General features: G+C 69.2%; 233 protein-coding genes, 9 tRNA genes, 1 pseudogene and 1 riboswitch (2 of these 244 only partly in view). Of the genes and pseudogenes, 186 read left to right on the top strand and 57 right to left on the bottom strand.

Features of this window, described 5'->3' with window-relative positions; translation table 11 throughout:
- The 10 genes from J2X63_RS16515 to J2X63_RS16470 form a co-directional block, all read left to right on the top strand.
- Positions 1–514 carry the 3' portion of a hypothetical protein gene (locus J2X63_RS16515; protein ID WP_309979221.1) on the top strand. It extends 2 nt beyond the left edge of the window, so 514 of the gene's 516 nt are visible here — the last part of the coding sequence; its start codon straddles the left edge of the window (only 1 of its three bases is visible, at position 1); its stop codon occupies positions 512–514.
- Between the two features lie 196 nt (positions 515–710).
- On the top strand, positions 711–1058 hold the full coding sequence (rplS, locus tag J2X63_RS16510) for a 50S ribosomal protein L19 (RefSeq protein WP_108595571.1): 348 nt from the start codon (positions 711–713) through the stop codon (positions 1056–1058).
- A gap of 92 nt (positions 1059–1150) precedes the next feature.
- Entirely contained in the window at positions 1151–1897 is a 747-nt protein-coding gene (lepB, locus tag J2X63_RS16505; RefSeq protein WP_309979216.1) for a signal peptidase I, read from the top strand.
- A gap of 1 nt (position 1898) precedes the next feature.
- Positions 1899–2582, top strand: a complete 684-nt coding sequence (locus J2X63_RS16500) for a ribonuclease HII (RefSeq protein WP_309979214.1) — start codon at positions 1899–1901, stop codon at positions 2580–2582.
- Positions 2583–2588: 6 nt separating this feature from the next.
- Positions 2589–2912, top strand: coding sequence for a DUF2469 family protein (locus J2X63_RS16495; protein WP_129522552.1), 324 nt, complete (start codon positions 2589–2591; stop codon positions 2910–2912).
- 181 nt (positions 2913–3093) lie between these two features.
- Complete coding sequence (locus J2X63_RS16490; RefSeq protein ID WP_309979210.1) at positions 3094–3450, top strand: YraN family protein; 357 nt, start codon at positions 3094–3096, stop codon at positions 3448–3450.
- Positions 3450–4991: a YifB family Mg chelatase-like AAA ATPase gene (locus tag J2X63_RS16485; RefSeq protein ID WP_309979208.1), complete on the top strand. Its 1542-nt coding sequence runs from the start codon at positions 3450–3452 to the stop codon at positions 4989–4991. Before J2X63_RS16490 ends, J2X63_RS16485 begins: the two co-directional genes overlap by 1 nt.
- Complete coding sequence (gene dprA, locus J2X63_RS16480) at positions 4988–6256, top strand: DNA-processing protein DprA (protein WP_309979206.1); 1269 nt, start codon at positions 4988–4990, stop codon at positions 6254–6256. Before J2X63_RS16485 ends, dprA begins: the two co-directional genes overlap by 4 nt.
- Before the next feature lie 52 nt (positions 6257–6308).
- Positions 6309–7235, top strand: coding sequence for a phosphodiesterase (locus J2X63_RS16475; RefSeq protein WP_309979204.1), 927 nt, complete (start codon positions 6309–6311; stop codon positions 7233–7235).
- A gap of 64 nt (positions 7236–7299) precedes the next feature.
- A complete protein-coding gene (locus J2X63_RS16470; protein WP_309979202.1) occupies positions 7300–8238 on the top strand; it encodes a tyrosine recombinase XerC in 939 nt (312 codons plus the stop codon).
- A 24-nt stretch (positions 8239–8262) separates the two neighbouring features.
- On the opposite strand, the gene J2X63_RS16465 is transcribed toward J2X63_RS16470, so the two are convergent.
- Entirely contained in the window at positions 8263–8826 is a 564-nt protein-coding gene (locus J2X63_RS16465; RefSeq protein WP_309979199.1) for a M23 family metallopeptidase, read from the bottom strand.
- 271 nt (positions 8827–9097) lie between these two features.
- On the opposite strand from J2X63_RS16465, the gene rpsB reads away from it, so the two are divergent.
- The 9 genes from rpsB (at position 9098) to J2X63_RS16420 (ending at position 15851) form a co-directional block, all read left to right on the top strand.
- Positions 9098–10048 (top strand): 30S ribosomal protein S2, encoded by a 951-nt coding sequence (rpsB, locus tag J2X63_RS16460; protein WP_309979196.1) that lies wholly within the window; start codon positions 9098–9100, stop codon positions 10046–10048.
- Between the two features lie 41 nt (positions 10049–10089).
- Positions 10090–10920 carry a translation elongation factor Ts gene (gene tsf / locus J2X63_RS16455; RefSeq protein ID WP_309979195.1) on the top strand — a complete coding sequence of 277 codons (831 nt, stop codon included), beginning with the start codon at positions 10090–10092 and terminating at the stop codon, positions 10918–10920.
- Positions 10921–11093: 173 nt separating this feature from the next.
- A complete protein-coding gene (pyrH, locus tag J2X63_RS16450; protein ID WP_309979193.1) occupies positions 11094–11825 on the top strand; it encodes a UMP kinase in 732 nt (243 codons plus the stop codon).
- Positions 11826–11857: 32 nt separating this feature from the next.
- A complete protein-coding gene (frr, locus tag J2X63_RS16445; protein WP_309979191.1) occupies positions 11858–12412 on the top strand; it encodes a ribosome recycling factor in 555 nt (184 codons plus the stop codon).
- A gap of 9 nt (positions 12413–12421) precedes the next feature.
- Complete coding sequence (locus tag J2X63_RS16440; RefSeq protein ID WP_309979189.1) at positions 12422–13408, top strand: phosphatidate cytidylyltransferase; 987 nt, start codon at positions 12422–12424, stop codon at positions 13406–13408.
- Between the two features lie 20 nt (positions 13409–13428).
- Positions 13429–13983, top strand: coding sequence for a DivIVA domain-containing protein (locus J2X63_RS16435; RefSeq protein ID WP_309979187.1), 555 nt, complete (start codon positions 13429–13431; stop codon positions 13981–13983).
- A 125-nt stretch (positions 13984–14108) separates the two neighbouring features.
- On the top strand, positions 14109–14693 hold the full coding sequence (locus J2X63_RS16430) for a lytic transglycosylase domain-containing protein (RefSeq protein ID WP_309979185.1): 585 nt from the start codon (positions 14109–14111) through the stop codon (positions 14691–14693).
- A gap of 112 nt (positions 14694–14805) precedes the next feature.
- Positions 14806–15114 carry a hypothetical protein gene (locus J2X63_RS16425; RefSeq protein ID WP_309979183.1) on the top strand — a complete coding sequence of 103 codons (309 nt, stop codon included), beginning with the start codon at positions 14806–14808 and terminating at the stop codon, positions 15112–15114.
- Complete coding sequence (locus J2X63_RS16420) at positions 15111–15851, top strand: alpha/beta hydrolase (protein ID WP_309979181.1); 741 nt, start codon at positions 15111–15113, stop codon at positions 15849–15851. The genes J2X63_RS16425 and J2X63_RS16420 overlap by 4 nt, the downstream gene beginning before the upstream one ends.
- A gap of 65 nt (positions 15852–15916) precedes the next feature.
- Here the strand turns inward: J2X63_RS16420 and J2X63_RS16415 are convergent, their stop codons facing one another.
- Both J2X63_RS16415 and J2X63_RS16410 read right to left on the bottom strand, forming a co-directional pair.
- Entirely contained in the window at positions 15917–16981 is a 1065-nt protein-coding gene (locus tag J2X63_RS16415) for an AI-2E family transporter (RefSeq protein WP_309979179.1), read from the bottom strand.
- Positions 16982–17000: 19 nt separating this feature from the next.
- A complete protein-coding gene (locus J2X63_RS16410) occupies positions 17001–18620 on the bottom strand; it encodes a DivIVA domain-containing protein (protein WP_309979177.1) in 1620 nt (539 codons plus the stop codon).
- Between the two features lie 228 nt (positions 18621–18848).
- On the opposite strand from J2X63_RS16410, the gene J2X63_RS16405 reads away from it, so the two are divergent.
- Both J2X63_RS16405 and J2X63_RS16400 read left to right on the top strand, forming a co-directional pair.
- Positions 18849–20741: a hypothetical protein gene (locus J2X63_RS16405; protein ID WP_309979176.1), complete on the top strand. Its 1893-nt coding sequence runs from the start codon at positions 18849–18851 to the stop codon at positions 20739–20741.
- Positions 20738–21679, top strand: a complete 942-nt coding sequence (locus J2X63_RS16400; protein WP_309979173.1) for a tetratricopeptide repeat protein — start codon at positions 20738–20740, stop codon at positions 21677–21679. The genes J2X63_RS16405 and J2X63_RS16400 overlap by 4 nt, the downstream gene beginning before the upstream one ends.
- A gap of 93 nt (positions 21680–21772) precedes the next feature.
- Here the strand turns inward: J2X63_RS16400 and glgB are convergent, their stop codons facing one another.
- On the bottom strand, positions 21773–23977 hold the full coding sequence (gene glgB, locus J2X63_RS16395) for a 1,4-alpha-glucan branching protein GlgB (protein ID WP_309979171.1): 2205 nt from the start codon (positions 23975–23977) through the stop codon (positions 21773–21775).
- Positions 23970–26030, bottom strand: a complete 2061-nt coding sequence (locus tag J2X63_RS16390) for a maltotransferase domain-containing protein (RefSeq protein WP_309979168.1) — start codon at positions 26028–26030, stop codon at positions 23970–23972. The genes glgB and J2X63_RS16390 overlap by 8 nt, the downstream gene beginning before the upstream one ends.
- A 62-nt stretch (positions 26031–26092) precedes the next feature.
- Between J2X63_RS16390 and glgP the strand changes: the two genes are divergently transcribed.
- Positions 26093–28669 carry an alpha-glucan family phosphorylase gene (gene glgP / locus J2X63_RS16385; RefSeq protein WP_309979166.1) on the top strand — a complete coding sequence of 859 codons (2577 nt, stop codon included), beginning with the start codon at positions 26093–26095 and terminating at the stop codon, positions 28667–28669.
- Position 28670: 1 nt separating this feature from the next.
- On the opposite strand, the gene ybaK is transcribed toward glgP, so the two are convergent.
- Together ybaK and glgX are read right to left on the bottom strand one after the other, a co-directional pair.
- Positions 28671–29168, bottom strand: coding sequence for a Cys-tRNA(Pro) deacylase (gene ybaK / locus J2X63_RS16380; RefSeq protein WP_309979164.1), 498 nt, complete (start codon positions 29166–29168; stop codon positions 28671–28673).
- Positions 29168–31258 (bottom strand): glycogen debranching protein GlgX, encoded by a 2091-nt coding sequence (gene glgX / locus J2X63_RS16375; protein WP_309979162.1) that lies wholly within the window; start codon positions 31256–31258, stop codon positions 29168–29170. Before glgX ends, ybaK begins: the two co-directional genes overlap by 1 nt.
- A gap of 60 nt (positions 31259–31318) precedes the next feature.
- Between glgX and J2X63_RS16370 the strand changes: the two genes are divergently transcribed.
- The 16 genes from J2X63_RS16370 to J2X63_RS16295 all read left to right on the top strand — a co-directional run bounded on the left by J2X63_RS16370 (position 31319) and on the right by J2X63_RS16295 (position 48879).
- Positions 31319–32551 carry a cysteine desulfurase family protein gene (locus tag J2X63_RS16370; protein WP_309979160.1) on the top strand — a complete coding sequence of 411 codons (1233 nt, stop codon included), beginning with the start codon at positions 31319–31321 and terminating at the stop codon, positions 32549–32551.
- 114 nt (positions 32552–32665) lie between these two features.
- Complete coding sequence (gene mnmA, locus J2X63_RS16365) at positions 32666–33772, top strand: tRNA 2-thiouridine(34) synthase MnmA (protein WP_309979159.1); 1107 nt, start codon at positions 32666–32668, stop codon at positions 33770–33772.
- A gap of 144 nt (positions 33773–33916) precedes the next feature.
- Positions 33917–34738, top strand: a complete 822-nt coding sequence (locus tag J2X63_RS16360; protein WP_309979157.1) for a YrzE family protein — start codon at positions 33917–33919, stop codon at positions 34736–34738.
- Positions 34739–34777: 39 nt separating this feature from the next.
- Complete coding sequence (ligA, locus tag J2X63_RS16355; RefSeq protein ID WP_309979156.1) at positions 34778–37051, top strand: NAD-dependent DNA ligase LigA; 2274 nt, start codon at positions 34778–34780, stop codon at positions 37049–37051.
- A 16-nt stretch (positions 37052–37067) separates the two neighbouring features.
- A complete protein-coding gene (locus tag J2X63_RS16350) occupies positions 37068–38852 on the top strand; it encodes an alkaline phosphatase family protein (RefSeq protein ID WP_309979154.1) in 1785 nt (594 codons plus the stop codon).
- 86 nt (positions 38853–38938) lie between these two features.
- Positions 38939–39241 carry an Asp-tRNA(Asn)/Glu-tRNA(Gln) amidotransferase subunit GatC gene (gene gatC, locus J2X63_RS16345; protein ID WP_159603436.1) on the top strand — a complete coding sequence of 101 codons (303 nt, stop codon included), beginning with the start codon at positions 38939–38941 and terminating at the stop codon, positions 39239–39241.
- Positions 39238–40770 (top strand): Asp-tRNA(Asn)/Glu-tRNA(Gln) amidotransferase subunit GatA, encoded by a 1533-nt coding sequence (gatA, locus tag J2X63_RS16340; RefSeq protein WP_309979151.1) that lies wholly within the window; start codon positions 39238–39240, stop codon positions 40768–40770. Before gatC ends, gatA begins: the two co-directional genes overlap by 4 nt.
- Positions 40770–42290, top strand: a complete 1521-nt coding sequence (gene gatB / locus J2X63_RS16335; RefSeq protein ID WP_309979148.1) for an Asp-tRNA(Asn)/Glu-tRNA(Gln) amidotransferase subunit GatB — start codon at positions 40770–40772, stop codon at positions 42288–42290. The genes gatA and gatB overlap by 1 nt, the downstream gene beginning before the upstream one ends.
- Positions 42291–42379: 89 nt before the next feature.
- The gene (locus J2X63_RS16330; protein WP_309979146.1) at positions 42380–43009 is read left to right on the top strand and encodes a hypothetical protein; all 630 of its coding nucleotides are present in this window, start codon (positions 42380–42382) and stop codon (positions 43007–43009) included.
- 67 nt (positions 43010–43076) lie between these two features.
- Positions 43077–44366 (top strand): DNA polymerase IV, encoded by a 1290-nt coding sequence (locus J2X63_RS16325; RefSeq protein ID WP_309979144.1) that lies wholly within the window; start codon positions 43077–43079, stop codon positions 44364–44366.
- 30 nt (positions 44367–44396) lie between these two features.
- Positions 44397–44771, top strand: coding sequence for a hypothetical protein (locus J2X63_RS16320; protein WP_309979142.1), 375 nt, complete (start codon positions 44397–44399; stop codon positions 44769–44771).
- An 88-nt stretch (positions 44772–44859) separates the two neighbouring features.
- Positions 44860–44969: riboswitch (TPP riboswitch) on the top strand.
- 37 nt (positions 44970–45006) lie between these two features.
- Positions 45007–45636 carry an ECF transporter S component gene (locus tag J2X63_RS16315; RefSeq protein ID WP_396133167.1) on the top strand — a complete coding sequence of 210 codons (630 nt, stop codon included), beginning with the start codon at positions 45007–45009 and terminating at the stop codon, positions 45634–45636.
- Positions 45637–45638: 2 nt separating this feature from the next.
- Complete coding sequence (locus J2X63_RS16310; RefSeq protein ID WP_309979138.1) at positions 45639–47156, top strand: ATP-binding cassette domain-containing protein; 1518 nt, start codon at positions 45639–45641, stop codon at positions 47154–47156.
- Positions 47153–47932: an energy-coupling factor transporter transmembrane component T gene (locus J2X63_RS16305; protein WP_309979137.1), complete on the top strand. Its 780-nt coding sequence runs from the start codon at positions 47153–47155 to the stop codon at positions 47930–47932. Before J2X63_RS16310 ends, J2X63_RS16305 begins: the two co-directional genes overlap by 4 nt.
- A 109-nt stretch (positions 47933–48041) precedes the next feature.
- The gene (locus tag J2X63_RS16300; RefSeq protein ID WP_309979136.1) at positions 48042–48617 is read left to right on the top strand and encodes an ATP-binding protein; all 576 of its coding nucleotides are present in this window, start codon (positions 48042–48044) and stop codon (positions 48615–48617) included.
- Positions 48618–48621: 4 nt separating this feature from the next.
- Positions 48622–48879 (top strand): hypothetical protein, encoded by a 258-nt coding sequence (locus tag J2X63_RS16295; RefSeq protein WP_309979135.1) that lies wholly within the window; start codon positions 48622–48624, stop codon positions 48877–48879.
- A gap of 64 nt (positions 48880–48943) precedes the next feature.
- Here the strand turns inward: J2X63_RS16295 and J2X63_RS16290 are convergent, their stop codons facing one another.
- From J2X63_RS16290 to J2X63_RS16265, 6 genes are all read right to left on the bottom strand, one after another.
- On the bottom strand, positions 48944–50197 hold the full coding sequence (locus J2X63_RS16290; protein ID WP_309979133.1) for a serine hydrolase: 1254 nt from the start codon (positions 50195–50197) through the stop codon (positions 48944–48946).
- 24 nt (positions 50198–50221) lie between these two features.
- On the bottom strand, positions 50222–50569 hold the full coding sequence (locus J2X63_RS16285) for a metallopeptidase family protein (protein WP_309979131.1): 348 nt from the start codon (positions 50567–50569) through the stop codon (positions 50222–50224).
- A gap of 46 nt (positions 50570–50615) precedes the next feature.
- Positions 50616–50691, bottom strand: a tRNA-His gene (locus tag J2X63_RS16280).
- Positions 50692–50734: 43 nt separating this feature from the next.
- Complete coding sequence (gene orn, locus J2X63_RS16275) at positions 50735–51355, bottom strand: oligoribonuclease (RefSeq protein ID WP_159600996.1); 621 nt, start codon at positions 51353–51355, stop codon at positions 50735–50737.
- A gap of 109 nt (positions 51356–51464) precedes the next feature.
- Positions 51465–51537 (bottom strand) — tRNA-Arg (locus J2X63_RS16270).
- A gap of 30 nt (positions 51538–51567) precedes the next feature.
- The gene (locus J2X63_RS16265) at positions 51568–52788 is read right to left on the bottom strand and encodes a cation:proton antiporter (RefSeq protein WP_309979128.1); all 1221 of its coding nucleotides are present in this window, start codon (positions 52786–52788) and stop codon (positions 51568–51570) included.
- Positions 52789–52925: 137 nt separating this feature from the next.
- Here J2X63_RS16265 and nadE point away from each other — a divergent pair, with 137 nt between their 5' ends.
- Positions 52926–53747 (top strand): ammonia-dependent NAD(+) synthetase, encoded by an 822-nt coding sequence (gene nadE / locus J2X63_RS16260; RefSeq protein ID WP_309979126.1) that lies wholly within the window; start codon positions 52926–52928, stop codon positions 53745–53747.
- Positions 53748–53780: 33 nt separating this feature from the next.
- Here the strand turns inward: nadE and J2X63_RS16255 are convergent, their stop codons facing one another.
- The 3 genes from J2X63_RS16255 to J2X63_RS16245 all read right to left on the bottom strand — a co-directional run bounded on the left by J2X63_RS16255 (position 53781) and on the right by J2X63_RS16245 (position 55943).
- Entirely contained in the window at positions 53781–54425 is a 645-nt protein-coding gene (locus J2X63_RS16255; RefSeq protein ID WP_309979124.1) for a hypothetical protein, read from the bottom strand.
- A 101-nt stretch (positions 54426–54526) separates the two neighbouring features.
- The gene (locus tag J2X63_RS16250; protein ID WP_309979122.1) at positions 54527–54820 is read right to left on the bottom strand and encodes a hypothetical protein; all 294 of its coding nucleotides are present in this window, start codon (positions 54818–54820) and stop codon (positions 54527–54529) included.
- Positions 54821–54935: 115 nt separating this feature from the next.
- Entirely contained in the window at positions 54936–55943 is a 1008-nt protein-coding gene (locus J2X63_RS16245; RefSeq protein ID WP_309979120.1) for an aldo/keto reductase, read from the bottom strand.
- Positions 55944–56144: 201 nt separating this feature from the next.
- Between J2X63_RS16245 and ssb the strand changes: the two genes are divergently transcribed.
- From ssb to J2X63_RS16225, 4 genes are all read left to right on the top strand, one after another.
- On the top strand, positions 56145–56678 hold the full coding sequence (gene ssb, locus J2X63_RS16240; protein WP_309979118.1) for a single-stranded DNA-binding protein: 534 nt from the start codon (positions 56145–56147) through the stop codon (positions 56676–56678).
- Positions 56679–56758: 80 nt separating this feature from the next.
- Positions 56759–57247 carry a DUF6993 domain-containing protein gene (locus tag J2X63_RS16235; protein ID WP_309979115.1) on the top strand — a complete coding sequence of 163 codons (489 nt, stop codon included), beginning with the start codon at positions 56759–56761 and terminating at the stop codon, positions 57245–57247.
- Between the two features lie 5 nt (positions 57248–57252).
- Positions 57253–58935 (top strand): energy-dependent translational throttle protein EttA, encoded by a 1683-nt coding sequence (ettA, locus tag J2X63_RS16230; RefSeq protein ID WP_309979112.1) that lies wholly within the window; start codon positions 57253–57255, stop codon positions 58933–58935.
- A gap of 1 nt (position 58936) precedes the next feature.
- Positions 58937–59413, top strand: a complete 477-nt coding sequence (locus J2X63_RS16225) for a thioesterase family protein (protein WP_309979109.1) — start codon at positions 58937–58939, stop codon at positions 59411–59413.
- Positions 59414–59415: 2 nt separating this feature from the next.
- Here the strand turns inward: J2X63_RS16225 and J2X63_RS16220 are convergent, their stop codons facing one another.
- The 3 genes from J2X63_RS16220 to J2X63_RS16210 are packed head-to-tail and all read right to left on the bottom strand — an operon-like array spanning position 59416 to position 61347.
- On the bottom strand, positions 59416–59937 hold the full coding sequence (locus J2X63_RS16220; RefSeq protein WP_309979107.1) for a hypothetical protein: 522 nt from the start codon (positions 59935–59937) through the stop codon (positions 59416–59418).
- Between the two features lies 1 nt (position 59938).
- Positions 59939–60430 carry a Rieske (2Fe-2S) protein gene (locus tag J2X63_RS16215; RefSeq protein ID WP_309979105.1) on the bottom strand — a complete coding sequence of 164 codons (492 nt, stop codon included), beginning with the start codon at positions 60428–60430 and terminating at the stop codon, positions 59939–59941.
- Positions 60431–60465: 35 nt separating this feature from the next.
- Positions 60466–61347 (bottom strand): acyl-CoA thioesterase II, encoded by an 882-nt coding sequence (locus tag J2X63_RS16210; RefSeq protein ID WP_309979103.1) that lies wholly within the window; start codon positions 61345–61347, stop codon positions 60466–60468.
- A 92-nt stretch (positions 61348–61439) separates the two neighbouring features.
- Here J2X63_RS16210 and J2X63_RS16205 point away from each other — a divergent pair, with 92 nt between their 5' ends.
- Positions 61440–62120, top strand: coding sequence for a hypothetical protein (locus tag J2X63_RS16205; RefSeq protein ID WP_309979101.1), 681 nt, complete (start codon positions 61440–61442; stop codon positions 62118–62120).
- Positions 62121–62135: 15 nt separating this feature from the next.
- On the opposite strand, the gene J2X63_RS16200 is transcribed toward J2X63_RS16205, so the two are convergent.
- From J2X63_RS16200 to pepN (J2X63_RS16160), 9 genes are all read right to left on the bottom strand, one after another.
- Positions 62136–63782 (bottom strand): FAD-binding dehydrogenase, encoded by a 1647-nt coding sequence (locus tag J2X63_RS16200; protein ID WP_309980175.1) that lies wholly within the window; start codon positions 63780–63782, stop codon positions 62136–62138.
- 95 nt (positions 63783–63877) lie between these two features.
- A complete protein-coding gene (locus J2X63_RS16195; protein WP_309980172.1) occupies positions 63878–64285 on the bottom strand; it encodes a globin in 408 nt (135 codons plus the stop codon).
- 53 nt (positions 64286–64338) lie between these two features.
- Positions 64339–65451 (bottom strand): mechanosensitive ion channel family protein, encoded by a 1113-nt coding sequence (locus tag J2X63_RS16190; protein WP_309979099.1) that lies wholly within the window; start codon positions 65449–65451, stop codon positions 64339–64341.
- Positions 65452–65462: 11 nt separating this feature from the next.
- Positions 65463–68036 carry an aminopeptidase N gene (gene pepN / locus J2X63_RS16185; protein ID WP_309979097.1) on the bottom strand — a complete coding sequence of 858 codons (2574 nt, stop codon included), beginning with the start codon at positions 68034–68036 and terminating at the stop codon, positions 65463–65465.
- A 34-nt stretch (positions 68037–68070) separates the two neighbouring features.
- Positions 68071–68772, bottom strand: a complete 702-nt coding sequence (locus J2X63_RS16180; protein ID WP_309979095.1) for a response regulator transcription factor — start codon at positions 68770–68772, stop codon at positions 68071–68073.
- Positions 68769–70109 (bottom strand): histidine kinase, encoded by a 1341-nt coding sequence (locus J2X63_RS16175; protein WP_309979093.1) that lies wholly within the window; start codon positions 70107–70109, stop codon positions 68769–68771. The genes J2X63_RS16180 and J2X63_RS16175 overlap by 4 nt, the downstream gene beginning before the upstream one ends.
- Positions 70110–70119: 10 nt before the next feature.
- Positions 70120–70977 carry an ABC transporter permease subunit gene (locus J2X63_RS16170; protein ID WP_309979091.1) on the bottom strand — a complete coding sequence of 286 codons (858 nt, stop codon included), beginning with the start codon at positions 70975–70977 and terminating at the stop codon, positions 70120–70122.
- Positions 70974–71885, bottom strand: a complete 912-nt coding sequence (locus J2X63_RS16165; protein WP_309979088.1) for an ATP-binding cassette domain-containing protein — start codon at positions 71883–71885, stop codon at positions 70974–70976. The genes J2X63_RS16170 and J2X63_RS16165 overlap by 4 nt, the downstream gene beginning before the upstream one ends.
- 116 nt (positions 71886–72001) lie before the next feature.
- Entirely contained in the window at positions 72002–74551 is a 2550-nt protein-coding gene (pepN, locus tag J2X63_RS16160; RefSeq protein WP_309979086.1) for an aminopeptidase N, read from the bottom strand.
- A gap of 156 nt (positions 74552–74707) precedes the next feature.
- Here pepN (J2X63_RS16160) and J2X63_RS16155 point away from each other — a divergent pair, with 156 nt between their 5' ends.
- From J2X63_RS16155 to J2X63_RS16120, 8 genes are all read left to right on the top strand, one after another.
- Positions 74708–75700, top strand: a complete 993-nt coding sequence (locus J2X63_RS16155) for a DUF2332 domain-containing protein (protein WP_309979084.1) — start codon at positions 74708–74710, stop codon at positions 75698–75700.
- 10 nt (positions 75701–75710) lie between these two features.
- Entirely contained in the window at positions 75711–76223 is a 513-nt protein-coding gene (locus J2X63_RS16150; RefSeq protein WP_309979081.1) for a ribose-5-phosphate isomerase, read from the top strand.
- Positions 76224–76231: 8 nt separating this feature from the next.
- Positions 76232–77236, top strand: a complete 1005-nt coding sequence (locus J2X63_RS16145) for a DNA-formamidopyrimidine glycosylase family protein (protein ID WP_309979079.1) — start codon at positions 76232–76234, stop codon at positions 77234–77236.
- A gap of 9 nt (positions 77237–77245) precedes the next feature.
- On the top strand, positions 77246–77890 hold the full coding sequence (locus tag J2X63_RS16140) for an FMN-binding negative transcriptional regulator (protein ID WP_309979077.1): 645 nt from the start codon (positions 77246–77248) through the stop codon (positions 77888–77890).
- Complete coding sequence (locus tag J2X63_RS16135; RefSeq protein WP_309979075.1) at positions 77887–79377, top strand: amidohydrolase family protein; 1491 nt, start codon at positions 77887–77889, stop codon at positions 79375–79377. The genes J2X63_RS16140 and J2X63_RS16135 overlap by 4 nt, the downstream gene beginning before the upstream one ends.
- 78 nt (positions 79378–79455) lie before the next feature.
- Positions 79456–80997 (top strand): multicopper oxidase domain-containing protein, encoded by a 1542-nt coding sequence (locus J2X63_RS16130; protein ID WP_309979073.1) that lies wholly within the window; start codon positions 79456–79458, stop codon positions 80995–80997.
- Positions 80987–82432: a sensor domain-containing protein gene (locus J2X63_RS16125; protein WP_309979071.1), complete on the top strand. Its 1446-nt coding sequence runs from the start codon at positions 80987–80989 to the stop codon at positions 82430–82432. The genes J2X63_RS16130 and J2X63_RS16125 overlap by 11 nt, the downstream gene beginning before the upstream one ends.
- Positions 82433–82499: 67 nt before the next feature.
- Positions 82500–83162 carry a response regulator transcription factor gene (locus tag J2X63_RS16120; RefSeq protein ID WP_309979069.1) on the top strand — a complete coding sequence of 221 codons (663 nt, stop codon included), beginning with the start codon at positions 82500–82502 and terminating at the stop codon, positions 83160–83162.
- On the opposite strand, the gene J2X63_RS16115 is transcribed toward J2X63_RS16120, so the two are convergent.
- Positions 83159–83866 carry a hypothetical protein gene (locus tag J2X63_RS16115; RefSeq protein WP_309979067.1) on the bottom strand — a complete coding sequence of 236 codons (708 nt, stop codon included), beginning with the start codon at positions 83864–83866 and terminating at the stop codon, positions 83159–83161. The genes J2X63_RS16120 and J2X63_RS16115 overlap by 4 nt on opposite strands.
- Before the next feature lie 42 nt (positions 83867–83908).
- On the bottom strand, positions 83909–84406 hold the full coding sequence (locus tag J2X63_RS16110) for a DNA starvation/stationary phase protection protein (RefSeq protein WP_309979065.1): 498 nt from the start codon (positions 84404–84406) through the stop codon (positions 83909–83911).
- A 422-nt stretch (positions 84407–84828) separates the two neighbouring features.
- Here J2X63_RS16110 and J2X63_RS16105 point away from each other — a divergent pair, with 422 nt between their 5' ends.
- Positions 84829–85242: an HNH endonuclease gene (locus J2X63_RS16105; protein ID WP_309979064.1), complete on the top strand. Its 414-nt coding sequence runs from the start codon at positions 84829–84831 to the stop codon at positions 85240–85242.
- Positions 85230–86414, top strand: a complete 1185-nt coding sequence (gene xerC / locus J2X63_RS16100; RefSeq protein WP_309979062.1) for a site-specific integrase — start codon at positions 85230–85232, stop codon at positions 86412–86414. Before J2X63_RS16105 ends, xerC begins: the two co-directional genes overlap by 13 nt.
- A gap of 150 nt (positions 86415–86564) precedes the next feature.
- On the opposite strand, the gene J2X63_RS16095 is transcribed toward xerC, so the two are convergent.
- Both J2X63_RS16095 and J2X63_RS16090 read right to left on the bottom strand, forming a co-directional pair.
- Positions 86565–86948, bottom strand: coding sequence for a hypothetical protein (locus tag J2X63_RS16095; protein WP_309979060.1), 384 nt, complete (start codon positions 86946–86948; stop codon positions 86565–86567).
- A gap of 297 nt (positions 86949–87245) precedes the next feature.
- A complete protein-coding gene (locus J2X63_RS16090) occupies positions 87246–87518 on the bottom strand; it encodes a hypothetical protein (RefSeq protein ID WP_309979058.1) in 273 nt (90 codons plus the stop codon).
- A gap of 154 nt (positions 87519–87672) precedes the next feature.
- On the opposite strand from J2X63_RS16090, the gene J2X63_RS16085 reads away from it, so the two are divergent.
- The 46 genes from J2X63_RS16085 (at position 87673) to J2X63_RS15860 (ending at position 112910) form a co-directional block, all read left to right on the top strand.
- Positions 87673–87915, top strand: coding sequence for a hypothetical protein (locus J2X63_RS16085; RefSeq protein ID WP_309979056.1), 243 nt, complete (start codon positions 87673–87675; stop codon positions 87913–87915).
- A complete protein-coding gene (locus tag J2X63_RS16080) occupies positions 87908–88078 on the top strand; it encodes a helix-turn-helix domain-containing protein (protein ID WP_309979054.1) in 171 nt (56 codons plus the stop codon). Before J2X63_RS16085 ends, J2X63_RS16080 begins: the two co-directional genes overlap by 8 nt.
- Positions 88079–88588: 510 nt before the next feature.
- Complete coding sequence (locus J2X63_RS16075) at positions 88589–88759, top strand: hypothetical protein (protein ID WP_309979052.1); 171 nt, start codon at positions 88589–88591, stop codon at positions 88757–88759.
- Positions 88760–88892: 133 nt separating this feature from the next.
- The gene (locus J2X63_RS16070) at positions 88893–89051 is read left to right on the top strand and encodes a hypothetical protein (protein WP_309979051.1); all 159 of its coding nucleotides are present in this window, start codon (positions 88893–88895) and stop codon (positions 89049–89051) included.
- Positions 89048–89341 (top strand): hypothetical protein, encoded by a 294-nt coding sequence (locus J2X63_RS16065; RefSeq protein WP_309979048.1) that lies wholly within the window; start codon positions 89048–89050, stop codon positions 89339–89341. The genes J2X63_RS16070 and J2X63_RS16065 overlap by 4 nt, the downstream gene beginning before the upstream one ends.
- Positions 89338–89670: a hypothetical protein gene (locus J2X63_RS16060; protein WP_309979046.1), complete on the top strand. Its 333-nt coding sequence runs from the start codon at positions 89338–89340 to the stop codon at positions 89668–89670. The genes J2X63_RS16065 and J2X63_RS16060 overlap by 4 nt, the downstream gene beginning before the upstream one ends.
- Before the next feature lie 150 nt (positions 89671–89820).
- Positions 89821–90009 (top strand): hypothetical protein, encoded by a 189-nt coding sequence (locus J2X63_RS16055; protein ID WP_309979044.1) that lies wholly within the window; start codon positions 89821–89823, stop codon positions 90007–90009.
- Positions 90006–90188, top strand: a complete 183-nt coding sequence (locus J2X63_RS16050; RefSeq protein ID WP_309979042.1) for a hypothetical protein — start codon at positions 90006–90008, stop codon at positions 90186–90188. The genes J2X63_RS16055 and J2X63_RS16050 overlap by 4 nt, the downstream gene beginning before the upstream one ends.
- Positions 90185–90349: a hypothetical protein gene (locus J2X63_RS16045; protein ID WP_309979040.1), complete on the top strand. Its 165-nt coding sequence runs from the start codon at positions 90185–90187 to the stop codon at positions 90347–90349. The genes J2X63_RS16050 and J2X63_RS16045 overlap by 4 nt, the downstream gene beginning before the upstream one ends.
- A gap of 160 nt (positions 90350–90509) precedes the next feature.
- A complete protein-coding gene (locus J2X63_RS16040) occupies positions 90510–90872 on the top strand; it encodes a hypothetical protein (RefSeq protein WP_309979039.1) in 363 nt (120 codons plus the stop codon).
- The gene (locus J2X63_RS16035) at positions 90869–91045 is read left to right on the top strand and encodes a hypothetical protein (RefSeq protein WP_309979037.1); all 177 of its coding nucleotides are present in this window, start codon (positions 90869–90871) and stop codon (positions 91043–91045) included. Before J2X63_RS16040 ends, J2X63_RS16035 begins: the two co-directional genes overlap by 4 nt.
- Positions 91033–91857, top strand: a complete 825-nt coding sequence (locus tag J2X63_RS16030) for a PD-(D/E)XK nuclease-like domain-containing protein (RefSeq protein WP_309979035.1) — start codon at positions 91033–91035, stop codon at positions 91855–91857. Before J2X63_RS16035 ends, J2X63_RS16030 begins: the two co-directional genes overlap by 13 nt.
- Before the next feature lie 5 nt (positions 91858–91862).
- On the top strand, positions 91863–92432 hold the full coding sequence (locus J2X63_RS16025) for a hypothetical protein (RefSeq protein WP_309979033.1): 570 nt from the start codon (positions 91863–91865) through the stop codon (positions 92430–92432).
- Positions 92425–92646, top strand: a complete 222-nt coding sequence (locus J2X63_RS16020) for a hypothetical protein (protein ID WP_309979031.1) — start codon at positions 92425–92427, stop codon at positions 92644–92646. Before J2X63_RS16025 ends, J2X63_RS16020 begins: the two co-directional genes overlap by 8 nt.
- Positions 92639–92884, top strand: a complete 246-nt coding sequence (locus J2X63_RS16015) for a WhiB family transcriptional regulator (RefSeq protein WP_309979030.1) — start codon at positions 92639–92641, stop codon at positions 92882–92884. The genes J2X63_RS16020 and J2X63_RS16015 overlap by 8 nt, the downstream gene beginning before the upstream one ends.
- An 83-nt stretch (positions 92885–92967) precedes the next feature.
- Entirely contained in the window at positions 92968–93513 is a 546-nt protein-coding gene (locus J2X63_RS16010; protein WP_309979028.1) for a hypothetical protein, read from the top strand.
- Positions 93514–93627: 114 nt separating this feature from the next.
- The gene (locus J2X63_RS16005) at positions 93628–94428 is read left to right on the top strand and encodes a hypothetical protein (RefSeq protein WP_309979027.1); all 801 of its coding nucleotides are present in this window, start codon (positions 93628–93630) and stop codon (positions 94426–94428) included.
- Between the two features lie 102 nt (positions 94429–94530).
- Positions 94531–94728, top strand: coding sequence for a hypothetical protein (locus J2X63_RS16000; protein WP_309979025.1), 198 nt, complete (start codon positions 94531–94533; stop codon positions 94726–94728).
- On the top strand, positions 94728–95060 hold the full coding sequence (locus J2X63_RS15995; RefSeq protein ID WP_309979023.1) for a hypothetical protein: 333 nt from the start codon (positions 94728–94730) through the stop codon (positions 95058–95060). The genes J2X63_RS16000 and J2X63_RS15995 overlap by 1 nt, the downstream gene beginning before the upstream one ends.
- A gap of 68 nt (positions 95061–95128) precedes the next feature.
- The gene (locus tag J2X63_RS15990) at positions 95129–95317 is read left to right on the top strand and encodes a hypothetical protein (protein ID WP_309979021.1); all 189 of its coding nucleotides are present in this window, start codon (positions 95129–95131) and stop codon (positions 95315–95317) included.
- Entirely contained in the window at positions 95314–96201 is an 888-nt protein-coding gene (locus J2X63_RS15985) for a site-specific DNA-methyltransferase (RefSeq protein WP_309979019.1), read from the top strand. Before J2X63_RS15990 ends, J2X63_RS15985 begins: the two co-directional genes overlap by 4 nt.
- Positions 96198–96812 carry a hypothetical protein gene (locus J2X63_RS15980; RefSeq protein WP_309979017.1) on the top strand — a complete coding sequence of 205 codons (615 nt, stop codon included), beginning with the start codon at positions 96198–96200 and terminating at the stop codon, positions 96810–96812. Before J2X63_RS15985 ends, J2X63_RS15980 begins: the two co-directional genes overlap by 4 nt.
- Positions 96805–97023: a hypothetical protein gene (locus J2X63_RS15975; RefSeq protein WP_309979015.1), complete on the top strand. Its 219-nt coding sequence runs from the start codon at positions 96805–96807 to the stop codon at positions 97021–97023. The genes J2X63_RS15980 and J2X63_RS15975 overlap by 8 nt, the downstream gene beginning before the upstream one ends.
- Positions 97024–97377: 354 nt before the next feature.
- Positions 97378–97944 carry a hypothetical protein gene (locus J2X63_RS15970; RefSeq protein WP_309979013.1) on the top strand — a complete coding sequence of 189 codons (567 nt, stop codon included), beginning with the start codon at positions 97378–97380 and terminating at the stop codon, positions 97942–97944.
- Between the two features lie 7 nt (positions 97945–97951).
- Positions 97952–98034, top strand: a tRNA-Leu gene (locus tag J2X63_RS15965).
- A 193-nt stretch (positions 98035–98227) separates the two neighbouring features.
- The gene (locus J2X63_RS15960; RefSeq protein WP_309979011.1) at positions 98228–99487 is read left to right on the top strand and encodes a hypothetical protein; all 1260 of its coding nucleotides are present in this window, start codon (positions 98228–98230) and stop codon (positions 99485–99487) included.
- A 131-nt stretch (positions 99488–99618) separates the two neighbouring features.
- Positions 99619–100395: a site-specific DNA-methyltransferase gene (locus J2X63_RS15955; protein ID WP_309979009.1), complete on the top strand. Its 777-nt coding sequence runs from the start codon at positions 99619–99621 to the stop codon at positions 100393–100395.
- Positions 100396–100406: 11 nt separating this feature from the next.
- Positions 100407–100601 (top strand): hypothetical protein, encoded by a 195-nt coding sequence (locus J2X63_RS15950; protein ID WP_309979007.1) that lies wholly within the window; start codon positions 100407–100409, stop codon positions 100599–100601.
- Between the two features lie 218 nt (positions 100602–100819).
- Positions 100820–101050, top strand: coding sequence for a hypothetical protein (locus tag J2X63_RS15945; RefSeq protein ID WP_309979006.1), 231 nt, complete (start codon positions 100820–100822; stop codon positions 101048–101050).
- Positions 101051–101540: 490 nt separating this feature from the next.
- Entirely contained in the window at positions 101541–101942 is a 402-nt protein-coding gene (locus J2X63_RS15940; RefSeq protein WP_309979004.1) for a hypothetical protein, read from the top strand.
- 287 nt (positions 101943–102229) lie between these two features.
- Positions 102230–102481 (top strand): hypothetical protein, encoded by a 252-nt coding sequence (locus tag J2X63_RS15935; protein WP_309979002.1) that lies wholly within the window; start codon positions 102230–102232, stop codon positions 102479–102481.
- Positions 102474–102719, top strand: coding sequence for a hypothetical protein (locus J2X63_RS15930; RefSeq protein ID WP_309979000.1), 246 nt, complete (start codon positions 102474–102476; stop codon positions 102717–102719). Before J2X63_RS15935 ends, J2X63_RS15930 begins: the two co-directional genes overlap by 8 nt.
- Positions 102706–102891, top strand: a complete 186-nt coding sequence (locus J2X63_RS15925; RefSeq protein WP_309978999.1) for a hypothetical protein — start codon at positions 102706–102708, stop codon at positions 102889–102891. The genes J2X63_RS15930 and J2X63_RS15925 overlap by 14 nt, the downstream gene beginning before the upstream one ends.
- A gap of 755 nt (positions 102892–103646) precedes the next feature.
- On the top strand, positions 103647–104090 hold the full coding sequence (locus tag J2X63_RS15920; protein ID WP_309978997.1) for a hypothetical protein: 444 nt from the start codon (positions 103647–103649) through the stop codon (positions 104088–104090).
- Between the two features lie 119 nt (positions 104091–104209).
- Positions 104210–105799, top strand: coding sequence for a hypothetical protein (locus J2X63_RS15915; protein ID WP_309978995.1), 1590 nt, complete (start codon positions 104210–104212; stop codon positions 105797–105799).
- A 21-nt stretch (positions 105800–105820) separates the two neighbouring features.
- Positions 105821–107308 carry a phage portal protein gene (locus J2X63_RS15910; RefSeq protein WP_309978993.1) on the top strand — a complete coding sequence of 496 codons (1488 nt, stop codon included), beginning with the start codon at positions 105821–105823 and terminating at the stop codon, positions 107306–107308.
- A 136-nt stretch (positions 107309–107444) separates the two neighbouring features.
- On the top strand, positions 107445–108131 hold the full coding sequence (locus tag J2X63_RS15905) for a hypothetical protein (protein ID WP_309978991.1): 687 nt from the start codon (positions 107445–107447) through the stop codon (positions 108129–108131).
- Between the two features lie 67 nt (positions 108132–108198).
- Complete coding sequence (locus J2X63_RS15900; RefSeq protein WP_309978990.1) at positions 108199–108801, top strand: hypothetical protein; 603 nt, start codon at positions 108199–108201, stop codon at positions 108799–108801.
- Between the two features lie 18 nt (positions 108802–108819).
- Positions 108820–109680 (top strand): P22 phage major capsid protein family protein, encoded by an 861-nt coding sequence (locus tag J2X63_RS15895; RefSeq protein WP_309978989.1) that lies wholly within the window; start codon positions 108820–108822, stop codon positions 109678–109680.
- 11 nt (positions 109681–109691) lie between these two features.
- Entirely contained in the window at positions 109692–110258 is a 567-nt protein-coding gene (locus J2X63_RS15890; RefSeq protein ID WP_309978988.1) for a hypothetical protein, read from the top strand.
- Positions 110255–110656, top strand: a complete 402-nt coding sequence (locus J2X63_RS15885; protein ID WP_309978986.1) for a DUF6093 family protein — start codon at positions 110255–110257, stop codon at positions 110654–110656. Before J2X63_RS15890 ends, J2X63_RS15885 begins: the two co-directional genes overlap by 4 nt.
- The gene (locus J2X63_RS15880; RefSeq protein WP_309978984.1) at positions 110653–111054 is read left to right on the top strand and encodes a hypothetical protein; all 402 of its coding nucleotides are present in this window, start codon (positions 110653–110655) and stop codon (positions 111052–111054) included. The genes J2X63_RS15885 and J2X63_RS15880 overlap by 4 nt, the downstream gene beginning before the upstream one ends.
- Positions 111051–111458 carry a hypothetical protein gene (locus tag J2X63_RS15875; RefSeq protein WP_309978982.1) on the top strand — a complete coding sequence of 136 codons (408 nt, stop codon included), beginning with the start codon at positions 111051–111053 and terminating at the stop codon, positions 111456–111458. The genes J2X63_RS15880 and J2X63_RS15875 overlap by 4 nt, the downstream gene beginning before the upstream one ends.
- A 118-nt stretch (positions 111459–111576) precedes the next feature.
- Positions 111577–112059 (top strand): hypothetical protein, encoded by a 483-nt coding sequence (locus J2X63_RS15870; RefSeq protein ID WP_309978980.1) that lies wholly within the window; start codon positions 111577–111579, stop codon positions 112057–112059.
- Between the two features lie 60 nt (positions 112060–112119).
- Positions 112120–112545, top strand: a complete 426-nt coding sequence (locus J2X63_RS15865) for a hypothetical protein (protein WP_309978978.1) — start codon at positions 112120–112122, stop codon at positions 112543–112545.
- 80 nt (positions 112546–112625) lie between these two features.
- The gene (locus J2X63_RS15860; protein ID WP_309978976.1) at positions 112626–112910 is read left to right on the top strand and encodes a hypothetical protein; all 285 of its coding nucleotides are present in this window, start codon (positions 112626–112628) and stop codon (positions 112908–112910) included.
- On the opposite strand, the gene J2X63_RS15855 is transcribed toward J2X63_RS15860, so the two are convergent.
- Positions 112894–113142, bottom strand: a complete 249-nt coding sequence (locus J2X63_RS15855; protein WP_309978974.1) for a hypothetical protein — start codon at positions 113140–113142, stop codon at positions 112894–112896. The genes J2X63_RS15860 and J2X63_RS15855 overlap by 17 nt on opposite strands.
- Before the next feature lie 64 nt (positions 113143–113206).
- Between J2X63_RS15855 and J2X63_RS15850 the strand changes: the two genes are divergently transcribed.
- The 12 genes from J2X63_RS15850 to J2X63_RS15795 all read left to right on the top strand — a co-directional run bounded on the left by J2X63_RS15850 (position 113207) and on the right by J2X63_RS15795 (position 124449).
- Positions 113207–115945, top strand: a complete 2739-nt coding sequence (locus tag J2X63_RS15850; protein WP_309978972.1) for a phage tail tape measure protein — start codon at positions 113207–113209, stop codon at positions 115943–115945.
- A 23-nt stretch (positions 115946–115968) separates the two neighbouring features.
- Positions 115969–116784 (top strand): hypothetical protein, encoded by an 816-nt coding sequence (locus J2X63_RS15845; RefSeq protein WP_309978970.1) that lies wholly within the window; start codon positions 115969–115971, stop codon positions 116782–116784.
- Positions 116775–118271, top strand: a complete 1497-nt coding sequence (locus J2X63_RS15840; RefSeq protein ID WP_309978968.1) for a hypothetical protein — start codon at positions 116775–116777, stop codon at positions 118269–118271. Before J2X63_RS15845 ends, J2X63_RS15840 begins: the two co-directional genes overlap by 10 nt.
- A gap of 2 nt (positions 118272–118273) precedes the next feature.
- Positions 118274–119503 (top strand): hypothetical protein, encoded by a 1230-nt coding sequence (locus tag J2X63_RS15835; RefSeq protein ID WP_309978966.1) that lies wholly within the window; start codon positions 118274–118276, stop codon positions 119501–119503.
- Positions 119500–120174, top strand: a complete 675-nt coding sequence (locus J2X63_RS15830) for a hypothetical protein (RefSeq protein ID WP_309978964.1) — start codon at positions 119500–119502, stop codon at positions 120172–120174. Before J2X63_RS15835 ends, J2X63_RS15830 begins: the two co-directional genes overlap by 4 nt.
- A gap of 10 nt (positions 120175–120184) precedes the next feature.
- Positions 120185–121057: a hypothetical protein gene (locus J2X63_RS15825; RefSeq protein WP_309978962.1), complete on the top strand. Its 873-nt coding sequence runs from the start codon at positions 120185–120187 to the stop codon at positions 121055–121057.
- An 89-nt stretch (positions 121058–121146) separates the two neighbouring features.
- Positions 121147–121791: a hypothetical protein gene (locus tag J2X63_RS15820; RefSeq protein WP_309978960.1), complete on the top strand. Its 645-nt coding sequence runs from the start codon at positions 121147–121149 to the stop codon at positions 121789–121791.
- Positions 121788–122639 (top strand): peptidoglycan recognition family protein, encoded by an 852-nt coding sequence (locus J2X63_RS15815; protein WP_309978959.1) that lies wholly within the window; start codon positions 121788–121790, stop codon positions 122637–122639. Before J2X63_RS15820 ends, J2X63_RS15815 begins: the two co-directional genes overlap by 4 nt.
- A gap of 73 nt (positions 122640–122712) precedes the next feature.
- On the top strand, positions 122713–123129 hold the full coding sequence (locus J2X63_RS15810; protein WP_309978957.1) for a hypothetical protein: 417 nt from the start codon (positions 122713–122715) through the stop codon (positions 123127–123129).
- A complete protein-coding gene (locus tag J2X63_RS15805) occupies positions 123122–123358 on the top strand; it encodes a hypothetical protein (protein WP_309978955.1) in 237 nt (78 codons plus the stop codon). Before J2X63_RS15810 ends, J2X63_RS15805 begins: the two co-directional genes overlap by 8 nt.
- A 3-nt stretch (positions 123359–123361) precedes the next feature.
- Positions 123362–123574, top strand: coding sequence for a hypothetical protein (locus J2X63_RS15800; protein ID WP_309978953.1), 213 nt, complete (start codon positions 123362–123364; stop codon positions 123572–123574).
- Entirely contained in the window at positions 123574–124449 is an 876-nt protein-coding gene (locus J2X63_RS15795) for a family 16 glycosylhydrolase (protein WP_309978951.1), read from the top strand. Before J2X63_RS15800 ends, J2X63_RS15795 begins: the two co-directional genes overlap by 1 nt.
- A 251-nt stretch (positions 124450–124700) precedes the next feature.
- Here the strand turns inward: J2X63_RS15795 and J2X63_RS15790 are convergent, their stop codons facing one another.
- From J2X63_RS15790 to J2X63_RS15770, 5 genes are all read right to left on the bottom strand, one after another.
- Positions 124701–124832: a hypothetical protein gene (locus tag J2X63_RS15790; RefSeq protein ID WP_309978949.1), complete on the bottom strand. Its 132-nt coding sequence runs from the start codon at positions 124830–124832 to the stop codon at positions 124701–124703.
- Positions 124833–125585: 753 nt separating this feature from the next.
- Complete coding sequence (locus J2X63_RS15785) at positions 125586–125795, bottom strand: hypothetical protein (RefSeq protein ID WP_309978947.1); 210 nt, start codon at positions 125793–125795, stop codon at positions 125586–125588.
- 2 nt (positions 125796–125797) lie between these two features.
- Entirely contained in the window at positions 125798–125995 is a 198-nt protein-coding gene (locus J2X63_RS15780) for a hypothetical protein (protein ID WP_309978945.1), read from the bottom strand.
- Positions 125996–126095: 100 nt separating this feature from the next.
- Positions 126096–126166, bottom strand: a tRNA-Gly gene (locus tag J2X63_RS15775).
- 94 nt (positions 126167–126260) lie between these two features.
- The gene (locus tag J2X63_RS15770) at positions 126261–129917 is read right to left on the bottom strand and encodes an SCO7613 C-terminal domain-containing membrane protein (protein WP_309978942.1); all 3657 of its coding nucleotides are present in this window, start codon (positions 129915–129917) and stop codon (positions 126261–126263) included.
- Between the two features lie 238 nt (positions 129918–130155).
- Between J2X63_RS15770 and J2X63_RS15765 the strand changes: the two genes are divergently transcribed.
- The 6 genes from J2X63_RS15765 to clpX all read left to right on the top strand — a co-directional run bounded on the left by J2X63_RS15765 (position 130156) and on the right by clpX (position 135161).
- Positions 130156–130229 (top strand) — tRNA-Pro (locus J2X63_RS15765).
- A 52-nt stretch (positions 130230–130281) separates the two neighbouring features.
- On the top strand, positions 130282–131763 hold the full coding sequence (tig, locus tag J2X63_RS15760; RefSeq protein ID WP_309978941.1) for a trigger factor: 1482 nt from the start codon (positions 130282–130284) through the stop codon (positions 131761–131763).
- Between the two features lie 67 nt (positions 131764–131830).
- Complete coding sequence (locus J2X63_RS15755) at positions 131831–132313, top strand: tetratricopeptide repeat protein (RefSeq protein WP_309978939.1); 483 nt, start codon at positions 131831–131833, stop codon at positions 132311–132313.
- Positions 132314–132386: 73 nt separating this feature from the next.
- Positions 132387–132974 (top strand): ATP-dependent Clp protease proteolytic subunit, encoded by a 588-nt coding sequence (locus J2X63_RS15750; protein ID WP_159601647.1) that lies wholly within the window; start codon positions 132387–132389, stop codon positions 132972–132974.
- Positions 132975–132999: 25 nt separating this feature from the next.
- Positions 133000–133668: an ATP-dependent Clp protease proteolytic subunit gene (locus tag J2X63_RS15745; protein ID WP_309978936.1), complete on the top strand. Its 669-nt coding sequence runs from the start codon at positions 133000–133002 to the stop codon at positions 133666–133668.
- A 215-nt stretch (positions 133669–133883) separates the two neighbouring features.
- Complete coding sequence (gene clpX, locus J2X63_RS15740; RefSeq protein WP_309978934.1) at positions 133884–135161, top strand: ATP-dependent Clp protease ATP-binding subunit ClpX; 1278 nt, start codon at positions 133884–133886, stop codon at positions 135159–135161.
- 44 nt (positions 135162–135205) lie between these two features.
- Here the strand turns inward: clpX and J2X63_RS15735 are convergent, their stop codons facing one another.
- Positions 135206–135490, bottom strand: coding sequence for a hypothetical protein (locus J2X63_RS15735; protein WP_309978932.1), 285 nt, complete (start codon positions 135488–135490; stop codon positions 135206–135208).
- A 153-nt stretch (positions 135491–135643) separates the two neighbouring features.
- On the bottom strand, positions 135644–136768 hold the full coding sequence (gene sepH, locus J2X63_RS15730) for a septation protein SepH (RefSeq protein ID WP_309978930.1): 1125 nt from the start codon (positions 136766–136768) through the stop codon (positions 135644–135646).
- A 217-nt stretch (positions 136769–136985) separates the two neighbouring features.
- On the opposite strand from sepH, the gene J2X63_RS15725 reads away from it, so the two are divergent.
- Complete coding sequence (locus J2X63_RS15725; protein ID WP_056729312.1) at positions 136986–137279, top strand: DUF4193 domain-containing protein; 294 nt, start codon at positions 136986–136988, stop codon at positions 137277–137279.
- On the opposite strand, the gene J2X63_RS15720 is transcribed toward J2X63_RS15725, so the two are convergent.
- Positions 137276–137740, bottom strand: a complete 465-nt coding sequence (locus J2X63_RS15720) for a DUF3093 domain-containing protein (RefSeq protein ID WP_309978926.1) — start codon at positions 137738–137740, stop codon at positions 137276–137278. The genes J2X63_RS15725 and J2X63_RS15720 overlap by 4 nt on opposite strands.
- Before the next feature lie 38 nt (positions 137741–137778).
- Between J2X63_RS15720 and dut the strand changes: the two genes are divergently transcribed.
- The 5 genes from dut to dxs all read left to right on the top strand — a co-directional run bounded on the left by dut (position 137779) and on the right by dxs (position 144686).
- Positions 137779–138237, top strand: a complete 459-nt coding sequence (dut, locus tag J2X63_RS15715) for a dUTP diphosphatase (protein ID WP_309978924.1) — start codon at positions 137779–137781, stop codon at positions 138235–138237.
- On the top strand, positions 138234–138854 hold the full coding sequence (locus tag J2X63_RS15710; protein ID WP_309978922.1) for a DUF3710 domain-containing protein: 621 nt from the start codon (positions 138234–138236) through the stop codon (positions 138852–138854). The genes dut and J2X63_RS15710 overlap by 4 nt, the downstream gene beginning before the upstream one ends.
- A 2-nt stretch (positions 138855–138856) precedes the next feature.
- Positions 138857–139642: a DUF3159 domain-containing protein gene (locus tag J2X63_RS15705; RefSeq protein WP_309978920.1), complete on the top strand. Its 786-nt coding sequence runs from the start codon at positions 138857–138859 to the stop codon at positions 139640–139642.
- Positions 139643–139792: 150 nt separating this feature from the next.
- Complete coding sequence (gene acnA, locus J2X63_RS15700; RefSeq protein WP_309980170.1) at positions 139793–142606, top strand: aconitate hydratase AcnA; 2814 nt, start codon at positions 139793–139795, stop codon at positions 142604–142606.
- A gap of 133 nt (positions 142607–142739) precedes the next feature.
- Entirely contained in the window at positions 142740–144686 is a 1947-nt protein-coding gene (dxs, locus tag J2X63_RS15695; RefSeq protein ID WP_309978918.1) for a 1-deoxy-D-xylulose-5-phosphate synthase, read from the top strand.
- Positions 144687–144810: 124 nt separating this feature from the next.
- Here the strand turns inward: dxs and J2X63_RS15690 are convergent, their stop codons facing one another.
- The 4 genes from J2X63_RS15690 to J2X63_RS15675 all read right to left on the bottom strand — a co-directional run bounded on the left by J2X63_RS15690 (position 144811) and on the right by J2X63_RS15675 (position 150021).
- Complete coding sequence (locus J2X63_RS15690) at positions 144811–146952, bottom strand: 3-hydroxyacyl-CoA dehydrogenase NAD-binding domain-containing protein (protein WP_309978916.1); 2142 nt, start codon at positions 146950–146952, stop codon at positions 144811–144813.
- A complete protein-coding gene (locus tag J2X63_RS15685; protein WP_309978914.1) occupies positions 146949–148163 on the bottom strand; it encodes an acetyl-CoA C-acyltransferase in 1215 nt (404 codons plus the stop codon). Before J2X63_RS15685 ends, J2X63_RS15690 begins: the two co-directional genes overlap by 4 nt.
- Before the next feature lie 78 nt (positions 148164–148241).
- Positions 148242–149438 carry a ribonuclease D gene (locus J2X63_RS15680; protein WP_309978912.1) on the bottom strand — a complete coding sequence of 399 codons (1197 nt, stop codon included), beginning with the start codon at positions 149436–149438 and terminating at the stop codon, positions 148242–148244.
- Positions 149431–150021: a DUF3000 domain-containing protein gene (locus J2X63_RS15675; protein ID WP_309978910.1), complete on the bottom strand. Its 591-nt coding sequence runs from the start codon at positions 150019–150021 to the stop codon at positions 149431–149433. Before J2X63_RS15675 ends, J2X63_RS15680 begins: the two co-directional genes overlap by 8 nt.
- A 93-nt stretch (positions 150022–150114) precedes the next feature.
- Between J2X63_RS15675 and J2X63_RS15670 the strand changes: the two genes are divergently transcribed.
- A complete protein-coding gene (locus J2X63_RS15670; protein WP_309978908.1) occupies positions 150115–151329 on the top strand; it encodes an alpha/beta fold hydrolase in 1215 nt (404 codons plus the stop codon).
- 43 nt (positions 151330–151372) lie between these two features.
- Here J2X63_RS15670 and J2X63_RS15665 read toward each other — a convergent pair whose 3' ends face one another.
- Both J2X63_RS15665 and J2X63_RS15660 read right to left on the bottom strand, forming a co-directional pair.
- Complete coding sequence (locus J2X63_RS15665; protein WP_309978906.1) at positions 151373–151810, bottom strand: SufE family protein; 438 nt, start codon at positions 151808–151810, stop codon at positions 151373–151375.
- Between the two features lie 50 nt (positions 151811–151860).
- Positions 151861–152760 (bottom strand): sulfurtransferase, encoded by a 900-nt coding sequence (locus J2X63_RS15660; protein ID WP_309978905.1) that lies wholly within the window; start codon positions 152758–152760, stop codon positions 151861–151863.
- A gap of 141 nt (positions 152761–152901) precedes the next feature.
- Between J2X63_RS15660 and zapE the strand changes: the two genes are divergently transcribed.
- The 3 genes from zapE (at position 152902) to J2X63_RS15645 (ending at position 156035) form a co-directional block, all read left to right on the top strand.
- On the top strand, positions 152902–153957 hold the full coding sequence (gene zapE, locus J2X63_RS15655) for a cell division protein ZapE (RefSeq protein ID WP_309978903.1): 1056 nt from the start codon (positions 152902–152904) through the stop codon (positions 153955–153957).
- A 215-nt stretch (positions 153958–154172) separates the two neighbouring features.
- Positions 154173–155435 (top strand): ammonium transporter, encoded by a 1263-nt coding sequence (locus J2X63_RS15650; protein WP_309978901.1) that lies wholly within the window; start codon positions 154173–154175, stop codon positions 155433–155435.
- Positions 155436–155477: 42 nt separating this feature from the next.
- A complete protein-coding gene (locus tag J2X63_RS15645; RefSeq protein WP_309978899.1) occupies positions 155478–156035 on the top strand; it encodes a type II toxin-antitoxin system PemK/MazF family toxin in 558 nt (185 codons plus the stop codon).
- 81 nt (positions 156036–156116) lie between these two features.
- On the opposite strand, the gene J2X63_RS15640 is transcribed toward J2X63_RS15645, so the two are convergent.
- Positions 156117–156189, bottom strand: a tRNA-Val gene (locus tag J2X63_RS15640).
- Positions 156190–156426: 237 nt separating this feature from the next.
- Here J2X63_RS15640 and J2X63_RS15635 point away from each other — a divergent pair.
- From J2X63_RS15635 to J2X63_RS15625, 3 genes are all read left to right on the top strand, one after another.
- Positions 156427–156498, top strand: a tRNA-Gly gene (locus J2X63_RS15635).
- Positions 156499–156554: 56 nt separating this feature from the next.
- A tRNA-Cys gene (locus tag J2X63_RS15630) sits at positions 156555–156628 on the top strand.
- A 26-nt stretch (positions 156629–156654) separates the two neighbouring features.
- A tRNA-Val gene (locus J2X63_RS15625) sits at positions 156655–156729 on the top strand.
- Between the two features lie 110 nt (positions 156730–156839).
- Here J2X63_RS15625 and J2X63_RS15620 read toward each other — a convergent pair.
- Positions 156840–158918: a glycosyl hydrolase family 28-related protein gene (locus J2X63_RS15620; RefSeq protein ID WP_309978897.1), complete on the bottom strand. Its 2079-nt coding sequence runs from the start codon at positions 158916–158918 to the stop codon at positions 156840–156842.
- Positions 158919–159136: 218 nt separating this feature from the next.
- Positions 159137–159736, bottom strand: a complete 600-nt coding sequence (locus J2X63_RS15615) for a hypothetical protein (RefSeq protein WP_309978895.1) — start codon at positions 159734–159736, stop codon at positions 159137–159139.
- Positions 159737–159913: 177 nt separating this feature from the next.
- Between J2X63_RS15615 and thrS the strand changes: the two genes are divergently transcribed.
- Entirely contained in the window at positions 159914–161821 is a 1908-nt protein-coding gene (gene thrS, locus J2X63_RS15610; RefSeq protein ID WP_309980168.1) for a threonine--tRNA ligase, read from the top strand.
- Entirely contained in the window at positions 161818–162384 is a 567-nt protein-coding gene (locus tag J2X63_RS15605) for an HIT domain-containing protein (RefSeq protein ID WP_309978893.1), read from the top strand. Before thrS ends, J2X63_RS15605 begins: the two co-directional genes overlap by 4 nt.
- Positions 162385–162405: 21 nt before the next feature.
- Here the strand turns inward: J2X63_RS15605 and pdxY are convergent, their stop codons facing one another.
- Positions 162406–163257, bottom strand: coding sequence for a pyridoxal kinase PdxY (gene pdxY, locus J2X63_RS15600; protein ID WP_309978891.1), 852 nt, complete (start codon positions 163255–163257; stop codon positions 162406–162408).
- A gap of 7 nt (positions 163258–163264) precedes the next feature.
- Complete coding sequence (locus tag J2X63_RS15595) at positions 163265–164617, bottom strand: aminotransferase class I/II-fold pyridoxal phosphate-dependent enzyme (RefSeq protein ID WP_309978889.1); 1353 nt, start codon at positions 164615–164617, stop codon at positions 163265–163267.
- A 110-nt stretch (positions 164618–164727) separates the two neighbouring features.
- On the opposite strand from J2X63_RS15595, the gene pdxS reads away from it, so the two are divergent.
- From pdxS to J2X63_RS15540, 11 genes are all read left to right on the top strand, one after another.
- Positions 164728–165618 (top strand): pyridoxal 5'-phosphate synthase lyase subunit PdxS, encoded by an 891-nt coding sequence (gene pdxS, locus J2X63_RS15590; RefSeq protein WP_309978886.1) that lies wholly within the window; start codon positions 164728–164730, stop codon positions 165616–165618.
- Positions 165615–166271, top strand: coding sequence for a pyridoxal 5'-phosphate synthase glutaminase subunit PdxT (gene pdxT, locus J2X63_RS15585; RefSeq protein WP_396133166.1), 657 nt, complete (start codon positions 165615–165617; stop codon positions 166269–166271). The genes pdxS and pdxT overlap by 4 nt, the downstream gene beginning before the upstream one ends.
- 31 nt (positions 166272–166302) lie before the next feature.
- Positions 166303–166833 (top strand): DUF1697 domain-containing protein, encoded by a 531-nt coding sequence (locus J2X63_RS15580; protein WP_309978884.1) that lies wholly within the window; start codon positions 166303–166305, stop codon positions 166831–166833.
- 104 nt (positions 166834–166937) lie between these two features.
- Positions 166938–167696 (top strand): YebC/PmpR family DNA-binding transcriptional regulator, encoded by a 759-nt coding sequence (locus tag J2X63_RS15575; protein ID WP_309978882.1) that lies wholly within the window; start codon positions 166938–166940, stop codon positions 167694–167696.
- Between the two features lie 10 nt (positions 167697–167706).
- Positions 167707–168315, top strand: coding sequence for a crossover junction endodeoxyribonuclease RuvC (gene ruvC / locus J2X63_RS15570; RefSeq protein ID WP_309978880.1), 609 nt, complete (start codon positions 167707–167709; stop codon positions 168313–168315).
- On the top strand, positions 168312–168932 hold the full coding sequence (gene ruvA, locus J2X63_RS15565; protein WP_309978877.1) for a Holliday junction branch migration protein RuvA: 621 nt from the start codon (positions 168312–168314) through the stop codon (positions 168930–168932). The genes ruvC and ruvA overlap by 4 nt, the downstream gene beginning before the upstream one ends.
- 41 nt (positions 168933–168973) lie before the next feature.
- Positions 168974–169996, top strand: coding sequence for a Holliday junction branch migration DNA helicase RuvB (gene ruvB / locus J2X63_RS15560; RefSeq protein WP_309980163.1), 1023 nt, complete (start codon positions 168974–168976; stop codon positions 169994–169996).
- Between the two features lie 72 nt (positions 169997–170068).
- Entirely contained in the window at positions 170069–170455 is a 387-nt protein-coding gene (yajC, locus tag J2X63_RS15555) for a preprotein translocase subunit YajC (protein ID WP_309978875.1), read from the top strand.
- Between the two features lie 180 nt (positions 170456–170635).
- Positions 170636–172252 (top strand): protein translocase subunit SecD, encoded by a 1617-nt coding sequence (gene secD / locus J2X63_RS15550; RefSeq protein ID WP_309980161.1) that lies wholly within the window; start codon positions 170636–170638, stop codon positions 172250–172252.
- Positions 172252–173271: a protein translocase subunit SecF gene (gene secF, locus J2X63_RS15545; RefSeq protein WP_309978872.1), complete on the top strand. Its 1020-nt coding sequence runs from the start codon at positions 172252–172254 to the stop codon at positions 173269–173271. Before secD ends, secF begins: the two co-directional genes overlap by 1 nt.
- Positions 173272–173342: 71 nt before the next feature.
- Entirely contained in the window at positions 173343–175595 is a 2253-nt protein-coding gene (locus J2X63_RS15540; RefSeq protein ID WP_309978868.1) for a bifunctional (p)ppGpp synthetase/guanosine-3',5'-bis(diphosphate) 3'-pyrophosphohydrolase, read from the top strand.
- On the opposite strand, the gene J2X63_RS15535 is transcribed toward J2X63_RS15540, so the two are convergent.
- The 3 genes from J2X63_RS15535 to J2X63_RS15525 all read right to left on the bottom strand — a co-directional run bounded on the left by J2X63_RS15535 (position 175574) and on the right by J2X63_RS15525 (position 178437).
- Positions 175574–176194: a hypothetical protein gene (locus tag J2X63_RS15535; RefSeq protein WP_309978866.1), complete on the bottom strand. Its 621-nt coding sequence runs from the start codon at positions 176192–176194 to the stop codon at positions 175574–175576. The two genes, J2X63_RS15540 and J2X63_RS15535, sit on opposite strands and share 22 nt — an antisense overlap.
- A gap of 107 nt (positions 176195–176301) precedes the next feature.
- Positions 176302–177534, bottom strand: coding sequence for a DUF349 domain-containing protein (locus J2X63_RS15530; RefSeq protein WP_309978863.1), 1233 nt, complete (start codon positions 177532–177534; stop codon positions 176302–176304).
- A 111-nt stretch (positions 177535–177645) separates the two neighbouring features.
- The gene (locus tag J2X63_RS15525) at positions 177646–178437 is read right to left on the bottom strand and encodes a peptidylprolyl isomerase (protein ID WP_309978860.1); all 792 of its coding nucleotides are present in this window, start codon (positions 178435–178437) and stop codon (positions 177646–177648) included.
- 136 nt (positions 178438–178573) lie between these two features.
- Between J2X63_RS15525 and J2X63_RS15520 the strand changes: the two genes are divergently transcribed.
- From J2X63_RS15520 to aroB, 10 genes are all read left to right on the top strand, one after another.
- Positions 178574–179995, top strand: a complete 1422-nt coding sequence (locus J2X63_RS15520; protein ID WP_309978857.1) for a replication-associated recombination protein A — start codon at positions 178574–178576, stop codon at positions 179993–179995.
- A 194-nt stretch (positions 179996–180189) separates the two neighbouring features.
- Positions 180190–180813 (top strand): 30S ribosomal protein S4, encoded by a 624-nt coding sequence (gene rpsD, locus J2X63_RS15515; protein ID WP_159605795.1) that lies wholly within the window; start codon positions 180190–180192, stop codon positions 180811–180813.
- 88 nt (positions 180814–180901) lie between these two features.
- The gene (locus tag J2X63_RS15510; RefSeq protein WP_309978853.1) at positions 180902–181153 is read left to right on the top strand and encodes a hypothetical protein; all 252 of its coding nucleotides are present in this window, start codon (positions 180902–180904) and stop codon (positions 181151–181153) included.
- 52 nt (positions 181154–181205) lie between these two features.
- Positions 181206–183863: an alanine--tRNA ligase gene (alaS, locus tag J2X63_RS15505; RefSeq protein WP_309978851.1), complete on the top strand. Its 2658-nt coding sequence runs from the start codon at positions 181206–181208 to the stop codon at positions 183861–183863.
- 3 nt (positions 183864–183866) lie between these two features.
- A complete protein-coding gene (ruvX, locus tag J2X63_RS15500) occupies positions 183867–184343 on the top strand; it encodes a Holliday junction resolvase RuvX (RefSeq protein WP_309978850.1) in 477 nt (158 codons plus the stop codon).
- Entirely contained in the window at positions 184340–185713 is a 1374-nt protein-coding gene (mltG, locus tag J2X63_RS15495; protein ID WP_309978849.1) for an endolytic transglycosylase MltG, read from the top strand. The genes ruvX and mltG overlap by 4 nt, the downstream gene beginning before the upstream one ends.
- Positions 185706–186557 (top strand): shikimate dehydrogenase, encoded by an 852-nt coding sequence (locus tag J2X63_RS15490; RefSeq protein WP_309978848.1) that lies wholly within the window; start codon positions 185706–185708, stop codon positions 186555–186557. The genes mltG and J2X63_RS15490 overlap by 8 nt, the downstream gene beginning before the upstream one ends.
- Positions 186558–186580: 23 nt before the next feature.
- Positions 186581–187801, top strand: coding sequence for a chorismate synthase (gene aroC / locus J2X63_RS15485; RefSeq protein ID WP_309978846.1), 1221 nt, complete (start codon positions 186581–186583; stop codon positions 187799–187801).
- Complete coding sequence (locus tag J2X63_RS15480; protein ID WP_309978844.1) at positions 187794–188312, top strand: shikimate kinase; 519 nt, start codon at positions 187794–187796, stop codon at positions 188310–188312. The genes aroC and J2X63_RS15480 overlap by 8 nt, the downstream gene beginning before the upstream one ends.
- The gene (gene aroB / locus J2X63_RS15475; protein ID WP_309978842.1) at positions 188309–189394 is read left to right on the top strand and encodes a 3-dehydroquinate synthase; all 1086 of its coding nucleotides are present in this window, start codon (positions 188309–188311) and stop codon (positions 189392–189394) included. The genes J2X63_RS15480 and aroB overlap by 4 nt, the downstream gene beginning before the upstream one ends.
- A gap of 64 nt (positions 189395–189458) precedes the next feature.
- Here the strand turns inward: aroB and J2X63_RS15470 are convergent, their stop codons facing one another.
- Complete coding sequence (locus J2X63_RS15470) at positions 189459–191714, bottom strand: esterase-like activity of phytase family protein (protein ID WP_309978840.1); 2256 nt, start codon at positions 191712–191714, stop codon at positions 189459–189461.
- Between the two features lie 182 nt (positions 191715–191896).
- Here J2X63_RS15470 and J2X63_RS15465 point away from each other — a divergent pair, with 182 nt between their 5' ends.
- The 3 genes from J2X63_RS15465 (at position 191897) to nusB (ending at position 193387) form a co-directional block, all read left to right on the top strand.
- The gene (locus tag J2X63_RS15465) at positions 191897–192337 is read left to right on the top strand and encodes a type II 3-dehydroquinate dehydratase (protein ID WP_309978838.1); all 441 of its coding nucleotides are present in this window, start codon (positions 191897–191899) and stop codon (positions 192335–192337) included.
- A 76-nt stretch (positions 192338–192413) separates the two neighbouring features.
- Positions 192414–192977: an elongation factor P gene (gene efp, locus J2X63_RS15460; protein WP_309978836.1), complete on the top strand. Its 564-nt coding sequence runs from the start codon at positions 192414–192416 to the stop codon at positions 192975–192977.
- Positions 192974–193387 carry a transcription antitermination factor NusB gene (nusB, locus tag J2X63_RS15455; RefSeq protein ID WP_309978834.1) on the top strand — a complete coding sequence of 138 codons (414 nt, stop codon included), beginning with the start codon at positions 192974–192976 and terminating at the stop codon, positions 193385–193387. Before efp ends, nusB begins: the two co-directional genes overlap by 4 nt.
- Positions 193388–193397: 10 nt before the next feature.
- On the opposite strand, the gene J2X63_RS15450 is transcribed toward nusB, so the two are convergent.
- Positions 193398–193802: a DUF6855 family protein gene (locus J2X63_RS15450; RefSeq protein ID WP_309978832.1), complete on the bottom strand. Its 405-nt coding sequence runs from the start codon at positions 193800–193802 to the stop codon at positions 193398–193400.
- 170 nt (positions 193803–193972) lie between these two features.
- Between J2X63_RS15450 and pyrR the strand changes: the two are divergent.
- The 29 genes and pseudogenes from pyrR to pyk form a co-directional block, all read left to right on the top strand.
- A pseudogene (gene pyrR, locus J2X63_RS15445) lies at positions 193973–194515 on the top strand (bifunctional pyr operon transcriptional regulator/uracil phosphoribosyltransferase PyrR); the annotation flags it as partial.
- A complete protein-coding gene (locus tag J2X63_RS15440; protein WP_309978830.1) occupies positions 194515–195468 on the top strand; it encodes an aspartate carbamoyltransferase catalytic subunit in 954 nt (317 codons plus the stop codon). The pseudogene pyrR and the gene J2X63_RS15440, both read left to right, overlap by 1 nt.
- Complete coding sequence (locus J2X63_RS15435; RefSeq protein ID WP_309978828.1) at positions 195465–196808, top strand: dihydroorotase; 1344 nt, start codon at positions 195465–195467, stop codon at positions 196806–196808. The genes J2X63_RS15440 and J2X63_RS15435 overlap by 4 nt, the downstream gene beginning before the upstream one ends.
- Entirely contained in the window at positions 196801–197352 is a 552-nt protein-coding gene (locus tag J2X63_RS15430; RefSeq protein WP_309978826.1) for a hypothetical protein, read from the top strand. The genes J2X63_RS15435 and J2X63_RS15430 overlap by 8 nt, the downstream gene beginning before the upstream one ends.
- Positions 197345–198502, top strand: coding sequence for a glutamine-hydrolyzing carbamoyl-phosphate synthase small subunit (carA, locus tag J2X63_RS15425; RefSeq protein ID WP_309978824.1), 1158 nt, complete (start codon positions 197345–197347; stop codon positions 198500–198502). Before J2X63_RS15430 ends, carA begins: the two co-directional genes overlap by 8 nt.
- Entirely contained in the window at positions 198502–201792 is a 3291-nt protein-coding gene (carB, locus tag J2X63_RS15420) for a carbamoyl-phosphate synthase large subunit (protein WP_309978822.1), read from the top strand. The genes carA and carB overlap by 1 nt, the downstream gene beginning before the upstream one ends.
- The gene (gene pyrF, locus J2X63_RS15415; protein WP_309978820.1) at positions 201789–202673 is read left to right on the top strand and encodes an orotidine-5'-phosphate decarboxylase; all 885 of its coding nucleotides are present in this window, start codon (positions 201789–201791) and stop codon (positions 202671–202673) included. The genes carB and pyrF overlap by 4 nt, the downstream gene beginning before the upstream one ends.
- Before the next feature lie 34 nt (positions 202674–202707).
- Entirely contained in the window at positions 202708–203634 is a 927-nt protein-coding gene (gene gmk / locus J2X63_RS15410) for a guanylate kinase (RefSeq protein WP_309980159.1), read from the top strand.
- Positions 203635–203697: 63 nt separating this feature from the next.
- Positions 203698–203955, top strand: a complete 258-nt coding sequence (rpoZ, locus tag J2X63_RS15405) for a DNA-directed RNA polymerase subunit omega (RefSeq protein ID WP_067947279.1) — start codon at positions 203698–203700, stop codon at positions 203953–203955.
- A gap of 10 nt (positions 203956–203965) precedes the next feature.
- Positions 203966–205219, top strand: a complete 1254-nt coding sequence (gene coaBC / locus J2X63_RS15400; protein WP_309978816.1) for a bifunctional phosphopantothenoylcysteine decarboxylase/phosphopantothenate--cysteine ligase CoaBC — start codon at positions 203966–203968, stop codon at positions 205217–205219.
- Positions 205216–206409: a methionine adenosyltransferase gene (gene metK / locus J2X63_RS15395; protein WP_309978814.1), complete on the top strand. Its 1194-nt coding sequence runs from the start codon at positions 205216–205218 to the stop codon at positions 206407–206409. Before coaBC ends, metK begins: the two co-directional genes overlap by 4 nt.
- A gap of 1 nt (position 206410) precedes the next feature.
- The gene (locus tag J2X63_RS15390) at positions 206411–208369 is read left to right on the top strand and encodes a primosomal protein N' (protein ID WP_309978811.1); all 1959 of its coding nucleotides are present in this window, start codon (positions 206411–206413) and stop codon (positions 208367–208369) included.
- A gap of 80 nt (positions 208370–208449) precedes the next feature.
- On the top strand, positions 208450–209376 hold the full coding sequence (fmt, locus tag J2X63_RS15385; protein ID WP_309978809.1) for a methionyl-tRNA formyltransferase: 927 nt from the start codon (positions 208450–208452) through the stop codon (positions 209374–209376).
- Positions 209373–210881: a transcription antitermination factor NusB gene (locus tag J2X63_RS15380; RefSeq protein ID WP_309978807.1), complete on the top strand. Its 1509-nt coding sequence runs from the start codon at positions 209373–209375 to the stop codon at positions 210879–210881. The genes fmt and J2X63_RS15380 overlap by 4 nt, the downstream gene beginning before the upstream one ends.
- A 9-nt stretch (positions 210882–210890) precedes the next feature.
- Positions 210891–211562 (top strand): ribulose-phosphate 3-epimerase, encoded by a 672-nt coding sequence (gene rpe, locus J2X63_RS15375; protein ID WP_309978805.1) that lies wholly within the window; start codon positions 210891–210893, stop codon positions 211560–211562.
- 9 nt (positions 211563–211571) lie between these two features.
- Positions 211572–211835, top strand: a complete 264-nt coding sequence (locus J2X63_RS15370) for a phosphoribosyl-ATP diphosphatase (RefSeq protein ID WP_159605314.1) — start codon at positions 211572–211574, stop codon at positions 211833–211835.
- A 68-nt stretch (positions 211836–211903) separates the two neighbouring features.
- Positions 211904–212743, top strand: a complete 840-nt coding sequence (gene hisG / locus J2X63_RS15365) for an ATP phosphoribosyltransferase (protein ID WP_309978802.1) — start codon at positions 211904–211906, stop codon at positions 212741–212743.
- Positions 212744–212750: 7 nt separating this feature from the next.
- Positions 212751–213512: an imidazole glycerol phosphate synthase subunit HisF gene (gene hisF / locus J2X63_RS15360; protein WP_309978800.1), complete on the top strand. Its 762-nt coding sequence runs from the start codon at positions 212751–212753 to the stop codon at positions 213510–213512.
- Positions 213509–213952 carry a phosphoribosyl-AMP cyclohydrolase gene (gene hisI, locus J2X63_RS15355; RefSeq protein WP_309978798.1) on the top strand — a complete coding sequence of 148 codons (444 nt, stop codon included), beginning with the start codon at positions 213509–213511 and terminating at the stop codon, positions 213950–213952. The genes hisF and hisI overlap by 4 nt, the downstream gene beginning before the upstream one ends.
- 29 nt (positions 213953–213981) lie before the next feature.
- The gene (locus J2X63_RS15350) at positions 213982–215502 is read left to right on the top strand and encodes an anthranilate synthase component I (protein WP_309978796.1); all 1521 of its coding nucleotides are present in this window, start codon (positions 213982–213984) and stop codon (positions 215500–215502) included.
- A complete protein-coding gene (locus tag J2X63_RS15345) occupies positions 215499–216155 on the top strand; it encodes a Trp biosynthesis-associated membrane protein (protein ID WP_309978794.1) in 657 nt (218 codons plus the stop codon). The genes J2X63_RS15350 and J2X63_RS15345 overlap by 4 nt, the downstream gene beginning before the upstream one ends.
- 35 nt (positions 216156–216190) lie before the next feature.
- Entirely contained in the window at positions 216191–216421 is a 231-nt protein-coding gene (locus J2X63_RS15340) for a DUF6704 family protein (protein ID WP_309978792.1), read from the top strand.
- A gap of 3 nt (positions 216422–216424) precedes the next feature.
- The gene (gene trpC / locus J2X63_RS15335; protein WP_309978790.1) at positions 216425–217195 is read left to right on the top strand and encodes an indole-3-glycerol phosphate synthase TrpC; all 771 of its coding nucleotides are present in this window, start codon (positions 216425–216427) and stop codon (positions 217193–217195) included.
- A 1-nt stretch (position 217196) separates the two neighbouring features.
- Positions 217197–218405: a tryptophan synthase subunit beta gene (trpB, locus tag J2X63_RS15330; protein WP_309978788.1), complete on the top strand. Its 1209-nt coding sequence runs from the start codon at positions 217197–217199 to the stop codon at positions 218403–218405.
- Positions 218402–219187, top strand: a complete 786-nt coding sequence (gene trpA / locus J2X63_RS15325) for a tryptophan synthase subunit alpha (protein ID WP_309978786.1) — start codon at positions 218402–218404, stop codon at positions 219185–219187. The genes trpB and trpA overlap by 4 nt, the downstream gene beginning before the upstream one ends.
- A 58-nt stretch (positions 219188–219245) precedes the next feature.
- Complete coding sequence (gene lgt, locus J2X63_RS15320) at positions 219246–220256, top strand: prolipoprotein diacylglyceryl transferase (protein WP_396133165.1); 1011 nt, start codon at positions 219246–219248, stop codon at positions 220254–220256.
- Positions 220257–220350: 94 nt separating this feature from the next.
- Complete coding sequence (gene gltB / locus J2X63_RS15315; RefSeq protein WP_396133164.1) at positions 220351–224943, top strand: glutamate synthase large subunit; 4593 nt, start codon at positions 220351–220353, stop codon at positions 224941–224943.
- Between the two features lie 77 nt (positions 224944–225020).
- The gene (locus tag J2X63_RS15310) at positions 225021–226478 is read left to right on the top strand and encodes a glutamate synthase subunit beta (protein WP_309978782.1); all 1458 of its coding nucleotides are present in this window, start codon (positions 225021–225023) and stop codon (positions 226476–226478) included.
- 75 nt (positions 226479–226553) lie between these two features.
- Positions 226554–227344: the 5' portion of a pyruvate kinase gene (gene pyk / locus J2X63_RS15305; RefSeq protein ID WP_309978780.1), read on the top strand. Its footprint extends 625 nt past the window's final position; only the first 791 of its 1416 coding nucleotides appear in the window; its start codon is at positions 226554–226556; its stop codon lies off the right edge, out of view.

Raw genomic sequence — 227344 nt, 5'->3', positions numbered from 1 at the left:
GCTGATCCGGCGGGCATTCCTCAGGTGGCTGGTCGCGGCGACCGTCGTGTTGCCGATCTGGCTCGCCGTGGGGTGGGCGGTCTTCGGCGGCGGCGGGTGGGGCACCCTCGGCCTCATCATCACCGTGCCCGTGGCGTTCGTCGCCCTCGGCATCATCGCGCTCCTGGTGTGGGCGCGTCCCACGGTGCGAGCAGAGCGGGCGGCCTCGTGGACCGACGTCGCGGTGGTCGGCCTGTGGCACGCCTCGATCATCGGCCTCGGGTTCTACGGCGACGCATCCGGATTCCTCGGCGTGGCCGCCATCCTCCTTGCCATCGCGGCGTTCTGGGCGGCGATCTGGCAACTCGTCTCCGACGGCGCGCGACGCGTACAGGCGACCATGGACGAGTTCGAACGCGTCGCGGCGGCGCAGTCCCGCCCCGCGCCCGAGGCCCGGGGCGAGATGCCGGCGCGGCGCTCGCCCTTCGGCGACGACGACGGCGAGGTCATCGTCGTGCGCGAGGTGCGCGACTGACGCTGCAGCAGCCGGCGAGGCATCCGTTCGCCCGCTTTGGCGCGCAGCGCTCCGGCATGGCACAATAGACGATTGTGCCGCCGCAGGACTCTGCCTCCGGGGAGGACGCACCGCGCGAGTGATCGCGCAGGCGGCACCACACACTTCCATCCATGATCCGCGTTCGACCGGTGGCGGGCGCAGAGAGCGAACCATCATGCACATCCTCGACCATGTCGACGCCGCGAGCCTGAGGTCGGATGTCCCCGACTTCCGCCCCGGCGACACCGTCAAGGTGCACGTCAACATCATCGAAGGCACGCGCTCGCGCATCCAGGTCTTCCAGGGCGTCGTCATCGGCCGCCAGGGCGAGGGCGTCCGCGAGACCTTCACCGTCCGCAAGGTCTCGTTCCAGGTCGGCGTCGAGCGCAAGTTCCCGGTGCACTCGCCGGTCATCGACCACATCGAGGTCGTGACCCGCGGTGACGTCCGGCGCGCGAAGCTCTACTACCTGCGCAAGCTCCGCGGCAAGAAGGCGAAGATCAAGGAGAAGCGCGACAGCTGATCCGTCGTCGCATCCGCCCGCGCGTCGCGAGCGGCACGGCATTCCGACCGAGCTCCCCACCCCTAGACTGGGTGGGGAGCTCGGGCGGTTAAATGACAGAAGAAATCAGCACCACGCGGACAGACCGCGCGGGCTCGGCGTCGGCACGCAGGAAACGGAGCACGCTGCTCTTCCTGCGAGACCTGCTCGTCATCTTCGTGGTGGCGGTGCTGGTCTCCTTCCTCATCAAGACCTTCCTCATCCGGTCGTTCTTCATCCCGTCGCAATCGATGGAGCAGACGCTGGTGATGGACGATCGCATCATCGTCAACCAGCTGGTGCCCGAGGTGACGCCGATCGAACACGGCGACGTCGTCGTGTTCAAGGATCCGGGCGGCTGGCTCCCGGCCCGCCCCGAGACGGTGCAGCCGCCGCTCGTCGCCGCGATCGACTGGTTCCTCGCGTTCGTCGGGCTCTCGGCCCCCGACTCCAACGACCACCTCGTGAAGCGCGTCATCGGCCTGCCGGGCGACCACGTCACCTGCTGCAACGCACTCGGGCAGATGAGCGTCAACGGCGTGCCGCTCGACGAGCCCTACGTCGCGCTGCCGCCCGGCGAGACCAAGGTCTCCCGTGACGACTTCGACACCGTCGTGCCCGACGGCTCGCTGTGGGTGATGGGCGACAACCGCTACAACTCCAAGGACTCGCGCTACAACGGCGAGACGCCGCTCAAGGGCTTCGTGCCGATCGAGAACGTCGTCGGGCGCGCGTTCGTCGTGAGCTGGCCCATCGACCACTGGGCCTGGCTCGGCAACTACCCCGAGGTCTTCGAGGGCGTCGACGAGGGCACGGGCTGACATGTCGCCGACCGCGATCCCCAATCTCAAGGTCGAGCGCGAGCTGTTCGACACCGGGGCTCCCGTGGTGCTCGCCTGCGACGAGGTCGGCCGCGGTGCGCTCGCCGGACCGGTCGCCGTCGGGCTCGTGCTCATCGAGGCGTCGGTGCGCCGGATGCCAGCCGGACTCCGCGACTCGAAGCTCATGACCGAGCCGCGCCGCGAGGCCATGGCGCCGCGCGCCGCGGCGTGGGTGAGCGGCTGGGCCGTGGGCGAGGCATCCGCCGCCGAGATCGACGAGCTCGGCATCATGGCGTGCCTCGGCCTCGCCGGTGCCCGCGCCTACGCCGCGCTCACCGCCGCGCAGGAGGTCGCGCTGGATGCGCCGCTCCTGCTCGACGGCAACTACGACTGGCTGAGCCCGTCGATCCAGCACCGTGCCCGTGTGACCACGCGGATCAAGGCCGATCGCGACTGCGCGTCGGTGGCCGCGGCATCCGTCATCGCCAAGGTGCACCGCGACCGGGGCATGCGCAGCGCCCACGACGACCTGCCGCTCTACGGGTGGGACGAGAACAAGGGCTACTCGAGCCGAGGGCACTTCGCCGCACTCGCCGAGCACGGCCCGAGCGCCCTGCACCGGCATACCTGGCTCCACGAGCGCCCCGAGGAGGCGCCGGCGCTCTTCGACCTCGGCGTAGGATGAATCCCGATGGATGAAGACGAGTTCGAAGACTACGACCGCGAGGTCGAGCTGGCCCTGTACCGCGAATACCGCGACATCGTGTCGCAATTCCAGTACGTGGTCGAGACGGAGCGGCGCTTCTACCTCGCCAACGAGGTCGAACTGGTGCGCCGGGACACCGAGCACGACTTCTACTTCGAGTTGACCATGAAGGACGTCTGGGTCTGGGACGTCTACCGTGCCGACCGGTTCGTGAAGTCCGTGCGCGTGCTCACGTTCAAGGACGTGAACGTCGAGGAGCTCGCGACGCGCGAGTTCGAGCTTCCCAAGGAGCTCGCGCTCGACGAGTAGCGCTCGGGCCTTCCCGCGACGACGGCCGCCGGGGTCGGCCGGCGGAGGACCGTCCTGACGTCCACCGTCGTCGGCGACTCGTCCTCGACACCCTGACTCCTGGCGCCCGCGGCCACGAGGCGGTCGAGACCGCGCCGAGCCGGCTGGTCCCGCCACCACGCTGGTCGTGGAGGTGGTGCTGGTGGCCCACAATGCGGAACTCGGTCGGCACGGCGAACAGCTCGCGGTCGATCATCTCGAATCGCGCGGGATGCGCGTCGTCGCCCGCAACTGGCGATGCAGGCTCGGCGAGATCGACATCGTCGCGCGCGACGGGAGCGACACGGTCGTCGTCGAGGTGAAGACCCGCACGTCGCAGGACTACGGTCATCCGTTCGAGGCCATCACGCCGATCAAGCTCGCTCGGCTGCGCCGGCTCGCGATCGCGTGGTGCGAGGCGACGGATGCGCCGGTCGCACGTCTCCGCATCGACGCGGTGGCCGTGCTCGCACCGACCGAGGCGCCGGCGCTCATCGAGCACCTCGAGGGGATCGGCTGATGCCCGTGGCACGCACGCGCTCCATCGCACTCCTCGGCCTCACCGGCTCGGTGGTCGAGGTCGAGGCCGATCTCTCGTCGCAGCTGCCCGGATTCGTGATCATCGGCCTGCCCGACGCGGCACTGACCGAGGCTCGCGAGCGGGTGCGCTCCGCCGCGGTCAACGCGGGGTGCCCGCTCCCGCAGCGCAAGCTCACGGTCAACCTCTCGCCTGCGGCGCTGCCCAAGCACGGGTCCGGGTTCGACCTGGCGATCGCCATCGCGTGCCTCGCAGCCGCCGGCGAGGTCTCGGTGGATTCCGTCGATCGCGTCGTGCACCTCGGGGAGCTCGGCCTCGACGGTCGGCTCCGTCCGATCGACGGCATCCTGCCGGCCGTGCTCGCCGCGGTCCGGGCCGGCCACGACACCGTGATGGTGCCTGCCGCCAATGCCGCCGAGGCGGCGCTGGTGCCGGGCGTCGAGGTGATCGGCGTCTCGTCGCTGCTCGAGGCGGCGATCCGCCACGGCGGCGACTACGAGGAGCAGGCGGTCGAGGCCGTGCCCGCGATCATCCGGGGCGAGGACGGGGAGCCCCTGGTCGGCGACCTGGCCGACATCGCCGGGAACGGCGATGCCGTCGAGGCCCTGGTCACGGCGGCCGCGGGCGGCCACCACCTCTTCCTGCTGGGCCCACCGGGGGCCGGCAAGACGATGCTCGCCTCGCGGCTGCCGGGCATCCTGCCCGACCTCGATTCGGATGCCGCGCTCGAGGTCTCGTCGATCCGATCGCTTTCCGGTCGGCCGTTGGGCGCCACCCTCTCGGTGCGTCCGCCGTTCGAGGCGCCCCATCACACCGCATCGGCCGCGGCGATCGTGGGCGGCGGGAGTCGGGTCATCCGCCCGGGCGCGGCCGCTCGCGCGTCGCACGGAGTGCTCTTCCTCGATGAAGCCCCCGAGTTCGCCTCGACCGTGCTCGACGTGCTCCGCCAGCCGCTGGAATCGGGCACCATCTCCATCCACCGGGCGAGCGCGGTGGCATCGTTCCCGGCCCGCTTCCAGCTCGTCATCGCCGCCAATCCCTGCCCGTGCGGCCATCACGGCGTCGATGACACCAGTTGCACCTGCTCGCCGGTCGTGCGCCGCCGCTACCTCGCGCGCATCTCCGGCCCGCTGCTCGACCGCATCGACCTGCAGATCCTGGTTCCCCGCATCACGACCGCCGGCATTCGCGTCGCGGCCGATCTGCCGGGGTTGTCCAGCGCCGAGGCTCGAGTGCGCGTCGACGCGGCCCGCGCGATCGCGCGTGAGCGCCTCCGGTCGACGCCCTGGCGCACGAACTCGGAGATGCCCGGGCCGTGGATGCGCGGCGCCGGTCGCCTCCACCCCGGCGGACGCGCGAGTGCCGCGCTCGATCGTGCGCTCGAGCGCGGCGGCATCACGATGCGCGGATACGACCGCGTGCTGAAGACCGCGTGGACGATCGCCGACCTCGACGGGGCCGCCGCCCCGACCGCCGAACACGTGGGCCGGGCCTACTTCATGAGGAAGGGAATCAACGCATGACGCGGTTGCAGCAGGCGGCAGGACGATCGGCCGTGGAGTTCGCCGCCGTCCGCACCGGCGGGGAGCCGACGCTCGAGGCGTTCGCCCGGGCCGTCCTCGGACTCGTCGCGGAGCCCGGTGACGGCGTGCTCGGCCGGGTGGTCGGAGCGATCGGAGCGATCGACACCGCCGAGTCGCTGCTGGCCGGTCGCTCGGCCGCGGACCTGGTCGAGCGGGTCGTTGGGGCTGGAGGCGACCTCGACGAGCGCGAGGCGACGGCAGGACTCGACCGCTGGTCGCCACGGCTCGATCACGGGTCGTTCATCCGCTCGCTCACCCAGGCCGCTCGTGTCGGGGCGGTGCTGCTCACGCCCGCCGACCCCGCATGGCCGCGCGGCGTCGACGAGCTCCACGTGCATGCACCGCTCGGCCTCTGGGTGCGGGGGCGAGCCGACGCGTTGTCGTCTGCGCACTCCACGATCGCCCTCGTCGGTGCCCGCGCGGCGACAGGCTACGGCGAGCACGTCGCCATGGAGGCCTCGGCCGGGCTCGTCGACCGCGGCTTCACCGTGGTTTCGGGCGGTGCCTACGGCATCGACGGCATGGCGCATCGCGCCGCGTTGGCGAGCGACGGCACGACCGTCGCCTTCCTCGCCGGCGGAGTCGACCGGTTCTATCCGCTGGGGCATGAATCCCTCCTCGCGCGCATCGTGCAGACCGGGGCGGTCGTGTCGGAGCTGCCCTGTGGTACGGCGCCGACGAAATGGAGGTTCCTGCAGCGCAATCGCCTCATCGCCGCCGCGAGCGAGGCGACCGTCGTGCTGGAAGCCGGGACCCGTTCGGGATCGCTCAACACGGCCGGGCACGCGGCCGCGCTCGGCCGCCCGCTCGGAGCCGTGCCGGGGCCGGTGACGAGTCCCGCCTCGGCCGGATGCCACCGCCTCCTGCGGGAGTTCGATGCGGTCTGCGTCGTCGACGCCGACCAGATGGCCGAGTTGGCCGGAGGCGGGAACGGCACCGGGATCGGACGTCGACCGGCGCTCGGATCGAGCGACGGTGCCGGCCGATCGCCCGATGCAGACCGCACCATCGGCACCGGTTCGGACGACCCCACCGGAGTGCGCATGCTCGATGCGCTCAGCACCCGCACGCCGCGCGAGCTGTCGGACGTCGCGCGCAGGGCCGGGTTGTCGGTGCCGGAGGCGATGTCGACCCTCGGCCGGTTCGAGGCCGAGGGAATCGTCGAGCGACGTCCATCCGGCTGGCTCCGGCGACGGGCCGGGTGATGCCCGGCGGGGCGTCGGCGGCACCGCCTAGGCTGACCACGAGGGGGTCGGAATGCAGGCGGAACAGGCAGCGCAACTCGGTCGGTACCCGGCCGCGAAACGGGTCATCGCCCATGTGAGCGACACGCACCTGCTGCAAGGCGGAGCCCGGCTCGGGGGCGTCGCCGACACCGTGCGCGCGCTCGACCAGGCCGTCCGGCAGCTCTCGCGACTCGGAGACCGACTCGACGCCATCGTCGTCACGGGCGATGTCACCGACCTGGGGGAGCCTGACGCCTACCGCCTCGTCCGCGATGCGCTCGATCCGCTCGCGGCCTCGACGGGCGCGGCACTGGTCTGGGTCATCGGCAACCACGACGAGCGGCCCGTCTTCCGTCGTGAACTCCTGGGGGAGGTGCCCAGCGAGTCGCCCACGCACCGCGCGGTGGCGATCGGAGGCCTTCGCATCGTCGTCCTCGACACGAGCGTTCCGGGATACCACCACGGTGCGCTCGACGCGACGTCGCTCGAGTGGCTCGACCGCGTCCTCGACGAGCCGGCCCCCGAGGGCACCGTGCTCGCGATGCACCACGCCCCCATCCCCACGCCGCTCCCGCTCATGGACGTCCTCGAACTCCGCGGACAGGACGAGCTCGCCGACGTCATCCGCGGCCGCGATGTGCGTCACATCCTCGGCGGACACCTGCACTACGCGACCAACGGCATGTTCGCGGGCATCCCGGTCTCCGTCGCCGGTGCGCTCGCCTACACCATGGACCTCTCCGCGCCGCCTCGCGACCTGGTCGGCGTCGACGGTGGCCGCTCGTTCACCCTCGTCCACCTCTACGACGAAGCCGTCGTGACCTCCGTCGTCCCCCTCGGGCCGTTCCCCGTGGTCACGCATCTGGGCGAGGCGTTCCTCACCGAGATCGAACAACTCCCGCCCGCCGGGCGCATCGAGCGGTTCTCACGGAAGCCCACCGCTCCCGAGGCGGAGTGATGCACGGCCACGGTGCAGTCGTCCACCCGCCTCGGCCCCCCGCTTCGAGCCGGGGGCGCGACTCGTGACGCTCGACGCCCTCCTCGACGACTACCTCGGGCACGTCCGCTCGGAGCGCGGCTACTCCGCCCACACTGTCGCGGCGTACCGAGGCGACCTGGTCGACCTCATGCGGTTCGCCGAAGCGCGCGGGGTCAGGTCGCCGTCGGGCGTCGACCTGCCCCTCCTGCGCGACTGGCTGTACGCGGCGACAGAGCGCGGGCTCGCACGCACCAGCATCGCCCGGCGCGCGGCATCCGCTCGCGGCTTCACGGCGTGGTTGCACCGACGCGACCTCCTGCCCGCCGATCCGGGCGCGCGGCTCAAGGCGCCCCGGGCGCAGCGCACGCTGCCTCGCGTGGTGACCGAGCGTGCGCTCGCCGAGGCGCTCGCCGACCTCGCCGCCCGCGCGGCCGACGGTGATCCACTCGCCGTCCGGGATGCCGCGATCGCGGAGCTGCTGTACGCCTCGGCACTTCGCGTCTCCGAGCTCGTCGGCCTCGACGTGGACGACGTGGACCGTCGCCGTCGAACGGTCCGGGTCACCGGCAAGGGGTCGAAGGAGCGCGTCGTGCCATATGGTGCGCCGGCCGCCCGCGCCCTGGACCGCTACGTCGACGACGCCCGCCCCGCGATCGTCGCTGCGGCGGGGAGCGCAGGCGGGAGCGCGGCCAGGACGGCCGCCACCCATGCCGTCTTCCTCGGTGTGCGGGGCGGTCGGCTCGGGGTGCGCGGCGTGCACCGACTGGTCGCGGACCTGCTCACCGCCATCCCGGGCACCGGCCCCGGCGGACCGCACGCGCTCCGGCACAGCGCGGCGACGCACCTGCTCGACGGGGGCGCCGACCTGCGGGCCGTGCAGGAGTTCCTCGGCCACGCGAGCCTCGGTACCACGCAGATCTACACGCACGTCTCGGCCGAGCGCCTGAGGCAGAGCTACCAGACCGCGCATCCGCGCGCCTGAGGCCCTCGATCGACCGACCGCCGATCAGGTGCCGTCGAGCGGCAGCAGCACGGCCCGCGGGAGTCCGCCGAGGAACAGGAACGGCGAGACATACGCGCCGTCGATGCGCACCCCGAAGTGCACGCAGCCCGACGCGCAGTGGCCGCCCGTCGCGACGCGACCCACGATGTCGCCGGCGCGCACGATGGTGCCCGCCGCCACAGCCGCCTCGACGGGTTCGATGGCGCTCACCAGGCCATCGCCGTGGTCGATGGCGACGACCCCGCGGTCCACGACCGGGCCCGCGAAGCTCACGACGCCGTCGGCGGGCGCGACCACCAGTGCACCGCTGTCCGCGGCGACGTCGATGCCTCGGTGGCCCGCGGCGTACGGCGCCGCCGGCGCCCGGAATGGCGCGACCACCCGGATCGGGGCGGGAACGGGCCAGCGCCACGGATCCTCGAGCGCGGCGGCCGTCCGCAAGGGGGCTGAGCCGTCCTGCTCCGACTCCACCGCGGAGACCGGCAGCGTTCCGGCCGGTGTGGCGGCGAGCGCGAGGGTGAGCGCGAGTCCGATGCCGACCCTTCGACGTGACGTGGGAATCCTCATCCGAACAGCCTGGGGGCGTCCACGTGGTCGACGTGATCGCCCGACCCGCGGAGGCTCCGCAGACCGTCGCCCGTGGTTGGGGAGGGGGAGTGCCGATGGTAGAGTATCGGGAGCACCTCGGCCTGCCGGGGTGACTACGCGTGCCATTCGGCCACCGACTCCACTCAGTCCCGCTCCCGTTCCTCCGAGCTCGAGCAGGCGGAGCCGTGCCGGGCACCAGGGCTCACGGCCGCCGGCCGGAGCGTCAACTGAGAACAAAGGAGTACGGCTCATGGCCGTCGTCACCATCCGCCAGCTGCTCGACAGCGGCGTGCACTTCGGGCACCAGACCCGCCGTTGGAACCCGAAGATGAAGCGGTTCATCTTCACCGAGCGTTCCGGCATCTACATCATCGACCTGCAGCAGTCGCTCGCCTACATCGACAAGGCGTACGACTTCGTCCGCGAGACGGTCGCCCACGGCGGCACCATCCTCTTCGTCGGCACGAAGAAGCAGGCTCAGGAGTCCATCGCCGAGCAGGCGACCCGTGTCGGCCAGCCCTACGTGAACCAGCGCTGGCTCGGCGGCCTCCTCACCAACTTCACCACGGTCTCCAAGCGCCTCGCGCGCATGAAGGAGCTCGAGGAACTCGACTTCGAGGGCACCACGAGCGGCTTCACCAAGAAGGAGCTCCTCATCAAGAAGCGCGAGCTCGACAAGCTGCACAAGTCGCTCGGCGGCATCCGCAACCTGTCGAAGACGCCGTCGGCCCTCTGGGTGGTCGACACCAAGAAGGAGCACCTCGCGATCGACGAGGCGAAGAAGCTCGGCATCCCCGTCATCGGCATCCTCGACACCAACTGCGACCCCGACGAGGTCCAGTACCCGATCCCGGGCAACGACGACGCGATCCGCTCGGTGAGCCTGCTCACCCGCATCATCGCCGACGCCGCAGCCGAGGGTCTCATCGAGCGCCACCAGAAGCCCGAGGCCGAGGGCAACGTGTCGGCCGTCGAGCCGCTCGCCGAGTGGGAGCAGGAGCTCCTCCAGGCGCAGACGCCCGAGCAGTCGTCGCCCGAGACCGACAAGGTCGATGGCGCCACCGCTGAGGCCGAAGAGGTCGCCGAGGTCGCCGAGGCCGTCTCGATCGACGAGGTCGTCGAGGCGACGACCGAGTCCGAGGCCGACGTCGAGGGCGCTGCTGCCGCAGAGGCCGCCGTCGAGGCCGACGAGACCAAGTAACCCACTCCACCTACGACCACGAGTCCAGGAGACATCCCACTATGGCCAACTTCACACTCGAAGACGTCAAGAACCTGCGCGAGCGCCTCGGCACCGGCATGGTCGACACGAAGAACGCACTCGTCGAGGCCGACGGCGACATGGACAAGGCGGTCGAGATCCTCCGCCTGAAGGGCGCGAAGGGCAATGCCAAGCGCGCCGACCGCTCCACCGCTGAGGGCCTCGTCGCCGCCGTCGACAACGGCGACGGCACCGCGACGATGATCGAGCTCGCCTGCGAGACCGACTTCGTCGCCAAGGGCGACAAGTTCGTCGGCCTCGCCGACCGCGTGCTGGCCGCAGTGGCCGCCGCGCGCGCCGCGACCGTCGAGGCCGCCCTGGCCGCGCCGGCCGAGGGCAAGACCGTCGCCGACGTGATCAGCGAGGAGGCGGCGATCCTCGGCGAGAAGGTCGAGCTCCGCCGCATCCGCCTCGTCACGGGTGAGCACTTCTCGATCTACCTGCACAAGACGTCGAAGGACCTGCCCCCGCAGGTCGGCGTCGTGCTCGGCTACGCCGGCGACGACGCGGAGACCGCTCGCTCGGTGGCGCAGCACATCTCGTTCGCGAACCCCGAGTACCTCACCCGTGAGGACGTCCCGGCGGAGTCCGTCGAGAAGGAGCGTTCGATCGTCGAGCAGATCTCGCGTGAGGAGGGTAAGCCCGAGGCCGCCCTCCCGAAGATCATCGAGGGTCGCGTCGGCGCCTACTTCAAGCAGGTCGCCCTGCTCGAGCAGGACTACGCGAAGGACAACAAGCTGTCCGTGAGCAAGGTCCTCTCCGACGCAGGCCTCACCGTGAGCGACTTCGCTCGCTTCAAGGTCGGCGCGTAGCACATCGTGAGGGAGCCCGGATCGCATCGGCGATCCGGGCTCCCTTTTCCATGCGCGGATGCCGCGGGCGACGCGCCCGTCGAACAGCACGGCCGCGCGACATCCGGCACCGGCACTGCGCCGAGGTCGGCGAACCACTAGTTTTGACACGGGCACGAAGGATTGGGGCGAGGATGACGGATCGCAGGCGCAGGGTGATGCTGAAGCTCTCGGGTGAGGCGTTCGGTGGAGGGCAGCTCGGGGTCAATCCCGACGTCGTGAGCTCGCTGGCGCGCGAGATCGCGGATGCGGCGCGCACGGTCGAGATCGCGATCGTCGTCGGCGGCGGCAACTTCTTCCGCGGCGCCGAGCTCTCGCAGCGTGGCATGGACCGCGGTCGTGCCGACTACATGGGCATGCTCGGGACCGTCATGAACTCCCTGGCGCTGCAGGACTTCCTCGAGCAGGCCGGCGCCGAGACCCGCGTGCAGTCCGCCATCTCGATGACCCAGGTGGCGGAACCCTACATCCCGCGCCGTGCCGAACGCCACCTCGAGAAGGGTCGCGTCGTCATCTTCGGCGCCGGAGCGGGGCTCCCGTACTTCTCCACCGACACGGTCGCCGCACAGCGAGCGCTCGAGATCGATGCCGACGTCGTGCTCGTCGCCAAGAACGGCGTCGACGGCGTCTACTCCGACGACCCTCGCACCAACCCCGACGCGCACAAGATCGACCGCATCAGCTACCAGGAGGCGCTCCAGCGGGGCCTCAAGGTCGTGGATTCGACGGCGTTCAGCCTCTGCATGGACAACGGCATGCCCATGCAGGTCTTCGGCATGGAACCGCGAGGCAACGTCACGGCGGCGATCCTCGGCGCCGAACTCGGCACCATCGTCAGCAACGGCGTGCCCGTCTCCACTCGATAGACTGTCCCGAGTAGCGAACAGAAGGAGCCCCCGTGATCGCGGATGTACTGTCCGATGCCACTGCACGCATGCACAAGGCCGTCGAAGTCGCGAAGGATGACTTCGCCTCGGTGCGAACCGGGCGGGCGAACCCCCAGCTCTTCCAGAAGATCATGGTGAGCTACTACGGCACGCCGACCCCGCTCTCGCAGCTCGCGTCGCTGCAGAACCCCGAGGCCCGCACCCTCGTCGTGACGCCCTACGACAAGAGCGCGCTGAAGGACATCGAGCAGGCGATCCGCGACACGCCGAACCTCGGCGCGAACCCGACGAACGATGGCAACATCGTTCGCGTCACGCTGCCCGAGCTGACCGAGGAGCGTCGCCGGGAGTACGTCAAGATCGTGCGCTCCAAGGCGGAGGACGCGCGCGTGTCGGTGCGCAACATCCGTCGTAAGGCGAAGGACGACCTCGACGGCCTCAAGGGCGAGGTCGGCGACGACGAGGTCTCGCGCGCCGAGAAGGAGCTCGAGCAGCTCACGAAGACGAACGTCGACGCGATCGACGACGCGCTGAAGCGCAAGGAAGCCGAACTCCTCGAGGTCTGAGGGAACACCATGTCGGGCGTTCCAGGGGGAGATGACGAGTCGGACGCCGGAGGGCATGACCGGTCATCCCGAGACGACTTCAAGGCGCAGGTGCAGGCTCGCAGGGCCGATCTCGAGCGGCAGTTCGAGGCGTCCAAGGCGCAGTTCGACCAGGCGCAGGAGAAGATCCAGGCTCGCACCGGCCGCAACCTGATCCTCGCGATCCTGATCGGGCTCGCGTTCGGCGGGGCGCTCCTGCTGAGCCTGCTCGTGATCAAAGAGCTGTTCATGGTGTTCGCCCTGCCGCTGGCCGGCTTCGCGACCTACGAGTTGGCGCAGGCACTCCGGAAGGGCGACTTCCACGTCCCGCGCATCCCGACCGTCGCGGCCGGGGTGATCGCCATCCCGGTGTCGTACTACTTCGGGGCCGGCGGCCAGTTCCTCGCCGTGCTCGGCGGGATCGTGCTCGTGACGGCCTGGCGGCTCGTCGAGCAATTGCTCCCCGCCCAGCGGCGCACCGGCGCAAGCCTCATCCGCGATCTCGCCGCCGGCGCGTTCGTGCAGGGCTATGTGGTGCTCCTCGCGACCTTCACCGTGGTGCTCACGGCGGCCGACGGCGGGCAGTGGTGGACGCTGGCGTTCATCATCATCGCGGTGGCGGCGGATGTCGGTGCCTACGCGTTCGGGCTCATGTTCGGCAAGCATCCGATGGCCCCCGTCATCAGCCCCAAGAAGACCTGGGAGGGCTTCGCCGGGGGAGCGGCGGCGAGCGTGCTGGCCGGACTGCTCCTGTCCACGCTGATGCTCGACAACACCTGGTGGTTCGGGCTCATCTTCGGCGCGGCGATCTTCCTCACGGCGACGCTCGGCGACCTCGTCGAGTCCCTCGTGAAGCGCGACATCGGCATCAAGGACATGAGCTCGTGGCTGCCGGGGCACGGCGGATTCCTCGACCGCCTCGACTCGATCCTGCCGTCCGCCGCCGTCGCGTTCCTCGCGTTCCTGGTCTTCGGTTGAGCGTCCGCGATAATGGTGCGGTGGATTCCACCTTCCCTCGCGCCCGCAAGCCTCAACTGGGATACAACACCGCCCAGGTCGAGGAGTTCCTCCAGGTGGCGCGTCGCGCCTACGACGGCACGGCGAAGCCCGGCGACCCGCCGCTGACATCGGAGAAGATCCGGCTCACCGCCTTCGCCATGCAGAAGGGCGGATACTCGACCGCGCACGTCGACGCGGCGATGGAACGGCTGGAGGACGCGTTCGCGGCGGAGGAGCGACAGGTCGCCGCCAGGCTGCACGGCAGCGAGGCGTGGCTCAGCGAGGCGCGCACGACCGCGCAGGTCGTCTCGAACCGACTTGCCCGGCCGGCTGGGGAGCGCTTCGATCGCGTGAGCCCGCTCGCCCTCGGCTATCGGGTGCGCGACGTCGACCGGTTCGCCGACAAGTTGACGCGGTACTTCCGCGACGGATGGCCCATCTCGATCGACGACGTGCGCACGGTCGTCTTCCCGACGCAGCGCGGCGGCTACCGCGAATCGCAGGTGGACCTCGTGCTCGACGCCGTCGTCGATGTCATGCTCGCGGTCCGGTGACCCGGGGTTCGACCCGGCCCCGCCGGCTCCGATACACTCGACGAATCGTGGGCAGGCACTCGGACATCGACGCATCGACGGCACCCGTGCATCCTGCGGCACCGCCGGTCAGGCGCCGGGGTCGCGTGAAGCAGTCCGCGACCGCCGTGTTCGCATTCCTCGCCTCCGTGAGCTTCCTGCTCGTGAACGTCGTCGACCCGTTCTCGGGCGCGACGGCCTCGCCCGACTTCGCCGCCTCCGGGGAGCGGTTCGGCGGGGCCGACGTGCAGGCGGTCGACGTCGAGGGCGACTACACGATCGACGTGTCCAAGGAGTCGTACGACGTCGAGAAGAAGCCCGAGGTGAAGCTGGCCCCGGCGTCGACGTCGGCGAGCAGCGGTTGGGCACCGCCCGCAGTGACGCCCGATCCCGGTTCGGCGCAGGCCTACGCGGCCGGCGCCGTCGCGGCGCGGGGCTGGCCGTCCAGCGAGTTCGACTGCCTGGTGGCCCTGTGGAGCAAGGAATCGGGCTGGCGGGTCAACGCGTACAACGCGTCGAGCGGCGCCTACGGCATCCCGCAGGCACTGCCGGGCTCGAAGATGGCGACGGCCGGCGCCGACTGGGAGACCAACGCGGGAACCCAGATCGAGTGGGGCCTGGGCTACGTGCAGGGCAGGTACGGCACCCCGTGCGGCGCGTGGGCGCACTCGCAGGACTCCGGCTGGTACTGAGCGGGCCGGTGATCGAGCAGACGGTGCTGGTGCGCCGTCGGTGCTGGTGAGCGGTCGGAGCTGCCGGAGGTGCCGGGCGGCCCGCGATCCGCGCGCCGCCTAGACTGGGACCATGGCACGCTCCAACCGATCTCGCGGTCGGGCGGCCCGTGCTCGCGAAGCGCACGTCGAGCTCGACGTCGATCGGCTCACGACCGGATGGCGCCGCACCGAGGTGCGCGGTGGCCGCGAGTGGAACGTGCAGCCGGTCTCCGAGGCGCAGGCGGTGAAGGCCTTCATCTGCCCTGGGTGCGGCTTGGACGTGGCCCCCGGGGTGGCGCACCTGGTCACCTGGCGTGCCGACGGCGTCCTCGGCGACGCCGCCGATCTCGCCGCCCGCCGGCACTGGCACACCCACTGCTGGAGAATCGAGGCCCGATGAACGAACCGCACGCCGACCCCGTCGAGATCCGAGCCGGGGTCGAGCTTCCCGCCGTGCGGGAGGACATCGAGTTGCGCACGGCCGACGGGCTCCGGTTGGTGGGCGAGCTGGCGACCCCGATCGACCGTGAACCGGTCGCGACGCTCGTCACGCTGCATCCGCTGCCGACCGCCGGCGGCTTCATGGACTCGCACATCCTTCGCAAGGCTGCGGCGCGGCTTCCCGCCCTGGCCGACCTCGCCGTGCTGCGGTTCAACACCCGGGGCACGTCGTCCCCGCGAGGCACGAGCGAGGGCACGTTCGGCGAGGGCGTCGCGGAACGGGCGGATGTCGCAGCGGCGATGGCGTTCGTCGCCGAGCGTGGGTTGCCGGCTCCCTGGCTCGTCGGATGGTCGTTCGGTACCGAGCTCGCCCTGAAGTACGGGCTGGAGCACGGCATCGCCGGCGCGATCCTGCTCTCGCCGCCGCTGCACCGGACCAGCCAGGAGGAACTGCAGCGGTGGAATGCCTCGTCGACGCCGATGGTGGCCGTGATACCCGAGCACGACGACTACCTGAAGCCCGACCAGGCCGCGGAGCGCTTCGCCGTACTGCCGAGACTGCGCCGGGTCGACGTCGCCGGCGGCCGCCACCTGTGGGTGGGGGAGTCGCAGACGCGGCGCGTACTCGAGGAGATCGTCGCGGCGGTCAATCCTTCGGCGCTGCCGCTGCCGACGACCTGGCCTCCTGCCAGCTGAGCCCGAGGCATCCCGAAACCCGATCGGTCCCGGCGGGCTTGCCGGCGTGGTGGCGGCGAGGGACCCTACAGCTCGTTCTGGTGCGGGATGACGACCTGCTTGATGATCAGCAGGATCGACGCGGCGACGGGGATCGCGATGAGCGCCCCGAGGATGCCCAGCAGCGCGCCGCCGGCCAGTGCCGCGATGACCACGAGCGCGCCCGGGACCTTCACCGCGCGGTTCATGATGCGGGGGCTCAGCAGGTATGCCTCGACCTGCATGTAGACCAGGTAGTAGATCGCCGCGACGAGCGCGGTGAGCGGCGACCCGAGGCCGGGGATCAGGCAGACCAGCACGATGAGGATGGACCCGGTCAGCGTGCCGACGAGCGGGACGAGCGAGAACAGGAAGGCGATGAACGCGAGGACCGCGGGGAAGGGCGCCTGGATGATCGAGAGGAAGATGAAGCTCGCGATCCCGTTGCAGGCCGCGAGCCCCGCCTGTCCCAGCACGTAGCGGCCGACGGACTGCGTGATCTGCTCGGTGAGGTCGGCGAAGCGCTCGCGCTTCGAGGCCGGCACCAGCTGGTACGTGCCCCGCTTCATCGCGTTGAGGGATGCCGCGAAGTACAGCGTGAGGATGAACACGATCACGATCGCGAACAGGCCGGTGCCGATGGCGACGGCGACCTGCAGGACGCCGCCGGCGAGCTCGCTCAGCTTCTCGGGATTCGTGAAGAAGTCGGTGACCGCGGTCGTGACCTGCCGGCTGATCTCGTCGACGGGCACCTGGGGGAACTGGTCCTTCAGGCTCTCGATCCACTCCTGCGAGTTGACCCGGTCGACGATGAGGGGAATCTCCTCGACGAGCTGGCTCACCTGGTCGACCACGATCGGGACCACGGCGAGCACCAGTGCCGCGACGAGGAGTCCCACGCCGGTCATCACGATGAGGATCGCCGCCCAACGCGGAAGCCCCCGGCGCTCGAGCCAGCTGATCGCCGGATCGAGGCCGAGGGCCAGGAAGAGTGCCGCGCCGACATAGGCGATGATCGTCGAGAGGCTCGCGATCGAGAACAGGATGAGCAGGCCGGCGCCGACTCCGAGCGTTCCGACGAGTCCGAATCTGAACGCGTTCTGGATTCTCATGGAGGCGGCGCGGCCCCGCTCAGCGGCGGGCGCCCTGCGCGGCCACCTGCTCGGCCTGCGTGAGCACGCCTCGGAGGCTCTCAAAGTAGCCCGCCACCGCGTCGCGCTCGATCTTGATCTGCGAGAGGCGGTCCTCGGCGTCGGCGACGAGGGCGCGGGTGCGCTCCTCGGCATCGGCGATGAGCTTGCGTGCCTGGTCGTGCGCGGCGGCCACGCGGTCGCGGGCCTCCTCATCGGCCTTGTCGCGGATCTTGGCGATCTCGGTGCGCACGTGCGTCTCGAGGCGGTCGGCCTCCGCACGGCTCTCGGAGGTGCGTGCGACCGCATCGGCGAGCTCGGCGTTGGCGTCGTCGAGGAACTTCTGGGTCTGGGCCACCGCCTCCTGGTGCGCGATGAGCAGCTCCTGCTCGGCCTCGTCGCGCTTGGCCGAGAGCTCAGCCTCGAGGTCGAGGTGGGCCTTCTCGATCTCCCGGCGCATGCGGTTCACCTCGTGCGTGGTCTTCTTGCGCATCGCGGTGAGCTGGTTGTCGAGGTCGATGCGCGCCTGCTCGGACTCGGCATCGAAGTCGGCACGGGCCTGCTCCTGCTCGAGGGCGAGGTCGGCTCGCATCTGGTCGAGGTCTGCGGCGTGCTTGGCGCGGATGCGCTCGAGCTCGTGCTGGAGCTTGAGTCGCGCGGCCTCGGCCTCGCGCTCGAGGTCGACCTTGGCCTGCGCCTTCTGCTCGGCGAGTGCCGCACGGCTCGACTCGAGTTCGCGGTCGAGGTCGGTGCGTGCCTGCTCGAGCTCGTGGACGAGCGCGGCGCGGCGCTCGGCGATCTCGGCGTCGATGCCGGCCCGCGCTTCGGCGGTCTCGCGCTCGAGGTCGAGCCGGGACTGCTCGGTGTCGCGGGCCAGGTCGATACGCGCCTGCTCGGTTTCCTTGGCGAGCTCCGCCCGGGCCCGGTCGAGCTCGATGGCGACCTCGGCACGGGTCTGCTCGGTCTCCTGCGCGAGGCCGGCGGCGGTGGCACGTGCCTCGTTCGCCTCGGCGTTCGCGGCGACGAGGATCTCGGCGGCCTTCTTCTCCGCGGCCGAGATGGTCGCGGCCGACTCGCGCTTGGCGCTCGAGCGGAGCTCGGCGGCCTCGGTGGCCACGGCGCCGCGGATGGCGGCGGCGTCGCGGGCCGCCTCCTGGCGGAGCTGCTCGCTCGCCTCGTGTGCGCGGGAGACCATGTCGTCGGCCTCGGCCCGGGCGTTCTCGAGCGTGCGGTTGGCCTGGGCGCGGGCCTCGGTGAGGGTGCGCTCGGCGAGTTCGTGCGCGTCGGAGCGCATGAGGTGCGCCTCGTCCTCGGCGGAACGGCGCAGCTTCTCGGCGTCGATGTCGGCCTGGGCGATGAGCCGCGTCGACTGCTCCTCGGCGACGCGGAGGGTGTTCTCGAGCTTGGTCCCGAGGCCGGAGAAGGTCGGGCTGCCGACCTCTTCGAGTTCGGCGGTCAGTTCCTCGATGCGGGCGTGGAGACGCTTGTTCTCCTTGGCCTGCTCGGCGAGCTGGGTGTTCGTGTTGATGATGTCGCGTCGGAGCCCGTTGATGCTCTTGTCGACTTCGTCCTTGTCGTATCCGCGGAACACCTGCGTGAACTCGGTCTCTTCGACAGCCAATTCTTCCTCCGGGGTTTGTCCCGCGTTCGTGGGGGCTCGTGCGGGTCGTGTCGATTGTACGGGCACCCGCGCCCGCGTGCGCACGCGGGATCCGGGGCATCGGTGCCGCGGCATCGTGCGGCCGGACGCACTGCGCGCACAGGTGGCGGTTGGCACTCTCTCAGACTGCGCCGGTAATGTGGAGCGTCCCTGTTCGAAGCCGCGGATCGCGGCACCGGAGGTTTCTTCGTGCGCTTCGCCCTCGCAATCGTGGCGTTCATCGCTGCGGCCGTGATGATCGGGTTCGGCATCGCCCAGCGCACCGTCTTCCTCGACCCCGACCGTGTCGTGCTGTCGACGGAGGTCGATTCCGACGCCGCCTACACGGTCATCGAACCCGACGCCCTCGGCGCCTACGCGGGCAAGCAGACGATCACCGTCTCGGGTCCCGACACGGTCTTCGTGGCCTACGGGCGCGACACCGACGTCGCGGCGTGGATCGGCGACTCGCCCTACACGAGCGTGCACTACGACGCCGACGCAGAGCGATTCACGAGTGAGACGGTCGAGCCCGAGCCGGCCGACGATGCCGCCGCGACGACCGATCCGACCATCCCTCCGACGCCTGACGCGCCAGCGACGGATGCCGCGACCGAGCCGGTCGCCGACCCGGCCGCCTCGCCGTCGGGATCGGACCTCTGGCTCGACGAGTTCACCGCGGAGCGCACCATCTCCACCACCATCGACGTGCCCGACGACATCTCGGTGCTGCTCGCGAGCGACGGCACCGCTCCGGCCCCCGACGCCATCACGATCGCCTGGCCGCTCGACAACTCGACACCGTGGGCGGGCCCGCTGCTCGCCGGTGGCGCGCTCGTGTTCCTCGGCGGCATCGCCCTGCTCGTCTCGGGCTTCGTGCACCACCGCCGGTCGCGCGGGCCCCGACGCAACCTCCCCACCGGCCCGCGCGGCAGGGGCAAGCTGCCCAGCGCGCCGAAGCCGCCGGCGCTCCGACGCAGCCAGGTGAGCGGTCGGCGTGCCGTCGGCGGTGCCAAGCGGGTCGCACTCGTGCCGCTCGTCGTGCTGCCGGCCATCGCGCTCAGCGCGTGCTCCTCCGACTACTGGCCCACGTTCGACCAGGCGCCGCCGACGACCGCCGCGGCCACCGAGACCCCGGTTCCCACGGATGCGCCGGCCACGGACGACGCCGCAGCCGAGGACGAGATGGAGCCGGCCGTGACCGTGCCGCAGATGGAGCGCATCATGCGCAGCATCGCGGTGTCGACGACCGAGACCGACTCCGCGCTCGACGCCCAGGGACTCACCGCGCGCTTCACCGGGCCCGCGCTGGCCGCGCGCCAGGCCAACTACGCGATCCGCGGCACCCTGCCCGACCACCCCGCGCTGCCACCGATCCCGGCGTCGCCGCTCACGCTGACCCTCCCGCAGCAGGTGGCGGGCTGGCCGGCCAGCGGCCGCACGGTGCTCACCATCGCGACGAACAGCGACGACCCGACCGTGGCGCCGACCGCGCTGGTGCTCCAGCAGGCGACCCCGCGCGACAACTACAAGATCGTCTACGCCATGTCGCTGGCACCCGACGCGGACGTGCCGGAGGTCGCCCCGGCCTCGATCGGCGCACCGCTCATCTCGCCGGAGTTCAAGGGCCTCGTCATGGAGCCCGGACAGGTCGCTGCGGCCTACGCGGACGTGCTCCTGAAGGGCGACGCCTCGGAGTTCGCGACGATGTTCGACGCAGAGGGCGACGCGCTCCGCGAGCAGCTCGGGCCGACCGGCCAGCAGGCCATCAGCGATGCGCTTCCCCCGACGGCGGATGTCGCGTTCTCGAACGCCGTCGGGGCGAGCCCCACCGTGGCGCTCGCCACGAACGACTCGGGCGCCCTCGTCAGCGTGTCGATCGAGCAGACCGAGAAGGTCACGCCGAACGACGGCGGCACCATCGGGTTCCAGGAGGGCGCGCCGGGCCGGGCCCTCTCGGGCTTCGTCGACAAGAGCGCCAAGGGCGTGCAGCGCGTCATCGGCGTGCAGTTGCTGTTCTACGTGCCGGGCGTGGGCTCGGACGAGAAGATCCGCCTCCTCGGCTGGTCCGAGAGCCTGATCGGAGCATCGGAGATACCGTGAGCGACCCCATCCAGCCGAGCGGCCTTCGCGGCGCCGTCGACCTGTCCTCCCTCGTGCAGCGCCCGCCGGCGCAGCGGCAGCCCGGCGGCGCCGACCCGTCGGCCGGAACGGGCGACGCGATCGTGTTCGAGACGGATGACGCCGCCTTCGGCGCCACGCTCGAACTCTCGCGCACCGTTCCCGTCGTGGTCGTGCTGTGGGCCTCGTGGAGCGAGCAGTCGATCGCCCTCGTCGAGACCCTCGACCGGCTCGTGCGGGCGCGCGAGGGTCGCCTCGTGCTCGCCGCCGCCGACGCCGATCGCAGTCCGCAACTCGTGCAGGCGTTCCAGGCGCAGGCGATCCCCACCGTGGTCGCCGTGGTCGCCGGCCAGCCCGTGCCGCTGTTCGCCGGCGTACAGCCCGACGACGTCATCGAGCAGGTCTTCGACCAGCTGCTCGAGCTCGGAGCCCAGCACGGCGTCTCCGGCCACGTCGAGGCGGGCGGCGATCCCGGGGAAGGCCCGGCCGAACCCGTCGAGCCGCCGCTGCCCCCGCTGCACCAGGAGGCGTACGACGCCATCGAGCGCGGCGACTTCGAGGCCGCGGCATCCGCGTACCGCACGGCCATCGCGCAGGACCCGCGCGACTCGCTCGCCGTCGCCGGCCTGGCGCAGGCGAACCTGCTGTGGCGCCTGCAGGGCAAGACCCTCGACGCCATCCGAAATGCGGCCGCCTCGGCACCCGACGACCTCGAGGCGCAGCTCGACGTCGCCGACCTCGACCTGTCGGGCGGGCACATCGACGACGCGTTCGACCGCCTGCTGACGCTGTTCCCCAAGCTCGACGCCGACGGCAAGCGTGCCGTGCGCGAGCGGCTCGTGGAGCTGTTCGAGGTCGTGGGCACCGACGACCCCCGCGTGATCGCGGCGCGCCGGCGGCTCACGAACCTGCTCTACTGACGCGCCACCGGCGAGGCTGACGCGCCACCGGCCAAGCTGACGCGCCACCGGCGAGGCTGACGCGTCACCGGCGAAGCCGGGCCGCGCAACGCCTCAGCGCTCCAGCCGGAACCAGACGGCCGCGAGCGGGGGCAGCGTGAACGACGCCGACGCCGGTCGGCCCGACCACGGGTCGTCCGTCGCCTCGACCCCGCCGAGGTTGCCGACGCCCGAGCCGCCGAACTCCGCGGCATCCGAGTTCAGGACCTCGATCCAGCGCCCGGCGGACGGGAGGCCGAGGCGGAAGCCCTCGTGCGGCCGGCCCGCGAAGTTGACCACGCAGAGGAGCGGCCGGCGGTCGCGGTCGTACCGGATGAACGCGATCACGTTCTCGTTCGCCGCGCCGCCTTCGACCCACTCGAACCCCGAGGCGTCGTCGTCGAGCTGCCACAGCGCCGCGGTCTCACGGTAGGTGCGGTTCAGCGCCCCCACGAACTCGGCGAGCTGGCGGTGCGAGGGCTGGTCGAGGATCCACCAGTCGAGGCCGCGCTCCTCGCTCCACTCCGAGAGCTGGCCGAACTCCTGGCCCATGAAGAGCAGTTGCTTGCCCGGGTGCGCCCACATGTACGACAGGTAGGCGCGCACGTTGGCGAGCTGCTGCCAGTGGTCGCCCGGCATCTTGCGGATGAGCGAGCCCTTGCCGTGCACGACCTCGTCGTGGCTGATCGGCAGCACGAAGTGCTCGCTGAACGCATAGAGGAACGAGAAGGTGAGGTCGTGATGATGGTGCGCGCGGTACATCGGGTCCTTCGAGATGTACTGCAGCGTGTCGTGCATCCAGCCCATGTTCCACTTGAAGCCGAAGCCGAGGCCCCCTGACGACGTGGGCGCGGTCACGCCCGGCCATGACGTCGACTCCTCGGCGATCATGACGATGCCGGGGTTGCGCTTGTACGCCGTCGCCGTGGCCTCCTGCAGGAACGAGATGGCTTCGAGGTGCTCGCGGCCGCCGTACTGGTTCGGCAGCCACTCGCCGTCCTCGCGGGAGTAGTCGAGGTACAGCATCGAGGCGACCGCGTCGACGCGGAGCCCGTCCACGTGCATCTCCTCGAGCCAGAACAGCGCGTTGGCGACGAGGAAGTTGCGCACGCGCGGGTTGCCGAAGTCGAAGACGTAGGTGCCCCAGTCCTTCTGCTCACCACGACGGGGGTCGGGATGCTCGTACAGCGGCTCGCCGTCGAACCGCGCCAGCGCCCAGTCGTCCTTCGGGAAGTGGCCCGGAACCCAGTCCATGATCACGCCGATGCCGGCCCGGTGCAGCCGGTCGATGAGGTACTTCAGGTCGTCGGGGCTGCCGAATCGCGAGGTGATCGCGTAGTAGCCGGTCACCTGGTAGCCCCATGACCCGCCGAACGGATGCTCCGCCAGCGGCATGAACTCCACGTGCGTGTACCCGAGCCAGTCGAGGTACTCGATCAGCTCGTCGGCGACGTCGCGGTAGCCGCGGCCCGGGCGCCAGGACCCGAGGTGCAGCTCGTACGTGCTCATCGGGCGCTCGTGCGGATTCGTGACCGCGCGCTGCGACATCCACTCGCCGTCGCCCCACTCGTAGGAGCTGACGCTCACGACCGACGCCGTCGACGGGGCGATCTCGGCCTGCCTGGCCATCGGGTCGGCCTTCATGATCCAGTGCCCGGCCGGGGTCAGGATCTCGAACTTGTAGATCGTTCCGGGCTCGAGCTCGGGCACGAACAGCTCCCACACCCCCGTGCCGCCCATGCTCCGCATCGCATGCCCGGCGCCGTCCCAGCGGTTGAACTCGCCGACGACGCGCACGGCGCCGGCGCGGGGCGCCCAGACGGTGAATGAGGTGCCGCGCACACCGCCGCCGACACCCCAGTGCTCGCGGTGGTGGGCACCGAGCACCTGCCAGAGCTGCTCGTGCCGACCTTCGCCGATGAGGTGCAGGTCGAGCTCCCCGATGGTCGGCGCGAACCGGTAGGGGTCGTCGCTCGTCCACTCGTCGTCGCCGTAGCGAGCGCGGATCAGGTAATCGACGGGACCGAAGTCGCCGGCGCCGGCCCAGATGCCGTGCCCCACATGCTCGAGCGGCAGCACGTCCCCGCCGTCGAGCAGCGCGTCGACGCGGTCGGCGAGCGGCCGCCGCGTGCGGATGACCGTGTGCACGCCGGGCGTGCCGGCCAGCTCGAAGCCGTGCTGGCCGAGCACCGAGTGCGGATCGGCGTGTCGTCCCTCGGCGACGGCGACGAGCTGCGCGTCGTCGACCGCGGGGCCCGCCTTCGGCATCCGCTCAGTCATCGCTGCCTCGCACCACGTGCAGGATGTGCGCCGGTCGCGTGAAGGCGTCGAGGCGCACGTAGTTGGCGTCGCCCCAGTCCCAGCGATCACCGGTGACGAGGTCCTCCACCTCGAATCGGATGCCGGGGGTGAGCCCGATGGCGGCGAGATCGAGGTGCACGGTGGTCTCCCTCACGGAGTGCGGGTCGACGTTCGCGACCACGATGACGGTGTCGTCGCGCCCGTCGGGCGTGAACCGGCCCGGGAGGTGCTTGGAGTACACGACCACGGCGTCATCCTCGCTGGCGTGGAAGCGGATGTTGCGCAATTGCCCGAGCGCGGGGTGCGCGGCGCGGATCGCGTTGAGGATGCCGAGGTACAGGGCGAGCGAGCGGCCCTCGGCCTCGGCGGCCGCGAAATCGCGTGGCTTGTACTCGTACTTCTCGTTGTCGATGGCCTCCTCGGCCCCCGGCCTGGCCACCGACTCGAAGAGCTCGAAGCCCGCGTAGACGCCCCACGTGGGCGCCGCGGTCGCGGCGATCGTCGCGCGTACCGTGAACGCGGCCGGGCCGCCGAACTGGAGGTACTCGGTGAGGATGTCGGGCGTGTTCACGAAGAGGTTCGGCCGCATGAAGTCGGCCGTCTCCTGCGACACCGAGGTGAGGAACTCCTCGAGCTCCTCCTTGGTGTTGCGCCACGTGAAGTAGGAGTAGGACTGCTGGAAGCCCGCCATGGCGAGCGCCTGCATCATCGCCGGGCGGGTGAACGCCTCGGCGAGGAACACCACGTCGGGGTCCTCGGCGTTGACGGCGCCGATGAGCCGCTCCCAGAACATGAGCGGCTTGGTGTGGGGGTTGTCCACGCGGAAGATCTTCACGCCCTGCTTCATCCAGTGCCGGACGATGCGCAGCACCTCGACGAAGATGCCCTCGGGGTCGTCGTCGAAGTTCACCGGATAGATGTCCTGGTACTTCTTCGGCGGGTTCTCGGCGTAGCGGATGGTGCCGTCGGGCAACTGCGTGAACCAGTCGGGATGCTCCGCCACCCACGGGTGATCGGGGGAGGCCTGCAGCGCGAGGTCGAGGGCGACCTCCATGCCGAGGGCGGCCGCGCGCCGCACGAAGGCGCGGAAGTCGGCCAGGGTGCCGAGATCGGGGTGCACGGCGTCATGCCCGCCCGCGGCTCCGCCGATCGCCCAGGGCGAGCCGGGATCGTTCGGCCCGGGATCGAGGGTGTTGTTGCGGCCCTTTCGGTTCGTCACCCCGATCGGGTGGATCGGCGGCAGGTACACCACGTCGAAGCCCATCGCCGCGACGCCGTCGAGCCGCTTCATCGCCGTGCGGAACGTGCCGCTCTTCCAGCTGCCGTCCTTCAGCCGGCGCGCGCCCTCCGAGCGGGGGAAGAACTCGTACCAGGAACCGACTCCGGCGCGGCGCCGCTCGACGAGGATCTCGTGCTCGGGCGAGTCGCTCGTGAGCTCGGCGAGCGGCCAGGCGGTGAAGACGTCGAGCGCCGGTGCGTCGAGGAGGGGCCGGCGATCGTCGACGGATGCCGCATCGTCGCGCAGCGCGGCCGCGAGGGCCGTGAGCCTGCGGCGCGCCGCGATGGGCCGCGCCTTCTCGGCGGCGGCCCGATCGAGGAGGCGTGCGCCGATCTCGTACATCAGCTCGGCGTCGACGCCGGCGTCGATCTTCAGGGCCGCGTCATGCCGCCAGGTGGCGATCTCGTCGTCGAAGCCGGTGACGTGCCAGCGCCAGATGCCGCGCTCGTCGAGGAGCACCCAGGCCTCCCACCGGTCGGTGCCCGCCGTGAGGGGCGACATCCGCACGTGGCGCACGGTGCCCGACGGGCTCGTCAGCACGAGCATCGCGCCGACCTGGTCGTGGCCCTCGCGGAACACCGTGGCGCGGAACGGCACCACCTCGCCCTCGAAGGCCTTGGGTCTCCAGCGGTCGTCGGGGAGGGCGGGGGTGACCCGGGTCACCGGGATCCGGCCGGCCAGTACGTCTCGGGAGGTCACCTTCCGACCGTAGCGCGGATCACGTCGCCTCGCGCGTGGTTGACGCCGCGGCATGCCGATGCCGGCCGAACGGCCCGTTCACGCATTCGTCACGCCGGCGACCTAGGGTGGAGCGCGTGAAGCCGATCCGCAAGTTCACCGTCCGTGCCGTCGTGCCGGGCTCCTTGGCCGCCCTCGAGGAGCTCGCCGGCAACCTCCGGTGGTCGTGGCACGAGCCGACGAAGCGCCTGTTCGAGCACATCGACCCCGAGCTGTGGCGCTCGACCCGACGTGATCCCGGCGCGTTCCTCGGCGAGGTCGATCCGGCGAGGCTCGACGAGCTCGCCGCCGACGCGGGATACGTGGAGTGGGCGGAGGGCGAACGTGCGAGCCTTCGCGACTACCTGTCGCAGCCTCGCTGGTTCCAGTCGCTCGGAACGGACGCACCGCGTGCCGTGGCGTACTTCTCGCCCGAGTTCGGCATCACGGCGGCCCTGCCGCAGTACTCGGGCGGCCTCGGCATCCTCGCCGGCGACCACCTGAAGGCGGCCTCCGACCTGGGGGTGCCGCTCATCGGCGTGGGCCTGTTCTACAAGGCCGGCTACTTCGCGCAGTCCATCTCGCCCGACGGCTGGCAGCAGGAGCGGTATCCCGTGCTGGATCCCGACGGCCTGCCGCTGTCGGTCCTCCGTCGACCCGACGGCTCGCCCGTGCAGGTCACGCTCGCGCTCCCCGACGAGGCGTCGCTGCACGCCCGGGTCTGGAGGGCGGCGGTGGGACGCATCACGCTGCTCATGCTCGACACGGACATCCCGGCGAACACCGACGAGCTGCGCTCGGTCACCGACCGCCTCTACGGCGGCGGCGGCGAGCACCGGCTCCTGCAGGAACTGCTCCTCGGCATCGGCGGGGCGCGGGCGGTGCGCGCCTTCACCGAGCTCCGCGGCGGGCCCGCGCCCGACGTGTTCCACATGAACGAGGGCCATGCCGGATTCCTCGGCCTCGAGCGCATCGCGACGCACATCGCCGACGGCTGCACGTTCGCCGAGGCCCTGCAGCTCGTGCGCGCAGGCACCGTCTTCACGACGCACACGCCCGTGCCAGCGGGCATCGACCGCTTCGACCGCGCCCTCGTCGCGCGGTATCTCACGAGCTCGCTGCTGCCGGGCGTCGACCCGGCCGATGCGCTCGCGCTCGGGGTGGAGCCCGGGGCCGATCCGTCGACCAGCGCGTTCAACATGGCGGTCATGGGCCTCCGTCTCGCGCAGCGTGCGAACGGCGTCTCGAAGCTGCACGGGCAGGTCAGCCGCCGCATGTTCGGCGACCTGTGGCCGGGATTCGACGCCGACGAGGTGCCGATCACGTCGATCACGAACGGCGTGCACGCGCCGACCTGGACCGACCCCGCCCTGCTCGGCCTGGCCGAGGCCCGGCTCGGCACGGGCGACACCGAGCACGCCGACTGGACGAGTCCCGCCGTGAGCGACGCCGAGTTCTGGGCCGTGAAGCGCGCGATGCGGCTGCAGCTCGTCGAGGACGCGCGACGCAGGCTCGCCGCATCCTGGGCCGAGCAGCACGACGGGGCGTCCGCGCCGAAGTGGCTCACCCAGGTGCTCGACCCCGACACGCTCACGGTCGGATTCGCCCGGCGCGTGCCGACGTACAAGCGCCTCACGCTCATGCTGAGCGACCCCGAGCGGCTGAAGTCGATCCTGACGAACCCCGAGCGGCCGGTGCAGTTCGTGATCGCCGGCAAGTCGCATCCGGCCGACGACGAGGGCAAGCGGCTCATCCAGCAGCTCGTGCAGTTCGCGCAGCAGCCCGAGCTGCGCGACCGCATCGTGTTCCTCCCCGACTACGACATGGGCATGGCCGAACTGCTCTATCCCGGGTGCGACGTGTGGCTGAACAACCCGCTGCGGCCGCTCGAGGCGTGCGGCACGTCGGGCATGAAGGCGGCCATGAACGGCGCCCTCAACCTGTCGATCCTCGACGGCTGGTGGGCCGAGTTCGCCGGCGACGACTACGGCTGGGTGATCCCGTCAGCGGATGCCGCCGGCGACGCCGGCGAGCGGGATGCGCTCGAGGCAGCCGCCCTCTACGAGCTGCTCGAGCACCGCGTCGCGACCCGGTACTACGAGCGCGACGCCGACGGGGTGCCCGTGGAGTGGGTGCGCCGGGTGCGGCAGACGCTCGCGACGCTGGTGCCGCAGCTCGGCGCGGATCGCATGGTGCGCCAGTACGTCGACGAGCTGTACCGCCCGGCGGCCGAGCAGGCGGCCCGCGTGGAAGCCGACGCCGACCGCGGCGCGCGCGAGCTCGCGGCGTTCGATGCCCGCGTCCGTGCGTCGTGGCCGCGCGTACAGGTCGTGCACGTCGAGTCGGGCGGCGTCGAGTCGCCCCACGTCGGCGACGAGCTGCGGCTGCGCGCCTACGTGGAGCTCGACGGGCTCTCGCCCGACGACGTGGCCGTGGAGGTCGTCTACGGCCGCAGCCGCACCGACGAGACGATCGAGGGGGTGCGTCGCACGCCGCTGGCTCCCGAGCCGGGCGACGGGTGGGATGCCACGCCGGGAAGCGGGGCGCAGCGCCTGTACACCGGCACGGTCGTGCTCGACCGGGCGGGCGCGTTCGGCTACACCGTGCGGGTGGTGCCGCGGCATCCGCTGCTCGTCTCAGCCGCCGAGCTGGGACTCGTCACGGTCGCGGGCTGACTCAGCGGGTGCGGGCGATCGCGGCGTAGCGGCCCGACGTGACGGCGAGCAGGTCGTCGGGTGCGAGCTCGAGGTCGAGGCCGCGGCGACCGCCCGAGACGTAGACCGTCTCGCAGAGGATCGCCGACTCGTCGAGCACGGTCGGCAGGGGCGTCTTCTGGCCGATCGGGCTGATGCCGCCCACCACGTAGCCCGTCTTCCGCTCGGCGAGGGCCGGATCGGCCATCTCGGCCCGCTTGCCGCCGAGGGCCTGGGCGAGCGCCTTCAGGTCGAGCTGCATCGCGACGGGCACGATGCCCACGGCGAGGGCGCCGTCGACCGTCGCGAGGAGCGTCTTGAAGACCCGGTCGGGGTCGAGGCCGAGCTTCTCCGCCGCTTCGAGCCCGTAGGCCGCGGCGCGTGGGTCGTGCTCGTACGCGTGCGCCGTGAACGCGATGCCGGCCCGGGCCAGCGCGACCGTGGCGGGCGTGCCCGCCGTCGCATCCGTGCGCCTGGCCATCAGACGGCCCCGGACACGACGTCCGGCTGGTCGCCGTGGGCGCGGAAGAGGTGCATCGAGAGCGCGGGGATCGGGATGCGCTCGCCCGGCGCATGCTCGGTGGGATCGTCGACGGGCTGCTCGCCCGCCGAGTCCCAGAGCAGGGTGTAGCCCGTGACGCCCGGGTGGTCGGGCAGCACCACCTCGGTCGGCGCGCCGTGCGCATGCACGACGAGCAGGATGCGGTTGAACGCCTCGAACTCGGGCGTCGACGCCGCGAGGTACTGCAGGGTGCGCTCCTCGGGCGAGTGCCAGTCGTCGATGGTCATGGTGGTGCCCTCGGCGGTGAACCAGTCCATCTGCGACGCGCTCGGGGTGGTCTCGCCGAGGCGGCCGAACCGCACCGGCCGGATCGCCGGGTTCTCCTCGCGCACGCGCAGGAGCCGCCTCGTGGTCTCGAGGATGCTCGCGTCGCGCTCGTCGTCGCGCCACGACAGCCACGTGAGCTCGGAGTCGTGGCAGTAGGCGTTGTTGTTGCCGCGCTGGGTGCGGCCGTACTCGTCGCCGGCTGTGATCATCGGCACCCCGGCGGAGAGCAGGAGCGTCCCCAGCAGGTTGCGGATCGTGCGGCGCCGGTCCGCGTTGACGAGCGGGTCGTCGGATCCGCCCTCGACGCCGTGGTTGTAGGAGTTGTTGCCGTCGGTGCCGTCGCGGTTCTGCTCGCCGTTGCCGAGGTTGTGCTTCACGTCGAAGGTCGTGAGGTCGGCGAGCGTGAAGCCGTCGTGTGCGGTCACGAAGTTGAGGCTGGCGAGCGGGCCACGCTCGAGGGAGAAGGTGTTCGAGGAGCCGGCGAGCCGGGTCGCGAAGCGGCCGATGCCGCTGCCCGCCGTGCCGGTCTGCCGCTCCCTGCGGAGGTCGCCCAGCCAGAAATCGCGCATCCGGTCGCGGTAGCGGTCGTTCCACTCGCTGAACCCCGCGGGGAAGTTGCCGGTCTGCCAGCCGCCCGGGCCGACGTCCCAGGGTTCGGCGATGAGCTTCGCGGTGCTCAGCACGGGATCCTCGAGCATGGCGCGCAGCAGCGGGTGCTCGGGCGTGTACACGCCGTGGTCGTCGCGGCCGAGGGTCGCCGCCAGGTCGAGGCGGAATCCGTCGACCTGCAGCTCGTCGGCGAAGTACCGCATGGAGTCGAGCACGAGGCGCTGGGCGGCGACATGGCCCACGTCGAGCGTGTTGCCGCAGCCGGTCGTGTCGACGTACCTGCCGTGTGCATCGTGCCGGTAGTACGACGCGTTGTCGATGCCGCGGAACGAGTACGTCGGTCCCTGCCGGCCTTCTTCGGCGGTGTGGTTGTAGACGACGTCGAGCACGACCTCGAGGCCGGCCTCGTGAAGCCGTCGCACCATGCCGGCGAACTCACGCCGCACCGCCCCGGCGCCCTCCGCCTGTGCAGCGGCCGAGGCGTACGGCGCGTGCGCGGCGAAGAAGGCGAGGGTGTTGTAGCCCCAGTAGTTGAGCCGCCCCTGGCGCACGAGGCGCTGCTCGGACACGAACGCGTGCACGGGCAGCAGCTCGACGGTGGTGATGCCGAGGCCCGTCAGGTACTCGAGCGATGCATCGTGCGCGAGGCCGGCGTAGGTGCCGCGCAGCGGCTCGGGGATCGTCTCGTTGAGCTTGGAGAACCCGCGCACGTGGGTCTCGTACACGACGGTGTGGTCGAGCGGCACGCGCGGCTTCGCGATGCCGCCCCACTCGAACCCGCTCTCGGCGAGTGGCGCGAGGGCGACGCCGCGCCACGATCCGTCGGCCACGGGCGCGAGGCCCCGGGCATAGGGGTCGAGCAGGGTGTGCGCCGGGTTGAACGCGTGGTCGGAGCCCGCTGGCCCGTCGACGCGGAGCCCATAGCGGGCGCCGGGAACGAGCGCCGTCGACGACGCCTCCCACACCCCGTGGGCCCCGCGCACCAGCGGCGTGCGCTCGACCGCCCACGCCAGGTCGCCGTTCGCGAACACCTCGAGATCGACGGAGGTCGCGTGCTCGGACCAGACCCGGATCGTCCCGCCGTCGGCGCCCGCGCGGACGCCGAGGTCGCGGAGGGGGTCGGCGGCAGGCATGCGATCTACAGTAGTTCGTGTGCAAGCGCTCCCAGTCCGGGAGTGAGAGGAGTGGTGCGCATGGTGTACCTCGACCACGCCGCGACCACGCCGATGCGGCCCGAGGCGATCGAGGCGCTCACCGCCGCGCTCGCCGTGGTCGGGAATCCGTCGTCGATCCACAGCGCCGGCCAGCAGGCGAAGCGACTGCTCGAGGAGGCGCGTGAGCGCATCGCGGCCACGCTCGGCGCCGACGGCATCGAGCTCGTCTTCACGGGCAACGGAACTGAAGCCGTGAACCTCGCCGTCAAGGGCCTCTGGTGGAGCCGGCAGGGCAGCGGAGCGGGCCGGGCGTCGAGGCCACGCATCCTCGTGCCCGCCGGTGAGCACCACGCGACCGTCGACACCGTCGAGTGGCTCGCCGTCCACGAGGGCGCCGTCGTCGTCGAACTGCCGCTCGACGAGCTCGGGCGGCTGCGGCTCGACGTGCTCGAGGCCGAGCTCGCCCGGGACGCGGCGTCCGTCGCCCTCGTCACCATGCTGTGGGCCAACAACGAGGTCGGCACGATCCAGCCGGTCGAGGAGGTCGCCCGCCTCACCGCGCGCGCCGGCGTGCCCCTCCACGTCGACGCGATCGCGGCCTACGGCCAGGTGTCGATCGACGTTCACGCGCTGCGGCGGGCGACGGATGCGCCGGCCGGCGGCGGTCTCGTCGCCCTCAGCGTCTCCGCGCACAAGATCGGCGGCCCCGCCGGCATCGGCGCGCTCGTGCTCGACCGCACGGCCGCCGTCGAGCCGCTCATCCACGGCGGCGGACAGCAGCGGAAGGTCCGCTCGGGCACGCAGGACGTCGCCGCGGCCGCCTCGTTCGCCGCCGCCGCCGTCGCCGTACACGACCGGCTCGACGACGACGCGCGGCGCATGGCGGCGCTGCGCGACCGGCTCATCCGCGGCGCGCTCGCCGCGGTGCCCGACGCCCGACTCTCGGGCGACCCCGACGCGGCCGGACGCCTGCCCGGCAACGTGCATCTCTCGTTCCCCGGGTGCGAGGGCGACTCGCTCCTCTTCCTCCTCGATGCCGCCGGAGTCGCCGTGTCCACCGGCTCGGCGTGCCAGGCCGGCGTGCCCGAGCCGTCGCACGTGCTCATGGCGATGGGGCGCTCGGAGGCCGACGCACGGGGTGCACTGCGCATCACGCTGGGGCACGCCTCCACCGACGACGACGTCACCGCATTCCTCGCCGCGCTGCCCCGCGCCCACGCCCAGGCCGCGAAGGCGGGGCTCGCCGGCCGGGCGACCTCCTTCGATCGCTGAGGACGGCCCGGAGGCATCCGGTCGACCCTCGGCCCTGGGCATCCCTCCGAGGGATCCGCTCGAGGGCGGCCGCTCAGGGGCATCCGCTCAGGCAGGCCTGCCTACACTGGACGGGTGAAGGTCCTGGCAGCGATGAGCGGCGGCGTCGACAGCGCCGTGGCTGCGGCGCGCGCGGTGGACGCCGGTCACGAGGTGGTCGGCGTGCACCTGGCGCTCAGCCGCATGCCCGGCACGCTGCGCACCGGCAGTCGAGGGTGCTGCACCATCGAGGACTCGATGGACGCCCAGCGTGCCGCGAACGTGCTCGGCATCCCGTACTACGTGTGGGACTTCTCCGAGCGGTTCAAGGCCGACGTCGTCGACGACTTCATCGCCGAGTACTCCGCCGGCCGCACCCCCAACCCGTGCATGCGCTGCAACGAGCGCATCAAGTTCGCCGCCCTGCTCGAGAAGGCGCTCGCGCTCGGGTTCGACGCCGTGGCGACCGGCCATTACGCCACGATCGTCACGGATGCCGCGGGCAACCGCGAACTGCACCGGGCGAGCGCGTGGGCGAAGGACCAGAGCTACGTGCTCGGCGTGCTGACCGCCGAGCAGCTTGCCCACGCCTACTTCCCGCTCGGCGACACTCCCTCGAAGCAGCTCGTGCGCGAAGAGGCGGCACGACGCGGACTCTCGGTCGCGCAGAAGCCCGACTCGCACGACATCTGCTTCATCCCCGACGGCGACACGAAGGGCTGGCTCGCCGAGCGCGTCGGCGTCGAGCAGGGCGACATCGTCGACCGCTCGGGAGAGGTGGTCGGATCCCACGAGGGAGCGCACGCCTACACCGTCGGCCAGCGTCGGGGACTGCACCTCGGCACGCCCGCGCCCGATGGGCGTCCTCGCTTCGTGCTCGAGGTGCGGCCGAAGGAGAACACCGTCGTCGTCGGCCCGAAGGAGGCGCTCGCGACCGCCGAGATCGCGGGCTCCCGCTACACGTGGGCCGGACTTCCCCCTGCCGATGCGTCGACGCCGTTCGCCTGCGAGGTGCAGATCCGCGCCCACGCCGATCCCGCGCCCGCGGTGGCGGTGGTGACCGACGGCGAGCTCGTCGTCACGCCGTCGCATCCGCTCGACGGGGTCGCCCCGGGGCAGACGGCCGTCGTCTACGTCGGCACCCGAGTGCTCGGCCAGTGCACCATCGATCGCACCGTGAGCGCCGTCGGCGTCGACGCCTGACGTGCCTCCGCGCGCCGGCGTACGCGCGCGGATGGCGGCTCGGGGCGGTACCTGTCAAGGCCTGTGCCGTCGGAACCATCACGGCGTAGATTCGCGGCTGCGCTGACATCAGCGGCGCCATCCGAACGACGAGGAGGTTGCACCGTGAGTACCCCACGAGACCCCGCCGCCAGTTATCCCGAGCGACCGGTCACCGCACCGGGGGACACCAGGGCCGTGTCCGCGACGGTGCCCGCCACCGAGCGGACTGATCTGCGGCCCGCCGTGGACCGCGACGCCGACGGCGTCGACGACCGCCGTGAGGTGATCGACCGGAACGCCGACGGCGTCGACGACCGCCGCCAGGTGATCGACCGGAACGCCGACGGCGTCGACGACCGCCGCCAGGTCATGGATCCGGCGCAGCAGCGCCGTGATGTCGTCGCGCGGGAGCGCGAGGCGTTCGGCGGCGTGAAGGTCGGCTCGGCCTTCTTCGGATGGCTCACGGCCGTCGGAACCACGACGCTCCTCACGGCGCTCCTCGCGGCGACCGGAGCAGCGCTCGGCCTCGGCGTGGACGACGCCGAAGCCGCGGCCGACGACATCGGACTGGCTCCCGAGGCGATCGGGTGGATCGGCGCGATCGCGCTGCTCGTCATCCTGTTCGTCGCCTACTACTGCGGTGGCTACGTCGCCGGCCGGATGGCACGCTTCAACGGCATGGTCCAGGGCCTGGCCGTCTGGGTCTGGGCCCTCGTGATCGCCATCGTGGTGGCGCTCCTCGGCGTCCTCATCGGCAGCCGGTTCGACCTCTTCGCCAACCTCAACGTGTTCCCGCGCATCCCCGTGACCGAGGGCGACCTCACGGTCGCCGGCATCGTCACCGCGGTCGTGGTGGCCCTCGCCAGCCTCGGCGGCGCCATCCTCGGCGGCAAGGCGGGCACGCACTACCACCGCAAGGTCGACCGCGCCGGATTCGAGGCGTAGCGGGTCGGCCGCGTCGGAGGGCGTCCCTAGACTGTCGATGTGGCGGACGACGACATCGACCAGGGCATCAGCCTCCCCGACGCGGCCGACGAGGTGGAGCGCCTCACGATTCGCATCAACGAGGCGCGCGACGCGTACTACGAGCGCGACACGACGATCATCTCCGACGCCGAGTACGACGGGCTCATGCACGAGCTCGAGGCCCTCGAGCGCGCGTATCCCGAGCTGCAGAGCCAGGACAGCCCCACGCTGACCGTGGGCGGGCGCGGCGAGACCACCCTCTTCGCGCCGGTCGAGCATGCCGAACGCATGCTCAGCCTCGACAACGTCTTCTCGCCCGACGAGCTCGCCGAGTGGGCGAATCGCGCGCAGGCGTCCGCCGGCCGTCCCGTGCACTGGCTGTGCGAACTCAAGATCGACGGCCTCGCCCTGAACCTCCGCTACGAGCACGGGCGCCTCGTGACCGCGGCCACCCGAGGGGACGGCCGCGTCGGCGAGGACGTCACCGAGAACGTGCGGTACGTCCGGGGCATCCCGACGCAGCTCGCCGGCACGGGGCATCCGCCCCTCGTCGAGGTGCGAGGCGAGGTGTTCTTCCCCACCGCGCTGTTCGACGAGCTCAACGCCCGGCAGACGGCTGCGGGCGAGCGCGAGTTCGCGAATGCGCGGAACGCGGCCAGCGGCTCGCTGCGGCAGAAGGCCGAGAACAAGAACGCGGCCCAGCTCGCCCTCATGCGCGATCGGCTCTCACGGCTGCGCATGCTCGTGCACGGCATCGGCGCCTGGCCCGATCCGCCGGTGTCCTCCCAATCCGAGGTCTACGAGCTGCTCGCCGGATGGGGGCTGCCCACGAGCCCGCACTTCCGCGTGCTCGACTCGGTGCAGGGGGTGCAGGACTTCGTGGCCCACCACGGCGAGCACCGCCACGACGTCGAGCACGAGATCGACGGCATCGTCGTGAAGGTCGACGAGCTCGCCCTGCACGACGAGCTCGGCGCGACCAGCCGGGCGCCCCGCTGGGCGATCGCCTACAAGTACCCGCCCGAGCAGGTGAACACCAAGCTCCTCGACGTGGTCGTGAGCGTCGGGCGCACGGGACGTGCGACGCCGTTCGCGGTCATGGAGCCGGTCCGCGTCGCCGGCTCCGTGGTGCGGCAGGCGACCCTCCACAACCAGGAGGTCGTGAAGGCCAAGGGCGTGCTCATCGGCGACACGGTCGTGCTGCGCAAGGCCGGCGACGTCATCCCCGAGGTGCTCGGCCCCGTCGTCGAACTCCGCGACGGCACCGAGCGGGCCTTCGTCATGCCCGCCGAGTGTCCCGAGTGCGGCACGCCGCTGCGGCCGATGAAGGAGGGCGACATCGACCTCCGCTGCCCCAACGCGCGCAGCTGTCCCGCGCAGGTGCGCGGGCGCGTGGAGCACATCGGCTCGCGGGGCGCCCTCGACGTCGAGGCGCTGGGCGAGGTGTCGGCCGCGGCGCTGACACATCCCGCGGTGCCCGCCGAGCCGCCGCTGCCGACCGAGGCGGGGCTGTTCGACCTGACCGTGCGCGAGCTCTTCCCGATCGAGGTGGTCGTGCGCGACGTCGAGACGGGACTCCCGCGCCTCGAAGACGACGGAACCCCCGTGTACCGGGCGCCGTTCCGCCGACTTCGCCGGCGAACCGGCAAGGGCGCCGACGCCGCCTACGACGCCGATGCCGCCGAGTTCGCCGGCGACCCGACGCATGTGCCGTCGAAGGCGGCCTATGAGCTCGTCGCCAACCTCGAGCTGGCGAAGACCAAGCCGCTCTGGCGCATCCTCGTCGCCCTCAACATCCGGCACGTCGGGCCGGTCGCCGCCCGCGCGCTCGCCGATCACTTCGGCTCGCTCGACGCCATCCGCGCGGCCGAGCGGACCGAGCTCGCCGAGGTCGACGGCGTCGGCCCGATCATCGCCGACTCGCTGCTCGAGTGGTTCGAGGTCGACTGGCACCGCGAGATTCTCGACCGATGGACCGCGTCGGGCGTGCAGTTCGCGACGCCCGGTCATCCCGGTCCGGGCGCGGCCGCGCTGGCTGGGGGAGTGCTCGCCGGGCTCACGATCGTCGCGACCGGCTCGCTCGAGGGGTTCACCCGAGAGGGCGCACAGGAGGCGATCATCGCGGCCGGCGGCAAGGCTGCGTCGAGCGTGTCGAAGAACACCGACTTCGTCGCAGCCGGACCGGGCGCGGGCTCCAAGCTGGCGAAGGCCGAGGCGCTCGGCCTTCGGGTGATCGATGCCGCGCAGTTCGCGCGGCTGGTCGCCGAAGGACCGTCAGCGATCGAGAGCTGAGTGCGGAGGGGGAACCGTGGGCGACGAGGACAGCCGGCCCGATGAGACTGCCGATGACGGCACGGGTCATGAGGCCGACGACGGCCATTCCGGCGGTCGAACCGGTGCCTCCCGTCGCGAATTCCTGCGGATCGGCGGGGCAGCGGCCGCGGGCGCGGTGGTCGGCGGGGCGGCCGGCGCGGCGGTGGGCCATTCGATCGGCTATTCGCGCGGCGTGGACGAGTTCGTGCCCCTCAGCGCGCCGCAGAAGGCGGGGTTCGACCACCTCGTCGTGCTGATGGGCGAGAACCGCTCGTTCGACAACCTGCTCGGCTACCTCTACACCGCAGACGACCTGCCCGACGGCGAGACCTTCGAGGGCCTCGCGTTCGGCGACCACCAGAACACGGCGCCCGACGGCACGGTCGTGGCGGCGCACGTGTACGAGGGCTCGACCGACGAGATCATGGGCCGCCCGAACCCCGACCCGGGCGAGGCGTTCCCGCACGTGAACACCCAGTTGTTCGGCACCATCGACCCGCCGAGCAACGCGACGGCCGAGATGCACGAGATGAAGGAGCCCTACAACACGCCGGCGAAGTCGGCCACCGGTGACATGTCGGGCTTCCTCACCGACTACTGGAACCACTTCACGACCCTGCGCAAGGGCGCGGCGCCGTCAGCCGACGAGGCGAAGCACATCATGGGGTCGTTCTCGCCGCAGATGCTGCCCGTGCTGTCGACGCTCGCGAAGAACTTCGCGGTCTACGACCACTGGCACTGCGCGGTGCCGTCGCAGACCTTCTGCAACCGCTCGTTCTTCCACGCGTCGACGTCGCACGGATTCGTGACCAACGAGCAGGGCGGCGGCTACGACAAGTGGCTCGACGCGCCCGCGGCTCCCACGGTCTTCAACCGGCTCGAGGACGCCGGCGTGTCCTGGCGCATCTACTTCGACGAGCTCCAGCTCGTCTCGTTCACCGGCGTGCTGCACGCCCCGTCGCTCGAGCCGTACTGGCGCACCGCGCACTTCGCCACGATGAGCCAGTTCTACGAGGATGTGCGAGAGGGTCGGCTGCCGGCCTACGCGTTCATCGAGCCGCGTATGACGTACAACCACAACGACTTCCACCCGCCGGTCGGCAAGCTGAAGGAAGACGTGGTCGCGGGCGAGGACGTCGTGGACTCCGCGATCTCCGATGTCCGAGCCGGCGAGGCGCTCGTGCACCAGGTCTACGACGCGATCAGGACGAGTGCCTCGCCCAGTGGCTCGAACGCCATGAACACCATGTTCCTCATCACGTTCGACGAGCACGGCGGCACGTACGACCACGTCACGCCGCCCGAGGCGACCCCGCCTCACGACGACTCGAACGGGGAGATGGGCTTCGGATTCGACCGGCTCGGATGCCGCGTGCCCGCGATCGCCGTCTCCGCGTTCACCCGTGCCGGCACGATCGTGCATGACGAGATGCACCACGCTGCCGTCATCGCCACGTTGTCGCGCCTACACGGACTCGACCCGCTCACGCAGCGCGACGTCGACGCGAAGGACCTCTTCAACGTCGTGAACCTCGAGAAGCCGCGGCAGCCGGTCACCTGGCCGTCGACCACCCCGCAGTTCATCCCGCCGAATCCGCAGGCCGAGGCGCCGCATCCGGCGAACGCCCACAAGGACAAGCCGCTGAGCCCACCTGCGCAGGGACTGCTGGGCCTGCTGATCGCCAAGTACGGCTCGCCCGACGACCCGGTGCCCCAGACCTACGCCGACGCCTACGAGCTGCTGCACAAGTACGGCGTGGGCCTGTTCGGCAAGCCGTAGCGGAGGCCGTGGCGGAGCCGCCGCTGAGCGAACGCCGCCCCCACCGATAGAATCGCTTCATCCCCATCCCGACACGACGGAGCAGCATGTCCGAAATCAATGCGGAGCAGGTCGCGCATCTCGCGAACCTCGCCCGCATCGCGCTCACCGAGGAAGAGATCGAGCACCTCACGGCGGAGCTCGGCCAGATCATGCAGGCGGTCGAGAAGGTGAGCGAGGTGGCCACGCCCGACGTGCCGCCGACGAGCCACCCGATCCCGATGCACAACGTCTTCCGCGACGACGTGGTGGGCGACAACGTGCTCACGGTCGACCAGGCGCTCGCGGGCGCCCCCGAGTCCGACGGCTCGCGCTTCGTGGTGTCGGCGATCCTGGGGGAGGAGCAGTGAGCGACCTGATCCGCCTGTCCGCCGCCGACCTCGGCCAACGCCTGGCCGCCGGCGAGGTCTCGTCGGTCGAGGCCACCCAGGCCCACCTCGATCGCATCACCGCGGTCGACGGCGCCGTGCACGCGTTCCTCCACGTGGACACCGAGCGCGCCCTCGCGACCGCCGCGGAGGTCGACCGGCGCCGGGCGGCCGGCGAGGAGCTCGGCCCGCTCGCCGGCGTTCCCATCGCCATCAAGGACGTGCTCGTCACCGAGGGCATGCCCTCGACGGCCGGCTCGCGCATCCTCGAGGGGTGGATCCCGCCCTACGACGCCACGCCGGTGCGGCTCGTCCGCGAGGCCGGCCTGGTCCCGCTCGGCAAGACCAACATGGACGAGTTCGCGATGGGCTCCTCCACCGAGCACTCCGCGTACGGCCCGACCCACAACCCGTGGGACCTCGAGCGCATCCCCGGCGGCTCGGGCGGCGGCTCCGCGGCATCCGTCGCCAGCTTCGAGGCGCCGCTGGCGCTCGGCTCCGACACCGGCGGCTCGATCCGCCAGCCGGCGCACGTCACGGGCACCGTCGGCGTGAAGCCCACGTACGGCGCCGTCAGCCGCTACGGCTCGATCGCGCTCGCCTCGTCGCTCGACCAGATCGGCCCCGTCACCCGCACGGTGCTCGACGCGGCCCTGCTCCACGATGTGATCGCGGGGCACGACCCCCATGACTCCACGTCGATCCCCGACGCGTGGCCGTCCATGGCCGATGCGGTGCGGCGGGCGGATGTCGCGGGTCTGCGCATCGGCGTCGTCAAGGAGCTCGACTCCGACGGCTTCCAGGCGGGCGTGCGGCAGCGGTTCCACGAGTCGCTGGAGCTCCTCGAGCGCAACGGCGCCGAGATCGTCGAGGTCTCGGCCCCGCACTTCGAGTACGCGATCGCGGCGTACTACCTGATCCTCCCGGCCGAGGCATCCTCCAACCTGGCGAAGTTCGACTCGGTGCGCTTCGGCCTGCGGGTCACGCCCGACGGCGGCGGCACGGTCGAGCAGGTCATGGCCGCCACGCGCGAGGCCGGGTTCGGCCCCGAGGTGAAGCGCCGAATCATCCTCGGCACCTACGCGCTGTCGGCCGGCTACTACGACGCGTACTACGGCAGCGCGCAGAAGGTGCGCACCCTCGTTCAGCGCGACTTCGACGCCGCGTTCGCGAACGTCGACGTGCTGGCCACACCGACCGCGCCCACCACCGCGTTCAAGCTGGGCGAGAAGCTCGACGACCCGCTGGCGATGTACCTCAACGACGTCGCCACTATCCCGGCGAATCTCGCGGGCGTGCCCGGCATCTCGGTGCCCGCCGGCCTGGCGCCTGAAGACGGCCTGCCGGTCGGCATCCAGTTCCTCGCGCCAGCGCGCGAGGACGCCCGCCTCTACAACGTGGGCGGCGCACTCGAGCGGCTGCTGCTCGCCGAATGGGGCCGGCCCATCCTCGACGGGCTCCCCGACCTCAGCACCCATGAACTGCTCGCGACCGAGGAGGGCGCCGTCTGATGGCCCGCGCAGAACTGATGGACTACGACCGGGCCCTCGAGCTCTTCGAGCCGGTGATCGGCCTCGAGGTGCACGTCGAGCTGAACACCGAGACGAAGATGTTCTCGCCGGCGCCCAACCCGGCGAACTCGAAGTACCATGGCGCCGAGCCGAACACGCTGATCACGCCCGTGTGCCTGGGCCTGCCCGGGTCACTCCCCGTGGTGAACGGCGATGCGGTGCGCTCGTCGATCTCGCTCGGGCTCGCGCTCGGCTGCTCGATCGCCGCGTCGAGCCGCTTCGCGCGCAAGAACTACTTCTACCCCGACCTGGCGAAGAACTACCAGATCTCGCAGTACGACGAGCCCATCGCCTACGAGGGCTCGGTCGAGGTCGAGCTGCCGAACGGACGGGTCTTCCAGGTGCCGATCGAACGTGCGCACATGGAGGAGGACGCCGGCAAGCTCACGCACGTGGGCGGCTCGACGGGTCGCATCCAGGGCGCCGAGTACTCGCTCGTCGACTACAACCGCGCGGGCGTGCCGCTCGTCGAGATCGTCACCAAGCCGATCTTCGGCGCCGAGGCCGACGCCCCCGAGCTGGCGAAGGCGTACGTCTCGACGATTCGCGACATCGCGATCTCGCTCGGCATCTCCGAGGCCCGCATGGAGCGCGGCAACCTGCGCTGCGATGCGAACGTGTCGCTCCGGCCGCGTGGCGCGGAAAAGCTCGGCACGCGCACCGAGACGAAGAACGTGAACTCGTTCCGGTCGATCGAGCGTGCCGTGCGGTACGAGATCCAGCGCCAGGCGGCGATCCTCGCCAAGGGCGGCACGATCACGCAGGAGACCCGGCACTGGCACGAGGACACCGGCACGACGAGCCCCGGACGACCGAAGTCCGACGCCGACGACTACCGCTACTTCCCCGAGCCCGACCTGCTGCCCGTTGAGCCGTCGCAGGAGCTCATCGAGCAGTTGCGCGCCGAGCTGCCCGAGCCGCCGGCGGCGCACCGTCGCCGGCTGAAGGCGGAGTGGGGCTTCACCGACCTCGAGTTCCAGGACGTGCTGAACGGCGGCCTGCTCGTCGAGGTCGCCGAGACGGTGGCGGCCGGTGCCTCACCGGGGGCGGCCCGCAAGTGGTGGACCGGTGAGCTCACCCGCGTCGCGAACGCGAAGGGCACGGATGCCGCGTCGTTGGCCACGCCCCAGCAGGTCGCCGAGCTGGCGGCGCTCGTCGAGGCCGGCACGCTCACCGACCGGCTCGCCCGCCAGGTGCTCGAGGGCGTCGCCGCGGGCGAGGGGTCGCCGCAGCAGATCGTCGACGCCCGCGGGCTCGCGGTGGTCTCCGACGACGGCGCCCTCGTGGCCGCGATCGATGAGGCGCTCGCGTCGCAGCCCGACGTGCTCGCGAAGATCCGCGACGGCAAGGTGCAGGCGGCCGGCGCGGTCATCGGCGCGGTCATGAAGGCGATGCACGGCAAGGCGGATGCCGCGCGCGTGCGCGAGCTCGTGCTCGAGCGGGCGGGTGACGGCGCCTAGCCTGTCGCCCACCGGCCCGGCGACTCACAGCGGGCTTGCTGCTGCCGCCCATAGATTGGGTGGTCCCCTGAGCGATTGACGAGGACACCATGGGCTTCTTCGACCGACTGTTCGGCGCACCCGACGAGCGACCCGCGCCGCCCTCGCGGCCGGCGCCGCCGCAGCGACAGCTGAGCGAGGATGAACTCGCCATCGAGCGCTACCGCTACCTGCTGCGCACGGCACCGCCCGAGTCGATCGAGGCGGTCCACGCCGAGGCGTTCGCGAAGCTCACACCCGAGCAGCGCCACCAGGTGTACCAGTCCCTCGCCGAGCAGGCGCCACCCGGTGAGCGCATTGCGTCCGAGGATCCGACGACGTTGGCCCGCGCGGCCACCCGGGCCGAGATGCGCCAGCCGGGCACGATGGAGCGCACCTTCGCCGGCACGTCGGCCAATGGCCGACCCATGCAGGCCGGCCCCTCCATGGGCGCCATGATCGGCAGCTCGATGCTCGGCACCATCGCGGGCGTCGTGATCGGCTCGGCCATCGCGCAGGCGTTCCTGCCCGACGCCTCGAGCTTCGACGCGGGCGCCGACGCGGGCGATTCAGGGGCGGATGCCGGTGGCGACGCGTCCGCCGACGGCGGCGGGTACGACGGAGGCTACGACGGCGGCGGCTATGGTGGCGACTTCGGCGGTGGCGGCGGCGACTTCGGTGGCGGCGACTTCGGGTTCTGATCCGCCGTCGACGAGCCGATGGCAGCCCGTTGCCGTCGATGACGGCGGCACGGGTTAGGGTCGCACCATGAGCAAGCAGGACGGCTCGTCGAGGCAGGTCACCAGCGGCCCCGTCGACGATTCGGCGACCCCGATCCTGCACGTCGACATGGACGCCTTCTTCGTCTCCGTCGAGCTCCTCTCCAGGCCCGAGCTCCGCGGCAAGCCGGTGCTCGTCGGGGGCACGGCGGGCCGCGGGGTCGTCTCGGCTGCGAGCTACGAGGCGCGCCGCTACGGCGTCAATTCGGCGATGCCGATGTCCATCGCCCTGCAGCGCTGCCCCAACGCGATCGTGCTGCGGGGTGACTACGCGAGCTATGCGAGGTACTCGAAGCAGGTCATGGCGATCTTCGAGCAGCTCACGCCGCTCGTGGAACCCCTCTCGATCGACGAGGCATTCCTCGACGTGTCGGGCGCCCGGCGCCTGCACGGCAGTCCGGCCGAGATCGCGTGGACCATCCGCCACCGCGTGCACGCAGAGACCGGCCTCACCTGCTCGATCGGGGTGGCCGCCACGAAGTACGTCGCCAAGGTGGCCTCCAGCCGTGCGAAGCCCGACGGGATGCTGGTCGTGCCGGCCGCGCAGACCATCGAGTTCCTGCACCCGCTTCCGGTGTCGGCGCTGTGGGGGGTCGGCCGGGTCACTGAGGAATCACTGACCCGCCTGGGGCTGCGAACCGTCGGCGATGTCGCGGCCATGCCCCACGACGCGCTCGAGCGCTCCGTGGGGCCGGCGCTCGCGGCACAGCTCAGCAGGCTGGCGAACGGCGTCGACCCCCGTGACGTGCACACCACTCGCGTCGAGAAGAGCATCGGGCACGAGAACACGTTCGGGCACGACCTCGTCGACCCCGTCGAGATCCGCCGGGAGCTCCTGCGGCTCTCGAGCAATGTGGCCGTGCGACTGCGCAAGGCCGGGCTCGTCGGCCGCACCGTGACGCTCAAGCTGCGCTACGGCGACTTCCGCACGGTCACGCGTTCGCGCACGCTCGCGGAGCCCACCGACGTTGCGCGCCGCATCTACGACGAGGCGTCCGACGCCCTCGGTGAGCTCATCGGCGATGGCGCCCGCGTGCGCCTCATCGGGGTGCGCGCAGAGCACCTCGGCCCGTCGGGAAGCGGCGCGATGCTGTGGGACCCCGACGAGGAGTGGCGCGACGCCGAACGCACGATCGACGAGGTCACCGCCAAGTTCGGAACGGGCGCGGTGCGTCCGGCCACACTCGTACGCCCGGCCGCGGAACGTCGCGGCGGACGCGCTCGGCCCGGCCCCGACGACGACGAAGCCGCTGCTGCGGCCGCCGGGTGGGGCTGGTAGCACGAGGCATCCGCGAGTAGCGTGGCTCGCATGGCTGAACTCGTTCTGGACCTTGCAGGAACCGTCTCCGGTGTCGGCGTGAAGACGTCCTACGGCGAGGCGGTCGACATCGATGGCACGAAGGTGATTCCCGTCGCACTCGGCGCCTATGGATTCGGCGGTGGTGGCGGCACGACGGACGCCGACGCCGGCACGGGCGCGACCGGTGGCGGCTCACGCGAGCTCCACGGTCAGGGCAGCGGCGGTGGCGGTGGCGGCATCTCCATTCCGCTCGGCGCATACGTCGGCCGCCGTGGCGAGGTGCGCTTCGAGCCGAACCTCATCGGCCTCATCCTCGTCGCCACCCCGTTCGTCTGGGTGACCGGTAAGGCGTTGAAGGCGATCATCCGCGCACTGAAGCACTGATCGCCGGGCGGCCGCCGGCCACTTCGTCGGTCAAGGCGCGTCCCACAGCCTCATCACGTCGCCGCCGGCGTACGCGAGCGTATACTCTGATGTCGAACACGGGAGTCCGGTGAGCCGGGCTGAGAGGAAGGTTCTCAACCTTCGACCGTCGAACCTGATCTGGGTCATGCCAGCGCAGGGAGGGCAGCGCATCTCGAATCCCGTGCCTCTTTCCTCGAACTGAAAGGGCACGACAGTGCACGCAACCGTCACTTCCACCTCTTCCGCCGTGCGCCCCGGTGCGCGACGACTCCGCTGGCGGGTCGTCGACATCGTGGTGGCGAGCGTCATCGGCGTCGCCGTCGGCGTGGTCTTCTGGGCCTGGGGCGTGGTCTGGGGTCCCATCTCCGCACCCGTCGAGGCATTGCTTCCCGGCCTGCAGGCCGCACCGGCGGCGGTCTGGCTCGTCGCCGGCGTGCTCGGCGCGCTCGTGATCCGCAAGCCCGGCGCGGCCGTCTACACCGAGCTCGTCGCCGCGATCGTCTCAGCGCTCATCGGCAGCCAGTGGGGCGGCCTGCTCACGATCGAGGCCGGCCTCGTGCAGGGATTGGGGGCCGAGCTCGTCTTCGCGATCTTCCTCTACCGCAACTGGCGGCTGCCGGTCGTGCTGCTCGCCGGTGCAGGGGCCGGTCTGGCGATGGCGATCAACGACCTGGTGCTCTGGTACGCCGGAGCGGCGCCGACCTTCGCGATCGTCTACGCGATCTCGGCCGTGGTCGGCGGCGCGCTCATCGCCGGCGGCCTGTCGTGGCTCGCGGTCCGCGGGCTGGCGCGGGCGGGCGCGCTCGACCGGTTCGCCGCGGGACGCGAGCTCCGGGCGGTCTGACGATGGCGACGCTCGACGCGTCGACGCATCCGGCGGCCGTGACCGCCCGGGGCTGGGGCTGGCGCCACGGCGGACGACGCGATGCGGCCGTGCACGCCCTCGACCTCGAGATCGAGCCGGGGGAGCGGGTCCTGCTGCTCGGCGCCTCCGGTTCGGGCAAGTCGACCCTCCTGCACGGCATGGCGGGTGTGCTCGGCGGAGACGATGAGGGCGAGTCGGTCGGCGAGCTCCTCATCGACCGAGTTCCCGCCTCCGCCGCCAGGGGGCGCGCCGGTCTCGTGCTGCAGGATCCCGACGCGCAGGTGGTGATGGCGCGGCTCGGCGATGACGTGGCCTTCGGACTCGAGAACCTGGGCGTGCCACGAGGCGAGATCTGGCCACGAGTCGGTGCCGCACTCGAGGCGGTCGGCCTCGACCTGCCCTTCGACCATGCGACGACCGATCTCTCGGGTGGGCAACGCCAGCGATTGGCACTCGCCGGCGTGCTCGCGATGCGCCCGGGCCTCATCCTGCTCGACGAACCAACGGCGAACCTCGATCCGGCGGGCGTGCGTGAGGTGCGCGACGCCGTCGGGCGGATCGCCGACGACACCGGTGCGACGTTGGTCGTCATCGAGCACCGCGTCTCCGTCTGGCTGCCGCTGGTCGATCGCATCGTCGTCCTCGGCCCCGACGGAGGGCTGCTCGCCGACGGCCCTCCCTCCGATGTGCTGTCCGCCCGGGCCGCCGACCTCCGCGCCGCCGGCGTGTGGCTGCCCGACGAGGTGCCGTGGCATGCGCCCCGGCCCGAGGCCTCGTCACGGCATCCGCTGCTCACCGCCGTCGGGCTCGACGTCGCCCGCGTCGCCCGGCAGCCCGTGCTGCGCGGCGTCGACGTCCAGGTCGACGCGGGCCGCATCCTCGCCGTCACCGGTCCCAACGGCGTGGGCAAGTCGACGTTGGCCCTCACGCTCGCGGGGCTCCTCAGACCCGATGCCGGTGTGCTGCGGCCCGATGCCGCGCTGGCGAACGGGGTATCCGGCGAGCCATGGCGCTGGCGCTCGCGCGACCTGCTGGCTCGCATCGGCACGGTCTTCCAGAGCCCCGAGCACCAGTTCATCACCGGCTCCGTGCGCGCCGAGCTCGAGGTCGGGCCTCGGGCACTGCGTCGCCCCGAGTCCGAACGGCGGTCGCGGACCGACGAACTCCTCACCGCACTGCGCCTCGAGGGGCTGGCCGAGGCCAACCCGTTCACGCTCTCCGGGGGCGAGAAGCGGCGCCTCTCGGTGGCGACGGCCATCGCCAGCCGACCGCGCATGCTCGTGCTCGACGAGCCCACGTTCGGTCAGGACGCGGGGACGTGGCGCGAACTCGCCCGGCTCATCGTCGGGCTTCGCGACCAGGGGGTGGGCGTCGTGGCCGTGACGCACGATGAGCCGTTCGTCGACGCCATCGCCGACGACCGCCTCGAACTCGGGCGCGACATGGCTGGCACCACCGTGGCGCCGTCGCCGCCGTCACGACGGGAGCCGGGCCGATGAGCATCGCCGCGGTCCGGCCCGGCCTGCCGCTCGCGACGGTGAATCCCGTCGCCAAGGTGGCCGCCACCGTGCCCCTGAGCATCGTGCTCGTCCTCACCCTCGACGTGGTCTCGGCGACGGTCGCGATCATCTGCGAGATCGTGCTGTTCACCGCCGTCGGCCTTGGCGGGCTGCTCTGGTCGCCGCGCACGCTGCCGGTGTGGCTCGCAGCACCGCTCACCGGTCTCAGCATGGTGCTCTACGGCGCTCCGTCTGGCGAGGTCCTCTGGGACTTCGGCGTGATCCACATCACCGAGGGATCGGTGCAGATCGGGCTGGCGACGACCGCGCGCGTCATCGCGATCGCGCTGCCGGCAGTGGTGCTGTTCCTCACCATCGACCCCACCGATCTGGCCGACGGCCTCGCGCAGACCCTGCGGCTGCCGGCCCGTTTCGTGCTGGGGGCGCTTGCTGCCCTGCGCCTCGTCGGGTCCTCCGTCGACGACTGGCGCACCCTGCGGCTCGCCAGGCGAGCCCGGGGAATTGGCGATCGCGGCGCGATCGTGCGCGGTCTCGGCCAGGCGTTCGCCCTGCTGGTGCTCGCCATCCGGCGGGGGAGCACACTCGCGACCGCCATGGAGGCGCGGGCCTTCGGGGCGCCCGGCCCGCGCACCTGGGCGCGAGCGGCGAAGTTCGGTGGCATCGAATGGCTGGTCATCGCCGCCGGATGCCTCGTGGCGGCGGTGTCGGCCACCGCGGCCGTCGCCACAGGGAGCTGGAATGTCATCTGGTCCTGACGGCGGCCATCGTGCCGGTGGCCCCGACCCGGGACCGATCACCGCAGGGGACCGACCCGATCGAGGTGGCGAGCCCGCCGCGTCCGCGCTTCGCGCGGTGCGTGCGGCCGTGCGCGGCATCCGGAACCCGCTCGTGCTCATCGACGGACCCAGCGGTGCAGGCAAGTCCACGCTCGCCGACGCGCTCGTCGAATGCTGGCCGGGGCGACCGCCGCAACTCGTGCGCCTCGACGATGTGTACCGCGGGTGGTCGGGACTCGAACGGGCCGGGGTGGAGCTCTCGCAGACGCTGGTGCGTCCGCGCGCCCGCTCCCAGGTGGGTCGGTGGCGACGCTGGGACTGGGTGAACCAGCGCCCCGGTGCGCGCGAGCACGTTCCTCCCGGCGAAGCACTGATCGTCGAGGGGTGCGGCGCATTCGCGGCGGGAAGCTCGGCTCGCTCGGCGCTGCGGATCTGGGTCGATGCGCCCGACGCGCTCCGCAGGCGCCGCGCCCTCGACCGTGACGGCGGCGCCTACGACCCGTACTGGGAGACGTGGGACCGCCAATGGCGGCACTACGTGCACCGCACCGTGCCGGCCGTTCGCGCCGATGTGCGATTGCGGGCCGCACCCGACGGGCGCACCGAGCCTCGTCCCGACCCGGGCGCGGCTCCTGTGCACCTCCGTTCGCGCGGGCTAACGTAGTGGCATGAGTGCAGACGCAGCAGCAGAGTACGTCGCCGAGTTCATCGACGGGCCGCTCGAGGGCGAGTTCGAGCATCGAGTCCTCGTCGGCGGCAAGCCCGAGTCCCGCGTCGGCATGCTGGCAGCGGTCGACGGCCTCGAATCGCTGTTCTGGTACGACGCCGTCGACGAGCGCGAGGTGAACGGACAGGTTCGCGTGCGGTTCCGCTTCGACGCGGGCGACTCCGATCCCGTCGAGTTCGACGAGGACGACAACGACTGACGCGGTGACGGTCGCCGTCCGAGTCGCTGTCGGATCGGGGAGTTCCGGGTTCCGCGGTCGGTGGTCAGCCGTCCTGTGCGTCGAAGAACGCGGCGATGAGGGTCGACGGGTTCGTCAGACGCCAGATCGGCCCCGGGTCGCGGATGTCGCCCGAGAGTTGCAGCGGTGACGCGATCTCGCCCGTCGCCGTGGGCACCGCGACTCGGCCGACCTCGCGTCCGTCGGGTGCCGTCGAGAACGGATCCACGGTCACGGATGCCGCGCCGAACGCCTCGCCCCACGGTGCATCCGTGCGGTCGACCGCCGCGACGAGCTCGGCCTCGTCACCCCACGGCGCGCGCACGGCCGCGTACGGCGTGCCGGCGGCGATCACCGTGACCGGGGCCGACGCCGCCGACGCCGACTCGACCGCCGCGACGATCGCGGGGTCGAGCGTCTCGTAGTCGGGCATCAACAGCATGGCGCCCGTGACGCGCCGGGGGCCCTCCGCGCCGTCGGCCGCGGGAAGCTCGGCGGTGTACACGTAGCTCAGGCCGGCTTCGTCGGTGAAGCTGCGGGTGATGGCCCTGGCTGCACCATCGCTCGAGCGGCCGACCAGGTCGGGAACGTTCCGCGCCCCGACCGGCGCGGCGTCGGGATCCTCCAGCATCGCCGCGAGCTCGGGGTCGGCGGTCACCATGGCCGCGAGTCGCGCGAGCTCGTCGGCCGAGCCGACGTTGTCGCCCGAGAGCCCGGTGGCGTCATCGACCTTCGTCGACGTGAAGCCCTGTTCGGCGAGCCAGGCGTTCGCGGCCTCGACGTAGGGCTCGACACCGCCGAACGCCCAGCGTACGAGGGTGTCGGCATGGTTGTTGCTGGAGGCGAGGAGCACCGCGCGCACCACGTCGCGCTCGGACCAGGTCTCCCCGGGCGACACCTGCAGTGCACGGGACCCCTCGCCGGAATAGCGCAGGTAGTCGGTGTAGTCCTCAGGGCCGATGGGAATCGCCGGTCCGGCGGCGTCGGCGGTGAGCGGCAGTGAGTCCAGGGTCACGAGCAACGTGACCATCTTGGCGGCGCCGCCGATCGGCACCGCAGCCGGATCGCCGGCGGTCGCGACCACCTGGCCGGTCCCCTCATCGTCGACGACCGCGAGGGCGCTGGAGCCCGCCGCCGGCAGCGCGACCGGTGGGACCTCGGTTGCCGCCGCACTCGCGGCATCCACGTCGACGGACACCTCGGGCAGCGGGCCGAGGAGCATCGCAGGCCCGTAGACGCCGAGACCGAGGATGGCGAGCGCGCCGACGACGATGCCGGTGATCCGGCCGGGGGAAACCATGGAATCAGCGTAACCCGGGCGGGTTCACGCCCAGCCCAGGTCGTGCAGCCGGTCGTCGTCGATGCCGTAGAAGTGGGCGATCTCGTGCACGAGGGTGATGTGGATCTCGTCGCGAAGTTCACGCTCGTCGTCGGCGATCGCAAGCAGGGGCTCTCGGTAGAGGATGATCCGGTCGGGCATCTCGCCCATGCCGTAGCGATCACGCTCGGTCAGCGCGTATCCGTCGTAGAGGCCGAGCAGGTCGAGCGAGCCGTCTTCGGGGCGGTCCTCCACGACGAACACGACGTTGTCGAGACCCTCGATCATGTCGTCGGGGAGGAGGTCGAGTTCGTCGACGACGATCGCCTCGAAGGCCTCCGCATCGAGTTCCACGGCGACTCCGATCCGCGTCGGCTCCGATCGGAGGCGGGAGAAGACTTGGGGTGAGTAACGGGGCTTGAACCCGCGACCTCCTGGACCACAACCAGGCGCTCTACCAACTGAGCTATACCCACCATGTGTCGACCGCCGGGGCGATCAGGCAACTCAAAGAGACTACTACACCTTGGCGTCGAACTCGTCCACCACGGTGGCCGCCAGCGCCTGGAGGTCGTGGCTCGACGGTCCCGGCTCGGCGACGAAGATCGCGCGGCGGTAGTAGTGCAGTTCACGGATCGACTCGAGGATGTCGGCGAGGGCCCGGTGGCCGCCGTTCTTCGCGGGGGAGTTGAAGTACGCCCGGGGGAACCAGCGCTTCGCGAGCTCCTTGATCGAGGAGACGTCGACGTTGCGATAGTGCAGGTGCGCGTCGAGTCGCGGCATGAACTTGGCGATGAACGACCGGTCGGTGCCGATCGAGTTGCCCGCCAGGGGAGCCTTCTGCTCCTCGGGCACGTGCTTGAGCACGTACTCGAGCACCTCGTACTCGGCTTCGGCGACGCTCACGCCGTTGGGAATCTCCTCGATCAGGCCCGATTCGGTGTGCATCGCTCGCACGAACTCGCCCATGTTCTCGAGGGCGCTCGCATCGGGCTTGATCACGATGCTGAGCCCCGGATCCACCGGGTTCAGGTCGTAGTCGGTGATCACGACGGCGATCTCGACGAGTTCGTCGGCCTCGAGGTCGAGGCCGGTCATCTCGCAGTCGATCCAGACCAGACGGTCGCTCGGGGTTGCCATGCCGCGAGTCTACCGGGGCCGTCGGACAGGAGCCCGACGGACGACGCCGGTGACCGGTCGGCATCACGCGACCTTCGTGCGCAGGGCCGCTCGGCGGGGCCCATGAGGGTGCCCCCGGCAGGAATCGAACCTGCGACCGACAGATTAGAAGGCTGCTGCTCTATCCGCTGAGCTACGGGGGCCGACCCCGCAAGCATAGCGGTCGACGCCGATCAGCCCTCGGTGGGCACCTCGACGTCGTCGCCTTCCGCTCCTGCGGAGGCCGCGGGCGCACGTCCGCGCACGGTCAACGCCACGAGCGGGAACGCCAGCACGGAGAGCATGCCGGCGCCCACGAGCGCGGCGGCGGTGCCGCTCGGCAGGTCGCCCTGGTCGACGCCGATGGCGGTCACGGCGACGATGATGGGCAGGCCGGTGGCTCCGAAGAAGGCGGTCGCGACGAGGTCACGGCGGCTCGAGCCCGCCGGTGCGGCGAGGAGGGACGGCAGGCCCCGGACGACGAGGAGCATCACGACGCCGAGCACGAGGAGCGCCATGGTCCACGGGTTGGCGAAGAGCGCGGCCAGATCGAAGGTCACGCCGGTGTAGATGAAGAAGATCGGCACGAGGAATCCGTAGCCCAGGGCTTCGATCTTGCCTTCGACGATCTCGACGTCGTGGCGTGGCGCACCCGAGAGGAGCAGCCGGTAGAGCACGCCCGCCGTGAAGGCGCCGAGCAGCATGTCGAGGTCGAGGATGACGCTCAGTGCGACGAGCGCGACGAGGACCAGCACGACCAGGCGCACCGCGAACTGGCCGCTCGTGTGCAGGGTGGCGGTGATGATGCGGTGCATGCGACGGCCCGCACCCCGGGCGGCCAGCCAGATCGCGCCGGCCGCGACGAGCGCGAACGCGGCGAGCACCAGCGCCCCGATGAGCGGCGAGCGACCGCCGAGGAAGATCGAGATCGCGAGCAGTGGCCCGAACTCGCCGATCGCGCCGAGCGCGATCACCGCGACGCCGAACGGCGTCTTCAGGTCGCCTGAGTCGCGGAGCACCGGCATGATCGTGCCGAGGGCGGTCGAGGTCAGCGCGATGGCGATGAACACGGCGGCCGACGGGTGGATGGCGAACGTCACGGCGATGCTGAAGGCGGCGACGAGGGAGATGATCCAGCCGATCGCCGCTCGCGTGATCGGGCGCCCGCGGATCGCGGCGAAGTCGATCTCGTTCCCGGCGAGGAAGAAGAGCATCGCCAGCCCGAACTCGGAGAGGAACTGCACGAAGTCGTCGGGCACGATCCAGCCGAGCACGGCGGGGCCGAGGAGCAGGCCGAGCAGGATCTCGAACACCACCAGTGGGATCGCGACCCAGCGGGCGAGCCCCCGCACGAGCAGGGGTGCCGCCACCGCGATCGCCGGCACCAGCACCAACGTGCCGATCGACACGTCCATGGTCGCACCCCCGCATTCCGGCGCCACCGTCCTGCGCCTGCCGCGATGCTAGCGGAGCGAGGAGGTCCCGGCCGGATGCGGCACGACGACCACGTCGATGTTGCCTCTGCGAAACATCCCGGCGGTATCGTCGAGACATGCGCGACCTGCAGGCGAGAATCATCGCGGAACTGAATGTCAGCCCCACCATCGACCCCGCCGAGCAGGTGCGTGCTCGGATCGACTTCCTCAAGACCTACGTGCGGACCACCGGTGCGAAGGGGTTCGTGCTCGGCATCAGCGGCGGGCAGGACTCGACGCTCGCCGGCTTCCTCTGCCGGATGGCGGCCGAGGAGCTCGTGGCCGAGGGCCGGCCCACTCGCTTCGTGGCCGTCCGACTGCCCTACGGCGTGCAGCGCGACGAAGCCGATGCGCAGGCGGCGCTCGACTACATCCGGCCGCCCGAGACCGTCGTGTTCAACATCAAGCGCGGCGTCGACGGGCTCGCCGCCGAGTTCGAGGCCGCCGTGGGCGAGCCCGTCAGCGACTTCGGCAAGGGCAACGTCAAGGCCCGCATGCGCATGGTGGCGCAGTACGCCCTGGCGGGCGAGGAGGGGCTGCTCGTGGTCGGCACGGATCACGCCGCCGAGGCCGTCACCGGGTTCTTCACGAAGTACGGCGACGGCGGAGCCGACATCCTGCCCCTCACCGGCCTCACGAAGCGCCAGGGCCGCGCGATGCTGCGCCACCTCGAGGCGCCCGAGCAGCTGCACCAGAAGGTGCCGACCGCGGATCTCCTCGACGAGATTCCCGGCCAGGCCGACGAGGCGAACCTCGGCCTGACGTACCACGACATCGACGCCTACCTCGAGGGCGGGGACATCGACCCCCAAATCGCCGAGCGCATCGAGGCGCGTTTCCTGCAGACGCGCCACAAGCGCGCCGTGCCGGTGTCGATGTTCGACGACTGGTGGATCTGAGCGTCAGCTCTCGGGGCCTGCAGCCTTGAGGCCTTAGGCGCGCGCGTCGTCGAGCGTCGCCGTGGGCGCCGTGTCGGTCGAGCGGACTCCGGCGTCGATGGTGGCCGCGGATTGGTAGCGCTCGTGGTGCTGCTCGGCGACCCAGGCGTCCTGCGCCTCGACCGCGACGACCTCGGGCTCCTGCCGCTGCGTGCGCCAGCGCACCAGGTCGTTCTGGAACTGCTTGCGGGCGCGCGAGGGGCGGCGCTCCCAGTCGAGCATCCGATCACGGAACTCCACGACGGCCGGATCGAGCTGGTAGCCGAAGGTCGCAGAGGCGCGCTTCAGCTCATGCAGCTGGTGGGCCGCCCAGTTCGCGGCCACGTCGGAGCCGCGGATCGGCAACAGTCGCACCAGGATGTCGGCCTGGCCCACGGTGCGGTCGGCCAGGACCTGCTCCTGCGGCGTGAGCGAGTTCCAGACGGAGGCCTCCGTCGCGGCGTCGACGAGTGCGGCGATGGCCGCGGTCTTCGCCTCGCGGTCGCGCTGGGCGACGACGCGGCGGATCGCCGCGGACGCGATCCACGCCGCGAGGAGGCCGGCCGCGAGGACAGCGACGAAGAGCACGATGCCCGCGTACACGGTCGGCCGAGCCGCACTCGAGGTGAGCCAGGAGATGAGATCGTTCCACCACTGCATGAGCGCAGGCTACCCGTGGCGGGCGGCACGTCGTCCGAGGCTCGACGGCGTGGCCGCAACCTCGCGCGCCCCGAACGACGCCGCGATGACGGGCGCGCTCGTCATCGGAAGCACTCCGCGGCATCCGTCGCCGACCAGAATTCCCCGAGCTCCATCGAGCGGATGCCGCCCCCGACGAGCCGTCGGGCGACGTAGCGGTCGGCGTCGTCGTGGCGGCGTCGCTCGATGTGGCCCAGCACCGGCCCGTGCGCGCGGCAGACCCGCCAGAGGCCCGGACCGACGGCCGTGACCGTCAGGCCGGGCACTGGGGAGAGGATGTCGCGTGGCACGGTGAGCTCGGCGTCGGTGCGCACGGTCTCGGTGAGCACAGCTTCGATGAGCACGGTGGCGGGCATGTCGCTCCTCTTCGTCGTGCAGCCGGCCCTGCGTCTGACGCGAGGCTACGGCCGGCCACCGACATCGAGACGCTCCGTGCATGAAGCGGACTCGCCGCCACCGTGCGGCGCGAGGTCAGCCGAGCGCGGTGCCGTGCGCGGCGAAGGGCTCGATCCGGGCGATCTCCTCGGCGTCGAGCGGGGCCGCGTCGAGGGCGGCCACGTTCTGCTCGAGCTGCGCCACGCTGGACGCGCCGATGAGCGCGCTCGCGACGAGCGGCTCGCGGAGCACCCAGGACAGCGCGAGCTGGGCGATGCTCTGCCCGCGTTCCTTCGCGATCGCATCGAGCCCCCGCACCCGCTCGAGGTACTCGTCGCTGATCTTCTCGGCTGACAGGAACCGGCTGGTCGCGGCCCGGGAGTCCGCCGGGACGTCGCCGGAGAGGTAGCGGTCGGTGAGGAGGCCCTGCGCGAGCGGCGAGAAGACGATGCTGGCCGCGCCGACCTCCTCGAGCACGGGGAACAGCCCTTCCTCGATGTGGCGGTCGAACATCGAGTAGCGCGGCTGGTGGATGAGCAGCGGCACCCCCTCGGCCTCGAGGGCGGCCGCGGCGGCGCGCGTCTGCTCGGGCGAGTAGTTCGAGATGCCCACGTAGAGGGCCTTGCCCTGGCGCACCGCGCTCGCGAGCGCGCCCATGGTCTCCTCGACGGGCGTCTCGGGGTCGGGACGGTGGGAGTAGAAGATGTCGACGTAGTCGAGTCCGAGGCGTCCGAGGCTCTGGTCGAGCGACGACAGCAGGTACTTGCGCGAGCCGAAGTCGCCGTACGGGCCGGGCCACATGTCGTACCCGGCCTTCGACGAGACGACGAGCTCGTCGCGGTAGGGCGCGAGGTCGGTCGCGAGCATGCGGCCGAAGTTCTCCTCGGCGCTGCCGGCGGGAGGGCCGTAGTTGTTGGCGAGGTCGAAGTGCGTGATGCCGAGGTCGAACGCCCGGCGCACGATGGCGCGCTGCGTGTCCCACGGGCGGTCGTGGCCGAAGTTGTGCCAGAGGCCGAGCGACAGTGCGGGCAGCTTCAGCCCGCTCCGTCCGACCCGGTTGTAGCGCATGCGATCGTAGCGTTCCGAAGTGGCGACGTAGGTCATCTGACCACTCTATGGCGACGTCTCGTCCTCGACAGGGCCGGCCTGCGGTCCGCTCGCCCCCGATGCATCGACGGCTGACCCGGATGCCGCGTGGGGACGCGATCCTGATGCGACGCGGCATCCGGGGCATGGTCCGGCACGAGCAGCTCCGGATGCCGCGAGCCGTCGATTCGCGGCGGCGCAGACTCCGAGGAGCATGACATGACCGACACCATCACCGTGACCGGCGCGGTGGGCAGCGACCCGCGGGTGCACGTGACCAGCCAAGGACTCGCGATCACCTCGTTCCGGCTCGCGTCGACCCGGCGCTACTTCGACCGGGCGAAGGGCGCCTGGGAGGACGGGGAGACGAACTGGTACACCGTCTCCGGCTTCCGCCAACTCGCGAACAACGCCGCCATCTCCATCCGCAAGGGCGACCGGGTGGTCGTGCACGGACGCCACCGCCTCCGCGCCTGGGACAACGGAGAGAAGTCGGGCACGGCCATCGAGATCGAGGCCGAGGCGATCGGGCACGACCTCACCTGGGGCACCACGGTGCTCACCAAGGTGCGGCGGGAGCCGGCACCCGACACCGAGGCCGGCGGCTCGTCCGAGTCGAACGCGTGGCCCGGCTCCGAAGGCGTGGTGCTGCCGGCCGGTCTTGGATCCGTGGCGGCGGATGAGGGCCTCGACGACCTCGCCGAGGACGACGACATCGACGCCGGCGAGGCGCAGCTGGCGAGTGCCGTGTGAGGGCGTTCGCGACCGCTCGATCCGTGCACCCACCCCATAGACTCGGCTCGGGCGGTCGCACCGCCGGATGAGGGGGAGCGATGGCACGGCGGGTTCCGAGGATCGCGGTCTCGGCGTTGGCCGGGGCCGCGCTGGTTGTCGCCCTCGCCGCCTGCACGGGCACTCCGCCCGACCAGCCCTCCGCGTCGGCCTCGCCGAGCACTCCGGCGACCGTACGACCGACGCCGAGCGCACCGCCGACGCTCAGCCCGCAGCTCTCCGCGTCGGAGAACCTTCCGTACTTCGACGGCGTCAACACCGCGGTCGTCGCCGGCAAGGCCGACGCGGGCGGCCGGGACTTCATCGATGCGCTCGTCGCAGCGGGATTCGACAAGTCGCAGATGGAGGTGACGGCGGACCGCACCAGCGTCGACCTGCAGGCCGACTCGGTGCAGTTCGCGGTGCTGTTCCAGGGCGAGTGCCTCGTGGGTCAGTACGGACCGGCATCCGGCGGCTACCACAGCGCCGTACGGCCGCCGCTCGGCACCGGCGGCTGTCTCGTCGGCGAGACGCGACCCATAGACTGGTAGGCGACATGGCGGATTACATTTACTCGATGGTGCGCGCCCGCAAGGCGGTCGGCGACAAGGTCATTCTCGACGACGTGACGATGGCGTTCCTCCCAGGGGCCAAGATCGGCGTCGTCGGCCCGAACGGTGCCGGAAAGTCCACGATCCTGAAGATCATGGCCGGACTCGACCAGCCCTCCAATGGCGAGGCGAAGCTCACCCCCGGCTACTCCGTCGGCATCCTCATGCAGGAGCCCGTGCTCGACGAGACCAAGACCGTGCTCGAGAACGTCCAGGAGGGCGTCGGGCCGATCAAGGCGAAGGTCGACCGCTTCAACGAGATCTCGCTCGCGATGGCCGAGCCCGACGCCGACTTCGACGCGCTGCTCGCCGAGATGGGCACGCTGCAGGAGGCGATCGACGCCGCCGACGCGTGGGACCTCGACTCACAGCTCGAGCAGGCGATGGACGCGCTGCGCTGCCCGCCGGGCGACGAGCAGGTGTCCGTGCTCTCGGGCGGTGAGAAGCGCCGCGTGGCGCTCTGCAAGCTCCTGCTGCAGAAGCCCGACCTGCTTCTGCTCGACGAGCCCACCAACCACCTCGACGCCGAGAGCGTGCTCTGGCTCGAGCAGCACCTCGCGAAGTACCCCGGCGCCGTGCTGGCCGTCACCCACGACCGGTACTTCCTCGACCACGTCGCGGAGTGGATCTGCGAGGTCGACCGCGGCCGGCTCTACCCCTACGAGGGCAACTACTCGACCTACCTCGAGAAGAAGCAGGAGCGACTCACCGTCCAGGGCAAGAAGGACGCGAAGCTGGCCAAGCGCCTGGCCGACGAGCTCGACTGGGTCCGCTCGAACGCGAAGGGCCGCCAGGCGAAGTCGAAGGCGCGCCTCGCCCGCTACGAGGAGATGGCAGCCGAGGCCGATCGCACGCGCAAGCTCGACTTCGAGGAGATCCAGATCCCGCCGGGCCCGCGCCTGGGCGACATCGTCCTCGAGGCGAAGAGCCTGAAGAAGGGGTTCGGCGACCGCGTGCTCATCGAGGGCCTCAGCTTCACGCTCCCGCGCAACGGCATCGTCGGCATCATCGGCCCGAACGGCGTCGGCAAGTCCACGCTCTTCAAGACGATCGTCGGCATGGAACCGCTCGACGACGGCAAGCTGAAGGTCGGCGAGACCGTCAAGATCTCCTATGTCGACCAGTCGCGTGGCGGCATCGACCCGAACAAGACGCTCTGGGAGGTCGTGTCCGACGGGCTCGACTACATCCAAGTCGGCAAGACCGAGGTGCCGAGCCGCGCCTATGTCTCGACCTTCGGCTTCAAGGGCCCCGACCAGCAGAAGCGGGCCGGCATCCTCTCGGGCGGTGAGCGCAACCGGCTGAACCTCGCCCTGACGCTCAAGCAGGGCGGCAACCTCCTCTTGCTCGACGAGCCCACGAACGACCTCGACGTCGAGACGCTCTCGAGCCTCGAGAACGCACTGCTCGAGTTCCCGGGCTGCGCCGTCGTGATCACCCACGACCGGTGGTTCCTCGACCGCATCGCGACGCACATCCTCGCCTACGAGGGCACCGAGGAGAACCCGTCGTACTGGCACTGGTTCGAGGGCAACTTCGAGGCGTACGAGGCGAACAAGATCGAGCGCCTCGGCGCGGATGCCGCGAAGCCGCACCGTTCCGCCTACCGCAAGCTCACGAGGGACTGACGTGCGGCTGCACGTGCCGACGCCGCTGCGGTGGTCCGATCTCGACGCGTACGGCCACGTGAACAACGCCCGGATGCTGAGCCTCCTCGAGGAGGCCCGCATCCAGGCGTTCTGGGTGAGCACCGACACGCCCGAGCATGCGGTCGGCGCCTCGACCGCGGTCATCGACGCCTCACCCGGCGCGAGCACGATCACGCTCATCGCCCGGCAGGAGGTCGAGTACCTCGCGCCGATCCCGTATCAGCGCCAGCCGCTCGACGTCGAACTCTGGATCGGCCACATGGGCGGTGCGAGCCTCGACGTCTGCTACGAGGTGTTCTCACCAGACGGCGTCGAGCCGCGGGTGCTCTACACCCGGGCCATCACGACGATCGTGCTGGTCGACACCGAGACCGAGCGTCCGCGTCGCATCTCCGACCGCGAGCGAGCGGCGTGGGAGCCCTACTTGGGCGAGCCGCTCGCGTTCCGTCGTCGCTGACCTCAGCGGTCGAGCGGCACGTCGCTGTACGAGCCCTCCCACACGGCGCGGCTGCCCGACTCGCCGATCTGCACGATCGTCCACGTCGCGCCCGCCGTCGCGGCCACCGCGGCGATGGTCAGCACGACCCCCACGGCGACGCGGATGGCGCGCGACGGGCGGCGCGGCGCGGCATCCGTCGCCTGTGAGGCAGCCAGTCGTTCGACGACGGCCCACGCCGCGATGAGCACCGCCACGACGAGCAGTGCCCAGAGCCACGGCACGATGTCCTCGCCCTGCGTCGTGTGCTCGGCGATCAGCGGCGCAGCAGGCACGCGAGCCTGCAGCCACTCGCCGGCCTCGATCGTCACGAGGCCGAGCGGCAGGAGCAGGGCCGCCGCGACGAGCACCGGGATCCAGAGCACGCGACGCGCAGCGGGCCAGGCGGCGATCACGATGAGCGACAGGCCGACCAGCGGTGTGAGCACGATGACGGCGTGCACGAGCAGCACGTGCAGGGGCAACCCCGCGAACGTGTACTCCACGTCAGGAGGCCGCGACGATGCGGTCGCCCGAGACCGCGACGGGGATCGCGGGAAGCGGCTCCAGCGCGGGACCGTTGAGCACGTCGCCCGTGGCGGCGTCGAACTTCGACCCGTGGCAGGGGCAGTCGAACTCATCGCCGGAAGCGGCCACGATGCAGCCCTGGTGCGTGCACACCGCGCTGAACGCCACGACCTGACCTGCGGTCGGCTGCGCGATGAGGGCGGGCTCCCCGTTGATGGTGGCATCGATGCTGCCGCCGACCGGCACGTCGGCAAGGGCCGCGATGTCCTCACCGACGGCGGGCGCGTCTGGGGCGCCGGTCGTTCCGGTCACCGGCTCGTCGGTCACGCTCGGCGCCGCCGATGTCGGCTTCGACGAGCTGGCATCGGGATCGCCGGGAGCACACGCCGCGAGCGCAAGCACGCCGCCGAGCGCTCCGGTCGATCCGACGGTCAGGACGGTGCGCCGGGTGAGGTGTGAGGACGTCGTCATGGCCTGCTCCTTCGTTCGGTCGAGTGACTCGGGCGTCAGCCGCGCGGGTCGGACTCGGGGACACGGATCATGCCCTCCTGGGCGACGCTCGCGATCAGCACGCCGTCGCGCGTGTAGATCCGGCCGAGCGAGAGCCCGCGTCCGCCACTGGCCGAGGGCGACTCCTGCGTGTACAGCAGCCATTCGTCGACCCGCGCGTCGCGGTGCCACCACATCGCGTGGTCCAGGCTCGCCACCTTCAGGCCGGGAGTGGCCCAGGCCACGCCGTGCGCCCGCAGCACCGGCTCGAGGATCGTGTAGTCGCTCGCGTAGGCGAGAGCGGCGCGGTGCTGCTTCGGGTCGTCGGAGAGGGTGCCGACCGCCTTCATCCACACGGCCTGGCGCGGCACGCGGTCGCCGTCGACCCTGAGGTACACGGGAGACGGGATGTGGCGCACGTCGAACGCCCGCTCGCTCGACCAGTATCGCGCGACGTCGTGGTCGACGTGGCCGAGCACGTCGGCGGTCGACGGCAGCGATTCGGGCTCGGGGAGGTCGTGCGGCATGTCGACCTGGTGCTCGACGCCGTCGTCGTGCGTCTGGAACGAGGCGATGAGCGACAGGATCGGCTCGCCGTGCTGGTACGCCTGCGTGCGGCGCGTCGAGAACGACCGCCCGTCGTGGATGCGGTCGACGGAGAAGGTGATCGGGTGCTGCACGTCGCCGGGCCGCAGGAAGTAGCCGTGCATCGAATGCACGGTGCGGTCGGACGGCACGGTGTGCATGGCGGCCACGATGGACTGAGCGAGCACCTGCCCGCCGAAGACCCGGCCGAGCGGCATCCACTGCGACGGCCCCGTGAAGATGTCCTCGGTGGTGCGGGCGCCCGTGTCGGTGAGGTTGAGGGTGCTCAGCAGGCCGTCGATGGGACCGTTCATCGTTCCTCCGTGTCATGGGGGCGGCCGCGGGACGACGCCGAAGACGCCGACGTCAGGGGGCGCCGGCGCTCCCTTGGTAGTTTAGACAGCAGATGGTTCAACAACTCACGCTCGCCGACAGCCTGTCGCTCGGTGACCTGCACACCTACCTGCAGCGCGCCGGGCGCGTCGAGGACGGTTCGGTGCGCCTCGTCGCCGGTTCCGGCATCCTCGCGGTCTACACGGCGATCCTGTATCCGCGCGGCATCCTCGACGAGAGCCCGACGGTCCTCGGGCTGCGCACCTTCGCCCTCTTCGAGACCGAGGACTTCGACGTGGTCGTGCCGATGCGGTCGCTCGTCGAGCGCATCGTTCGCGCACGCTCCGAACTCGCGGACGACGACGAATCGCGTCCGGTCACGATGACCCGGCCGCCCGAGGTGAACACGGTCACGTGGGCGGGCATCTCACCGCCCAGGGGTGGCTGGCGCCCCCTCGGCGAGACGGATGCCGCGACCCTCGAGGCCGCCGCACGCGCGGGCATCGACGAGGTCGCGACGGCCATCCCCGAGGGCACCGGCGAGCAGCTGGTGCAGCGCGTGCGCTCCGAGGTGTGGGGACGTGGCGTGCAGGGACTCGAGTACGTGCCCGCCGGTGCGGCATTCGGTGCTTACAGCCTCGGGTTCCTCGGCGACGACCCGGTGCGGCTCTTCGAGACGGGCCCGTGGACGCGCCTCACGTCGCGGCGCGGGCACGTGCTCGTGCGGCGCAAGCCCTGGACGCTCAAGGCGTAGGCGCGCCGCCGCCGCTCAGCCCCGGGCGATCGCGCGCCCGGCCGCACGACCCGTGAAGAGGCATCCGCCGAGGAAGGTGCCCTCGAGCGCGCGATACCCGTGCACGCCGCCGCCGCCGAACCCTGCGGCCTCGCCGACCGCGTAGAGCCCGGGCACGACCGTGCCGTCGGATGCGAGGGCCCGCGAATCGAGGTCGGTCTGGATGCCGCCGAGGCTCTTGCGCGTGAGCACGTGCAGCTTCACGGCGATGAGCGGGCCCGCCTTCGGATCGAGGATCCGGTGGGGCGTCGCCACCCGGATGAGCTTGTCGCCCCGGTACTTGCGGGCCCCTCGCACGGCGGTGAGCTGCAGGTCCTTCGAGAACTCGTTCTCGAGCTCGCGGTCGCGCGCCACGATCTCGCGCTCGATGTTGTCGGTGTCGATCGGCACGTCGGGGGAGAGCGCACGCATGCCGTCGAAGAGCTCGGGCAGGGTGTCGGCGACCACGAAGTCCACGCCGTGCTGCTTGAACGCCTCCACGGGGCCCGGAGCGCCCGAGCCGAGCCGGTCGGCGAGCAGCTTCAGGTCCTTGCCGGTGAGGTCGGGGTTCTGCTCGCTGCCCGACAGCGCGAACTCCTTCTCGATGATCTTCTGCGTCAGCACGAACCACGAGTGGGCGTGGCCGGTGGCCACGATGTGCTCCAGCGTGCCGAGGGTGTCGAAGCCGGGGAAGAGCGGCACGGGCAGGCGGCGGCCCTCGGCGTCGAACCACAGCGACGAGGGACCGGGCAGGATACGGATGCCATGCATGGGCCACACCGGATCCCAGTTCGTGATGCCCTCGGTGTAGTGCCACATGCGGTCGCCGTTGACGAGCCGGGCGCCCGCGCGCTCGGCGATGGGCAGCATCCGGCCGTCGACATGCGTGGGAACCCCCGAGAGCAGGCTCTCGGGCGCGACGCCCATGCGCTCGGGCCAGAACTCCCGTACCAGGTCGTGATTGCCGCCGATGCCACCGGATGCCACGACCACGGCCGGCGCCCGCAGGTCGAAGTCGCCGACGACCTCGCGGTTGCTCGGCTCGCCGCGCCCGGCGGCGTCGGGGGCGAGCACGGCCCCTCGGACGCCCACCACGACGCCCGACTCGACGACGACCTCGTCGACACGGTGCCGGTGCCGGAACTCGACGAGTCCGGCCGCAGCCCCGGCCTGCACCCGGGCGATGAACGGCGCGAGCACGCCGGGCCCGGTGCCCCACGTGATGTGGAAGCGGGGAACCGAGTTGCCGTGGCCGATGGCGTTGTAGCCGCCGCGCTCGGCCCAGCCGACGACCGGGAAGAACCGGACGCCCTTCTCATGCAGCCACGCGCGCTTCTCGCCGGCCGCGAACTCGACATACGCCTCGGCCCAGCGCCGGCCCCACTCGTCCTCCTCGCGGTCGAATCCGGCCGTGCCCGACCAGTCCTGCTTCGCCAGCTCAAGGGAGTCCTTCACTCCCATCCGACGCTGCTCGGGCGAATCGACGAGGAAGAGTCCGCCGAACGACCAGTGCGCCTGCCCGCCGAGGCTCGCCTCAGGCTCCTGCTCGACGATCACCACGCGCTTGCCCGCGTCGACCAGTTCGGCCGCGGCGACGAGGCCCGAGAGGCCCGCACCGACGATGATCGCGTCGGGCTCGTGCATCGAGTACCGGGACGCGGGTGATGCGGGGGATGAGGGCGCGGGGGTGGCGGCCACGTGGACTCCTTCGTCTGGGTGGTGCGGGGTGGGTGGGGCGTTCAGTCCTCGAAGGTGTTGACCATCGCGAACGCGGCGCGCTGCAGGTAGTCCCAGAGCGTCTCCTCGGCGAGCGGCGGCAGGTCGAGGGAGTCGACCGCCGCGCGCATGTGCGCGAGCCAGCGGTCGCGCGCGTCGGGGTTCACCTTGAACGGGAGGTGGCGCATGCGCAGGCGCGGGTGCCCGCGCTGCTCGCTGTACGTGCCGGGACCGCCCCAGTACTGCTCGAGGAACATGGTGAGCCGTTCGGCGGCCGGCCCGAGGTCCTCCTCGGGGTACATCGGCCGGAGCACGGGATCGTCGGCGACGCCGCGGTAGAACTCGGCGACGAGCCGCTCGAACGTGGCGCGACCGCCGACGGTCTCGTAGAACGAGGGTCCGAGCGCCGGGCCGTGCTCGCTGCCGCGCAGCGGCACGCCCGCCGGCTGCACGGGCCCGGATGCCGCGGGGTTCGCCTGGTCGGTCACTCGGCGCCTCCCGTGGTCGGCGGCTTCGGGGCGCGGGGGGCGCGGGGAACCTTCGGCTTCGTGGCGATCGCCGTGCGCGAGGCATCCGTCGTCACCACGCTGCTGGGCCCGGTCCTCGGGGGCTTCGCGCCCTTGACCCGGGTCGCGCCGTCGAAGCCGCTGAGCACGACGCTCGAGAGGCTCGGGAGTGTCACGCCCATGGCGTCCATCGCGTGCTTCAGGCGGGTGCGGAGCTCGCGGGCCACGTCGTCCTTCGACGACGTGCGCACCTTCATGACGATGCGGATGACCATCGCCTCATCGGAGATCGACTCGAGGCCCCAGATCTCGGGCTTCTCGAGTACGCGCGAACGCCACTTGCCCGACTGTGCGAGCTCGGTGGCGGTGCGGAGCATCTCGCTCTCGACGGCTTCCACGTCGGCATCGTACGGCACCGCGAGGTCGAGGATGACCCGCGCCCAGCCCTGGGACATGTTGCCGACTCTGAGGATCTCGCCGTTGCGCACGAACCAGAGCGTGCCGTTCACGTCGCGCACCGTCGTGACGCGGATGCGCACCTCCTCGACGATGCCGGTCGCGGGGCCGAGGTCGACGACGTCGCCGACGCCGAGCTGGTCCTCCACGACCATGAAGATGCCGTTCAGCGCGTCCTTCACGATGTTCTGCGCGCCGAAGCCGAGGCCGGCGCCGATCGCTGCGGAGAGCAGCGCGAAGGAGCCGAGGATGGAGGGGTCGATGGTGCTCACGATCATGAGCGTGACGACGATGAACAGCGTCACGTTCACGATGTTCGTGAGCACGGTGCCGAGCGTGCGGGTGCGCTGCACGACGCGCACGGCGGCGAGCGGCGACGCCTGCAGGGCCTGCGTGTCGGTGACGTCCTGCTTCTTCTTGACGCCCGACACCACGCGGTTCACGGTGCGGTCGATGACGAAGTGGAGGATCCATCGGATGAGGAACGCGATCGCGATGATGAACAGGATCGCGATGAGCTTGCCGACGATGACGTCCCAGTTGTCGGCCCAGAACTGCGCCACGCCCGCCCAGAAGTTGCCGCTGAGCGGGGTCTCGTCGGCAGGGTCGGTGGGGGTCTCTGCGGCTCGGAACATGGTGAGAGAGTCTACTGAGCCGCGCCCGAGAGCATGCTGGCATCGCACGCGCGAGCCGCCAGCGCACGCTCGAGCTCATCGAGCTGCTCGGAGACGAGCCGGTGCAACGGCGCCGGCGACACGTTCGCGGCGAGCCACTCGCGGGCCATGGCGGCGAGCTCCTCGTCGACGAGCGGCGACGGGAAGAGCCGCGACACGATGAGCGAGGCCATCGTGAAGCTCCGCTCCGACCAGGTGCGCTGGAGCATCTCGAAGTAGGCGGTGGCGGTCGTGGCGAGCAGCTCGGGTGCCGTCGTGCGACGCCATCCCTCGGCGATGGCGCGGGCGAGGTCGTTCGAGAGGCTCGCGTCGGTCGCGACGCGACGCCACGCGGCATCCTTCACCGCCTGGTCGGGGCGAGCCGCACGGGCGGTCTCCGCGAGCTGGCGGCCCTTGGCGGTCTCGTCGAGCGCGAGCGCCGCGTCGATCTCCTCGTCGGATGCCGCGCCGAGGGCCGAGCGCGCGATCACGAGCTCCCACCGCAGGTCGAGGTCGACGTCGAGCCCGGGCAGCTTGATGGAGCCGTCCAGGAGGCTGCCGAGCACGTCGGCGTGGGCCTGCGTCGCCGCAAGCCGGGTGAACGCCTTCACGAACTGCAGCTGGGTGTCGCTGCCCGCCTGCGCGAGCTCCGCGAGCGCCCACACCGCGTCGCCCGTCTCGGCCGCGATCCGCTCGCGGTGCTCGTCGGCCAGGTAGCGGCCGACGGCGAGCTCGAGTCGGGAGAGGGCGAGGCCCCGCGCGGCGGATTGCGTCTCGTGGCCGACGCTGCCGAGCACGAGCCGCACGAACTCGCTCGCGGGCAGTTCGGCGTCGCGCACCGCATCCCACGCCGAGCCGAGAACGACCGCCCGCGCGACGGGGTCGGCGAGTTCAGCCAGGCCCGCGATCGCGGCGGCGAAGGAGGCATCGTCGAGCCGCACCTTCGCGTAGGTGAGGTCGTCGTCGTTCACGAGCAGCAGGTCGGGGCGCTGGACGCCCACGAGGTCGGGAACGTCGGTGACGGCGCCGTCGACGTCGAGCTCGAGGCGGTGCGTGCGCACGAGGGCGCCGTGCTCGTCGGCGGAATAGCAGCCGATCGCGACACGATGCGGGCGGAGGGTCGGATGTGCCGCCGCCGCGGTCTGCTCGATGCGCGCCGCGGTGATCGTGCCCGCGGCATCCGTCTCGACGATCGCTCGCAGGGTGTTCACGCCGGCGGTCTCGAGCCAGAGCTCGGACCACCGGGTGAGGTCCCGCCCGCTCGCCCGCTCGAGCTCGTCGAGGAGGTCGCGCAGGGTGGCGTTGCCACCGCCGTGCGCCGTCAGGTAGGCGCCGACGCCCCGCTGGAACGCCTCGAGGCCGACCCACGCGACGAGCTGCTTCAAGACCGAGGCGCCCTTGTCGTACGTGATGGCGTCGAAGTTCACCTCGACGTCGCCGAGGTCGCGGATCTCGGCGACGATCGGGTGCGTCGAGGGAAGCTGGTCCTGCTCGGCCGCGTGGGTCTTCTCGTCGCTCGCGAACGTCGCCCAGACGCCCGTGAACTCCGTGACCTGCGACGTGGCCAGCGTCGACGCCCACGTGGCGAACGACTCGTTCAACCAGAGGTCGTTCCACCAGCGCATGGTCACCGAGTTGCCGAACCACATGTGGCTGAGCTCGTGCAGCACCACGATGGCGCGCTGCTCGCGCCGGGCGTCCGAGACGCGCGACCGGAACAGGTAGCCCTCGTTGAACGTGACGGCGCCGACGTTCTCCATGGCGCCCCAGTTGTACTCGGGCACGAAGACCTGGTCGTACTTGCCGAAGGGATAGGGGACGCCGAAGGCCCGTTCGTAGAACGCGAGTCCCGCCTGCACCGTCTCGAACATGACGTCGGGCTCGGCGTACTGCGCGAGCGAGGCGCGGGTGAAGAGGCCGAGCGGAACGTCGCGGCCGTCGATGCTGCGAGCCGCGCCGCGCCAGGCCGCATACGGGCCGGCGATGATGGCGACGATGTAGCTCGAGATGACCGGGCCGGTCTCGAACGCCCACGTCGCGGTCGTGCCGTCAGTGCCTGCCGGCACCGGGTCGGGCGTGGGCGCGTTGCTCAGCACCTGCCACGCGGCGGGCGCCGTGATGGTGAACCGCACCGACGCCTTGAGATCGGGCTGGTCGAAGACGGCGTAGACCCGGTTCGCCTCGGCCACCGCGAACTCGGTGTAGAGGTACACGGCTTCGTCGACGGGATCGACGAAGCGGTGCAGGCCCTCGCCGGTGTTCGAATAGGCGCGCGTCGACCGCACCACGAGCTCGTTCTGCGCCTCGAGGGCGACGAGGCGGATGCGGTCGCCGTCGATGACCGCTGCCGGGTCGAGCGGCCGATCGTTCAGCACGAGCTCGTGCACCTCGAGGGTTGTCGACTCGATGAAGGTGGACGCGCCGGGCGTCGCGCCGAACCGCACCACCGTGGTGGACCGGAACGTTCCGCCGTCGCCCGTGAGGTCGAGGTCGACCTCGTAGCTCGGCGCGTGCACGATGCCGACGCGCTCCTCTGCCTCGAGTCGGGTGAGGTGTGCAGCTGCCATCGATGGGCCCTCCGTGTCGGTGTGCCCAGACAGCCTACCGACGCTCGGGGGATGTTCCTGGCCCGCTGAGGAGCCCGTGCTCGTAGGCGAGGATGACAAGGTGCACGCGGTCGCGGGCGTCGAGCTTCTGCAGGATGCGTCCGACGTGCGTCTTCACCGTCGATTCGGAGAGGAAGAACCTCGATGCGAGCTCGCTGTTGTTGAGGCCCTCGGCGATGGCGACGAGGATCTCGCGTTCTCGGGGTGACAGCCGGTCGAACAGCTCGGCTCGCGCATCGGCGGCTCCCGAAGCCGGGAGGTCGGCGGCGAACAGCTCGATCATCCGGCGGGTGACGCGGGGCGCGAGCGCGGCCTCGCCGGCGTGCACCGTGCGGATCGCGGTGGTCAGCTCCTGCGGCCGGGCATCCTTCAGGAGGAAGCCGCTGGCGCCCGCCCGGATCGCCGCGAACGCGTACTCGTCGAGGTCGAAGGTGGTGAGCACGATGACCCGCGGCGAGGCGGGCCCCGCGGTCACCTCGGCGGTGGCGGCGATGCCGTCGACCCCGGGCATGCGCACGTCCATGAGCATCACGTCGATGGGCGTCGACCGTGCCAGCTCGATGGCGGCGGCACCGTCTCCGGCTTCGCCGACCACGACGAGGTCGGGTTCCGCGTCGAGCACCATCCGGAATCCGGTGCGCACGAGCGCCTGGTCGTCGACGATGGCGACGCGGATGTCCCACCGGTCGTCCGTCACGCCGGGTCCTCCGTCCGTGCCGCCGCGTCCACGGCGGCATCGGTGGAACGTCGGTCATACGCCGCCTCCAGCGTCGCGTGCAGCGTCGCGTGCATGCGCCAGCCGCCGGTCGACCGTGGGCCCGCATCGAGGGTGCCGCCGTAGAGCCCGACCCGCTCGCGAAGGCCGGGCAAGCCCCGACCGGAGCCGACGATCCCGGGCATGCCGTGGGCGTGGCCGTCGTCCTCCACGACCACCTCGACCGCGTCGTCGCCGTGGACGATTCGGACGTCGACCTGCTGCGCGCCGTCGGCGTGCCGCAGCGCGTTCGTGAGGCCCTCCTGCACGAGCCGGTAGACCGCGAGCTCGAGCGTCGGCTCCGTGATCGGCGCACCGGCGGTGGTGAGGCGCACGGGCAGGCCGGCGTCGCGGAAACCATCGACGAGCGCCGGGATCGCATCGACGCCGGGCTGCGGCGCCCGATCGGCGGAGCCGGCGGCATCCGTCGGCCCCTCGAGCACGCCCAGCATGCGACGCATCTCGCCGAGCGCGTCGCGGCCGGCCTCCGCGACGTGACGCATCGTCGCCGCAGCGCGCTCGGGGTCCTTCGGGGCGGTCGCCGCCGATCCCTCCGCGAGCGTGATCATGACGGTGAGCCCGTGCGACACGATGTCGTGCATCTCCCGGGCGATGCGGGCGCGCTCCGCTGCGGCGGCGAGCTGCGACTGCTGATCGCGCTCTCGGGCCAGGTCGTGCGCACGGGCGATCAGCGCGTCCAGGTAGCGCCGCCGATTGCCGACCGTGACACCGATGAGGGTCGCCAGGAGCATGAGCACGGCGAAGGAGAGCGCGGCGCTCAACGCGTCGCCGTCGAGCGGCACCACCCCGGCGGCCCGCCTGATCGCCGCCGACAGGTAGGCCGCCGCCGCGCCCACCGCCGCGGATGTGCCGAAGCCGATCCATGCCGCACGAGAGGTGCCGTAGACGGCGAGCCCGTAGAGGGCGAGGAGGATGGCGACCACGTCGACCGAAGGAGCCCAGATCGAGGCGAGGCAGGCCAGCCAGGCGAGGGCGAGCACCAGCCTCGGATGAGTCCGCCGGGCGACGAGCAGGCCGAGGCTCGCGGCCAGCGCCGCAGCCGCGATCGCGACGGCCAGCCCCGGCGGCAACTGCTGCTGGGCCGCCGAGACGATCGTGATGACGATGGTGGGAACGCCGTAGACCCCGGCGATGAGACCGTCGACGAGTCGCGGATGCCGCGCCCAGTACCGTCGGGCGACCCCCGGCGCTCGCGGCAGACGCAGCTCGCCCCCGGCCACCGGGTCCTGGTGGTCGGGGGCGGGCCGTGACGCGGTCATGGACAGGACTCTACGCGTCGCGTTTCGTGAGCGTCGTGGCGGCGCCGATGCCGGCGGCGGCCACCCATCCGAGCACGATGGCGAGGTTCAGCCAGACGCCGAAGCCGTCGGCGGTCGCCTCCGCCGTCGTGGAGGTGAACGAGTTCATGCCGGCGATCGAGATCAGGTACGGCACGAGGTCCTGCGCCCAGTCGGCGGGGATCATCTGCAGCACCGTGGGGAGGAGGAGCAGGATGCCGAGGACGGCGGCGATGCCGCCCGCGCTGCTGCGCAGGATCGTGCCGACGCCGAGCGCGAAGAGGGACACGAGCGACAGGTAGAGCGCGCCGCCGAGCAGCGGGAGGAACACCGCGGGGTCGACGAGGCTCGCCGACACGTCGATGCCGGCGAAGACCGCCGATGACACCGCGAACGCGCTGAAGGTCGCGATCACGCCGACCACGAAGGTCGCCGCGCCCAGGATCACGGCCTTGGCGGCGAGCGCCGGCAGTCGCCGGGGCACCGCGGTGAGCGTCGAGCGGATCATTCCGGTGGAGTACTCGCCGCTGATCACGAGCACGCCGAGCACCGCCGCGACGAGCTGCCCGAAGTACACGCCGAACACCGAGGCGTCGACGACGAAGCTCGCCTGCTGGTCGGCCGGTGCGGACGCGGCATCCGCACCGCCGCTCATGCCGTTGACCATGCTGAGCGACATGAGCAGGGCCATGCCGAGCGAGATGGCGACGACGAGCCCATACGACCAGACCGTCGAGCGGAGGCTGCGGAGCTTGATCCACTCGGAACGGAGCACGCCTCCGAACGTCAGGCCGGTCGTGGGGTCGGCCGGCGTCGAGCCGGTCCGAGTCGGTGCGGTGATGGTGATCATCGGAGTGCCTCCGTGCGGTATTCGACGGCGTCGGCGGTGAGGGCCATATAGGCCTCCTCGAGCGACGCGCTCTTGGGGGTGAGTTCATGGATGGCGAGGGCGTGCGCGGCGGCGAGGTCTCCGATGCCGGCTGCTTCGATGCCGGTCACCTCGAGGAGGCCGGCCTCCGACCGCACGACCGTGACGCCCGGGCCGGCGAGCAGGTCGGCCAGGCGCGACGCGTGCGGCGAGCGCACCTGCACGCGGGGACTCGTGCCGTTCGCGATGACGTCGGCGACGGGGGCATCCGTGATGATGCGGCCCTTGCCGACGACGATGAGGTGGTCGGCGGTCATCGCCATCTCGCTCATCAGGTGCGAGGAGAGGAAGACGGTGCGGCCCTCGCCCGCGAGATGGCGCACGAGGCGCCGCACCCACAGGACACCCTCGGGGTCGAGCCCGTTCACGGGTTCGTCGAGGAGCAGCGTCGCCGGATCGCCGAGGAGCGCCGCGGCGATGCCGAGCCGCTGGCCCATGCCGAGCGAGAAGCCGCCCACGCGCTTGCGCGCGACCGACTCGAGCCCGGTCAGCTCGATGACCTCGCGCACACGCCGGCGACCGATGCCGTGCGTGGCGGCCATGGCGAGCAGGTGGTTCTCGGCGGTTCGGCCCGTGTGCACGGCCTTCGCGTCGAGGAGGGCGCCGACCTCGTGGAGCGGGGCGCGGTGCTCCGCGAAGGGCCGGCCGTTGACCGTGACCGATCCGCCCGTCGGCCGGTCGAGGCCCACGATCATGCGCATCGTGGTCGACTTGCCGGCGCCGTTCGGGCCGAGGAACCCGGTGACGCGGCCCGGGTGGACGGTGAAGTGGAGGTCGTCGACGGCGGTCTTCGCCCCGAATCGCTTGGTGAGTCCTGCTGCAGTGATCATGCCTCGACGCTACGGATGCCGCGCCGGGCACGCATCGGCCCCGGGAACGGTTCCGGGGCGGCGGCAGTGGTACCGGAGTACCACCGCCACCGCCCCGGAAGCCGGAACGGGGAGCGCTACGCGTCCTGCGCGTCACGCTCCTGCGCGACGAGGGCGCGGTCGACGCCGGCGAGGCGCTCGATCACGAGGCGCCGCAGCGCGGGCACGTCGGGGTGCGCGTCGAGCCAGGCGCGGCTCGCGTCCGCGAGGGCGCGGTTCGCGAGCGGCGACGGGTAGAGCCCGTCGACGAGCTTCTCGGCGATCGCGTAGCTGCGCTCCTCCCAGATGCGCTCGAGCATGGCGAAGTACCGCTCCACGAACGCCTCGAGCAGCGCGGCGTCGTTCGCACGGAGGAAGCCCTCGGCCGTCTCGCGCACCACCGTGTTGGTCGCGGTGTCGACGTCGACGAGCGACGCCCACGCGCGCTCCTTGCCCTCGATCGTCTGGATCGCGGCGCGGGCGTGCGCGGCGGACTGCTGTCCGGTGGCGGTGTTGTCGCCGGCCAGGCGCTCGTCGATCTCGGCGTCGCCGGCACGACCGGCGGCCACGAGCGCGATGAGCAGCTCCCAGCCGAGGTCGGTGTCGATCTCCAGGCCGTCGAGCTCGAGCGAGCCGTCGTACAGTGCGGCGAGCTCGTCGACGTGCGAGCCGGCCTCGGCGATCGCGGCGAAGTTCATGACGAACTGGAACTGGGCATCGCTGCCGCCCTCGGCCTCCTGCGCGAGGCGCCAGAAGCCGTCGGCCAGGGACCGGCGGGCGTCGGCACGACGCTCGGGCGCGACGTAGGCGCTCGCGGCGAGCACGGCGTTCGCGAGCACGATGCGCAGCGTCGTGGACTCGGTCTCACTGGCGATGTTGCCGAGCACGAGGGCGAGGTAGTCGCTCGCCCGGGTCTCGCCGTCGCGCGTGGCATCCCACACCGAGCTCCAGACCAGGGCGCGCGCGAGCGGGCTCTCGATCTCGGACAGGTTCGCGAGGGCGACGCCGTGCGAGGCCTCGTCGAGGCGGATCTTCGCGTAGGCGAGGTCGTCATCGTTGAGGAGCACGAGGTCGGGGCGGCGCAGGCCGACGAGCTCCGCGACCTCCGTGCGCTCGCCGTCGACGTCGAGCTCGACGCGGTGGTCGCGCACGAGCTTGCCTTCGCTGAGGTTGTAGAAGCCGATGGCCAGCCGGTGCGGACGGATCGTCGGGTGCTCCTCGGTCGCCGACTGGAGCACCGCGAACGACGAGATGACGCCGTCGTCGTCGGTCTCGATGGCCGGACGCAGCGTGTTCACCCCTGCCGTCTCGAGCCAGAGCCCGGACCAGTCGGACAGGTCGCGGCCGCTCGCCGTCTCGAGCTCGGCGAGCAGGTCGGCGAGGGTCGTGTTGCCCCAGGCGTGCTTCTGGAAGTACGCCGAGACGCCCTGGAAGAACGCGTCGACGCCCACCCAGGCCACGAGCTGCTTCAGCACCGAGCCGCCCTTGGCGTAGGTGATGCCGTCGAAGTTGACGAGCACGTCCTCGAGGTCGTTGATCGTCGCGACCACCGGGTGGGTCGAGGGCAGCTGGTCCTGGCGGTACGCCCAGCTCTTCTCCATCGAGTTGAACGTCGTCCATGCCTCGGTCCACTCGGTCGCCTCGGCGGTGGCGATGGTCGACGCCCACTCCGCGAAGGACTCGTTGAGCCAGAGGTCGTTCCACCACTTCATGGTGACGAGGTCGCCGAACCACATGTGCGCGAGCTCGTGCAGGATCGTGACGACGCGGCGCTCACGCACGGCGTCCGTGACCTTCGAGCGGAACACGTAGAACTCGGTGAACGTCACCGCGCCCGCATTCTCCATGGCGCCCGCGTTGTACTCGGGCACGAACAGCTGGTCGTACTTCGCGAACGGGTAGGGCACGCCGAACTTCGCTTCGAAGTACTCGAAGCCCTGCTTGGTCTTCTCGAAGATGTAGTCGGCGTCGAGGAACTGCGAGAGGCTCTTGCGGCTGAAGACGCCGAGCGGGATGGTGCGGCCGTCGGCCGAGGTGAGCTCGTCGCGCACGACCGCATACGGGCCGGCGATGAGCGCCGTGATGTAGCTCGAGATGCGGGGGGTGGGCTCGAACGCCCAGGTCTTCGCGCCCTCGTGGGCGTCGACGGGCTCGGGCGTGGGGGAGTTCGACACGACCTCCCAGTGCGCCGGCGCCGTCACCGTGAAGCGGAACGAGGCCTTGAGGTCGGGCTGCTCGAACACGGCGAACATGCGTCGGGAGTCGGGCACCTCGAACTGGGTGTAGAGGTAGGCCTCGTCGTCCACGGGGTCGACGAAGCGGTGCAGGCCCTCGCCCGTGTGCATGTAGCGGCCGTCGGCGACGACCACGAGCTCGTTCTCGGCCGCGAGGCCCGACAGCTCGATGCGAACGCCGTCGCTGACCTCGGCCGGATCGAGCGCGACGCCGTTCAGCGTCACCGAGTGCACCTCGGCCGTGATGGCGTCGATGAACGTCGAAGCACCCTCGGTCGCGGCGAAGCGCACCGTCGTCCGGCTGAGGAACACCTCCGGACCGGTGGTCACATCGAGCACGACGTCGTAGTCGTGCACCGTGACGAGCGCCGCGCGCTCCTCAGCTTCGATACGGGTGAGGTTCTCTCCGGGCACGTGCGCTCCTTTGCAGTCATCGATGCGGCTCGTGGCCGCAGGCAACGTGTCCCAGCCTAGCCCTGCAGGCCTCCGCCCCCGCAGCCCCTCGTGCGGTCCTCGAGCGCGTGCAGTGCGGCGTTGACCCCACGTCGCCCGCCGCCCTACGGTGGCCCCATGGCCGAGAGCACGGATGCCGCGGCATCGACCTGCGAGCGATACCGCGTGTTCGCCGACGTCGAGGCGCGCGGCATGTCGGCGACCTATGAGGCATGGGCTGCCGGCGTCGCCGACGACCCCACCGCGATCGCGCTCATCGACGAGCTCCCATCGCCGAAGCGCCAGCCGAACCTCGTCTTCTCCGCCGCGCGGTTCCACGGGGCGCCCGTCGGGCCGTACTCCGCCTTTCGCGAGTGGCTCACGGCGAACTGGCCCGCCGTGCGCGAGACGGCCCTCTCCCACGCCACCCAGACGAACGAGGCCGGACGCTGCGCGCTCCAGGTTCCGGTGCTCGCGGCGATCGAGGGGCCGATCGCGCTGCTCGAGGTCGGGGCATCCGCCGGCCTCTGCCTGTATCCCGACCGCTACAGCTACCGCTACTCGGGGCATCCGCAGCTCGACCCTCCCGGCGGGCCGAGCGAGGTGGTGCTCAGGTGCGAGACCCGGGGGCCGGTGCCGCCTCCGATTCCCGACCACCTGCCGAACGTCGCCTGGCGCGGCGGGATCGACCTCAACCCGCTCGACGTGCGCCGGCCCGAGGATGTCGCATGGCTCGACGCCCTGGTCTGGCCCGAGCACGAGGACCGCCGTGAGCGGCTTCGCGCGGCAGCCGCCATCGCGGCATCCGACCCGCCCCGGATCGTCGCCGGCGACCTCAACGAGCAGCTGACGACGCTCGCGGCCGACGTGCCGGCTGAGGCGACCCTCGTGGTGTTCCACACCGCCGTGCTCATGTACCTCGACTCCTCAGGACGGCAGCGGTTCGCCGACCTGGTGCGCGAGCTGCCCGGCCACTGGCTGTCGATCGAGGCGCGGTCGGTCACGCCGGGCATCCGGGTGCGCGACGACGTCGACAACGAGAGCAGCGACCTCGTGCTCGCGCTCGACGGCCTGCAGCTGGCCTGGGCGCAGCCGCACGGGCGCGCCATCCGGTGGATCGCGAATCCCTAGACTTGGCCCCATGCGCATCCACATCGCGACCGACCACGCCGGCCTCGAGTTCAGCCGCACGCTCGTCGATCACCTGACCAACGCCGGTCACGAGGTCGTCGACCACGGCCCCACCGAGTACGACCCGCTCGACGACTACCCCGCGTTCTGCATCAACGCGGCGCAGGCGGTCGCACGCGACCAGGCCGCGGGCGTCCGCACGCTGGGCATCGTGTTCGGCGGATCGGGCAACGGCGAGCAGATCGCCGCGAACAAGGTGCGGGGCATCCGTGCGGCCCTCGTGTGGAGCATGGACACGGCGATGCTCGCCCGCCAGCACAACGACGCGAACGTCATCTCGATCGGCGCGCGTCAGCACACCGTGCAGGAGGCCATCCGGTACATCGACGCGTTCATCGCCGAGCCGTTCTCGGGCGACGAGCGTCACGTGCGGCGCATCGCCCAGCTCGCCGAGTACGAGACGACGGGTGACATCGCCGGCAAGGGCGTCGACCACGTCGCCGCGTCGGCGAACGAGGCCTAGGGGGTCCGGTGCCCGAGGGACACTCCGTCCACCGCATCACCCGTCAGTTCGAGCGCAACTTCGTCGGGCACGTGGTGCACGCGTCGAGCCCGCAGGGCCGCTTCGCCATGGGCGCAGCCGAGCTCGACGGGCGACGGATGACGGACGCGCGCGCGGTGGGCAAGCAGATGTTCCTCGGCTTCGAGGGCGACGTGTGGCTGCGCGTGCACCTCGGCATGTACGGGGCATGGGACTTCGCGGGCGACATCCGCATGGATGCGACGATCGCGTCGGCGAACGGGCGCATGGGGCAGACGAACCAGCGGGGCACCTTCCTCGACGGCCCGAACCCCGACGCGGTGGTGTTCGACTCGGCGGGCGAGAACTCGCTCACGTCGATCGGCGCCCCGCGTCGCACCCGGCTGCGCATGTCGGAGTCCGAGAAGGAGGGGAACGGCCTCGAGACCTTCCCGCCCGAGCCGGTGGGCCAGGTGCGCGTGCGCCTGCTGACCGACACGATCTGCGCCGACCTGCGCGGCCCGACGGCGTGCGAGGTGCTCGACCCGGCGCAGGTCGAGCGGGTGGTCGCGAAGCTCGGCCCCGACCCGCTCATCGACGGCGGCCCCGAGGCCGAGGAGCGGTTCACGCGCGCCGTCCGCAAGCGCGCCACCCCGATCGGCCTCCTGCTCATGGACCAGAACGTCGTCGCCGGCATCGGCAACGTCTACCGTGCCGAGCTGCTCTTCCGCGCCCGCCAGAACCCGCACGCACCGGGTCGGTCGGTGCCCGAGGAGCACGTGCGCCACCTCTGGCGCGACTGGACGAAGCTCCTCGCGATCGGCGTGGAGACCGGCCAGATGATGACCATGGACGACCTCGACCCCGAGGCATGGCGCGCGGCCATGGCGAACCGGGCCGACCGCCACTGGGTGTACAAGCGCGAGGGCCTGCCCTGCCGGGTGTGCGGCACGAACATCGTGCTCGAGGAGATGGCCGGCCGCAAGCTCTACTGGTGCCCCTACTGCCAGGCCTGAGGAGAACCGATGCGACAGAACCCGAGCTTCACCCTCGCGAGCGAGGAGGGCGTCAAGCGCCTCATCCGCGAGCACCCGTGGATGACGATCGTCAGCATGACGGATGCCGCAGGGCTCGTGGCCTCGCACTACCCCGTGCTCCTCGACGAGGACGCCTCAGGGATCGAGCTGCTCACCCACGTCGGCCGGCCCGACGAGGTCGTCCACGAGCTCGGACGCCACGAGGTCATGGCCATCGTGCAGGGTCCGCACGGGTACATCTCGCCGGGGTGGTACGACGCGAACCCTGCCGTGCCCACGTGGAACTTCGTCACGGCGCACCTCTACGGCACGCCCGAGGTGCTCGGCGCCGACGAGAACCTCCGCGTGCTCGAGGCGCTGGTCGACCACTTCGAGGACCCGATGCCCGAGCCGCGGCGCATGCGGGGCACCGCCGAGAACTCGGCCTATGCCGACCGCATCGCCACGGGCACGGTGGGGCTTCGCATCCCGATCACGCGGTTCGTCGCGAAGAACAAGATGAGCCAGAACCGCCCGGCCGAGACCGTCGACCGGATCATCGCCGAGCTCGAGGGCGACGGTCCCTACGCGAACCCCGCGCTCGCCGGCGAGATGCGGCGGACGCACGAGGCGCTCCGGGCGGCGCGCGCGTGAGCCGCCTGCTCCTCGAGGGCGCGCGGCTGCCCGGCGCGCCCGAGGCCGTGGACGTGCTCGTCGCAGACGGCGTCGTCGCCGAGGTCGTGCCCCACGGCGCACCGACCACGCCGCCCGACGGCGACGGCCCGCGCGTCGAGCGCATCCCAGTCTCCGGCCGCTGGATCGTGCCCGGCCTGCATGATCGGCACGTGCACCTCTCGCAGTGGGCGATGGTGACGCGCCGAGTCGATCTCGCGGGCGTCGGGTCCGCGGCGGCGGCGGTCGAGCTCGTGCGGACCGCGATCGATGCCGGTGCGCCCGAGGTGATCGGGTTCGGCTACCGCGACGGGTTGTGGGCGGATGCCACGACGAGCGCTGCGCTCGATGCGGTGTCGGGCGACGTGCCCGTCGTCCTCGTCGCGGCCGACCTCCACGCGTGTTGGATCAACACCGCGGCCGCGCGGCGGCACGGGGTGGACGTGCCGGGCGACGGCATCCTGCGTGAGGGCGACTGCTTCCGATTGGTGCGCGAGCTCGACGACGTCGCCGATGACATGCTCGACGGCTGGGTCGCCGACGCCGCCGTCGCGGCCGCCGCGCGTGGCGTGGTGGGCGTGACCGACTACGAGATGCGGTGGAACCGCGACGACTGGGCTCGTCGAGCGGCCGACGGCCGGTTCCCGCTGCGCGTCGCCTTCGGCGTGTACCCGCAGCACCTGGACCGGGCGATCGACGAGGGACTCCGCACCGGCGCGATCGTGGGCGGCACCGGTGGCCTCGTGACCGTCGGCGGCGCCAAGGTCATCACCGACGGATCGCTGAACACCCGCACCGCCTGGTGCTTCGACCCCTATCCGGGCCTCGAGGATGACGAGCACCCGTTCGGCATCGCGACCGTGCCGTACGACGAGCTCGTGCCGCTGATGCGACGCGCGCACGAGGGCGGGCTCATCCCCGCGGTGCATGCCATCGGCGACCAGGCGAACGCCCGCGTGCTCGACGCGTTCGAGGAGGTCGGATGCCGCGGCTCGGTCGAGCACGCCCAGCTCCTCCGCCACGACGACGTCGCGCGCTTCGCCCGCCTCGGCATCATCGCGAGCGTGCAGCCCGAGCACGCCATGGACGATCGCGACGTCGCCGACCGCTACTGGACCGGACGCACCGATCGCGCCTTCATGCTCGCCGAGCTGCAGGCGGCGGGCGTCGAGCTCGCTCTCGGCTCCGACGCGCCGGTCGCCCCGCTCGACCCGTGGGTCGCGATCGCCGCGGCTGTCGGCCGGACGCGCGACGGTCGCGAGCCCTGGCATCCCGAGCAGGCGATCGACGTGCGCGCCGCGCTCGCCGCCTCCACCGGCGGCACCGGCGCCGAGGTCCGGGTCGGGGCCCGCGCGGACCTCACCGTCGTCGAGCTCGATCCGTACGCGGCATCCGTCGAGCGACTCCGCACGATGCCGGTGGCGGCCACGCTCATGGGCGGACGCCTCACGCACGACACGATCCGCTGATGCCCGGGGGATAACCCCCGCGTCGATCCGGTCGGCCGCCGGATGGGGCAGGCGGGCGGCGATCGCGAGGCTGGAACCATGCCAGCCACACGTTCCAACCCCCTCGGCATCCGCCGTCCCCGTGCCGCCGTCGGCGCCCTCGCCGCAGTCGCCGCCGGCGCACTCATCGCCGTCGCCTTCGCCGGATGCGGCGTCGTCGGCCCCGCGCCGGTCTCGACCATCGGGAAGGTCGACTTCGACAGCCCGCTCGCCATCCCGCCGCTCGCCGAATCGACGGTCACCGCCGACGGCACCCGGGTGTTCGCCCTCGACGCGCAGGCGGGCACGACCGAGTTCACGCCGGGCGTTCCGAGCGACACATGGGGCTTCAACGGCTCCTACCTCGGCCCGACCATCGTCGCGAAGCGCGGCGAGCACGTGCGCGTCGACGTCACGAACTCGCTCGACGAGCCGACCACGGTGCACTGGCACGGCATGCACCTCCCCGCCGAGATGGACGGCGGCCCCCACCAGATGGTCGAGCCGGATGCCACGTGGTCGCCCGAGTGGGACGTGGACCAGCCGGCGGCCACGCTCTGGTACCACCCGCATCCGCACGGCGAGACCGAGGACCACGTCCGCCGCGGCCTCGCGGGCATGTTCCTCGTGCAGGACGACGTCGAGTCCGCGCTGCCGCTGCCCCGCGAGTACGGCGTCGACGACGTGCCCGTCATCGTGCAGGACGCCGGCTTCTCGGCCGAGGGGCTCCGCGAGGACCCGGCGCACGGGTTCGCGGGCGGGCTCGGTGACCAGCTCCTCGTCAACGGCACGCGCGGCCCGTTCCTCGACGTCCACGACGAGCTGGTCCGGCTCCGCCTGCTGAACGCGTCGACCGCGCGCAGCTATGCCTTCACCTGGAGCGACGGCCGCCCCGTCGAGCTCATCGCCACCGACGGCGGCCTGCTCGAGGCATCCGTCGACCTCGACCGCGTGCTGCTGTCGCCCGGCGAACGCGCCGAGGTGCTCGTGCGCGTCACGCCGGGGGAGCGGCTCGTGCTCCGCTCGGAGATGACCGCCGACGCGGCGGGCATGATCGACGCGATCGCTGCGATGAACGGCGGCACCGACTCGTTCGACGTGCTCGAGCTGCGGGCGGCCGATTCGCTCGGTCCCTCGCCAGACGTGCCGGACCACTTCGCCACGCTGCCGTCCGTCGACGCCTCGCAGGCCGTGACCACCCGCACGTTCACCCTCGACGGCTTCGAGATCAACGGCCACGAGATGGACCTGGGACGGATCGACGAGACCGTGACCGTCGACACGACCGAGCGCTGGATCGTCCAGAACACGAGCCAGATGCCGCACAGCTTCCACGTGCACGACGTGCAGTTCCGGATCGCGTCCATCGACGGCGCACCGCCGCCCCCTGAGCTCGCGGGCTGGAAGGACACCATCTTCGCCCGCCCGGAGACGGAGTTCGAACTCCTCCTCCGCTTCGAGGACTACGCCGACCCCGATACCCCGTACATGTATCACTGCCACCTGCTGTGGCACGAGGACCAGGGCATGATGGGCCAGTTCGCCGTCGTCGAGCCCGGGCAATCTGCCACGATTACTGGAGGAACGCACCATGAGCACTGAGACGATGACCACGATGACGACCACGACGAGCAGCACGACCCCCGCTGCGCCGACGGCTCCGGATGCCGCGTCCGAGCGCCGCGGCTATGGTGCCCTCTGGGCATCCGTGCCCCGCGAGTTCGGGTTCCTCATCCTCACCATGCCGATCGCGATCATCGGGCTCAGCGTGCTGGCGACCGTGTTCTTCACGGGCGTCGGCCTCGTGACGGTGTTCGTCGGCATCTTCCTCATGATCGCGGGGTTCTTCATCGCCCGCGGGTTCGGCACGCTCGAGCTCATCCGACTGCGCTGGGCAGGACGCCCCGAGATCCGCCGGCCGAACTGGGCCCGCGACGGTCGTGAGGAGGGCTTCTGGCGCAGCGCGTTCGCGCCGTTCATCGACGGCCACTACTGGCTGTACCTGCTGCACACGCTCGTCATCAACCCCATCGTGAGCGTCGTCACGTGGAGCATCACCATCGCGTGGACCTCGGTCGCGCTGGCGGGCACGACCGGCTGGATCTGGCAGGGGTACATTCCCGACGGCGACCGCACGTTCTGGCTGAACGAGTGGCTGGTCGACCGGATCTTCCCCGGCAACGACTTCACCTACGACCTCGTCGCCGGCGAGCGCATCCTGGAGGTCGTCCTCGGCCTCGCCTTCCTCGCGACCCTGCCGTTCGTGTTCCGCGGCCTCACGCTGCTGCACGACGTCATCGCCCGGGGCGTACTCGGGGCCTGGCGCTCCGAGGCGCTCGAGGTCGAGGTCGCCCAGCTCGCCGCCTCCCGCGGCGCCGCGGTGCAGGCCGAGGATGCCTCGCTCCGCCGCCTCGAGCGCGACATCCACGACGGCCCCCAGCAGCGGCTCGTGCGCCTGCAGATGGACCTCGCGACGATCGAACGCCGCCTCGAGCACGACCCCGAGTCGGCGAAGGTCCTCGTCGGCGAGGCCCGCGACCAGGCCCGCGAGGCGCTCGACGAACTGCGCGCCCTCTCACGCGGCTTCGCGCCGCCGATCCTGCAGGACCGCGGACTCGCCGCCGGGCTCGAGTCGCTGGCCTCGCGCAGCCCCGTATCGGTCATCGTCGAGGTCGAACTCGCCGACGCCGCCCTGCCCGCTCCCATCGAACGCAACGCGTACTTCATCGCCGCCGAGCTGCTGACCAACGCGGCGAAGCATGCCGAGGCGACGGCCATCCGCCTGCGGGTCACGACCCGCGACGAGGGGATCGCCGGTCGCTGGATCGACATCTGGGTGACCGACAACGGTCGGGGCGGCGCCACGGCGACGCCGGGGCACGGCCTCGCCGGGCTCGATGAGCGCGTGCGCGGTCTCCGCGGCATGCTCGTGCTCGACAGCCCCGTGGGCGGGCCGACCACGATCGGAGCGCACGTGCCGTACGTGCCGCTCGCGGCATCCGGAATCGAGGCGGGCACGACCCCCGGCGTGGTCTGAGCATCGCCGAACGACGGCCCCGGTTCGCGCCGGGGCCGTCGCCGCGGGCGCCGATAGGGTGAAGTCCATGACGGATGCCGCCCGCCGCCCATTGCGCATCGTGCTCGCCGAGGACTCCGTGCTGCTGCGCGAGGGCCTCGTGCGGCTCTTCGACGAGGCCGGGTTCGAGACGGTCGGCTCGTTCGGCGACGCCGACGCCCTGCTCGCGGAGATCGACGCGATCGGGCCCGACGTCGCCGTGCTCGACGTGCGGATGCCGCCCACGTTCCGCGACGAGGGCGTGCGGGCTGCGATCGAGATTCGCCGGCGGCATCCGAAGCTCGGCGTGCTGCTGCTCAGCCAGTACGTCGAGGGCACCTATGCGCACGAGCTGCTGTCGTCGGGCGAGGGCGGCATGGGCTATCTGCTGAAAGACCGGGTGGCGTCGCTCGACGAGCTGGAGGACGCGGTGCAACGCGTCAGCGAGGGCGGCACGGTGCTCGACCCGCAGGTGGTGCGCGAGCTCCTGTCGCGTCGCAGCGACCCGCTCGAGTCGCTCACCCCCCGTGAGCGCGAGGTCATGGCGCTCATGGCCGAGGGGCGCACGAACGCCGGCATCGCCACGCAGTTGTTCATCGGCGTGGGCGCCGTGGAGAAGAACGTGACGTCGATCTTCCAGAAGCTGGGACTCGAGGACTCGGGCAGCGACCACCGCCGGGTGCTCGCCGTGCTCACCTGGCTGCAACGCTAGGACGACGCCGGCGGGGTGGTCCGCAGCGGCACGTGCGAAGCATACGACCGCAGGTACAGCCGGTACCCCCGCACCAGGAAGCCGACGAAGAGCGCGAGTCCCACCACGATGCCGATCGTGACGGCGACTCCCACCGGTACGCCGAGCGCACCGGCGAGGCTCCCGGCGAACAGTCCGGCGACGGCCGCGGTGACGACCGTGATGATCATCATCGAGCTCGCGAACACCTGGCTCGGGCCACGGGCGAAGAAGTAGTGGTAGGTGCGTTCCGCGCCGAGCCGGTCGTCGTCGGCGGACATGAGGAAGTAGCGCTCGATGCCGGGGTCGAGGTCGAGGTAGGCGCCGCGCAGACGGTTCATGGCGAGCACGTACATGAGGTCCTCGGTCGCCGTGTTGTAGGCGCGCAGCAGGGTGATGAGGCCCAGCAGTACCAGGAGGAAGAGGACGCCGAGCGCCGCGATGCCGAACCAGCCGCGGAACTCCGTCGCGTTGCCCAGCACACCGAGTGTGACGAGACCCGCGGACACGAGCGTGAGGAAGATCGCGATGCGCGTGAGCACCTCGCTCTGCGTCGTGCTGCGGCTCGCGAGGAGGCTCCAGTGCTCGGTCGCGAGCATCTGCGCGCGCAACGAGCGCTGCGCGTCGGTGAGTCGCTCGAGGCCGTCGTCCGGGAACGGGACGGGCCCGGGTGCATCCGCCGTCATAGCGGCATTCTGCACCCGGGCCCGTCGGCCCGCCATCGTCGACTACTTGACGGCGATGTGGGAGAAGAGGAACCAGCGGTCCTTGTCGAGGCCGCGGCGGATCTCGATGACGACGTCCTGGCTCGCGGGGTCGAGCTCGTCGAGCCCTTCGATCGCGGCGTTCACCTTCTCGATCGCGAGGTCGATCTGCGCGACCACGTCGGAGATGGCCTCCTCGTACGGCTGGAAGCCCAGCTTCGGGTTCGCCGCGCCGCTCTTCGAGGCGACGGTGGCGAGGCGCCCGTCGATCGGCAGGCCGAGCGCGACGACCCGCTCGGCGGCGAGGTCGGCCCACTCCTGGGCGTGCGCCACGACGTCGTCGATGAGCTCGTGCACGGCGATGAAGTTCACGCCGCGCACATGCCAGTGCGCCTGCTTTCCGTTGACGACGAGCGCGACGAGTTCGTGGACGACGGGCGTGAGGTACTGCGCGACGCCCGCCGCGACGTCGGCGTGGTCTCCGGTCTTCGTGCTCTTCGGTGCGGTCTTCGTGTCGGTCATTCGTTCACCCTTCCCGTTCGGCGTCTGTCGTGCGTCGTGTTCAACGCTACGCAGGTGCCCGCGTATTTCAAGGAAGGGAAGGCTCGGCTGACCGGGGCACTGAATGGGTTCGGATGCCGTGGCGGAACGCCGGATCGACGTCGCCGGCAGCCGTGGGGAAGGTCGTGTGGAGCGGATGACGGGAATCGAACCCGCGTAATCAGTTTGGAAGACTGAGGATTATGATAGAATTGGTCTAGAAACCAAGGGCGTTCCGCATGATTCCGGGAGACTGGCACATACTGTAGGGGTATATCCCTGAACGGTCGGGGTTAAGTTGCGGGTTAAGTGGACAGGCGGGGGAGAACATGCGAGAACGACGCAAAGGGGCAGGGTCTCTGTACCAGCGGGCGGCAGACGGGCGGTGGTGCGTGAGCATGGCAATGCCCAAGGAGAACGGCAAGCGCCGGCGTCGCATGGCAGTCAAGAGCGCCCGCGAAGAAGCCGCAGCCGTGCTCGAGCAGTGGCGCTCCGAGCTTGACCTTCGCCCCGTTGGGACGCGCGCCGAATACATGGCCGCTGCACGCGAACTAGGAACCCACTCCCGCGCTGAGGCAATCGCGCTGCTGCGGTCGACCTCCCATTGCCGGTACTGCAAGACTCCCCTCGACACGTTCAACTGTGTCCAAGATCACATCGTGCCCGTCGCGCTCGGAGGGTCCGACGCGATCGAGAACATCCAGATCATCTGCTGGGAGTGCAACAACGCCAAGGGCAACCGAACCGACTATGTGTACGAAGGCACGGAACCGCGACCGTTGTCGCCCCTGCCGCAACGACAAGGATGGTGGGACTGATGCGCGGTCGCGGTGAGGGCAGCGTGTACCAGCGCGCCCAGGATGGCATGTGGTGCGCGGCGATCGAACTGCCCCCGCACAACGGGAAGCGCCGGAAGAAGATCGTCACGTCGAAGTCGAAGGCGGTCGTGCTCAAGAAGCTCGCGGAGATCCGAAGGGAACTCGAGCGCACGGGAGACCTGCCTACGGCATCGCAGTCCCTTGAGTCATGGTTGACGTACTGGCTCGACAAAGTCGCCGCGAAACGTGTGCGCCCGTCCACGTTGTACACGTACCGTCGCCAGCTCGAGAAGCAGGTCATCCCCGTACTCGGCAAGGTGCGTCTCGACAAGTTGACGGCGGCGCACATCCGACGCCTACACGACCACATGAACGACGCCGGCCTGTCATCCACGTACGCCCTCACAACCCACAGGCTCCTCTCTAAAGCCCTAACGGATGCGGTACGCGAGGGTCGGGTGGGCCGCAATGTTGCGACGCTCGTAGACGCACCAAAGTTGGGACGCTCCGATGGTGAAGCGCTCACCGTAGACGAAGCGATCACCGTACTCGACTACGCGCGCGCATCACTCGAGTCCGACGCATACGACCCCGCCCCCGTCCTCTGGGCAACCTACCTACTCACCGGCATTCGACGCTCCGAACTGCTCGCCCTCGAATGGGACCGCGTAACCGACGTCATCGACCTGTCATGGCAGTTGCAACGCATCAAAGACATGGACGGCACCTTCGAAGCACGACACCTCACCGGGAAGCTGTACCTGACCCGACCCAAGTCGAAATCAGGCTGGCGCATCATCCCGTTGGTCGACCCGCTCAAGTCGATGCTCGAGGCGCACCGTCGTCGTTCACCGTCGAACCCGTACGGTCTCGTGTTCGCCAGGGCTGACGGGCAACCCATCGAACCGTCACGGGCGTCTGCGGCGTGGAAGACCTGGTACACGGATGTTGGCCTGACCGACAAGCACGTGCCACTCCACTTCCTGCGGCACACGGCCGTTGACTTGTTGTACGCGGCCGGTGTCGACGATGACGTGAAAATAGAAATCGTCGGACATTCGAACCGGTCCATGACACAGGCGTACAAAACCAAGGGCAACCGTCCGCGACTCACAGACGCGATGGAACGGTTCTCCGCAATGCTCGAAAAGAAGGAGACCGACCATGCCTAGGCCACCGCACGTTTCTCACCGTGCTACGGGTTGGTACTTCCCCGAGACCCTTCGGGGCGGGCCTGTACTGCGCGACCCGGAGTGCGAGCCGCCGCTACCGACCCGCGATGAACTGATTGCGATGATCGAGGAAGCCGACCGCGCCTAGCACTACTTCCCGGTCAGCCGGAATGAGGTCCGCGCCAAATTATCCGACCGCCCCAACGGCACCAGGGGTGTACGCGTAGCAACATGACGTTCCAGAGCGCGCCTATGCAGCTCAGCCGTCAACGTCTCCTCAGGCGCGTACTCAACAATCTTCGGGAAGTTCAACTGCGGCACCTGCTCAATGGTGACCCGACCCAACACCATCAACGCCTTGATCGGATCCCCACGGAACCGCAACGTCAACTCCCAAACCGTCTCAGCCGGCACACCCTTACCAACCCAACGCTGCACCGTCGTATGCGAAACCTCCGCGGCCCGGGCGATCCCGCGAATGGACTCCTCGCGGGTCACCTCCCGCAGCCACCGCAACCATCCCGTGTCATCCACAATGGTCCCCCTTTATGCGGACGTGCCACTTTCGCCCCCAGTGCGGGGGTAAAACTCAGTTTAGCGGACCGTTTCGCGTGCCACTTGGGGGGTTGCTGTTACGACGGGTCGGTGGGCCGGGTTACTGTCTGCCTATAAGCGGAAAACGATAACCCGAATCCAGCCTGGGGGCGATACTCATGACCGAAACCCGACTCGTGTGCGGCAAAGGGGCAGCATGCGAGAACACCTGCCCGGTGATGCTAATGGGGCGCATCTGCCCGACTGTGCCTGAGTTCCTTGAGGAGCTGCGTGCCCTCATGCCTGAGTTGAGCGAAGAAGCTCCTCGGATCGTTCCTCAACTTGTGTGAAGAACACACTGAGCGGTACGTCGAGTACCGCCAGCACGTTCACGACGAAAGCTGTGTCCAACAGTTTGTAGGTGGGCCGTTCGCCCCTTAGGCGGTGGACGAAAGTCGTGTACTCCTCGCCCACTTGCGACGCAACGTACTTGGCTGTGTAGGGGGAGTCCTTTACGAGCGCGCGCAACGTTTCTCGGGTTGCCTGCATTTGCGCTTGCTGTTTGTTCACGGTGCCAAGCATATCTGGATAAAGACCAATCTTTGTAGGTTTACCAGACCAATTCAGGGTTACCCCTGAGGTATTCACAATCTAAGGGTTTTCCCTGATTTCAGTGGCCTTTTGGTCTTGTATTGGTCTCCGAGACCAAGCAATACTGGTCTACATGACCAACACAGCAGTTCCCCTCCGAAGCACCGAAGAGGTTGCGCGGACAGTAGGAACGAACACGAAGGCCCTCCTCGCTGAGCGGGGACGCAACATGGACTGGCTTGCCGCTGAGATCGGCATCAGCCCCCACACCATCTTGAAGGCGTTCGGTGAGCGCGTTGACACGTGGCTCCTCTTCGACCTTGCCTTCTACCTCGAGGTTGCACCCGACGCGCTGATCGGAGCCGACCATGCGTAGGGCGTATACGGTGCCGGCGCTCGCTGACGAGCTGGGCAAGTCCGAGTCATACATCGAAGGTCTCATCCGTGAGAACCGGATCGCCGCCCGCAAGGTCGGCCGCACAACCCTGGTGCTCGCCGACGACTACGAAACGTTCCTCGAGCAACTTCCCGAGGCGTAGTCACCTTTCTTGGGCCTTGATACCCGGCGGATAACCCCGGGGACTTCTGGGAAACAGCGGGTTCGATTCCTGCCTAGGCCCCTACCCGGCTATGCCCGGGGAGCAACTACACAGACGTGATGACCCATGAGGACGCCCCCGATGAACTGTGGGGTGGCGGGTGGGACTCGGTAACGAGGCAGGCTCCGGATAGGCCCCTTGACCATCACGTCATTTGAGAGACGCACACACGGGTATGTCCCCGTGGAGGTGCGGAAGCAGACATGGGGTCTGCATTGGTTTGGTTGCGCGGATGGTCTTCGCGAGGGTTCGACTCCCTCGGCGCGCTCGGAGCAGGTCGCGCATGCGCCGCGATTGCTCGTGTCCGAAGGGGTCTCCTATTACCGACCCGGTCCGGACTTATGAAGCGCAGAACCCGGTTCGAGCGGGATGGCAGGTGGAACCCTGCGGGGCTGTCGCCCGCTCGAACCGGCATAAAGGCTTCTCAATTGGGATGGGTTTGGTGCCGTCATGGATGACGAGTTTCGCGCGTATCACGGTCGTGTGTGGTCGAACGCGCTCGAGGCCGCGGAGGGTTTCGCGGTCAAGGTGTTTCTGCCTACGGGCGAGCAGGTTACTGCGGTGCTCGTGAATGACCTGGTCCGGTTGCGGAGACTGCCGGCGATCGCTGCGGAGTCGTGATGGTCAAGGCGGGTGATCTTGTCGCCATTTCGTTTACGGCCCGCGTCCACAAGGTGGGCGTCGGTAACCGGGTGTGGGTGTTGGTGCATGACGTCTGGTTTGCGCCCGACGAATACGAACTGTTGGAGGAGTCATGAACAACTTGGGTACGTGGACGGGTCGTGACCCGTTGGTTGATGAGGACGGCGCGTACGAGAACACGCCCGAACAGTTGTCGGCCGCGTTGACGGTGGCACGCAGGTATGCGGACCGCGACCCGGAACTCCTCGCAATGCTCGGGCTGATCCCGTGAACGCGGTCGAACGGTTGCAGGCCGCAATCGAAAAGCTCGAACGCCTCAGGAACGAGCGCGGTTACATCGAGCACAGCGGGTGGCTCGTCGAGGAGAACCCCAACGACCGCGGCGGATTCCTCGAGCCGCCCGAGCCGTTCATCCCGATCACGAACGACGAGATCATCGTGACGTTGCATCGCACGATCGACGCGCAACTCACGATTCTGTATCGCGGCCTCACGTCGGTCGCACCAGAGCGCGAAGTGGCCGAAATGCTCGCTGACGCGATCCTGGGGGAGGCATCATGAGCGATTTCAGCATTGAGGACATGCGCCGCATGCACTGGTCGCAACCCGTCGAACAGCAAACACGTGACGCCATCGCCAACATGACCGACGAACAACGCATGCTCGAACGGTGGCTAAACGACGACGTGCCCTGCGAATCCGGTCACGAGTTCCCCGGCAACGAACACTGCTCCGTCAAAGTCACACACCGCATCTCAGCGAAGTGCAACGACCAAGTGCCGACCGTGTGCAACGCACATGTCGTCTCCGCACGGCGTCGCATGCTCAGCGGTCACATCTGCGAATGCGGCACCCCTGCGCGTGACTGCTGGTCGTTGGTGCCCGCATGAGTTCCGGGTTTTGGCGTGCATCAGCCGACCTACTCATCGAATGCGACTGCGGCTACCAAGGCATGGTCCCCGCCATCGAAGACTACGAACGCTTCTCGCTCACCTGGGACTGCCCCGACTGCGGGCACCACGACGAAGGAGACATCGAACGTGATTAAGACCATTGAAGACCTAACCGCCGATCTCGCAGCGGCATGCGAACAAGTACGCATCCTCACCGAACGCCGCAACTACCACGACTCCGAAAAGCATCAGGCACACCTCGAGCTGATCGGAGCGGACCGCGAACTCGACCGCATCGTCAACGAACTTCTCGCCGCACAAGGCGAACCGTCATGACGTGGCCGAAGTTCCTGTCCGCCCTATCACTCGTCGCCGCATGTGTGCTCATCCTCGGCATCATCGCATCCGCGAAAGCAGGAGACGTCGGCTGGGTCATCGTCTACGCGATCGGGTTAGGTGTCATCGCTGTCGGACGGGCAATCGAACTACTGATTGAAGAAAAGGTGAAGCCATGACGAAGCGGATCGTGTTCGAGGTTCCCGACGATGTAGCAGCCCGCATGCGTCACCAGTCCGCATACCTCGATGTCTTCGGGTGGGTCCGGTGGCGCACCGACGACTACCCGGTTGTTGAGGGTTCGACCCGGTGGCGAGCAATGGAAATCGGAGCCGACTGACTCTTGACTCTCCACACCTACCAGTACGGGCGTGTCACCTACTACGTCTGCACCTGCCGCGCATTCAACGTGCGGCCATTCGAACACAACTGCGACAAAGCGTACACACGGTTCCTAAAGGACTGCGCATGCCCGCTATGCCGCGATTTCAGGAGATGGCATGACACGCAACAGGAAGTCCGCCGCAGCAGCCGGGACAGCATTTGAACTGTCCATCGCCAACTACCTCTCCTTCGAAGTAGACGACCGCATCGAACGACGCGTCAAACACGGCGCAAACGACCGCGGCGACATCGGCGGTGTGCGAGTCCTCGGCAACCGGGTAGTCCTCGAATGCAAAGACTACGGCGGCACCATCAAAGCCGGCGAATGGATCAAAGAAGCGCACACCGAAATGGGCAACGACGACGCTGTTGCCGGGATCGTTGTTGCCAAGCGCAAGGGCACAACGAAGCCGGGCGAACAGTGGGTGCTCATGACCGTTGACGATCTCATTGCGCTCATCCAGGGAGAACGGCCATGACTCACCGCAACGTTGTTCTCGAGGACGAATTCGGCGACCACCACCGCGGCGTCCAACACGTCGGCCGGTCAGACGAACCCGACACCATCACCGTCAACACCACCCGCTGGTACACAACCACATGGAAGCGCGCCGGCTGGACTGTTGTTGAGGCGGGGGAGTGGGAAGAGTGATTGTCCACGATCTTTCAGACGCCGAATATCATCGTCGCCCCGAGCTTTCGAGCACCGGGGCGCGACTCATTCTCGACTCACCCGCGAAGTACAAGTACCGGCTAGGACACGAAACCCACAGCCACGCCTTCGACATCGGCAAAGCAGTACACGCGCGAGTCCTCGGCGTCGGCGCACAAGCCGTCGCATACCCGGACGATGTCCTCGCGTCGAACGGTGCCGCGTCAACTGCGGCCGCTCGAGAGTGGGCAGAAGCGGCACGGGCTGACGGCCTCATCCCGATGAAGGCATCCGACCTGGCCCCGGTCAAGGCAATGTCCGAAGCGCTCCTCGCACACACGGAAGCGCGCGAAATCCTCGAGACCGCCACCGGACGCGAAGTGAGCATCTTCGCCGACGTCGCCGGTGTACCCGCACGGGCGCGCTACGACATCTACGGTGCCACCACGGGCGCGGACGTCAAAACCGCAGCCGACGCGTCACCGGACGGATTCAACCGGGCCGTCGCCGCGCACGGACTACACGTCCAAGAGGCCTGGTACCGAGACGTGCGCACCGCCGAAACCGGCGAAGGCCTCGACTGGTTCAAGTTCGTCGTCGTCGAAAAGACCGCACCCTACCTCGTCGGCGTCTACGACCTCGACATCATGTGGCGCGACATCGGCCGTGAACGAGCAGCAACCGCCCGCGAGACGTGGCTGACCTGCACCGAAACCGGCGTGTGGCCCGGATACGGGTCGATGACCCTCTCATGCCCCACCTACGTGGTCTACGAACACGAAACCCGCTATGAGAAAGAGATCCAGCTCTAATGGACATGAGCGAAACGACGGCCCCCAGGAGCGACCAGCAGAACTTCGACGACTACCTCGGCGGCCCCAAAACGGTGACCGTCAGCGAAGTCAAGGCCGGGTCGACGGAGCAGCCCGTCGAAATCCACCTTGTCGAGTTCCCCGGACGACCCTTCAAACCCAGCAAATCGATGAGGCGCGTACTCGTCGCAGCTTGGGGCACCGACTCGAGCGTGTACGCCGGCCGGTCAATGACCCTCTACGGCGACCCCGACGTGCGCTTCGCAGGGCAGGCTGTGGGCGGCATCCGCATCTCCCACCTGTCGCACCTCGACAAGCCCCTGACGGTCGCTCTTACGGTGACCAGGGGCAAGCGTGCACCGTTCACCGTCGAACCGCTCAAGGTCGCACCTGCACGCGACTGGCTGGGCGAACTGGCCGACACGGAAGGCGACCTGGACTTGATCGCCGCACTTGGCAAGGCCGCACGTGCGGCAGGCGCACAACCCGAAGCGCTCGCCGTCATCCGCAAAGCCTACGAAGACGCAAAGCGGGCTGCAACGCATGTCTCCGGGGAAGGGGCCGACCGTGGCTGAGCGCTTGAAGTATGACCCGGCGAAGGTGAACGGGCGCATCGCGGAGATCGATGCAGAGCGAACGGTGCACGCCGATGTCGCCGAGCGGCTGCGCGGGCTGGCGGACGACGAGGATCTCGAGGCGTTGCGCCTTTCGCACCAGATCGACAAGCTCCGCGAGATGCTCACGGCGACAGTGCCTGAAACCGATGTTTCGGAGGGCGACGATGACTGATCTTGGTATGCCCGGTTTTCACCCGTGGATGTCCGACGCCGCCTGCACCCAAGTCGACCCAGACATGTTCTTCCAAACCGAATGGCACGACGTCGAAAAAGCACGCGACTACTGCAAAACCAACTGCAACGTCCGCGAACAATGCCTCAAATACGCCATCAACAACGACATCCAACACGGCGTCTGGGGAGGCGAAACCCTCCGCACCCGACGCATCCTCGGGAAACGAGCATCATGATTTGCCCACCCCACCACAAACACGGCGCAACAACAACCTGCTACCACGACCACGCCTGCCGCTGCGACGAATGCCGGGCAAACATGACACGGCGCACCCGCGAACGATACCGGCAGAAAGCGTACGGCCGGTACGTGGGCCGGGTCACATTGACCGGCACCATCCGCAGGTTCCAGGGGTTGCAGGTCATGGGATGGCGTGCCGAAGACATGGCCGCCGAACTCGGGCTAACACACCCGCCCGCACTGTTCCGCATGCTCCGGCAAAAGTACATCACCCCCGAAACCCGCGACCGGTTCGCCGCCGCAACCGACCGCCTCGTACGCCGAGGCCGCGGACCATCAACCGTCACCGCGCAACGGGCGCTCCGCAAAGGGTGGGTGTCGCTCCTCGCCTGGGAAAACCTCGACGACGACGAAGCACCCGTGACCATCCAACGCGAAATCGCATTCCGTGGGCCGGAGCTGATGGCTGAAATCGACCATCTTGTGTCGTTGGGCGAATCACCAGACAGCATCGCCAAAGCACTCGGCCGGACCGCGGTGAGTTTGGAACAGAACGCGTGGCGGCATGGGCGCGGCGATCTCACATCGTTCTTCAACAGGGCCGCAAAACGGGAGGCAGCATGACCGCCACCGAATGCCCGATCCCTGGTTGTGGTGCGCGCACTGATGTGACGGATGTGTTTTGCCGCGGGTGTGTGTGCAACGCAACCGAATACGAAGCGATACGGAGGTGAGCGGGTGAGGATTCGAAGCATCAAACCGGAGTTCTACCGCTCCGAGGACATCGCAGCTCTCGACTGGGAAACCCGACTCGTCTTCATCGGCCTGTGGTCGTACGTGGACGATAACGGTGTCGGGCGGGACGTGGAAAAGCTAATCACGGCGGACCTGTTCGCGCTCGAGGGAGATCCTACGGAGGTTCTACGTAGAGTCTCCCGGTCCTTGAAAGTGCTCTCCAAGGGTGGTCAGATCGTCCGATATCGGGTGGATGGTAGACCGTTTCTGTTCGTCGCGAACTGGGACAAACACCAACTGGTGAAGAACCCAAACAAGGCCCGTTACCCGCGTCCTGACGCGGAAGTTGGGTCTGTTACGGAGCATGTACCCGAACTCTACGGAGACTCTACGGAGAGTGTGGGGACTGGAACAGGGGAACAGGGGAACAGTAGTTCTCTTGTCCAGCCTGCGGCTGAACCAAAGTCTGTGTACCCGAAGGCCTTCGAAGAGTGGTGGGTGTTGTACCCGCGGAAGGAATCGAAGGGTGCTGCTTTGAGGGCGTGGGAGAAGGCGCGGAAGCTCGTTGACCAGGGGACGTTGGCGAAGGCCACTCAGGCGTACACGCTCATGTGTCTTGGCAAGGAGAAGCAGTTTGTGAAGTTGCCGGCTGGGTGGTTGAACGATCGGAAGTGGGAGGACGACTATTCGTCTGCCCGTTCTGGTCCGCCTGCTGCCCCGGCGTTGGGTGCGGAGGGTGTCATGTGCGATGTGCATTTGGGTTATCCGTTGCCGTGCCACCGATGCGCGGAGAGGCCGTTCTGATGACCTTCCAATTCAGTATCTCGCTGGGCGACTTCCTCATCATCCAAGCATTTGGAGGCTGGCTCTACATGCTGGCAATCGCGTCATGGATGGAGTTTCGGCGTGAATCGTGAAGAGGACATGTCCTATGAGGAGATGACTTCGGATCATGCGTTCACCGCGTTCCTTGCGGGTGTTCGGCCGAAGCGCATGTACGACGACGAGTTGGCGATGTACCGGTATTTCGAGAAGCATCCGGGGCAGTTGGTTATGCGGGCTGTGGAGTCCGCGATTCAGGCATACGAGAAGGGCAGAAAGTAATGGCTTACACGACGGTTGAGGGTACGGTTTCGCGGATCAATTCGCGGGGTAACGGTTTCGGTTTGCGTGAGGAGAACGAGTATCAGGGGAAGACGCGGACCACGTATTGGTCGGTGTTCCCGCCGAAGGATGCAGCTCGTACGGTGTCGGAGGGCGACCGGATCAAGGCCAGCGGGTTCCTGGGTACGAAGGTCAGTGAGCGTGATGCGCGGTTCGTGGATCACACGTTGAACCAGGCGAAGGTGCTCGAGGGTGCCGCGCCGGTTGTGTCTGCGCCGGCGGCGGATACCTGGACGACCCCTGCTGACTACTCGGACAACACCCCGTTCTGATCTGACCATCTCTTTGGCCGCACTCTTTCGGGGGTGCGGCTCTTCTCATACCCGGTGGAGGAAACCGAATGAACGAGTACCCGGAATGGCTCATCGAAAAGGTTGCGCGCCATCTGTCCATGTCTGACATCGACATGCATCCGAACGCGTGGAGGGCGTATTCCGCCGATGCCCGCGACGTTTTGAACGCTCTCGGGTTTGCTCCTTGGGGCGGGCCGACGTATTGGCGTTCAAACATCCAATGGGAGGCGAAGTGAAGCCGTACTACACGGATGACGCGGTGACGCTGTACCACGGAGACGCGGAGCGTGTGGCCGAAAAACTTGAGGGTGGCATGGTGCGGACGATCGTGACGTCGCCGCCGTACTTCGGTCTTCGCGACTACGGCGAAGACGGGCAGATCGGCGCGGAACGGTCTCTTGAGGAGTACATCACACGCCTGCTGTTCCTGTTTCGTGATCTCCGGGAAGTCCTCACCGATGACGGCACGTTGTGGCTGAACCTCGGGGATTCGTACGGAGCGGGGAAGCAACTCCTTGGCGTTCCGTGGCGTGTCGCGTTCGCGTTGCAGGACGACGGGTGGGTTCTCCGCTCGGACATCATCTGGGCGAAGCCGAACCCTATGCCCGAGTCCGTGACCGACCGTCCGACAAAGGCTCACGAATACCTGTTCCTCCTTGCGAAGTCACCCCGGTACTACTACGACGCAGTCGCGGTCGCGGATCAGGTGCGACCCGAGAACCGCGCCCACGCTGAGCGGTACAGCGCCACCAAGCGGCACTCTATCCGCGCGAACCCGAACCGAAATGACGCGGGAGGGGTCGAGGCGTCGCAGGCAGGATTCGGGCGCGCGGACCTGTCTACGCGGAACAAGCGCACAGTCTGGGAGATCGCCCCTGTCCCATTTTCAGGCGCGCATTTCGCGGTCTACCCGCCCGAGCTGATCCGCCCGTGCATCCTCGCGGGCAGCGCACCCGGCGACACCGTGCTTGACCCGTTCTCGGGTTCGGGAACGACCGGCATGGTCGCAACGCAGGAAGGCCGCAAGTACATCGGCATCGACCTCAACCGCGATTACCTCGACTTGTCGCTGCGTACCCGATTCGCGCAGCCCGTACTCAACTTGGAAGGCATCGCATGACTGACCTGTCGGATGCTGTCAACGCGCTCACCAAACCGTCACGCACCAAAGTCATCCGCGACGACAACACCACCGTCACCGTCCACCACGACCCGCTGTTGGCGCAGCTCGAGCAGGCGGTTACGTCCGCAATCGGCAACGGTGGCGGGGGAGGTAGCGCGACAGGGTCGGTGTTGAACGACGAAGCCCTGTACCGGCTGACAGTCATTCGCACACAGTTGGGTGACTGGTGCCGGCTCGTCAACGTAAAACACGATCGGCAGGACGCGGTGCAATCGCTCAGGCGGTGGCATGTTGCGTTCCTGGGCGGCACCGGTGAGGCGGACTTCTACGTTAAAGCGTTGCGGGGTTGGGCGTACACGATCGTCGAACTGTTGGACCCGCCCAAAACCGTCCCGCTCGCCGGCGCATGCCCGGTGTGCAAAGCAGTCAACTGGGTTGGCCCTGACGACACGTTGCGTGCCTCCCCGGTTGCGGTGATGTACGACCACGCGAACCCTTACCGGTCTGTGCGGGCTATGTGTCGTGTGGAAACATGCGACGCCGAATGGGTTGGGGCAGACTCGGTGGAAGAATTGGTCGAAGAGATGAGCGAGGCAGACCATGGATGAAGATGAGGACGAGCAGGCCACCGCGCGGGCACTTCTGGGTGGCCGGCGACTCTACATTAACGATGACGGTGTGATCTCGGAACCGATCGGCGTGTGGGCTGACGGAACCGACAGGCTGCCGAACTATCACAACTCGTGGTACCTCCTTGTCGGCGACCCGGACGGCCCGCCCTACCCCGATCAGGAACTGTGGCTGCCAACCCGCCCATAGCACATGTTGCGGTGTAACACAAAACCCGCTACAATTATCGGTAAGCAGTCCTATCGCGCCCGAAAACGGCATGAAGGGCTGCTTTTGTCGTCCCCGGCACGCACGATCGTCTTCATTCGGGCCAGCAAATAGAGGCTGAGCGTAGAGAACAAGCGCGCAGTTGACCGGGGCATTACTCCTCGCCTGGACTACGAGCCTGTGGTGAGTGATCGTCGGCTAACTACCGACGTATTCGACGCGCCTGCTTATCAGCAGGGGCGCTATCGAGGCCTCGGCCGCTGAGCCAGCGCATGCAAATCAGCGGCCCACAAACTCAAAAGAGAAACCCCGCGCCTGCGTCAACAGGCCGGGGTCATGACCGACTTTCAAGGAGTCGATATGGCAATGATAGCGGGTCTTTCCGTCCGTGAGTATCACCGCGCCTATTACTACAAGCGACGCGCCGACCTGATCGCCTACCTAGGCGACTCGTGCGCATGGTGCCACACGAAGGACGATCTACAGTTCGACCACATCGACCCCGACCAGAAGTCGTTCGACATAGGGTCGAACATGACTGTCAACAACGCTGACGTGCGCGCAGAGCTGGACAAGTGCCAGTTGCTGTGCCGCGACTGCCACATTGAGAAGACCCGCGCGGAGCAACTCGAGATCGGGTTTCGTCACGGCCACGTCTACGCCTGGATGAAGCGCCGGTGCCGTTGTGATGTCTGCCTGTCCGCTAGGCGGGAGTGGTACGACGAGCGCAACGCTCGCCGGCGCGAGGAGTACCAGGCTTTGGCACGAGGCCCGCGCAAGCCGTACGGGCGAAGTGTCGACCACGGCGACCCGCTGAGTTGCACGCGGGGCTGTCGGTGTGATCTTTGCCGCGCTGCGAACTCACGTAGAGAACGTGAACGCAAGGCGGCAAAAGCGGCGTAGGCCGCATGGGGGCGTTCCGATCTTGGTTCAGGGTCGCGACTCAAAATCGCGTGTGCATTGCACAAGTGGGTTCGATCCCCACCGCCCCCACAACGGGCAACGGGTGTTGTCCGGACGGGACCAGTGCCACACGCTATAGCCCGGAAATGTTGCCACCCGTGTGGGGTTGACGGCAACAACACACCCACACAACTCAACACACCGGAGCCACGTAAAGGTGCGGCCGGCCCAACAACTCAACAGGGCTCAGCTCGTAAAACGGACTCCCCGAAAGGGGCCAATCGTGTCTCAGCGTTCCCCCCTGCTCGATAACCCCGATTTTATGGTTGACCTGAAAGACCTGGCATTGTCGGGTGGTGAGGTTTCCCGCAAGTGGGGGATCGCCAAGTCGGCTGTGAACAAGTACCGGTCGCGTCTTACCACTGGTGCGCCGCTCCTCGAACGTTCCACTTCGACCGTGTCGTCTGGCGAGTCCGAGACTCACAACCATGACGGTTCCGCCTCGTATGTTCGGTTCAGTGAGACGGCGTGGGGGTTCGAAGACTACTGCGACTTCATCCGCTCAAAGGGTCAGAACCCTGACGAAGTGTCGTTCACGTGGGGTTGGACTTCGAACCCGCTTGGTGGGTTCTGGAACAAGCTCAACAATGTTCGCCCCAAGTCCGCGTCTGACGCTGTCGGTTCCGTTGATTGGGTTGCGGCGTCGAAGTTCGTTGAGGGTTTCACGTACGTGCCGGCGAAGCGTGAGTTCCTGGTGGACTCTGCCGTGTTGCAGCCCACCGATGAGCAGTGGGGCAAGACGGACTTCGATGGTGGTACGCCTGAGACTGAGGCTCGGGTGTTGAACTCGTACGCCAGGTTCGCTGACTACATTCGTGAGTACCGGCCCCGGCAAGTGCTTCTCGCACGCACGGGCGACGGTATCGAGAACACCTGTTCGACGAACTCGCAGCGTGACACGAACGACCTTGATGTGCCGCACATGCTGGTGCAGTCGTTCAAAATGGATTTGCAGTCGCTCAAAATCATCGCCCCTCTCGTGGGTGAGGTTGTTGATGCGCGGGTCACGTCGAACCATGGGCGTTGGCGTACCGGGTTGAAAGCTGACGCGGGCAACCCGCACGCCGATTTCGGTATCGCTGTGGGCCGTCAGCTCGAGGACACCCAACGCATCCTTGATGTGCTCCCCAACGTGCGGTTCGAGTTCCCTCAGGCTCTGATGGAGTCGATGACGGTGAAGCTTGACACGGTGTCTGTGGGCATGGTGCATGGTCACCAGTCGTCGGGTGCTGACCGTATGGGTGAGTGGTGGTCGAAGCAGGATCATGGGCGCATGCCCACATGGGATGCCGACTACCTGCTTGTCGGGCATTGGCATTCGTACCGCAAGTATCAGTCGGGTGATAAGCGTTGGGTCATTGTTGGGCCGGCGTCTGATCCTGGTTCGTCGTGGTTCTCGAATTTGAAGGGTGAGCGTTCGTCGTCGGGCATGAATGCGTTTGTGTTCGAGGGTAAGCGTGTCCGTTTCGAGGAGATTCTGTGACCGGCGCGTTGTTGCCGTTCGCGCGCTTCTAGCGTCTTCGGGCGCTGCCTTTGGTGTGTTTCGGCAGGTTGTTGCCGTTGAGGGGGAAACCTTTGTCGTTTCAGGTGTTGCACGGGGATTGCATTGAGGTGATGCAGACGCTTCCCGCCGAGTCTGTTGATGCGGTTATCACGTCGCCGCCGTATGCAATGCAGCGGAGGTCGACGTACGGGGGCGTTCCCGAGTCGGAGTATCCGGCGTGGACTGTTGCGTGGATGGCTGAGGTCCGCAGGCTGTTGAAGCCCGACGGGTCCGCGATTATCAACATCCGACCACACATCAAGAACGGTCAGATCAGCGACTACGTGCTACGAACGCGCCTCGCGCTCCGCGAGGTCGGTTGGAACGAAGTCGACGAACTCATCTGGTTCAAGCGGTCGTCTCCTCCCACAGGAAGCCCGCGGAAGCCGCGGAGGTCGTGGGAGTCATTGCATTGGTTCGCTAAGCACGGGCAACCGTGGAGCGACGCGAAGGCGCTCGGCATAAAGACTGTCCCGCCCACAAACAAGAAGGGCTGGTTCTTGAGCGAGAACGCGAAGAATAACGGCTGGGAGCATTCCTTCGCGGGCAGCAACAAGCAACCCACGATCGCAAGATGTATGGACGTCGCGGAGATCAATCTCGGACGCCCTACCGAGTCGGACCGCAGTAACGGCGTCGCGCACCCCGCCCCGTACCCGCCCGCCTTGGCGGCCTGGGTCGGCAAGCTGGTATGCCCTCCCGGTGGAACCGTCCTAGACCCGTTCAGCGGCAGCGCCTCGACCGGTGTTGCCGCGATCCGTAACGGCTGGGATTACATCGGTATCGACGCGGTCGAAGAGTACGTGGAAATGAGCAGACGCCGGCTCTCTGCGGTTGAGGCCGCGTGAAGGGGCTGGTCATGAGTTCGCAGCGCGAGGTCATAACCCTCAACCAACTTGCGCAACGCATTCGCGACTGGAGGCTGTCGGTGGCCAATTGGGTGCACTGGCAGATCGAAGACCACCGGGGCGACGTGCTCGCGGAAGTTGAGTTCGAGTACGACGGCGGCGCATGCACGAACGTTCTTGCCATTCGGCGACTCACGAAGGACTGAGGAGGCGTGGTGACTCATGACAACCCGGAATGTGGTCCGTCTGGCGGCTGCCGCGGCGATAAGTGTGTCGGCGTACGCCCTCTGCGGTGCAGCGGGTCTGTGGGGTGTCGCACTGGCGGCCCCTGCACTGGTCGGTGCCCCGTACGCCGTGCAGCGTGCTCGTGCCGCGAGGCGTGTTCACCGGCAGATGGATGCTGAGCCGGCCGTGATCCTGGGCGGTGAGCGTCGTGGGCTGGACGGTTGATCCTGCGTCGGTGCCCGTTGAGGTGCCGCGCCGGATTCTGAAAGCCACCGACCGTTGCGACAAAGGCGAATGTGCTGCGGCCGCGTTCCACCGGGTCATCTTCTCGAGTGGTGCACTCGACCTGTGTAACCACCACTTCGAGGCCGCACCGGATTCGCTGCTGACAAAAGCCGTGTACCACATTGACGAGTCGTGGGCCGTCTGATGGCCCTTGAAGTCAGGTGCCGGTATTGCCAAGCGGCGGTCAGTCGACGTGGCGTGAACGCGCTGCGAGCTGCGCTCTCGGAACATTACCTGCGGGCGCACGCCGCCGAGGTCGCCACGGAGTGGGCTGATTTCGCAGAACTCATTGAATGATGCGCCGGGTCATTTCGGTGACGAGACGCCACATTGATTTCCTTTTCACGAAAGACGGAACCATGTATGCGCGCATCGAGTTGCCCCTAGACACAGAACTTCAACTGCCTGCCGCCGACGACTGTCATGTGGGTGATGACGTTGAGTGAGCCGCACCACGATAAGCGCCCGCTGAACGGGTTCCTGTTGGCGTTGAAAGTGCTCCTCGCAGCACTGTTCAAAAAGAGCTGAAACTTCGAGGGCCGAACATGCTCACAGGACAAGTCGGGTTGGTCCCCACAGACGGCGGCTGGGCTTCCGGGGTTGTGGCATGGGCGTCGAAATCAAACTGGACGCACATGATCGTCGCCATCAACGAACACGAAGTTGTGTCCGCCGAACCAGGCGGCGCACGAATCCGACCCATCGACTACTACCCCGGCATTGTGTGGTCACAATTCCCGCTACGCCGTGCACAACGACGCCGCATCGCCGTGTTCGCCCGCACAAGGGTTGGCACACCGTATGCCTGGTCGGACTACTTCGCTGTCGGGGCCGCCCTGATCACAGGCCGGTCAACACCAGAATGGTTGCGGTCCTACGTGGCAGACACGTCACGGCTGGTGTGCTCGCAGCTGTGCGACCTGGCGTTGCAGGCCGGCGGGGTTCATGTGTTCTTCGACCACAGGCCAGCAGGCGCAGTCATTCCCGCGTCGTTCGCGCGTGTGTTCATCGCAAGAGGTTGGACGGACATCCCATGAGACGGCCCGGTCATGTCTGACCTGCTAGAAGACACGTCGCTGGTACTGCTCGTCGAAGAGTTCGAGATTCCCTGCTGCGAATCCGTCCTCCACCAAGAGTGGAAACTGCCACCACACGAAGCGCACTGGTACGCAGCAGCCCCGTGCATGTCGTTGATCGCGGTGTGCGAAGACCGGAAACGTAAGTGCCTTCGTGACGGGGGCTGGCAGTGCACACCCGAAGTTACGGGTGGTTGCACGGCGGTACACGACTACGACGAACTGGATTGGACACCGGTACACATCCGATGAGCACCGAAACGTTGCGTGCTGTTGAAGACGCCATCCAAGCGCACATCGCCGACGAAAACCAGGGGAACATTGCCGCCGGTTGGGTTGCGTTCGTGTACTCCGAATCCATGCACACGACCACGTCCAGTTATTACGACTCGTTGGTGCCCGAGTCGCAACCATGGCACTCCACTGTCGGGTTGGTTCGCATGCTGGCCGCCGAGTACCAGGATCTGCCGTTGTACGGGGGAGTTGAAGACGATGACTGACATCGAAGCGCAGGTGCGCGCGGTCAAGGCGTCTCGGGTGTGGTTCTGGAAGCCGCAATGGTACTGGTTCGGATGGCGCACCCTGGTCCCGTTTCTGCGCGGCCATGATGAGTTCTCGCGAGAGACGTTGCTGTTCGGCTGGACGATCACCGGGCGGGTCATCATCGCGACGAACTACTGCGGCGACATTGACTGCTACGAGCAGACCTTGAGGTGGCACCACGATGACGACGAATGATCTGGCGTTCTGGGACAGCATCGCAGACGCCATGTGCGAGCCGGGATTCGCTGACGCCCTGCAACAGTTCGGCGAGATGCACGGTTGGACGGTAGATGTGCACGGTGAAACAGTCGACGTGCTCGAGGTAGAGAACGCAGCAGACCACATCGAACAACGCTTGGAGCACTGACGTTGTACGCATGTGAGTACCCAGGATGCGGTGCAGAATACACGTCAGCCCTAGCAGCAGGGGTATGCGAAGACGACGACCGGGAGAGGGATTCCAACACCCGGGGTTGGACTAAACGCTACGACTTCCACCGCAAAGACTGATGCGTGTCTGCTCAGTGAGTGGATGCCCCGCTATCTTCCCCCGCGACGAGGGCAGCCGATGCCAAGCACACAGGCGTGCAGCGGACAAGGCAAGGGGTAGCGCTACCGAACGTGGGTACAACTCACGCGGACACCAACACTTCCGCAACCAAACCCTAGAACGAGACCCCATCTGTGTGCTGTGCCACCTACGAGAGAGCACAGTAGCTGACCATCACCCACGCTCACGCAAAGAACTACTCACGCTTGGGTTGAACGCTGATGATGCACAGTACGGCCGCGGACTATGCGAGTCATGTCACAACAGCGAGACCGCACACAACCAACCAGGAGGCTGGCACGCCACCTGACAGCCGGCGAGGGCACAACATGGGTGGGGGGAGACCCCCAAACGTGACAGCGCTCTAGACCGCCGGGGAGGGCGTTTTTTGGTGCGCCGGGTTCAAACACTTTCTGGGTAAGCCTTTGGGTCGCGCAATGTGGCCCCTTTTCTATGTCGGCGCAATGCTGGCGGGGGTGACGGGTATGACTTCTGGTGGTGCTCGGCGTAGTAGTGGTCCGCCTGCTGATCCGAATGCGCTTCGGCGTGATCGTGCGGGCGATGCGGCCTGGGTGACTCTGCCGGCCGAAGGGTTTCAGGGCGATGTGCCCGCGTTCCCGCTTGAGCGGATCCCCGTCTACGACATTTACTTCGAGGACAAGAAGCGGGTCAAGGTGTTTGACCCTGACGGCACCGACTCGCTGCGTGACCGTGAGCTTGCCCTTTGGGAAGCGCTGTGGTCGAAGCCGCAGGCTCACATGTGGTCGAAGTTGGGCCTTGAGTATGAGGTGGCCGCTTATGTTCGGGCGTTCATCGAGTCGACCGGCCCGGATTCCAACTCGGGGTTGAAGACCGCTGCACTGCGTATGGCTGCGGAGATCGGTTTGTCGCTGCCGGGTATGCATTCGTTGCGTTGGAAGTTCGCCGAGGATGAGTTGGGCGCCCGTCGTTCTGAGCCTGTTCGTTCGTCTGGTGGTGTTTCGGCTAAGGATCGGTTGCGTGCACTCAATGGATGACGACATCCTGTGGCTTACTCCGCGCGAGGTTGAGCAGTTGCGCTCGATGCTTGAGAACCCGCCTGAGCCGCGCGTCCTCGAGGGGCTGCGTAGGTTGCTATCGCACGGGGACGTTTTCGATGGCTGAGTTTTCGCTGGTTCCCGAGTGGATCGAAGCGCATTGTGTGATCCCTGATGGTGATGACATTGGGCGCGCGTTTGTGCTGGGTGATGAGCAGTTGTCGTTTGTCGCCGCTCATTACCGGGTGAAGTCGGGTACGCGGCTGGACAAGATCGTGAAGCCGGCGGATGCGTTCGTGTTTCGTCGTTCGCAGTTGGTGCGGGCGCAGAAGTGGGGCAAGTCTCCGCTGATTGCTGCGTTCGTGTGCGCTGAGGGTGTCGGGCCTGTCGTGTTCGACGGGTTCGCTGAGGCAGGCGACGTGTATGACTGCCGCGACTTCGGGTGTGGTTGTGGTTGGTGGTACGAGTACGACGCGGGCGAGCCTAAGGGGCGTCCGTGGACTACTCCGTTGATTCAGATCACGGCGACGTCTGAGGATCAGACGGATAACACGTATGACGCGTTGCGGCCGATGATTGATAAGGGGCCGTTGGCTGAGCTGATTCCGAAGACGGGTGAGGAGTTCATTCGTCTGCCTGGTGGTGGCCGTATTGATGTGGTGACGTCGAAGGCTAACTCGAGGCTGGGTCAGCGCATCACGTTCGCAGCTCAGGATGAGACCGGGTTGTGGTTGGAGTCGAACGGCGGCCATAAGTTGTCGAAGACTCAGCGGCGTGGTTTGGCTGGTATGGGTGGTCGTTCGATTGAGACGACGAACTCGTGGGATCCGTCGCAGGATTCGGTTGCGCAGCGCACGTTTGAGGCGCGCGCGGCGGATATCAATAAGGATTTCCAGCAGCCGCCCGCTCACTTGTCGTTCAAGAACAAGGCTGAGCGTCACAAGATTTTCGTGTTCAACTATCGGGCTGCCCCGTGGGTGTCGATTGACGCTATTGAGGCTGAGGCTGCGGAGTTGATGGAGAAGGATCCGGCGGATGCGGAGCGCTTCTTCGGGAACCGCATTGTTGCTGGTACTGGTGCGTGGATGGACATGTCGAAGTGGGAGCAGAAGAAGGCCCCCCGCGATGTGCCCCGTAAGACTCCGATTGTGTTGGGGTTTGACGGTTCGGATGTGAACGACTGGACGGGTATCCGTGCGGAGACCCTGGACGGCTACCAGTTCACGCCGACGTATCATGACGGCCGGCCGACGATTTGGAACCCTGCTGAGTGGTCTGGGCGTGTGCCCCGGCTCGAGGTGATGGCCGCGTTCCATGAGCTGTTCGAACGGTACGACGTGGTGCGCGCGTACTGTGACCCGCCGTATTGGCAGTCGGAGATTGATGATCTCGAGGGCCGGTATCCGAAGCGGGTTTTTCGGTGGGAGACGTACCGGCCGAAGCAGATGTATGCGGCGTTGGAGCGGTTGAAGACGGATGTGTCTTTGGCTGAGTCGACGTTCACGCATGACGGTAACGAGACGGTGTCTACGCATGTTCGTAATGCGGTTGAGATGGCCCGTAACCCGTACCCGACTTATCTGATTTTCAAGGCGTCTGAGACGCAGAAGATCGACCTGGCAATGAGTTCTGTTCTCGCGCATGAGGCTGCGGGGGATGTGATCGCTGCCGGGTACACACCTGAGGCAGACGAATACGTCTACTACTGATTACCCCCTTTGGAGGCTCCGTTGGATGCAGATGAAGCCCTCCGAATGGTGAACCGTATTTATGCCCGTCTTGATGGTCGTCGTAGCGTCTTTCAGACGCGTGAGGACTATTACAACGGGTTGCAGCCGTTGTCTTTCGCGACTGATGAGTGGCGTAAGGCGAATGCTGCCCGTTATGCGGGGTTCTCGGATAACTGGACGCGGCCGGTGGTTGATGCTGAGGCCGAGCGTCTTCGTCATACGGGTATCAAGATTGGCGAGTCCGTTGATGCGGGCAAGAAGCTGTGGGAGCAGTGGTTGCTCAATGAGATGGAGATGCAGTCATCTCAGGGGTTTGTTGCTTCGTTGACGACGTCGCGGTCGTTTGTGATCGTTTGGGGCAACTCGGATGATGAGCCGCTGATTTCGTGGGAGCACGGTTCCGACGTCGAGATTGAGTACGACTGGGCGAACCCGCGTGAGCGTGTTGCTGCGTTGAAGACGTGGGTTGACGAGTCGAACGAGTACGCGACGTTGTACACGCCGGATGCGGTGTGGAAGTTTGAGCGTTCGCGGTTCAAGACGGCGTCTGAGCGTGAGTCGCAGTCGGCGCAGTCGAAGGTTCAGTCCGCCGCGCCTGGTGGCTGGGAGGCTCGCCGGGGTAAGGCTGACAATACGTGGCCGTTGGAGAACCCTATGGGTGTGGTGCCGGTTGTTGAGGTGCCGAACCGGCCGACGTTGAAGGGCGACCCGATCTCTGAGATTCAGGGTGTCATTCCGATGCAGGACGCCATCAACTTGTTGTGGGCGTACATGTTCTTGGCTGCGGATTATGCGTCGATGGATGCGCGCGTGATCCTGGGTCAGGAGCCGCCGAAGATCCCCATTCTCAATGAGAACGGGGAGAAGATCGGCGAAAAGGTCGTCGACATGCGCGACTTGCAGGAGAAGCGTTTCCTGTGGTTGACGGGTGAAAACGCGAAGATCGACTCGTTCCCTTCCGCGTCGCTCGAGCAGTTCACGAAGGTCATTGAGAAGGCTGTCGGGCATATCGCAGCTCAGACGCGAACGCCTCCGACGTACCTGGTGACGACTGCTGGCATGTCGAACGTGAACGGTGAGGGGTTGAAGGCGTCGGAGATTGGTCTCGTCAAGAAGACCCTCGAGTTCCAGACGTTCGCGACGCCTGCTTTGCGTGAGGTGTACCGGCTTGTTGCGTTGGCGATGGGTGATAAGGCCCTTGCTCGGCAGACACGGTTGGCGACGATTGCGTGGATGAACCCGGAGATTCGTTCCGAGGCGCAGTTGGCTGATGCGTTGGTGAAGAAGCGCAATATCGGTTACCCGTTCGAATACATCCTCGAGCTTGACGGGTTGGACCCGGTTGAGGTTGAGCGCGTCATGCAGATGCGTGAGGACGAGTTGAACGACCCGCAGATCGCGGCTGCTATGAGGGGGCTGGATGATTCCGCGGGCGGCTCAGGAGCAGTACCGGACGCAGCAGAAGATAGCGGCGGTGACGTCGGCTAGTACGGCGAAACTGTGGCGTCGCCTGGGTGACGATTTTTCGTCTCAGTGGGTCGGTGTGCGGTCGGAGTTGTCTGCGGTCGTTGAGCGGGGGCGTGTGGCGTCTGTGCGTGCCGCGTTGCCGTACACGGATGCGGTGTTGGCGGAGACGAACCAGGTGGGTGACCCTGCGGGGCGGTTGAACCCTCCCCGGTTCGTCGCTACCGCCCCCGATGGCCGCCCGATGGGCACCTTGTTGGATCAGTCGCTTATCAGCGTGAAGACGTCTATCAAGGGTGGCGCGTCGGTTCGCGAAGCGCTCGCAACGGGCGGAACGCATCTGACACGCGACGTTCTGACGGTCATGGCTGATACGCGCCGGCAGGTGTACCACGCGGACATCATTCAGCGCCCGAAGCTGGGTGGTTACGCCCGCATGTTGAATACGCCGTCGTGTTCGCGGTGCGTGATTCTCGCGGGTAAGTGGTTTGGGTGGAACAAGGGTTTCCTCCGTCATCCGCGGTGCGACTGCATGCACATTCCGGCGTCTGAGGCGCTGGGTGAGGGTATGGCGATCAACCCGCGTGACTATTTCGATTCGTTGTCGAAGGAAGCCCAGGACAAGACGTTTGGCAGGGCCGAGGCGCGGGCAATCCGTGACGGTGCCGACGTCGGTCGCGTGGAGAACATCCGCGGTCGTGGCTTGGGTACGGCGAAGGCTGCACGTAAGTACGGGACGCCTTCGCGTCTGACCGTTGACGACATTTACCGGGTGGCGGGTACGCGTGAGAACGCTATCCGGCTGCTCACTACGGAGGGTTACGTCCTCCCGGCCTTCGGGCGATGAAGCTTCCCGCTCCTCGCGGGAGATAGTGCCGCGCAACGCGGCGACCAACCAACTAGGAGCAATTCCCATGTCGGATGAAGCGAACGTCGATTCTGTCGACACTGACACTGCTGTTGACGCCTCCGCTGAGGTCGATGCGCCCGTTGAGGGTGCCGAGGCCTTGGGTGATGCGGGCAAGAAGGCTTTGGACACAATGAAGGCTGAGCGCAATGCTGAGCGTGCCCGTGCCCGTGATGCCGAGGCCCGTGCTGCCGAGCTTGAGGCGAAGTTGCAGGGACGCGAGGCGGAGTTTGCCGCCGAGGTTGAGAAGCGCAAGACCCAGAACGAAGCGATCCTTCGGGCTGAGTTGAAGGCTGCGGCTAAGGGGCGGCTTGCTGACCCTACTGACGCGGCGCTGTTCATCCAGCTTTCCAATTTTGACGTGTCAGAGAACGGCGACGTTGACGCCGACGCATTGAACGCTGCGATTGATGACCTGATCGCCCGCAAACCCCATCTTGGAGCCGATAAGGCGCGCCGTTTCGACGGCGACGCAGATACGGGGCCGAAGGGTGACGGTAAGCCGGTTCAGATCCGCTCGCGCGAAGAACTCTCACGCATGACCCCTGACGAGATCGTTGAGGCTGAGGCCGCTGGCCGGCTCGCGGACTTGCTCGGGGGTAAGAGCTAAGCCTAGGAGGGCTATCTAATGGCTGTTACCAATTTTGTTCCTGACCTGTGGACTGCAAAGATCCTCGTCGCGCTTCGGAAGAAGGCCGTCGCTGGCGGTCTTGTGAACCGCGACTATGAGGGCGAGATCAAGCGCCAGGGTGACTCGGTGAAGATCACGTCAATCAATGACGTGACCATCGGCACCTACACCGCTCACACGGACATCACGTTCGAAGACATCGACGACGCGACCCGTTCGCTCGTGATCGACCAGCAGAAGTACTTTGCTTTCGAGCTGGACGACATTGAGCGTGCGCAGTCGGTCAACGGCGGTGCTGTGATGAACCAGGCGTTGGACAACGCGACCTACCAGCTTCGGGACGTGTCCGACGCGTTCCTGCTGGCCGCGATGAACACCGCGATCCAGGGCACGTCGAACGACCTTGGCACTGTCGCGATTCACACCACGAAGCAGAACCTGTACGACGCGTTCGTTGACCTTTCGGTCACGCTCGATGAGGACAACGTTCCCGAGGAGGGCCGCTGGTCGGTCGTTTCGCCTTCGCTGCACGGCCGTCTGCTCAAGCTGGACTCGTTCATTCAGGCTGGCGACTCCGCGTCGCCTCTCGCTCGTTTGAACGGCTTCATCGGTGAGATCGCTGGCCTGTCGCTGTTCAAGTCGAACAACCTTCCGGCTGTCACTGACGCCGCCGCTACCGGTGGCCTTGCTATCGCTGGTCACGGCATCGCGACCACGTTCGCTGAGCAGATCACGTCGGTTGAGGCTGTGCGCCTCGAGAAGCGCTTCGCTGATGGCCTCAAGGGTCTTCACGTTTACGGTGCGAAGGTTGTTCGTCCGACCGCGCTTGCCGTGGCTGAGTTCGACGCTACCCCGTAAGTAGAGGAGTGATGGTGGACGCATTCGCAACAGCAGATGATCTGGCGGCCCGGTTGAACCGGACCTTCACCGCGGAGGAGGAAGCTTGGATCATTACGCTGCTTGAGGATGCGTCCACTTATCTTCGTGAGGACGTTATTGGGCAGCAGGTGTTTCCGCAGTCGTCGGCGACGTTCTCTGGGTGGCCGGATGGTACGGGGGCTGTGGTGTTGCCGCAGCAGCCTGTGATTTCGGTTGATGCGGTGGAGTTCGAGGGTGACCCGGTCGAGTACACGCTTCGTGATGGGGTCGTGTATGTCGATGAGTGTGAGCCGGTGGATATCACGTTCACGTATGGTTACGCGGTGGCCCCTGAGGGGTTGAAGCGTTGGGCGTGTGTGTTGGTGTCGCAGGCGTTGGTGCCGCTCGAGTTGAACCTTGGTTTGACTGTCGGCGGCCTGTCGTCGGTTGCGATTGACGATTTCAAGGCTGCGTTCGCTGATGGTGGCGAGGGTACCGGGATGTCGTTGTCTGACCGGAACATCGCGTTGATTCGCCGGCAGTACTCGACGGACGTGCATGTTGGGGGTTCTCGGTGAGCATCGCCCGCGGCGCGTTGAGTATGGGGCGTGGTGTCGCGGAGTCGTTGATGACGGACACGGTGCGGATCTTTCGGCGGGCCTATCTGGATACCGCAGATGATGACGGTAACCCGGAGTTCACGGACACGGATGTGTGGTCGGGGCCGGCACGGCTGGTGCTGCGGTCCGCTGCTGCTATCCGTGATGTGGACGCGCAGTCGCAGTTGTTGGCCGTGCAGTCGCCGCGCCTGGATGTGCCAGTTGAGGGCACTGGTGGTGTGAAGAACGCGGACCGGTTTGTGATCCTTTCGTCAGCCACTGACCCCGAGTCGGTGGGTCTCGAAGGGTTCGTGTCGGGCATGTTCCCGCAGACCTACTCGACTGCCCGCCGCCTGCCCGTTGAGGTGGTGTCGTGAGCGACGGGGTGTCCTTCGATTTCTCGGAGCTGAACACGTTGACCGCTGACCTTGTCGCAGCCCCGGTGAAGGTATTGCCGAAGATCCGTCAGGCGCTCGAGGTGTCCGCAAGGCATATCAAGGATGACTGGCGGGCTGACTGGTCCGGTTCGTCGACTGTCCCTGGTGGTGCTGCGGCGATCTCGTACGACATTGAGGGCGCGTCTTCGGCGGTCCTCGGTAAGTCTGCGATGTCTGCGGAGATTGGCCCGGAGTTGAAGGGTCAGGGTGCGGTGGTTGGCATGCTCGAGTATGGGACGCCGAACACTGGGCCTCGCGGGTTTGGTGCTGCCGCGTTGAAGAAGAACGAACCCGACTTTGAGAAGGGTATCGGGTTGGCGACGGAGGGTCTGATATGACCGCTGAGGCGCATCATGACGCCCTTGTGGCGCGTTTGAAGGCTCACTCACAGTTGGGCACGTCCGTGTTCGAGTTGGGTGCCGTGCCGACCGTGAACCCGCCGGCCCGGTATGTGGTTGTGGCGTCGTCGTTGGGCGACTGGGATCAGCTCCGGTTGTCCGGGTCGAAGGATGCGCTGTTGACGTCTCACGTTTTGTACTGTGTCGGCAACAATTCGGCGGCTGCCCGCAAAGTTGGTACGTGGGTTACGGAGCAGATGAAGGATCACCGGTTGACGGTTGCCGGCCGTCAGGCGTTCTGCCCCGACCCGTGGATTTCGCGTCCCATTCAGATTGATAAGGACGGCCCGATTGTGTTGCCGTTCGCGACGATTGCGTTCGACATTCTGTCCGAACCCGTCTAACGCCGCATGAAAGGAAGCCCCCTTGAGGGGCTTTTTTTGTGCCCGAAAGCTGCCCGCACCCCGCGGGTAACCCGGTCCTGCGGGTTCTCCGACAGGACTCATTTAGAAGGAGAATCCCTTGGCTGCTGAAACTGTTCCTGTCTCTTCCCAGTCCGATGGCCGCTGGCGGATCGGGTTCGTCGAGCTTGCCGACGACCCCCAGTCTGTTGCGGACATTCTTGTTGACCTGACGTACTCGTTCACCCCGGACGGGTTCGACTACCAGATCACCCAGGCGGTCGTCGCTGACGGCCGCCTCACCCTCGAGCAGAACCTTGAGCAGCCCGGTAAGAAGTCGGAGACGTTGAACGTGAAGTACGTCACGTCGACCACTGCCGACTCGGCTTCGCTCACGCTCGTTGAGGGCACCGAAGGTTACCTCGTGGTTCGCCGCGGTGTGGCGAACTCGACGGCTTGGGCTGCCGCTCAGAAGGCCGACATCATCACGTTCAAGGCTGGCGCTCAGCGTCCTGACGCACCGGTTGAGAACGGTGTCGACACGACGTCGCAGACCCTTTACATCACCGATGTGACGGTCAAGGGCGCGACGCTCGCTGCCTAACCAGACTGCCGGGGCGGGTAACCCCCACGCCCGCCCCGGCTTCACCTTTTTCTGTGGGGAGTGGTGGGGATCATGGGTTTTCTTGAGGATGTGGCGGCTGCTAAGGCAGCGCCGAAGCCGAAGTCGTCGCCTGTTCCGGTGATCGTGAACGGGGCGTTGTATGAGCTGGTGTTTGAGCGTGCTGATGGTGACGTGTGGGCTGAGTGTGTGTCCCGCCATCCGGCCCGCTTGGATTCGTTGATTGATAAGCGGTACGGGTACAACTTCAACGCGGTGGTGTTGGAGATGGCCCCGAGGACGGGTGCGCTCGCGGATGGTACGGCGATTCCTGCTGAGGCGTGGGCTGACCTGATTCCGTCGTTGGCCGGTGCGGAGATCAGTGCTGTGACTGACGCCATTTGGGCGTTGAACGAGTGGAACCCGGCGCAGGAGATCGAGAAGGCAAAAAAAGCCTCCAAGGTCGGTTCGCGGAGGAAGTCGAGCTAGCCGACAGTATGGGGGTTTCCCCGTCGCGGTTGTTGGGTCGTGAACCGGTTGAACGGCACGAGCATTACAACGCTGACGGGGTGTTCACGGGGGTGACTGTTGTCACCAGGGAGCCGGAGTTCACCCGTGAGGATGTGACGTATCTGCTCGCTCGCCGTCGCATGGCGTTGGAGATCGGCCCGCATGGGATTCCCATGTCTGAGGCGATGGACGCTGAGAATCAGTTCGCGTTCAAGGGGCCGGATAAGCCGCGCATCGACTGGGCTGAGAAGGCGTTGCGTGATGCGATCGACGGTTACTACAAGGGCCGTCCGGACATCAACCGCAACGGGCACAAGTGGGGCGGTGTTACGAGGCGCGGATGACGGCTATGGCGATTCCGAGTATGGCGAGGACTAGTCCGATGGGTGCCATGCTCGGGATCGGCTTGTCGCCGCGTTTCACGATGGTGTAGAGGCCGGCTAGGACGGCGATTGTTCCTGCGACGAGCGGGAAGCCTGGCGCTGACGACAGTAGGGCCGTGATGAGGCCCACAGCGCCGAGGACGAGTGCCGCGATTGGTGCCTCGCTACGCGTCGGCGTCTTTGTGTCGGTCATTTCGAAACCGTACCGCCTGCGGGTGGTTTGTCGTAGGGGTTACCCCCTGTATTGGAGGTACGGCATGCCCGAGCGCATCACACGCGTAACCCTTACCGCGCAGGTTGGTGACTATGTCGCTGGCATGGATAAGGCTGCCCGGGCAACTAAGGAGACCGCCAACGCGGCTCAGAAGCTGACCCAGTCGAAGAAGGAATTTGACGCGGTCGGCAAGGCGTCTCTGGCGCTCGGGGCGCTTGCTGCCGCGGGTGTTGGTTTGGCCGTTTCGAAGTTCGCTGATTTCGATAAGGCGATGTCGGCGGTTCAGGCGGCAACGCATGAGACGACCGAGAACATGGCGTTGCTGCGTGACGCCGCGCTTGAGGCTGGCGCTTCGACGGTGTTTACTGCGTCGGAGTCGGCTCAGGCGCTCGAGGAGTTGGCGAAGGCTGGCATTTCGACGGCGGACGCTTTGGGCGGCGGGTTGAAGGGTTCCCTGGACCTTGCTGCTGCTGGTGGTCTTGAGGTCGCGGATGCGGCCGAGATTGCTGCGAACGCGTTGACGGTGTTCAACCTTGCTGGCGCGGATGTGCCGCATGTTGCTGACGTGTTGGCTGCTGGTGCGGGTAAGGCTCAGGGTTCCGTCGATGACTTGTCGGCTGCGTTGAAGCAGTCGGGTACGGTCGCCGCGGGCATGGGCATTTCCCTTGAGGAGACTGTCGGGTCTCTGGCGTTGTTCGCTTCGGCCGGTATCACCGGGTCGGATGCGGGCACGTCGTTCCGTCAGATGTTGTTGCGCCTGTCGAACCCCACCGAAGAGTCCAAGGAACTCATGGACCAGTTGGGCATCAGCGTGTACGACGCGGCCGGCCAGTTCGTGGGCATGGGTTCCGTTGCGGGGCAGTTGAAGGACAAGCTGTCTCCGTTGACGCAGGAGACCCGTGATGCGGCGTTGGCGACGATCTTCGGTGCTGACGCGATCCGTACCGCCCGCGAACTGTACAAGGGTGGTGCTGAGGAAGTCGCGAAGTGGACGTCCGCTGTTGACGATTCCGGGTATGCGGCTGAGACTGCCGAGCTGCGGTTGGATAACCTCGCGGGCGACTTGGAGAAGTTGGGTGGCGCTTTCGACACGGCGCTGATCAAGACGGGTTCTGCTGCGAACGACGCGTTGCGTGGTTTGACGCAGGGTGTCACTGGTGTTGTGGATGCGTTCGGTAAGGCCCCGGAGCCGGTGCAGGCGACTGCGTTGGCTATTGGTGCGGTGACGGCGGCTGTTGGTTTGGCTGGTGGTGCGTTCCTTCTGGCGGTTCCGAAGATTGCGGCGTTCAAGGCTGCGTTGGCGACGATGTCGCCGGCCGCTCAGCGGGCCGCGGGTGTTATTGGGAATGTCGCGAAGGCTGCCGGTTTGATCGCCGGTTTGGGTGTTGCTGTTTCGATCCTGGACAAGCTTGCTACTGGTGGCCCGAAGGCTGCGGTTGGTATCGAGAAGGTGTTGCAGGCGTTGAACGGCGGCGACTTGGATGCTGCGTTCAAGAACGGGTCTAAGTCTGCTGATGAGTTCGCGGAGTCGTTGGAGCTTGTTGCCGGGTCTGGGTTTGATGCGCAGATGGAACGGTTCGGTGAGGCGATTGCTGGCCCGTTCGGAATCACCGGTGCGGTTGGTGAGGCGCGTACGGGGTTCGATTCGCTGTCGCAGGCTTTGGCTCAGATGGTGCAGGACGGTAAGGGCGAGAAGGCTGCTGCAATTTTCGCTGAGATCACCCGTAAGGCCGAGGAGCAGGGCATCTCTGTCAAGGAACTCAAGAAGTTGTTCCCTGAGTATGAGAACGCCCTCGCGGGTGTGTCCAATGAGCAGGAGGACGCGACCGTCTCATCGGCTGCGATGTCGGAGGGTTTGGGCGACGTCGAGTCTGCCGCTGATACGGCGAAGGATGCTGTCGATGACTTGGCAGAGACGATCCGCGGGTTCGGTGACACCCAGCTCAGCGTGAATGACGCGAACCGTCAGGTGCAGCAGTCGTTGGATGATTTCACCGCCTCCATTGAGGAGAACGGGCAGACGCTCGATATCACCACTCAGGAGGGCCGCGATAACCAGGCGGCGCTTGACGGTATCGCTGAGGCGTACAAGGAAGCGGCTGCGGCGACGGTTGAGAACACGGGTAAGCAGGAAGATGCGATCCCCGTTATTGAGGCTGGGCGGCAGGCGGTCATTGATGCCGGCATTGCGGCCGGGTTGTCGCAGACGGCGGCTGAGTTGTACGCCGATTCGCTCGGGTTGATTCCGGGTGACGTGTCCACTCAGGTGAATTTGTATTCGCAGGAGGCGATGGACGCGGCGCTTCGAATGGCGCAGCTCATCCGTGACATCCCGAACTCGAAGACCGTTTACCTGTATGTCGAGGAGCAGCGGAAGTCGTCTGGTGCGCCGGCCGGTCAGGTGGGTGCGGCGTACGGCAACACGGGTGGTTTGTTGGTCCCGCACCTGTCGGAGGGTTCCCCGGCGTGGTGGCGCGACGGTGTTGTGAAGGGTCCGGGTGGGCCTCGAGACGACCGCGTCCGGGCGATGCTGTCGCCTGGTGAGTTCGTGGTGAACGCGGACGCGACGAAGAAGAACCTTGACGTGTTGCATGCGATCAACGGGGGCGCTTCGTATGGTCCGGGTGCCGCTCAGGCTCCCGCGCCGGCACCGTTCCCCGCTGTCGGGTTGCAGTTGTTGCGTGAGATCCGTGACCGGGTCGGGTTCGACGTTCCGGTTCCGGCGGTTCAGGGTGCGTTGTCTTCGCGGAATGTGGCTACTACTACGAGGGGTCGTGCTTGATGTGGTTTGGTACACGCTCGTACATGCTCGATGTCCGCGACCCGCAGATCAACCCGGATTATGAGACGGTCGGCTGGGAGGACTCAACCCAGTACCTGAATGGTGGGTTGGGTGTCTCCCAGTCGGTGGCCGCTCACCGTGAGTATTTTCTTGACTTCGGGATGATGTCTCGTGCTGAGGCCCGGAAGATCACGGATTTTGCGGATGGTGTGTACGGGACGGGTCTGATCTATTGGTTGGACCCGGTCGCTGCGGATCAGAATGCGTTGCCGCAGCAGTGGGCTACCCCGTCTATTGGCGGGTATGACGGTGTGCCGTTGGCGGGCGATGTGCGCCCGTCGTTGTCGACGAACTCGGTGACGTCGCAGGGCTACCCGTCTGAGCTGGCGACGTACACGTTGGCCGGCGATTCGGTGTTGCGGTCGGTGTTCGTGCCGATCCCTACCGGCTATTCGGCGTGGGTGGGTGTGCACGGCGAGTCCGACGCGGCCGGGTGCGTGAAGGTCACCCCGTACACGGGTTCAACTGCGGGCACTGTGGTGCATCCGACGATCTTGTCGACGGCGACGACCACGCGTGTGAACACGGAGGTCGGTGGCGGGGCGACGGGTCTCGAGCTGTCGTTGGACAACACCACGCCTGGGACGTTCACGTTGGCGGGGATGATCGTGCAGGTTCTCCGCGACGGTGTCACCCCTGCGACTGGTGGGTTTGTGTCGGGTCAGGGCCATTCGGGTTGCCGGTTCATTGGCCGGCCCATGCGTGTCCCTTATGACACTTCCACGTTGGATCTCGTGAACGTTACTGCGAAGTTGGGTGAGGTTGGCGAATGGGTGTAGATATTCGCGTTGGTGGTGAGGCGGAGTGGAACGCTTCGGGCATCACTGTCAGCGAGGATGCGACCCCGTTGGATCCCTCTGACAATTTCGGCGGTGTCGGTGCGGTTGCGTTCACGATTCCGGAGAATGCCGGTTCGAAGTCGTTGTTGAACGCTGACGTGACTGTCACGGACGCCGCCCGCGGGACGACGCAGGGTGTTGTGAAGGCGCTGGCGGGCGAGAACGGCAGCGTGAAGGTTGACGCGCTAACCAGGTTGTCGGCGTTGGTCGCTGACCGCACAGCCCTCCCGCATGTGGGCACCCTCGAGTCGTTGCTGCTGTACTACTTCGGTTTGTGTGGCATCACGGACGGCATTGTCATCGACGAGACTGTCGGTGCCGTTGAGGTTGTGGTGCCGGGTTGGTACGGGGATGTGTGGCAGCAGCTCAAGAAGCTGACGGCGGCGTACCAGTTCGAGATCATCCCGGTTGGGACTGACATTGCGGCGCGGCCCCCGAGGACGATCACCGCTGACCGCGTGAAGGAGTCCGCGTTCTCGTGGGCGTTGGACGAATCACAGTTGGCGCAGACCGTTGAAGCCTGGTACTACCCGGCGGAGGAAATCACTGACGCGTTGGTGGTCGGCAACGAGCTGTCGCCTGTGGCGAATCTTGACGCGGGTGAGGTGTTCGAGTTCGACATTCAGTTGGACGCTTCTTTGTCGTCGGTGGTGCAACCGGTCCCTGCCACGTCGGTGGGGTTCGGTGAGTCGTCGGCGTCGGTCTATTCGGTGCTCGACCAGTTTGACAACCCTGTTCCGGCGGACGCGTGGACGGCCGGTGGCGGGTCTGTGACGGTCGAGATTGGCGAGGATACGCGGACACTGCATGTGACCGTTGTTGGGTCTCAGAACCGCTTCTTGGCCCCGTACAGGTTGGCTGGTAAGGCGATCTCGGGTGCGGAGTATTCGACGCTGCGTGTGATCGGCACTGGTGTTTCGTTTGAGCGGAAGAAGTATGTTCTCCCGGCTTCAACGGATGATCGCGCGACTGACATTGTGGGCGCTGAGGTTGATAACGAGTTCTTGTCGTCGTGGGGTCACGCGCATCTTGTGTTGTTGCATTCGGCGCGCCGGCATGGCGGTGTGACTCGACGCATTTCGGGGTCCGCGTGGCATGTGTTGTCCGCGGCTGATTTCAGTGGGCAGGCGTACGGGAACGTTGCTGGTGCCCGGATTTTCGAGGACTTCAACGTGTACCGGATCCGGTCTGCGACGATTACCCCGTCTTCGGTGTCGTATGAGGCCGAGGTTGACACGACTATTGCTGACACGAACGCGGTGAACGAGGGGTTCACGATCGCGGAGTGGAACGCGTTTTGGGCTGGTCGTCCGATTAGCGAGTTCAACTTGCGCCCTTTGACGCCGATTGGTGTTGGTGGCGGGCCGGAGCCTGTGACGGGTTACGGGTCTGGTGTTTACGGCGGTCCGCCGACTTATGGAGGTTAGACGTGCCCATTTCTCCTACGCTGCCGGCTGACGGCGAGTCCAACTGGGATGTGACGCTGAACGCCGCGTTGGACGTGATCGTTGATGGTGTTAACGACAACGAGACTGCGATTGCGGCGAAGCTGGATTCGTCTGCCGCTCCCGAGCTGATCCGGGACACGATTGGTACCGCCCTGGTGGCGGGGACGAATGTGACGATAACCCCGAATGATGGTTCGGATACGATCACGATTGCGGCGGCTGGTCTGGATGCTGAGGGCGTCCGGGACACGATCGGTGCGGCGTTGGTTGCCGGGACGAACGTGTCTATCAGCGTCAATGATGGCAGCGACACGATCACCATTTCCGCCTCGGGTGGCGGTGGTGGCGGTGCGACTGATCTTGAGGGTCTGTCCGACGTGGATCTCACGTCGCCTGCTGATAACCAGTTCCTCCGGTACACCGGCACGGAGTGGGTGAATGAGGCTGTCACGCAGGATGACATTGGTGACGGGTCGACGTATAAGCAGTACAGCTCGACGGAGAAGACCAAGCTTGCGGGTATCGCGTCGGGTGCGACGGCGAACTCGTCTGATGCCACTCTGCTTGCGAGGGCGAACCACACCGGCACCCAGTCTGCGGACACGCTCACGGACGGGACGACAAACAAGGCGTTCCTCGCCACCGAGCGGACGAAGCTGTCGGGTATTGCAACGTCGGCGACGGCGAACAGCTCGGACGCAACCTTGTTGGCGCGCGCGAACCACACTGGTTCGCAGACGGCTTCGACGATCAGCGACTTTGCTACGACCGTTCGCGCCACGACCGGTTCGGATACGGCTGCCGGCTCGTTGGAGTTGGCGACGGATGCGGAGGCCGTCACCGGGACGGACACGGCACGCGCTGTGACGCCCGCTAACGTCGCCGCGGTTGTCGCCGTGACCCGTGCCCGTTACTCGGCTGTGAACGCTCAGACGGGCACGACGTACGCGCCGGTTCTGTCTGATGAGGGCAAGTTGGTGACGTTGTCGAACGCTTCGGCGATCACGGTTACGATGCCGCAGGACTCGGCTACCGCGTTCCCTGTGGGCGCGACCATCGACTTCCTTGTCATCGGTGCGGGTATGGCGACGTTCTCTGCTGGTACTGGTGCGACGGTGAATCCGACGTCGGTTACGCGGGCGCAGTGGTCTGCGGTGACGGCGATCAAGCGGGCGGCGAATACTTGGACGATCGTGGGTGATCTGGCGTGACCCCAGGTGTTGGTGCTATCGCTTCCGGATACCGGGTTGTCGGTGGCGGCGGTGTCACCGTCAGCGCGATCGAAGTCCTGCATACGTCGCTGCCGGGATCCGTCAACGCTACGCCGACCGTGACGACATCGCTGGTGCCGACCGACCGTGTCGTGGTCATGTCGTTGAAGCAGAACACTGCGTCGGGCCCGGGCATCTCGGGTCTTGGCGCGACGTGGAATGCCGATGCTGCCCTCACAACAACGGCGGATACGAACATTTGGTCCGCGACGGGGATCACGGGCGGCGGGACGATCACGGTTACCGGGCTGGGCACCGGCCCCAGTGATGTGATCGTGTACGTGTTGCGGGCAAGCAATGGCGCGGTGTCTTCGCTAGTCAATGCGCAGACCCTGCCGTTCGGTGCGGCAGTGGCGGGAACAGTGCGGTCGACGTCTGGTACTGCTGCGACGGCCGGCTCGTTTGTCGCGGCCGCTTCGTGGATCAGTGTCGGCACAATCTCCCTTCCGACTTCGTCGACACCGGCGTCGGGCTGGACTACGGACCACACCGGCAGCACGAATGTGAAGGCGATCAGCCAGACACTCTCGACTGGTGCGACCGTGTCGGTTGGTGTCACTTCCAGCTCATCGTTTTCGTGCTCTTTGTTGCACGCCATCTATCAGGTGTAGGGGGTTTCCTTTGGGTTACGTTCCGAAGATCAACCTTCCCCTTGAGGGTGTTGAGCATGCCCGCTGGTTGGAGAAGCGTGCGCTCGAGCAGGAGAAGTTCAACGCTGAGGTGCGCGCGTTTATGGCCCGGTCCGCCCGCGACTCCTCTGCTGGCGCACGGCAGACGGCGGTGATCAACAACCGCCACCTTGACACCACGGCGGCCGTCGAGGCTACGAACGGTATGCCCCCTGGGGGGACGACGGGTCAAATGATCCGAAAGACGTCGTCTGCCGAGGGGGCGGCGCAGTGGACGACCGAATGGCAGGGGTTGATGCCCGAGTATTGGGTGTCCTTGTCGTCTGCTGGCGGTTCCTACTACGTGTCCGCGATGAGTCTCTTGAACTCGGAGGCTGAGGACGAGACGCGTTCCCTGCGGCTGCTCCCTCCGGTGCAGTTCGCCGATGGTGGCACGACGATGCTTCCGATCGGGGTCGGCAATTATCCGGATGCGGTGGGCGGGTTCGGCGGTCAGGGTCAGTCGCCCATTCACCTGTATGTGGAGGTGAACCCTTCGACGGACGATGAGGAGTTCACTATCTACCCGCCGACGTCTGACAATTCGTTGGGTGTGACTTCTCCGTTCTACACGTTCGACCTGTCCGTGGTCGGCCCGCATTCCGCGGTCGTCCACATCGAGAACACGGCCTTGTTCTACGAGGGGACGCTGACACCTGTGTTGGGTGCGGTGGAGCCTTGGAATTTGCCTTCGGGTTTCGCAGCCGCATGGTTTGTTCGAAACGTGCACGGCTGGGGGGCTGTCGCAGCTCCGATGGTGTCTTGGGATGGTGTGACGGCGTCGTTTTCCGACGAGTACTACGAGACCAACGTTTACACGCCTTAGGTTGTCCGACCAGTTGTTCGTTATGCCACCCCGCACGGGTGGCTTTTTTGATGCCCGGAGGACATATGCCTACCACCGACGATCATGGGATGCCCATTTACTCTGATTCGGAGCCGATGCCGGATTGGGACATTGCCTATAACGCACAGTCGACCGCGTTGGGTGAGGCGTTGGATGCCGCCGCACAGGCGGACAAGGACGATGACGCCGTGGCGACGATCGCCGATCTGCCCGTCACAGGCAACTGGGCCGGCCGGGTCATCATGGTCGAAGAGAACGACATGCTGTACGTGCATGACGGCACGGGCTGGTACATCTACGGCGGCAAACTGCCCTACTTCTTCGGGGACCGTTCCATCTCGGACGTTGACGGGTCGACAGCGCATCAGGGCATCGTCACGTCAACAACGTATGCGCGGGGCATCACCCGCGACGACTTCACTTTGACGTTCGAGACGACCGGCATCTACCGGGTGGACTTGATTGTTGGGTGGGAGCCGAACGACACAGGACAACGCAACCTTGGCATTGAGGGTACGGACATCACCGTGCTTGGCCCGGGCCTGTCGTTCCTCGAACCGCACCCCGGTTCGGGTGTGACCGAGTCGCAGATTTTGAACACGTACATTCTGGTGACCGCCCCTGGTGCGACGGCAACCCCGTATGTGGTGCATAACGCCGGGGTAGCGTTGGGCGTGTTCGGGTCTGTGTGCGTGATGTGGGTGTCGTCATGACCCATTCGCCGCTGACTAACGGGTTCCGGCTGACGTCGGACTCTTCCCCCCGCCCCTCACGCATCGACCGGTTCATCGTCCACCATGCGGCGACGACGTCGCTCGAGGCGATCCTGTCCCTGTTCCAGCCAGGCGACCGTACGGTGTCCGCGAACTATGCACTCGGCAACGACGGCACCCTGATCATGGCTGTCGACGAGGACCGTCGCGCGTGGACTTCCTCTTCGGAGTATTGGGATGGCCGCGCGGTGACCATTGAGGTTGCGAACTCGGTTGCGGGAGATCCGTGGCCTGTTTCAGATGCGTCGTTCCGAAAACTCGCGGCGCTGATCGCGGATGTGTCGCTGCGGTACGGGTTCCCCGTGAACGACGACACAGTGTTGACGCACCAGGAGTTGTACACCCGCTACGGGGACTCCTACGCGACGGCGTGCCCCGGCGATTTGCAACGCCGCAAGGGCGAGCTGATCGCGCTGGCGAACGCCTACCGCTCCGGCGGCACTGCGGGGTTGGGCGTCCGCCCAATCATTGAACCACCCACGGAGGACGACATGATCATCTACGTTTCGGAAAGCGCGTCTAAGGACGGGCTGATCCCTAAGGGGTTCAGTTTCATTCAGGGGCCGGAAGGCCCGCTCCGGCCGTTGTCGGAACTCGAGTACAACACGTACATGTACTTCGCGAACGCCGACCCGAAGGTCAACAAGACGGGCAAGGTGTTCCCTGTCCGCGTCGCCGTGTGGCCGGGCGAGCAGATCCGCGAACTGGTCCGTGGTGTCGGGCTTCGTCAGTGGGATGGGTTGGGCACGAAGAACAACCCCCAGTTGACCGGGCTGACTGTCAAGTAATCTCCCCCCTCGTTCCCCCGAGGAGGGATCAAATATGCCACCTGGATTTCAAGAGTGGGCTGAGTCTGTTTCCTTGTGGCAGATCATCGGCTGGACGGCCGGCGCGGTTGGTGTCGTCCTCTTCTTCTGGAAGGGGTGGCCGTGGCTGCGGAAGACAGCCACGGCCGTTGTCCATTTTGCTCAGATCGTCGATGCAGTACAAGAGCTTCCCGCATTCATTGCCCGCACGGACGAAACGTTGAAGGCGCAGGACGCGGCTATAGCTGACATTCACCATGAGGTGCATTTCAACAACGGGTCGTCTGTGAAGGATGGCGTTTCGCGTGTGGAGTCTGGTGTTGCCGACCTGTCGTTGAGGGTCGCTGAGGTTGCTGAGGATTTGGCGGATGCGAAGAAGGCGTTGGCGACGTCGGACGCGAAGATCCGTTTGGACTTGGAAGTGAGACGCGGCGTGGAGGACACCCGCAATGAGGAGAACGAACATGACTGACGCAGTGCCCACCCCGAACGATCTTGGCGTGATCATCTCGTCCGCGAAGGCCCGTAAGTGGATCTATGGCTTGTATGTGCTCGCCCTTGTGGGTGCGGGCGCAACACAGGTGGCGTATGCGTCCCTCGAGTTGTCGGCCCCGCCGTGGCTGGTCGCATCCGTTGCGGTACTCGCATACCTGGGCATCCCCGTTGGTGGTCTTGCTGCCGCGAACACCCGGAAGGCGTGACTGATGGCTCTCACTGCGACCGTTGATCTCACGAAGACGCCCATCGAGCTGCGGGTTGTGTCGGACCGCCGCAAGGTGGAGGTGACTGCTTTCTCTGTTGGTGAGACAGCGGTTGGTACTGCACTGTTTCCCGTGCCGGTGATCACTGACGCGTCGGGTCGGGTATGGACTAAGAAGTCCGACGACGGTGTGACGACGGTTTACACGTCGAGCTGATGCCGCGGATCACCGTTCAGGCGGCGGGGGAGACCGCCTACCTGGATTACGAGCCTGACGCGGCGGCACTTCCGTACTGGGGTGCGCCTGTGTGGCGTGACGAGTTCGACGGGACTGTCGTCGATCCGGCGAAGTGGTACGTGCGCGACAGCGACGAGTTCGGGAGCATCCCCGACAAGGGCGTCATCGAACGCACCATGTGCACAGTGTCCGGCGGCGTCCTCCACATGCGCAGCCAATGGTTGGCGGCCCCGGTGGGCGACCGGTACGTGACCAGCGCCTACATGGATCAGGGCAACGGCAAACCCGACATCTACTCGCAACGGTTCGGGCGGTGGGAGATCCGCGCCAAAATGCCCACCGGCAAGTACACCCTCGGCACGCTCGCAGGGTTCTGGCTGCGCAACGACAACTCCGGTGAAATCGACATCGTCGAGGCGTGGGGATTCGGTGAAACCCCCCTTGCGTCGTCGTCGCAGAAGAACGGCACCAGCACCACAACGTTCCACTCCCACACGGGGACGGTGCCGGCTGGGCAGGTGTATCAGAAGGCGGCGTGGACGCTCGAGGACTCGTTGAGAGCCAAGGGTGTCACGGTCAGCAAGGCGTATGAGGACTTCCACACTTGGGCGTTCGAGTACACGCCCACCTATGCTGCGACGTTCCTTGACGGGTATGAGGTGTACCGGATCACACCGGCGACGCACCCGTGGGTTTGGGGGGCGCAGTTTCAAACCCCGTTGCATGTGCGGCTGTCTCTGCACATGGGGCCGTCTGCCACGTATTACGGCTACCCGGACCCGAACAACAAGCAGCTCACCCAGAACGTCGACTTTCAAGTCGCACACGTTCGCATCTGGGCGTTGCCCACTTGAAAGCTTGCCGGCTGCGCACTCCGGCGCAGTTACCCCCGGCAATGTCCCTGCCTCGGAAGAGGGCAGGGGTACTGAAGGAGGTGCCTCATGAACTGGTGGGATTTCATTTTCTGTGCATTCATGACTGGCGCGCGCGTCTGCTACAAGTAGGCCGCACCTGAGAAACAAAGATGCCCCCCGTACCTCGTACCCGCGAGGTCGGGGGGCTTTTCTTTGTTGCGTGAGTTTCCCGAAGGATCAGTCCCGTGAACTCACACAGGGTGGACGGTGACGATGACACCGGAGCGGTTGTACTTGTATCCGCGGTTGCGTGCCTGCTCGTCACTCGAAGCCTGGACGCGGGTGGAGGTGCCATCCGAGTACTGAACGTAGTAGGTCTTCATGTTTCTCACCCCGTCTTGGTTGGTATGTTTCGAAGTTATTGCCCCGTGATTGTTGGGGGATCAGGGTTAGCCCTGAACTTGTTTGTGTAACTCAGTTTAGTAACTGGGGTTAGTGTTTCAAGTCCCCCGTTTGGGGCGCACCCCCTGTACTGGGTTGTTTAACTGAGTTAATTAACCGTGGTGCCCCAATATGCTGGCCTGTCGTGGGGATAAAAGATGAGCTGGTTGCGATGGCCGAGTTACAGCGCAAACTTCCTGACCGTCGCGCCGCTTTGGTTCATCGTGCAAGGCAGGCGGGTATTACGTGGCGGGAGATCGCGAAGATACTTGAGATGACTGAGCCTGGTCTGATTAAGGCGGATAAGGCGTGGAAGGAACGCGGCAAGCCTGAGGGCTAACTTCGGAAGAATTTAACCTGTGGGCTATTCGTCTCCATGTACGCTTTTCTGTACATCGCCGTCTCTGTACGCTTTTTCGCACAACGCCGTCCCATTCTGGGTCATTGGGGTAGCGGGTATCGCGCCGCGGTTGTCCCTGATGGGCCGTGTGAGCGGATGAACGCCGCGTGTGTTTCCTCGACCGCTGTACGCAACGTCGTGTAGTAGCCGACCGTTTGCCCGTCGAACACGGCTTTGTATCCGACTTCACCGGCACGGCGGATGATCGCTACCTGCCCGTAGTCGCGTCCCATGCTGTCGACGAGTGTCCACACGCCTGGGGTTCGTTCGTCGGCTGCGAGCAGAGGATGCCACGTCACACAGGCAGGGTAACGCCAGACGTGTCCCAATGAAACAGGCCGTCGCGTCGGGCCATGCTCCGCCGCAATTCAGCGGGGATGAGGAACTCTTCGTCGTCCTCGCTGGATCCGGAGGCGAGGTCGCCGTCGTAAAGGAACCAGCCCTGAGCGTGGATCTTTCCGTCGCGCTCTACGCGCCACTGCTCGAACGAATGCGCCTTAGCCACGGTCAGCCGATGACGTTGAACGCGTCGATGATCTGATCCGCGTCTGCCGCTTCTTGGGCCTGCCGGATGCCCTCGGCTACACCAGCGGCATAGCCCTCTTCGAAGTAGATCTCAGGGTTGGAGGTGTGGTTGTGGTTGCTCGCGTTGCGCGCCTTCCAGGCTTCCAGCGCCGCTTCTACTCGCTCCTCGTTGTCGCTCATGCCCCCCAGTTTACCCGCAGTTGGTCTATAGACCAAGACCTCGGCACCCTTTTAGGACGATTGGCTAACGTTCGGGCTGACGTTGTGGGAGACTTCCTAGAGCGGATGACGGGAATCGAACCCGCGTAATCAGTTTGGAAGACTGAGGCTCTACCATTGAGCTACATCCGCGCGCGCCCGCCTGCGGGCACCGGACCATCGTAGTACACCGGGCGACGCGGGTTTGGCCTCCCTCCGCCGCCGTGTCGCGAGCGTCGCTGCGTGATCAGCGCAGCTCGGCGATCGAGCGCACCACGTTCCGGGCCAGGCGCAGCTGCCGCTCGTAGGTCGCGGCGAGGGCGATGAGGGCGACCCCTGCCACGCCGAGCCACAGCCACCACCAGACGGCCTCGTACACCCACGTGATCCACGGCCACAGCTGCGCGACGGCGTGCACGAGGAGCACCGCGCCGCCGAGGAGGAGCGGGGCCTGCAGTCGTCGGACGGCACCGATGACGACGATGATCGCCGACACCACGCCGAGGGCGATGAGTCGCCACAGCTCGGGCTCGACGAAGTCGGCGGCCAGCGCGGGCAGCAGCAGCACGGCGAGGCCGAGGCCGAGCGCCGGCCAGCTGCCGAGCTGCGGATCGCGCCGCATGCGCACCGCGCCAGCCCCGAGCAGTGCCGCGCCGATCGAGGCCGTCACGAGGTCGAACGGTTCGACTTCGCGGGAGACGAGCACGGCGATGGCGCCGAGCACGAGTGTCCCGAGCGTCGTCCAGGCCACGATCGGGCCGGCGAACGGGCGCCACCGCCCGTACACCGCCACGACGTGGGCGAGCGCGAGCGCCGGGAAGAGCACCGCTGCCCGCTGGGTCGGAGCGTCGCCCGCCACGATCGAGAGGAGGGTGGGGATCGAGACCGCCGCGACGGAGACTGCGATCAGGCACTCGGCGAGCCGAACCGGTTGCGACGCCGTTCCTGACCACATCGTCGCGACGATCACGCCGGCGACCAGCGCGAGCACGGGCCAGAACTCGGCCGCGAGGTCGCTCGGCTCGCCGAGCGCCACGGCCGAGCCGCGGACGAGCGCGGCGCCGATGAACGCGGCGCCGCCCGTGCAGACGCCGAGGAGGCGGATCGGAACGCCGCGTGCCCCCTGCGGGAGGTACATGGCTGCAATCGCCACCACCGAGCCGCCCGCGACGAGGATGAGGGTGCGGAGTTCAGACGTGCCGCTGGTCGCGACGCTGGGAAGCACGAGCACGGCGGCCGCGGAGGCGAACAGCGTCGTGCGTCCACCGGACCTGGCCGACGGTGCCATCCGGCGCCACGTGATCAGGCCGCCCGTGACGGCGAGTGCGATGGCGAGCGGGACGGTGTACGCCTCGACGTCGTCGACACCGCTGTCGGCGAGCCACGCCCACGCGGATCCGACGCCCAGCGGAAGACTGAGCCAGGAGAGATGCCGGATGCCCGCGTCGCCGCCGATCGGATCGGCATGCAGGGAGGCGACGAGCACCGGAACCGGCACGAGCAGGCCTAGCAGGAGCCAGAGCTCGTCGCCCGTGGTGGCCGCGGAGAGCAGCACGTACGCCGCGCCGACGCCGATCGCGATGCTCCACGCCATCCGGGCCGCGCTCGCCGAGCCGGGAACGGCGGCGTGGCCCACGGCCGCGGCGAGGAGCAGTCCCGCCGCCGCCCCGACCGCGAACGATGGGCCGTTGGGAATCCAGGCGAGCCCGGCGGCGGTCGCGGCGGTCACCAGGAGCGGGCCCGTGGCCGCGAGCGCGATCCTGGTCACCCGGGAATCCGGGGGGCGCACCCCGAGCACCGCGACGATCGCACCAGCGGTGGCAGGCAGCCACGCCAAGGCCTCCGCGACGTCGAACGCGGTGACGATGGCGCCCGCGAAGACGCCCGCCAGGAGGGGGAGTGCGAGGCTCGTGCGGTCGACGACGGCGAGGTGGGGCGTGAACAGGGCGATCGCCAGCAGTATCGACGCCACCGTGCCCAGCCACAGCCACGGGGATGCCCACGGGCCGGTCATCGCCGAGCCGGCCCCGTCGAGCCAGAGCGGGATCGAGAATGCGATCGTGCAGGCCAGGACGGCGGCGAGGCTCACGTGGGCGGCGCCCATTCCGCGCACCAGGCTGGGCGGCCATACCCGACTCCCGACGACGCGTCCGGTGACGAGGAGCCCCAGCAGTGCCGCCATCGTCCACGGCCAGATGTCGGCACTCGAGTAGGCCGTGCTGCATGCGACGAGACCCGCCGCCGCCCCGAAGATCGACAGCACGGCGAGGGAACCGGGGAACGCGAGGCGCCCGCGGACCGACGCCACGGCGAGGGCGGCGGCGGCGATGGCCGTGAGCGAGGCAGCCGCGGCCCACACCGTCGGGGCGAGGGACCCTGCCACGATTCCCGCCAGGAGGAGTGCCGCGACGGGAATCGTGGCGAATCGTCGCATCCGCGCGAGGGTGAGCAACGCGGCCGTGCTGCCCGCGGCGAGCACCAGTGGGACGAGGACGGCGCCGAGGGCGGCATCCGAGACGATCGTCGGCAACGAGGAGTTCCCGTCGAGCGTCCACGACGTGGACCCGCTGACGACGCGAGCACCGATGGCGACCATCCCCGAGAGCAGGCCCAGCGCCGAGGCCAGGAGGGTCACGATGGCGGCCGCCCAGAACCCGGCGATCCATTCGCGCCGCCGGGGGAGGGCACGCGCGAGGCAGGCGAGCACCCAGGTCGCCGTGCCGGCTCCGAGGGGAGCGGCCCAGAGTGCGTCCGTGGAGTCGAGCTCCTGCAGCGCGCCGATCGACGGAGCGAGGGCGAGCGCGGCGCCGAAGGCGGAGGCGCCGATCCACGACCACATGGAGGTCTCGTCACGCTCTCGCACCGCGAGCATCGCGAGAGCGAGCAGCCAGGCCGAGGCGACGCCGGCGAACGCCCACGTCGCGCTCCACGAGACTGCGGGAACCGCCCACGGCGCGGCGACCGTCGATGCCCCGGCGCCGGCGAAGCCGGCCGTGAGGAGCACGGTGCGTTCGATCGAGGGACGTCGGGTGGCGGCGATGCTGCCCGTGACGGAGGCCGCGATGCCACCGAGCCAGACGCCGGTCGCCGTGGCCGGGTCGGTCGCGAAGCCCAACAGGAACGCCGCGACCGGCGTGAGCGCGGCCGCCGCGTACCCGGTGATCCGGATGCCCGTCACCGCCCGCGTGCCGGCGAGGAGACCCGCGACGGCGGCGATCGCCACGCCCGCATAGGCCGACGCCGTCAGCTCCCCGCTGCCGAACAGGTCGTTCGCGCGCACGATCCAGACATCGAGCAGCAGCAGCACGATCGCCACGGCGGCGACGCCCTCCGCGGTTCCTGGCAGGTGGCGCGCGCGCAGGAGCCAGGCGACGCCGAGCACCGCGATGCTCGCCGCCGCGATGATGATCGATCGCACCTCGAGGCTCGCGACGAGGTACGCCACGAAGAGGAACACGATGGCCGTGACGGAGATGAGGACGACGCCGAGGGTGAGGAGGAGGACCTGCACGCCCGAGCGCCCGCGGGGCTCCACCGTCGTCGGCCCTGCGGGCGGCGGAGCCACGGCGGCGGACTGCACCGCCGGCATCGTCGGTGCGATCGCCGTGGACGCACTGCGCGCCATGGTCACCGCGGAGTCGACCGCGGCCTCGCGGGTGGCCTGCGCTGCCCGCATCCGCCCGATCAGTTCATGACGGGCGAGGTGCCAGCGGTACACCGCGGTCGAGTGCTGCAGCAGGTCGGCCGCCTCGGGCACATCGAGTTCGAGCCCGCACACCCGGCACCGCGTGGAGCTCAGCATGCTGAAGCACGCCGGGCACTTGGTGGTGTCGACGAGCTGGGCGGGGTCAGCGGGCCAGCGCGTGAGATCCGTCGCCGCGGTGCGCGGGGTGGGGTCCGTCATGGCCCACACTCTTGCACGAGGGCCGGCGGCAGCGGTGGAGATTCCACAGGCCCGTTCGAGGGTCATCCCGTGCCGGATCGGCGGTCCGGCCCAGGTGATGGGCTCGGCTGATGGGCCGGGGAGCGGGGACGGCACCACGTCTGCCCCGCCCGGTGCAGTAGACTTTCCCGGGTCCATCCGTGCTTGCGCATGCTTCGGCATGCCCATGCGGGTGAATCGACGAGTTGAGTCAGCGACTCGGGGCGTAGCTCAGCTTGGTAGAGCGCCCGCTTTGGGAGCGGGAGGTCGCAGGTTCGAATCCTGTCGCCCCGACGAGTCGCCCAGCGGCTCGACACGAACTTCCACACAACAGGAGATCTTCCACATGCCGACCACTTCGGTTGAGAAGCTGAGCCCCACGCGCGCCAAGCTCACCATCTCGGTGACGCCCGAGGAGCTGAAGCCCAGCATCGCCCACGCCTACGAGCACATCGCCGAGCAGATCAACGTGCCGGGCTTCCGCAAGGGCAAGGTGCCGCCGCCCATCATCGACCAGCGGGTCGGCAAGGCCGCCGTGCTCGAGCACGCCGTCAACGAGGGCCTCGACACCTTCTACCGCGCCGCGGTCACCGAGCACGAGCTCCGCCCGCTCGGCCGTCCCGAGGCCGACATCGTGGAGTGGCCCAGCGAGAAGGACTTCTCGGGCGACCTGCTGCTCGCGATCGAGGTCGACGTGCGTCCCGAGATCGAGCTCCCGGCCTACGACGGCCTCGAGCTCACCGTCGACTCGGTCGAGATCGGCGACGACGAGGTCACCGAGGAGCTCGACCGGCTCCGCAGCCGGTTCGGCACGCTCATCACCGTCGACCGTCCCGCGAAGTCCGGCGACTTCGTCACGCTCGACCTGGTCGCCACGATCGGTGACGCCGAGGTCGACACGGCGAGCGGCATCTCCTATGAGCTCGGCTCCGGCGAGCTGCTCGAGGGCATCGACGAGGCGCTCGACTCGCTCACGGCCGACGAGACCACCACGTTCGAGTCGAAGCTCCTCGGCGGCGAGCACGAGGGCGAGACGGCTGAGATCACCGTCACCGTCACCGCGGTCAAGGAGCGGGAGCTCCCCGAGGCCGACGACGACTTCGCGCAGATCGCGAGCGAGTTCGACACGCTCGACGAGCTCACCGCCAGCCTCAAGGAGCAGGTCGCGCGCAACAAGTCGTTCGGCCAGGGCACCCAGGCCCGTGACCTCCTCGTCGAGAAGCTCCTCGAGCTCGCCGACGTGCCCGTCGCCGACGGCGTCATCGAGGACGAGGTGCACCGTCACCTCGAGTCCGAGGGTCGCCTCGAGGACGACGAGCACCGCGCCGAGGTCACCGAGTCGAGCACGAAGGCCTTCAAGACGCAGATCGTGCTCGACGCGATCGCCGAGGCCGAGAAGGTCCAGGTCAGCCAGGACGAGCTCACCCAGTACCTCGTGCAGGGCGCCGCCCAGTACGGCATGGACCCCAACGAGTTCGTCCAGGTCCTGAGCCAGAACGGCCAGATCCCCGCCATGGTCGGCGAGGTCGCGCGCAACAAGGCGCTCGCGATCGCGCTCGGCAAGGCGAAGGTCACGGATGCCGCGGGCAACGCGGTCGACCTCTCGGAGTTCACGGCCGTGGCCGACGCCGACGACGAGGGCGCGGACGCCGCTGCCGACGCCGAGGCCGCCGACGAGGCGCCCGCCGAGGAGAAGAAGCCCGCCCGCAAGCGCGCCGCCAAGAAGGCCGACGCCGACGAGGCTCCCGCCGCTGAGGCCGACGCCGACGCCGAGGAGCCCAAGAAGCCGGCCCGCAAGCGCGCCGCCAAGAAGGCCGACGCCGAGTAGGCGACGGAGCATCGCATGCGGGGCCGGACGGATTCGTCCGGCCCCGCATCGTTTCCCTGGAGGACCCATGACCGACTGGCAGGACCGCGTCGCTGCCGTGTGGGCGGCCGCCGACGTGATCGGCGACGACGAGGTCATCCGCCGCATCGACGAGCTCGCCGCCGAACGTCCGGCCGGCGACCCGGTCGCGTGCTTCGAACGGGCCGGTGCCCGCGACGCGGCCGGCCGCGAGACCGAGGCGGAGGCGCTCTATCGAGAGGCGCTCGCACTCGGGCTCGCCGGGTCGGATCGCGTGCAGGCGTGCATCCAGCTCGCCTCGACGATCCGCAACCTCGGTCGCCCCCACGAGGCGATCGAGCTGCTCGACCTGATCGAGCCTGTCGCGGGCGAGCTCGGCGACGCCGTCGTCGCCTTCCGCGCGCTCGCGCTGGTCGATGCCGGTGACGCCCGCCGCGCGGCATCCGAGGCGCTCACGGCGCTCGCGCCGCACCTCGCGCGATATCGCGTGTCGCTGTCGGCATACGCGGCAGAGCTCGCGGCATCCGCCTAGGGCGAACAGCCCCGTTCCCGTGTGTTGCACCGGATAGATTCGATGCAACGCGACAACGGAAACGGAGCGACACATGGCCGAACCGACACTGGGACCCAGTGTTTTCGATCGACTGCTGAAGGACCGCATCATCTGGCTGGGTTCCGAGGTGCGCGACGACAACGCCAACGAGATCGCGGCGAAGCTGCTGCTCCTCGCCGCCGAGGACCCGAAGCGGGACATCTTCCTCTACGTCAACTCGCCGGGCGGCTCGATCACCGCCGGCATGGCGATCTACGACACGATGCAGTTCGTGCCGAACGACATCGTCACGGTCGGCATCGGCATGGCGGCGTCGATGGGGCAGTTGCTCCTCACGGCCGGCACGAAGGGCAAGCGGTACATCACGCCGAACGCGCGCGTGCTGCTGCACCAGCCGCACGGCGGCTTCGGCGGCACCGCGAGCGACATCCAGACGCAGGCGCAGCTCATCCTCGACATGAAGCGCCGACTCGCCGAGATCACCGCGGCGCAGACCGGCAAGTCCGTCGAGCAGATCAACGCCGACGGCGACCGCGACCGCTGGTTCAACGCGCAGGAGGCCCTCGAGTACGGCTTCGTCGACCACATCCGGGAGTCGGCGCTCGACGTGTCCGGCGGCGGCGGCACCGAGCAGGCGTAGCACCGAGAGAAGAGAGAACGAGCGAATGAACACCCCCACCTTCGGCGGAGTCGCGAACAACGGCCTGCAGATGCCGGGCTCGCGCTACATCCTGCCGAGCTTCGAGGAGCGCACCGCCTATGGCTACAAGCGCCAGGACCCGTATGCGAAGCTCTTCGAGGATCGCATCATCTTCCTCGGCGTGCAGGTCGACGACGCGTCGGCCGACGACATCATGGCCCAGCTCCTCGTGCTGGAGTCCATGGACCCCGACCGCGACATCATCCTCTACATCAACTCGCCCGGTGGCTCCTTCACGGCCATGACCGCGATCTACGACACCATGCAGTACATCCGTCCGCAGATCCAGACGGTCGTGCTCGGCCAGGCCGCGTCAGCGGCGGCGGTCATCGCTGCTGCGGGCACCCCCGGCAAGCGACTCGCACTGCCGAACGCGCGGGTCCTGATCCACCAGCCGGCGATGGGCGAGGCGGGCCACGGCCAGGCCTCCGACATCGAGATCCAGGCCGCGGAGATCATGCGTATGCGCGAGTGGCTCGAGGAGACGCTGGCGCGCCACTCGAACCGGAGCAAGGAGCAGGTCAACACCGACATCGACCGCGACAAGATCCTCTCGGCCGAGGAGTCGCTCGAGTACGGGCTCATCGACCAGGTGCTCACCTCGCGAAAGGCGCTGCCGGCGATCACCCGGTAGTCATTCGATCCAGTACGCGGCGGATGGCCGGCTCTCGGAGCCGGCCGTCCGCCGCGTTTCCCTGCGATCGGATGCCGCGGGCTCGCCGCCGTCGGGAGAACGACGCAGGGTTCGCGCACCGCGAACCACCGTCCATCCCCAATCCGGGCGCGCCATGCCGCGGTGCCCCGATCTCGGGCTAGGCTCGGAACAGACTCGTCGACAGGGAGGGTTCGATGGCACGCATCGGAGAGAGCGCCGACCTGCTGAAGTGCTCCTTCTGCGGAAAGAGCCAGAAGCAGGTTCAGCAGCTCATCGCAGGGCCGGGCGTCTACATCTGCGACGAGTGCGTCGAGCTCTGCAACGAGATCATCGAGGAGCGCCTGGCCGAGGCCGGCGAGACCGAGGCCGGCGAGTTCGAGCTGCCGAAGCCGAAGGAGATCTTCGGATTCCTCGAGGAGTACGTCATCGGCCAGGAGGCGGCCAAGCGCGCCCTCGCCGTCGCCGTGTACAACCACTACAAGCGTGTGCGCGCCCGCACGACCCTCACCACCGCCGACCGCGCCCACGACGACGTGGAGATCGCCAAGTCGAACATCCTCCTCATCGGCCCGACGGGCTGCGGCAAGACGTATCTCGCGCAGACACTGGCCAAGCAGCTCAACGTGCCGTTCGCGGTGGCGGATGCCACGGCGCTGACCGAGGCGGGATACGTCGGCGAAGACGTCGAGAACATCCTCCTCAAGCTCATCCAGGCGGCCGACTACGACGTGAAGCGCGCCGAGACGGGCATCATCTACATCGACGAGGTCGACAAGATCGCCCGCAAGGCCGAGAACCCGTCGATCACGCGCGACGTCTCGGGTGAGGGCGTGCAGCAGGCGCTGCTCAAGATCCTCGAGGGCACGGTGGCCTCGGTGCCCCCGCAGGGCGGGCGGAAGCATCCGCATCAGGAGTTCATCCAGATCGACACGACGAACGTGCTCTTCATCGTCGCCGGTGCGTTCGCCGGGCTGGAGGAGATCATCTCCTCTCGTGCCGGCAAGCGCGGCATCGGCTTCGGCGCACCGCTGCACAACAAGCAGGCCGAAGCCGAGCTGTTCAGCGAGGTGCTTCCCGAAGACCTCCACAAGTTCGGCCTCATCCCCGAGTTCATCGGGCGCCTGCCCGTCGTGGCGACGGTGACGCCGCTCGACCGCGACGCGCTCATGGAGATCCTGACCGTGCCGAAGAACGCGCTCGTGCGGCAGTACCAGCGCATGTTCGAGCTCGACGGGGTCGAGCTCGACTTCGAGGAGGCGGCGCTGCAGGCCATCGCCGACCTGGCAGTCCTGCGCCAGACCGGCGCCCGGGGCCTTCGAGCCATCATGGAGGAGGTGCTCGGGCCGATCATGTTCGAGGTGCCGTCCTCGACGGGAGTCGCTCGCGTGGTCGTCACGAAGGCAGCGGTCCTCGACAATGCGGCCCCGACCATCGTGCCGCACAAGCCGCGTCGCGCCGAGAAGTCCGCCTAGTCGAGGCGAACCTCATCGCCGGGGGCCCGGTCTCCCGAGGCGGATCAGTCGTACACCCGCACGAGGTGCCAATGCGCTCCGTCGTGCTCGACGTCGAAGACGTGGGTCTCGCCATCGTCGCTGCTCGCCTGGAACCTCCAGCCCGAGATGGAGAGCGGGACGCGACCCGGACTGACGTCGTGCCCTGAGAACGGGCCCCACCAGTCGCACGGGCCCACCAGCGCCGTCGGCATGTCGGTGACGCGGAAGCGGCGCGAGCGCCAGACGAGCCGTTGGGGCTCTCCCGCCCCGTTCGTCCACACTTCGACGAACTCCTGCACTCGGGTCATGCACGCCTCCGCTGATTCGAACGTGTGTTCGAATGCTAGCAGTACGCGAGTGCGCCCGAAACGTCGGCCGCGACATCCTCGGCCCGACGACCGCGCGACGAGGCGACGAGCGTCGCAGGCGAAGGGTGGTGACTGATGAATGCGGGCGCCGGGTCAGGCGAGGTCGTCGTCGGTGCGAGCGCCGAAGACGATCTCGTCCCAACTGGGCATGGACGCGCGACCCTTCTTGGCGCGCCCCGGGGAGCCGCTCGGTGCCGACGTGGGGGCCGGGTTGGCGGTGCCCGACCCGGAGGACGCCTTGCCGCCCCACAGCGCGCGTGCGCCGCTGCCGGGCTTCTCCTCGGACGGCTTCCCCTTCTCGGCGGAGGCCGAGGGCTCTGCTGCGGCGACGGGCGCCGGAGCGAGCGGCAGCGCGGGCTGCGCCGGCTCGGTCTCGGCGACGGCCGCCTCCCGCTCGCCGCGACGACGGCGGAGGGCCTCGAGCAGGTCGGCGGTCTCGCCCATCGAGGGGGTCGGCTCGTCAGCGCGCTTGATGGCCGCGCGCGAGGCTGCGGGGCTCGACGTCGCCGGCGTGGCGCGCGAGTAGGGGAGCGGCTCGAGGTGGGGGGCGGTGTCGTATTCGCCCTGCTCGGACTCGTCGAAGGTGAAGGCGCCGCTGTCGAATCGCGACTCGTCGGATTCGGGTGCCACGGCACGCAACCGGGGGATGAGGCCGCCCTTGAGCTCGCCCTGCTGCGAGAGCGTGGTGGCCTCGGAGTTCATGGGGTGCAGGGACTGCTTGCGCGGCTCGAAGCCCCACCGGGCGTCGTGGTCGATGGTGTCGGCCGTGAACTCGAGCTTGACGATCCAGCCGCGCTCCTCGTCCTTCCAGCTCGCCCAGCGCTCACCGTGTGCGCCGAGCTTCGCCAGTCGATCACGGATGACGCTGCCGAACGTCGCGGGCTCGTCGGCCGGGTCCGCCTCTGCGGCGACGTGGACGGGCACGGCGAGGGCCGACGTGACCACGTGCTCGCGCTCCGCGAGCACCGGGCCCTCGAACCGACGGATGTAGTCGACGGACGCACCGGTGACCTGCGCCACGTCCTCGGCCGAGAGGCCCGAGCGGATGAGCGCCTGCACCTCCCGCGGGGACGGCTTCGGACCGGTGTGGGTCTCGGGTTGCGCCTGGCGGATGCGCGACTGCAGCACCTCGTCGATCTCGATCCGGAAGCGTGCGCCATCGTCGGACGCGGCCAGCAGTGCGCCGTTCTCGACTCCGATTACCTTCAGTTCCTGCATCGCGACAAGCCTTTCGTGCCTTCGTCTCCGCCCAAGGATGCCATGCCGGAACGGCCCGAGTCGGGAATAGCCCGGGCGCGCCGGAAGTTGAGCACGTAGCCGGGTCGACGATCGACCTGGCACATCGGTCGCAAGCCCGCTGAAGTGGTTTGCTTACGCAACCGATTTGATGCAGACTATGGCCGCCGAATCTTCGGCGATGAGGAAATGGACGGGAATGGCAACGGATTACGACGCACCGCGGAAGACCGAAGACGACTCAGAGTCGATCGAGGCCCTCAAGGAGCGCGTCCCCGACAAGATGTCGGGAGTGGTGGATGTCGATGACGCCGACAACCCCGGTGGTTTCGACCTGCCCGGTGCCGACCTCTCCGACGTCGAGCTCGACGTCGTGGTGCTCCCACCGCAGGCCGACGAGTTCACGTGTGTGAACTGCTTCCTCGTGAAGCACCGCTCGCAGATCGACCACGAGACGAAGCTCGGACCGATCTGTCTGGAGTGCGCCTCCTAGAGGTCGCCCTCCGCAGGCTCAGGCCGTCGTGATCCGTTGATCACGGCGGCCAGTTCTTTGGGTCGACGGCTCGACACGAGCCAGTAGGGCGCGGGGTCGGCGGGATCCGTGATCGGCACCCGCACCACGGGGTCCACCCAGCCGCGGATGACGAGGTGGGCCCGGGCGTCGAGTCCGGTGCCCCGCTCCCGCCGGGCGTCGGGGCCCGATGCGGCCACCGCCTCGCCGGTCTGGTCGAGCGAGATCGCCGCGCGTCCGGCGTGCAGCATCCCGTCGCGGACCTCGATCACCGGCGCCGTCAGGCTCAGCGACCCCGCCGTCGCGAGGTAGAGGATGAGGCCGGTCGCGATACCGGCCGGCATCGACACCGGCGCGAGCACCAGGATGCTCGCCGGGATGAGCAGCAGGGTCGCGATGTAGATCCAGGGGGTCGGCCACAGTCTCTCGCGGTAGTCGGGCATGGATCTATCAGATCAGACTTCTGCACTACCCTCGAACAGTGACCGATTCCGTCGATGTGCTGATCACGGCCGACCGCGTTCCGTCGTACGCCCATCCGGGCGATGCCGGTGCCGACCTCCATGCCGCCGAGTCCGTCGTGCTCGCCCCAGGCGAGCGCGCCACGGTGGGCACCGGGGTCGCGATCGCGCTGCCCGACGGCTACGTGGCCTTCGTCGTGCCGCGCTCGGGCCTCGCGTTCAAGCACGGCATCACGATCGTGAACGCGCCCGGCACCGTCGACGCCGGCTACCGCGGCGAGATCAAGGTCGCACTGTTGAACACCGACACGAGCGAGCCCTATGCGATCGAGGCGGGCGACCGGATCGCCCAGCTCGTCGTGATGCCGGTGAGCCGCGCAAGGTTCGTCGAAGTCGAGCGGCTCCCCGGGAGCCTGCGCGGCGAGGGGGGATTCGGCTCCACGGGATTCCGGGAGCACAAGTCAGGAGTGAACGCGTGAGCGACATCGAGAACGTCGACGACATCCCCGTCGACCACCCCAAATCCGCGCCCGACGACCGCGCCACCGCCGGTCCGTTCGACGAGGCCGAAGCCAACCCCGTGCGTCCCTACGTGGACCTCGGCGGCGTCAAGGTGCTTCCCCGAGAGGGTCTCCACCTGCGCCTCGAGGTGGAAGAGGGCACCAAGCGCGTCGTCGCGATCGGCCTGGACTACGCCAACTCGACGCTCCAGGTGCAGCCGTTCGCCGCGCCCCGCAACAGCGGGTTGTGGCACGAGATCCGCGCCCAGATCGCCGACCAGATCGCGCGCCAGGGCGGAACGACGACGGTCCGCGAGGGCGCCTTCGGTCCCGAGCTGCTCGCGCAGATCCCGGTCGCCGCGGTGGAGGGCCAGGCCGGCCACATGCGCCTCGCCCGCTTCATCGGGGTCGACGGCCCGCGCTGGTTCCTTCGCGGCGTGATCGCGGGGGAGGCCGCGGTCGACCCGGCCGCCGCCGCCCAGGTCGAAGACCTGTTCCGCTCCATCGTCGTCGTGCGCGGAGCCACGCCCATGCCGCCGCGCGACCTCATCCCGCTTCGCATGCCCGCCGCGTCCTCCGGCGCGCCCACCGTCTGACGATGCCCGACACCGGATCCGAGCCCGAGCCCCGTCGCGACGAGCAGCCGGATGCCGCGGCATCCGAGGCGCCCGTCGCGGGCGAGTTCGCCCGGCAGTTCGCCGCGGCCGCGCAGAAGAGCGGCTTGGGCGCGATCGCCCGCGACGAGAAGCTGAGCCCCCGGGACGTCCTCGGCGCGGTCGGCGGGGTGCGCGGCATCCTCGAGGCGTTGCTGCCGGGCCTCGTCTTCCTCGTCGTCTACACGACCCTCACGAGCTTCTCCGGCTGGGACGCGCAGGCGGCGCTGGTGCCGTCGCTCGGGGCATCCGTCGGCCTCGCGGTCGTGTTCACGGTCGCGCGCATCGTGACGAGGAGCCAGCCGACGCAGGCCATCGCCGGACTCGTGGGCGTGCTCGCCTCGGCCGCGCTGGCGCTGTGGACCGGCAACGCGCGCGACAACTACGTCCTGGGATTCTTCACCAACGCGGCCTACGCGCTGGGGCTCCTGATCTCCCTGCTCGTGCGATGGCCGGCGCTCGGTCTCATCGTCGGCTTCCTGATGGGTGACGGCCTCGCCTGGCGCCAGGACCCGCGCAAGTACCGGGCGGCGCAATTCCTCACCGTGGTGTGGATCGGCCTGTTCGTGGCGCGCCTGGTCGTGCAGGTGCCGCTCTACCTCGTCGACAACGTGGAGGCGCTCGGCGCCACGCGTCTCCTGATGGGCGTGCCGCTCTATGCCCTCGTCGTGGTGTTCTCATGGCTCGTCGTGCGCGCGGTGTACCCGTCGTCGGCCCGTTCCGGTGAGTGATAGAGTTATCTCGACGTCAAGATAAATCCGTCGCCACGATGGCGGCGGGCCGTGGGACGCTTAGGTGAGCCTTGCTGGTACAGCTCCCGGCCTGACGGAGAAGATGGAGGGTCGCGCGCGGGTTCGCGCGGCATCCGCGAAGGAGAGGACATCGTGTCTGCAGTGAACAGTTTCGGGGCGAAGGACACGCTCCACGTCGGTGACAAGTCCTACGAGATCTTCCGGCTCGACACCGTGCCCGGGCACGAGAAGCTGCCGTTCAGCCTGAAGGTGCTCCTCGAGAACCTGCTCCGCACGGAGGACGGCAAGAACGTCACCAAGGAGCAGATCGAGGCGCTCGGTTCGTGGGTGCCCACGGCCGAGCCCGACACCGAGATCCAGTTCACGCCGGCGCGCGTCGTGATGCAGGACTTCACCGGTGTGCCCTGCATCGTCGACCTCGCCACCATGCGCGAGGCCGTCGTCGCCCTCGGCGGCGACCCCAACCGCATCAACCCGCTCTCGCCGGCCGAGATGGTCATCGACCACTCCGTCATCGCCGACCTCTTCGGCACCGAGAACGCGCTCGAACGCAACGTCGAGATCGAGTACGAGCGCAACGGCGAGCGCTACCAGTTCCTCCGCTGGGGCCAGACGGCGTTCGACGACTTCAAGGTCGTGCCGCCCGGCACCGGCATCGTGCACCAGGTGAACATCGAGCACCTCGCGAAGGTCATCTACGACCGCGACGTGAACGGTGTGACCCGCGCCTACCCCGACACCTGCGTCGGCACCGACTCGCACACCACCATGGTGAACGGACTCGGCGTGCTGGGCTGGGGCGTCGGCGGCATCGAGGCCGAGGCGGCCATGCTCGGCCAGCCCGTCTCGATGCTCATCCCCAAGGTCGTCGGGTTCAAGCTCTCGGGAGCCATCCCCACGGGCGTCACCGCCACCGACGTCGTCCTCACCATCACCGACATGCTGCGCAAGCACGGCGTGGTGGGCAAGTTCGTCGAGTTCTACGGCTCGGGCGTGGCCTCGGTGCCGCTCGCCAACCGTGCCACGATCGGCAACATGAGCCCCGAGTTCGGCTCGACGGCGGCGATGTTCCCCATCGACGACGTGACCATCGACTACCTCCGCCTCACGGGGCGCAGCGAAGAGCAGCTCGCGCTGGTCGAGCAGTACGCGAAGGTGCAGAAGCTCTGGCACGACGCCGCGAGCGAGCCGGTCTTCTCGGAGTACCTGGAGCTCGACCTCTCGACCGTGGTGCCCTCGATCGCCGGCCCGAAGCGTCCGCAGGACCGCATCGTGCTGTCGAACGCCAAGGCGCAGTTCGAGTCCGACCTCACGAACTACGCCGAGATCGACCATGACCTCGTCGACCTCGAAGGATCGGAGTCCTTCCCGGCATCCGACCCGCCCGGCAACTCGCCCGAGGACGAGTACAGCCAGCACGAGCACCACCACCACAGCCACGCGCCGGCGACGGCGTCGAAGCCGACGAAGGTGGCCCTGCCCGACGGACAGAAGTTCACGCTCGACCATGGTGCGGTCACGATCGCTGCGATCACCTCGTGCACGAACACGTCGAACCCGTCCGTCATGCTCGCCGCCGGACTGCTGGCCCGCAACGCGGTGAAGAAGGGCCTGAAGGCCAAGCCGTGGGTCAAGACCACGCTCGCCCCGGGTTCGAAGGTCGTCACCGACTACTACGAGAAGGCGGGCCTCACCCAGGACCTCGAGGACCTCGGCTTCTACACCGTCGGATACGGCTGCACCACCTGCATCGGCAACTCCGGCCCGCTCATCGAAGAGGTCTCCGCGGCCATCAACGAGAACGACCTCGCCGTCACCGCGGTGCTCTCGGGCAACCGCAACTTCGAGGGTCGCATCAACCCCGACGTGAAGATGAACTACCTCGCGAGCCCGCCGCTCGTGATCGCGTACTCGCTCGCCGGTTCGATGAACTTCGACTTCGAGGTCGACGCACTCGGCACGGACCAGGACGGGAACGACGTCTTCCTGAAGGACATCTGGCCGGATGCCGCGGAGGTGCAGTCCACGATCGACTCGTCGATCAACAAGGAGATGTTCACGCACCAGTACGCGAGCGTGTTCGAGGGCGACGAGCGCTGGCGGAACCTGCCGACCCCGACCGGCGCGACCTTCGAGTGGGATGCCGAGTCGACCTACGTCCGCAAGCCCCCGTACTTCGACGGCATGACCATGGAGACCACTCCGGTCTCCGACATCGTCGGCGCCCGGGTGCTCGCCAAGCTCGGCGACTCGGTCACGACCGACCACATCAGCCCCGCCGGAAACATCAAGGCGGACAGCCCCGCCGGCCGTTACCTCGACGAGCACGGCGTCGACCGCAAGGACTTCAACTCCTACGGCTCGCGCCGCGGCAACCACGAGGTCATGATCCGCGGCACGTTCGCGAACATCCGCCTGCGCAACCAGCTCCTCGACGGCGTCGAGGGCGGCTACACGCGCGACTTCACGCAGGCCGACGCGCCGCAGTCCTTCATCTACGACGCCAGCCAGAACTACCAGGCGCAGGGCATCCCTCTCGTCATCTTCGGCGGCAAGGAGTACGGATCGGGATCGTCGCGCGACTGGGCGGCGAAGGGCACGAGCCTCCTCGGCGTGAAGGCGGTCATCACCGAGAGCTTCGAGCGGATCCACCGTTCGAACCTCATCGGCATGGGCGTCGTCCCGCTGCAGTTCCCGGCGGGGGAGTCGGCCGACTCGCTCGGCCTCGACGGCACCGAGGTCGTCTCGATCTCGGGCCTCGAGCAGCTCAACGAGGGCGTGACCCCGAAGACGGTGCACGTCACCGCGACGCCGAGCGAGCACTCGCCCGCCGGCAAGCAGGCCGTGGAGTTCGACGCGGTGGTGCGCATCGACACGCCCGGTGAGGCGGACTACTACCGCAACGGCGGCATCCTGCAGTACGTGCTGCGTTCGCTCGTCTGACGCGCGTGCGCAGCATCGGGGCGGCCGGCGACTCGCCGGCCGCCCCGATCTCTTCCCGGCCACTCAGGCGGCCCGGCGTAGACTCGATTCGATCCGCGGCCGCTGCCGCCCCACTGACCCGGAGGCATGACCCATGACCCTGCTCGAGCACATCTCGGGACCACGCGACCTCGACGCGTTGAGTCACGAGCAGCTCGAGCAGCTGGCCGCGGAGATCCGGGCCTATCTCGTGGCATCCGTCTCGAAGACGGGCGGGCACCTCGGCCCGAATCTCGGCGTCGTCGAGACGACCCTCGCGATCCACCGCGTCTTCGAGTCGCCCCGCGACGCGATCGTGTTCGACACGGGGCACCAGTCGTACGTGCACAAGCTGCTGACCGGGCGCAAGGACCTGTCGACGCTTCGCCAGACCGGCGGGCTGGCCGGCTATCCGCAACGATCGGAGTCCGAGCACGACATCGTCGAGAGCTCCCACGCGTCGAGCTCCCTCTCGTGGGCCGACGGCATCTCCAAGGCATTCGAGATGACCGGGCAGGGCGACCGCCACGTCGTCGCCGTCGTCGGCGACGGCGCCCTCACGGGTGGCATGACGTGGGAGGCGCTGAACAACATCTCCGACGACAACACCCGCAAGCTCATCGTCGTCGTCAATGACAACGGGCGGTCCTACGCCCCGACGATCGGCGGCATGGCCCGCTTCCTCAACACGGTGCGCACGAGGCAGTCGTATCGGTCGCTCCACCAGTCCAGCCGGAAGGCGTTCGACCGGCTGGGCTCGCCCGGCCGGGCGTTCTACCGCGGCGTCCGCGGCGGCCTGCACGGGTTCCTCAGCCGGTTCAGCGGCAACGAGGCCCTCTACTCGAACCTCGACATCAAGTACATCGGCCCCATCGACGGGCACGACGAGCGCGCCATGGAGGAGGCCCTCCACCAGGCCAAGGCCTACGGCGCGCCGGTGATCGTGCACACGATCACCGACAAGGGGCGCGGATACGAGCCGGCCCGCCGCGACGTCGCCGACCAGTTCCACGCGGTGGGACAGATCGACCCCGAGACCGGAGAATCCCTCGAGTCGGCGTCCTCGCCGTCGTGGACGAACGTGTTCGCCGACGAGCTCGTGCGACTCGCCGAGCGGAACGAACGCCTCGTCGGCATCACCGCCGCGATGCTTCGGCCGACCGGACTGCACCGCATGGCGGAGCGGTTCCCGAATCGGGTCTTCGACGTGGGGATCGCCGAACAGCATGCCGCGACCTCTGCCGCCGGGCTCGCGTTCGGTGGCCTGCACCCGGTCGTCGCCGTGTACGCCACCTTCATCAACCGCGCGTTCGACCAGGTGCTGATGGATGTCGCGCTGCACAAGGCCGGCGTCACCTTCGTGCTCGACCGCGCCGGCGTCACCGGCCCCGACGGGCCCAGCCACCACGGCGTCTGGGACCTCTCGATCCTGCAGGTGGTGCCCGGCATCCGCATCGCCGCGCCGCGCGACTCGGTGCGGCTGGCCGAGGAGCTCGGCGAAGCCGTGGCGGTCGAGGACGCGCCGACCGTGCTTCGGTTCCCGAAGGGCACCGTCGGCGTGGACTACGACGCGATCCGGCGCACCGACGATGGCGTCGACGTGCTCGCCGAGTCCGGGCGTCGCGACGTCCTGCTCGTCACCGTCGGACCCATGGCGGGCATCGGCCTCGATGTCGCGCAGCGGCTCGAGGCGCAGGGCATCGGCGCGACCGTGGTCGATCCCCGGTGGGTCGTGCCAGTGCCGGCCAGCGTGATCGAGTTCGCTCGCGACCACCGCATCGTGGTGAGCCTCGAGGACGGCATCCGCGTGGGCGGCATCGGCACCCGGATCCGCCAGGACCTGCGCGAGGCCGGCGTCGACACGGCGGTCACCGAGATCGGCCTGCCCGACGAGTTCCTCGAGCACGGGTCGCGGGGCGACATCCTGGAGCGCGTCGGCCTGACCCCGCAGCACATCGCCCGTGACGTCACCGCGATGGTGCTGGGCTCGAAACTGCCGCACGCGCGCGGCGCGGGCCTCGAGGCCGTGTCGAGCGACACCACGCCGCAGCCGCGGGTCTGACTCCGATCTCACCGCCCGGCCCGAGCCGCGGGTCGCGTTCGGTCCGACCGCTCGCCCACGGCACGTCAGGAGACGAGACACGGCCCCCGGCGAATCGCCGGGGGCCGTGTCTCGTGCGCGCGACCTACGCGGACACGCCCTTCACGGGCGGGTGGTGGAAGGTGTCGCCGAAGACGCGCTCGGACGCGCCCACGCGGTCGAGGTAGGGCGTGACGCCGCCCATCTGGAATGGGAAGCCGGCGCCCAGGATGAGGCAGAGGTCGATGTCCTCGGGAGCCGCGACCACCTGACCGTCGAGCATCAGTCGAACCTCGCGGGCGAGGCCGTCCTGCAGGCTGACGAGGATCTCGTCGGCGCTGCGCGGATGCGTGCCGCCGGACACGATCTTCATGGCTCCCTTGTCGAAGCCCTTGACCTTGCCCTTGTCGTCCTTGTCTAGGAGCTTGCCGTAGTCGGCGAGCTTGTGGAGGTTCTCGCTGCGATAGAAGCGGTCGGGGAACGCCGCGTGGTGGGTGTCCAGCACGTGCGCACCGACCTTCAGCCCGACGAGGTCGAGCAGCGCCGACGGGGCCATCGGAAGGCCGAGGGGAGCGATCGCCTGGTCGACGGTCTCGAAGGACGTGCCCTCGTCGACCGCGCGCATGGCCTCGCCGAGGAGCACGGCGAGCAGGCGGTTGACCACGAAGCCAGGGGTGTCCGCGGTGATGACCGCGTTCTTCTTGAGGTTCTTCGCGGTGACCATGGCGGTCGACAGCGTCGCGACATCCGTGTGCGGTGTCTTCACGACCTCGATGAGCGGCATGACCGCGACCGGCGTGAAGAAGTGGAAGCCCACGAGCCGCTCGGGATGGGCGAGCTTGGCGCCGATCTGCTCGACCGACAGCGACGACGTGTTCGTCGCGAGCACGGCTTCGGGGGAGACGAACTGCTCGATCTCGGCGAACACGTCCTGCTTGATCTGGAGCTCCTCGAACACCGCCTCGATGACCCAGTCGCAGTCGGCGAAGTCGGCCTTGTCGGTGGTGCCCGTCACGAGCGCCTTCAGGCGGTTGGCCTCATCGGGCGAGATGCGGCCCTTCGCGAGGAGGGCGTCGATCTCGTCGGCGATGTACGAGACGCCCTTGTCGACCCGTGCCTGGTCGATGTCGGTGATCACGACGGGCACGCGGAGGCGGCGCACGAAGAGCAGGGCGAGCTGGCTTGCCATATAGCCGGCGCCGATGACGCCGACCTTCGTCACCTTCTTCGCAAGCTCCTTGTCGGGCGCTCCGGCCGGTCGCTTCGTGCGCTTCTGCACGAGGTTGAAGGCGTAGACGGATGCCTGGAGCTGGTCGCCGGCGATGAGGTCGGCGAGCACCTCGTCCTCACGCTGGAATCCCTCGGCGCGGGTGCCGCTCTTCGCCGCCTTCATGAGGTCGAGGGCGGCGTACGGCGACTGGGGAACGGAGCCGATGCGGCTCTTCAGCATCTTCGTCGCGATGCCGATCGCGGCATCCCACTTCACCAGGCGTTCCACCTTGCCGGGCTCGTGCGGCCGCTTGACCTTGACGTGACCGGAGATCACGTCGTCGGCCCAGCGGATCGAGTCCTCGAGGTAGTTCACCGACGGGAAGATGGCGTCGGCGATGCCGAGGTCGAACGCGTCCTGTCCCTTGAGGGTGCGGTTCTGCTTCAGCGGGTTCTCGATGACGACCTTGAGGGCGTTCTCGATGCCGATGAGGTTCGGCAGGATCGTCGCGCCGCCCCAGCCGGGGATGAGCCCGAGGAACACCTCGGGGAGGGCGAGCGCCGGGACCGAGGCATCCACCGTGCGGTAGTCCGCGTGCAGGCCGATCTCGACGCCGCCGCCGAGGGCGAGGCCGTTGTAGAACACGAAGGACGGCACGCCGACCTCGCCGATCTTCGCGAGCGCGTAGTGGCCGAGCTGCACGAACTTCTTCGCCGTCTCCTTGTCGGGGATCTCGGCGACCTTCGAGAGGTCGGCGCCCGCGGCGAGGATGAACGGCTTGCCCGTGACGGCGACGGCGTGGATCTCGCCGGCGGCGGCCCGCGCCTTCAGCCCGTCGAGCGTGTTCGCGTACTCGAGGAGCGTGGCGGCGCCGAGCGTGTTCGGCCGGGTGTGGTCCCGTCCGTTGTCGAGCGTGACGAGCGCGAGGGTCTTCCCCGAGGGGAGCGCGATGTCGCGCACGTAGGAGTGGGTGACGACCTCGTCGTCGCCGGCGAGGGTGACGAGGGAGGAGAAGTCGATGGTCGAGTAGTCGGTCATCCGCGGGCCTTCTTCGCTGCCTTCTTGTCGAAGTTCGGGTTCTCCCAGATCATCGTGCCGCCCTGGCCGAGGCCGACGCACATGCTGGTGATGCCATAGCGCACCTCGGGGCGCTCGACGAACTGGCTCGCGAGCTGGTTCATCAGGCGCACGCCCGACGACGCGAGCGGGTGGCCCACGGCGATCGCGCCGCCCCACGGGTTCACCCGGGGGTCGTCGTCGTCGATGCCGTAGTGGTCCATGAAGGAGAGCACCTGCACGGCGAACGCCTCGTTCATCTCGAAGAGGTCGATGTCGTCGATCGTGAGGCCCGCCTTGCGGAGCGCCTTCTCGGTGGCCGGGATGGGACCGATGCCCATGATCTCGGGGTCGACGCCCGCGAACGCGAAGCTGACGAGCTTCATCTTCGGCGTCAGGCCGAGCTCCTTCGCCGCGGCGCCCGACGCGAGGATGGCGGCCGTGGCCCCGTCGTTCAGGCCCGAGGCGTTGCCTGCGGTGATGCGGCCGTGGGGACGGAACGGGGTCTTCAGCGTGGCGAGGCCCTCGAGGGTGGTCTCGGGTCGCATCACCTCGTCGCGCGTGGCGAGTCCCCAGCCCTCCTCGGTGCGGACGGCGACGGGCAGCAGGTCCTGCTGGATCTTGCCGGCCGCGTAGGCGGCGGCGGTCTTCTGCTGGCTGGCGAGGGCGTAGCGGTCGCTGCGCTCCTTCGTGAGCTGCGGGAAGCGGTCGTGGATGCGCTCTGCGGTGGCGCCCATGACGAGGGCGTCCTCGCCCACGAGCCGCTCGCTGAGGAACCGCGGGTTCGGGTCCACGCCCGAGCCCATGGGGTGGTGGCCCATGTGCTCCACGCCGCCGGCGATGGCCACGTCGTACATGCCGAAGCCGATCGAGCCCGACATCATGGCCGCGGCGGTCATCGCCCCGGCGCACATGCGGTCGATCGAGAATCCCGGCACCGTCTTGGGCAGCCCCGCGAGGATCGCCGCCGTGCGGCCGAGGGTGAGTCCCTGGTCGCCCGTCTGGGTGGTGGCCGCGATGGCGACGTCGTCGATGCGGTCCTTCGGCACGTTCGGGTTGCGCTCGAGCAGTCCGACGATCGCCTTGACGACGAGGTCGTCGGCTCTCGTGTTCCAGTACATGCCCTTTTCACCGGCTCGTCCGAACGGGGTACGGACCCCGTCGACGAACACGACTTCAGCTCGTTCAGCCACGCTGCAGCTCCCTCGGTTTGGTCAGGATGTCTCGATCCTACGAACGGGCCGGGAGGGCGCTGAATCGCTTGACGGAACCTACGAAGCGCCGGATGCGGCATCCTGAACGGATTGTGACGCCTCGACAAAGGCAGCGGCGATGATCTGTGCGGTTGCCTCAACCTGCCACGGCCTCGCGCCGAGCTCCGCGAGCGCGACAGCGATGGCATCGGCCGTGGGCTCGGCGGGCGGATGCCACGCGACGCGCCGCAGGTGATCGGGCGTGAGGAGGTTCTCGACGGGCATCTCGATGCGCTCCGCGACCTCGGCGACGCCGGCTCGCGCGAGGCGCAGGCGTGCGTCGGCCTCAGGGTTGCGCATCGACCACGCGCGCGGCGGAGGCGGCGAATCGGTCGGGACGCGGACGGCGGGCAGGTCGTCGGTGGTCAGTCCGCGTTCGACGGCCGACCACCACCGGTCGAGCTCGGAGCGGCTCGCCCGGCCCGTGAACTCGCGAAGGTCGGCGAGCGCGCGACGGGTGGCGGGCATCGCGCGGGCGGCCGCGAGGATCGAGGCGTCGGGCACCATGCGGCCGGGTGCGACGTCCAGCTCCGAGGCGCGGGCGTCGCGGGCCAGCCAGAGCTCGCGGGCCACCGCCAGGCTCCTGGGGCTCCGGATCCCGTGGATGCCCGAGAGTCGTCGCCACGGTTCGGCCGACGGCACCTTGGCCTCACGGTCGAGGACCGCCTGGAACTCCTGGTCGGCGAGGTCGGTCTTGCCCGCCTCGTCGAGGCGTGCCACGAGCGCGTCGCGCACGTCGACGAGCAGCTCCACGTCGAGCGCGGCGTACGTCAGCCACGACTGCGGCAGCGGCCGCGTCGACCAGTCGGCCGCCGAGTGCTCCTTCGCCAGGTGCACGCCGAGCAGCTCCTCGACCACGGACGCGAGCCCCACCCGCGGCATCCCGAGCAGTCGGGCCGCGAGCTCGGTGTCGAAGATGCGCTCGGGATCGAGCCCCACCTCGCGGAGGCACGCGAGATCCTGGCTGGCGGCATGGAGCACCCACTCCTCACCGCCGATGGCCTGCTGCAAGGAGGTGAAGTCGGGGATCTGGGGCGGGTCGAAGAGGAACGTGCCGGCACCCCGGCGATACATCTGGATGAGATAGGCGCGCTGCGAGTACCGGAATCCGCTGGCCCGCTCGGCGTCCACCGCGATGGGACCTTCTCCGCCACCGAGCCGCCGGACCGCGTCGTCGAAGTCGGCGGGCGATTCGATCACCCGGAATTCATCCACGGTCGTTCCTCCGTCGGGGCAGGGCGGTCACCCCCTCTGAACGAGGCGGCAGCCCCGCGAGCATGCACAACAACTCACCCCAGCCTTCCACATGCGGGCCGACGGCGGCATCGAGGGGCGTCCACGACGCCCGCACCTCGATCTGCGCGCCGTCGCCCTGGCGTGCGAGCTCCCCGAACCCGGTGGACAGGATCTTGGTCGCGGTGCCGGATGCCGCGATGTACCGCGCCCCCCGCGCGTCGAGCGCATCGACGAGCCACGACCACGCGACATCCGCGAGGAACGGGTCGAGTCCGATGTCGGTCTCGAGCGGCGCCTGCGCGAAGCAGACCACCCGGAACCGCCCACCCCAGGCCTCCGGCTCGGTGGGGTCGTAGAGGAGCACGAAGCGGCCGGTGCCGAGGTCGGAGTCGACCTCATGCCGGCTCGGCGCGACATCCGCCGACAACGCCACCGCGAAGGGGGCGAGGGAACCCGGCGCGGGGATCTCCGAGACCCGCAGTTCCGCTCGTGGGGAGGCCGCACGCACGGCATCGAGTGCGGCCTCGAACTCTGCGGGATGATGCGTCGAGGAGTCGGGCACGTGTGCAGACTAGAGTCTCGGATGGGGCGCAGGGCGGCGGCACGCCGCACCGCCTCCCAGAGAGATGAACGGCTTCGCGGGGAGGGCGCAGGGATGGGTCGAGGAGCGGACTCGGGGAGTGCGGTGCGCATCGCGGGGACGGCGATCGGACTGCTCGCCGCCGCCGTCGGAGCCGTCGCCGCGGTGACGACGGTGGTCATGGCGCGGCGGGTGGTGACACCGTCCACCACTCGCACCGAGGACGTGCGGATCCTGTCCGTCGACCTGCCTCGAGGCGAGATCGTGCTCGCGGCCTCCGCTGAGACGCGGATGGCCGGCCGGTACGGGCTCTGGTTCGAACGGGACTCGGGGCACGCCCGGCTCGGCGAGATCGTCGACGAGACCGACCGCGTCGTTCGCCGACGACTCGATGGGGTGGATTTCGGACGGCTCGACCGCGCGGGACGCGGTCGCCTCAGCGGTTGGTACCACCTCGGACCGTGGGAGCTGGGGCACGAGTACGAGAACGTGCTGGTCGAGACGCCGCTCGGGCCCGCGCCCGCGTGGTTCGTGCCGGCACCCGCGCCGTCCACGCAGTGGGTGGTGCAGGTGCACGGGCGCGGCGCGAAGCGCCAGGAGGGCCTGCGCGCCGTCGATCCCGCGCGGGACGCCGGCTGGAACACGCTCGTCGTGTCGTATCGCAACGACGGCGAGGCGCCCGAGAGCGCCGATCGCCGCTACGGGCTCGGCGGCACCGAATGGGCGGACGTCGTCGCGGCCGTGCGCTACGCCGAGCAGCACGGCGCGGAGCGGATCGTGCTCATGGGCTGGTCGATGGGCGGCTCGATCGTGCTCCAGGCGGTGCTGCGTTCCGCCGCGGTGCGCGAGCGCCTCGTCGGGGTCATCCTCGACTCGCCGGCGATCGACTGGGTCGACATCCTCCGGTTCCAGGGCACCCTGCAGAAGCTGCCTCCGGGCTACGGCGACATCGTCGTGCGCCTCCTGGGCGGCCCTTGGAGCGGCGGCCTCACCGGCCTGGCCGCGCCCATCTCGGTGGAGGAGCTCGACCCCGTCGCGCGCGCCGACGAGCTCGACGTGCCCATCCTCCTCATGCACAGCCAGGACGACGGCTACGTGCCCATCGACGGGTCGCGACGGCTCGCGGCCGCGCGTCCCGACCTCATCGAGTTCGAGGTCTTCGAGGGCGCCCGCCACACGAAGCTCTGGAACCACGACCCTGCACGCTGGACACGCCTCGTGCGCGGATGGCTCGAACGCAGCGACGCCGACGTGCGACGGCTCGCCGAGGAGGCGGAGATCGCCGGCTGATCCCCGGCTGACGGCTCACCTGCGGGGGAGCCGACCCGACCGCTCAGGCCGCCACGCGCTCCCGAACCTGTCGGCGCACCCGGGCGAGCATGCCCGACATGCCGCGCACGCGCAGCGGGGACACCGCTTCGGCCAGGCCGAGCGACTGGGGGTAGTCGGCGGGCACGGCGAGGACCTCGTCGACCGAGAGCCCGTCGAGACCCTGCACGAGGATCGACGCGAACCCGCGAGTGGTGGGCGACTCGGCCGGTGCCGTGGCGTGCAGGTGCACCCGCCCGTGCTCGACCTCCACGAAGATGAAGACCGGCGACTGGCACTCCTCGACCTTCTCGAAGAGGTCGGGGTGGTCTCGGTAGCGCTCTGGCAGCTCGGGCAGCTCGTTGGAGAACTCGAGCAGCAGCTGCAGGCGATCGCGGACGCCGAGCGCGAGGAAGTCCTCGCGGGTCTCGGCGAGTCGGGCGGGCAGGGTCGTGGCGTCCATCGGATCCATTCTCCCACCGCCGACGTGCGACACCGCCCGCCGGCTGCGGACTAGCGGGTCGGCACCTCGCCGCGCTCGGCGCCGGTCGCGATGGGCACGCGCACCGCGCTGCCCCACTCGGTCCACGAGCCGTCGTAGTTGCGCACGTGCTCGAAGCCGAGCAGGTGCGTCAGCACGAACCAGGTGTGGCTCGAGCGCTCGCCGATGCGGCAGTAGGCGATCACGTCGTCGCCGTCGCTGAGGCCGGCCTCGTCGCGGTAGATCGCGTCGAGCTCGGTGCGGCTCTTGAAGGTGCCGTCCGCGGCGGCGGCCCGGGCCCACGGCACGGAGGCCGCGGTCGGGATGTGCCCGGCGCGGAGGGCGCCCTCCTCGGGGTAGGCGGGCGCGCTCGTGCGCTCGCCCGTGTACTCCTCGGGGGAGCGCACGTCGATGAGCGGGTTTCCGAAGTGCGCGAGCACGTCCTCCTTGAACGCGCGCACGACGGAGTCGTCGCGCTCCACGACCGGGTACTCGACGAGGCTCACCTCCGTGACCTCGGTGGTGAGGGGGCGCCCCTCGGCGATCCAGAGGTCGCGGCCGCCGTCGAGCAGGCGCACGTCCTCGTGGCCGAAGAGCGTGAACACCCACAGCGCGTAGGCCGCCCACCAGTTGTTCTTGTCGCCGTAGATCACGACGGTCGTGTCGCGGGCGATGCCCTTCGAGCCGAGCAGCGCGGCGAACTGCTCGCCCGTGAGGTAGTCGCGCACGACCGGGTCGTTGAGGTCGGTGTGCCAGTCGATCTTCACGGCGCCGGGGATGTGGCCCGTCTCGTAGAGCAGCACGTCCTCGTCGGACTCGACCACCACGAGGCCCGGTTGCCCGAGGTGTTCGGCGAGCCATTCGGTGGTGACGAGGCGCTCGGGATGCGCGTACTCGGCGAACTTGGCTGCGGAGTCGAACTCGGCGGACATGGAACCTCCAGGGATCGTCCGATCGGACGGGGTGTGCGGGGGAGCGGACTAGGCTGGTGACCTGTCCACCTCGAATCTACGCGGCGTGCGGGTGGAAGTCAGCATGCCCGTCATCCGGTGCAATACGGGAGTCCCTCCAGCATGACCACGGCCGCGAGCCATGCCCTCATCCGCCTCATCGAGCGGAATCCCACCATCTCGGCGGCCGAGATCGCCTCGGAACTGGCGCCGCCCCCGCAATTCGAGCACGCGTCCTTCGAATCGTATCGGCCCGACCCCGACTTCCCGTCGCAGCAGGCGGCGCTCGATCGGCTCAAGGAGTTCGCCGGCGCCTGGCGCGCGGCGCAGCGCCCTGGCGGATTCTTCTCGCGCAAGCGGCCCGCACGCATCGAACTGCCGGGCGTCTACCTCGACGGCGGCTTCGGCGTCGGCAAGACCCACCTGCTCGCGGCGCTGTGGCACGTCGCCCACGGGCCGAAGTACTTCGGCACCTTCATCGAGTACACGGCGCTCGTCGGGGCGCTCGGGTACGCGCAGGCCGTCGAGTTGCTCCGTGGTGCACGCCTCGTCTGCATCGACGAGTTCGAGCTCGACGACCCGGGCGACACGATGCTCATGACCCGCTTCCTCGGTGAGCTGATGGCCGGCGGCACCCGGGTGGCGGCCACCTCGAACACGCCCCCGAACGCCCTCGGCGAGGGCCGGTTCGCGGCGTCGGACTTCCTCCGGGAGATCCACGCGCTGTCGTCGAACTTCGAGACCCTCCGCATCGACGGCCTCGACTACCGCCGCCGCGACACCGAGGGGCACGCCGAGGCGATCCCCGACGCGGCCGCGGTGACGCACACGGCCGAGGCGCTCGCGGCGCGCGGCCACAGGGTCTCCCTCGACGGCTTCGACGACCTCATCGCCCACCTGGCGACGGTGCATCCGTCGAAGTACATCAAGCTCATCCAGGGCGTCGAGTTCATCGCGCTCGAGGGCGTCCACGAGCTCTCGAACCAGAACGCGGCGCTCCGCCTCGTGGCCTTCATCGACCGCGTGTACGACGCGGAGGTGCCGATCATCGCGAGCGGCATCCCGCTCGACCAGGTGTTCGACGACGAGATGATGGCCGGCGGCTACCGCAAGAAGTACCTGCGCGCCATGAGCCGCATGATCGCCCTCACCACGGGCGAGCTGCCGCCGCACGACTGAGGTCGCGCACGCGGCATCCGTGAACGCGTGATGAGCCGGCCGGATGCCGCGACCGCACGGATTCACATCGATCGCCCGGCCCGCCGAAATGTGCTGTTTACATCGATGGCCCAGGCCGTAACGATCCGGAAACACAACACGATCCCTCTCGAAACGTCCCGTCATGAGACTGGACCGCACCAGGTTCCCCAACCCTGCACTGAGAGAGGTTCGAGATGGATCAAGGCAACACGGCGTTCCTACTGATATCCGCAGCACTGGTGTTGCTGATGACGCCGGGACTCGCGTTCTTCTACGGCGGCCTCGTCAAGGCGAAGAGCGTCATCAGCATGATGATGCTCAGCTTCGGCGCCATGGGCCTCATCGGCGTCCTCTGGGTGCTCTACGGCTACGCCATCGCCTTCCCCTCGGCTGAGGGACTCGCTGCCCCCTGGTCGATCGACTGGTCGGCGATCGGCCTCGAGAGCCTCCTCGAGACCCCTGAGGGCGCCGCGTACCCGCCGCTCGCCTTCGTCGGGTTCCAGGCGACCTTCGCGATCATCACGGTGGCCCTGATCTCGGGCGCCATCGCCGACCGCGCGAAGTTCGGCGCGTGGATGATCTTCGCCGCCGTGTGGGCCACCGTCGTCTACTTCCCGGTTGCGAGCTGGGTGTTCAACTTCGGCCTGGCCGACGACGGCAGCTTCGCCTACGGCGGCTGGATCACCTACGGCATGCAGCAGTTCTTCGGCGTCGGCGCCCTCGACTTCGCCGGTGGCACCGCGGTGCACATCAACGCCGGTGCGGCGGCCCTGGCCCTCGCGCTCGTGCTCGGCAAGCGCGTCGGCTTCTCGAAGGGCGCGCACGTGCCCCACAACCCGCCGTTCGTGCTCCTCGGCGCCGGCCTCCTGTGGTTCGGCTGGTTCGGCTTCAACGCCGGTTCCGAGCTCGCGGCCGACAACACCGCGGCCGTGGCGTGGATCAACACCCTCGCCGCTCCGGCAGCCGCCCTGCTGGCGTGGCTCGTCGTCGAGAAGATCAAGGACGGCAAGCCCACGTCGGTCGGCGCGGCATCCGGTGCCGTCGCGGGCCTCGTCGCGATCACCCCCGCGTGTGCGTTCCTCACCCCGATCTGGGCGATCGTGCTCGGCATCATCGCCGGCGCGGTGTGCGCGCTCGCAGTGGACCTGAAGTTCCGCTGGGGCTTCGACGACTCGCTCGACGTGGTGGGCATCCACCTCGTGGGCGGCCTCATCGGAACCCTGTACCTGGGCTTCTTCGCCAACACGACGGGCCTCATCTACAGCGGCAACCTCACGCAGCTGCTGGTGCAGGCGATCGCCGCCGTCTCGGTGATGGTCTACTCGTTCGTGCTCGCGTTCGTCATCGGCTTCATCGTGCAGAAGACCGTCGGCTTCCGGGTCAAGAACGAGGACGAGATCGCCGGCATCGACACGGTCGTGCACGGCGAGGACGCGTACAAGCTCGAGACCGTCTGACGACGCAGATCCACCGCGAGGGCGGTGGGGTAGTGTGCCGGTGTGCCAGACACCAGCCGCTTCCTCACCGCCCTCGGGCGCGTGTTCGGGATGTTCTCGGGGGCGCGCACGTCGGCCGCGTCGAGCAGCGCTCCGGAAGCCCCGACCGCAGGTGCTCCGGCCCCGGTCGGGCTGCTCTCACCAGGCCAGTCGGGACCGTCGGCCACGGTCGAGGTCGACCCGGCACGGCTGCGCGACGTGCGTCTCACGTACGCTCCGGCGCACGACGGCGAACCCGACCCCGGCGAGATCGTGTGGACGTGGGTGCCGTACGAGGAGCGCGACGGCCGCGGCAAGGACCGGCCGGTCGTGATCGTCGCCGCGTCGGGCGGCGGCGACTTCCTCGCCGTGCAGCTCACCAGCAAGGCGCACGACGGCGACCGCGACTTCCTGAGCCTCGGAACCGGCCCCTGGGACGCCTCCGGACGGCCGAGCTGGGCGCGGGTCGACCGCCTCTTCCGGGTGCGAGCCGGCGGGATGCGGCGCGAGGCAGCCTCGCTCGATGCCGCTCGCTACGCGGCGCTCGCCCGGGCGCTCGGCGATCGGTACGGCTGGCGCTGAGTCGTCGAGGCATCCGCGTGGACACCGAGCCCCCGGAATGCGGAAACGAAGAACGCCCCCCAGTGGAGTGGGAGGCGTTCGTGGGCGATGCCGGGCTCGAACCGACGACCTCTTCCGTGTGAAGGAAGCGCGCTACCAGCTGCGCCAATCGCCCATGTGGGATCGCGGTGCACCGTGGTGACCGCGGACTCGATACTAGCCGACCCGGCGGGCCGAATGCACATCGACGGCCGGCGGACGCCTGCCCGGGCGCGCCGAACGCGTCGACACGCCCGGGATCCGGGCACCGAATGGGCCGATGACCGGGGGGAATCTGCCACCCGGTCCGCTCAGTTTGTGATTCGTTCACCGGATCAGTTAGAGTCTCTCTGCACGCAGAAATGCGGGCAACGCGGATGTGGCGCAGTGGTAGCGCATCACCTTGCCAAGGTGAGGGTCGCGAGTTCGAATCTCGTCATCCGCTCTGATCGGGAATGAGCGTGAGTTCATTCCTGTTCTTCTGGTGGTGAACCCAAACGCGGTGGATTGGCCGAGAGGCGAGGCAGCGGCCTGCAAAGCCGTATACACGGGTTCGAATCCCGTATCCACCTCCAAGCTGAGAAACCTCGATTCTCGACTTGGGCGATTGGCGCAGCGGTAGCGCGCTTCCCTGACACGGAAGAGGTCACTGGTTCGATCCCAGTATCGCCCACCACGACAAGGCCCCGGCATCGCCGGGGCCTTTCGCATTGCAGCGGGGGTCATCCGACGCGAGGAAGCCGGATGCCCCGTTCGAGGCACCCGGCCCATCGCGATCAGTTCACCTCACCAGGGTGATGGCGCGGGTGGTGCGACGACCGGCGGCCGGTCGTCGCACGTGATCGTGTTCGGCAGCTCCCACGGCGCGAGCCAGGGTCCGGTCGTGTTCACGCCGCTCGAGTCGTTGCCGCCGAGGTCGACGAGCGAGAACTCCGACCCCTCCGGCGTGAAGTGGAACGTGCCGCAGTTGTTCACCCCCACGGCGCCGACGTTGCGCGCGTCGACGTTCTCGAACGATGCCGAGCCCGCGACCCTGGCGCTGACCACCGACGTGCCGGTGCCGTCGACGCGGACGTCGGCGAAGTGCACGCCCGAGATCGACACCTGGTCCTTCACGGGCCAGTCGGACACGAGCATGATCGCGTTGTAGGTGCTGTCGAGGAAGTGGTCGCCGATCACCCGGATGTCGGCCTGGTCGATCGATCGGTCGAGCGCGTAGAACCAGACGGCCCCGAGCCCGATGTTCCAATTGAGCTCGTACGTGCCGGCCCGCACCGTGGTGTTGTCGACGATCGCGAGTGAGCCGGTGAAGGGTTCGGCGCCGAACCTGGAGCCGACGTGCAGCCCGCTGCCCTCGCGGATCGGGTCGGCGACCAGGTTGCCCGACACGATGGTGTCGGTGCCGCCGTAGATCGCGATGCCGTTGGCGAGCGTGGGCGTCTGCACGGTGTTGCGCTCGAACGCGTTGCCCGCGTTCGCGACGGTCTCCGACCACATCGCGAGCCCGTCGTCGCCGGTGTTGCGCACGAAGGTGTGCTCGACCGTGGATCCGGTCACCCCGGTGTGGAAGTTCAGCCCGTCCGCGATCTGGTCGACGATGATGCTGTCGCGCACCTCGAGGCCGTCCATCGGCCCGTCGAACCACATGCCGACCTTGGTGTGGTGGATGTAGAGCCCTTCGATGGTCGAGTCGCTCATCGCCCCGCCGACGCCGTTCACCTGGTCGGCGTCGATGCGCTCGCGCACGTCGCCCTCGATCGCGAACCCCGAGAGGTGCACGTTCGTGCTGCCGCCCTCCGCGGCGTCCTTGCCGTAGAAGCCCACGCCGGTGTGCACGGAGCCGTCGGGCGCCGGCTCGGCGAGCGCCACCTCGCTCCCGCGGATGGTGGTGTACCAGCTGCCGGCGCCCTCGATGGTCACGTCGTCCACGATGACGTGCCGGTCGACTCGGAAGGAGCCCGGCGGCACGTACACGGGCAGGTCGTGGCGCTTCGCGAAGGCGATCGCGCGATCGAAGGCCGGCGCGGCGTCGCGCCTGCCGGTCGGGTCGGCCCCGAACAGCAGGACGTTCGCGGCCTTCAGTCGCACGTGCGGCGCTGCGACCAGTTCGCTGTCGAGGAGGTCGATCGTGGTCAGCTCGGCCGTGGCGCGCTTCGGGACGGCCAGCCGGACGACGTCACCGGCCTCGTACGTCCGTCCCAGGAGCATCCGCTGCTCATCGTAGAAGTGCATGGGGCGGAACGGGGTCGTGACGGCGTAGTCGGGCCCAGGCACGCACCCGCACTCGGTGATCCACCAGTCTGGGTGGAGGAGCCCTGCGTTCGGGTCGTTCGTGAACGGGTACTGGTTGTAGAGCCAGGAGTACTCGGAGGTGAGCGTCATCGTGCGCTTCTGCCGGCCGTTCACGGTGATGTCGAGAGGCGAGCGGATGCCGCCGCCCTCCGCCGAGTCGGGGATGCTGTAGCGCACGGTGATCGCGTTGGCCTGCGCCGGCAGCGTGAACTCCACGTACTGCCCCGGCGCGAGCTGCACCGCGCTCCGTCCCGACGCCTCGGCGGGGAGGGTGTAGGCCGCGCGGTCGGGGCCGACGACCGTGCCGGTGTGCACCGCTCCCTCGGCCTCCTGTTCGAGGAAGGGCACGTCGGCGCCACGGCCGGCGACCAGCTCGGGGTCGAGGGCCGCCCGGGTGACCGCAGGTACGGGTGCCGATGGCGCTCCGGATGCCGCAACGGCGGCACCAGGCGCAGCCAGCACTGCTGCGGCGAGCAGCGCCGACGCGACGGCGGCGCCGATGGATGCGCGCGCGCTCGGCGTCCGCGGGCGGCGCAGGATGGGCTCGGACGTCTGGCTGGTGGATCGCGTCATCGTCGACTCGGTTCCTCTCGGTGGTGCACGCCATCGGACACCGCGGGCACTGGCGAACCCACGAGTGAGCCGACCCTACGTCCGCGCGTGACGGCATCACAAGGGGCTGCGAAGGAATGTCGACGAAGAGTCGAGTTCTTGCGGATGCGGACGAAAGCCGCTGCAAATCGCGGCATCCGCGTGCGCTCGCTTTGCACCGGTGGGCGAAAGAGCCGAGCTCAGCCGATCGGAAGCGGGTCGAAGACGAGCGGCGGATGGGCGATCCTCGTGCTGAACCACGACCAGGCCTCGCCCGACGTCTGCTCGATCGCCGCCGAGGCGTCCAGGCCTGGCGGCACGTTCCGCAGGATGATCGTGATGACGCGGCGGCCGCTGAAGCGGATCGATCCCGGCGCGTCCACGGTGCCGCTGCCCGCGTACCCGCTCGGGGTGAAGGCGGCGCGCGTGGGCGCGTCCACGGCGAAGGTGAACACATAGGTGCCGGGGCCGGTCGCGCCGTAGGCGGCCGGGTTGAAGTGCACCGAGACGGCGGGGTTGCGGTGCGGGGACTCCCGGAGGTCGAAGCCCGCGTACGGCTCGGCGGCGTCGGTCTGTACGATCGTCGGGCGGATGAGCGTGAGGTTCGTGCGCCCGAGGCCGACCGTGACGGTGGGGGAGAGCACCTGGATGGGCGCCCAGAAGATCGGGCCGAATCCGAGTTCGCCGGCTCGGCGCTTGGCGGCCCAGTCCTCCGCGGTCAGGTCGGTGTCGAAGTGCGCGAACGGCGCGGTGCCGGCCGCTGCGCCGCGGTCGTCGTCGGTGGGGTCTGAGCTGGACATGAGGCAAACTCTAGAACTCGGATGCCGCCCTGTCATCAGGGTGCGCACCGACCGGCAGTCGACGGCCGGGCGGCCCCTGCCGCCGCACTACAGTTGAAGGGTTCGTTTCGACCCCAGAGGGAGTGGTTCACAGTGGCCGACGGCTTCGAGCTCTTCACCGATCGATCCGTTGTCGCGATGCGCGTCAACGGCGAGCTCAAGGACCTCGCCACCACGGTGACGGACGCCGACGTCGTCGAGCCGGTCACGATCGACTCGCCCGACGGCCTCGCGATCCTCCGCCACTCGACCGCCCACGTGCTCGCCCAGGCGGTGCAGGCCGTCAACCCCGAGGCGAAGCTCGGCATCGGACCCCCGGTGACCGACGGCTTCTACTACGACTTCGATGTCGCGCAATCGTTCACGCCCGAGGACCTGAAGGCCCTCGACAAGGAGATGGCGCGCATCGTGCGCCAGGGCCAGCGCTTCATGCGTCGCGTCGTCACCGACGACGAGGCGCGCGCGGAGCTCGCGGACGAGCCCTACAAGCTGGAGCTCATCGGGTTGAAGGGCCACGAGAGCGGCACCGCGCAGTTCGAGGAGAGCGAGAACGTCGAGGTCGGCGGCGCCGAGCTCACGATCTACGACAACGTCGATCCCAAGACCGGCGAGACCGTCTGGAAGGACCTGTGCCGCGGCCCCCACCTGCCGAACACGCGCATGATCGGCAACGGCTGGGCGCTCTCACGCGTGGCGGCGGCCTACTGGCGGGGCTCGGAGAAGAACCCGCAACTGCAGCGCATCTACGGCACGGCCTGGCCCACGAAGGACGAGCTGCGCGCGTACCAGCACCGCCTCGAGGAGGCCGCGCGACGCGACCACCGCAAGCTCGGCGCCGAGCTCGACCTGTTCTCGTTCCCCGAGGAGATCGGCAGCGGATTGCCGGTCTTCCACCCCCGGGGCGGCATCATCAAGCGCGAGATGGAGGACTACGTCCGCCGCCGCCACATCGAGGAGGGCTTCCAGTACGTGTCGACCCCGCACATCACGAAGGCGCACGTCTTCGAGCTGTCGGGTCACCTGCCGTACTACAAGGACACCATGTTCCCGCCGATGGAGCTCGAGAACAGCGAGTACTACCTCAAGGCGATGAACTGCCCCATGCAGAACCTCATCTTCCGGTCGCGAGGCCGGTCCTACCGCGAGCTGCCGCTGCGCTTCTTCGAGTTCGGCACCGTCTACCGATACGAGAAGTCGGGCGTCGTCCAGGGGCTCACCCGGGTGCGCGGGCTCACCCAGGACGACTCGCACAGCTACGTCACCCCGGAGCAGGCCCCCGCCGAGATCCAGCACCTGCTCGACTTCGTGCTCGGGCTCCTTCGCGACTTCGGTCTCGACGACTTCTACCTCGAGCTGTCCACCCGCGATGCGAACTCGGACAAGTTCAAGGGCAGCGACGAGCAGTGGGAGGTCGCTACGAACGTGCTCCGCGAGGTCGCCGAGGCGTCCGGCCTCGAGCTCGTGCCCGACCCCGGGGGCGCCGCGTTCTACGGCCCCAAGATCTCGGTCCAGGCGCGCGACGCGATCGGCCGCACGTGGCAGATGTCGACCATCCAGTACGACTTCAACCAGCCCGAGGGCTTCGGGCTCGAGTACACCGCCGCCGACGGCACCCACCAGCAGCCGGTCATGATCCACTCGGCGAAGTTCGGCTCCATCGAGCGGTTCTTCGGCGTGCTGATCGAGCACTACGCGGGTGCCTTCCCGGTCTGGCTCGCGCCGGTGCAGGTCGTCGGCATCCCCGTCGCCGACGAGTACGCCGAGTACCTCGGCGGCATCGTCGACCAGCTCCGGCGCGCCGGCGTGCGAGCCGAGCTCGACACGAGCGACGACCGGATGCAGAAGAAGATCCGCACGCACACGACGCAGAAGGTACCGTTCCAGCTCATCGCCGGCGAGAACGACCGGGCCGGCGAGACGGTGAGCTTCCGCTTCCGCGATGGCTCCCAGGAGAACGGCGTGGCCATCGCCGAGGCCGTCTCCCGCATTCGCGCGGCGATCGACGAGCGCCGGCAGGTGCTCACGAGGGACGACCTGTTCGGATGACGCGCGCATACCAGGCCGACGAGTTCGACGGGGTCCCCACGGATGCCGCGTCCGACCTCGCCGGCGTGCCCGACGCGTTCCAGCGGCTCTGGACCCCGCACCGGCTGGTGTACATCCAGCACGGTCAGCAGCCCGACGAGCACACCTGCCCGTTCTGCCGTGCGCCCGAGATGAGCGACGAGCAGTCGCTCATCGTCGCGCGGGGCAGGCTCGCCTACGTCCTGCTCAACCTGTTCCCCTACAACAGCGGGCACCTGCTCGTGTGCCCCTACCGGCACATCGCGACGTACGACGAGGCGACGCCCGAGGAGGTCGCCGAGATCGGCGAGCTGACCCAGATCGCGATGCGGGTCGTGAAGCAGGTGTCACGGTGCGACGGGTTCAACATCGGCATGAACCAGGGGCGCATCGCCGGGGCGGGCATCGCGGAGCACCTGCACCAGCACATCGTGCCGCGCTGGGCACTCGACGCGAACTTCTTCCCGATCATCGCCGGCACGAAGGCCCTGCCTCGACTGCTCGGCGAGGTGCGGCAGGAGATCGCCGAGGCGTGGCCCGCCTGAGGATCCGGCGGGCCTGACGGCTCAGCGCACCCGTCGGGCCTCGAACTGCATCCGAGGGTGGGCGTAGGCCTCCTGCGACTCGACGAGCCGGAGCTCGCGCTCGCCCGACTCGTGAGTGTTCTCGAGCAGGTCGAACACGCTCGACGCGGTGCGCGCGAGTGCGTCCGCCGCGTCGCCGGTGCGTCGATAGTGCGCGGTGAAGAGCGCCGCCGTCACGTCGCCCGAGCCGTTCGCCTTCAGCGGCAGCAGGGGAGTCTGCACGATCCAGGCGCCGTGGTCGTCGACGGCGAGCATCTCGATGGTGCCCTCCTCGCGATCGGGCCGCTCCACGCTGGTCACGAGCACCGTGCGCGGGCCCGACGCCCGCGCCAGGTCGACGGAATCCAGCGTGGAGTCGAGCGATCCGGGCTCGGTGCCGGTGAGGTAACCCAGCTCGAACTGGTTCGGCGTGATGAGGTCGGCGGCGGGCACCACGCGTTCGCGCAGCAGCACGGGGATCGCGGGCGCGACGAAGCATCCGCTCTTCGCATTGCCCATCACCGGATCGCACGAGTAGACGGCCGCCGGGTTGGCCGCCTTGATGCGCGCGACCGCGTCGAGGATGACGTCGGCGATGCCCTCCGAGCCCTGGTAGCCCGACAGGATCACGTCGATCCCGGGGAACGCCCCGCGGTCCTCGATGCCGGCGATGACCTCGCGCACGTCCTCGGGACTGATGAGCGGGCCGCGCCAGGCGCCGTAGCCCGTGTGGTTCGAGAAGTTCACGGTGTAGACCGGCATGACCTCGACGCCGATGCGCTGCAGGGGGAACACGGCCGCGGAGTTGCCGACGTGGCCGTAGGCGACGGCGGACTGGATCGAGAGGACCTTCACCCCTCGATCATTCCATCCCGGCGGCGACGAGTCGCCCGCCCGCTGCGCGAACGGCCGCGGCCAGGTCGCCGGCGAGCCGGTCGGCGTCGGCGGCGGCGAGGTCGTGCACCGTGAGCCGGAGCCTGCGCACCGCGCTCGCGTCGGCGAGGGAGAACTCGTCGCCCGCGCGCACGAGCCAGCCGCGCCGCATGAGGTGCTCGGAGACGTCGCGCGCCGGCACCGGAAGTGGGACCCAGAGGTTCAGGCCGTCGCCGGCTGCGGCCGGCACGCCGAGCGCGCTGAGCCGCGCGGCGAACGCCGCGTTGCGTGCCGCGTAGTGCGCGCCGGCGGCCGTGACGCGGGCCGTGACGTCGGGGTCGGTGACGAGCGAGAGCACGAGGCGCTGCAGCAGGTGGCTCACCCACGTGGTGCCGGGGGTGAGGCGCGTCGCGAGGCGTTCGGCGGTGTCGGGGTCGGATGCCGCGACGGCGAGGCACATGTCGGGTCCGAGGAACTTCGACACCGACCGCACGAGCGCCCATCGCCGATGATCTGGGCCGATGATCGAGCGGAACGGGGTTCGCGACAGCATCGAGAAGTGGTCGTCCTCGATCACCAGCACGTACGGGTACGCGCGCAAGACCTCTCGCAGGTCGGCGGCGCGCGATTCCGACAGGCTGGCCCCGGTCGGGTTCTGCGCCCGCGGAGTGCTGACCACGGCGCGCACGCCCTGCTCGAGCGCGGACTGGAGCCCGGCCACGGTCATGCCCTCGTCGTCCACCGGCACCGGCACGGCGCGATACCCGCCGACACGCACGGTGTGGATGCTGGTCAGGAAGCAGGGATCCTCGAGCGCCACGGCATCGTCGCGCACGAGCGCCTGGGCGAGCAGTCGCTCGACCGCGTCGGCGGCCCCGTTCGTGATCGTGAGCCGGAGGTCGGACGGGGCGAGGTCCTCGCGCATCCATGCGTGCGCCCACTGCTCGAGGCCCGGGTCGATCACGGGCTCGCCGTAGAGCACCGGCCGGCCCGCCATGCCGGCGAGGGCGCGGGACGGGTCGGGGATGAGATCGGGGTCGGGGTTCCCGGTCGCCACGTCGCGGAGCACGCTGTCGGGAGCGAAGCCCTCCTGCGCGACGGCGGAGCGGTCGGCGACGTGCGTGCCACCGCGGCCGCGGGTGACGACCATGCCGGCCGAGGTGAGCTGGCGGTACGCCGCGACCGCGGTGTTGCGGTTGACGCCCAGGCTCTCGGCGAGGTTGCGCACGGGGGGCAGCGGATCTCCGGGCTGCAGCCCGCCGCGCTCGATGAGCGCGCGGACGCTCGCGGCGATGTCCGCGGCCGACCGGCCGGTGATCTCGAGGGTCAGGTCATGATCCATGGGTGCTCCGAATCTCCGTGCCGGACCATGCTATCTTTTGGCCTAGGTCAAGCGGGCGTTCTGTCCGCAGAACTGCGCGATTGCGCGTCATCCGTCGAAAGGACCCCCCGATGAGCACTGTCGAGACCGGCTCCAGCCGCGTGAAGCGCGGCCTCGCCGAGATGCTGAAGGGCGGCGTCATCATGGACGTCGTCACGCCCGAGCAGGCGCGCATCGCCGAGGATGCCGGCGCCGTCGCCGTCATGGCGCTCGAGCGCGTCCCCGCGGACATCCGCGCCCAGGGCGGCGTCGCCCGCATGAGCGACCCCGACCTCATCGAGGCGATCATCGCCGAGGTCTCGATCCCCGTCATGGCGAAGGCCCGCATCGGCCACTTCGTCGAGGCGCAGGTGCTCCAGGCGCTCGACGTCGACTACATCGACGAGTCCGAGGTGCTCTCACCGGCCGACTACGTGAACCACATCGACAAGTGGGCGTTCAACACGCCCTTCGTCTGCGGTGCCACCAACCTCGGCGAGGCGCTCCGGCGCATCAACGAGGGCGCGGCCATGATCCGCTCGAAGGGCGAGGCCGGCACGGGCGACGTCTCCGAGGCGACCAAGCACATCCGCAAGATCACCTCCGAGATCAACCAGCTGAAGTCGATGACGCGCGACGAGCTCTACGTCGCGGCCAAGGACCTCCAGGCGCCGTACGAGCTCGTGGCCGAGATCGCCGAGACCGGCAAGCTCCCCGTGGTGCTCTTCACCGCGGGCGGCGTCGCCACCCCGGCCGACGCGGCCATGATGATGCAGCTCGGCGCCGACGGCGTGTTCGTCGGCTCCGGCATCTTCAAGTCGGGCAACCCCGAGGCCCGCGCCGCGGCCGTCGTCAAGGCGACGACGTTCTACGACGACCCCGCCGTGATCGCCGACGTGTCGCGCGGCCTCGGCGAGGCCATGGTCGGCATCAACGTCGGCGACCTCGCCGCCCCGCACCGCCTCGCCGAGCGCGGCTGGTGACCACCACCCTCCGCAGCGAGTCGATCGGCGCGGGGGAGCAGGCTCCGGCCGGCCCCCGCGTCGGCGTGCTCGCGCTGCAGGGCGACTTCCGAGAGCACGCACACGTGCTCTCGCGGCTCGGCGCGCGCGTCTCGCTGGTGCGCCGGCCGGGTGAGCTCGCCGAGATCGACGGGCTCGTGATCCCCGGCGGCGAGTCGAGCGTCATGGACAAGCTCTCGCGCTCGTTCGGCCTCGCCGAGCCGTTGCAGGCCGCGATCGGCGACGGGATGCCGGTGTACGGCACGTGCGCCGGGTTGATCATGCTCGCCGACACGGTGCTCGACGCGATCGCGGGACAGCAGAGCCTCGGCGGCCTCGACGTGGTGGTGCGGCGCAACGCCTTCGGATCGCAGAACCAGTCGTTCGAGACCGACCTCGACGTCCCGGCGCTCGGCGCCGAACCGGTGCACGCGGTCTTCATCCGCGGACCTGTGGTCGACTCGGTCGGCCCCGGGGCGACGCCGCTCGCCCAGCTCGAGGACGGACGCGTGGTCGCGGTGGAGCAGGGCAACCTGCTCGGCACGAGCTTCCATCCCGAGATCACGGGGGAGTACCGGTTCCACGAGTACTTCCTCGGCAAGGTGCGCGACCGGGCCGTCGCCACCGCGGGCTGACGCGGTCGGCGGCCGGGGCTATGGTCGCGTCATGACCCACTACATCGCCCTGCTCCGAGGCGTGAACGTCGGCGGCATCACGGTGAAGTCCGCCGAGCTGCGCGACCTCTTCGCCGAGCTCGGGTTCGAGGGCGTGCGGACCGTGCTCGCAAGCGGGAACGTCGTCTTCGAGGCGCCATCGCGCGACGCCCGAGCCGCGGTGAAGTCGCGCATCGAGCAGGGGCTGCGCGACCGGTTCGGCTATGACGCGTGGATCGTGCTGATCACCCGGGCCGAGCTCGAGCGCGCCATCGACGCGTTCCCCTTCGACGCCGACGATGCGAAGCGCCAGCCATGGGTGATCTTCGCCGCCGAACCAGCCGTCGCCGCCGAGCTCATGGCCTTCGCCGACCAGGCGGATCCCGACGTCGACCCCCTCGCCGCGGGCGACGGCGTCGTCTACTGGAACCCGGTCAAGGGCACCACCGTCGACACCCCGTTCGCCAAGCTGCTGTCGAAGGCGACGTACAAGCCCGTCACGACGAACCGCAACCTTCGCACGCTCCGCAAGATCCTCGGCTGAAGCCCGTCGCCGCGGCATCCGCCCGTCGACCGGATGCCGCCCGGCTGCTGCCATACAATGGTTCGTCGGCGGATGCACCCGCCGCGAAGCGATTCAGGAGCATCATGTCCGGGCATTCCAAGTGGGCGACGACCAAGCACAAGAAGGCCGTCATCGACCAGCGACGGGCGAAGTCGTTCGCCAAGCTCATCAAGAACATCGAGGTCGCGGCCAAGATGGGCGGTGCCGACCTCTCGGGCAACCCGACGCTGGTCGACGCCGTGCAGAAGGCGAAGAAGACGTCGGTGCCCAACGACAACATCGATCGCGCCATCAAGCGCGGCGCTGGGCTCACCGGTGAGTCGATCGAGTACACGACGATCATGTACGAGGGCTACGGCCCCAACGGGGTGGCCCTGCTCATCGAGTGCCTCACCGACAACAAGAACCGCGCGGCCGCCGAGGTGCGCACGCTCATGAGCCGCAACGGCGGCACCATGGCCGACCCGGGCAGCGTCGCCTACAACTTCGCGCGCAAGGGCGTGATCGTCGTCCCCTCCGAGGGCACCACCGAGGACGACGTCCTCGCCGCGGTGCTCGACGCCGGCGCCGAGGAGGTCAACGACGAGGGCGACACCTTCGAGGTGATCACCGAGGCGTCCGACATGGTCGCGGCCCGCACCGCCCTCCAGGAGGCCGGCATCGACTACGACTCGGCGGATGCCGCGTTCGTGCCGAACCTCAAGGTCGAGGTCGACGCCGACACGGCGCGCAAGGTGTTCCGGCTCATCGACGCGCTGGAGGACAGCGACGACGTGCAGAACATCTACAGCAACTTCGACCTCTCGGCCGAGGTGCAGGCCGAGCTCGAAGCCGAGGACTAGGCCGATCGCCGTGCGCGTGCTGGGCATCGACCCGGGCCTCACGCGCTGCGGCGTGGGCGTGGTCGACGTCGAGCCCAACCGCACCGCACGACTCGTCGACGTGGTCGTGCTGCGTTCGCCGGCCGACCTCGACACCCCGAGGCGCCTCGCCCGCATCGCCGACGGCCTCGAGGCGATCCTCGAGGAGCACCGGCCGCAGGCCGTCGCGCTCGAGCGCGTGTTCGCACGCAGCGACGTGTCGACGATCATGGGCACCGCGCAGATCTCCGGCGTGGCGATGCTGATCGCGGCCCGGCGGGCGTTGCCCGTGGCGCTGCACACGCCGAGCGAGGTCAAGGCCGCCATCACGGGCTACGGCCGCGCCGACAAGGCGCAGGTCGGCGCCATGGTGGCCCGCATCCTCGGACTCGACGAGGTCCCGAAGCCGGCGGATGCCGCGGACGCGCTGGCCCTCGCGATCTGCCACGCCTGGCGCACCGGTGGAGTCGCGGGCGCGGCCGTGCTGGACGCCGCCGCGCCGCCCGCTCCGGGCACGACGCTCACTCCGGCCCAGCGGGCATGGATCGCCGCCGAGCGTTCCGCCGCGGTGTCGGGGGCGGCCCGTAGGGTGAAGGAGTGATCTCCTCTCTCCGCGGCCCCGTCCTGACGGCGGCCGGCAGTTCGGTCGTGATCGAGGTCGGCGGGGTCGGATTCCACGTCAACACGACGCCCGCGTTCGCCCTCGCCTGCCGCGAGGGGCATGAGGCCTCGGTGCACACGAGCCTCGTGGTGCGGGAGGACGCGCTGACCCTCTTCGGGTTCGCCTCCCGCGACGAACTCGACGTGTTCGAGCTGCTGCTCGGTGTCACGGGCGTCGGCCCGAAGTCGGCCCTCGGCGTGCTCTCCGCCCTCTCACCCGACCAGGTGGCCGCGGCGGTGCAGGGCGACGACGACGCCGTCTTCCGCAAGGTCAGCGGCATCGGCCCGAAGACGGCGAAGCTCATCACGCTCTCCCTCGCCGGCAAGCTCGTGGCACGGCCCTCCGGGCCTTCCGCGGCGCCCGTCGTCACCGGCGGGGTCGCCGAGAGCGTGCTCGCCGCGCTGACCGGGCTCGGCTGGTCCGAGCGGGTCGCCGCCGAGGCGGTCGACGAGACGATGGCCACGGCATCCGAGGCCGAGGCCGGCTCCGTCCCGTCCGTGCTCCGCCTCACCCTCGCTCGGCTCGGCCCGGCGCAGCACGCGGGACGGGCGCGGTGACCGCGAACGGCGTCGACGACGGCGACCTCGTCGGAGTCGACCTGACCGACCCGGTCCTCGCGTCCGAGGCCGAGCTCGCCTTCGAGGGCGCCCTGCGTCCCCGGAGCCTCGCCGAGTTCGTGGGCCAGACGCGCGTGCGGGGCCAGCTCCAGCTCCTCCTGACCGCGGCCACCCTGCAGCAGCGCACGCCCGATCACATCCTGCTCGCCGGGCCTCCGGGGCTCGGCAAGACGACGCTCGCCATGATCGTCGCCCACGAGGGTGGGCGGCCACTGCGCATGTCGAGCGGCCCCGCCATCCAGCACGCCGGCGACCTCGCGGCCATCTTGAGCTCGCTGGTGCCGGGCGAGGTGCTCTTCATCGACGAGATCCACCGCATGGCGCGTTCGGCCGAGGAGATGCTCTACCTCGCCATGGAGGACTTCCGCATCGACATCATGGTCGGCAAGGGAGCCGGTGCCACGTCGGTTCCGCTCGACCTCGCGCCCTTCACGCTCGTCGGTGCGACCACGCGGGCGGGCCTCCTGCCCAACCCGCTGCGCGACCGCTTCGGGTTCACGGCGCACCTGGAGTTCTACGACGAGGCCGAGCTCGAGCAGGTGCTCGCCCGAGCCGCGTCGCTGCTCGGCCTGGCGATCGACCGCGAGGCGATCGCCGAGATCGCGGGCCGGTGCCGCGGCACCCCTCGCATCGCCAACCGCCTGCTGCGCCGCGTCCGCGACTTCGCGCTCGTGCATGGCGGCGACGCGGACGTCACGGCGGTGCGCGCCGCCCTCGACCTCTACGACGTCGACGCACTCGGCCTCGACCGTCTCGACCGCGCGGTCATGATGATCATCCTGACGCGGTTCGGCGGTGGGCCCGTCGGACTCAACACGCTCGCCGTCTCGGTGGGCGAGGAGTCCGAGACGATCGAGGCCGTGGTGGAGCCGTTCCTGGTGCGCATCGGGCTCATCACACGTACGCCGCGCGGCCGGGTCGCGACCCCATCGGCGTGGCGGCATTTCGGGCTGGCACCGGGCGCTCCCCAGGGCGCAGCCACCCTCCCGATCGATGACCTATAATCCTTTGAGGCTTGGTCCTCAACGCCGTCGACTCCGTGCGGCCCGCCGCACACCGGAAGGTTCCCTCCCCTCATGACGTTCGATCCGTTCACTATCATCATGCTCGCCGTCCTGGCGGTGCTGATCTTCTTCATGTTCCGCAACTCGCGCAAGCGGCAGGCCGATGCGCGGGAGCTGCAGTCGAAGGTCACGGCGGGCGCGAAGGTGATGACCAACTTCGGCGTCTACGGCACCATCCTCTCGATCGACGAAGACGAGAACCAGGTCCTCCTCGAGACCTCGCCCGGCACCGTGCTGACCGTCCACCGCCAGACGATCGCCCGCGTCGTCGAGCCGGCAGCGGTCGCTCCCGTCACCGAGGTCGGCGGCTCCGGACTCGAGGGCCAGCCGGAGTTCGGTGAGCGCGTCGACGACGTGACCACCGACGAGACGCCCGACACCAAGAAGTCGGACGACTAAGACTCCCGAACCAAGCTCGGTCCGCGCGCTGTCGCGCGGGCTCTTGCAGAGAAAGCAGAACCTGTGGCTGCACCATCCAAGCGGTCATCCCGGCCGACCCCCGTTCGCAAGGCCTGGAGATCGCTCACCTGGCTCGGCGTGATCATCGTCGGGCTGTTCGCGATCAACGCGGCCGGCGTGATGTGGGGCGGAGGGTCCTGGACCCCCAAGCTCGCGCTCGACCTCGAGGGCGGCACGCAGATCATCCTCGAGCCCAAGGTCGAGTCGGGCGCCTCCGTCTCGCAGGAGCAGCTCGACCAAGCGGTCTCGATCATCCGCCAGCGTGTCGACGCGTCGGGTGTCGCCGAGGCCGAGATCAACACCGAGGGGTCGAACGTCGTCGTCCGCATCCCGGGTGAGCTCGACGAGCAGACCCGCGACCGCATCGAGTCCTCGGCCAAGCTCGAGCTGCGCGCCGTGCTGCTCGCGGATGCCGCCACGGACCAGGCGATCGACTCGACCGAGTCCCCGGCCCCGACCGAACCGGCCGAGGAGCTCGAGTCCACCCCTACCACCGAGCCGACGGACGGCAGCGACCCGGCGTGGGTCACCCCGGCGCTCCAGGACCAGTTCGACAACTTCGACTGCTCGAGCCTCGACGACGCCGCGGCGAACGTCGCTCCGGCCGACGAACCGCTCGTCACCTGCGACGTCAGCCGAACGGCGAAGTACCTGCTCGGTCCGGTCGAGGCGAGTGGCGAGAACATCGTCAACGCGACCAACGGCATGGTCACCACGCAGACTGGTGCCAGCACCGGCCAGTGGGCGGTGAACATCCAGTTCGACCAGAAGGGCACCGAGGACTTCGGCGCGGTCAGCACCCGTCTCTTCGGGCTGCAGGGTCAGTCGCCGCGCGACCAGTTCGCGTTCGTCCTCGACGGCGCCGTGCTCACGGCTCCCCAGATGAACGGCGCCATCACCGATGGTCGCCCGCAGATCACGGGGAGCTTCACGCAGGAGTCGTCCAAGTCGCTCGCCGACCAGCTGAAGTTCGGCGCCCTGCCGCTGAGCTTCACCGTGCAGTCCTCCGACACGATCTCGGCGACGCTCGGCACCTCGCAGCTGCAGTCGGGTCTCATCGCGGGGCTCATCGGCCTCATCCTGGTCGTCATCTACACGCTGTTCCAGTACCGGGCGCTCGGCTCGGTGACCATCGCGTCCCTGGCGATCGTCGGCCTGATCACCTACCTGGCGATCACGATCCTGTCGTGGCGTGAGGGGTACCGCCTCTCGCTCGCGGGCATCGCGGGCCTCATCGTCGCGATCGGATTCACGGCGGACTCGTTCATCGTGTACTTCGAACGCGTCCGCGACGAATTGCGCGACGGCCGCCCGCTCGTCGGCGCCGTCGAGGCGGGCTGGAAGCGCGCCTTCCGCACGATCCTCGCGTCGAAGGGCGTCAACCTGCTCGCGGCCGTGGTGCTGTTCGTCCTCGCCGTCGGCAGCGTGAAGGGCTTCGCCTACACCCTCGGCCTCACGACGATCATCGACGTCCTGGTCGTGATCCTGTTCACCCACCCGATGCTGCAGCTGCTCGCGCAGACCCGGTTCTTCTCCAGCGGCAATCCGTGGTCGGGCCTCGACCCGAACGCGCTCGGGGCGGTCTACCGGGGCCGTGCGGAGTTCCGCAAGCCCGTCGCCGTGCCCGCGGGCAAGGTCGCCTCGAGCGCACGAGAGGCGCAGAAGCGCCAGACCATCGCAGAACGCAAGGCCACCGCAGGCGTCGGCAGCGGCTCGAGCGAAGGCAAGGAGTCCTGATGGCCAACCGGCTCACCACATTCGGCAATGACCTCTACACGGGCAAGCGCTCGTTCAACTTCGTCGGCGGTCGCAAGAAGTGGTACGCCATCGCCGGCGTGCTGATCATCCTCACGGTGCTGATCCCGGTGCTCCGCGGCGTCAACTTCAGCATCGAGTTCCGCGGCGGATCGCAGTTCCAGATCGCCGGCATCGAGAACGCCGAGCCGCAGCCGGCCATCGATGCCGTGGCTTCCGTCGTCCCCGACGCCGATGCGCATGTGACGATCGTCGGCGGCACGGGCGTGCGCGTCCAGACCGACCAGCTCGAGCAGGCCGACTCGCTCGCCGTCGCCAACGCCCTGGCCGAGGCCTACGACGTCCCGGTGTCCGAGGTGACGTCGTCGTTCATCGGTCCGAGCTGGGGTGCGGATGTCACGCGGCAGGCGCTCCTCGGCCTCGGCGCGTTCCTGCTCCTCGCCGGCATCATCATGGCCCTGTACTTCCGCACCTGGAAGATGTCGCTCGCGGCCATCCTCGCCCTGATCGGCGACCTCATCGTCACCGTCGGGCTCTATGCGGCGGTCGGCTTCGAGATCAGCCCGGCGGCCACCATCGGCATCCTGACGATCCTGAGCTACTCGCTGTACGACACCGTCGTGGTGTTCGACAAGATCCGCGAGAACACGACCGAAGACGGACAGGAGTCCCGTCGCACGTTCGCGGAGTCGGTGAACCTCGCGGTGAACCAGACCCTGGTGCGCTCGATCAACACGAGCGTGGTGGCCGCGCTTCCGGTCGCGGCGATCCTCTTCATCGGCGCCGGCGTGCTCGGTGCGGACACCCTGCGTGACATCTCGCTCGCCCTGCTCATCGGCATCCTCGTCGGCACCTGGTCGACCGTGTTCATCGCCGCGCCGCTGTATTCGCAGCTGCGCGAGGGCGAGCCGGCGATCCGCCGACACGACCAGAAGGTGCTGAAGGAGCGCGAGCGCGCAGCGGCCGTCGTCCGCGACGCCGAGGCGCTGCCCACGGCCTGACGTTCGCCTCAGGCGAGAGTGGCACGGAAGACCTCGCGGAGCGGCGATAATTGAGTTCTGGAGGTGCGCGCATGACCGAAGCGGGAGTCAACTCGACCGCTTCGCTGCGCCGCCTGGTTCCTCGGATCTTCTCGAAGGCGCAGCCGTCGGGTGCGGTCGAGACCCTCATGCGCACGGTGCGGATGCACCATCCGAAGGCTGATCTGGGCCTGATCGAGCGGGCGTACACCGTCGCCGAGCGCGCCCACGAGGGGCAGAAGCGCAAGAGCGGCGAGCCGTACATCACCCATCCGATCGCGGTCGCGCAGATCCTCGCCGACCTCGGCATCGGCTCGAAGACGGTCGCCGCGGCACTGCTGCACGACACGGTCGAAGACACGGCGTACACGCTCGACCAGGTCCGCGCCGACTTCGGTGACGAGATCGCGATGCTCGTCGACGGGGTCACCAAGCTCGACAAGGTCAAGTACGGCGACTCGACCCAGGCCGAGACCGTTCGCAAGATGATCGTCGCGATGTCGAAGGACATCCGGGTCCTCATCATCAAGCTGGCCGACCGGCTCCACAACGCCCGCACGTGGGGGTTCGTGCCGGCCGCGTCCGCCGCGCGCAAGGCCACCGAGACGCTCGAGATCTACGCGCCGTTGGCACATCGGCTCGGCATCCAGGCGATCAAGTGGGAGCTCGAGGACCTCTCGTTCGCCGTGCTCTACCCGAAGCTCTACGCCGAGATCGAGAGCCTCGTGCGCCAGCGCACTCCGCAGCGCGAGGAGTTCGTGCAGAACGTCATCGACCTCGTCGGCGAAGACCTCAAGGCCTCCAAGATCCGCGGCAAGGTCATGGGCCGGCCCAAGCAGTACTACTCGATCTACCAGAAGATGATCGTGCGCGGACGCGACTTCGATGAGATCTACGACCTCGTCGGCATCCGGGTGCTCGTGAACTCGGTGCGCGACTGCTATGCGGTCCTGGGCTCCATCCACGCTCGGTGGACGCCGCTGCCCGGCCGGTTCAAGGACTACATCGCCACGCCCAAGTTCAACCTCTACCAGTCGCTGCACACGACCGTCATCGGTCCCAAGGGCCGTGCGGTCGAGATCCAGATCCGCACCCACGACATGCACCAGCGCGCGGAGTACGGTGTCGCGGCGCACTGGAAGTACAAGGAGCGGATGAACTCGGGGCGCACCACCGACGCCCAGAACGCCAACGACACCGACATGGCGTGGCTCGCGCACATCTCCGACTGGCAGGCCGAGACGGCCGATCCGGGGGAGTTCCTCGACTCGCTCCGCTTCGAGATCGGCGCGAAGGAGGTCTACGTCTTCACGCCGAAGGGTCGGGTGATCGGGCTCCCGTCGGGTGCGACCCCCGTGGACTTCGCCTACGCGGTGCACACCGAGGTGGGGCACCGCACCATGGGCGCGAAGGTCAACGGCCGCCTCGTGCCGCTCGAGAGCGAGCTCTCCAGCGGCGACGTCGTCGAGGTGTTCACGTCGAAGAACCCGGACTCCGGTCCGAGCAAGGACTGGCTGACCTTCGTCAAGAGCCCTCGCGCCCGCAACAAGATCCGCCAGTGGTTCACCAAGGAGCGCCGCGACGAGGCCATCGAGCAGGGCCGCGACGCGATCGCCCGCGCGATGCGCAAGCAGAACCTCCCGCTCCAGAAGCTCATGAGCCAGGAGTCGTTCGCCGAGGTGGCCGCCCAGCTGCGGTACGACGATGTCTCCTCGCTGTACGCAGCGGTCGGAGAGGGACACGTCTCGACGCAGTCGGTGCTCGAGAAGGTCGTCGCCCTCGTGCGCGACGTCGACGAGGGGGATGAGCCCGACCTGCCCATCCCGGTGCGGTCGCGCCCACTGCCGCGGAACTCCGACTCCGGCGTGCTGGTGCGCGGGGCGCCCGACATCCTCGTGAAGCTCGCGCGCTGCTGCACGCCGGTGCCGGGCGACGAGATCGTCGGCTTCATCACCCGCGGCTCGGGCGTCTCGGTGCACCAGGCCAACTGCCACAACGTGCAGTCCCTCATGAATGAGCCCGAGCGCATGATCGACGTGGAATGGGCGCCGAGTTCCAAGAGCCTCTTCCTCGTGCAGATCCAGATCGAGGCGCTCGACCGGGCCGGCCTGCTGTCGGACGTCACCCGTGTGCTCTCCGAGCACCACGTGAACATCCTGTCGGCCAACGTGTCCACCTCGACCGATCGGCTCGCGCTCAGCCGGTTCGTGTTCGAGATGGGTGACACGACCCACCTCGACCGGGTCCTCAACGCGGTCCGTCGCATCGATGCCGTGTACGACGTCTATCGCGTGAGCGACGGCTGACCCACCGGAGCACCGGCTGAGACCGGTCGGACGCCAGCAGCGGACGCTGCAAGGCAGGCCTCGACGCGGCCGAGACGCCCCAGCGCGGCTGAGCGGTAGGGCATCCGGACCGCCGCCTGGAGCTTCGCGGCCAGCTCGTCGAGTTGCGCCTGGCGTGTCTTGAAGAGGGCCGCGGTGACCTCGACGGACGCGTCGTCGTCGAGGCCCGCGTCGCGGAGCAGGTCGAAGCCGGTGCGCACGACCGACGTGCACCGCACGCCACCGAGTCGGATGACCTCACCGTCGTCGATGCGGACCTCGCGGACCGTGGCCCGTCGCTCGGCGAGCACCGCGATGCGCGCGCTCAGGGGCACGCAGAACTGGGCGATCGAGGGCGGAACGTCGATGGCCCCGTGGACCCAGGCGGCTGAGAGGCGCTCGATGATCAGCGCACGGGGAACACGCAAGGCGAGGGCGGCCGCTCGAAACTCGGGCAGGTCGGGCTCATCGACCGGTGCCCATCCGTCGTCGATCGCGAACAGCTCGCCGTCGAGCCGAGCGGCGCACAGCTCGGCGAGGGGCAGATGATCGGTGCCGAGCACCGCGGGAAGCCTGGCCATGACGCCCATGCTGCGGCATCCGGCACCGCGCGATCGACCAGGACCGTCATCTGTGGAGAACGCGCGCCCCGATCGGGGACGCGCGTTCGAGTCGTTCGGTGGTCAGCTCAGCCGCCGACGGCCTTCAGCCACGCGCGACGGGCGTCGAGTGCCTCCCTGGCCGAGGCGATCGCCCGCTCGTCGCCGGCCGACTCGGCTGCCGCGAGCTCGGCCTCGAGCTTCGCGATGGCGTCCTGGAGCTGGCCCAGCATGCCCTCGGAGCGCGCCTTCTTCTCGGGGTCCTCGCGCTGCCAGCGCTCGTCCTCGAGGGAGCGCACGTGATTCTCGACCTTGCGCAGCCGATCCTCGATGGGGCGCACCTGGTCGCGGGGCACGCGGCCGAGGTCATCCCAGCTGCGCTGGATGCGGTTGAGGGCGGCGCGAGCGGCCTTGGGGTCGGACTCCGTGAGGAGCTTCTCGGCCTCCTCGAGGAGCGCCAGCTTCTCGGTGAGGTTCGCCCGGTAGGACTCGTCCTCCTGGGCGTCGACCTCCGCCTTGGCCTGGAAGAGCACGTCGCCTGCGGCCTTGAACTTGGCCCAGAGCGCGTCGTCGACCTTCTTGCCCGCTCGTCCGGCGAGCTTCCACTCGTCGAGGAGGGAACGGTAGTCGGCGACGGCGTCGGCCCCGCGCGGAGCCAGTGCCTCTGCGCGCTCGATGAGCTGCTGCTTTCTCGTGCGAACATCGCGGTGGGCGGCGTCGAGCTCGGCGAAGAACGCCTTGCGGTGCTGCTCGATGATCGAGCGCGCGGCACGGAACCGCTTCCACAGCTCGTTCGCCTCGTTCTTGGGCAGGCGGGGTCCGTCCTGCTGGTGGCGCTGCCAGCTCGCGAAGAGCCCGTCGAGCTCGGCGGTCGCCTGCTTCCACTGCGTCTTCGCGGGATCCTGGGCGGCGAGCGCCTCGGCCTGCTCGACGATGCGGGTGCGCTCGGCGATCGCCTCGCCGAGCGCGGCCTTCGCCTCGGCCTGCTGCTGCTCGGTCAGCTCCTTCGTGGTGCCCGAGAGCGCCTCGAGTCGCCGCGACAGGGACTCGAGATCGCCGACGGCATGGGCGTCGGCGACCGAGCTGCGGAGGTTCGTGACCGCCTTGGCGACGTCGGCCGCAGGCGCGCCCCGCCGGACCCGCTGCTCGAGCAGTCCGACCTGGCCGGCGAGATCGGCGTACTTGCGCTCGAAGTAGGCGAGCGCCTCCTCGGGTGTCGCGTCGGGGTACTGTCCGACCTCTCGCTCACCGTCGCTGGTGCGCACGAAGACGGTGCCCGTCTCGTCGACGCGGCCCCACGGTTGCTGCTCTGAATCGGTCACGGCCTCACCCTGTCGTGGTCGGATGCCGCCCACTGGGCGGCGATGACGGCATCAAGCCTATTGCACCGCTCGAGGGCGGTGCCGTGCACCGCGCGTCGGCGGCGCCCCACGTCACTGGATCGTGAACCCGGTGATCGTCACGGGCACCGCGGGCGTGCCGTCGGTGCCGCCGTCGGCGGTGCCGGCGTCGGTGACGCCCGCCTTGAGCTGGTCGAGCCCGCTCGTGACCTGGCCGACGACGGTGTACCCGCCGGCCTCGTCGGGCGTGAGCGTGGTGTCTTCATAGACGATGAAGAACTGGCTGCCCTGGCTGTACCCGTTCTGCTGCTGGCGCGCCATCGCGATGGTACCGGCGGGGTAGACGCCGTCGGCCGGGGCGTTCTCGACGGGACCGTAGCTGTACCCGGGGCCGCCGGTGCCGTCGCCCGCGGGGTCGCCGCACTGCAGCACCCAGATGTTCTCACGCGTCAGGCGGTGGCAGCTGGTGCCGTCGTAGAAGCCCGACTGGATCAGGCTGATCTCGCTGGAGACGGCCTGGGGTGCCGCGGCGCCATCGAGCTCGACGCCGAGCGGGATGTCGTTGAGGGTGAGGGTGCCCGTCCACGTGCGACCCTCGGCGAGGTCGGCCGAGGGGACGTCGCCCTGGTTCTCGCCGGCCGGCGCGGTCGCCTCGGGGGTCGGCGTCGCCGTGGGCGTCGGCGCGGCGGCCGGCGCCCCCGGTCCGCCGCTGAAGTAGAACAGCTGGGCGGCGGTGGCGAGCGTGAGCACCACCACGAGCGCGATCACGGCGATGACGTTGTCCCTCGTGCGGCGGCGCTGCTTGCGGACGTGCACTTCCTGGCGGGCCTGGTACGTGCGGAGGCGCGCACGTTCCTCACGCGCCTGACGGTCGTTCGATGCCACGCATGCTCCTTCTCGGGACTCCTGCGAGCCGACTCTACGCACCCGCCGCGGTCGGCACCAATCGCTGCGTTCGATGCGGTCCGCCGCCCGCCGGGCGCCGCCCTCGCTGTCGGATGCCGCGGCTACGCTTGAGGGCATGGTGGACTCCAGCCCGGGGCTGCGCTCCGGCGCGACGCCGCTCGCCGTGCGCATGCGGCCGACGAGCCTCGACGAGGTGGCGGGGCAGCGCCACCTGCTCACGCCCGGCTCGCCGCTCGTGGCCCTCGCCGGGGACCGCACGGGGGAGTCCGGCTCGGTCTCGGTGATCCTGTGGGGTCCGCCCGGCACGGGCAAGACCACGCTCGCGCAGGCCATCGCCCGCTCGTCGGGGCGCAAGTTCGTCGAGCTCTCCGCGGTCACGGCCGGCGTGCGCGACGTGCGACAGGTCATGGAGGAGGCGCGGGCGAGCCGCGACCTCTACGGCCTCTCCACGGTGCTCTTCCTCGACGAGATCCACCGCTTCACCAAGGCGCAGCAGGACGCGCTGCTGCCCGGCGTCGAGAACGGCTGGGTCATCCTCGTGGCAGCGACGACCGAGAACCCGTCGTTCTCCGTCATCTCGCCGCTGCTGTCGCGGTCGCTCCTGCTGACGCTCGAACTGCTGACCGATGACGACCTCGGCGTGCTTGTCGACCGAGCCGTCGCCGATCCGCGTGGCCTCGCGGGCGCCGTCGAGCTCGACCCCGAGGCGCGCGCGGCGATCATCCGGCTGGCCTCGGGCGACGCGCGCCGTGCGCTCACCGCCCTCGAGGCGGCATCCGTCGCGGCCGCGCAGATGACCACGACCGCGGGCGATGGCGATCCCGATGCCGTCGACGTCACCGACGCAGACGGCGACGTCGACGACCCCGAGGCAGCGGATGCCGCGACGCCGACCAAGCCGCTGATCACGGCCGACGTCGTGGCTCGCGCCGTCGACCGTGCACTGCTCCGCTACGACCGCAACGGCGACGAGCACTACGACGTCATCAGCGCCTTCATCAAGTCCGTCCGGGGCAGCGACGTCGACGCGGCGCTGCACTACCTCGCGCGCATGATCGAGGCCGGCGAGGATCCCCGGTTCATCGCCCGCCGCATCATCGTGCTCGCCTCGGAGGACATCGGCATGGCCGACCCCACTGCGCTCGGCGTGGCCGTGTCGGCGGCCGACGCCGTGCAGTACATCGGCATGCCAGAGGGGCGGATCCCGCTCGCGCAGGCCGTGGTGCACCTCGCGACCGCGCCGAAGTCGAATGCCGCCTACCTCGGCATCGACCGCGCGATCGCCGACGTGCGCGAGGGTCGCGCCGGGCGCGTCCCCAAGCACCTCCGCGACGCCCATTACCCCGGGGCGAAGCGACTCGGCCACGGCAAGGGCTACGTCTATCCGCATGACGACGCGATCGGCGTCGTGCAGCAGGAGTACCTGCCCGCAGAACTGCGCGGCGCCACCTACTACCAGCCGACCGAGCACGGAAACGAGCGCGAGGTGTCGGCACGGCTGGCGAAGCTGCGCCGCATCGTGCGCGGCGAACGCTGACGTCGGGCCTCCGAGGCCGGGCGTGATAGCATATCCCTCGGCCTGAAGCCAGATTCCCGAGCGCGGCTGCGAGGGAGTCACCGGCGAACGGGTGCGATCTGTAGCCGATCCACCCTTGGCGAATCCCTCTGACACAGACTTCCGGCGCACGAACGCGCCGCGAGTTCACTTGAGATTCTTCCGAAAGGACATTCGTGTCGAACCAGTCACGCAGCAAGACCCGCCTCTCCCGTGCGCTCGGCGTCGCCCTCACCCCGAAGGCCGCCAAGTACATGGAGAAGCGCCCCTACGCACCCGGTGAGCACGGACGCACCAAGCGCAAGCAGGACTCCGACTACGCCGTGCGCCTCCGCGAGAAGCAGCGTCTCCGCGCCCAGTACGGCATCCGCGAGAAGCAGCTCCGCATCGCGTTCAACGAGGCTCGCCGCACCGACGGCCTGACCGGTGAGAACCTGGTCGAGCTGCTCGAGATGCGCCTCGACGCCCTCGTGCTCCGCGCCGGCTTCGCCCGCACCATCGCGCAGGCCCGCCAGTTCGTCGTGCACCGTCACATCCTCGTCGACGGCCAGATCGTCGACCGCCCCTCGTTCCGCGTGAAGCCGGGCCAGACCATCGGCGTCAAGCAGCGCTCCGAGGGCACCGAGCCCTTCCAGGTCGCCGCGGCCGGCGGTCACGTCGACGTGCTCCCCAAGCTCCCCGGCTACCTCGAGGTCGAGCTCGACACGCTCCAGGCCCAGCTCCTGCGTCGCCCCAAGCGCGCCGAGGTGCCCGTGACCTGTGACGTCCAGCTCGTCGTCGAGTACTACGCCGCTCGCTGAGCAGCTTGCATTCGGACCGGGGGTCGCGGGGGTTTCCCGCGGCCCCCGTTCCGTCTCCCGGGGCATCCGACCGCACTAGAATGTCAGGATGCGTGCCGGGCGGGACTCGCGCGGCGAGATCGGTCAGAGGGAGCACTTCGTGAAGAGCATCGTGTGGTTCGCCGTCGGCGTCGCTGCGGGCTTCGTGGCCGCCCACCAGGTCAACCAGACCGCACAGGGCCGCGAGTTCTTCTCGTCGGTCGACGCCAAGGCCAGGGCCTTCGGCAAGGCGATCGCCGAGGGCTACCACGAGCGCGATGCCGAGCTGCGCGCCGCGGGCGACGCGCCCGCCGCACGCTGATCCGGCTCCTCGACTCAGCGCGGCCGCACGGCCGCTGAACCAGAACGGAACCATGCAGACTGCAGACATCCGCCAGCGCTGGCTGGACTTCTTCGCCGCGCGCGGCCACACGGTCGTGCCCTCGGCGTCACTCGTGTCCGACGATCCCACGCTGCTGTTCACCGTCGCCGGCATGGTGCCGTTCGTGCCGTACCTCACCGGCCTGGTGCCCTCGCCCTATCCGCGCGCCACGAGCGTGCAGAAGTGCATCCGCACGAACGACATCGAGGAAGTCGGCAAGACGCCCCGCCACGGCACGTTCTTCCAGATGAACGGCAACTTCTCGTTCGGCGACTACTTCAAGGAGGGCGCCATCAGCATGGCGTGGGAGCTGCTCACCACGCCCGAGGCCGACGGCGGCTACGGCTTCGCCCCGGAAGACCTCTGGGTCACCGTCTACAAGGACGACGACGAGGCCATCGAGCTCTGGAAGAAGGTCGCGGGGCTCCCCGAGGAGCGGATCCAGCGCCTCGACAAGGACACGAACTACTGGCACACCGGGCAGCCCGGCCCCGCCGGACCGTGCTCCGAGATCTTCTTCGACCGCGGCCCCGCGTACGGCATCGACGGCGGTCCGGCGACCGACGACGACCGCTACGTCGAGATCTGGAATCTCGTCTTCATGCAGTACCTCATCGACGACGTGAAGTCGAAGACCGACTTCCGCATCGTCCGTGAGCTGCCGAAGAAGAACATCGACACCGGCATGGGCCTCGAGCGCGTCGCCTTCATCAAGCAGGGCGTCGAGAACATGTACGAGATCGACCAGGTCCGCCCGGTGCTCGATCGTGCCGCGGAGCTGTCGGGTCGCGCGTATGGCGCCGACCACGAGGACGACGTCCGCATGCGGGTCATCGCCGACCACATCCGCTCGTCGCTCATGCTCATGAGCGACGGGGTGAGCCCGTCGAACGAGGGTCGCGGCTACATCCTGCGCCGACTGCTGCGCCGCAGCATCCGTGCGATGCGACTGCTCGGCGTCGAGGGCCCGACGTTCCGTGAGCTGTTCGCGGCGTCGCGGGACGCGATGAAGGCGGCGTATCCCGAGGTCGCGCGCGACTACGCGCACATCGAGCAGCTCGCGCTCGGCGAGGAGGAGACCTTCCTGCGCACGCTGGCGGCGGGCACCTCGATCCTCGACGTGGCCGTCGCCTCGACGAAGCAGTCGGGCCGGGCGGAGCTCGCGGGCGACACTGCCTTCCTGCTGCACGACACGTATGGGTTCCCGATCGAGCTCACGCTCGAGATGGCCGACGAGGCGGGCCTCGCGGTCGACCGGGTCGCCTTCGACGAGCTCATGACGGCGCAGCGCACCCGGGCGAAGGCCGACGCGAAGTCCAAGAAGAAGGTGCTCGCCGACCTCTCGGTGTACGGCGAGTTCCGCGCCAAGGGCGAGACGATCTTCACCGGGTACACCGAGCTGACCACGGAGTCCACGGTGCTCGGCCTCCTCGTCGACGGGCGGCCCGTGCCGGTCGCGACCGCAGGGCAGACCGCCGAGGTCATCCTGGGCGAGACGTCCCTCTACGCGGAGTCCGGCGGTCAGGCACCCGACCAGGGCCGCATCGTCGGCGACGGCTACGAGCTCGAGGTCCTCGACGTGCAGAAGCCGGTCAAGGGCCTCATCAGCCACACGGTGAAGGTCACCTCCGGCGAGGTCGGCGTGGGCGTGCCCGCGACCACGCTCGTCGACGAGGACTACCGCCGCGGCGCGACGCAGGCGCACTCGGGCACGCACCTCGTGCACGCCGCGCTCCGTCAGGTCCTCGGGCCGAACGCCCACCAGTCCGGTTCCTACAACAAGGCGGGCTACCTGCGCCTCGACTACGGCTGGAACTCGGCGCTGTCTTCTGAGACGCGCAGCGAGATCGAGGAGATCTCCAACAACGCCATCCGCGACAACCTGCAGGTCGTCACCCGCGAGATGCCGCTCGACGAGGCGAAGAGCCTCGGGGCGATGGCACTGTTCGGTGAGAAGTACGGCGACGTCGTGCGCGTCGTCGACATCGGTGGGCCGTGGTCGAGGGAGCTCTGCGCGGGCACCCACGTGTCCACGAGCTCCGAGGTCGGCATGATCAACATCGTCGGCGAGTCGTCCGTCGGCGCCTCGAACCGGCGCGTCGAGTCGCTCGTCGGCATGGACGCGTTCCGCCGGTTCGCGGCCGAGCGCGCGCTCGTGTCCGAGCTCACCGCCAACCTGAAGACGCGCCCCGAACAGCTCGTCGACCGGGTGGGCGAGCTCGTCGCGAGCCTCAAGGCAGCCGAGAAGCGCATCGCCCAGTTCGAGGCGAAGGCGCTCGGCGACCGCGTCCCGGCCCTCGCGGCCAACGCGGTGCGGTCCGGCGACGTCCTCGTCGTGGCCGAGCACGTGGGGCAGCTCGGCTCGGGCGACGAGGTGCGGTCGCTCGCGACCGCCGTGCGCGGGAGGCTCGGCGACGCGGCATCCGTGGTGGCACTCACGGCCGAGGTCGGTGGCAAGCCGGTCGCGATCGTCGCCACCTCGCCCGCAGCCCGCGAGGCGGGGGCGAACGCGGGCGCGCTCGCGAAGGCGATGGCCGCGGTGCTCGGCGGCGGTGGCGGTGGCAAGCCCGACCTCGCGCAGGGCGGCGGCAGCGACGTGTCGGCGATCCCCGCCGCGCTCGACGCCGTGCGACGCGAGCTCGCCAGGTAGACCATGCGCCAGGGAGCGAGGCTCGGCATCGACGTCGGGCGGGCGCGCATCGGCGTCGCGCGGTGCGACGCGGGCGGTCTGCTGGCGGTGCCGGTCGAGACGGTCCCGCGCGCCGCTGACGGCGATGCCGACGTGCGCCGGATCCTCGAGCTGGCCGAGGAATTCGGCGCCATCGAGCTCGTGGTCGGCAATCCGCTCTCGCTCTCGGGCGCGGCGACGGCGTCGACCGACGATGCGATCGGCTTCGCCGGGCGTCTCGCCGCGGGCGGCGTCCCTGTACGACTGGTGGATGAGCGGCTCTCGACGGTGAGCGCCCAGCAGGCCCTGCGAGCCACTGGGAAGTCGAGCCGCAGCCAGCGTCCCATCGTCGACCAAGTCGCAGCCGTTATCATTCTGCAACACGCCATCGACGCCGAGCGGGCCTCGGGTTCCGAGCCCGGACGCCTGCTCACGACAGACGAAGGGTCGTCCCCCCTGTGACCCAGTTCCCCTCGGAGCCGCACGGATCCTCGACGGATCGCGCCGCGGTCGACTGGCATGCGCTGCTCGCCGGCGACGTCGACCCGACGCGCCCCCAGCTGGGCTCCGCGGGGGAGCCGCCCTCGCCCGAGCACATCGCGGCCGCGCCCGACCGTCCCATGACCCGTCGGGAAGCGCGCGAGGCCGAGCAGCGTCGCGCCGCCGCGACGGAGCCCGAGGTGCTCGCGCCCGCCAAGCCGTCGCGCGCGGAGCGCCGCGCCGTGGCATCCGACTACGAGGTGCACGAGCCCGAGCACCCGAGGCGCCGCGGCCCATGGGGATGCCTCGTGGGACTCGTCATCGTGGCCGCGCTCGTCGCGGGCGCCGTCTTCTTCCTGCAGGGGCCCATCAACGCCCTGATCGAGCGGTTCACACCCGCTGCCGACTACACGGGCGCCGGAACCGGCGAGGTCGTCTTCATGATCCACGACGGCGAGACCGGCTCCGACATCGCCGAGAACCTCGTCGACGAGGGCGTGACCGCGTCCTACGACGCCTTCTACGACCTGCTCCTCGAGCAGTCGCCCGAGCCCGAGTTCCACCCGGGCGCCTACCAGCTGGCCGAGCAGATGAGCGCGCAGGCGGCCCTGGATGCGCTGACCGACCCCGCCAACAAGCTGGAGAACACCTTCGTCATCCCAGAGGGCACGGCGCTGCCCGACGTGCTCGTCGCGATCGCGGAGGGAACCGGCATCCCGATCGAGGAACTCCAGGCCGCGGCGGCGGAGCCGCCCGCGAACTACGGGCTGCCCGTGGAGGCCACCAACCTCGAGGGCTTCCTCTTCCCGGCGACGTACACGCTCGATCCCGGCATCGACGCCCATGGTGTGCTGCAGACGCTCGTCGACCGCCAGTTCGAGGCGCTCGACGCCGCCGGCGTGCCCGCCGACCAGCGCTGGAGGACGATCGTGCTGGCCTCGATCGTGCAGCGCGAGGCGGGATCGAACACCGAGGACTTCCCGAAGGTCGCCCGCGTGTTCCAGAACCGCCTCGACCAGGGCATGAATCTCGAATCGGATGCCACGGTCGCCTATGGCACTGGCAACACGCACACCGTGTGGACGACCGACGCCGAGCGCGCCGACGCCTCCAACCGCTACAACACCTACGCGAACCCCGGACTGCCGATCGGGCCGATCGGCAATCCCGGCGACGTCGCCATCAACGCGGCGATCCACCCCGCCGAGGGCACCTGGCTCTTCTTCGTCCCGGTGAACCTCGCCACGGGCGAGACGGTGTTCTCGACGACCGTCGAGGAGCACGAGGCGGCGGTCGCGCAGCTGCAGGAGTGGTGCGCCGCCAGCGAGGAGAACGCGGCCTACTGTGAGTGACCCCGGCGCAGGTGGCGCGCCGCGCGCGGCTCGGCTGGCCGTCCTGGGGTCGCCGATCTCGCACTCGAGGAGCCCGGCCCTTCACCGAGCGGCGTATGCCAGGCTCGGCCTGGACTGGGAGTACACCGCCGTCGAGATGGACGGCGCCGGGCTGGCCGGGTTCCTCGACACGCGGGATGCCGCGTGGCGCGGGCTGTCGCTCACGATGCCGCTCAAGCAGGACGTGCTGCCGCTGCTCGACGACCTCGACGAGATCGCACGGCTGACGAACGCGGCGAACACCGTGCTGCTCGCCGATGGGCTGCGACGGGGGTTCAACACGGATGTCGGCGGCATCGTTCGCGCGCTCCGGGAGGCCGGTTGCGACCGCGCGGGGCACGGTGTGCTGCTCGGCGGGGGAGCGACCGCGGCATCGGCCCTCGCCGCCATGGCCGAGCTCGGCGCGCAGTCGGTGGAGGTGCTCCTGCGCCGGCCCGAGGCCGGCGCGGCGATCTCGGGCCTCGGGGCCGCCCTCGGCCTCCGTGTCGAGGTCCGGCCGATCGGCGACCTGCCCGCGATCGACGACGCCGACCTGGTCGTCAGCACCCTGCCCGGTGGTGCAGACCCCGGCGTGGCGGCATCCGTCCGGCTCAGGGAACGCACGCCGCTGTTCGACGTCGCGTACGCACCGTGGCCGACGACCCTCGCCTCGCAGTGGCTCGAGGCAGGCGGGACCGTGGTGCACGGGCTCGAGATGCTGCTGCACCAGGCGCTCCTGCAGGTGCGCATCTTCACGTCGGGGGATCCCCTCCGCGAGCTGCCCGATGAGGCCGCCGTCCTCGACGTCATGCGCCGTTCGCTCTGATCCGCCTGTGGAAGGATAGGAGCATGCTCCGTTGGCTCACCGCCGGAGAGTCGCACGGGCCTGAGCTCGTCGCGATCCTCGAGGGTCTTCCCGCCGGTATCCCCGTCTCGCTCGACGCAATCCGCGCCGACCTCGCGCGCCGCAAGCTCGGCTACGGCCGTGGTGCGCGCATGAAGTTCGAGCAGGACGAGCTCGAGATCTCGGGAGGCGTCCGCCACGGCGTGAGCCTCGGCAGCCCGGTCGCCCTGCGCATCGGCAACACCGAGTGGCCGAAGTGGCAGGAGGTGATGAGCCCCGAGCCCATCGACCCGGCGAAGCTCGGCCGCGGCCGCGGCGCACCCCTCACGCGTCCGCGCCCCGGCCACGCCGACCTCGTCGGCATGCAGAAGTACGGCTTCGACGAGGCCCGCCCGGTGCTCGAGCGTGCGAGTGCCCGCGAGACCGCCGCCCGCGTCGCGCTCGGCGCGGTCGCCCGGGGATTCCTGGCCGAGCTCGGCATCCGCCTCGTCGCGCACACCATCGCCATCGGCCCGGTGCGCGTGCCCGAGGACCGCCCCCTCCCGCTGCCCGGCGACGTCGACCGCCTCGATGCCGACCCGGTGCGCTGCTTCGACGAGGAGACCTCGGCGCGGATGGTGGCCGAGGTCGATGCGGCCCACAAGGACGGCGACACCCTCGGCGGCGTGGTCGAGGTGCTCGCCTACGGGGTGCCGCCCGGCCTCGGGTCGTACGTGCACTGGGACCGCCGGCTCGACGCGCAGCTCGCCGCGGCGCTCATGGGCATCCAGGCCATCAAGGGCGTCGAGGTGGGTGACGGCTTCACCACCACCACCCGTCGCGGCTCGGCCGCGCACGACGAGCTGCATCTCGCCGACGGGCGCATCGTGCGGGCGAGCGACCGTGCCGGCGGCACCGAGGGCGGCATGTCGACCGGAACGGTGCTGCGCGTCCGCGCCGGCATGAAGCCCATCGCGACGATCCCGCACGCCCTGCCGACCATCGACGTCGCCACGGGCGAGGCGGCTCCCGCCCACCATCAGCGGTCGGATGTCTGCGCCGTGCCGGCGGCGGGCGTCGTCGCCGAGGCGATGGTCGCGCTCACGCTCGCCAACGCCGTGCTCGAGAAGTTCGGCGGCGATTCCGTCGTCGAGACCCGTCGCAACCTCGATTCGTACCTCGCCGCCATCCCCGACGCGCTCCTCACCGAGATCGCCGACGCGGATGCCTCCCGCGACCGTGTCTGACGGCCCCCGGCTCGCGCTCCCCATCGTGCTCGTCGGCCCCATGGGAGCGGGCAAGTCGCGCGTCGGACAGCGGCTCGCGGCATCCGCCGACGCCCCGTTCGTCGACACCGACACCCGCATCACCGAGCGCTACGGACCGATCGACCAGATCTTCGAGCGCGAGGGCGAGGAGTACTTCCGCATCGTCGAGCGCGAGGTCGTCGCGGACGCGCTGCGGGAGGAGGCCGTGATCTCGCTCGGCGGGGGAGCGGTGCTGCATCCCGACACCCGTGACGACCTCGCCGGGCTGCCGGTGGTGTGGCTGAAGGTCACGGCCGAGGCGGTCGCGCCGCGGCTCGCGGGCGGGTCCCGTCCGCTCATCGCCGAGGGCGGCCTGGCCAGGTGGACGGCCATCATGGAGGAACGGGCACCGGTCTACGCCGCGCTCGCCGACCTCGAGATCGACACGTCGCGCCGCTCGGTCGCGCGCATCGTCGAGGACATCACCGAGCGGTTCGGAGGAGCACGATGACGGCAGGCGAGACGCGCACGGTGATCCCGGTCGGCGGGGAGTCGGGATATCAGGTCGTGGTCGGCCGCGGAGTGGCCGCCGAACTCGGCGAGGCGCTCGGGTCCGCGGTGCGCAAGGTGCTCATCGTGCACGCGCCGACCCTGGGCGCTCGGGCCGCCGCGCTGCGCGAGGAGCTCTCCGACCGCTTCGAGGTGCTGCTCGCCGAGGTGCCGGACGCGGAGGCGGGCAAGCGGGTCGAGGTCGCGGCGTTCTGCTGGCAGATCCTCGGACAGGCCGACTTCACGCGCAGTGACGCCGTGGTCGGGCTCGGCGGCGGCGCGATCACCGACCTCGCCGGTTTCGTCGCGGGCACCTGGCTCCGAGGCGTCCGCATCGTGCAGCTGCCGACGACGGTGCTCGGCATGGTCGACGCGGCCGTGGGAGGCAAGACCGGCATCAACACGAACGAGGGCAAGAACCTCGTCGGCGTCTTCCACGCCCCCGCCGCGGTGCTGTGCGACCTCGAGCTGCTCGACACCCTGCCGCGCAACGAGATCCTCGCCGGCTTCGCCGAGATCGTGAAGGCGGGGTTCATCCGCTATCCGGAGATCCTCGATCTCATCGAGGCCGATCCCGACCGGGCGACCGATCCGGCCTCGCCCGAGTTCCGCCGCGTCGTCGAGCTCGCGATTCACATGAAGGCCGAGGTCGTCTCCGAGGACTTCACCGAGCAGGGGCTCCGTGAGATCCTCAATTACGGCCACACCCTCGGCCACGCCGTCGAGCACGCCGAGCGCTACCAGTGGCGGCACGGTGCCGCGGTCTCCGTCGGCCTGGCGTTCGCCGCCGAACTCGGCCGCCTGTCGGGCCGGCTCTCGGATGACGTCGCAGACCGGCACAAGCGCGTGCTCGACCTGCTCGGACTGCCCACGAGCTATCCCGCCGGCCGCTGGAACACGCTCCTCGCGACGATGCAGCGCGACAAGAAGGCCCGCGCCGGCCAGCTCCGGTTCATCGTGCTCGACGACCTCGCCAAGCCGACGGTGATGCTGGCCCCCGACCAGTCGCTGCTGTTCGCGGCCTACCAGGAGATCGCCTCCTGAGATCGACCGGAACGGGGGGATGCCCGGTGGCATCCCCCCATTCCGTTTGGTCGATCGGTGCTGATCAGCCGGCGACCGCCGTCCCGATGTCGGGGTTGTCGCTGAAGAAGCCGTCGAGGTCGGCGTGGAGGAACACCTCCAGCTCGCCCGCGAGGTCGCCGATGCCGGCTGGATCGGCGCTGGAACGGAACTCGGCCGGCAGGAACGCGTTCTCGCGGCGGAAGGTCCAGGCGTGCACGTCGAGCCCCACCGCGTGGGCGTCGGCCACGAGGGTGGTCGGCGTCCCGAGCGCCCCCGTTGCGGTGCGCGGGATCACGAGGTTCTTCTCCACCCCGACGCCGTCGGCGTACGTCGCGATCTCGGCGAGCCCGGCAGCCGTGGCCAGGTCGGCGTAGGTGCGCGGGTCACCGCCCACCGTGAAGTCGTAGGGGCGACCGCTCGAGTTGAGGAGCTGGGCGAGCGGCACGTCGGTGGCGCCGTCGAGCTCCTCCAGGTTGGCCACCTCGAAGCTCTGCACGATCACGGGCGCGTCGGCGGAGTCGAGTCCGTTGCGGGAGAGCTCGGCGACGAGCGGCTCCTCGAGCGAGAGGCCGATCGAGTCGAAGTAGCTCGGGTGCTTCGTCTCGGGGTAGACGCCGACGGGCAGGCCGTCGCAGCTCACCGAATGCCGCGCGAGGTCGAGCACCTCATCGAGCGTGGGGATCGCGTACAGCCCGTTGAACGCGGCGTTCGCCGGGCGGACCTGCGGCAGGCGCTCGACCGCGCGCAGCGTCTTCAGCTCCGCGAGCGTGAAGTCCTCGGTGAACCACCCCGTGACCGAGACGCCGTCGATGACCTTCGTGGCCTTGCGGTCGGCGAACGCCGGGCGGGACGCGACATCCGTGGTGCCGCTGATCTCGTTCTCGTGGCGAGCGACGAGGACGCCGTCCTTCGTCGACACGACGTCGGGCTCGATGAAGTCGGCGCACTCGGTGATCGCCGTCTCATAGGCGGCGAGCGTGTGCTCAGGACGGTACCCGCTGGCGCCCCGGTGCGCCACGACGGTGACCTCGGAAGGCTGCACGCGTGTTCGGTCGAGGTCGATGACATCGAACTCGGTGTCGTCGGGCGTCCCGGTGATTCGTGCGTCGTTGCCCGGGTAGTTGTTGTCGTTCGCGATGAGGAGGTTGCCGTCCTTCAGCTGGACGACCGTCTCGAACGACTGCACCGGCAGGGAGAACGGGTCACCCGTACCGTAGCCGTCGCCGGCGCCGATGAGGTCCGGGTTCGCGATCCGCAGGGCGTCGAGCACGAGCGTCTTCTCGAGCTTGCCCTCGGCGTCGATGCGCTTGAGGTCGACCTGGTAGATGCGCTTGGTGACGGCCTGATCGCCCTCGAAGTCGTCGCGCTCGACGAGGAGCAGCACGCCGTTGCGCACGGTGAACGCGTCCCCGACGACGTTCGCGTCCTGGTCGGTCTCGTAGTTCCACGTCCGGCCCGTGTAGGCGCCGGTCTTCGTGTCGAACTCCAGCACCTCTCGGCGGCGCAGGTCGGGGTCGTCTGCATACGACCCCTCGACGACGGGGTACACGTAGCGCCCGTTCGCCGATCCCGCGAGCGCCTCGAAGCCGCGGCTCGCACGGACCCGCGGCGTCTCGCCGGGCTGGAGGTAGGGGTTCTGCGGCGACTTGGCGCCGTTCGGAAGCGAGAAGGGCTTCTCGAGCAGGGTGCCGTCGGCGTCGAAGTGCAGCAGGAACGGACCGAACTCCTCGCCGACCCAGAACGAGCCGTCCTTCGCGCGCACGACCGACTCGATGTCGAAGTCTGCGCCCGTGAGCAGGCGGTCGGGCGTCGCGTCGTTCACGATGGGGAAGTCGAGCACGTGGTCGGCGTCGTTGTAGGAGACGAAGCGCTCGACAGCGAGATCGCCGCTGCCGCCGGCGGCCGTCTGCCACGCCGGCCGGACGAGGTAGTTGCGGAGCAGGAAGTCGGCCGAGTTGGTCTTCGCGCCGAAGCCGTTGTCGGGCTGCGCCCAGAAGGTGCCGTCGCCGTTCTCGATGACCGCGGAGAACCCGGGGATGACCTGCCCGGCGAACGGTCCGGTTCGTCCGTTCACGGTGGTCGTGAGCGCGGCTCCGCTGGGGGGACCGGACTCGAGGTGGTCGGCTGACAGCGTCGCCCTGGCGACGAGCGTGGGCTCCACCTTCTTCACGGATGGGCCCTTCGGGGCGTCGTTCCCGGCGGCCATGGCGGGGGAGGGGAGCAGGATCGCGGCGGCCGTGACTGCGGCTGCGGCGATGGCGACGAGGCGCGTTCGTGCGCGGGTCGAATCTGTTGGCATGGGCCCGAGCCAACCGTTCGCAGGGCACGCCGCCGTGGCCATGAGGGGTACGCGCGCCGACCACTTCGTGAACCGGACGAGTGGCCCTCGAACGAGTGTCAATGCGTCGTCCACCGTGGGTTCACCCGGCCGCCGTCGGGGTCGCGCCTCGACGGCGGATGCCGCGTCGCTAGGCTGGCCCTGTGACCACCATCCTCGTCCTCAACGGACCGAACCTGGGGCGCCTCGGCACCCGCGAGCCCGAGGTGTACGGGAGCGAGACCCTCGCCGACATCGGCGCCGGCCTCGCGGCATCCGTGCCCGACGACGTCGAGATCGACCTGCGCCAGACCGACGACGAGGCCGAGCTCATCGGCTGGATCCACGAGGCGGTGGATCGACGACTGCCGGTCGTCCTCAACCCGGCGGCGTTCACGCACTACAGCTACGCGCTCCGCGATGCGGCCGCACAGCTGGCCCAGGCCGGGGTGCCGCTCGTGGAGGTGCACCTCTCGAACCCGCACTCGCGCGAGACGTTCCGGCACACGAGCGTCATCTCGGGCGTGGCCACGGGCGTCATCGCCGGGTTCGGTGCGGACTCCTACCGGCTGGCGATCGACTGGGTTCTGCGGTCGCGCGACTGAGTCGACTACACTCGATCAGTCGCACGCGAAATGCCGCGCGCCCTCTGACTTCCCTCGATCGATCGGAATCACCTCCATGGCAAGCACCGCTGACATCAAGAACGGCGTCGTCCTGAACATCGACGGCCAGCTCTGGAGCGTCATCGAGTTCCAGCACGTCAAGCCCGGCAAGGGCGGGGCGTTCGTGCGCACGAAGCTGAAGAACGTCGTGACCGGCAAGGTGGTCGACCGCACGTACAACGCCGGCGCGAAGATCGACATCGAGAACGTCGACCGCCGTGACTTCACCTACCTCTACAACGACGGTGACGGCTTCGTGTTCATGGACGCGACCGACTACGACCAGGTCACCGTGCCCGCGACCGTCGTCGGCGACGCCGCGAACTTCATGCTCGAGAACCAGGCCGTGACGATCGCGTTGAACAACGGCAACCCGCTCTACGTCGACCTGCCCGCGTCGGTCGTGCTCGAAATCACCTACACCGAGCCGGGCCTGCAGGGCGACCGCTCGACCGGCGGCACCAAGCCCGCGACGGTCGAGACCGGCTACGAGATCCAGGTGCCGCTGTTCCTCGAGACCGGCACGAAGGTCAAGGTCGACACCCGTACGGGCGACTACCTCGGCCGCGTGAACGAGTGAGCGCTCGGACGAAGGCGCGCAAACGCGCCCTCGACATGCTGTACTCGGCCGACATGCGCCAGGTGCCGGTCGAGCAGGTGCTCGTGGCCGAGGCCGAGCGTGCAGTGGGCGAGCCCGAGCGGCAGGCGTCGTGGCTCTATGCGCGCGAGATCGTCGACGGCATCGTCGATCACCGCGACGAGATCGACGAGCTCATCACGACGCACTCGCGGGGATGGACGCTCGAGCGCATGCCGGCCGTCGATCGTGCGCTGTTGCGCATCGGCGCGTGGGAGATCCTCTACAACGACGAGGTGCCCGACGCGGTCGCGATCTCCGAGGCGGTCGAGGCGGCGACGGTGCTCTCCACCGACGACTCCGCCGGGTTCGTGAACGGCCTCCTCGCAGCGATCTCGCACTCGAAGGCGTAGTCGGCGCTCGTCAGGTCGCACGGATGCGGTTGTTGCGGCCGTCATGCGTGAGTTCGGCGAGCCCGAGCTGCTCGAGCAGCGGCGGCAGGTACATCCCGAACCGGCCCCGGTAGCCCTTGCGGAGGCCGTACCAGCCGCCGACGGGATTCGACTCCGCGCGGCCCCACGCCTCGACGGTGCCGTCGGCGGCCGGCTTCTGCTCGTCGGCGGCGCCGAGCGGGACCCAGTCGCCCTGTGCCTGGAGCCAGGCCGTGAGGTCGTCGATGGCCGACAGGTGGTACTTCAGGGTGGTCGAGCCCACGACGCAGACCAGTGCCGGCGGGTCGCCGTCCTCGTCGCGGTACATCGTGTAGGCCGAGGTTCCAGGGGCCGTCGTCAGCTGCCAGGGATCCGTCGCGGTGCCGCTGCCGGTCATGGTCACTCCCGCCTTCGAGCGAATGCCGGGCCTGCGCTCGGGCCCTCGCGCCGCTGCTGCACCCGCGCGCCCGATGCTACTCCGGGCCGATCGGACCGGCCACAGCCGTGCTGGTAGGCTGGTTCGGAAGGCAACCTTGAAGCCCGTCCAGTGAGGCGGAGAAGGGAGTCCGCATGGCTGTGCGCACCGTGCTGCAGCAGGCTGACATCGATCGGGCGATCACTCGCATCGCCCACGAGATCCTCGAGTCCAATCGCGGGGCCGAACGGCTCGTGCTCCTCGGCATTCCCACGCGTGGCGCGGTGCTCGCGGAGCGCCTCGCGACGATCATCGGCCGTATCGCGGCATCCGAGGTGCCGACCGGGTCCCTCGACGTGACCATGTACCGCGACGACCTCGGCCGCAATCCGGTCCGGGCGCCCCAGCCCACCTCCGTGCCCGAGGGCGGCATCGACGGCGCCACCGTCGTGCTCGTCGACGACGTGCTCTACTCGGGCCGCACCATCCGCGCCGCCTTCGACGCGCTGGCCGACCTCGGCCGCGCGCGCGCCGTGCGCCTCGCGGTGCTCGTCGATCGCGGCCACCGCGAGTTCCCCATCCGCGCGGACTTCGTCGGCAAGAACCTGCCGAGTTCGGCGCGCGAACGGATCAACGTGCGCCTCGCCGAGATCGACGGCGACGACGCGGTCACGATCGACGGGGGCGACGACTGATGCGCCACCTCCTGTCGACCAAGGACCTCGCCCGCGACGAGGCGATCGCGCTGCTCGACGTCGCGGAGGACATGGCGGCCGTGCAGGAGCGGGAGATGAAGAAGCTCCCCACCCTGCGAGGCAAGACGGTCGTGAACCTCTTCTTCGAGGACTCGACGCGCACTCGAATCTCGTTCGAGGCCGCGGCGAAGCGCCTCTCGGCCGACGTGATCAACTTCAGCGCCAAGGGCTCGAGCGTCTCGAAGGGCGAGAGCCTGAAGGACACCGCCCAGACGTTGCAGGCCATGGGCGCCGACGGGGTCGTCATCCGCCACCACGCGTCGGGCGCCCCGCAGACCCTCGCGACCAGCGGCTGGATCGACGCGGGCGTCGTGAACGCCGGCGACGGCACCCACGAGCATCCGACCCAGGCGCTCCTCGACGCGTTCACCATCCGTCGGCGCCTGCACGGCGCCGCCTCACGTGGGCGCGGGCTCGACGGCGTGCACGTGGTGATCGTCGGCGACATCCTGCACTCCCGCGTGGCCCGGTCGAACGTGTGGCTCCTGACCACCCTCGGCGCAGAGGTCGAGCTGGTCGGACCGCCGACGCTGGTTCCCGTGGACACGTCGGCCTGGCCCGCCCGGGTGGGCTACGACCTGGACGCGGCCCTGCAGGGCGACCCCGACGTCGTGATGATGCTGCGCATCCAGGCGGAGCGCATGCACGCGGCGTTCTTCCCGAACAGCCGCGAATACGCCCGGACCTGGGGCCTCGACGATGCCCGGTTCGACCGGTTGCCCCCGACTACGATGGTCATGCACCCCGGCCCGATGAACCGCGGGCTGGAGATCGCCGCCCGCGCCGCCGACTCGCCGCAGTCGACGGTGCGTGAGCAGGTCGCGAACGGAGTATCAGTGAGAATGGCCGCCCTCTACCTGCTGCTGTCCGGCGAACGGGGTGAAGCCCGATGACCGAGCGCATCCTCATCACCGGTGCGACGCTGCCGTCGGGGGAGCGGGCCGATCTCCTCCTCGACGGCGGCGCCATCGCCGAGGTCGGTCGCATCGCGGATGCCGCGGGCGCGACGGTCGTCGAAGCCGACGGCCTCATCGCCCTCCCCGGCCTCGTCGACCTGCACACCCACCTGCGTGAGCCCGGCTACGAGCAGAGCGAGACGGTGCTCACCGGCACCCAGGCCGCAGCGGCGGGCGGTTTCACCGCAGTCTTCGCCATGGCCAACACGTTCCCGGTCGCCGACACGGCCGGCGTCGTCGAGCAGGAGGCGAGCCTCGGCCGCGCCGCCGGCTACGCGACGGTGCAGCCCATCGGCGCGGTCACGGTGGGCCTCAAGGGCGAGCAGCTGGCCGAGCTCGGGGCGATGGCCCGGTCTCGTGCGAACGTGCGGGTCTTCAGCGACGACGGGTTCTGCGTCGCCGACCCGCTGCTGATGCGGCGCGCCCTCGAGTACGTGAAGGCCTTCGACGGGCTGATCGCGCAGCACGCCCAGGAGCCGAGGCTCACGCAGGGCGCCCAGATGAACGAGGGCGCCCTCTCCGGCGAACTCGGGCTCGCCGGCTGGCCCGCGGTCGCCGAGGAGTCGATCATCGCGCGCGACGTGCTGCTCGCCGAGCACGTCGGCAGTCGCCTGCACGTCTGCCACGTGTCCACGGCCGGGTCCGTCGAGGTGATCCGCTGGGCGAAGGCCCGCGGCATCGCCGTGACCGCCGAGGTCACCCCGCACCACCTGCTGCTCACCGAGGACCTCGTCGCCAGCTACGACCCGCGGTTCAAGGTGAACCCGCCGCTCCGCCGTGCCGAGGACGTCGAGGCCCTCCGTGCCGCCCTCGCCGACGGCACGATCGACATCGTCGCGACCGATCACGCGCCGCACCCGGTCGAGGCCAAGGAGAGCGAGTGGGATGCCGCGGCGAACGGCATGGTCGGGCTCGAGTCCGCCCTCGCCGTCGTGCACGCCGCCGTCGTCGAGAACGGCCTGCTGAGCTGGTCGGATGTCGCGCGGGTCATGTCCGCGACGCCGGCCCGCATCGGCCGGCTCACCGGGCATGGCCAGGCACTGGTAGCCGGATCACCGGCCGAGGTCACGCTCTACGACCCGGCCGCGGCATCCGACTTCTCGCTCGAGCGTCTCGCCGGACGCAGCGTGAACTCGCCGTACCTCGGCCGTCGGCTGCCCGGCCGCGTCGTCGCCACCTTCCACGCGGGCTACGCCACGTACGCCGACGGCGCGGTGCGCCCGGCCGACGAGGTCGCACGGCGCGCGGACGCCGCAGCGGAGGTGGCCCGTGGATAAGTGGATCGGCGTGCTCATCTCCGTGGCCATCGTGGCGGTCGCCGCGTGGCTCATGCTGCGGTCGTGGCGGCGTCGCACCCGACGCGACGAGTCCCTCACGTCCTACCCGCTGCCCGCCGCGCTCGGCTCGTTCCTGCTCGAGACCGAGGTGCTCTACGTCGCCACGACTCCGACGGGCGAGCCGCTCGAGCGGCTCGCCGTGCACGGGCTCGCGTTCCGGGGCGCCGCGCGCATCGAGATCGCGGCCGAGGGCGTCGTGCTGCGGGTCGCCGGCGAGTCTGCGAGCTTCCTGCCCGCCGAGCGCATCGTGTCGGCGGGGGAGGCGAGCTTCGCCATCGATCGCGGGGTGGAGCCCGAGGGACTCGTCGCGATCACGTGGATCGCGCACGTGGCCGATCCCGATGCTCGGGCTCCCCACGTCGACAGCTATCTCAGGGCCCGCTACTCGGGCGACTCGGCGCGCATCATCGCCGCCGTCAACGACATCGCCGCGGCGCGTGCCGCATCGCGGCCGGAGAAGGAGAGCGAGGCCTCGGATGACTGAGACCCCAACCCGCACGTCGGACCCCGCCGTGCTCGTGCTCGAGGACGGACGCCGCTACGAGGGTCGCGCATACGGCGCCCGTGGGCGCACCCTCGGCGAAGCGGTCTTCGCGACCGGCATGACCGGCTACCAGGAGACGCTGACCGACCCGTCGTACGCGGGCCAGATCGTCATGATGACCGCGCCGCACATCGGCAACACGGGCGCGAACGACGAGGACATGGAGTCGTCGCGGATCTGGGTCGCCGGATTCGTCGTGCGCGACCCCTCCCGCGTCGTCTCGAACTTCCGCGCGCAGCGCAGCCTCGACGACGACCTCGAGGCGGCCGGCATCGTCGGCATCAGCGGCATCGACACCCGCGCGGTCACCCGCCATATCCGCTCCGCCGGCGCGATGCGCGCAGGCATCTTCTCGGGCGACGCCGCGCTGCTCACCCACGGGGAGCAGCTCGAGCTCGTGCTGGCCGGCGAGGAGATGACGGGCCTGAACCTCTCGGGCACGGTCTCGACCACCGAGGCCTACTCCCTGCCCGCCGAGGGAGAGCGCGTCGGCTCGGTCGCGGTCCTCGACCTCGGCGTGAAGACCTCGACGCTCAAGTACCTCGCCGAGCGCGGCTTCGACGTACACGTGGTCCCGCAGTCGATCACCGCCGAGGAGGTGCTCGCGATGGCACCCGACGCGCTGTTCTTCTCGAACGGACCGGGGGACCCCGGGGCATCCGACCGCCATGTCGACCTCCTGCGCACGACGCTGCGCGAAGGGCTGCCCTACTTCGGCATCTGCTTCGGCAACCAGCTGCTCGGCCGGGCCCTCGGCTTCGGCACCTACAAGCTGCCCTTCGGCCACCGCGGCATCAACCAGCCCGTGCTCGACAAGGCCACCGGCCGCGTCGAGATCACGTCGCACAACCACGGCTTCGCCGTCGACGCCCCGATCGACCGGGTGAGCGACTCGGCCGAGGGCTTCGGCCGCGTCGAGGTGAGCCACTACGACCTCAACGACAACGTCGTCGAGGGCCTCAACTGCCTCGACATCCCGGCGTTCTCGGTGCAGTACCACCCCGAGTCGGCGGCCGGCCCGCACGACGCGAACTACCTCTTCGACCGGTTCCGCGACATGGTCATCGCGAGCAAGGAGACCAACGCCTGATGCCCAAGCGCGACGACATCAACAGCGTCCTCGTCATCGGCTCCGGGCCGATCGTGATCGGCCAGGCCGCGGAGTTCGACTACTCCGGCACCCAGGCGTGCCGCGTGCTCCGCGCCGAGGGCGTGCGCGTCATCCTCGTGAACCCGAACCCGGCCACGATCATGACCGACCCCGACTTCGCGGACGCCACCTACATCGAGCCCATCACGCCCGAGATCATCGAGTCGATCATCGTCAAGGAGCGCCCCGACGCGGTGCTGCCGACGCTGGGCGGCCAGACGGCGCTGAACGCCGCGATCGCCCTGCACGACGCGGGCATCCTGGAGAAGCACGGCGTCGAGCTCATCGGCGCGAAGGTCGACGCGATCCGTAAGGGCGAGGACCGCCAGCTCTTCAAGGACCTCGTCATCGAGGCGGGCGCGGGCGTCGCCCGCTCGCACGTGGCGAAGACCCTCGACCAGGCGAAGGAGTTCGCGCTCGACCTCGGCTACCCCCTGGTCGTGCGCCCGTCGTTCACGATGGGCGGCCTCGGCTCGGGCTTCGCGTACACCGAGGAGGACCTGGTGCGCATCGTCACGCAGGGCCTCCACGACTCGCCGACCACGGAGGTGCTCCTCGAGGAGTCGATCCTCGGCTGGAAGGAGTACGAGCTCGAGCTCATGCGCGACACCGCCGACAACACGGTCGTCGTCTGCTCCATCGAGAACGTCGACCCGGTCGGCGTGCACACCGGCGACTCGATCACCGTCGCGCCGGCCCTCACGCTCACCGACCGCGAGTACCAGAAGCTCCGCGACATCGGCATCGACATCATCCGAGCCGTCGGCGTCGACACCGGCGGCTGCAACATCCAGTTCGCGATCGACCCCGCCGACGGCCGCATCATCGTCATCGAGATGAACCCGCGCGTCTCCCGCTCGTCGGCGCTCGCCTCGAAGGCCACGGGCTTCCCGATCGCGAAGATCGCCGCGAAGCTCGCCATCGGCTACCGCCTCGACGAGATCCCGAACGACATCACCCGGGTCACGCCCGCGAGCTTCGAGCCGACCCTCGACTACGTCGTCGTCAAGGTGCCCCGCTTCGCGTTCGAGAAGTTCCCGGCCGCCGACCCGACGCTCACCACGACCATGAAGTCGGTCGGCGAGGCCATGGCGATCGGCCGCAACTACGCGACCGCCCTGCAGAAGGCGCTGCGCTCGCTCGAGAAGCGCGGGTCGTCGTTCCACTGGGGCGACGAGCCGCGCAGCGTCGAGGAGCTCGTCGAGGCCTCTCGCGTGCCCACCGACGGCCGGATCGTGCTCGTGCAGCAGGCGCTCCGCAAGGGCGCCACCGTCGACGACCTCTTCGAGGCCACGAAGATCGACCCGTGGTTCCTCGACCAGATCCTCCTCATCAACGAGGTGGCCGAGACCGTCGCGACCGCCGAGGCGCTCGATCACGACACGCTGCTGCTCGCCAAGGACCACGGCTTCTCCGACGCGCAGATCGGGCAGCTCCGCGGGTTCGGCGAGGCCGACGCGCGCGAGGTGCGGCACATCCTCGGCATCCGTCCGGTGTACAAGACGGTCGACACGTGCGCCGGCGAGTTCCCGGCGCTGACCCCGTACCACTACTCGAGCTACGACCTCGAGACGGAGGTGGAGCCGAGCGACCGCCGCAAGGTCGTCATCCTCGGGTCGGGGCCGAACCGCATCGGCCAAGGCGTCGAGTTCGACTACTCCTGCGTCCACGCGTCGTTCGCACTCTCCGACGCGGGCTTCGAGACCATCATGATCAACTGCAACCCCGAGACGGTGTCGACCGACTACGACACGAGCGACCGGCTCTACTTCGAGCCGCTCACGCTCGAGGACGTGCTCGAGGTCATCCACGCGGAGTCGCAGACCGGCGAGCTCGTCGGCGTCGTCGTGCAGCTCGGCGGGCAGACCGCCCTCGGGCTCGCGAAGGGCCTCGAGGCGGCGGGCGTGCCCATCCTGGGCACCACGCCCGACGCGATCGACCTCGCCGAGGAGCGCGGGTTGTTCTCGGGCATCCTCGACGCGGCGGGGCTGCTCGCCCCGCGCAACGGCACCGCGATCGACGTCGCCGGCGCCGTGCACGTGGCCGAGGGCATCGGCTATCCCGTGCTCGTGCGCCCGAGCTACGTGCTCGGCGGCCGCGGCATGGAGATCGTCTACGACTCGCCGTCGCTCGCCGACTACTTCTCGCGCATCGAGGGCCAGGGCATCGTCGGCCCGAGTCATCCGCTGCTCGTCGACCGGTTCCTCGACGACGCGATCGAGATCGACGTCGACGCGCTCTACGACGGCACCGACCTGTACATCGGCGGCGTGATGGAGCACATCGAGGAGGCCGGCATCCACTCGGGCGACTCGAGCTGCACCCTTCCGCCCGTGACGCTCGGCCGCGCCGAGGTCGACCGGGTGCGTGAGGCGACCCGCGCCATCGCCGAGGGCATCGGCGTGCGCGGGTTGCTCAACGTGCAGTTCGCCATCGGCGCCGGCGTGCTCTACGTGCTCGAGGCCAACCCGAGGGCCAGTCGCACCGTCCCGTTCGTGTCGAAGGCGCTCGGCATCCCGCTCGCCAAGGCCGCGTCGCGCATCATGGTGGGCGCGACGGTCGCCGAGCTGATCGCCGAGGGCATGCTCCCCGAGTCCGACGGCTCGCGGGTGCCCCTCGACGCGCCGGTCGCCGTGAAGGAGGCCGTGCTGCCGTTCCACCGCTTCCGCACCCGTGAGGGCATCATGGTCGACTCCGTGCTCGGGCCCGAGATGCGCTCCACGGGCGAGGTCATGGGCATCGACAAGGACTTCCCGACGGCGTTCGCGAAGAGCCAGCTGGCGGCATACGGCGGCATGCCGCTGAGCGGCACGGTGTTCGTGTCGGTGTCCGACCGCGACAAGCGCGCGATCATCCTCCCGGTGCTGCGCCTGCAGCAGCTCGGCTACGACATCACGGCGACGGAGGGCACCGCAGAGGTGCTGCGCCGCAACGGCATCGGCGCCCGGGAGGTGCTGAAGTACAGCGAGAAGGCGTCGGCCGACGACGCCTCGATCGTCGAACTGATCCACCGCGGAGAGGTCGACGTGGTCATCAACACCCCGAGCGGCCGCTCGGCCCGCGCCGACGGGTATGAGATCCGCGCGGCGGCGGTCGCGGCCGACATCGCGCTGTTCACGACCATCGCCGAGCTCTCGGCCGCGGTCGCCTCGCTCGACGCCGTCCGCGGGGGGTTCGAGGTGACGAGCCTGCAGGAGTACGGCCGGCGGCGAGCGGCGGCGCTGGCATGAACGGCTCCGGCGTGATCCCGTTCGGCGAGCGGCTCGAGGCGGTCTTCGCGGCCTACGGGCACCTCTGCCTCGGGCTCGACCCGCACGGGTCGGTGCTCGACGCGTGGGGGCAGCCCGACTCCGCGGAGGGGGTCCGCGAGTTCGGGCTCCGCGCGATCGAGGCGGCATCCGGCCTCATCGGCATCGTGAAGCCGCAGGTGGCGTTCTTCGAGCGACATGGCGCCGCGGGCTACGCGGTGCTCGAGCGCCTCCTGGCCGAGGCCCGTGACGCCGGCCTCCTCGTGATCGCCGACGCGAAGCGTGGCGACATCGGCTCCACGGTGGAGGCGTACGGCGAGGCGTGGCTGCGCCCGGGTTCGAGCCTCGAAGCCGATGCCATGACGATCAGCGCGTTCCAGGGCCTGGGCTCGATCGAGCAGGTCATGGTCTCGGCCGAGGCGGCGGGCAAGGGCCTGTTCGTGCTCGCCGCCACCTCGAATCCCGAGGCCGCCGCCATCCAGCGCGCCGTCCTCCAGCAGTCGAGCCGGGCCGGGTCGTCGGTGGCGCAGGCCATCACCGACGGTGTGATCAGTTGGAACCAGGGCCGAGCGGATGCCTCGAGCCACGCGCTCGGCTCCATCGGCGTGGTGTTCGGGGCGACGACCGACCTCCCCGCCGCGGGCATCGACATCGAGGCCGAGCCGCCGCGCCCGGGCCTGCCGGTGCTCGCGCCCGGATTCGGCCACCAGGGCGCCGAGCCGCGCGAGCTCCGCTCCCGATTCGGCGGCTTCGCGGGCGGCGTCGTGGCGAACGAGTCGCGGTCCCTCCTGATGGCGGGGCCCGATGGACTGGCCGACGCCATCGCGCGTCGTGCCGACGAGTACGGAGCCGCGGTTGCCTGACACGACCACGACCACCACCGACACGGCGGACTCGATCGCCGAGGGCGGGAAGCCCGCGACCGCGTCGAGCCCGCCCGAGGTCGATCGCGTCGCCGCGTCCCGCGCCGCCGTCGCCGCCCGCCGCGCGCGGGCGGCCGTGAAAGGCCAGGTCGCCGACGGCGTCCGCAGCCCGCTCGACGTGCTGCGCGCCGCCTATGAGGAGCCCGAGGGCGTCGAGGGCCGCCTCCGCGTGCCAGAGTTCCTCACGTCGATCCCCGCCATCGGCGCCACGAAGAGCGCCCGGATCATGCAGGACCTCGGGATCGCGACGTCGAAGCGGCTCGGCGGTCTCGGCCGGCTTCAGCGCCGTCGCCTCCGCGAGTTCGTCGCCGACTGGGTCGCCGATCACGGCGGCACGGGGGACCGGCTCGTCGTGCTCGCCGGTCCCACGGCGGTCGGCAAGGGCACGGTGGCGTCGTACATCCGGCGGCACCACCCCGACGTCCGGCTCTCGGTGTCGGCCACCACGAGGGCGCCCCGACCGGGCGAGGTCGAGGGCGAGCACTACTACTTCGTCGACGATACGGAGTTCGACCGCATGGTCGAGGCGGGCGAACTGCTCGAGTGGGCCACCGTCCACAACGCCTCCCGCTACGGCACGCCGCGACGTCCGGTGGAGCAGGCGATCGCCGCGGGCAACAGCGTGCTGCTGGAGATCGACATCCAGGGCGCACGCGCCGTTCGCCGGGCGATGCCCGAGGCCACCCTCGTCTTCCTGCTGCCGCCGACCTGGGACGAACTCGTCCGCCGGCTGGTGGGTCGGGGCACCGAGAGCCCGGCCGAGCAGCAGCGCCGGCTGGAGACCGCGAAGGTCGAGTTGGCTGCCGTCGACGAGTTCGACCACCAGGTCGTCAACCACGAGGTCGGCGAGGCCGCGCAAAAGGTCGTAGACTTGATGCGGCCCCGCAAGGGTCGGCGTTGAGCTGCCCGGGCCGAAGGTTTCCGCGCACCGACGTGCGCACGTTCCGTTCTAAGGAGTCTGTCCATGGCTGAGAAGCTGTCCGGCATCATCGACCCGCCCATCGACGACCTGCTCTCCAAGGTCGACTCGAAGTACCAGCTCGTGATCTTCGCGTCCAAGCGGGCCCGCCAGATCAACGACTACTACGCCGACCTCCACGAGGGCAGCCTCTTCGACAACGTCGGCCCGCTGGTCGACTCGTCGATCGACGACAAGCCGCTGTCGGTCGCGCTCCACGAGATCAACGAGGACAAGCTCCGGCTCCGCCCCATCGGCGAATAGCACGTCCCGGATGTCGCCGCTCAACATCGTCGTCGGCATCACGGGCGGCATCGCGGCGTACAAGGCCGTCGGTGTGGTCCGCGCGCTCGTGCTCGCCGGCCACGACGTCCACGTCGTGCCGACCGAGGGTGCGCTCCGGTTCGTGGGTCGTCCCACGCTCGAGGCGATCTCGCGCAACCCGGTGCACACCGACCTCTACGAGGGTGTCGCCGAGGTGCGCCACGTCGCGATCGGGCAGGCTGCCGACCTCATCGTGATCGCGCCGGCCACCGCGAACTCCATCGCGAAGCTCGCGACAGGCCTCGCCGACGACCTCCTGGGCAACACCGTGCTGGCCAGCGAGGCGCCCGTCGTCATCGCGCCCGCCATGCACACCGAGATGTGGCGGCATCCGGCCACGCAGGCCAACATCGCCACCTTGCGCGAGCGCGGTGTCACGATCGTGGGGCCGGCAGTGGGCCAATTGACCGGTGCCGACAGCGGACCCGGCCGCATGGAAGAGCCCGACGTCATCGTGGCCGCCGCACTCGAGCGCGCCGCGGCATCCGGCCGATACGACCTCGCGGGCCGCCGCGTCGTGGTCACGGCCGGCGGCACTCGCGAGCCGCTCGATCCCGTGCGGTTCCTCGGCAACCGTTCCAGCGGCAAGCAGGGCGTCGCGATCGCCGAGGCGGCGCGCGCGCGCGGAGCCGAGGTCACGCTCATCGCAGCGAACCTCGAGGTCGCTCATCCGGCCGGCTGCGACATCCGCCCGGTCTCGACCGCGCTCGAGCTGCAGCAGGCGGTGACGGAGGCCGCACGCGCCGCCGACGTCGTGATCATGGCCGCGGCCGTCGCCGACTACCGGCCCGCCGACGTGAGCCAGTCGAAGCTGAAGAAGGACGCCGGGGACGGCGGCATGACGCTCGAGCTCGTGCGCAACCCCGACATCCTCGCCGGCCTCGGACACGCGCCCCACGACGGCACGCTGCTCGTCGGCTTCGCGGCAGAGACCGAGCCCGACGACGACCGGCTCCTCGCCCTCGGCCGGGCGAAGCGCGAGGCGAAGGGCGCCGACGTGCTCGTCGTGAACCGGGTCGGCTGGACCGAGGGGTTCGCGAGCGACGAGAACCGCGTCGTCGTGATCGGACCTGACGGCGAGGTCGTCACACGAGCACACGGAACGAAGTCATCAGTGGCCCATGTCATCCTCGACGTGGTTGTCTCGGAATCGACGACCGCGGCGTTCGCCGCCGACACCACGAAGGAACACGGGACCACATGAGCGCACTTCGACTCTTCACCTCCGAATCCGTCACCGAGGGCCATCCCGACAAGATCTGCGACCAGATCTCCGACACGATCCTCGACGCCCTCCTCACGGTCGACCCGCACAGCCGGGTCGCGGTCGAGACGCTCGTGACGACCGGCCTCGTGCACGTCGCGGGCGAGGTGACGACCTCGGGGTACGTGGAGATCCCGGCGATCGTGCGCGAGCGGGTGACGTCGATCGGCTACAACTCGTCCGACGTGTGGTTCGACGGCCGCTCCTGCGGCGTCTCCGTCTCGATCGGCGGGCAGTCGCCCGACATCGCGCAGGGCGTCGACCACGCGTTCGAAGCGCGCGAGCGGGCCAGCGTCGACGCGCTCGACATGCAGGGCGCGGGCGACCAGGGCATCATGTTCGGCTATGCCACGCGCGAGACGCCAGAGCTCATGCCGGTGCCGATCTGGCTCGCGCACCGCCTGGCCGAGCGGCTCGCCACCGTGCGCAAGCAGGGCGAACTCGACTACCTCCGACCCGACGGCAAGACGCAGGTCACCGTCGGGTACGACGGGCAGGTGCCGCGCACGATCGAGACGGTGGTGCTCTCGACGCAGCATTCGCCGGCCGTCGCCACCGAGCAGCTGCGGGCCGAGGTCGAGGAGCTCGTGATCCGCCCGGTGCTCGACACGGTCGAACTGGCACGTCCCGACCTCTCGGTGCTGATCAACCCCACGGGCCGCTTCGAGATCGGCGGGCCCCAGGGCGACGCCGGCCTCACCGGCCGCAAGATCATCATCGACACGTACGGCGGCGCGAGCCGTCACGGCGGCGGCGCCTTCAGCGGCAAGGACCCCTCGAAGGTCGACCGCTCGGCGGCCTACGCCATGCGCTGGGTCGCGAAGAACGCCGTGGCGGCCGGGCTCGCCGACCGCCTCGAGCTGCAGGTGGCCTACGCGATCGGCAAGGCCGCGCCCGTGGGCCTGTACGTCGAGTCGTTCGGCACGGCGCACGTGCCCGACGAGCGGATCATCGGCGCGATCCGCGAGGTGTTCGATCTCCGACCCGCCGCGATCATCCGCGACCTCGACCTGCTGCGGCCCATCTACGCGAAGACGGCGAGCTACGGCCACTTCGGCCGCGAGCTTCCCGAGTTCACCTGGGAGCGGCTCGACCGCGTCGACGACCTCCGCGCGGCCGCCGGGCTCTGACATGCCGGGCGGCACCGTCGCCAGGGTGCTCGTCGATTCGCCGCTGCCGCAGCTCGACCAGCTCTTCGACTACTCGGTTCCCGAACGGCTGCGCGCCTCGGCGCGTCCGGGCGTGCGCGTGCGGGTGCCCCTCCGCACCGGCGGGCGCATCGCGAACGGCTGGCTCGTCGAGCTCGCGGACGAGAGCGAGTACGGCGGCACACTGAGCGAGGTCGAGGACATCGTGTCCGAGGTCCCCTTGCTGGTGCCCGAGGTCTGGGCGCTCGCCCGTGCGGTCGCCGACCGCGCAGCAGGCAATGCGAGCGACGTGCTCCGTCTCGCCATCCCGAGCCGCTACGTGCGGGTGGAGCGATCCTGGCTGTCCGCCCCCGGCGAGCCGGGGGACCTGCCCGAGGCGCCGCCGCCCGTGCATGGCGCCGAGGCGGGTCGCGTCGAGGCCGGCATCGAGCGCGGCGAGCGGATGTCGCTCCGCGCCGATCCGCGCCCGCTCCGCCTCCCCACCGGGGAGTGGGTCGGCGCGTGGGCGGTCACGCTCGCGCAGGCCGCGGCACACACGCTGGCCGCCGACCGTTCGGCCCTGCTCGTCGTGCCCGACTACCGCGACCAGGAGCAGCTCGAACTCGTGCTCGCGGCATCCGTCGACCCTCGCCGGGTTCTGCGCACCGACGCCCGCCAGTCCGGCGGGAACCGCTATCGGTCGTTCCTCGACGCCACCGGCGACGAGGCCCGCATCATCGTCGGCAACCGGTCGACGGTGTACGCGCCGGCACCCCGCCTCGGACTCATCGCGCTGTGGGACGACGGCGACAGCCTCATGAACGAGCCGCTGGCGCCCGGGGTGCACCCGCGCGACGCGGCGCTGGTGCGGCAGGAGCAGAGCGGCGCGGCGCTGCTGTTCGCGGCCCACACCCGCAGCGTCGAGGTCGAGCGACTGGTCGCCGTCGGCTGGGTGCACGACGTCGCGCCCCTGAAGCACGTGCGGCCGCGCGTCATCCCGACCGAGCAGCAGGCCACGCCCGAGCCGGGATCGGCGCGCATTCCGTCGGTCGCCTGGCGACAGGCGCAGGAGGCCGTGCGCGAGGGACCGGTGCTCGTGCAGGTCGCGAGGCCGGGCAACGCCCCGCTGCTCGCGTGCGATCGGTGCCGCGAGCCCGCCCGATGCACGGCCTGCGGGGGAGCGCTCGGGGTGCCCCGCAGCGGTGGCCAGCCCCGATGCGTGCTCTGCGGCACGAGCGCGAGCGCGTGGCGGTGCCCGGTGTGCGACGGCACGAAGCTGCGCGCGGTCACCGTCGGGGCGAGCCGCACCGCCGACGAGCTCGGCCGGGCCTTCCCGCGCACCAGGGTGATCCTCTCCGACGGCGAGCGACCGGTGCTGCGCGTGTCCGCCGAGCCGGCGCTCGTCGTGGCGACCCGTGGCGCCGAGCCGATCGCCGAGGGCGGCTACCGTGCCGTGCTCCTCCTCGACGGTGAGCGGATGCTGCTGCGCGAGTCCCTGCGCGTCGCCGAGGACTGCCTGCGCTGGTGGTCGAATGCCGCGGCGCTGGCCGCACCCGGGGCCACCGTGCACCTCGTCGGGGTCGGTGGAGCGCTCGCCTCGGCGCTGTCGATGTGGCGGCAGCCCGAGTGGGCGGCGACGGAGCTCGAGGCGCGTCGCGCGCTCCGGTTCCCACCCGCGGTCAGGGTGGCGAGCGTGACGGCGGCGCATGCGTCGGTGGCCAGGGCGGCGGAGTCGGTGGCCGACCTCGACGGGGTGGACGTCCTCGGGCCGGTGCCCGCCGACGACGACGGGCTGGAGCGGGCGATCGTACGCTTCGACTACGCGGCCGGCGCACGCGTCGCGCGGGAGCTCCGGGCGGAGATGATCCGGGTCGCCACCGAGCGGCGCCGGCCGATCGCCGGCCGCCCCGCGCGCCGCCCGCCGGTGCTCCGGGTGCGGTTCGACGATCCCGAGGTGCCCTGAGCGGCACCGGCAGGCGGTCCCGCCTTGGCCCGCGTGCGTCGTGGTGCGTGCACGGCACGGCGGTTCGGCCACAATGGAGTGTGCAGAAGCTCCGCCTCGTCTTCGCAGGGACCCCCGCCGCCGCCGTTCCCTCGCTCGAACGGCTCGCCGGGGGCGAGCACGACGTGCTGGCCGTCGTCACCCGGCCTGCGGCTCCGCAGGGACGCAAGCGCGTGATGACGCCATCACCGGTCGCCGTCGCCGCCGAACGACTCGGGATCCCCGTCATCGAGGCCGCGCGCCTTGACGCGACGGCCACCGAGCGCCTCCGCGAGCTCGAGCCCGACCTCGGCGTGATCGTGGCCTACGGCGGCCTCGTGCGCGAGCCACTGCTGTCGTCGCCGGTGCACGGCTGGATCAACCTGCACTTCTCCCAGCTCCCGGCGTGGCGTGGTGCCGCGCCCGTGCAGCATGCGCTCATCGCCGGCGACGCGGAGACCGGCGCATCCGTGTTCCAGCTCGTTCCGGAGCTCGACGCCGGCGACGTGTTCGCGATGCGGTCGCAGGCGATCGGCCCCGACGATACGGCCGGTTCCCTGCTCGAGACCCTCGCGGTCGAGGGCGCGGACCTGCTGGCCGAGGTCGTCGACGGGATCGCCGAGGGCTCGGCGGCCTCGACGCCGCAGACCGGTGCGGCGTCGTTCGCACCGAAGCTCGGTATCGACGACGCGCGGCTGGACTGGGCCGCGCCGGCCTCGACGGTGCACAGCCGCTTCCGCGGCGTGACGCCCGAGCCCGGCGCGTGGACGACGGTCGACGACCAGCGGTTGAAGGTCATCGACCTCGCGGATGCCGCGGACGGCGAATCGCTCCCGCCCGGGCGACTCGCGCTCGTCGGCCGCCGTCTGCTGGTCGGCACGGCGACCCACCCGCTCGAGCTGCGCCGGGTGCAGCCGGCTGGACGCACGGCCATGGCGGCAGCCGACTGGTGGCGGGGATCCGGCCGCGCCGACGTGGTGGCGCGATGAGCGGGGGCGACGGCGGCCGCACCCAGCGGGATGGACGCGACCGCGGCGACCGCGGCGGGCGGGGCGGACGCGGTGACGCCGGAGGCGCAGCCGAGCGCATCTCGCCCGCGCGACTGGTGGCGTTCGAGGTGCTCGCCGCCGTCCGCGAGGACGAGGCCTACGCCAACCTGCTGTTGCCCGCCCGCATCCGACGCGCCCGACTCGATCGGGCGGATGCCGCGTTCGCAACCGAGCTCACCTACGGCACCCTGCGCATGCAGGGCTACTACGACGAGGTGATCGCCCTGGCCGCCGGACGACCGACGACCGCGGTCGATCCCGCCGTGCTCGACGTCCTCCGGCTCGGCGTGCACCAGCTCCTGGCGACCCGGGTGCCGACGCACGCGGCGGTCTACGAGCAGGTCGCCCTCGCCCGGCGAGTCGCACCCAAGGCGGCCGGCTTCGCCAACGCGGTGCTCCGCACGGTGTCGCGCTCGTCGGCCGAGACGTGGCGCGACCTCGTCGCCGAGGGGGCGAAGGGCGAGGACGAGCTGCTCGCGCGACTCGAGAGCCACCCGAAGTGGATCGTGCGCGCCCTGCGCACGGCGCTCCAGCGGGAGGAGCGTGCCGACGAGTTGCCCGACCTGCTCGCCGCCGACAACGCCTCGCCCCGCGTGAACCTCGCGGTGCTGCCCGGCCTCGGCGCCGACACCGCGTCGGTCGCAGGGTTCGAGCCCGACGCGTTCTCGCCGATCGGCGCGGTCGCCGACGACCCCATCGCCGTCTCCGAGTCGTCGGCCGGTCGCATCCGCGTGCAGGACGAGGGCTCGCAGCTCGCCGCGCTCGCCCTGACGCGGGCGCGACCCGTCGTTCCGGGCGAGCGCTGGCTCGACCTCTGCGCAGGCCCGGGCGGGAAGACGGCCGTGCTCGCCGCCGAGGCGCTCGGGGCAGGGGCCCTCGTGGTGGCGAACGAGATGGTCCCCGCACGCGCCGAACTCGTGCGCAAGGCCCTCGCCGGGGTGCCCGCGCCGGTCGAGGTGCACGTCGGCGACGGCCGCGGGATCGACGCCGGCGCACTCGGCGCGCCGGGCGGATTCGACCGCATCCTCCTCGACGCCCCGTGCACCGGCCTCGGCGCCCTGCGGCGTCGGCCCGAGGCGAGATGGCGCAAGGCGCCGGCGGATGTCGCCGAGCTGACGAAACTCCAGGGCGAGCTGTTCGACGCGGCGGTGCGAGCGCTCGCACCGGGCGGCATCCTGGCGTACGTGACCTGCTCGCCGCACACCGGCGAGACGCACGGAACCCTGACGGCGGCGCTCGAGCGCTGGCGTGGGCGCGTCGAGCAACTCGACACCCACGCCGTCGTGCAGGCGCTGTCGCGGCATCCGCTCGACCTCGCCGGCGACCCCGAGACCGTGCAGCTGTGGCCGCACCGGCACGGCACCGACGCCATGTTCATCGCGCTCGTGCAGCGTGCCGACGCCGATGCCGACGACGTCGCGGAGGCCGCCGACGCCGATCGCTAGGCTGTCGGCATGACGACGCGGATCAACCCGAGCATCCTCGCTGCCGACTGGGCGAACCTCGAGCGCGAGCTCGGACGCATCGCCACCGCCGACCTCGTGCACGTCGACATCATGGACAACCACTTCGTGCCGAACCTCACCTTCGGGCTGCAGATGGTGCAGCGCCTGCAGGAGGTCTCGCCGATCCCGCTCGACGTGCACCTCATGATCGACGACCCCGACCGGTGGGCGCCGGCGTATGCCGAGGCCGGTGCCTCCTCGGTCACGTTCCATGCGGAGGCGGCGCGCGAACCCGTGGCGCTGGCGCGCCGACTGCGCGAGATCGGTGCCCGCGCGGGCATCGCCCTGAAGCCCGGCACGGATGCCACGCCCTACCTCGACCTGCTGCCCGAGTTCGACCAGGTGCTGGTCATGACGGTCGAGCCCGGGTTCGGCGGCCAGTCGTTCATGCCCGAGACGATGCCGAAGCTGCGGCGCGTCGCCGAGGCCGTGCGCGACTCGGGCCTCGACGTGTGGCTGCAGGTCGACGGCGGCATCACGGCCGACACGATCGGCATCGCGGCCGAGGCCGGAGCCGACACGTTCGTCGCAGGGTCGGCCGTGTTCGGCGGCGAAGTGCCCGCCGACCGCATCGCGTCGCTGCGCGACGCCGCGTCGGCGCACACGCACGCGCACCGGTAGCCTAGACGGGTGAAGACCTTCGACGACCTGTTCGTCGAGCTCAGCGATAAGGCCCGCACCCGCCCCGAGGGTTCCGGCACGGTTCGACAGCTCGACGCCGGCGTGCACGCCATCGGCAAGAAGATCGTCGAGGAGGCGGCCGAGGTCTGGATGGCCGCCGAGTACCAGAGCGACGACGAGACCGCTGAGGAGATCTCGCAGCTGCTCTACCACCTGCAGGTGCTCATGCTCGCGAAGGGGCTCGCGCCGGCCGACGTGTACCGACATCTCTGATCGCGCATGACCCCATGACCGATCAGCTCCGTCGACACGACCGTGTCGCCTGAACCATGAGGCAGGAAATGCTCCGAATCGCCGTGCCCAACAAGGGCTCGCTCGCCGAGACCGCCGCGCAGATGCTGTGGGAGGCCGGCTACACCGGTCGCCGCGACCCGCGCGACCTCCACACCGCCGACCCGCGCAACGGGGTCGAGTTCTTCTACCTCCGTCCGCGCGACATCGCGACCTACGTGGGCTCGGGCGCGCTCGACGTCGGCATCACCGGGCGCGACCTGCTGCTCGACTCCGGCTCGGAGGCGACCGAGATCGCCCCGCTCGGCTTCGGCGACTCGACGTTCCGCTTCGCCGGACCGGCGGGGGGCTTCGCCGACCTCGCCGACCTCGACGGCGTTCGCGTGGCCACCAGTTACCCGGGCCTCGTCGGCGACTTCCTCGCCGGGCACGGCGTCACGTCGAAGCTCGTGAAGCTCGACGGCGCCGTGGAGTCGGCGGTGCGGCTCGGGGTGGCCGACGCCGTGGCCGACGTCGTGTCGACGGGCTCGACACTCCGCCAGGCCGGCCTCGAGATCTTCGGCCCGGTCATCCTCGAGTCCGAAGCGGTGCTGATCGGCTCGGGCGTCGAGCGGCCCGGTGCCGACACCCTGCTGCGGCGCCTGCAGGGCGTGCTCGTCGCCCGACAGTACGTGCTGCTCGACTACGACGTGCCGGTCGCGCACCTCGAGCGCGCCACCGCGGCCGCCCCGGGCTTCGAGTCGCCCACGGTGTCGCCGCTGCACGACCCCGAGTGGGTCGCCGTACGCGTGATGATCCCACGGGTGGACATGAACCACGTCATGGACGAGCTGTACTCGCTCGGGGCACGGGCGATCCTCGTCAGCGCCATCCACGCGGCCCGGTTGTGAGGCGCGGATGTCCCTCGCCGTCCGTGTGATCCCATGCCTCGACGTGGCCGCCGGCCGCGTCGTGAAAGGCGTCAACTTCCAGAACCTGCGCGACGCGGGCGACCCCGTCGAGCTGGCCGCCCGCTATTCCGAGCAGGGCGCCGACGAGCTCACCTTCCTCGACGTCACGGCCACCGTGGACGACCGCTCCACCACGTACGACATGGTGCAGCGGGTCGCCGAGCAGGTGTTCATCCCGCTGACCGTGGGCGGCGGCGTCCGCTCGGCCGAGGACGTGGCGCGGCTCCTCGGCCACGGCGCCGACAAGATCGGCGTCAACAGCGCGGCGATCGCCCGCCCCGAGCTCATCGCCGAGATCGCCGACCGGTTCGGCGCCCAGGTGTGCGTGCTCTCGCTCGACGTGAAGCGCTCGCGGCGCACGGCCTCGGGCTTCGTGGTGACCACGCACGGCGGCCGCACCGAGACCGACCTGGACGCGCTCGACTGGGCGCGCCGGGCCATCGACCTGGGCGCGGGCGAGCTGCTGGTCAACTCCATCGACGCCGACGGCACCAAGGCGGGCTTCGACCTCGAGCTCACCGCGCTGATGCACGAGCTCGCGGGCGTCCCCGTGATCGCGTCGGGCGGCGCCGGCGCCGTCGGGGACTTCGCGCCGGCGATCGCAGCGGGGGCTGACGCGGTGCTCGCGGCATCCGTGTTCCACAATGGCGAGGTGACGATCGGCGAGGTGAAGGCCGCCCTCGCCGCGGACGGAAGGATCGTGCGATGAGCGAAGCCGGCGACGAGGAGCTGGAACGCGACGAGGAGTCGTGGGCGCCGGGGGCATCCGCCGTCGACCGCGCGCTGTTCAACGCCGACGGCCTGTTGCCCGCCATCATCCAGCAGGAGGGCACCGGTGAGGTGCTGATGCTCGGCTGGATGGACCGCGAGGCGATGCGCCGCACGCTCACCGAGGGCCGGGTGACGTTCTGGTCCCGGTCCCGGCAGGAGTACTGGCGCAAGGGCGATACGTCGGGCCACGTGCAGTACGTGCGCGCCGCAGCGCTCGACTGCGACGCCGACACGCTGTTGGTCACGGTGGAGCAGGTCGGCGCGGCGTGCCACACCGGCACCCGTACGTGCTTCGACGGCGACCCGCTCGAGGTCGTGGTGGGCGCGGCGCCCGTGCCGACCGCTGCCGCCGCACCCGCACAGGCACCCGCCGACTGACACGACGTCCACCGACACGAGGAGGCCGAGTGCCCGCCACGACGAGCTTCGACGAGTTCACCGCCCTGCTGCCGGGCCGCAGGGTCGTGCCCGTGTCCCGTGAGCTCTTCGCCGACGGCGAGACTCCCGTCGGCATCTACCGCAAGCTGGCCGAGGGCCGCCCCGGCACCTTCCTGCTCGAGTCCGCCGAACAGGGCGGCATCTGGTCGCGGTACTCCTTCGTCGGCGCCTCGTCGTACGGCGTGCTGACCGAACGCGACGGGCGCGTCGAATGGCAGGATTACGGGCTGTCGGCCGAACGTGCGTTGGGCGGGGCCGCCGGTCTCGCGCCCCTCGCCGCGCTGGAGGCGCTCTTCGAGCGCTGGCGCACCGAGGACGTGCCCGGAGCGCCGCCACTGACCGGCGGGCTCGTCGGCTTCATCGGGTGGGAGGCGATCCGTCAGATCGAGCACCTGCCGAACCGGCCGCCCGCCGACTTCCGGATGCCGGGCCAGGCGTTCTCCTTCGTCTCCGAGCTCGTCGTCATCGACCACCGCACCGGCACCGTGCAGCTCGTCGCGTCCACCCTGAACGACGGCGACGAGTCGCCCGAGGCGCTCTGGGTGGACGCGCAGGAGCGCCTCGACCGGATGCAGCGGCGGCTCGCCCGCCCGTCGGAGGCCTGGCTCGCCGAGATCGACCTGTCGACCGCCGCGACGCCCACGCACCGCACGGAGAAGGCCGACTTCCTCGCCGCCGTGGAGCGGTCGAAGGAGTACATCCGCGAGGGAGACATCTTCCAGGTCGTGGTGTCGCAGCGCTTCGAGCAGGTCGCGACCGCCGACCCGATCGACGTCTACCGGGTGCTCCGGAGCCTCAACCCGAGTCCGTACATGTACGTGCTGCACCTCGACGACCCCGCGGGCGAGCCCTACTGGATCGTCGGCTCCTCGCCCGAGGCGCTCGTGAAGGTCGAGGACGGCCGTGTCTTCACGCACCCGATCGCGGGCTCGAAGCCTCGGGGTGCGTCGCCCGAGCAGGACGCGGACCTCGAGGCCGAGCTCGTCGCCGATCCGAAGGAGCAGGCCGAGCACCTCATGCTCGTCGACCTGGCACGCAACGACCTCGCCAAGGTCTGCACGGCCGGATCGGTCGAGGTGACCGAGTTCATGCGCGTGGAGCGGTTCAGCCACATCATGCACCTGGTGTCGTCCGTCGAGGGTGACCTCGCGCCGGGGGCGAACGCGGTCGACGTGTTCCGCGCGACCTTCCCGGCCGGCACGCTCTCGGGTGCGCCGAAGCCGCGCGCGCTCGAGATCATCGACGAGCTCGAACCCGCCCAGCGCGGGCTCTACGGCGGTGTCGTGGGGTACTTCGGCTTCGGCGGCGACGCCGACCTCGCGATCGCCATCCGCACCGCCACCATCTCGGGTGGGATCGCCCGGGTGCAGGCGGGTGGGGGGCTCGTCGCCGACTCCGTGCCCGAGTCGGAGTTCCAGGAGTCGCAGAACAAGGCCGCGGCGCCGCTGCGCGCGGTCGCGGTGGCGAACGCCATGCGGAGGGTCGAGTGAGCGCCTCGCGCATGAAGCTGCCCATCATCGTGGCCACGATCGTCGGCGCCGGCCTCGCCCTGCTCTCGTGGAGCCAGACCTGGTTCGAACTGCGACTCGCGGATGCCGCGGCGCAGGGCTCCGACGACGCGATCGCCGTTCCCGGCAGCGTCGCGTCGCCGGCCCTCGCCGCACTCGGCCTGGCCGGACTCGCACTCGTCGCGGCCCTCGCGATCGCCGGTCCCGGCATCCGCATCATCCTGGGCCTGCTCGAGGTCGTGCTCGGGGGCTGCGTGCTGCTCGCCGCCGGCATGTCGCTCGGCGGCCCCGTGGCCGCGGTGGCGCCGGCGGTGACGGATGCCACGGGCGTGTCGGGTTCCGGCCCGACCGCTGAGCTCGTGGCCGGCGTGACGGCCACCGCCTGGCCGGCCATCGCCGTCGCCGGGGGAGTGCTGCTCGTGCTCGCCGGCGTCGCCGTCCTCGTCACCGGGACGCGCTGGCCCTCGTCGTCGCGCCGATACCGGTCGGCCCGCCTCGAGGACGCCGACGAGCCGGTCGAGACGGGTGCCGGCGGGCGAGCGGCATCCGACCGGGCCATCGACGACTGGGACGACCTCAGCCGCGGCGACGACCCCACCGGCGACCCCACCGAGCCCGCCGGACCGAACCGCTAGACTGGCCCCCGAAACCCCAGCAACGAAGGAGCAACATGAGCACCGAGCACGCAGATCCCGGCCACGGACACTCGCCCGCGGCATGGACCTCCGTCATCATCATGCTCATCGCCGTCACCATCGGCACGGTCGCGTTCTTCCTCGACCTACCCTGGCTCGTCTGGGCATCGGCTGCCCTCCTCGTCGTCGGTGCCATCGTGGGCTGGGTCCTGGCCCGTGCCGGCTACGGCGTCGGCGGTGCGAAGGTCGTCGAGAAGGCGCACTGACGCGTGCTGTCCGAACTGACCGCGAACGCGGTCGCAGATTCGCTTGCACGCCGTGAGACGCGCGGCTTCGCCGAGGTGGAGCGCGCGGCGCTCGCCCGCCCTGCCGCACTCGACGCCCTCGAGGCGCTGAAGCCCGCCGAGCGGGTCAAGGTCATCGCCGAGATCAAGCGGTCGAGCCCCTCGCGCGGTGCGCTGGCGACCATCGCCGACCCGGCGGCCCTGGCCCGCAGCTACGAGCTCGGCGGTGCGAGCGCGATCAGCGTCCTCACCGAGGGCCGCAGGTTCGGCGGCTCGCTCGCCGACCTCGAGGACGTCCGCGCCGCCGTCGCGCTGCCCGTGCTCCGCAAGGACTTCATCGCCACGCCGTACCAGGTGCTCGAGGCCCGCGCGGCGGGCGCCGACCTGGTGCTGCTCATCGTGGCAGCCCTCGACGACGCGACGCTGCGCGAGCTCTTCGACCTCATCGTCGAGCTCGGCATGACGCCGCTGGTCGAGACGCACTCGGCCGACGAGCTCGACCGGGCGGCGGCGCTCGGTGCGCGCCTCATCGGCGTGAACGCCCGCGACCTCACGTCGTTCGAGCTCGATCGCGACCTCTTCGGCCGCCTCGCAGACCGCTTCCCCGCCGACGCCGTGCGCGTCGCCGAGTCGGCGGTGCTGTCGGCGGCGGATGTCGCGCACTACCGCGCGGCGGGTGCCGACGTGGTGCTCGTCGGCGAGGCGCTCGTCACGGGCGACCCCATTGCCAACCTCCGAGCCTTCCTGGCGGTGTGACATGGCGCTCAGAGCGCAGACCGGTCCGTACTTCGGCGACTTCGGGGGGCGATTCGTGCCCGAATCCCTGATCGCCGCCCTCGACGAGCTCGGCGAGGCGTACGACCTCGCCAAGCTCGATCCCGCCTTCGGCGCCGAGCTCGCCGAGCTCGGCCGCAGCTACACCGGGCGGCCGTCGATCATCACCGAGGTGCCGCGCTTCGCGGCCCACGCCGGGGGCGCCCGCGTCATCCTGAAGCGCGAGGACCTCAACCACACGGGCTCGCACAAGATCAACAACGTGCTCGGCCAGGCGCTGCTCACCAAGCGCATCGGCAAGTCGCGGGTCATCGCCGAGACGGGGGCCGGGCAGCACGGCGTCGCCACGGCCACCGCAGCGGCGCTGTTCGGTCTCGAGTGCACGATCTACATGGGCGAGGTCGACACCGAGCGCCAGGCGCTGAACGTCGCACGCATGCGCCTCCTCGGCGCAGAGGTCGTGGCCGTCACCGCGGGCTCCCGCACGCTGAAGGACGCCATCAACGAGGCGATGCGCGACTGGGTCACGAACGTGGCGAGCACCAACTACATCTTCGGCACGGTCGCGGGGCCGCACCCGTTCCCCGAGATGGTCCGCGACTTCCAGAAGATCATCGGCGAGGAGGCGCGGCAGCAGGTCATCGACCTCACCGGTGCGCTGCCCACCGCGGTCACCGCGTGCGTGGGCGGCGGCTCGAACGCCATCGGCATCTTCCACGCGTTCCTCGACGACGTCGAGGTCGGCCTCTACGGCTTCGAGGCGGGCGGCGAGGGCGTCGACACCGAGCGCCACGCGGCCACGATCACCAAGGGCCGGCCCGGCGTGCTGCACGGTGCGCGCAGCTACCTCCTGCAGGACGACGACGGCCAGACCATCGAGTCGCACTCGATCTCCGCCGGCCTCGACTACCCCGGCGTCGGCCCCGAGCACTCCTGGCTCTCGGCGATCGGCCGGGCGCAGTACCGACCGGTGACGGATGCCGCCGCCATGGAGGCGCTGCGGCTGCTCACCCGCACCGAGGGCATCATCCCGGCGATCGAGTCGGCGCACGCCCTCGCGGGCACCCTGGAGCTCGGTCGCGAGCTCGGCTCCGACGCCACGATCCTGGTGAACCTCTCGGGCCGCGGCGACAAGGACATGGACACCGCAGCGAAGTACTTCGAGCTGTACGACGAGGAGCACCCCAAGTGAGAACCGCCGGTCCCGTCATCCGCCGGCGCAACGAGGAGGCCGGCGGCGCGCTCATCGGCTACCTCCCGGTCGGCTTCCCGACTCTCGACGAGAGCGTCGAGGCGGCCGTGGCGCTCGTGGAGAACGGCGTCGACGTGCTCGAGCTCGGCCTGCCCTACTCCGACCCGGTCATGGACGGCCCGGTCATCCAGGCCGCGACGCAGCAGGCCCTCGGCAACGGGTTCCGGCTCGCGGACGGCTTCGAGGCGGTGCGCCGCATCACCGAGCGCACGGATGCCCCGGTGCTGATCATGACCTACTGGAACCCCGTCGTGCAGTACGGGGTCGATCGCTTCGCGGACGACCTCGCCGCGGCCGGGGGAGCGGGCCTCATCACTCCCGACCTCATCCCCGACGAGGCGGCCGACTGGATCGCCGCCTCCGATCGCACCGGGCTCGACCGGGTGTTCCTCGCGGCGCCCACCTCCACCGACACGCGCATCCGCCAGGCGGTCGAGGCCAGCCGCGGCTTCGTCTACGCGGTCTCGACCATGGGCATCACGGGTGCCCGCACCGACGTCGACCAGGCGGCGCGCACGCTCGTCTCCCGGCTCGCGGATGCCGGCGCGCCGGCGAGCTGCGTGGGCCTCGGCATCTCCACGGCCGCCCAGGTGGCCGAGGTGCTCGAGTACGCCGACGGCGCGATCGTCGGCTCGGCGCTCGTGAAGGCCCTCGCCGAGGGCGGCGTCGCCGGGGCCGGCGAACTGGCCGCGGCGCTCGCGCGCGGCACGCGCTCGGAGTGAAGTACGCTGACTGGGGCCTGACGGGCCACCAGTCGCATGAGGAAAGGCAGCAGCCCGAGTGATCGCACCGCTCAGCATCCCGAGCCCCGACTACGAATGGCAGATCTGGGAGATCAACCTGTTCGGGTTGCAGCTCAACATCCACATGTACGCGCTGTGCATCCTGGTCGGCATCATCCTCGCGGTGGTCATCACCTCGCGCCGCCTCACCAAGCGGGGCGCCGAACCCGGCGTGGTCCTCGACATCGCGCTGTGGGCGGTTCCGCTCGGCATCATCGGTGCGCGCATCTACCACGTGCTGACCCACCCGAACGACTACTTCTACGAGGGCGCCAACGTCTGGAACCCGCTCCAGCCGGGCGCCATCTGGAACATCTGGGAGGGCGGCAACGCGATCTACGGATCGCTCATCGGCGGCGCGATCGGCGTGTGGATCGGATGCCGCATGACCGGCATCCGGTTCTGGTCCTTCGCCGACGCCCTCGCCCCCGGCCTCCTCGTGGCGCAGGCCGCCGGACGCCTCGGCAACTGGTTCAACCACGAGCTGTTCGGCATGCCCACCGACCTGCCGTGGGGTCTCGAGATCGAGTCGTCGAACGTCGCGTTCCCGGCCGGGCTTCCCGACGGCACGCTGTTCCACCCGACGTTCCTCTACGAGATCATCTGGAACCTCGCGGGCGCGGCGCTGATCATCCTCCTCGAACGTCGCCTCAACCTCCGCTGGGGCAAGGCGTTCGCGATCTACCTCATCTGGTACGGTCTCGGCCGCTCGTTCTTCGAGGCCATCCGCGTCGACCCGAGCGAGATGTTCCTCGGGGTGCGGGTGAACGTCTGGGCGTCGTGGGCCGCGGTCATCCTCGGCATCGTGATCCTCATCGTGCAGCGGCGCCGGCACACCGGCGACGAGCTCTCGCCCTACGTTCCGGGCCGTGAATGGAAGCGCCCCGACCCTGAGGTAGACTCGGACGAAACCGAGTCCGACTCCGACTCTCTCGACGATGGCGTCGAGGGCGAGAACAGCACGGGCGAGACGGCAGCCACAAGCTCGAGCCGTTCTACCTCCGCGTAGCGCCCCATCTCCCAGTTCTCCGACGCGACGCCGCACCATGCGCCGCGACATCCCTTCGAAGGGCCGACGACGTCCCCTGCTGCCTAACTAGTTGATGAGGACGGTCCACGTGTCGCTCACTCCACCCTTCTCGAGGTTCAGTCTCGTTCCCGACGCCCAGGGTCTCTACGACCCGGCCGCCGAGAAGGACGCCTGCGGCCTCGCGATGGTCGCGACCCTCCGGGGCTCAGCCGGACACGACATCATCACCGCGGCGCTCGACGCCCTTCGCCACCTCGAGCACCGGGGTGCCGTCGGTTCCGACGCGGGCACCGGCGACGGAGCGGGCATCATCACCCAGGTGCCCGATGCGTTCCTGCGCGCGGTCGCACCCTTCACGCTGCCCGCCGCCGGCTCCTACGCCGTGGGCAACGCCTTCCTGCCCGTCGACCCGACGGCGCGCAGCAGCGTCAAGCGGCGCTTCGCCCAGCTCGCGGCATCCGAGGGCCTCGAGGTGCTCGGGTGGCGCGAGGTGCCCGTGCGTCCCGACGAGCTCGGCACCCTCGCCCGTGCGGCCATGCCGGTCGTGCAGCAGCTCTTCGTGCAGTCGTCCGCGACGACGTCGGAGGGCGCCCGGCTCGAGGGCATCGCGCTCGACCGGCTCACGTTCCGGCTGCGCAAGCGCGCGGAGCGCGAACTCGAGCTCTACTTCGCGTCGCTGTCGTGCCGCACCCTCGTCTACAAGGGCATGGTGACCACGCTCCAGCTGGAGCCGTTCTACCCCGACCTCTCCGACGAGCGGTTCGCATCGAAGCTCGCCCTCGTGCACTCGCGGTACTCCACGAACACGTTCCCGTCGTGGCCGCTCGCGCAGCCGTTCCGGATGATCGCGCACAACGGCGAGATCAACACCATCCAGGGCAACCGCAACTGGATGCGCGCGCGCCAGTCGCAGCTCGAGTCGGAGCTGCTCGGCGACCTCGACCCGATCCTCCCGATCGTCACGCCCGGCGCGAGCGACTCGGCCTCGTTCGACGAGGTCGTCGAGCTGCTGACCCTCTCGGGCCGCAGCCTTCCGCACGCGGTCATGATGATGGTGCCCGAGGCCTGGGAGAACCAGACCGAGATCGACCCCGCCCGCCGCGCCTTCTACGAGTACCACTCGATGCTCATGGAGCCGTGGGACGGCCCAGCGGCCATCGTGTTCACCGACGGCTCGCTCGTCGGCGCGACGCTCGACCGCAACGGACTGCGTCCCGGCCGGTACATCGTCACCGACGACGGCCTCGTGGTGCTGGCGAGCGAGATCGGCGTGCTCGACATCGACCAGTCGAAGATCGTGCGCAAGGGCCGCCTGCAGCCAGGGCGCATGTTCCTCGTCGACACCGAGGCCGGGCGCCTCATCGAGGACGACGAGATCAAGGCCGACCTCGCGGCATCCGAGCCGTGGGGCGACTGGCTCGAGGAGGGCCGCATCCGCCTCTCGGAGCTGCCCGAGCGCGAGCACATCGTGCACCCGCCCGCCTCCGTGAACCGTCGCCAGCGCACCTTCGGCTACACCGAGGAGGAGGTGAAGATCCTCCTCACGCCCATGGCCAAGACCGGCCAGGAGCCGCTCGGCGCGATGGGATCCGACACCCCGATCGCAGTGCTGTCGCAGCGGCCGCGCCTGCTCTTCGACTACTTCACGCAGCAGTTCGCGCAGGTCACCAACCCGCCGCTCGACTCGATCCGCGAGGCCGTGGTCACGTCGCTCGGGTCCTCGCTCGGCCCCGAGCGGAACCTCCTGACCGCCGGGCCCGACCACGCCCGCCAGGTGTCGCTCGACTTCCCGGTCATCGACAACGACGAGCTGGCGAAGATCGTGCACATCGACCCGCGGGTCGGCGCGCGCACGACCAAGACGCTGAAGGGGCTCTACCGCGTCGACGACGGTCCCGAGGCCATGCGTGCGCGACTCGACGAGATGTGCGACGAGGTCGACGAGGCGATCGAGGAGGGCGCGTCGTTCATCGTGCTCTCCGACCGCGACTCCAACAAGGACCTCGCGCCCATTCCCTCGCTGCTCATGCTCTCGGCCGTGCACCACCACCTCATCCGGTCGGAGACCCGCATGAAGGTCGGGCTCGTCGTCGAGGCCGGCGACGTGCGCGAGGTGCACCACGTCGCGCTGCTCGTGGGCTACGGTGCCTCCGCCGTCAACCCGTACCTCGCGATGGAGACCTGCGAAGACCTCGTGCGAGCCGGCGTGATCACCGGTGTCACCCCCGAGCAGGCCGTGCGCAACGTCATCAAGGCGCTCGGCAAGGGCGTGCTGAAGATCATGTCGAAGATGGGCATCTCCACCATCTCGTCCTACGCCGGCGCCCAGGCCTTCGAGGCGGTCGGGCTCGCGCAGGACTTCATCGACGAGTACTTCACCGGCACGAACTCGAAGCTCGGCGGCGTCGGCATCGACGTGGTCGCATCCGAGAACCTGCACCGGCACCGCGTGGCCTACCCCGAGGACGCCGCCGTGCGTGCGCACGAGCGGCTCACCACGGGCGGCGAGTACCAGTGGCGCCGCGACGGCTCACCGCACCTCTTCAACCCCGAGACGGTGTTCCGCCTGCAGCACGCCACGCGCAACCGCCGGTACGACATCTTCCGCGAGTACACGTCGCTCGTCGACGCGCAGGCCGAGGAGCTCATGACGCTTCGTGGGATGTTCGCGCTGCGCACCGGAGCCCGCCAACCGCTGCCGATCGACGAGATCGAGTCCGTGGAGTCCATCGTCAAGCGCTTCTCGACGGGCGCGATGAGCTACGGCTCGATCTCGAAGGAGGCCCACGAGTCGCTCGCCATCGCCATGAATCGGATCGGCGCGAAGTCGAACACCGGGGAAGGCGGCGAGGACCTCGACCGGCTCCTCGACCCCGAGCGTCGCAGCGCGATCAAGCAGGTCGCGTCGGGCCGTTTCGGCGTGACGAGCATGTACCTCACGCACGCCGACGACATCCAGATCAAGCTCGCGCAGGGCGCCAAGCCGGGCGAGGGCGGACAGCTGCCGCCCACCAAGGTCTACCCATGGGTGGCACGCACCCGGCACGCGACCGCGGGCGTCGGCCTCATCTCGCCGCCCCCGCACCACGACATCTATTCGATCGAAGACCTCAAGCAGCTCATCTTCGACCTCAAGCGGGCCAATCCCAAGGCGCGCGTGCACGTGAAGCTCGTGAGCCAGTCGGGCATCGGGGCCGTCGCGGCCGGCACGGCCAAGGCCCTGGCCGACGTCATCCTCGTCTCGGGGCACGACGGCGGCACGGGCGCGAGCCCCCTGAACTCGCTGAAGCACGCCGGCACGCCGTGGGAGCTCGGCCTCGCGGAGACCCAGCAGACGCTCATGCTGAACGGCATGCGCGACCGCGTGGTCGTGCAGGTCGACGGCCAGCTGAAGTCGGGCCGGGACGTCATCATCGGCGCGCTGCTCGGTGCGGAGGAGTTCGGCTTCGCGACCGCGCCACTCGTCGTGCAGGGCTGCGTCATGATGCGCGTCTGCCACCTCGACACCTGCCCGGTGGGCGTCGCGACGCAGAACCCCGAGCTGCGCAAGCGCTTCTCGGGCAAGCCCGAGTTCGTCGTGAACTTCTTCGAGTTCATCGCGCAGGAGGTGCGGGAGTACCTCGCGGAGCTCGGCTACCGCTCGCTCGACGACATCATCGGGCGTCGCGACCTGCTCGACGTCGACCGTGCGGTCTCGCACTGGAAGGCGGCGGGGCTCGACCTCACGCCGGTGCTCGTCGGCCCGGACTTCTCGGAGTCCGAGCCGCGGCGCAACCTCCGCCACCAGGACCACGAGCTCGACCAGCACTTCGACAACGAGCTCATCCGCCGCAGCCGCATCGTCCTCGACACCGGCGGCACCGTGCAGATCGAGCTGCCGATCAAGAACACCGAGCGTGCGGTCGGCACGATGCTCGGGCACGAGGTCACCGTCCTGCGCGGCGAGCACGGCCTGCCGCCGGGCTCCATCGACGTCACCCTGACCGGCTCCGCCGGCCAGTCGCTCGGCGCGTTCCTCCCGAGCGGCATCACGCTCCGCCTCGAGGGCGACTCGAACGACTACGTCGGCAAGGGGCTCTCGGGCGGACAGCTCGTGCTGCGTCCCTCGCGGGACAGCGGATTCGTCGCCGAGCAGAACGTGATCGCCGGCAACGTCATCGGCTACGGCGCCACCCGCGGCAGCATGTTCATCCGCGGCATCGTCGGCGAGCGGTTCCTCGTGCGCAACTCGGGAGCGACCGCGGTCGTCGAGGGCGTCGGCGACCACGCGCTCGAGTACATGACCGGCGGCCTCGCGCTCATCCTCGGCGAGACCGGGCGCAACCTCGGAGCCGGCATGTCCGGGGGCACGGCGTACGTGCTCGGGCTCCACGAGGACCGGGTGAACCGCGAGTCGCTGAGCTCGGGTGAGCTCGAGCTGCACCCGCTCGGCAGCGCCGACCGCGAGATCGTGCGCGACCTGCTCGAGCAGCACCTCGAGACCACGGACTCCGCGGTCGCCGCCAGGATCCTCGCAGAGGGGGATGCCGCGCTCGACCGCTTCACCAAGGTGCTGCCGCGCGACTACGCGGCGGTGCTCCGCACGCGCCAGAGCGCCGTCGACGAGGGGCTCGACCCCGACGGCGACGTCGTGTGGACGCGAATCCTGGAGGTGACCGGTGGCTGACGCATCCGCGGTGCCCATCGGCATCGACGACTTCTCCCCGAACCGAGCGCTGCTCGTCGAACGCATGGAGGTGACGGGTGGCTGACCCGAAGGGCTTTCTGAAGGTCACCGAGCGCGAGCTGCCCAAGCGGCGTCCCGTGCCGGTGCGCATCATGGACTGGAAAGAGGTCTACGAGCAGGGCGACCCCGCCCAGCTCCGCCGGCAGGCCGGACGCTGCATGGACTGCGGCATCCCGTTCTGCCATCAGGGCTGCCCGCTCGGCAACCTCATCCCCGAGTGGAACGACCTCATGTGGCGTGGCGAGGGCCGCGCGGCGATCGAGCGCCTCCACGCGACGAACAACTTCCCCGAGTTCACGGGCCGGCTCTGCCCGGCGCCCTGCGAGTCGGCGTGCGTGCTCGGCATCAACCAGCCCGCCGTGACCATCAAGCAGGTCGAGGTCTCGATCATCGACCAGGCGTTCGGCAACGGCTGGGTGCAGCCGCAGCCCCCCGGCCGCCTCACCGGCAAGACGGTGGCGGTCGTCGGGTCGGGACCCGCGGGCCTCGCGGCCGCACAGCAGCTCACTCGGGCCGGACACACCGTGGCGGTCTTCGAGCGCGACGACCGCATCGGCGGTCTCCTGCGCTACGGCATCCCCGATTTCAAGATGGAGAAGAGGCACCTCGACCTGCGGCTCGCGCAGATGACCGCCGAGGGCACCCGCTTCCGCGCGGGCGTCAACATCGGCGTGGACATCACGTGGGAGCAGCTGCGGGAGCGGTACGACGCGGTCGTCGTCGCGACCGGGGCCATGGTGCCGCGCGACCTGCCGATCCCGGGCCGCGACCTGCCCGGCGTGCACTTCGCCATGGAGTACCTCACGCAGTCCAACCGCCACCTCGCCGGCGACCAGGTCTTCGACCAGATCAGCGCCGAGGGCAAGCACGTCGTCGTCCTCGGCGGCGGTGACACCGGCGCGGACTGCATCGGCACGGCCCACCGCCAGGGTGCGCTGTCGGTCACCAACCTCGCCATCGGCAAGGAGCCGGGCACGACGCGTCCGGCCGAGCAGCCGTGGCCGATGCATCCGACCGTCTTCGAGGTGCAGAGCGCCCACGAGGAGGGCGGCAACCGCCACTACCTCGCGTCGACGGTCGAGTTCCTCGCGAACGACGCCGGCGAGGTGCGCGCGATCCGCGTGGCCGAGACCGAATACCTCGACGGACGTCGCGTGCCCAAGGCCGGCACCGAGCGCGAGATCCCGGCAGACCTGGTGCTCCTGGCCCTCGGGTTCACCGGCCCCGAGACGCGCGAGCTCGACGAGCAGCTGCAGCTCCCGGTCACCGACCGGGGCAATATCGCGCGCGACGGCGACTACTCGACATCGCAGCCCGGCGTGTACGTCGCCGGCGACGCCGGTCGCGGCCAGTCGCTCATCGTGTGGGCCATCGCCGAGGGCCGCGCTGCGGCATCCGCCGTCGACCGGTACCTTGAAGGCGACACCGACCTGCCCAGCCCGATCCCGGCGCACGCCCGCGCCTTCGCGATCTAGACCCAGCGCGCGCCGACGGCGCGTCGCACGACCACAACCCAGCGCCTCGGCGCGGAACACGGGAGCACACACCAGATGAGACGAGCGAAGATCGTCGCCACCCTCGGGCCGGCGACATCGAGCTATGAGCAGATCCGGGCGATCGTCGATGCGGGCATCGACGTGGCACGGATGAACCTCAGCCACGGCAGCTACGACGTCCACGAGGGCGTCTACCAGAACGTGCGGAAGGCGGCGAACGACTCGGGTCGCGCCGTCGCGGTGCTCGTCGACCTGCAGGGCCCGAAGATCCGGCTCGGCAAGTTCGCGAACGGCCCGCACGAGCTCGCCGAGGGCGACATCTTCAAGATCACGACCGAAGACGTCGTGGGCACGAAGGAGCTCGTCGGCACGACGTTCAAGGGACTTCCCCAGGACGTCAAGCCCGGTGACTTCCTCCTCATCGACGACGGCAAGGTGCGCGTCGAGGTCGTCGAGACCGACGGCACCGTCGTGACCACCCGTGTCATCGTGGCCGGACCGGTGTCGAACAACAAGGGCATCAACCTGCCCGGCGTCGCCGTGAACGTGCCGGCGCTGTCCGAGAAGGACGAGGCAGACCTGCGCTGGGGCCTCGAACTCGGCGCCGACCTCATCGCGCTCTCCTTCGTGCGGAACGCGAGCGACATCGATCGCGTGCACGAGATCATGGCCGAGGTCGGCCGGCGGGTGCCGGTGATCGCGAAGATCGAGAAGCCGCAGGCCGTCGACGCGCTCGAGGAGATCACCGAGGCGTTCGACGCGATCATGGTCGCGCGCGGCGACCTCGGCGTCGAGCTGCCCCTCGAGGCCGTGCCGATCGTGCAGAAGCGCGCGGTCGAGATCGC

It is taken from the genome of Agromyces sp. 3263 (assembly GCF_031456545.1).
Classification (GTDB): domain Bacteria; phylum Actinomycetota; class Actinomycetes; order Actinomycetales; family Microbacteriaceae; genus Agromyces.
This window is presented reverse-complemented; position numbering and strand designations above follow the sequence as displayed.

Excerpts from the sequence above, each read along its gene's own strand:
- rplS (WP_108595571.1), top strand. The coding sequence starts at position 711 with ATGCACATCCTCGACCATGTCGACGCCGCGAGCCTGAGGTCGGATGTC.
- lepB (WP_309979216.1), top strand. The coding sequence starts at position 1,151 with ATGACAGAAGAAATCAGCACCACGCGGACAGACCGCGCGGGCTCGGCG.
- J2X63_RS16500 (WP_309979214.1), top strand. The coding sequence starts at position 1,899 with ATGTCGCCGACCGCGATCCCCAATCTCAAGGTCGAGCGCGAGCTGTTC.
- J2X63_RS16495 (WP_129522552.1), top strand. The coding sequence starts at position 2,589 with ATGGATGAAGACGAGTTCGAAGACTACGACCGCGAGGTCGAGCTGGCC.
- J2X63_RS16485 (WP_309979208.1), top strand. The coding sequence starts at position 3,450 with ATGCCCGTGGCACGCACGCGCTCCATCGCACTCCTCGGCCTCACCGGC.
- dprA (WP_309979206.1), top strand. The coding sequence starts at position 4,988 with ATGACGCGGTTGCAGCAGGCGGCAGGACGATCGGCCGTGGAGTTCGCC.
- J2X63_RS16475 (WP_309979204.1), top strand. The coding sequence starts at position 6,309 with ATGCAGGCGGAACAGGCAGCGCAACTCGGTCGGTACCCGGCCGCGAAA.
- J2X63_RS16465 (WP_309979199.1), bottom strand. The coding sequence starts at position 8,826 with ATGAGGATTCCCACGTCACGTCGAAGGGTCGGCATCGGACTCGCGCTC.
- rpsB (WP_309979196.1), top strand. The coding sequence starts at position 9,098 with ATGGCCGTCGTCACCATCCGCCAGCTGCTCGACAGCGGCGTGCACTTC.
- tsf (WP_309979195.1), top strand. The coding sequence starts at position 10,090 with ATGGCCAACTTCACACTCGAAGACGTCAAGAACCTGCGCGAGCGCCTC.
- pyrH (WP_309979193.1), top strand. The coding sequence starts at position 11,094 with ATGACGGATCGCAGGCGCAGGGTGATGCTGAAGCTCTCGGGTGAGGCG.
- J2X63_RS16440 (WP_309979189.1), top strand. The coding sequence starts at position 12,422 with ATGTCGGGCGTTCCAGGGGGAGATGACGAGTCGGACGCCGGAGGGCAT.
- J2X63_RS16425 (WP_309979183.1), top strand. The coding sequence starts at position 14,806 with ATGGCACGCTCCAACCGATCTCGCGGTCGGGCGGCCCGTGCTCGCGAA.
- J2X63_RS16420 (WP_309979181.1), top strand. The coding sequence starts at position 15,111 with ATGAACGAACCGCACGCCGACCCCGTCGAGATCCGAGCCGGGGTCGAG.
- J2X63_RS16415 (WP_309979179.1), bottom strand. The coding sequence starts at position 16,981 with ATGAGAATCCAGAACGCGTTCAGATTCGGACTCGTCGGAACGCTCGGA.
- glgB (WP_309979171.1), bottom strand. The coding sequence starts at position 23,977 with ATGACTGAGCGGATGCCGAAGGCGGGCCCCGCGGTCGACGACGCGCAG.
- J2X63_RS16390 (WP_309979168.1), bottom strand. The coding sequence starts at position 26,030 with ATGCCGCGGCGTCAACCACGCGCGAGGCGACGTGATCCGCGCTACGGT.
- ybaK (WP_309979164.1), bottom strand. The coding sequence starts at position 29,168 with ATGGCCAGGCGCACGGATGCGACGGCGGGCACGCCCGCCACGGTCGCG.
- glgX (WP_309979162.1), bottom strand. The coding sequence starts at position 31,258 with ATGCCTGCCGCCGACCCCCTCCGCGACCTCGGCGTCCGCGCGGGCGCC.
- J2X63_RS16370 (WP_309979160.1), top strand. The coding sequence starts at position 31,319 with ATGGTGTACCTCGACCACGCCGCGACCACGCCGATGCGGCCCGAGGCG.
- gatC (WP_159603436.1), top strand. The coding sequence starts at position 38,939 with ATGTCCGAAATCAATGCGGAGCAGGTCGCGCATCTCGCGAACCTCGCC.
- gatB (WP_309979148.1), top strand. The coding sequence starts at position 40,770 with ATGGCCCGCGCAGAACTGATGGACTACGACCGGGCCCTCGAGCTCTTC.
- J2X63_RS16330 (WP_309979146.1), top strand. The coding sequence starts at position 42,380 with ATGGGCTTCTTCGACCGACTGTTCGGCGCACCCGACGAGCGACCCGCG.
- J2X63_RS16325 (WP_309979144.1), top strand. The coding sequence starts at position 43,077 with ATGAGCAAGCAGGACGGCTCGTCGAGGCAGGTCACCAGCGGCCCCGTC.
- J2X63_RS16320 (WP_309979142.1), top strand. The coding sequence starts at position 44,397 with ATGGCTGAACTCGTTCTGGACCTTGCAGGAACCGTCTCCGGTGTCGGC.
- J2X63_RS16310 (WP_309979138.1), top strand. The coding sequence starts at position 45,639 with ATGGCGACGCTCGACGCGTCGACGCATCCGGCGGCCGTGACCGCCCGG.
- J2X63_RS16305 (WP_309979137.1), top strand. The coding sequence starts at position 47,153 with ATGAGCATCGCCGCGGTCCGGCCCGGCCTGCCGCTCGCGACGGTGAAT.
- J2X63_RS16295 (WP_309979135.1), top strand. The coding sequence starts at position 48,622 with ATGAGTGCAGACGCAGCAGCAGAGTACGTCGCCGAGTTCATCGACGGG.
- J2X63_RS16290 (WP_309979133.1), bottom strand. The coding sequence starts at position 50,197 with ATGGTTTCCCCCGGCCGGATCACCGGCATCGTCGTCGGCGCGCTCGCC.
- orn (WP_159600996.1), bottom strand. The coding sequence starts at position 51,355 with ATGGCAACCCCGAGCGACCGTCTGGTCTGGATCGACTGCGAGATGACC.
- J2X63_RS16265 (WP_309979128.1), bottom strand. The coding sequence starts at position 52,788 with ATGGACGTGTCGATCGGCACGTTGGTGCTGGTGCCGGCGATCGCGGTG.
- nadE (WP_309979126.1), top strand. The coding sequence starts at position 52,926 with ATGCGCGACCTGCAGGCGAGAATCATCGCGGAACTGAATGTCAGCCCC.
- J2X63_RS16255 (WP_309979124.1), bottom strand. The coding sequence starts at position 54,425 with ATGCAGTGGTGGAACGATCTCATCTCCTGGCTCACCTCGAGTGCGGCT.
- J2X63_RS16250 (WP_309979122.1), bottom strand. The coding sequence starts at position 54,820 with ATGCCCGCCACCGTGCTCATCGAAGCTGTGCTCACCGAGACCGTGCGC.
- J2X63_RS16245 (WP_309979120.1), bottom strand. The coding sequence starts at position 55,943 with ATGACCTACGTCGCCACTTCGGAACGCTACGATCGCATGCGCTACAAC.
- ssb (WP_309979118.1), top strand. The coding sequence starts at position 56,145 with ATGACCGACACCATCACCGTGACCGGCGCGGTGGGCAGCGACCCGCGG.
- J2X63_RS16235 (WP_309979115.1), top strand. The coding sequence starts at position 56,759 with ATGGCACGGCGGGTTCCGAGGATCGCGGTCTCGGCGTTGGCCGGGGCC.
- ettA (WP_309979112.1), top strand. The coding sequence starts at position 57,253 with ATGGCGGATTACATTTACTCGATGGTGCGCGCCCGCAAGGCGGTCGGC.
- J2X63_RS16215 (WP_309979105.1), bottom strand. The coding sequence starts at position 60,430 with ATGACGACGTCCTCACACCTCACCCGGCGCACCGTCCTGACCGTCGGA.
- J2X63_RS16210 (WP_309979103.1), bottom strand. The coding sequence starts at position 61,347 with ATGAACGGTCCCATCGACGGCCTGCTGAGCACCCTCAACCTCACCGAC.
- J2X63_RS16205 (WP_309979101.1), top strand. The coding sequence starts at position 61,440 with ATGGTTCAACAACTCACGCTCGCCGACAGCCTGTCGCTCGGTGACCTG.
- J2X63_RS16200 (WP_309980175.1), bottom strand. The coding sequence starts at position 63,782 with ATGCACGAGCCCGACGCGATCATCGTCGGTGCGGGCCTCTCGGGCCTC.
- J2X63_RS16190 (WP_309979099.1), bottom strand. The coding sequence starts at position 65,451 with ATGTTCCGAGCCGCAGAGACCCCCACCGACCCTGCCGACGAGACCCCG.
- pepN (WP_309979097.1), bottom strand. The coding sequence starts at position 68,036 with ATGGCAGCTGCACACCTCACCCGACTCGAGGCAGAGGAGCGCGTCGGC.
- J2X63_RS16175 (WP_309979093.1), bottom strand. The coding sequence starts at position 70,109 with ATGACCGCGTCACGGCCCGCCCCCGACCACCAGGACCCGGTGGCCGGG.
- J2X63_RS16170 (WP_309979091.1), bottom strand. The coding sequence starts at position 70,977 with ATGATCACCATCACCGCACCGACTCGGACCGGCTCGACGCCGGCCGAC.
- J2X63_RS16165 (WP_309979088.1), bottom strand. The coding sequence starts at position 71,885 with ATGATCACTGCAGCAGGACTCACCAAGCGATTCGGGGCGAAGACCGCC.
- J2X63_RS16155 (WP_309979084.1), top strand. The coding sequence starts at position 74,708 with ATGGCCGAGAGCACGGATGCCGCGGCATCGACCTGCGAGCGATACCGC.
- J2X63_RS16150 (WP_309979081.1), top strand. The coding sequence starts at position 75,711 with ATGCGCATCCACATCGCGACCGACCACGCCGGCCTCGAGTTCAGCCGC.
- J2X63_RS16140 (WP_309979077.1), top strand. The coding sequence starts at position 77,246 with ATGCGACAGAACCCGAGCTTCACCCTCGCGAGCGAGGAGGGCGTCAAG.
- J2X63_RS16130 (WP_309979073.1), top strand. The coding sequence starts at position 79,456 with ATGCCAGCCACACGTTCCAACCCCCTCGGCATCCGCCGTCCCCGTGCC.
- J2X63_RS16125 (WP_309979071.1), top strand. The coding sequence starts at position 80,987 with ATGAGCACTGAGACGATGACCACGATGACGACCACGACGAGCAGCACG.
- J2X63_RS16120 (WP_309979069.1), top strand. The coding sequence starts at position 82,500 with ATGACGGATGCCGCCCGCCGCCCATTGCGCATCGTGCTCGCCGAGGAC.
- J2X63_RS16115 (WP_309979067.1), bottom strand. The coding sequence starts at position 83,866 with ATGACGGCGGATGCACCCGGGCCCGTCCCGTTCCCGGACGACGGCCTC.
- J2X63_RS16110 (WP_309979065.1), bottom strand. The coding sequence starts at position 84,406 with ATGACCGACACGAAGACCGCACCGAAGAGCACGAAGACCGGAGACCAC.
- J2X63_RS16105 (WP_309979064.1), top strand. The coding sequence starts at position 84,829 with ATGCCCAAGGAGAACGGCAAGCGCCGGCGTCGCATGGCAGTCAAGAGC.
- xerC (WP_309979062.1), top strand. The coding sequence starts at position 85,230 with ATGGTGGGACTGATGCGCGGTCGCGGTGAGGGCAGCGTGTACCAGCGC.
- J2X63_RS16085 (WP_309979056.1), top strand. The coding sequence starts at position 87,673 with ATGACCAACACAGCAGTTCCCCTCCGAAGCACCGAAGAGGTTGCGCGG.
- J2X63_RS16080 (WP_309979054.1), top strand. The coding sequence starts at position 87,908 with ATGCGTAGGGCGTATACGGTGCCGGCGCTCGCTGACGAGCTGGGCAAG.
- J2X63_RS16075 (WP_309979052.1), top strand. The coding sequence starts at position 88,589 with ATGGATGACGAGTTTCGCGCGTATCACGGTCGTGTGTGGTCGAACGCG.
- J2X63_RS16070 (WP_309979051.1), top strand. The coding sequence starts at position 88,893 with ATGAACAACTTGGGTACGTGGACGGGTCGTGACCCGTTGGTTGATGAG.
- J2X63_RS16060 (WP_309979046.1), top strand. The coding sequence starts at position 89,338 with ATGAGCGATTTCAGCATTGAGGACATGCGCCGCATGCACTGGTCGCAA.
- J2X63_RS16050 (WP_309979042.1), top strand. The coding sequence starts at position 90,006 with ATGACGTGGCCGAAGTTCCTGTCCGCCCTATCACTCGTCGCCGCATGT.
- J2X63_RS16045 (WP_309979040.1), top strand. The coding sequence starts at position 90,185 with ATGACGAAGCGGATCGTGTTCGAGGTTCCCGACGATGTAGCAGCCCGC.
- J2X63_RS16040 (WP_309979039.1), top strand. The coding sequence starts at position 90,510 with ATGACACGCAACAGGAAGTCCGCCGCAGCAGCCGGGACAGCATTTGAA.
- J2X63_RS16035 (WP_309979037.1), top strand. The coding sequence starts at position 90,869 with ATGACTCACCGCAACGTTGTTCTCGAGGACGAATTCGGCGACCACCAC.
- J2X63_RS16025 (WP_309979033.1), top strand. The coding sequence starts at position 91,863 with ATGAGCGAAACGACGGCCCCCAGGAGCGACCAGCAGAACTTCGACGAC.
- J2X63_RS16015 (WP_309979030.1), top strand. The coding sequence starts at position 92,639 with ATGACTGATCTTGGTATGCCCGGTTTTCACCCGTGGATGTCCGACGCC.
- J2X63_RS16010 (WP_309979028.1), top strand. The coding sequence starts at position 92,968 with ATGACACGGCGCACCCGCGAACGATACCGGCAGAAAGCGTACGGCCGG.
- J2X63_RS15995 (WP_309979023.1), top strand. The coding sequence starts at position 94,728 with ATGGCTTACACGACGGTTGAGGGTACGGTTTCGCGGATCAATTCGCGG.
- J2X63_RS15990 (WP_309979021.1), top strand. The coding sequence starts at position 95,129 with ATGAACGAGTACCCGGAATGGCTCATCGAAAAGGTTGCGCGCCATCTG.
- J2X63_RS15980 (WP_309979017.1), top strand. The coding sequence starts at position 96,198 with ATGACTGACCTGTCGGATGCTGTCAACGCGCTCACCAAACCGTCACGC.
- J2X63_RS15975 (WP_309979015.1), top strand. The coding sequence starts at position 96,805 with ATGGATGAAGATGAGGACGAGCAGGCCACCGCGCGGGCACTTCTGGGT.
- J2X63_RS15970 (WP_309979013.1), top strand. The coding sequence starts at position 97,378 with ATGACCGACTTTCAAGGAGTCGATATGGCAATGATAGCGGGTCTTTCC.
- J2X63_RS15955 (WP_309979009.1), top strand. The coding sequence starts at position 99,619 with ATGCAGACGCTTCCCGCCGAGTCTGTTGATGCGGTTATCACGTCGCCG.
- J2X63_RS15950 (WP_309979007.1), top strand. The coding sequence starts at position 100,407 with ATGAGTTCGCAGCGCGAGGTCATAACCCTCAACCAACTTGCGCAACGC.
- J2X63_RS15940 (WP_309979004.1), top strand. The coding sequence starts at position 101,541 with ATGATCGTCGCCATCAACGAACACGAAGTTGTGTCCGCCGAACCAGGC.
- J2X63_RS15935 (WP_309979002.1), top strand. The coding sequence starts at position 102,230 with ATGAGCACCGAAACGTTGCGTGCTGTTGAAGACGCCATCCAAGCGCAC.
- J2X63_RS15930 (WP_309979000.1), top strand. The coding sequence starts at position 102,474 with ATGACTGACATCGAAGCGCAGGTGCGCGCGGTCAAGGCGTCTCGGGTG.
- J2X63_RS15925 (WP_309978999.1), top strand. The coding sequence starts at position 102,706 with ATGACGACGAATGATCTGGCGTTCTGGGACAGCATCGCAGACGCCATG.
- J2X63_RS15915 (WP_309978995.1), top strand. The coding sequence starts at position 104,210 with ATGGCTGAGTTTTCGCTGGTTCCCGAGTGGATCGAAGCGCATTGTGTG.
- J2X63_RS15900 (WP_309978990.1), top strand. The coding sequence starts at position 108,199 with ATGTCGGATGAAGCGAACGTCGATTCTGTCGACACTGACACTGCTGTT.
- J2X63_RS15895 (WP_309978989.1), top strand. The coding sequence starts at position 108,820 with ATGGCTGTTACCAATTTTGTTCCTGACCTGTGGACTGCAAAGATCCTC.
- J2X63_RS15890 (WP_309978988.1), top strand. The coding sequence starts at position 109,692 with ATGGTGGACGCATTCGCAACAGCAGATGATCTGGCGGCCCGGTTGAAC.
- J2X63_RS15875 (WP_309978982.1), top strand. The coding sequence starts at position 111,051 with ATGACCGCTGAGGCGCATCATGACGCCCTTGTGGCGCGTTTGAAGGCT.
- J2X63_RS15855 (WP_309978974.1), bottom strand. The coding sequence starts at position 113,142 with ATGACCGACACAAAGACGCCGACGCGTAGCGAGGCACCAATCGCGGCA.
- J2X63_RS15850 (WP_309978972.1), top strand. The coding sequence starts at position 113,207 with ATGCCCGAGCGCATCACACGCGTAACCCTTACCGCGCAGGTTGGTGAC.
- J2X63_RS15845 (WP_309978970.1), top strand. The coding sequence starts at position 115,969 with ATGCTCGATGTCCGCGACCCGCAGATCAACCCGGATTATGAGACGGTC.
- J2X63_RS15840 (WP_309978968.1), top strand. The coding sequence starts at position 116,775 with ATGGGTGTAGATATTCGCGTTGGTGGTGAGGCGGAGTGGAACGCTTCG.
- J2X63_RS15820 (WP_309978960.1), top strand. The coding sequence starts at position 121,147 with ATGCCCATTTACTCTGATTCGGAGCCGATGCCGGATTGGGACATTGCC.
- J2X63_RS15815 (WP_309978959.1), top strand. The coding sequence starts at position 121,788 with ATGACCCATTCGCCGCTGACTAACGGGTTCCGGCTGACGTCGGACTCT.
- J2X63_RS15805 (WP_309978955.1), top strand. The coding sequence starts at position 123,122 with ATGACTGACGCAGTGCCCACCCCGAACGATCTTGGCGTGATCATCTCG.
- J2X63_RS15800 (WP_309978953.1), top strand. The coding sequence starts at position 123,362 with ATGGCTCTCACTGCGACCGTTGATCTCACGAAGACGCCCATCGAGCTG.
- J2X63_RS15795 (WP_309978951.1), top strand. The coding sequence starts at position 123,574 with ATGCCGCGGATCACCGTTCAGGCGGCGGGGGAGACCGCCTACCTGGAT.
- J2X63_RS15790 (WP_309978949.1), bottom strand. The coding sequence starts at position 124,832 with ATGAAGACCTACTACGTTCAGTACTCGGATGGCACCTCCACCCGCGTC.
- J2X63_RS15780 (WP_309978945.1), bottom strand. The coding sequence starts at position 125,995 with ATGAGCGACAACGAGGAGCGAGTAGAAGCGGCGCTGGAAGCCTGGAAG.
- J2X63_RS15770 (WP_309978942.1), bottom strand. The coding sequence starts at position 129,917 with ATGACGGACCCCACCCCGCGCACCGCGGCGACGGATCTCACGCGCTGG.
- tig (WP_309978941.1), top strand. The coding sequence starts at position 130,282 with ATGCCGACCACTTCGGTTGAGAAGCTGAGCCCCACGCGCGCCAAGCTC.
- J2X63_RS15755 (WP_309978939.1), top strand. The coding sequence starts at position 131,831 with ATGACCGACTGGCAGGACCGCGTCGCTGCCGTGTGGGCGGCCGCCGAC.
- J2X63_RS15750 (WP_159601647.1), top strand. The coding sequence starts at position 132,387 with ATGGCCGAACCGACACTGGGACCCAGTGTTTTCGATCGACTGCTGAAG.
- J2X63_RS15745 (WP_309978936.1), top strand. The coding sequence starts at position 133,000 with ATGAACACCCCCACCTTCGGCGGAGTCGCGAACAACGGCCTGCAGATG.
- clpX (WP_309978934.1), top strand. The coding sequence starts at position 133,884 with ATGGCACGCATCGGAGAGAGCGCCGACCTGCTGAAGTGCTCCTTCTGC.
- J2X63_RS15735 (WP_309978932.1), bottom strand. The coding sequence starts at position 135,490 with ATGACCCGAGTGCAGGAGTTCGTCGAAGTGTGGACGAACGGGGCGGGA.
- sepH (WP_309978930.1), bottom strand. The coding sequence starts at position 136,768 with ATGCAGGAACTGAAGGTAATCGGAGTCGAGAACGGCGCACTGCTGGCC.
- J2X63_RS15725 (WP_056729312.1), top strand. The coding sequence starts at position 136,986 with ATGGCAACGGATTACGACGCACCGCGGAAGACCGAAGACGACTCAGAG.
- J2X63_RS15720 (WP_309978926.1), bottom strand. The coding sequence starts at position 137,740 with ATGCCCGACTACCGCGAGAGACTGTGGCCGACCCCCTGGATCTACATC.
- J2X63_RS15705 (WP_309978920.1), top strand. The coding sequence starts at position 138,857 with ATGCCCGACACCGGATCCGAGCCCGAGCCCCGTCGCGACGAGCAGCCG.
- dxs (WP_309978918.1), top strand. The coding sequence starts at position 142,740 with ATGACCCTGCTCGAGCACATCTCGGGACCACGCGACCTCGACGCGTTG.
- J2X63_RS15690 (WP_309978916.1), bottom strand. The coding sequence starts at position 146,952 with ATGACCGACTACTCGACCATCGACTTCTCCTCCCTCGTCACCCTCGCC.
- J2X63_RS15670 (WP_309978908.1), top strand. The coding sequence starts at position 150,115 with ATGGGTCGAGGAGCGGACTCGGGGAGTGCGGTGCGCATCGCGGGGACG.
- J2X63_RS15665 (WP_309978906.1), bottom strand. The coding sequence starts at position 151,810 with ATGGACGCCACGACCCTGCCCGCCCGACTCGCCGAGACCCGCGAGGAC.
- J2X63_RS15660 (WP_309978905.1), bottom strand. The coding sequence starts at position 152,760 with ATGTCCGCCGAGTTCGACTCCGCAGCCAAGTTCGCCGAGTACGCGCAT.
- zapE (WP_309978903.1), top strand. The coding sequence starts at position 152,902 with ATGACCACGGCCGCGAGCCATGCCCTCATCCGCCTCATCGAGCGGAAT.
- J2X63_RS15650 (WP_309978901.1), top strand. The coding sequence starts at position 154,173 with ATGGATCAAGGCAACACGGCGTTCCTACTGATATCCGCAGCACTGGTG.
- J2X63_RS15620 (WP_309978897.1), bottom strand. The coding sequence starts at position 158,918 with ATGACGCGATCCACCAGCCAGACGTCCGAGCCCATCCTGCGCCGCCCG.
- J2X63_RS15615 (WP_309978895.1), bottom strand. The coding sequence starts at position 159,736 with ATGTCCAGCTCAGACCCCACCGACGACGACCGCGGCGCAGCGGCCGGC.
- thrS (WP_309980168.1), top strand. The coding sequence starts at position 159,914 with ATGCGCGTCAACGGCGAGCTCAAGGACCTCGCCACCACGGTGACGGAC.
- J2X63_RS15605 (WP_309978893.1), top strand. The coding sequence starts at position 161,818 with ATGACGCGCGCATACCAGGCCGACGAGTTCGACGGGGTCCCCACGGAT.
- J2X63_RS15595 (WP_309978889.1), bottom strand. The coding sequence starts at position 164,617 with ATGGATCATGACCTGACCCTCGAGATCACCGGCCGGTCGGCCGCGGAC.
- pdxS (WP_309978886.1), top strand. The coding sequence starts at position 164,728 with ATGAGCACTGTCGAGACCGGCTCCAGCCGCGTGAAGCGCGGCCTCGCC.
- J2X63_RS15580 (WP_309978884.1), top strand. The coding sequence starts at position 166,303 with ATGACCCACTACATCGCCCTGCTCCGAGGCGTGAACGTCGGCGGCATC.
- J2X63_RS15575 (WP_309978882.1), top strand. The coding sequence starts at position 166,938 with ATGTCCGGGCATTCCAAGTGGGCGACGACCAAGCACAAGAAGGCCGTC.
- yajC (WP_309978875.1), top strand. The coding sequence starts at position 170,069 with ATGACGTTCGATCCGTTCACTATCATCATGCTCGCCGTCCTGGCGGTG.
- secD (WP_309980161.1), top strand. The coding sequence starts at position 170,636 with ATGTGGGGCGGAGGGTCCTGGACCCCCAAGCTCGCGCTCGACCTCGAG.
- secF (WP_309978872.1), top strand. The coding sequence starts at position 172,252 with ATGGCCAACCGGCTCACCACATTCGGCAATGACCTCTACACGGGCAAG.
- J2X63_RS15540 (WP_309978868.1), top strand. The coding sequence starts at position 173,343 with ATGACCGAAGCGGGAGTCAACTCGACCGCTTCGCTGCGCCGCCTGGTT.
- J2X63_RS15535 (WP_309978866.1), bottom strand. The coding sequence starts at position 176,194 with ATGGCCAGGCTTCCCGCGGTGCTCGGCACCGATCATCTGCCCCTCGCC.
- J2X63_RS15520 (WP_309978857.1), top strand. The coding sequence starts at position 178,574 with ATGGTGGACTCCAGCCCGGGGCTGCGCTCCGGCGCGACGCCGCTCGCC.
- J2X63_RS15510 (WP_309978853.1), top strand. The coding sequence starts at position 180,902 with ATGCGTGCCGGGCGGGACTCGCGCGGCGAGATCGGTCAGAGGGAGCAC.
- alaS (WP_309978851.1), top strand. The coding sequence starts at position 181,206 with ATGCAGACTGCAGACATCCGCCAGCGCTGGCTGGACTTCTTCGCCGCG.
- ruvX (WP_309978850.1), top strand. The coding sequence starts at position 183,867 with ATGCGCCAGGGAGCGAGGCTCGGCATCGACGTCGGGCGGGCGCGCATC.
- aroC (WP_309978846.1), top strand. The coding sequence starts at position 186,581 with ATGCTCCGTTGGCTCACCGCCGGAGAGTCGCACGGGCCTGAGCTCGTC.
- aroB (WP_309978842.1), top strand. The coding sequence starts at position 188,309 with ATGACGGCAGGCGAGACGCGCACGGTGATCCCGGTCGGCGGGGAGTCG.
- J2X63_RS15470 (WP_309978840.1), bottom strand. The coding sequence starts at position 191,714 with ATGCCAACAGATTCGACCCGCGCACGAACGCGCCTCGTCGCCATCGCC.
- efp (WP_309978836.1), top strand. The coding sequence starts at position 192,414 with ATGGCAAGCACCGCTGACATCAAGAACGGCGTCGTCCTGAACATCGAC.
- J2X63_RS15450 (WP_309978832.1), bottom strand. The coding sequence starts at position 193,802 with ATGACCGGCAGCGGCACCGCGACGGATCCCTGGCAGCTGACGACGGCC.
- J2X63_RS15440 (WP_309978830.1), top strand. The coding sequence starts at position 194,515 with ATGCGCCACCTCCTGTCGACCAAGGACCTCGCCCGCGACGAGGCGATC.
- J2X63_RS15435 (WP_309978828.1), top strand. The coding sequence starts at position 195,465 with ATGACCGAGCGCATCCTCATCACCGGTGCGACGCTGCCGTCGGGGGAG.
- carA (WP_309978824.1), top strand. The coding sequence starts at position 197,345 with ATGACTGAGACCCCAACCCGCACGTCGGACCCCGCCGTGCTCGTGCTC.
- carB (WP_309978822.1), top strand. The coding sequence starts at position 198,502 with ATGCCCAAGCGCGACGACATCAACAGCGTCCTCGTCATCGGCTCCGGG.
- pyrF (WP_309978820.1), top strand. The coding sequence starts at position 201,789 with ATGAACGGCTCCGGCGTGATCCCGTTCGGCGAGCGGCTCGAGGCGGTC.
- rpoZ (WP_067947279.1), top strand. The coding sequence starts at position 203,698 with ATGGCTGAGAAGCTGTCCGGCATCATCGACCCGCCCATCGACGACCTG.
- coaBC (WP_309978816.1), top strand. The coding sequence starts at position 203,966 with ATGTCGCCGCTCAACATCGTCGTCGGCATCACGGGCGGCATCGCGGCG.
- metK (WP_309978814.1), top strand. The coding sequence starts at position 205,216 with ATGAGCGCACTTCGACTCTTCACCTCCGAATCCGTCACCGAGGGCCAT.
- J2X63_RS15390 (WP_309978811.1), top strand. The coding sequence starts at position 206,411 with ATGCCGGGCGGCACCGTCGCCAGGGTGCTCGTCGATTCGCCGCTGCCG.
- J2X63_RS15380 (WP_309978807.1), top strand. The coding sequence starts at position 209,373 with ATGAGCGGGGGCGACGGCGGCCGCACCCAGCGGGATGGACGCGACCGC.
- rpe (WP_309978805.1), top strand. The coding sequence starts at position 210,891 with ATGACGACGCGGATCAACCCGAGCATCCTCGCTGCCGACTGGGCGAAC.
- hisG (WP_309978802.1), top strand. The coding sequence starts at position 211,904 with ATGCTCCGAATCGCCGTGCCCAACAAGGGCTCGCTCGCCGAGACCGCC.
- hisF (WP_309978800.1), top strand. The coding sequence starts at position 212,751 with ATGTCCCTCGCCGTCCGTGTGATCCCATGCCTCGACGTGGCCGCCGGC.
- hisI (WP_309978798.1), top strand. The coding sequence starts at position 213,509 with ATGAGCGAAGCCGGCGACGAGGAGCTGGAACGCGACGAGGAGTCGTGG.
- J2X63_RS15340 (WP_309978792.1), top strand. The coding sequence starts at position 216,191 with ATGAGCACCGAGCACGCAGATCCCGGCCACGGACACTCGCCCGCGGCA.
- trpB (WP_309978788.1), top strand. The coding sequence starts at position 217,197 with ATGGCGCTCAGAGCGCAGACCGGTCCGTACTTCGGCGACTTCGGGGGG.
- gltB (WP_396133164.1), top strand. The coding sequence starts at position 220,351 with ATGAGGACGGTCCACGTGTCGCTCACTCCACCCTTCTCGAGGTTCAGT.